The sequence below is a fragment of the Rhizobium sp. SL42 genome (assembly GCF_021729845.1).
Classification (GTDB): Bacteria; Pseudomonadota; Alphaproteobacteria; order Rhizobiales; family Rhizobiaceae; genus Allorhizobium.
This window is the reverse complement of the sequence record NZ_CP063397.1, coordinates 3,558,937-3,785,883: the sequence shown is the minus strand read 5'-3', so window position 1 is coordinate 3,785,883 and position 226,947 is coordinate 3,558,937. Positions and strand designations below refer to the sequence as shown.

Below are 226,947 nucleotides of genomic sequence, written 5' to 3'. Positions count from 1 at the left end.
GGTGTTCAACGGCGAATATCCGGCCGAATTTCTCTCGGCTCTCGGGTCGCGCATGCCGAAGATCAAGGAGAAAGACCTTGAGATCATCAGCCAGAAACTCGACTGGTGGGGGCTGAACTATTACACGCCGATGCGCGTGACCGACGACCCGACGCCCGGCGCAGAATTCCCGGCGACGGCAGGCGCGCCGCCTGTCTCCAAGGTCAAGACCGACATCGGCTGGGAGGTCTATGCGCCGGCCTTGAAGTCGCTCGTCGAACGTCTTTATGCGCGCTACGACCTGCCGGTCTGCTACATCACCGAGAACGGCGCCTGCTACAATATGGGCGTCGAGAATGGCGAGGTCGATGACCAGCCGCGGCTCGACTATTATGTCGAGCATCTGTCCATGGTCGCCGACCTGATCAAGGACGGTTATCCGATGCACGGCTATTTTGCCTGGAGCCTGATGGACAATTTCGAATGGGCGGAAGGCTACAAGATGCGCTTCGGCCTGGTGCATGTGGACTATGACACCCAGGTCCGCACGGTGAAGAAGAGCGGCAAGTGGTACAGTGCGTTGGCGGCGGAATTTCCGAAAGGCAATTTCAAGGCGGATTGAGCGCTAGCCGCAGCGGGCGGGAATCTCTGATGGGCAGCATTGAGGTCGTCGAATACGATCCTGATTGGCTAGCGGTCTTCGACGCGGAAAAGGCCTATCTCTTGAGCCTGTTGGGCGAACTCGTGGAGGATGTTCATCACGTCGGCAGCACGTCTGTTGTCGGTCTGCGTGCAACGCCGAAGATTGATATCGATGCCATCATCCGAGATGAGGGGATGATTGCCGAAGCGGTCGAACGGGTAAAGGCGATACCGAAATACACGTATCATGGCACGCCCTATTCGGATGGCATGTGGACGTTCACGTCCGGGCGTGGCTCCCATGGCAACCGGCTTTACCTCTGCGCTCCGGACAATGCGACGCATGAAAAGCGCATCCTGTTTCGCGACTGGTTGCGCAGTCATCCCGAGGATGCCGCGGACTATGCCGCGCTGAAGTGCCGATTGGCGGCCGAGGCCAATGGTGACTGGGCATATTATACCGGTGGCAAGGCCGCATTCGTCGCAAACATCGTCGGCATGGCGTCGCGGCAACGGACGTAGCAGCTAACCAAGCCTTACCAATTTCGAACCGCCTGTTGCCGCATTGCGCTCGTCGAATTCTGCGCGGGCCGTCTGGATCAGGTCGTGGTTGCGGAAGACCCAGCCGCCCATGGCCCTGATCGGCTCGCCGAAGGAGCAGCCGAGTTCGGTCAGGGCATATTCGACCTTCGGCGGCACGGTCGGATGTACCGTGCGCGAAACGAGGCCGTCACGCTCCAGAGCCCGCAGGGTCAGTGTCAGCATGCGCTGCGAAATGCCGACCACCGCGCGTTTCAGGTCGCTGAAGCGCTGCGGGCCGTCTCCCAGCATCATGATGACAAGAACCGTCCACTTGTCGCCAAGCCGCGCCAGCATTTCGCTGACGGTCTGGCACTTGTCCGGGTCGTAATTCTCGCACATGGCACTTTCCTCGATGATACCTGGTATCAAGAATGTGCCTTCTTGCACATCTCTTCCGGTTCTCTATGTAGGCTAGGTTACTAATCTATACCAGTTTGCCGTTCTGGCCAATCCCTCCCGATGGTCGCAAGGCTGCTGGTCGAACCAGGGAATATGTTGATGTCCGCACTGATCGAAAAGCTGAACTGGCGTTATGCCACCAAGAAGATGGACCCGTCGAAGATCGTTGCCGACGACAAGGTCGAGCGTATCGTCGAAGCCGCCCGCCTGGCACCGACCTCGAGCGGCCTGCAGCCGTTCGAAGTGATCGTTGTCACCAATCCGGATGTGCGCGCCAAGATCCAGGAAATCGCCTGGAACCAGGCACAGGTGACCGAAGGTTCGCATCTGCTCGTCTTTGCCGCCTGGGACAATTACACCACCGACCGGATCAACGGCATGTTCGATCTTGTCAATGACGAGCGCGGGTTCAAGAACGAAGGCTGGGAAAACTATCGCCAGATGATCCTCAATCTGTATCCGGGTCGGGATCCGGCGGTTAACTTCGAGCATGCGGCTCGCCAGGCCTATATCGGCTTCGGCATGTCGGTCGCCGCTGCCGCCTTCGAAGGTGTCGACGCGACCCCGATGGAAGGTTTCGATGCCGCCAAGCTCGATGAGATCCTCGGGCTGCGCGAAAAGGGCCTGCGCTCGGTGACCATCCTGCCGCTGGGTTACCGCGCAGAAGAGGGTGACTGGCTGGTCAACCTGAAAAAGGTCCGCCGTCCCAAGGACCAGTTCGTCTCCGTCGTCGCCTGATCGCATGGCCCGACGCTGGGCTTGACGCTTGATCTGACGCTTCTGGCGTGTCGCAGGTTTCGCCTGCGACACGTTGCCCGCTTCCGAAGCGGATCCGTTGTGGATAGATTTATCCGTCTGTGGGTGAAATTCGGAATGGAATTGCTCGGTTTTGGCGCAAGCGGGTGCCATAAGCGGGTTAGTTTACCGAAAATGCATTGCTGACAAGCATCGGCCAGGTTTGAAAGACAGGGATCGGAATGGTAAGGCGGCGTTTCATGTGCCGAATGTGTTGCTCCCGGTAAAACCGCGAGAACCCCGATCCATGGCCGTTTCGGCCAGCTACCGAAGAGACTTTTCATGACCATATCCGGAATTTCGACGCCTTCCGTGCGGGGAGCGCTGCGATGACGAATGTCCTTGCGCCAGTGCGTGGCGGCGAGCGGGCCATGGTGGCTTTCGAAGGCGTGACCAAACATTTCGGCGGCAGCAACGGCCAGGCCGGTTTCACCGCCCTTGCCGGGATCGACTATAGCGTACCGAAGGGCGCCATTACCGGGATTATCGGCCGCTCGGGTGCGGGCAAATCGACCTTGATCCGCCTGGTCAACGGGCTGGAAACTCCGAGCAGCGGCAAGGTGCTTGTCGATGGCGTCGATGTCGGTGGTCTGGACGATGCCGGTCTCCGCGACCTGCGTCGGTCGGTGGGCATGATCTTCCAGCATTTCAATCTGCTGTCTTCGCGCACCGTCGCCGACAATATTGCCCTGCCGCTGGAAATCGCCGGCCATGATCAACAGTCGATCCGGGGAAAGGTCAGGCCGCTGATGGATCTCGTCGGGCTTTCGGACAAGGCGGGGCGCTATCCTGCGGAATTGTCGGGCGGCCAGAAACAACGTGTCGGCATCGCCCGGGCGCTTGCGACAGAACCCTCGCTGTTGCTTTCGGACGAGGCCACCTCGGCGCTCGATCCGGAAACCACCCAGTCGATCCTCGACCTGCTGAAGACGATCAATCGCGATCTCGGGCTGACGGTGTTGCTGATCACCCACGAAATGGAGGTGGTCAAGACCATCGCATCGCGCGTGGCTGTCATCGACAAGGGGTTGATCGTCGAAGAGGGACGGACCTTCGACGTGTTCACCCGTCCGAGCCACGAAACCACGCGCGCGCTTTTGTCCGGGCTTGCCGGCACCAAACTGCCCGAAGCGATCGCACGCCGGCTGAAGCCGGTTGCCGGGCCGGGCGAAAGGCTGTTTGTGCGGCTGAATTTCTTCGGTGCCACCGCGGAGCAGCCGCTGGTTTCTCGGCTGATGAGCGAGCTTGGCTCCGACGTCAACATCATCACGGGCACGATCGACGAAATCGCCGGCGAGCCCTATGGTTCACTGGTGGTGTCCTATGCGGCCGCGCCCGATGTGATCGCGCGTGCCGACCGTTTCTATGCCGAAACCGGCCTAACCGCGGAGGTGCTCGGCTATGGCGCCTGAGATGCTGTTCAATCTTCTGCTGAAGGCTTTGCTCCAGACACTGCAGATGGTGGCCGTGGCCGGTGTGATCGGCACGCTGATCGGCCTGCCGTTCGGGGTGTTCCTGGCCACAAGCGGCCGTGGCGAACTGTTTGCCGCACCGTCCGTCAATCGTGTCGTCGGCCTGGTCGTCAATGCGGCGCGCTCGACGCCCTTCATCATCCTCGTCGTGGCGATTATCCCCTTCACCCGGTTCGTCACCGGCACATCGATCGGCACATCGGCCGCGATCGTGCCCCTGACGATCGCGACCATTCCGTTTGTCGCCCGGCTGATCGAGGCTGCCATTCGCGAAGTGGACAAGGGGCTAATCGAGGCGGCACGCGCCATGGGGGCGACGCCGCTGCAGATCGTCACCAAGGTACTGCTGGCCGAGGCGAAGCCGGGCATCGTGCTTGCCTTGACCATGACCGCGGTCAGTCTTGTCGGCTATTCCGCCATGGTCGGTGCCGTCGGCGGCGGTGGCCTCGGCGACCTTGGCATCCGCTACGGATACCAGCGCTTCATGCCGGACGTGATGCTGGCCGTCGTCGTGGTTCTGATCGTGCTGGTCCAGGCTCTACAGAGCGCCGGCGATGCACTGGCACGGCGCTTCGACAAGCGGACGCGCAAAAACTGATCCTTCCCAGGCAATATACAGGAAACACAAGGAGACATCTGATGAAGACACTCGTTCTCGCGGCTTCGCTTGCCGCCCTCTTCTCCGCCGGTACGGCTCTGGCCGAGAGCATCAAGATCGGCGTCACGCCGGGTCCACATGCCCAGATCATGGAGAAGGTAAAGGAAGTCGCGGCCACCAAGGGCCTCGATATCGAAATCCTCGAATTCTCCGACTATGTCGTTCCGAACCAGGCGCTGGCGGATGGCGATCTCAATGCCAATTCTTTCCAGCATCAACCCTATCTCGACAATCAGGTCGCCGATCGCGGATTTGACCTGGTCAGCGTTGGCCAGTCGGTGAACTTCCCGATGGGTGTCTATTCCAAGAAGGTGAAGAGCCTTGCCGAGCTGGCAGACGGCGCCACCGTTGCCATCCCCAATGATCCGACCAATGGCGGTCGCGCGCTGCTGGTGCTTGCCGATCAGGGCCTGATCAAGTTCAAGGATGGCGCCGGCCTGAAGATCGGCCCGGCCGATGTCATCGAAAATCCGAAAAACCTCAGCTTTGCCGAACTGGATGCGGCTCAACTTCCGCGTGCTCTTGATGATGTCGACGCCTCGGTAATCAACACGAATTACGCGCTCGAAGCCGGCCTCAATCCCGGTACCGACCCGATCGCGCGCGAAAGTGAAAAAGCCCCCTATATCAACGTCATCGCGGTCAAAACCGTCGACAAGGACGCTGCCTGGGTCAAGACGCTGGTTGAATCCTACCACAGCGATGCGGTGAAGGCGTTTGTCATCGAAGAATTCAAAGGCGCCGTTGTCCCTGCCTGGTAATCACCTGCAGCGCTGATGATATTTCGCGTCGGCTTGAAAACAACCTTTCCGGGTGCGCCCGGGGAGGTTGCCTTTTGTAAATAAGAAGAATTTAAAACAACGATATTTTCATTGCATGTCAGCATGTTAAGCTAAATTGAACACATTGTGCGCAGGGTGGATCTTTATACCAAGGTTCACATATGCGACTTCATGCATTTGATATTCGAGCGCTCCGCGCCCAGATGGATCGCCGCTTTGCGGTGACATTCATGCTGATTGTCTTTGCAGCACTCGCAGTTATTGTCACAAGCATCGTGCTGACGGCACTTGATCGCGTGGCAAGCTATGCAAACCATTTGGATGAAGAACGGTCCCGCGAGACGCTTGTCGGCGCGATCGAGACGTTCAAGCATCAACTCGGCGCGACGCTGAACGACTACGCAGCCTGGGACGATGCCGCCGACTACATCTATGTGCGGCGCGATGCCGACTGGGTCGTCCGCAACTTCGGTGACATGACCTTTGAAAGCGACCTGTTCGATGTCGCGATCCTGCTCGATGCACAGGGTGTCGCCAGCATGGCCTATTCGGACGGCGCGCCGATTGAAGGTCCGCTGACCGGATACCTGACGCCCGACGTTACGGGGTTGCTGGAGACAGTCCAGACCATGCCCGAAGGCGAGATGCCGCAGGCGCTTGGCTTCACCAAGACGGCCAAGGGCATCGGTGCCGCGGGCGTCGCACTCATCCGGCTGAAATCCGGTGACGTGACGGTGGACGCTGACCAGCGCGCCTATCTCATCTTCATGCGCCATCTTTCGACAGATACGGTCAATCGGATCGGCCAGGCCTATGTCCTGCCCGGGCTGGCGCTGAGCGAGGTTGATCCGGCGATCTCGCATCGGGTGGACATCCTGTCGCCGACACAAGCAACCCTCGGTGCCCTTGGCTGGGATCTGCGTGCGCCGGGCGATGTCAGCCGGGCGCAGGTACGCTGGCTTGTAACCAGCGCCGTGGTGCTGATCGGCTTCTATTGCGTGATGCTGTTCGTCGTGGGCACCAAGGAAGTACGGCGGTTGCGCGGTGACGAGGCCGCGGCCATCAAGCTGTCGCGGACAGACAGGTTGAGCGGCCTTGCCAATCGTGAAGGCCTGTTCTCGGCGCTGGCGCAAAGTGTCGAGGATGCGAGGGGTAGCGGCGAGGATGTCGTGCTGCTCTATCTCGATCTTGACGGCTTCAAGGAAGTCAATGACGCCTACGGGCACGGCACCGGCGACCGGCTCATCCGGGGCGTTGCGGCCGGGCTACAGATGCTGGTCGGCGAGGATGCCTTGCTTGCCCGCGTCGGAGGCGACGAGTTTGCCATCGCCCTTTCCGGCAAGGACGCCCAGGCGCGGGCGATCGCGCTCAGTGACGCGATCCTGCAATTCTTCGGCGAGCCGCTCACGGTGGGCGAGCGGGTTGTGGTGATCGGCTGCAGCATCGGGCTCAGCGCTTCGCCTGCCGGCAGCGTCGATGGCGAGGAGATCATCCGGCGCGCCGACATGGCCATGTACTCGTCCAAGGAAGGCGGGCGTGGCCGCTGGACGGTCTACGATCCGGCGATGGACGAGGAGCGGGAGAGCCGCAACCAGCTGGAACTCGATCTCCGGGAAGCCATCCAGCACGGCGAAATTACCGTCGTTTATCAGCCGGTCGTCAGCTCACAGCACTTCGAACTGGTCAGCGTCGAGGCGCTGGCGCGCTGGCATCGACGCGGACACGGGCCGGTGTCGCCCGATGTGTTCATCCCGATTGCCGAAGCCAGCGGTCTGATTGACCAGCTCGGCATGTCCGTGCTGCGCCAGGCGCTGGAGCAATTGCGTAACTGGCCGGACTTGCGCCTGTCGGTGAATGTGTCGCCGGGCCAGTTTCGGGATCCGGCGTTCGTCGCGCGTGTTCAGGCGGTCTTCCGGGAGACCGGCATCGAGCCTTCGCGCACAGTCCTTGAGATGACCGAGAGCTATTTCATCCAAAGCCCCGAAAGGGCGCGGTCTGCATTGGAGCGGCTGCGGCAGATCGGTCTGCGCATTGCGCTCGACGACTTCGGCTCCGGCTTTTCCAGCGTCGGCTATCTCCGGCAGTTCGGTTTCGATCGGATGAAGATCGACAGGTCGATGGTCCTCGCGCTGGAAGAGGGCCACCGCGCCATCGAGACGCTGCAGGCGACCGTGGCACTTGCCCGTTCTCTGGATATTCCCGTCACCGCCGAGGGCGTCGAAACCGAACAGCAGGCCGTCATGTTGCGGCTTGCCGGCTGCGACGAATTGCAGGGTTATCTGTTCGGCAGGCCGTGCAGCGCCGAGGAGATCGAGATCCTGCGGCACAAGTCGATGGAGCCTCGGGCGCGGGCCGCCGAGCAGGCCTTCTATGCCCAGGCCGGAAAACGCGGCAAGGCTTGAGTTTCACCCGATTGCTGTCACTCTGCTCTCTTTGGTTGTCGGAGGGATTGGCATGGGACGTCTGCAGCTTCCGCTTTCGGGTGATGTCACCCAAACGATCAATCCCTGGACCTGGGTATTCAGCCCGAGCCAAGGCGGCCAGGTTGGGCTGTTCAACTTCAGCATCGATCTTGGCCCCTCGACCAATCCAGCGGTCGAGAAGGACATCCTCAGCGGCGTTGCAAGCTATGGCAAGCAACTTGGCCGGGTCGAGGATGCCTTGCGCCTTGTGATCGACACGCTGGAGGCTCTGGTGCCGGACCGCGCGCTATCGAACGACAAGGCGGTCATCGCCTTCAAGGCGCTGATGTACGAGATCGACAACGTGAAGGCACAGCACAAGGGGAACTGAGTGGGTGGTCGGATTTCGGCCTGCGCTCAATGGCGCCGGTCTTCAATCCGTCGGCCGCTCACTCGCCGATATGCTTTTCGCCGCGCTTCTTTGCCAACGTGATCTGTAGCTGGCGCTGGCGGAAACGGTTGCGGTCTACCTCGGTGCGGCTGTCGTAGCACTGGCTGCAGGAGACGCCTTCCTCATAGTGGGCTGAGGTTATCTCTTCCGCCGTGATCGGATTGCGGCAGGCGTGACAGAGCTTGTGGTCGCCTTCCTTCAGGCCATGGGTAACCGAGACCCGCTCGTCGAAGACGAAGCAGGCGCCATCCCAGAGGCTGGTTTCTTCCGGCACTTCCTCGAGATATTTCAGAATGCCGCCCTTCAGGTGATAGACCTCCTCGAAGCCTTCCTGCTTCATGAAGGCTGTCGCCTTCTCGCAGCGGATGCCGCCGGTGCAATACATGGCGATCTTCGGCTTGTTGTGCAGGCCGGGATTGTTGCGCACCCAGTCGGGAAACTCGCGGAAGGTCTTGGTGTTCGGGTCCATCGCGCCCCGGAAGATGCCGATCGCCGTCTCGTAGTCGTTGCGCGTGTCGATGAGAATGGTGTCCGGATCCGAGATCAGGGCATTCCAGTCGCTCGGATCGACATAGGTGCCGACGATCTTGTTGGGGTCGATGTTGTCGACGCCCATGGTGACGATCTCTTTCTTCAGCTTCACCTTCATGCGCACGAAGGGCATTTTCGACGCCCGGCTTTCCTTGTGCTCCAGGCGGGCGAACTCCGGCTGGGCACGCAGGTAGCCAAGCACGTTCGCGATCGCCGCATCCGTGCCGGCGATCGTGCCATTGATGCCTTCATGGGCGAGCAGCAGCGTGCCCTTGATGCCTTGCGTCTTGCACAGGGTCTCCAGCGGTTCGCGAAAGGTCTCGAACCGGTCGAACTTGGCAAAATGATAAAGTGCGGCCACGCAAAACGCGCCGCCCTCTTCATGGCGAGGGGCTTGAAGATTGTCTGTCATGGCTGGCGAAATACCCCCTTGAGCCCTGCTGCGCAACGGTTTTTCGCAACCGGGCCGAAGTTTGAAATTCGTCAATTGCGGAAGGCGGCCACGCCTTTCATGGCGCGGAATGGCTCCGGTATCCTATCCAGACGTGGCTTCGAGCCACAGTGCCGCGACGATCGCGGCTTCCGTGCCCGGCGCTTCGGCAAAGACTTTCCCGGCCCGATCGAGGCCAAGCCGGCGCAATTCCTGCTGCTGACGGATGATCATGGCGAGCAGATGCGAGCAGGCTTCACCGCTGCCCAGCAGGTCGGGATTATGGTCGAGATGGTCGATCAAAAGGGTCAGGTCGTGTTCGTGGCCGAGGATGTCGACCAGTTCCTTTGCAAGATGGCGCTTTGCCGCAAAGGCGGAGGGCCAAAGCTCGCGGAGCAGCAGGAGGTTCATCCAATAGCCCTGCACGGCCTTGCGCAGGTCGTGAAAGGCCTCGCCATGGCCTTCCTCCCGGCATGTCGCCAGCGCCATATGCCCCTTGCGGAGTGTCTTTTTCCAGCCCTTGGCCAGCAGCCGCGCAGTCGGGCGCGGCCTGGACGGCAAATCGAGGCTGGCGAATGCGACTAGCGATGCTCGACATTCCAAGATCGCCCCGGAGACCTTCTCCGCCAGATCGCTTTCCTGCGATGCCAGCGTATCGCGACGCTCCGTCAGCGCCTGGCGGGCGAGCGCGACGGTGGCTTTCTCTTCGGCGTTCAGTGCATGGTCGGCCAGAAAGGCCATGCTTTCGATCAGGGCTGTTGCATCGCGAACGGTCGACAGCGCGCGTGCCGTGTCGCGCAGGCGTGCGTTTTCGGTCCTGCGGGTTTCCCTGTCCTCGATCGCGACCAGCCGCAACAGGTTGCGCAGGCGCTTGAACTTCTTGCGCGCGTCGTGGATCGCTTCGTGCAGGCCATCCGGCTGATGTTCGAGACTGGTGATGGCGCGCTGCAGTTGCGCGCTTGCGACCTGACGGACCTCGGAGGCGAAATCGCCGTCAGGTCTAATGCGATATGGCATGCACGCGCTCCGGCACAAGCCGCTCGGTGGCCAGCGCCTGGTTCGAGTAGCGCCGGTCGCCGGTTACCTCGCGGCCGATCCATTCCGGCTGGCGTGGCTGGTCGGTTTCCGACTGCATTTCCACCTCGGCAATCACCAAGCCGCGATAGGCGCCCTCGAAAACGTCGATCTCCCAGGTGAAGCCGTGATAGTCGACGGTGTAGCGGGTTTTTTCGATGACATTGCCCTGGGCAAATTCGATCATTTCGAGCGCGTCGTCATGCGGGATCGGATACTCGAACTCGTCGCGGGTCATCGTGCCGCTGCCGAACTTGATCGTCAGCTTGGCCGATTGGTTGTCGCTGGTGCGCACGCGCACGGAGCGATCCGTGTCGACGGCCAGGTACGCCTGACGCAGGCTGGTCTGCGAGGTAACGTTTTTCCGCCAATTGTCGTTGCGAACCAGAAACTTGCGTTCAATTTCCTTGGCCATGGTACTCATGCTCCGAAAAGACGCCGACGGCCGTAAACTAGCGCAAGTCTAAAGGTTGGCAACCGTTAAAGCATTCGCGCGCGCATTTGTCTCGACATCCAGACGCCTGCGCGGTACTGAAACAGGAAATCTAATCGTTTTAAGAGGCCTCCGATCATGGGCGATAAAACCGCAAAACTGCTCTCCACCCTGAAGCTTCAGCCGGTCGTGCCGGTGCTGATCATCGATGATGCGGATACCGCCGTGCCGTTGGCCAGGGCGCTGGTTGCCGGTGGCCTGAAGGCGATCGAGATCACGCTGCGCACCGATGCAGCACTGGAAGCCGTGCGCCGCGTGGCAGCCGAAGTCGAAGGCGCTGTCGTCGGTGCCGGTACGATCCTCAACGCCAAGCATTTCGAAGCGGCCGTCGCAGCCGGTTCCAAGTTCATCGTCAGCCCTGGCACGACGCAGGAACTGCTGGACGCCGCGCGTGCGTCCGACATCCCGCTTCTGCCGGGAGCTGCCACGGCATCGGAGGTCATGGCGCTGCGCGAAGAGGGCTATCAGGTTCTGAAATTCTTCCCGGCCGAACAGGCCGGCGGTGCCGCCTATCTCAAGTCGCTGTCGTCGCCGCTTGCCGGCACGCTGTTTTGCCCGACGGGCGGCATCTCGCTGAAGAATGCCAAGGATTATCTGTCGCTGCCCAACGTCGTGTGTGTCGGTGGGTCGTGGGTTGCGCCGAAGGAACTGGTCGCGGCCGGTGACTGGGCCGGCATTACCAAGCTTGCGGCCGAGGCCTTTGCACTGAAAGCCTGAGGGCTGTTGGTGTCGCCGGGCCGGAGAGGTCCGGCGATTTTCCTTGATCCATCTTTGTAATTTCGCCAGCGGCTACTTATCTACCGGTCTCCATAGACGGCCAAGGAGACCGCCATGTTTGATGCAAAGAAGCTGCTGGATCAATTTCTGGGCTCGCAGATGCCCGGAACAAATGGAAGCGTGAGGAAGGGCGCCAGCGATGTCGTCGGGCTCGCCAAGTCCAATCCGCTGGCCACTGGTGCGATCGCCGCCGTGCTGCTTGGCTCAAAGACCGGCCGCAATCTGGCCGGCAACGCGGTCAAGCTCGGTGGTCTCGCGGTGATCGCGGGCCTCGGCTACCAGGCCTACAAGAATTACCAGGCCGGCCAGGCGCCAGAACCGACCCAGTCGCTGCCGGAGCTCCTGCCGCCGCCGTCCGATTCCCCCTTCAGTCCCGAAGCCGCGATCCAGAGCGAGGACTTCGCCCTTGCGCTGGTGCGCGCGATGATCGCTGCCGCCAAGGCTGACGGCCATATCGACGACAGCGAACGCAGCCGGATCATGCACAAGGTGCATCTGTCGGGAATCGGGTCCGAGGCCGAAGCGTTCATCCGGACCGAGCTTGCCAATCCGACGGATCTAGACGCCATGGTTTCAGCCGCGCGCACCGAGGAGCAGAAGGTCGAACTCTATACTGCGTCGCGGCTGGCAATCGATCCCGATACGCGGGCCGAGCGTGGCTATCTCGATATGCTGGCGGGGCGTCTCGGCCTTGCGGATGCGCTGGTCGATCACATCGAGGCGACGGTGTCTGCCGCAAAGGTCCAGGCCTGACCGCTCCCGCGGTGAACGCATCATTGTGGCCGGTTGCCTTTGACGGGCGGCTGGCCTAAGCGTTGGCGACCGACCAATGAGAGGCGAGCATGCGCGATCTTTCCACATTCAAGGGGTGTCCGGCACCGCAGGGTGTCCGGCTTGAGGGCCGTTTCGTAACGCTCGAGCCCTATGACCGCGCGCAGCATCTGCAGGCGCTGTGGGACGGGCTTGGCGGCATGGCAATTAATCCGCTGCTCACCTATTTCGCCCAGCCCGATTTCGCCGGTATCGAAGATTTCGACGCCTGGATGAACAGTGTCCAGACCAAGGGCGGTTGGGTCACGGAAGTGTTTCGCGACAAGAAGTCCGGCCAGATCGTCGGCATGGCGAACTACATGCGCGCCGATCCGGCCAATGGCGTCGTCGAAGTCGGCGGTGTCGCGCATGGCCCGGCGATGAGCCGCACGCCGATTGCCACCGAAGCCCACTATCTCATGGCGCGGCATGTTTTCGAGGATCTCGGGTATCGTCGCTATGAGTGGAAATGCCACAACGAAAACCAGCCTAGCAAGACGACGGCGGTCCGCTACGGCTTCACCTTCGAAGGTATTTTCCGCCAGCACATGCTGTCGAAGGGCCGGAACCGCGATACGGCATGGTTCTCGATCATCGATGGCGAATGGCCCCTGGTGAAGGCGGGTTTCGATGCCTGGCTTGCGCTGGAGAACTTTGATGATGCCGGCCAGCAGATCCGCCGGCTCGAGGATATTCGGAACGAGATCAGCCAGGGAGTGCCGGCATGAGCGAGGCGAAGAACAATGACCGGTCGTCGGCCATTGCCGCAGGCATGGTTCTGCTGGGTTTCGGCGCCGTCCTGCTCGGCTTGCCGACCATCGTGCTGTGGATCGGCAATTATTCGCCGGCGCTGGCTGCTGTCGTCGGGACTATCGGCATCATGTCGTTCTTCCTGGTGCTCTGGCTGCGCGCCCGCTACCAGCGCAGCCATACGACGAAAGACTGAGGCTTATGGCTGCAGCGCGGCCGCCAAGAGTACGGCTCCCAACAGGATGACCACAAGCGCGCCGCCGATCTCGATTGCGGCAGAGACGTGGTGTGCCTTGGCCGATTGCGGCCCGGAGAGCCGGATCGCCATCGCCTTTGCGCCGACGGCAAGGCTTGCTAGGACCGAGACCGTGATGGCGGTGCCGAGCGCCATGGCGAGTACCGACAGGACGCCGCCAAGATAAAGCCCGTTCAACAGCGCGAATGTCATGACCAGCAGGGCGCCGGAACAAGGGCGCAAGCCGACCGCGATGATGGCGGCCCAGGCGGCGCGCAGGTCGAAGCGCTGGCCCGACAGCATCTTCGGATCGGGAACATGGGCAATGCCGCATTCGGTGCAGACCGAACCAGGGGCGAGGGCGTCATGATCATGGGCGATCGCCTGCGCCACGAAGCGTGACGGAGCGGCTTTGGCGCGCGGCGCGCTATTTGGCGCCGGTGCAAAGAGGCTGGGCAAGGCACTGTTTTCGATGCCTGTCGCTGGAACCGGGCTGTCGAAGAGGCTGGCGCTGACGCTTGCGGGCAGGGGGCTCGTTTGGCGCAGCATGGTCCTAACCTTGCGGACGAGCAACCATGTGCCGAACAGGATGATCATCGCATAGCTGCCGATCTCCAGTGCCTGGGTGGCGTCGGTCATGCTGATCGTCGTGCCGCGTAGCGCAAGGTAGGCCAGCGCCACGACGCCGATTGCCACGGCAGCTTGCAGGAAGGCCGAGGCAAACGAGATCACGATGCCACGGCGCAACTCCACTTCGTTGGCGAGCAAATAGGACGAGATCACCGCCTTGCCATGGCCGGGACCGGCTGCATGAAAGATGCCGTAGGCGAAGGACAGGCCGATCAGGCCGGTCAATTGCCATGGATCGTCGCGCATCGCCTTCAGAGATCCGGTGAGGGCGCGGTAGAAGGCCTGCTGATGGGTGTTGATCCAGACGAGCCAGCCGGCGAAGGGACCGCTTGGCTGGAATGAGGGCTCAGCCGTGCCGACACCAAGAGGAGAGGCGGCATGGGCAAAGCCCGCTGCCAGGACGAGCCCGGCCGCAAGCAGCGCAATCGCCGGCAGGCGCTTTGGCTCGAGCCTGCTCAACATGTCACTTCCATCCGCGTGGCGAACAATTTCGCCATGTCGGTGCCCGCCGGATCGTTGAAGAAGGCATCGGTCAGCGTGCTCTGGTTCTGCGCCAGCACCTCGTCCGCATCCGGGCGCACGACCTTGTGCTTGCATTGGGCAAAGCCATTGCCTTCGACGAGGATGTCTTCGTCCTTGGCAAAATCGATCGCGGTATACAGCGTCGGATCGTGGACGCCGAAGCTCATCTTTCCGCCGATCTTGAGGGGCTGGGCGGGTTTGGCAACGAAGAACACCAGAAGCTGGTTTTCCTTGAAGTCGACGTTGAAGACCTCCGGCTTGGACACGGGGCTGTTTGCGCCGTCCTTGCTGATAAAGGTGAAATAGCCGTAGTCGGCCAGGGAATCGCGGATTGTATTGGCAATTTCAGTCAGTTCGCCATGGTCCAGTTTCAGGTCGCTGTTGGTGTCGAAATCCATCAGCACACTGGAGGAAAACACATCATCGAAACGCCAGACATTGCGCAGTTCCCTGACCGTGCCGTCATCATTGGCGATGATCTCCAGTCGGGCCTCGGCAAAGACATGCGGATGCGACAGGGCCGGAGCTGCAGACGCCAGCGCCAGCAAGCCAGTCCATAATCCGAGGCGTTTCCTCATTGCGTACATACTCTTCCCTGAGGTCGATCTTGATGTCGTTTTCTGTCTGACGAATGGGACGGAAGTGGGACTGCAGAATGTCTGTTCCGTTCGCATCCGATCGGGTCAGCCGTTGCGCTTGAACCAGGCATGCAGATAGTCGACGAAGGCGCGCACCTTGGCCGGCAGGTAGCGGCGATGCGGGTAGACGGCATAGATGCCACGGTCCTTGGCAATATAGTCATCGAAGAGCGACACAAGTTCTCCCGAGGCGATGTGCGGGCGAGCGATGAAGTCCGGTATCATCGCCACGCCGAGGCCGGCACGCGCGGCCCGGAGTGTCGCCTGCGGGCTGTTGACCTCCAGCGGGCCGCTGACATTGACCGAAATCGTGCTGCCATCGGATTCGATAAACCGCAGACTGTTGTGCGAGCGGGTGTTGGTGTCGATCAGATAGGGGATGCGCGACAGTTCCGACGGGTGGAGGAGTGGTCCGTGTTTCGCGACAAACTCGGGCGTGGCGCAAGCGTAGACGCGGAAATCCGAGATCTTGCGGGCGATCATGGCCGAATCATCCAGCTTGGTGATGCGGATGCCGAGGTCGAATCCTTCTTCGATCAGGTCGACGAATCGGTCTTCCGCGACGATTTCCAGTGAGAGGTCCGGGTTCTCCCTGGCGAAGTCGATCAGCGACTGGCCGATCTCCGCATCGATGAAGGTGCGGGGCAGCGTGACCTTCAGCTTGCCCTTCAGGTCAGCGTTATTCTCGCGCACCAGATCAGCTAAGTTATCGATTTCCTTAAGGATATCGGCGGCTGTCCGGTAGTAGGTGTGGCCTGCCTCGGTCATGGAGAACTGCCGTGTAGTGCGGTTCAGCAGCAGCGCACCCAGTTCGTCTTCGAGTTCGCGGACATATTTCGACAGCAAAGCCTTCGATCGGCCGGTCTTGCGCGCCGCGGCGGAAAAGCCCTCCGCTTCAACCACATCGATAAAGGCGCGAATGCGCGTCAGCGTGTCCATGCAGCGAGATCCCCTCAATTTTATGCGGATTGTGAACGCATGGGCCTGATTGTTCAATAAATATCGATGCTTTGACTAAAAAATGGGGCGTGGGACGAAAAACCGCTTGATTATGACGTCGGGGTTTCTTATCTCCCGTTCAGCCCAAAGTCGCACGTGCCCGTGTGTGTCCGCCGACCCTCGAAATGGGATTCATCCCTAAGGTGAGGTCATCGGTAAGGTACCTGGAACTAACCCCTCCAGTCGCTATTCCGGCCAACCGGAAAATGCGAGGACATACGAAGCAACGACGGTGCGGGCCTTTTTGTTCTCTCCCGGCTTTCCATCAGCCGGGGATTCTGAAGAGGCACACCATCATTGCCGGAAGTGCGGTAGGGGCCACCCTCCAATCCATGGCAGACAAAGCCGGATCAATGTTCTTGGCGGAGCGTTGATTCACAATTCGCGCGTCGAGCGTATGCACGGTATCGGTGTCTCCACCGACTGATGCCGTCGTGTATTCTCGTATGCCCTTTGTCCTTCGGATTTATCCGAAGCTTGGAACTGTAGGGAATACAACGATGACCACTGCCCGCATCCTCGACTTCATCAACACCCGACGTCCCGAAGGTCCCTGCCTCGTGGTTGATCTCGACGTCGTGCGCGACAATTTCGGTGCTTTCCGTCATGCCCTGCCGGACAGCGCGATCTACTATGCCGTCAAGGCAAACCCGGCTCCGGAAATCCTGTCGCTGCTCGCCTCGCTTGGTTCGAACTTCGACTGCGCTTCGGTTGCCGAAATCCAGATGGCGCTCGATGCCGGTGCGGATGCCTCGCGCATCTCGTTCGGCAACACGATCAAGAAGGAGCGCGACATCGCGCGCGCCTTCGCGCTCGGCGTCAACCTCTATGCTGTCGATAGCCATGAGGAAGTCGAAAAGCTTTCGCGTGCCGCTCCCGGTGCCCGTGTGTTCTGCCGCGTGCTCACCGATGGCGAAGGCGCCGAATGGCCGCTGTCGCGCAAGTTCGGCTGCGTGCCGCAGATGGCTGTCGACGTTCTGGTCTATGCACACCAGCTGGGTCTCGAATCCTTCGGCGTGTCCTTCCACGTCGGCTCGCAGATGACCAAGGTCGATGCCTGGGATTCGGCTCTTGCCGATGCCAAGCGCGTCTTCGGCTCGCTGGCCAAGCAGGGTATCGTGCTGCAGATGGTCAACATGGGTGGCGGTTTCCCGACCAAGTACCTGCGCGACATCCCGTCGGCAGAGGCTTATGGCAAGGCAATCGGCGCGTCGCTGAAGAAGCACTTCGGCAACAACATCCCGCAGACGATCATCGAGCCGGGTCGCGGCATGGTCGGCAATGCCGGTGTGATCAAGGCGGAAGTCGTCCTGATCTCGAAGAAGTCGGACAATGACGAGCATCGCTGGGTCTTCCTCGACATCGGCAAGTTCGGCGGTCTGGCCGAGACCATGGACGAGGCGATCCGTTACCCGATCCGCACCGCCCATGACGGCGACGAGATGGAGCCATGCGTTCTGGCTGGTCCGACCTGCGACAGCGCCGACGTGCTGTATGAGAAGAACATGTACCCGCTGCCGATCTCACTTTCGATCGGCGACGATGTTCTCATCGAAGGCACCGGGGCCTACACCACCACCTATTCGGCGGTGGCGTTCAACGGGTTCGAGCCGCTGAAGTCCTACGTCATCTAAGACGTCTGCGACGTCCGCGCCGGGATGCCGGCGCGGCAAACACACAATTCCTGGTAATCTTCTTGGTTCGGGAGGCCGACATGGCCGCTGTTCTGACGAGTGTGCGCGCTTTTTTTGCGCAGGCACCTGCCTTTGTCATCGATAATGAAACGCCCGCGGATGTCGTGGCGCGCGAAAACCTGCTTGATCTGGCCATGGGTGCCGACCGGCGCACCAAGTCGTCGGAGAAGATCCGGCGCGGTCGCCTGCCGGCCGAAGGTCTGGCGCTGGTCGCGCGTGACCGGGATGGTCATGTGATCGGCACGGTGCGCCTGTGGAACATCGAGGCGGGGGTGGGCCGCGAGGGCCGTGCGATCCAGGCGCTGCTCCTCGGGCCGCTTGCCGTCGATCCTGCGCATGAGGGCAAAGGGATCGGTGCAGCACTGATGCGTGCCGGTTTGCTGGAAGCCAGGAAGCGCGGCCACGGGGCGGTGCTTCTGGTCGGCGACGCATCCTATTACGAGCGCTTCGGCTTCTTTGCCGAGAAGATTCAGCATCTGGTGATGCCGGGGCCGTTCGCGCGGGAGCGTTTCCTGGCGACGGAACTCGTGGCTGGATGGCTGGAAGGCGCTGCCGGCATGGTGGTTGCTTCGGGCCGGGCGCTGTCGCACCCGACGGAGCAGCGAAAGGCTGCCTGAGGTTTGCGGATCCGTCTTTGTCGACAAGGGCCCGGTGCGCGAATCACGCGTGCCGGGCCTTTTCGTTTTTGCGGCCTGCCGCGATGATCTGAGCCGCTGGCGGACCGTGCGAAAAGCTGGGTGCCGGCCCGGCTTGCCATTCGTCAAGGCTGGCTGTGGCGATTGCGCCACAAGCCCGATCAGGTTGGTCCTGGTATTTCCGGTGTAGCTAACCTATTGATCCATCTCAACCCATAGACCCTTGATCAGCCATTACGTGGCGTTGGCTTAGCCATATTGTTGATCAAGGAGAGACCTATGACGATTGATCGGACTGCGCGCAAAACCGCGCTCGCCGCCACTGCCACCCTTCTGCTGCTTGGTTCGGCGGCTATGGCGGCGGATCTCGCGCCGCTGCAGGAGCCGGTGCCTGAAGCGCAGGGCGAAACGCTTGCTGCACTCAGCCCGTGGCAGGTCCGCGTTCGCGGTTTGGGCGTGATCACCAATGACAGCGGCTCGGTTGATCAGATCAGCGGCTCCGGTCTGTCCTTCAGCGATAGCGTCATTCCGGAACTCGATATCAGCTATTACTTCACTGACAATTTCGCCGCCGAACTGATCCTGGGCACGACCTCCGCCAATGTCTATGGCGAGGATGGCATCGCCGGTCTCGGAAAGATCGGCAAGACCTGGCTTCTGCCGCCGACGCTGACCATGCAGTATCACTTCACCGATTTCGGTGCCTTCAAGCCCTATGTCGGCGCCGGCATCAACTATACCGTCTTCTACAATCAGTCGGGTTCTACTGCATCCGACCTCGACGTGAAGGACACGTTCGGCACGGCCCTGCAGGTCGGTTTCGACTATATGCTGAACGATCATTGGGGTCTCAACTTCGATGCCAAGAAGCTGTTTCTGCGGCCCGAGTTCGAGACGACGATCGGCGGCACTACCTATACGGGTAAAGCCAAGCTCGATCCCTGGCTGATCGGCGCGGGCGTCACGTATCGTTTCTAGGCCTGGCGGAAAACATGCAGATCGAGGGGCGGCCATTTGCCAATGGCCGCCCCTTCCATTTGCGGCAACTTTGTGGCGGAAAGACCTAGGAATTTCAGTGGAGACATCCATTCTGCGACGTTTTTTTCGACTGCCGCGCGGCCGCAAATTTTAGATAATACTTGTATATCATTGGATTCACTGGGAAATAAATTTTGCGAAAGCGGGAACAAAAGGCATCTTTTTGAAAGCCTGATTATGTTGTATAATCAACACACCAAAAAGCTGAGATCCGCGTTATATTGGCATCTGCATCACACTAGGAGTGAAACACATGATCAAAAGCATTCTCATCGGTTCCGTCGCGGCAATCGCAATTTCGAGCTCGGTCTTCGCGGCAGACGCCGTTTACGAAGCACCGGCTGAACCGCCCGTAGCCGTGGAGACTGCTCCGCAGTTCTCCTGGACTGGTGGCTATGCCGGTATCCTCACCGGCTACGGTTGGGGCGATGGTGACTTCTTCGACGGCACCACGGCTGCCAACGATGATTTCGACGGCGCACGTCTCGGCGCATTCGCCGGCTACAACTGGGGCTTCGGTTCCAACGCGATCGTCGGTCTCGAAGGCGACGTGAACTACGACTGGAACCAGAACGACTACGGGATCGGCGAAGTCGGCACCGGTCTGAACGGCTCCGTTCGCGCCCGTCTGGGTTACGCCATGGACCGCGTTCTGCTCTACACGGCTGGCGGTTACACCGCGACCAACTTCAAGATTGAAGGTTCTGGCGTCGATGAAAGCACGACCCTGCACGGCTGGACCGTCGGTGCCGGTGTTGACTATGCCCTCACCGATCGCGTCTTCACCCGTCTGGAATACCGCTACAACGACTTCAGCGACAAGGAAGTCCTTGGCGTTGATACCGACTTCGACCAGCACGTGGTCAATGTCGGCCTCGCCGTCAAGTTCTAAGGATTGCTGTATCCTTGACGTTTGCCGCCCGCCTCTGGAGACAGGGGCGGGCGAATTCGTTTGGGGAGGCCCAATCGGGCTCACATGCTCAAGCGGCGATTGTGGGGCGCGCGGTTTGCGGGCCAGTTTGGCGGATGGCTGCGCGGCGATTGAGCTTGAAGCGCCCGACAAGAGCAGCAAGTTGGTCGGATCCTTCTGCCAGGGTATGGCTTATCGCCGTCGTTTCTTCGACCATGGCAGCATTCTGCTGGGTCATCTGATCGATTTCATGGACGGAGGAGCTGATTTCCTGAAGTCCGGTGGACTGTTCTCTTGCCGCATGCGCAATCGCATCGATGTTCTCGTTGATGCGGGCGACGAAATCGCCGATGCGATCGAGCGCGCTGCCGGTGTCTCCGACAAGTCGAACACCAGCTACGACCTCGTTTTCGGAATTTGAAATCAGCCCCTTGATTTCCCTTGCTGCCTGAGCCGAACGCTGGGCAAGTTCCCGCACTTCCTGCGCCACGACTGCAAAACCCTTACCCGCCTCGCCGGCGCGCGCCGCTTCGACGCCCGCATTCAATGCCAAGAGATTGGTCTGGAATGCGATGTCGTCGATGACGCCGATAATCTGGCTGATTTCCGTGGATGCCTTCTCGATTCTTTGCATCGCCGATATCGCTTGACGGACGATGGTGCCGGAGGATTCCGCGCAACTTTTCGCGTCCTTGACAAGAGAATGCGTGTCCTGCGTTCGTTCTGAGGATGTGCGTACGGTCGACGTCACCTGTTCCAAAGCTGCCGCGGTTTGTTCAAGGGCTGCAGCCTGCTGCTCGGTGCGCCGTGCCAGATTGTCCGCCGCATCGCGCATTTCCATGCCGTTGTCGCGCAGCGCATGTGTCTCTGACAGAACCTGTTCGAGCGTCCTCTGGAATTCGGCGATCGAATTGTTGAAGTCCATGCGCAATGGCTCGAAGCGTTCATCGAAATGTTGATCGATGGTCAACTGAATATTGCACTCTGCAAGGCGATGGAGGCCAGCGCCCAGATTATCCACAACCACCTGCAAGGTTTCAGCATCGGAAACGGTCCTTGCTTCCCGCATGGCCCGATCGGCCTCTGCGGCGTTGCGGGCGGCGGCAGCTTCCATTTCAAGCCTTTGCTTGTCGAGGCCCGCCTGACGGAATACCGCCAGCGCCGATGCGATGTCGCCAATTTCATCCTTGCGCCCGGAGTAGGGAACCGGTTGTGCAAGGTCTCCGGAAGCCATGGCTGTCATGTGCCGGCTGATGCGGTCCAGCGGTCGCAACGCGCGCCTGCGCACGAAGATCACAGATCCAACCGACATCAGGATCAGCAGAAGACCTGCTGAGATTTCGATGGCTTCCTTGCGGAAGGATTGCCGGGCTGCCGAGGATTCTATGTCCTTCAGATATGTGTCGGCAGATGTGACGAGCTCGCCTACGGCCGTCTCATGGGCGCGAAAGCTCTCGCGGAGTGCATTGAGTGTGGCGTGAACCGCGAGATCGTCACCTGCCTTCAGCGCCGGCAAATAGTCCGCGGTGACGACTTGCCAAAAGCGGTCGCCTTTCAGCAGAACATCGCTTTCCAGCTTATCTTTTAGAGACGTGGGCAAGGCGGATGATTTCCAGTAGCCCCTGCGGGTGGCATAGGCTTCGCGCAGGCTTTCGATCCGCCCAATATTGTCTGTTGCCGCGTCCGGATGGAGGGCGGCCTCTGTGGTAAGGGAATAGGTCTCCGTTAGGAACAACGGTGGTGGCAGGATGTCTGCGATGAGATCCTTGCCGTCGATGATCTGGTCATAAACCGGTCCGTTGACCTTGAGTGTTTCAAGGGTCAAGGTTGCAAGTCCTACCGTTGCGGTCAAACCTCCGGCCAAAGCTAACCCGGTCGCCGTGACGATATGAGAAATCTTAAGATGCATGCAGAAGCCATCCGAAATTGCAGCATCGCTGTTGCCCGAGCCGAATGGAACGGGCGTGCCATACCGGCGGATGCCTGTTTGTTGAAGACCGGGAGGTCAACGGAAACGGGAAGCGTCTCTGTCACCACCGGCACCCTCAAATTTAGTGATGGACTTTTACCGATGTGTTAACTTTGGTAGGGCTGCGACGAAAGTATTATGGTGCGGCTGCGTAAAATGGCTGAAGGCAAAAATAGCCCGGCGGGCGGGCCATTCCTGTAACTTCAGCCGGCGATATCGACTACGCCGCAATCTCCGGTTTCCGACGCAAAGGCCAGAAGCTTGCCGTTTGTACTCCAGCCCATGGAGGTGATTGCGCCCTTGCCGGGACGGCGCAACAGAGCTTCCTTGCCGTCGGAAATACGCACCGCAAGGATCATGCCGTCGACAAAGCCGATTGCGAGAACTTCTTCTGCCGGATGGAAGGAGACTTCCGTGACCATGATGTTGGAGCGGGTGCCGAGTTCGAGCGGCGCCTTGCCCATTGGTCCGTCCTTGCCGGAAAACGGCCAGACGATCGCAGCGGGTGCGCCCGATGAGGCCAGCCACTTGCCCTTGATCGACCACGACAGCGATTTCACCTTGGCCGGGTAGCCGGTCATGCGCATGTGACGGGTATCGGATGCCTTGCCGTCCAGCTTCCAGCCATGCAGCGCAGATTCCTGCATCGTGGTCACGACGAAGCGGCCATCGGGCGAGAAGGTGACCCCTGTATGGGCACCCTTCCAGTCCAGGTCGATCGGGGCGCCGGCGGTCCCGACCCAATGCAGCGTGACGCCATTGTAGCGGGCGGCGGCGATGCGCAGTCCCTTGGGCGCGAAATCAAGGCCTTCGACGGTGCGCTCTTCGGTGAATTCCTTCGATGTGCCATCAGCGAGACGAACGATGCTCGATTTGCCATGCGCATAGGCGACAGCACCCTGAGGGCCGGCGGCAACGACGGATATCCATTTGCGCGGCACATGGGCAAGTTCGGTGACGCTGCCGTCATGGCCGATGCGCAAGACGCGGCCGTCCTCTCCGCCGGTGACCAATGTCTGATTGGCATGATCCTTGATGCAGGCAAGCAGACCCTGATGGGCTTCCGTCACCTTCTCACCACCATCGAGCCGATGAATGGTGCCGCTGGCGGTTGCAAAGACAGGGATGTCACCGAGGAAATGGACTTTCAGCACATGACCGTCGATGTCGAGAGGCGCAACAGTCGGCATCAGGCAGAAGCCTCGCAAGCCTTGAAGCTGGCTTCGAGTTTCTCGCGGTCGAGATCCCGGCCGATGAAGACAAGGCGGCTTTCGCGCTTCTCGTTTTCCTTCCACGGGCGCTGATGGTCGCCTTCGATGATCATGTGCACGCCCTGAACGACATAACGTTCCTCGTCACCCTTGAAGGCGATGATACCCTTGAGGCGCAGGATGTTCGGGCCTTGCGTCTGGGTGACCTTCTGGATCCACGGGAAGAAGCGGTCCGGGTTCATCTCGCCACCGCGCAGGGAGACCGAAACCACGGTGACATCGTGGATCGCCGAGGGGGCGTGGTCGTGGTGATGATGCCCATGATCGTGGCCATGGTGGTCATGATCGTGATCGTGATGATGGTGATGGTCGTGGCCATGATCATGGCCGCAGTCGGGGCCGCAGACATGGTCGGGCGCATCGTGGTCGAGGAAATGCGGATCGTTTTCCAGGGCGCGGTCGAGATTGAAGGCGCCCTGGTCGAGGACCTTGGAGAGCTCGACGCCCGAGCGGGTTGTCGAATAGATCCGGGCCGAGGGGTTGATGGCGCGGACGATATGCTCAATCTGGTGCAGTTCGTCATGGCTGACGAGGTCAGCCTTGTTGATGACGACAACGTCGGCGAAGGCGATCTGGTCTTCCGCCTCGCGGCTGTCCTTCAGGCGCAACGGCAGGTGCTTGGCATCGACCAGTGCCACGACAGCGTCGAGCTCGGTCTTGGCGCGCACGTCGTCATCCATGAAGAAGGTCTGGGCGACCGGAACCGGATCGGCCAGGCCGGTGGTCTCGACGATGATGCCGTCAAAGCGGCCGGGACGGCGCATAAGACCCTCGACGACACGGATGAGGTCGCCGCGCACAGTGCAGCAAACGCAGCCATTGTTCATTTCGTAGATTTCTTCGTCCGACTCGACGATCAGGTCGTTGTCGATGCCGATCTCGCCGAACTCGTTGACGATGACCGCGTATTTCTTGCCGTGGTTTTCCGACAGGATACGATTGAGGAGCGTGGTCTTGCCGGCACCGAGATAACCGGTAAGCACGGTGACGGGAGTCGGCTTTGCAAGAGCTTCGGTCATGAAAACCTCGAACAGAGTGGATCGCCGCGGACTGCGGCATGTTATGGTGTTACCGTCATATAGGCTCTGGCGCGCGCCAGTTCAAAGGCTTTGTTGCCGGTTTTGCGGGTGGACACAACAATGGGAAAAAGATCCGCGCAGGACCAGTCTATTGGGACACGGATCTGTGGCTGATTTACAGGTTTGGCTTGAAATCGCTTACATCAAATGCGTGCATGTCCTGCAGCAATTCGACCAGTCCATTCACCGCATGAGACAGCAGTCTCTCGCCCTTGGCTGAGGTCGCTGCGCTGGCATTGCCGGCGATGCCCTGCGGGTTGAGGTCGGACATTTTCCAGCCGAAGGCATGGGGGCCGTAAGCTCGCAGGTGCTTGTAGCGCGCGGCAAAATCCGACTGGCGAGAGGGGAAGTCTGCCGCTTTCACCATGTCGACCAGGTCCGGCCGCAGGGCCAGCATGACCGAGGTTTCGATGTCGCCGCCATGGATGTCGATCGCTTTGGCTTCGGGGGCGACGACGTCTTCCGGAATGCCGAAGCGGGTCCAGCTGGTTGCGACGACGAGCATGTCGAAACGGACGCGTGCCTCTGTCGCGACGATGGTCAAAAGCGGTGAATTGCCGCCATGGGCGTTCAGCAGAACGAGTTTTCGGACACCCTGGGCATGCAGATCCGCGGCGATGGCAAGCCATCGGTTCACAGCCTCTTCGAAGGCGAGCGTCATGGTGCCCGAGACATCCATATGCTCGATCGAGTAGCCGACCGGCTCCACCGGCAGGACGGTGACGGGCAGGTTGGCGGGCAGGGCGGCTATCAGCCGGTCGACAATGCCCTGGGCGATGATCGTGTCGGTCTCGAAGGGCAGGTGCGGACCATGTTGTTCGGTCGCGCCGAGGGGCAGGACGGCGATCCAGGCGGCGCGCGCGGCCGGCGCCAGAAGCGGATCGTTATCCGTGAACAACGGCTTTGGCCTCGCCATCTGGCATCCCTTCATGATCTTCGTTATGACTTTCGCGCGCAGGTCGCACCGCTGCACCAAACCAGGGGCAGCAAGTAAGCGTCCGTCGAGAGGCGCGAGGGAGACTAATGGCGAAAAAGGACAAAAGCGACAAGGATCGCGGTGACAAAGGCGAGAAGAAGAAGGGATCGAAGAAGAAAGACTTTTCCCAGCCCGGTCTGCTTGCCGCTTCTGTTACCCAGGTTGCGCGCGCCATGCGCACGCGACTGTCGCACGGTCTTTCCGATAGCGGGCTCTATGCCGGCCAGGATGGCGTCGTGCAGCTGCTCGCCCAGGAAGACGGGCTGACGCCGGGCATGCTTGCTCAGCGGCTCGGGGTGAAGGCGCCGACGATGACCCGGACGATCGGACGCATGGAGGCTCAAGGCTTCGTCACACGCCAAGCGGACGAGCGCGACGCACGACTGACCAAGGTTTATCTCACGCAAGAGGGGCGCAGCAGCGTCGAGCGCATTGCTCTTGCGGCGGCCGATTGCGAGCGACAGGCAACGCTTGGCCTCTCCGGCAAGGAGGTCAAATCGCTGATCAAGCTGCTGATCAATGTCGAGGCCAATCTGTCGGAAAAGGTCGGCAATGTGCGGCTAGGTGCAGAACCGAATGAAGATGAAGATTGAAAAGATGATTTCAATTGTTTAATTAAACGGTTTAAGTCCGCGGGAGCGGCACTTGTTGCTTGCTGCGAGGGAGGATACGTGGCTCAAAAGGTGAAGCTTTCAACGATTGCCGAGAGCCTTGGGCTATCGACGGCGACCATTTCCCTTGCCTTGCGCGACAGTCCGCTGGTGGCAGTCGATACGCGCGAGAAGATCAAGGAGCAGGCCCGAACGCTCGGCTATATCTACAATCGTCGCGCCGCCAGCCTGCGCACGTCGCGATCCGGCATCATCGGCGTCGTGGTGCACGACATCATGAACCCGTTCTATGGCGAAATCCTCAAGGCGATCGAGACAGAACTCGACCGAAGCCGCCATACCTTCATTCTTTCCAACCACTACGATTCCGTCGACAAGCAGCGCATGTTCATCGAAACCCTGCTGCAGCTTGGCGGCGACGGCGTGATCATGTCGCCGGCCATCGGCACGCCACCGGAAGATGTCCAGCTTGCGGAAAACAACGGCATGCCGGCGATCTTCGTGGCGCGCTCGATGGAGGGCGTCGATGTGCCGATCTATCGCGGCGACGATACCTACGGGATCTCGCTTGCGACCAACCACCTGATCGGGCTCGGCCATCGCCACATCGCGATGATCGGCGGCACGGACCAGACCTCTACGGGTCGCGACCGCTACCAGGGCTACGTCAACGCGTTGCGCAAGGCCGGCATCGAGGTTGATACCAGCCTTCGCATCCCCGGCCCGCGTACCAAGCAGGGCGGTTTCGAAGCGGCGGTTCATTTCCTATCGCTGCCGCAGAAACCGACGGCTGCGGTGTGCTGGAACGATCTCGTTGCGATCGGCCTGATGAACGGCATCGCCCGCGCAGGCCTGATCCCGGGCCAGGATATATCCGTGACCGGTTACGACGATCTCGCGGAAGCCTCGATCGCGACACCATCCCTGACGACGGTCTGGAACGGACAGGCCGAAGTCGGACGACTTGCGGCGCGCGCGCTGCTCGACAAACTGGCCGGCAGCCACGAGCCTGACGGCATTCATCTGATCAAGCCGGAAATGCGGATCCGTCAATCGACCGCCCCCATCCGTCGCTGATCGAGCCAAGGAGATTGCCATGAGCGCCGAGCGCATTACCGTCCTCATCCCGGGACGCATCCACCCGCGTGCCCGCGCACGTCTTGCCGAACGCTTCGAACTTCTGGAGATAGCCAGCGCGGACCAGCCTGGCCTGACGCAGGAACAGGCGGCGAAAGTGCTTGGCGCCGCCGTATCAGGCCGGTTCCCGGCCAGTCTCATCAACATGCTTCCCAATCTCAAGGTGATTTCGAGTTTCGGCGTCGGGTATGACGGTGTGGATGTGCAGGCTGCTGCTGCTCGCGGCGTTGTCGTGACCAATACGCCTGACGTGCTGAACGATGAAGTGGCCGACACCGCGATTGCGCTTCTGCTCAATACCGTGCGGCGCCTGCCGGCTGCGGAAAATTATCTGCGCGCCGGTCGGTGGATGCAGGAGGGGCCGTTTGCCCTGTCACCGCTGTCGCTGAAAGGGCGACATGTCGGCATTCACGGGCTTGGGCGCATCGGTCTTGAGATCGCAGCCCGGCTCGAGCCGTTCAAGGTTAAGATCAGCTATCACACTCGCCGGCCGCGCAGTGATGTCGCCTATGGCTATCACGATACGCTGCTCGGTCTGGCATCGGCCGTCGATACCCTGATCTCGATCGTTCCGAAGACGCCTGAAACCGTTGGCGCGATCAATGCCGATGTGCTGAAAGCGCTGGGGTCGAATGGCGTTCTGATCAATGTCGGGCGTGGTACGACCGTCGACGAGCCTGCTCTGATCGCCGCGCTGCAGAACGGAACGATCGCGGCGGCAGGCCTCGATGTCTTTGCCGAGGAGCCGAAGGTTCCGGCGGCGTTGCTCGACCTCGAGAATGTCTCGCTGTTGCCGCATGTCGCATCGGCTTCCATTCCGACACGCAATGCGATGGCCGATCTTGTCGTCGACAACCTGTTTGCCTGGTGGGATGAGGGGCGGCCGTTGACACCCGTGCCCGAGACGCCCGCAAGGCCTGATCCGAGCCACTGACACGGCCTGTTCATCCAGCCTTCCGCAAGCTTCGGGGCGCATGTTTTCGAATGAGACATGCGGCTCCGACCTAGGAAGCTCTGATGAAGGCACATGCTTTTTCACTGACGGCAAGTCTTGGCCTCGCCGGCCTAGCCGTACTGGGTGTGGCGCAGTGGCAAGGCGATGAACCGGCCAGCGGTGCAGAGCTTGCAGATCCGATCATCGCGGGGACGATCCCGGCCCGTGCACCGAGCATGTCACCGGGCAGTATGCACGCGTCACCGCCGGCGGTATTTTCCATTTCGAACTTCGACCGGCAGACGGTCTGTCTGGTCGAGCGCGGCGCGACATTGACCAGTCGCAGCCGGGGATTTTTCGCGCCGCCGGATTGCGACAATGTTTGGCCGGGCCTGGCGCAGGTCGAAAACTGGACGCAGAACGACGACGGTACGGTGACGTTGACGAACGGCAACGGCGCGCTTGTGCTGACGCTGGTGCGCAGCAAGAGTTTTTCCTATGAGGTTGCAGATCCGGCCGGCGCCGATATCGCGCTTCTGATGCTGCCCTGACTTTTCTCAGCCGCGCGTGGCGACATAGGTCCTGACGGCATCGCCGAAACCTTCGAACAGGGCCCGCGAGGGCTTGTCGGTTTCGGCCCAGTATTCCGGATGCCATTGCACGCCGATGGCAAAGCCCTTGGCATCGATCACCGACACGGCCTCGATCGTCCCGTCTTCCGCCAGTGCTTCGACCTGCAGGCGGGGCGCGGTTCTGGATATCGCCTGACGGTGCAGGGAGTTGACCGGAACCGGGCCGGCGCCGAGATAGCGGGCGATGCAGGATCCTTCGGCAATGATCACATCCTGGCGGATGCTGTACATGACGTCCCGGTCTTGATGCTGCGGCTTGCGGTGGTCCCAGATGCCGGGTTGTTCCTGGATCTCCGAGGCAAGCGTGCCGCCGAGGGCGACGTTGAGTTCCTGGATGCCGCGACAGATCGCCAGCAGCGGAATGCCACGATCGATGGCGCGCCGGATCAGGGGCAGGGTGGTTGCGTCGCGCGCGGGGTCGAAGGGGCCATCGGCGTCGGTTGCCACGGCGCCGTAGAGCGAGGGGTGGACATTGGTTGCCGATCCCGAGACGATCACGCCATCGACGCGATCAAGGATGGCATCGGTATCATTACCGTCTTCAAACGCCGGAATGATGAAGGACATTACGTCTGCGACCTTCAATGCGGCGCTGACATACTGGTTCTGTGCGGCATGCCAGTTCGCGCCATCGAACTGGCGGATGTCGGCGGGTATGGCAACAATCGGCTTCGGCATGCGTATCTCCGGCAATCTTGGGCGGCGAATTCATGCGCTTTCTGCCCGGGGGAAGTCAAGTTGGCACGATTGCCCAAAATGACGGCGAAAGCAGGCTGGCGCGGTTTGATTTGCGGCGCGTGCCCATAGAATAGGCGAATAAAACCGGCATCTTACGGGCACATTCGCTCGAGCTTTGCAATAGTTCGAAAGACTAGAGCCGTTCGACTTGAAACGCTTTGGACAACATGGTTAGCTTCGCTACAGCTGCCGGGAGGGGAGCGTAAAAAACGCTGTGCCGGTGGAGCAACCACAATGGAGGAATTACGTGGATCGTCGTTCATTTATCAAGAAGGCAGGCGTTGCCAGTGCAGGCGCTGCTGCTTCAACCGTCCTTGCAGCACCGGCCATTGCGCAGGGGGCTGAAAAAATCACCTGGCGCCTGACGTCGTCCTTCCCGAAATCGCTTGATACGATCTATGGCGGTGCCGAAGATATCGCGGCGCGTGTAGCGGCTGCAACCGATGGCAATTTCACCATCCAGACCTTCGCGGCCGGTGAAATCGTGCCGGGCCTGCAAGCTGCCGATGCGGTGACCAACGGCACGGTCGAAATGTGCCATACCTGCTCGTACTACTATGTCGGCAAGGATCCGACATTCGCGATCGGCACCGCCATTCCGTTCGGCCTCAATGCCCGCCTGACCAATTCTTGGTTCTACGAAGGCAATGGCAACAAGCTGCTCAATGAGTTTTACGCCAAGCACAATCTCTACGGCATGATCGCCGGCAATACCGGCGCCCAGATGGGCGGCTGGTTCCGCAAGGAGATCAATACCGTCGACGACCTCAAGGGCGTCAAGATGCGCATCGCCGGTCTGGCTGGCAAGGTTGTCGAAAAGCTCGGCGCGGTGCCGCAGCAGATTGCCGGCGGCGACATCTATCCAGCGCTGGAAAAGGGCACGATCGATGCGGCTGAATGGGTCGGACCCTATGACGACCACAAGCTCGGCTTCTACAAGGTGGCGAAATACTACTACTACCCGGCCTTCTGGGAAGGCGGCCCGGTCATCCATGCCTTCGTCAATCTCGACAAGTGGAACGCCCTGCCGAAGCACTACCAGACCGTCCTGCAGGACGCCTGCTCGTTTGCCAATACCAACATGATGGCAAAGTATGACGCAAGGAACCCGATCGCGATCAAGCAATTGGTCGGTGAAGGTGCTGTCCTGCGGCCGTTTAGCCAGGAAATCCTCGAAGCCTGCTACAGTGCAGCCTTGGAAGTCTATGCTGAAATCTCGGCTGCGAACCCGGATTTCAAGAAGGTCTACGAAGACCAGGTCGCCTTCAAGCGCGAAGGTTATCTGTGGATGCAGCTGTCTGAATACACGTTCGACACGTTCATGATGATCCAGCAGCGCAACGGCAAGCTCTGAGCTTTCCGGTTCGATCATTGAAAAACCCCGGAAACTAAAAAGTTTCCGGGGTTTTTTGTTGCTTGCAATCCGCGACGATATCAATCCCGGCAGGTTGCCGGATTATTTGAATGCCGGCGGCTGGCTGAGATCCATGCCCGGTGCCGGGGTGATCGACGGCGCGGGAGACGTGCCGGTGCTGTCCAGCGGTGGCAGTCCGAGTGCCGGACCGTTGTTGCCGAAGGTGGGAATCTCGATCTTGATGGTGCTCGGGTCGATGGCCGGCCCTTTGTCGAGCCACATGGTGACCGAGGATGGCCAGAAGATAACGATGGCGACGAGGATCAGCTGCATGCCGAGCCACGGAATGGCGCCAAGGTAGATGTCCTTGGTCTTCACCGTTTTCGGCGCGATGGAGCGCAGGTAGAACAGGGCAAAACCGAAGGGTGGATGCATGAAGCTGGTCTGCATGTTGATGCAGATCAGAACGCCGAACCAGATCAGGTCAATGCCGAGCGATTCCGCCACCGGCGCCAGCATCGGGATGACGATGAAGGCGATCTCGAAGAAATCGAGGAAGAAGGCCAGGAAGAAAATGAAGATGTTGACGAAGATCAGGAATCCGACCGCGCCGCCTGGGACATGAGACAGAAGATGCTCGATCCACAGGCCGCCATCCATGCCCTGGAAGACAAGGCTGAAGCAGGTGGCGCCGACGAGGATGAAGACCACCATGGAGGTGATCTGCATGGTGGAATGCATGCCCTGGCGCACCAGGTCCCAGGTCAGGCGGCGGTGCATGGCGGCGAGCGCCATGGCGCCAACGACGCCCAGTGCCCCGGCTTCGGTCGGGGTGGCTAGGCCCATGAAAATAGTGCCGAGGACCAGGAAGATCAGCACGATCGACGGGATCATGCCCCAGAGCACCTTGATCACGAGAGCGGCATTCAGCTCGCCACGCGCTTCCGGGGGGAGGGCGGGCAAGTCCTTCGGACGGAAGATCGACATGGCCAGGATGAACAACATGAAGATCAGGACCTGGAGGATCGAAGGGCCGATCGCGCCGAGATACATGTCGCCGACCGAACGGCCGAGCTGGTCTGCGAGGACGATCAGGACGAGCGACGGCGGGATGACCTGCGTGATCGTGCCCGAGGCAGCAATGACACCCGTCGCAAGGCGCGGGCTATAGCCGTATTTCAGCATGATCGGCAGCGAGATCACGCCCATGGTGATGACGGATGCAGCGACGGTTCCGGTAATGGCGCCGAGGATCGCGCCGACCAGGATGACGGCATAGGCAAGGCCACCCGGGATCGCTCCGAACAGTTTGCCGGTGCCTTCGAGCAGATCCTCAGCGAGGCCGCATCGCTCCAGGATGGCCCCCATGAAGGTGAAAAACGGGATCGACAGCAGCAGGTCGTTGGAGACGATGCCGAAGATGCGCAACGGCAGCGCCTGCATAAAGGCGAATTCGAAGTGACCGGTCGCGATGCCCAGCAGACCGAATACGAGGCCGACGGCAGACAGCGAGAATGCAACTGGAAAACCGTAGAGCATGAAGATGATCATGCCCAGGAACATCAGTGGCGGCATTATCCCGAATTGAAACATGAGCGGCGTATCCCCCAGGACGTATCGTTATTATTGAAGTGGCTTTTCATAGGTCGTGTCGACCTGGAGGAGGCCGCGAAGGCCGGCTACGCGTTTGATCAGTTCGGAAAGCCCTTGCAAGGTCAGAAGGGCGAAGCCTGCGAAGATGATGAACTTGACCGGCCAGCGGATCAGGCCGCCCGAATTCGACGACACTTCACCCTGTACGAAGGACAGGTGGAAGACCGGCCAGGACAGCCATGCGAGGTAGGCGCAGGCGGGAAGCAGAAGGAAAATGATGCCGAAGACATCGATCCAGAGGCGTGTTCGATCCGATACGCTGCCATAAATCAGGTCCACGCGCACATGCTCGTTAAGCCGCAGCGTGTGTGAGGCGCCGATCAGAACGATGAAGGCGAATAGATACCACTGGATTTCCAGCCAGCCATTGGAGCTGTAATTGAAGGCGTATCGTATCAGCGCATTGCCGGCGCTGATCAGGCAGCACAGCAATACGAGATATCCGGCAAAGCGGCCAACGACTTCGCTGATCCTGTCGACGATCCGGCTGAAAGCCAATAATGGTCCCATCTTCATCTCCCTAGACTTGTCATCGTGCATAGAACATGCGCCAAGGGCACGCAACCGGGACCCCGGCATTGCAGGGGGAACGCGTACTAAAGTCCTATGCCTTTGGGTGGAGACGCGGACCGGCTGTCGGTTCCGGCACGATGCCTGCTGTCCACAGCCAGGGCGTGAATTGGCACTTGAACAATTTTAACATTTCCGGTTCCCTGACCTTAACAGGTTCTGCGTTAGCCATTTGCGCGCCACGTTCCGGCAGGGCAGGGTCTGCCGATCGAAATGCGTCGCTTTATTGTTTTGTTTCCAGCACATAATGCATCATCGCTGTTCGCGCGGCCTGTCAGACATATGAAAGAGATCTTGGTTGCCCAGTGACATTCGACGTCTAGCGTGCCCGGAGGGCAGATGACCAAGGTCGACGCGAAGCAGCGCGTGCCGACAGATGTCTATCTGTCTTTTGTCAGTTCCTTGTTCGACAACCGATCGACATTGTTCACCGGCATGGTCGTGCATATCGTGACCTTCGTTGCGGTCTATGTGCAGACCGGTGCGCCGTTCTACATTTTTCTGGCGTGCTGTTTCGCGTTCGTGTTCGCCAATCGGCTCTACTGGTTCTTCGAGTTCGACAAACTCGACAAAGCCAAGCTCAGCCGGGAAGAGATCGCGCGATGGGAGCGGCGCTATGTGCTGGGGGCTGCCTCGACAGCGGCTATTCTCGGTATTGGCAGCGGTTATGCCCTGCTGGCCTTCGAAGACACTTTTGCCGAGCTTGCCTGCATCGCGGTGACGATGGCGTCGATGGTGTCCGTCGTGGGTCGCAACTACGGATCGCGACTGGCTGTCGATCTGCAGACGCTGGCCTGTTGCGTGCCGATGATCATCGGCAGCCTTCTGGCGCATGACATGTTCAAGGCGTTGCTGGCGCTGATGCTCATTCCCTTCGGCCTGACCACACGGGCCATGGCCAATGGCGTGCGGGAGTTTCTCTACGACAATGTCATTGCGACACGGGAAATGGCGAAGATCGCCAATCGCTTCGACACGGCGCTGAGCAACATGACGCATGGCCTGCTGATGCTCGATCCGGACAACCGGATCGAGGTGATCAATCGCACGGCTTGCGACTTGCTGCACCTCGGTGAGCGCAGTCGGCTGCAGGGCTGCGATCTCGATGTGGCCCTGCGCTACGGCGTACGCCATACCTTTGTCGACGGCGCGATGTCGAACCTGCTGCAGAAGCAGTTGGCGCAGCTGATCCAGGGCACGACCAGCCGGGCGGTAATGCACTTTTCCGATGACCTCGTTCTGGAGTTTTCGGCGAGCAAGCGGGAAGAGGGCGGGGTTGTTCTGATTTTCGAGGATGTCACCGCGCGCGTCCGCGCCGATCGCAAGATCCTGCATATGGCGCGCTTTGATGCCCTGACCGGCCTGCCGCAGCGCGGCTATTTTGCCGAACTGGTGCGTGAAGGGCTTGAGCGCAAGGGCGACCATGGCGCGGATGTCGGCTTCATGATTGTCGATGTCGATGACTTCAAGCACGTGAACGACTTCAAGGGGCATCTCAACGGTGACCGCCTGCTGGTCGCAATCGGAACGCGCCTGACGGAGCTTGCCGACGGTCTGGCAGTGGTTGGTCATCTGGTCGGCGACCAGTTCGTACTTTTTTTCCCGAATGCCGGCGATCGACACGATCTGGAGGCGCTGATGCGGTCGCTGCATGGGAAGGCCGCCGGCCACTACGATGTCGAGGGCATGAAGCTGCCTGTCGCGTTTTCAGCCGGTGGCGCCGTCCTTGCGAGCGACGATCCGCGCCTGGAAGAGTGGCCGGTCAAAGTCGACATCGCGTTGTTCGAATCGAAGTCGCGCGCCAAGGGTCGCTTTACCCTGTTCGTCGAGGAAATGGATGCGCGCTACAATGAAGGCCAGCGACTGAAGGCCGACCTCAGGACCGCGATCGCCGAGCAGGCGATCACGGTCATGTACCAGCCGATGTATACGCCGGACGGCCGGGATGTGAAATGTTGCGAGGCGCTGGCCCGCTGGACGCATCCGGAAAAGGGGCCGATCGCGCCCAATGTCTTCATCCAGGTGGCCGAGGAAATGGGGCTGGTGGCCGAGATTACCCGGCAGGTGCTGCGGACTGCCTGTGTCGACTGCATGACCTGGCCCGAAGCCATTGCCGTCTCGGTCAATCTGTCCGTTCATGACCTGCGTGGAGAGGGTCTTGTCGATGTCGTCCAGGCAGTCCTCGCAGAGACGGGCCTGCCAACCCGCCGGCTGCATCTGGAGGTCACGGAAAGCAGCCTGATCGAGGAACTGTCGGCGGCGCGGGCGGTGCTGGACCAATTGCGATCCCTGGGGATCACGATTTCCATCGATGATTTCGGCACCGGCTTTTCCAGCCTCAGCTATCTCGACACATTGCCGATCGACATCGTCAAGATCGACCGGTCATTCGTTCGCGATATCGGCGACGATTCACGCCGGTTGAAGCTGCTGTGGGGAATTGTCAGTCTGGCGCGCGGGCTCGATATGAAGATCGTCGTCGAGGGGGTCGAAACGGTCGAGCAACTGGCCTTGCTGACGAAATACCACTGCGCAGACCTGATCCAGGGTTACGTCTATTCGATGCCGATATTTTCGCAAGCGGTGCCGCAACGGGTTCGCCAGGCGCAGAGCAAAGCTGGAAAAAGCAAAACCGACGTCGCCTGAATTAGGAGCGTCTACATTTCGAAATTCAGGGGTAACCTTGGTTCGCAGGTGGTTCCGGAATTTGGTCTCATCTGTGACCATTAAGCTTAACTATTTGAATCTTAATAATCTATTAATTCTTGGGGGAGCGGCCCGGTTTTCACCATGCTAGCGATTAACCAACTGTTAACCATAGTTGGATTGTTGCCATGGAATTGGAAGGCTTCCCCGAGAAGCTCATGCGGTATCTCGACCATATCGAGTACAGGCGAATCGAAAGCAGCGAGGACATGGCGGCGATCGAACAGCTGCGCTACAAGGCCTACAAGGCTGCGAATGTCCTGCCCGTGGCCGCACCCAGCATGATCGATGATGCCGATTTCGATGACCACGCCTATGTCTTCGGGGTGTATTATTTCGAGGAACTTGTCAGTACGATCCGACTGCATCATGTCACCCCGTTGCAGCGTTTGTCGCAATCGGCAGGCGTCTTCCCGGAGATCATGGAGGCCTATCTCGACGCGGGGCTGACGCTGATCGACCCGGCCCGGTTTGCCGTCGATCCCGATGTTGCGGCCGAGTTGCCAGTGCTGCCCTATCTGACGCTTCGCCCGAGCATCGTGGCTGCCGCCTATTTCAAGGCAAAGCTTGTCCTGCAGCATGTACGGCCTTCGCATGCCGCTTTCTACAAGCGTGTGTTCTACGCCGAGACCGTCGTCGAGCGGCGGATGACGGAGATCTACGGACTGGAACTGACGCTGATGGCGACGAACACGCATACGACCGGCGACAAGCTGCTCAGGCGGTATCCATTTTTCGATTCCGGCGTGCACGAGCGCCGTTTGATGTTCGGTCGGGGTGTGCGGCGGGAGATGCCGGCACCGCTGACGATCCTGCCGTCGGCGCGTCTTGTGGCGACCGGCAAGATCAGTGGCGCTGTTGCCGGTCTTGATTATTAATCAAGGTGGCTGTGTGCAGATTGCACTCGCTGATGCCTTTGTGTATTCGAAGAAAGACTGACTTGGCCGGAATCGGGCCGGTGCGCATGCGAGCACCTGACCGCGCCAGCCTCCAGAGCCTTTAGATTGGGAGACAGAGCATGAGCGAACATCATTCCGGTCCGGTCGAAACCGGTGCTCCGATGAACTATGCCGAGCACGAGAAGACCTATGAAATGTTTCTTGCCGCGACCAAGTTCGGCACGATCATTCTGACCACCCTGATGATTGCGATGGGCATCGGATTCTTCACGAGCGCCGGCCTGATCGGCGGATTCCTGGCATGGGTCGCGTTGAGCGCGGCTGGCGTTGTCCTGATGCGCTAAGGCAAAATCGGAGATTTTTCGCCCGTTGATGCTTCAAAAATAACCGCTGGTCGCGCCTCGAGATGGGCAGGGACCAGCGGTTTTTTTGTGCGCGCAGCCAGTATGTTCGACTGATGCGTTCGCCGGCTATCCGGCAGCAACAAAAAAGCGGTGAGGGATGCTCACCGCTTTCATCACCAACCGTTGCTGCTGATATCAGCTTGCGACGCGGGTTCGGGCAAGGCCCTGCTTGGCAGGATCGTATTTCGGATCGAGCTGCAACGCGTGCGAATAGGACTTTGCCGCACGAGCCTTGTCGCCACGACGCTCATAGATCAGCGCCTGATTGGCCCAGCTCTCGGCCAGTTTGTTGTTCAACTCGATCGCCAGGTTGAAGTCCGCGAAAGCGTTTTCGTCGTTGTTCAGCGCCACATAGGACACGCCGCGGCCATTGTATGGCTCAGGCGCGCGGGGCGACATCGAAATGGCCTTGGAGAAGTCGTCGATCGCCTTGGCGTGGTCGCCGCGCAGCTGATAGATCAGGCCGCGATTGTGATAGGCGCGGCCATCGGTCGTGTCGAGCTGGATCGCGCGGTTGAAATCGCCGAAGGCTTCATCGACGCGGCCGGCCTGGCGGTAGATATTGCCGCGGCCGATATAGGCGACATCGTAGTTCGGATTGATCTTCAGCGCCGCATTGTAGTCGGCGGCTGCTTCGACCGGCTTGCCCATGTTGCGATAGACGAGGGCACGGTTGGCATAGGCCTGATAGAAACTCGGATTGAGCTGCAGGGCCGTGTTGAAATCGTCGATGGCGCGCTTGAAGTCACCAGAGCGACCATAGGCGGATCCACGGACGTTGTAGCCTTCCGGATCACGCGGGTTGGACTGGATGACGCTGGACAGCGAGGCAATGTTTTCCTCGGAACCCTGGGCGCGGTCGAGCGTGATCACGTCGGTCGATTCGTTGGTCGTCGCGCACCCTGCCAGGGACAGAAGTGCAATCACGGCTGCTGCGGAAACATAACGTCTCCTGCGATCGGCGGTGAGGGCGGTCGAAAAGACGGTGGTCTCGGTCATGATTGCTAGTCGTCCAGCCGCTGGGCGCAGGCGAACCTGACGGGCAGCGTTAAGTTGAGTTACATATCAAAAGAGCGGCGGCGAACTGCTTCGCCCCCGCCCTCATTTCACAGGAAAACGTCTAAATCGGGGCCGATTAACGGGCAGCCGGACGAGCCGGAGCGGCAATCAGGCCTTCGCGCTGCATGCGCTTGCGTGCCAGCTTGCGAACGCGACGAACGGCTTCAGCCTTCTCGCGAGCACGCTTCTGCGACGGCTTCTCGTAGAAGTCGCGCATCTTCATTTCACGGAAGATGCCTTCGCGCTGCATTTTCTTCTTGAGAGCGCGGAGCGCCTGATCAACGTTGTTGTCGCGGACAAGTACCTGCACGTCTATCCCGTTCCTTTGGTTCTTTGAGTTGTCATTCCGCCGACAGAAGATCCGTCACCGGAAAAAGCAATGAGTTCCGCGGGCCTTTGAGCCCGACGATTAGCGAGGGCAATTAACAGATCGCTTCACCGAAGTCCATATGGCGCAAGCGTTCCAGTCAATATATTTTGGCACAAGGCAGGGCATTGGCGGCCGTGTCGAAAGCTGAGCCTCTATGCGTCGCAAAACGGACGTCATGACGCATATTGATTTGCGACAGCTATCGTCCTACCCAGATGCCTGAACCACAGGAGTTTAAGGCGAATGCGCAAATATTCGGTCTTTGCCGTTGTCCGCGAGGCAATGCGTGCCCACAAGGGATGGGAGGCTCAGTGGACCTCTCCCGAACCCCGGCAATCCTACGACGTGATCATCATCGGTGCCGGTGGCCATGGCCTCGGCGCGGCCTACTATCTGGCCAAGGAGCACGGCATCACCAATGTCGCGGTGATCGAGAAGGGTTGGCTGGGCGGTGGCAATACCGGCCGCAACACGACGATCATCCGGTCCAACTATCTCTATGAAGAGAGCATGGACATCTACGAGCATTCGCTGAAGCTCTGGGAGGGACTCAGCCAGGATCTCAACTACAATGTCATGTATTCGCCGCGCGGCGTGATGATGCTGTCGCACAATGTGCATGACCAGCAGTCGTTCAAGCGCCATGTGAATGCCAACAATCTCTATGGCATCGACAATGAGTGGCTGACGCCGGAGCAGGCCAAGGCTTTCTGTCCGCCGCTCGACATCTCGAAGACCGCGCGTTACGCGATCAATGGTGCCGCACTCCAGCGTCGCGGCGGCACGGCCCGCCATGACGCGGTTGCCTGGGGTTTTGCCCGTGCGGCGTCCGATCGTGGCGTGCATATTATCCAGAACTGCGAAGTGACCGGCATTCGCCGTGGTCCGAACGGTGAAGTCACGGGCGTCGACACGACCAAGGGCTTTATCGGCGCGAAAAAGGTCGGCGTATCCGCTGCAGGCCATTCCTCCGTCGTCATGGGCATGGCGGGCGTGCGTCTTCCGGTGCATTCGACGCCGCTGCAGGCGCTGGTTTCCGAGCCGATGAAGCCGATCTTCCCCTGCGTGGTCATGTCGAACACCGTGCATGCCTATATCTCGCAGTCGGACAAGGGCGAACTGGTCATCGGTGCCGGCACCGACCAGTACAATTCCTACAGCCAGACCGGCGGCATGCAGATCATCACCCATACGCTCGACGCCATCTGCGAACTTTTCCCGATGTTCCGTCGTGTGAAGATGATGCGCCAGTGGGGCGGGATCACCGACAACACGGCGGATCGTTCGCCGATCCAGAGCGTCACACCGGTTCAGAACCTGTTCGTCAACGCAGGCTGGGGAACCGGAGGCTTCAAGGCGACACCGGGTTCGGCCAATCTGTTTGCGCATCTTATCGCCAAGGGCGAGCCGCATCGTCTGGCCCAGGGCCTGACGCTCGATCGCTTCCGCACCGGCCGCCTGATCGACGAGGCAGCCGCTGCTGCCGTTGCTCACTGATTTCAAGGATCGATCAACATGCTGATCATCAAGTGCCCCTATTGCGAAGAAGAGCGCGCAGAGCTCGAATTTCGCGCCGCCGGTGAAGCGCATATCGCCCGGCCTACCAATATTTCGGCAATTTCCGACGAGGAATTTGCCGACTACTTCTTTCTGCGTGACAATCCGAAGGGCATCATCTTCGAACGCTGGCGTCATCTGAATGGCTGTGGCCGTTTCTTCAACGCGGCTCGCGACACCGTCAGCGACAAGATCCTCTTGACCTACAAGGCCGGTGAGCCGATGCCGGATCCGGCAACGCTCGTGGCTTCTGCCGAGCCGAAGGGAGACAAGGCATGAGTGCTGCCAATCGTATTCCGGGCAAGGGTCGCCTGACGCCCGCCCGCACATCCCGTTTCACGCTCGATGGTCGCAGCCTGACGGCCTATGAAGGTGACACCGTCGCTTCGGCGATGCTTGCGAACGGCATGCATCTGGCTGGCCGTTCCTTCAAGTATCACCGTCCGCGCGGCATCCTGACCGCCGGTCCGGAAGAGCCCAATGCGCTGCTCGACATCTCGCGCGATGCCGCCCGTCGCCAGCCGAATGTGCGCGCCACGGTGCAGGAAGTCTTCGACGGCATGCGCGCCGAGACGCAGAACCGCTGGCCGTCGTTGTCCTTCGATATCAGCGAAGTGAACAATCTGCTGGCGCCGTTCTTTGCCGCCGGCTTTTACTACAAGACTTTCATGTGGCCGAAGGCCGCCTGGCACCAGATCTATGAGCCCTTCATCCGTCGTGCCGCAGGCCTCGGCGTCGCGCCGAAGGAAGCGGATCCGGATCACTATGCCAACCGCTATGCCCATTGCGACGTGCTGGTTGCCGGCGGCGGTGCTGCAGGCCTTGCGGCCGCACTTGCCGCGGCGCAGACAGGTGCCCGTGTCATCATCGTCGACGAACAGCCGGAAATGGGCGGCGCCTTCCACTACGACCTTGGCGCGACTGTCGATGGTCAGAATGGTTTCGATTGGGCGCAGGCAACAGTTACCAAGCTGAAATCCATGGCGAATGTTACGGTGCTGACCCGCACCACGGCCTTCGGTTATCACAACCAAAACTATGTCGCGCTGGTCGAGCGTGTCACGGACCATATCTCCAACCCGGGCAAGGCCCTGCCGCGCGAGCGGCTGTGGCAGGTGCGCGCCAAGCGCGTCGTCATCGCCAGCGGCGCCATCGAGCGCCACATGGTGTTTGCCAACAATGACCGTCCCGGCATCATGCTGGCTTCGGCTGGCCGCACCTATCTCAACCATTTCGGCGTTGCCGTGGGTGCCAAGGTCGGCGTCTACACGGCGCATGATTCGGCCTATGAAGCGGCGATCGACCTGAAGAAGGCCGGCGTTTCGGTGCCTGTCATCGTCGATGCCCGCGAAAAGCCGGGCGAGAAGGTGCTGGCGGAAGCGCGTGCGCTGGGTATCGAAGTGCTCACCGGTTCCGGTGTTGTCGATACGGCCGGGCGCCTGCGGGTGCGTTCGATCACCGTTCGTCGCAATGGTGGCGGCTCGAGCCGCAAGATCGAAGTCGACGCGCTGTTGATCTCGGCCGGCTGGACCCCTTCGGTACATCTGTTCTCGCAGTCGCGTGGCAAGCTGAAATTCGACGCCGCTAACGACCGCTTCCTGCCGGATGTGTATGCCCAGGATTGCGTCTGTGTCGGTGCCTGCAATGGCACCGATGATCTGCAGGCGCTGCTCGACGAAGCGACGGCCGCAGGTCTCGCGATGGCCAAGGCCGCAGGCGCGGGCGAAGCCCAGCCGGTGTCGCCTACCGGTTCGAATGCACACGACTGGACCGGCGGCATGGTCGGTGCGGCAGAAGGCGCCGGTCGCGACACGACGGTCAAGGCCTTCGTCGACTTCCAGCACGATGTCTGCGCCAAGGATATCCGCCTCGCGGTTCGCGAAGGCATGCATTCGATCGAGCACATCAAGCGCTTTACCACGAACGGTATGGCGTCCGACCAGGGCAAGCTGTCGAACATGCACGGCCTGGCAATTGCCGCCGAGGTTCTCGGCAAGGAAATCCCCAAGGTCGGTCTGACGACCTTCCGCGCACCCTATACGCCGGTCACCTTCGGCACGCTAATCAACCACTCGCGCGGCGAGCTGTTCGATCCGACCCGCAAGACGCCGATGCACGACTATGAGGTGTCGCAGGGCGCCGAATACGAAGACGTCGGCAACTGGAAGCGGGCATGGTACTATCCGCGGCCGGGCGAGGACATGCATCAGGCCGTCAATCGCGAATGCAAGACGGCGCGCGAAGTCGCCGGCGTGTTCAACGCCTCGACGCTCGGCAAGATCGAGGTGGTCGGTCCGGATGCGGCCGAGTTCCTCAACCTGATGTATACGAATGCCTGGGATACGCTGAAGCCGGGCAAGGCCCGCTACGGCATCATGACCCGCGAAGACGGCTTCATCTATGACGATGGCGTCGTCGGGCGTCTCGCCGAGGATCGCTTCCATGTCACGACCACGACCGGCGGTGCGCCGCGCGTGCTCAACCATATGGAAGACTATCTGCAGACGGAATTCCCGCATCTGAAGGTCTGGCTGACCTCGACCACCGAACAATGGGCGGTGATCGCGGTGCAGGGACCGAAGGCGCGCGACATCATCGCGCCTTTCGTCGAGGGCATCGATATCTCCAACGAGGCCTTCCCGCATATGAGCGTGGCCGAAGGCAAATTCTGTGGCGTGCCGACGCGGCTGTTCCGCGTGTCGTTTACCGGTGAACTCGGCTTCGAAGTCAATGTGCCGGCGGACTACGGCGCTTCCGTTTTCCAGGCGATCTGGGAACGGGCGCAGGCGATGGGGGCGTGCCTCTACGGCACCGAAACCATGCACGTGCTGCGCGCCGAGAAGGGCTATATCATCGTCGGCCAGGACACCGACGGCACGCTGACCGCGGACGACGCCGGCCTCTCCTGGGCGGTGTCGAAGAAGAAGACGGACTTCGTCGGTATCCGCGGCATGAAGCGGCCGGATCTCGTCAAGGAAGGGCGCAAGCAGCTTGTCGGCCTTCTGACCAAGAACCCGAACGAGGTTCTGGAAGAGGGTGGCCAGATCGTCGCCGATCCGAACCAGCCGAAGCCGATGACCATGCTCGGGCATGTCACCTCATCCTACTGGTCGGAAAACCTCGGTCGTTCCATTGCAATTGCGATGGTCGCCGGTGGCCGGGCGCGAATGGGCGAAACGCTCTATGTGCCGATGAAGGACAAGACCATCGCGGTCGAGGTGACCGACATGGTATTCGTAGACAAGGAAGGAGGCCGGATCCATGGCTGAACCCGTGATTGCCGAACGTAAAGCCGTTCTCTCCGGTTTCCATGGCGGAACCGCCAAAGTGCGGCTGACGCTGGCGTTGCCGGCAGGGCGTGTCGTGCTGCGCGCTCGTGCCGAAGACCTGGGTGCTCTGTCCACTTCGCTTGGCCTGAAATTGCCGGCCAAGCCGAGGGCTTCCGTCTCATCCAAAGGGCGCACCGCTTTCTGGATCGGCCCCGATGAATGGCTGCTGATCGACGAAAAGGGCGGCGACCTGATGGCCGATTGCGCCGCCTCCGGCGTTGCGCATTCGGCAGCCGATGTGTCGCATCGCAATACGGCGATCATCGTTTCCGGTCCGGCCGCGGCCGATGCGATCAACACAGGCTCGGCGCTGGACCTGTCGCTTGCCGCATTTCCTGTCGGTGCTGTCACCCGCACCGTGTTCGGCAAGATCGAGATCATCCTCCACCGTGTGGAAGAGGAAACCTTCCGGGTCGAATGCTGGCGTTCCTTTGCCACCTATGCTTTCGGCATGCTGGCCGAAGGGGCGGAAGACGCCTCGCTCTGATACTTGCAAAGGCCGGGGAAGCCCGGCCTTCTAGCGGTTGTCTAACCTTCCCATCCTATCCATTTCACCCATCGCCCGTGAAAATCCGCGCGGCCGATCTCGCGGGTTTCGCCCGTCGGCCAGAGTGTCAGCGTGATGGCCGCACCGTCCGGTTTGCCATCGGCTTCGAGCTGCAGGCGGGCAAGTGGGGCGTCATACGTGGCGCGGGCACCGGTCTCGGCAATCAGGCTTTCGCCTTCGGCTTTCAAAACTGCCGGCAGATATTGCCAGGCGATGGTGTGGTAGATGACGTGAGTGATGCCAGTATGCGGTTCCGAGAGGCGGGTGCGTAGCCAGTCGACGGCGTCGGCTTTCTCGACCTTGATCGAGGTTTCGGCGGCGATGGAAAGGGCTGCTGCCGTTCTCTGCAGCCGATCGTCCTGATCGGCCCAGATGTAGGAGAAAAGCCGGAGCCGATCCGCTGCCGATGTCGGGTCGAGCGGGTTCAGGTCGCAGCCGGCGCGGTCGATGATCTCGATTGCGGCGTTCGGCGGGGAAGGTCCCTCCCAGGCCGGCTCAAGCATGACCGGCGACGGGTCGCCCCATTGGGCTTTGCCCAGCTTGAAGGCATAGCGATCCCAATGCAGGTTGAGCCCCGCGCTGGCACCGATTTCAGAAAGGCGTAAGGGTTTTGCGGTCATTCCGGCGATTGTCAGGAAGCCTGGCAGGAGTGCGGAAGACCGGCGGACTTCATTGGTCTGCGGCGCGGATTTCAGGCGCTCAAGGATGAAGTCCTCGTCGCGTGTAAATGCCTGTTCTATGGCTGCCCAGAGAATATCATCCTCACCGACATGCGGCGGATAGACGGAGGCGAGATCCGTGTTTTGCCCCATGCGAACGAGGGCATGCAGTGTGCCGGCGAGCCGCAGGGCCAGTGCGTCGCCGGTGCCGTCCGGATTGCCGGGCCAGCCGAGCACGGTGGCACCGACCGGTGTTTCGTCGCTCAGACGCTCGGCGGCGAGGATGCACAGCCTGGCGGTAAACGGCGAACCGAGATCGGCACAGGCCTTCGCCTGGCGGCGGAAACTCTGGCGAATGGCCTCGGCATGTTCGTTCGGCATGATCCCGCTCACACCCCTTCCGGACGATCCTTCGGGTCGAATTGCGATATGGTGATCCAGCTTGCCGTTAGGGCCGGCTTGCGTTCATCCTCGATCTCGACGGTCAGGTCATAGGTGTTCATCAGCATGCCGGCGCCGCGGAAACGCGCACCGGCGAGCAGGAAGGAGCCGCGAATGCGCTTGTTGCATTTGACCGGCGACATGAAACGGACCTTGTCGAAGCCGTAGTTGATGCCCAGCGTCTGTTCGCGGATCTTGGGCAGGCAGTCATAGTTCATCGCCGAGAGCAGCGACAAAGTCAGGAAGCCATGGGCAATCGTGCCGCCATAAGGCGTCTCTGCTGCTGCACGGACGGGGTCGGTGTGGATGAACTGGTGGTCATTGGTCGCGCCGGCAAAGGCGTCGATCATGGTCTGGTCGACAGTGATCCAGTCGGAGACACCGACGACGGTTCCAACGAGCCCCGGAACTTCGGACAGAGAAATCTCACGCGGCATGGAACCTCACTCTTTTGTCGATATTTTTCGACAGGTTATAGGCGGTTCATGTCATGCGGAATAGTCAGGCTGATCATCGATGCAATAATTCATGCCTCGATCCAGAATTCCACCGAACGCGGTTTCAGGTGAATTGCGGCGGCACCACGCCCTGAGGACAGCTTTTTCCATTTCTGTCCCGTTGCGGGACGAAGTGCCGCGTCGCACGTTGCATGCGCGCGGTTGAACAGCGCGGCGATGCGGGCGGGCTTTCCTGTCTGGCGATCGAGTGTTTTCAACACCATGGCGAACACCTGCAGATCCGGATCTTCCCAATCTGCAACGGTCATTGTGTCGCCAGTTGAAGAAAGCCATTCGACATCGCCATTGCCATCGAGAAATTGAGTTTCGGAGAAGGCGGTGAAGCGTTGGCGCATGGCAGCAAGGCTTGCAGTCGTTTCCAGCAGTTCGTCGTCACGGTTCTGCCAGTCGAGCCAGGTCAGCGCGTTGTCCTGGCAATAGGCATTGTTGTTGCCATGCTGGGTGCGGCCGAATTCATCGCCGGCTGTCAGCATGATCGTGCCACGGCTGGCAAACAGCGTGGCGAGCAGGGCGGCGACGTCCTGTCTCCGGTTGCGCGACACCGTGCGGTCGGCGGTCTCGCCTTCGACGCCGTTGTTCCAGGAATGGTTCTCGTTGTGGCCGTCGTGATTGTGCTCGCCATTGGCCTCGTTGTGCTTGTGTTCGTGGGAGACGAGGTCGAGCAGGGTGAAGCCGTCATGGGCAGCGATGAAGTTGACGCTGCGGGTTGCCTTGCCACCGTGATGGGCAAAGAGATCGGCGGATCCGGCAAGTGCGGTTGCCAGGTCTCCGGTGAGGTGACTGTCGCCGCGCCAGTAGCGGCGGAAGGCATCGCGGGCGCGGTCGTTCCATTCGAGGAAAGGCGAGGGGAACTGGCCGAGTTGGTAGCCGCCGGGGCCGATGTCCCAGGGCTCGGCGATCATGATGCGGTCTTCCAGCACATCGTCCTCGAGCATGGCCTTCAACGTCGGCGCATCCCGGTGGAAGCCGTCCCAGTGGCGGCCGAGTACCGGTGCGAGATCGAAGCGGAAGCCATCAACGCCGCCCTGCAGCACGAAATGGCGAAGGGTGTCGACGATCAGCCGGCGCAGCATCGGATGATCACAGGCGAGCGTATTGCCGCAGCCCGTGTCGTTGACCAGCGTGGCCGGGTCATTCGGCAGGTGTCGATAGAGCGAGCGGTTGTCGATGCCGCGCATCGAGAGTGTCGCGCCTTCTATGTCGCTCTCGCCGGTATGGTTGAAGACGAGATCGAGGATCACGCCGATGCCTTCCTTGTGCAAGGCAGCGACTGTCTCGCGCAACTCCCTGACGCCGCCCGGCACGATGCGCGGATCGAGCGCCATCAGGGCAACGGGATTGTAGCCCCAGTTGTTTGACAGCCCGAGCGGTGGCAGATGGCGTTCGTCGAGCCATGCGGTGATCGGCATCAGTTCGACGGCATCGACGCCGATCTTCTTCAGATGGGCGATGACCGAGGGGTGGGCGAGCGCTGCCAGCGTGCCGCGCTGCGCCGCCGGTACATCCGGATGCAACATGGTGAAGGGCTTCACGGCCACTTCGTAAATGAACCCTCCGCGCGGCAGAAGGGGCATCATGGCTTTCACCGGCACATCGCGCGTCACGATGGCTTTCGGCACGAGATCGGCCGTGTCCGTGCCGAATTCGGCAAGCCGCGGATCATGGACAAAGGGGCGGTCCAACTCCTTGGCATAGGGATCGACGAGCAGCTTGGATGGATCGTACCAATGGCCTTCCGCCGGGTCGTAGGGTCCATGTGCACGGAAGCCGTAATGGGTGCCTTCGCCAGCCTCCCCGACAAAAAGCCGGTGAATATCGTCTTCTCCCCGCGTCATCGGCAGGCGGGCAGTTTCCGTGCGGCCATCGGCATCGAACAGGCAGAGTTCGATCAATGTGGCATGATGCGACCAGAGGGAAAAATCTGTGCCGGCGGGATGCAGCACGGCTCCGAGAGGATTTTGGCTCATGACGTCTTCCGCGGTTTGGGGTGGCGAATCTGTCTGTGTCACGCAGACAGGTTAGCAGTTGCTGAAGCGGGCGAAATGCTTGCCGGTCGTCTCCCGGTTGCTTTGTTCCATTTTCATCCGCCGACACCGAAGAAAATTTGTCATTGACAGCATACCAACTGGTTGGTTTACTACACTGCAAGAGGAGGGACGGCGAGATGAACGAGACTATCCACCCGTCGCGCATGAAACTGCTGGAAGCAACGCTCGGCCTTGTCCGCGAGAAGGGCTATGCGGCGACCACGGTGGACGACATCTGCCTGCGCGCCGGCGTCAGCAAGGGAAGCTTCTTCCACCACTTCAGAAGCAAGGAGGAGCTGGTTCTGGGTGCAGTGGACCATTGGAACCAGTTTACCAGCGAGGTCTTCGCGCAGGCGCCGTATCAGGATCTTGCCGATCCGCGCGACCGCATTCTCGGCTATGTCGATTTCCGCATGGCCATCCTCGATTTCGAGGTGCCGGACTTCACCTGCCTGCTCGGCACCTTGGTCCAGGAGACCTATCAGTCTCATCCATCGATCCGTGAAGCCTGCGATTTCGGCATGTCCTCGCATATCGCAAGGCTGACCACCGACGTCGAGCTGGCACGCAGCCGCCATGCATCGAATGCCGACTGGACGGCGGCAAGCGTCGGCTACTTCATTCAGGCCGTCCTGCAGGGCGCTTTCATCTTTGCCAAGGCCAAGCTTGATGCGGATATCGCCCGCGAAAACCTGCGGCATCTGCGCCGCTATCTGGAAATGATATTGCCGCCGAATTCGTGAGCCTGGAAAATCTCAAAAGAGGAGGACTGAAAATGCCCCATACCATCCGCCTGCATCGGGTGCTGAAAGCAGCGCCGGAGAAAGTCTACCGCGCCTTCATGGATGCCGACGCCCAGTGCAAATGGATCCCGCCCTACGGCTTCGTCGCCAAGATTCATCACTTCGAACCGAAGGTGGGAGGCACATTCCGGATGTCCTTCACCAATTTCACCACACAGCAGTCGCACAGCTTCGGTGGCACCTATCTGGAACTCGTTCCTGGCAAGCTGATCCGCTACAACGACGTATTCGACGATCCGAACCTGCCGGGCGAGATGAATGTCACGGTGGAACTGACGGAGGTGTTCTGCGGTACCGACATCAAGATCACGCAGGCCGGCGTGCCGGAGGTCATTCCGGAGGCAGCCTGCTATCTGGGTTGGCAGGAATCGCTGGCGCAGCTTGCCCTGCTGGTCGAGCCGGATATCCAGCAGGAAGGTTGAAACCGCAAACCTCAACGACAAGAAAAGGCGGAGGTTAGACCTCCGCCTTTTTACATTCACCGGACTGCCGGTGCCAGCCTCAGGTGATGACGGTCGGCTCGTCGAAAGCCGTGCGGCTCTTGATCTCGGCCAGCGTTTCGGCAGCGGCGATCAGGTCGGCAAGGGCTACCTGGGTCTCGATATCGTGGCGCGAGGCGTTGGGCTCGTAGCGCTCGATATACACGCGCAGCGTCGCGCCCGAGGTGCCGGTGCCCGATAGACGGAAGACGACGCGGCTGCCGCCTTCAAACAGGATGCGGATGCCCTGGTTGTTGGAGACCGACTGGTCGACCGGATCATGATAGGAAAAATCGTCGGCGGCAGCGACGGTCAGATCACCGACCTTTGTGCCCGGCAAGGTGGCGAGCTTGTCGCGCAGCATGGCAACGAGGCCGTTGGCGCGCTCGGTCTCGACGCCTTCGTAGTCGTGACGCGAATAGTAGTTACGGCCATAGGTTGCCCAATGCTGGTGGACGATGTCGGAGACGCTTTCGCCGCGCACAGCGAGAATGTTCAGCCAGAGCAGAACGGCCCAGAGACCGTCTTTTTCACGGACATGATTGGAGCCGGTGCCGGCGCTTTCCTCGCCGCAGATCGTCACCTTGCCGGCGTCGAGCAGGTTACCGAAAAACTTCCAGCCGGTCGGCGTCTCATAGATGCCGATGCCAAGCTTTTCGGCGACGCGGTCAGCGGCCGCACTGGTCGGCATGGAGCGGGCAATACCGGCAATGCCGCCGGAATATCCCGGCGCCAGATGGGCGTTGGCGGCGAGCATCGCCAGGCTGTCGGAAGGCGTGACGAAAATGCCCTTGCCGATGATCAGGTTGCGGTCGCCGTCGCCATCGGACGCGGCGCCGAAATCGGGTGCGCCTTCGCCGCTCATCATCTCGTCGTAGAGTTCCTTGGCATGCACCAGGTTCGGGTCGGGGTGATGGCCGCCGAAATCGGGCAGGGGAATGAAATTGCGCACCGTGCCTTCAGGCGCACCCAGCCGGCCTTCGATGATATCCTTGGCATAAGGGCCGGTGACGGCGCTCATGGCGTCGAAGACCATGCGGAAGCCGAGGCCGAACATGTTGCGGATGGCATTGAAGTCGAACAGGCTTTCCATCAGCTCGGCATAATCGGCAACCGGGTCGATGACCGCGACCTTCATGCCGGCGAGCTCGAATGTGCCGACCTTGTCGAGATCGATATCGGCCGCGTTGGCGGTCTTGTAGGTGTCGATAACCTTGGTCCGTGCATAGATCGCGTCGGTGATCTTTTCCGGAGCCGGGCCGCCATTGCCGATATTGTACTTGATGCCGAAGTCTTCGGTCGGACCGCCGGGATTGTGGCTGGCTGAAAGCACGATGCCACCGAAGGCCTTGTATTTGCGGATGACATGGGAGGCTGCAGGCGTCGACAGAATGCCGCCGCGACCGACAAGAACCTTGCCGAAGCCATTGGCCGCAGCCATTTTCAGCGCCTTCTGGATTACTTCGCGGTTGTAGTAACGGCCATCGCCGCCGATCACCAATGTCTTGCCTTCAAAGCCATCCAGGGAATCGAAAATCGACTGGATGAAGTTCTCGGCATAGTTCTGCTGCTGGAACACCGGAACCTTCTTGCGCAAACCCGACGTGCCCGGTTTCTGATCCGCATAGGGCTTCGTGGTGACGGTGGAAATCATGACGTTACTGGCCTTTCGACACGAGGCGTTGATAAAGATCGGCATAGAGGGCGGCGCTCCGGTCCCAGGAGACGTCGGATTTCATGCCCTGCTTTTGCATCTGCGACCAGAGTTTCTGGTCTTCGTAGAGACGGATGGTGCGGCGGATGGCCCGGCGCAGGGCATCTGCCGTGACCGGTGCAAACTGGATGCCGGTGGCGACGCCGGCGGAAATTGCCGCTTCATTGGCGTCGATCACCGTGTCGGCAAGACCGCCTGTCCGGGCGACGAGCGGTATGCAGCCGTAGCGGAGGGCGTAGAGCTGTGTCAGGCCGCAGGGCTCGAAGCGGGACGGAACCAGGATGACGTCGGCGCCCGCCTGCATCAGGTGGGACAGTTTTTCGTCGTAGCCCAGAACCATGCCGACGCGGCCACGGTGTCGGCTCGCTGCAGCCTGCAGCGAGGCTTCGATCGCGCTGTCGCCGGAACCGAGAATGGCAAGCCTTGCGCCCGATTCGACGAACTCGTCGACAATTTCGTTCAGAAGGTCGAGACCCTTTTGCCATGTCAGGCGGGAGATGACGCAAAACAGCGGTCCGTCATCGGTGTCCAGACCGAAACGCTTGACCAGCGCTGCCTTGTTGGCCGGACGCTTCTTCAGCGTGGTCGCCGAGTAGTTGGAGGCGAGCAGATCGTCGCTGGCCGGATTCCAGACTTCGACATCGATGCCGTTGACGATCCCATACAGGTTATCGGATCGGCCCGCGATCAGGCCCTCGAGACCCATGCCGAATTCATGGGTAAGGATTTCCTCGGCATAGGAGGGACTGACGGTGCTGACCGCGTGGGCGGTGACCAGGCCGCTCTTCAGGTAGCTCAGCGTGCCATAATACTCGAGGGCTTCGTTATAGGCGTGGGGCGGCAGTTCCAGGTAGGGGAAGAGTTCGGCGAAGAACTGGCCCTGAAAGGCGATGTTGTGAATGGTCATGAGGCTCGGCTTTTCCGGTGCCTCGGCATAACGCATGTAGACCGGCGTCAAGGCGCCTTGCCAGTCGTGGACATGCACAAGGTCGGGCTCGAAGCCGGGCAGGACGCCCGCCGCGATCTCGGCGCCTGCCTTGGACAGCACAGCGAAACGTTTCCAGTTGTCCGGATAGTCGCGGGCATTGCCATCGACATAGGGCCCGCCCGATCGCTCATAGAGCGCCGGGCAGTCGAGCACGAGAATGTCCAGCCCATCGTGCTTCACCTCGAGCAGCGTCACATGTTCGCCCAGCAGGTTGTCGAACTGGTGCACTTTTTTCGGCTTCTTGATCGCCTTCATCACGGCCGGATAACCGGGAATGAGCGTCTTGGTCTCGATCGCATGGGCGACGAGCGCCAGAGGCAGGGCACCGGCGACGTCCGCGAGGCCGCCGGTCTTGATCAAGGGATAGAGCTCGGAGGCGACCGAAAGAACTTTCATGGACGTGGCTATCCCAATTTGTCGATCATCGCCTGGGTGATCAGGCAAATCCCGTTTTCACTGCGACGGAAGCGCTTGGCATCCATTTCCGGATCCTCGCCGACGATCAGTCCTTCGGGGATCACGACGCCGTGGTCTATCACGACATTTGTGAGCCGGGCATGACGGCCGACCTGAACCTTTGGGAGGACGACTGCGCCTTCGAGGCGGGAATAGGAATTGGCTCGCACGCCGGTGAACAACAGGCTCTTGTACAGTGAAGACCCGGAAATGATGCAGTCGCCGGAAACCAGTGACGAGATCGCCGAGCCGCGACGTCCCTCGTCGTCATGGACGAACTTGGCCGGCGGCGTGTTTTCGGAATAGGTCCAGATCGGCCAGGACTTGTCGTAGAGGTCGAGTTCCGGAACGATGTCGGTCAGGTCGATATTGGCCTGCCAGTAGGCGTCGATCGTGCCGACATCGCGCCAGTAGGGGGTGCGCTCGAAATCGGAGCGGACGCAGGAGCGGGCGAAGCGATGGGCGACGGCCTTGCCGCTCTGTACGACGTAGGGAATGATGTCCTTGCCGAAGTCGCGGCTGGAATTCGGATCGGCGGCGTCGCGGCGCAGCAGTTCCATCAGGAACTTGGTGTGGAAAACATAGATGCCCATCGAGGCGAGCGCCATGTCCTCGTTGCCGGGAATGCCCGGCGGATCGGCCGGCTTCTCGACGAAGTCGATAATGCGGTCGGTCGCGTCGACATGCATGACGCCGAAGCCGACCGCTTCCATGCGCGGCACTTCCAGGCAGCCGATGGTGACATCGGCGCCGGTGTCGACATGCTGCTGGAGCATCTGCTCGTAGTCCATCTTGTAGATATGGTCGCCGGCCAGGATCACCATGTATTCCGGGCCATACGGCTCGATGATGTCGATATTCTGGAAGACGGCGTCCGCCGTGCCTTCATACCACTGGGTTTCTGACACACGCTGGGAGGCCGGCAGGACGTCGAAACTTTCGTTGCGCTCGGGGCGGAAGAAGTTCCAGCCGAGTTGCAGGTGGCGGATGAGCGAATGCGCCTTGTATTGCGTGGCGACGCCGATGCGGCGGATGCCCGAGTTCAGGGCATTGGAGAGTGCAAAATCAATAATGCGCGCCTTGCCGCCAAAATAGACGGCGGGTTTTGCCCGGCGATCGGTCAATTCCTTGAGACGGCTGCCGCGGCCACCGGCCAAAACATAGGCCATAGCGTCGCGCGACAGGCTCTTGGTCCGCTTTTCTGTCATATTATCCTCCCCTTACTGTTCCAATTCCAGCATGATGACAGCCAAAGGCGGTAGCGTCATCACTGCCTTTGCCCATCCCTCACCAGAGGTGTGGGCCTCCACCCGACCACCATTGCCCTTGCCGCTGCCGCCATAAATTTCAGCATCGGTATTGATGATTTCCCGCCAGCGACCACCCGCGGGCAGACTGATGCGATAGTGCGAATGGAAAGTCGGCGTCAGATTGCAGATCACGGCGATCGGTCTTTCTCCCGGAGCCTTGCGCAGCCAGGCAAAGACGGAATTGTCCTGGTCTTGGCTGATCAGCCATTCGAAGCCCTCTCCCTCGCAGTCGCGCGCATGGAGCGCCGGCTTCGAGCGATAGGTCAGGTTCAGGTCGCGGATCAGGCGGCGCATGCCCTCGTGGGGTGCGTATTGCAGCAGGTTCCAGTCGAGGGACTGGCTTTCGCTCCATTCGCTCCACTGGGCAAATTCCTGTCCCATGAACAGCAGCTTCTTGCCGGGATGTCCCCACATGAAGCCGTAATAGGCGCGCAGATTGGCAAATTTCTGCCAGTCGTCGCCGGGCATCTTGGCGATCATCGAGCCTTTGCCGTGCACGACTTCGTCATGAGAGATCGGCAGGACGAAATTTTCCGAGAAGGCGTAGAGCAGGCCGAAGGTCAGTTCCTGGTGGTGATGCTTGCGGTAGATCGGGTCGCGGGCAAAATAGCTCAGCGTGTCGTGCATGAAGCCCATGTTCCACTTGAAGCCGAAGCCGAGCCCGCCCTCGTGAACCGGTTGCGAGACTTTCGGCCAGGAGGTGCTCTCCTCGGCAATGGTCATGATGCCCGGATGGCTGCCATAGACATGGCTATTCATCGACTGCAGGAAACGCACGGATTCGAGATTTTCGCGTCCGCCGTATTCGTTGGGGATCCATTCGCCCTCTTTGCGCGAATAGTCGAGGTAGAGCATCGAGGCGACCGCATCGACGCGCAGGCCGTCGAGGTGGAATTTCTCGGCCCAGTAGAGGGCGTTGTTGATCAGGTAGGACAGCACCTCGATGCGGCCGAAGTTGTAGATCGCGGTGTTCCAGTCGGGGTGGTAGCCCTGGCGCGGGTCCTCGTGCTCGTAGAGCGCCGTGCCGTCGAAATGGCGCAGGCCATGGGCGTCGGTCGGGAAGTGCGCGGGCACCCAGTCGAGCAGGACGCCGAGGCCGACCTTGTGGCAACCGTTGACGAAGCGGGCAAAACCTTCCGGCTCGCCGAAGCGCGCCGTCGGGGCAAAGAGGCCGGTCGTCTGGTAGCCCCACGAGGGGTCGTAGGGGTATTCCGAGATCGGCATGAACTCGATATGGGTGAAGCCCATGTCGACGCAATAGGGGATCAGGCGCTCGGCCATCTCGTCCCAGGTCAGCAGCGAGCCATCCTGGTGACGCTGCCAGGAGGCGGCATGAACCTCGTAGATCGAGATCGGCTGTTGTCGCTGGTTGACGGTCGCCCAGTGCTTGCGATGGTCGGCGTCTTCCCAGACCTGCTCCAGTTCAGCTGCCGTGACTGACGCATTCTTCGGGCGCAGTTCGGCGCGGCGCGCATAGGGATCGGCCTTCAACGGCTGCAATGCGCCATCCTTGCCGATGATCTCGAATTTATAGGCCGAACCGGTACGAACGTCCGGGGCAAAGATTTCCCAGATGCCGGTGTCGCGGCGCAGCCGCATGACATGGCGGCGGCCGTCCCATTCATTGAAATCGCCGACCACCGAAACACGACGGGCATTCGGCGCCCAGACCGCGAAGTGGAAACCGTCCACACCCTGATGCTTGAGCGGATGCGCGCCCATCTTGTCGAACAGGCGCAGATGCGAGCCCTCGCGGATGAAATAGTCATCCATGGGGCCGAGGATCGGGCCGAAGCTGTAGGGGTCGGTCACCGTCCACTCGGCGTCGCCGCGCGTTGCACGGTAGCGCACGGGCTGCAAGCCCTGCACCTTGACCGGACCGGCAAAAAAGCCGGCCGGATCGAGGCACTGCAATTCACCGATCACGGTGCCGTTCAAGGCCGTGGCGGTTACCGTTTCAGCACCCGGCACGAAGCAGCGCGCGACAAATCCGCTGCCGATTTCGTGCATGCCCAAAATCGCGAAAGGATCGTTATGGGTGCCGTGGATAATTGCCTGCACGTCTGCAGCCGGCGGTGTTTCCGGCTTACCTGTCTCACCGATCTTCTTCGGCGATCTTGCCATCAAGCTCTCCAGATGTCCGCGTTGTACTGGCGGATCGTCCGGTCCGAAGAGAACCAGCCCATGCGCGCCGTATTGCGGATCGTTTTCGAGTACCAGCCAGATGTGTCGGTCCAGATCTGGTCGACCTGCCGCTGGGCCTGGGTGTAGGCGTCGAAATCTGCGGCGACCATGAACCAGTCATGCTGGTAGATGCCTTGCATCAGCCCGGTATAACGCTCGCGGTCATCGGGCGAAAACACGCCGGAGGAAATCGCAGCCAGGGCCTGGGAAAGGTCGCGAGAGGCCTCGATCGCCGCACGCGGATTGTATCCCTCGGCCCGGACGCGACCGACTTCGTCGGCGGTCATTCCGAAAATCACAATGTTTTCCTCTCCGACATGATCCCGCATTTCGACATTGGCACCATCGAGCGTGCCGATGGTCAATGCACCGTTCAACGCAAACTTCATGTTCCCGGTTCCCGACGCTTCCATGCCGGCGGTGGAAATTTGTTCGGAGAGGTCGGCGGCCGGCACCATCACTTCGGCAAGCGAGACGTTGTAGTTCGGCACGAACACGACCTTGAGCAGGCCGCGCACGGACGGGTCGTTGTTGACGACGCGGGCGACGTCATTGGCGAGCTTGATGATCAGCTTGGCGTTGTGATAGCTCGGCGCCGCCTTGCCGGCGAAGATTTTTACGCGCGGAACCCAGTCGCGTTCCGGATGCGATCGCATCTGGTCGAACAGGGCAACGGTTTCAATGATGTTGAGCAACTGGCGCTTGTATTCGTGAATGCGCTTGATCTGAATGTCGAACATCGCATTCGGGTCAAGCCGGATGCCCATGCGGCTTGCGACAAGGGCTGCCAGCTTTTCCTTGTTGGCACGTTTCACGGCTGCGAATTTCTGCTGGAAAGACGCATCGTCGGCAAAGGCGTCAAGGGCCGTCAGCTTGCTCGCGTCATCGAGGAATTCGGGGCCGATCGCTTCCTTGATAAGCGACGTCAGGTCCGAGTTGCACTGCATCAGCCAGCGGCGAGGCGTGATCCCGTTGGTCTTGTTGTTGATGCGGGTCGGATACAGTTTGTGCAGGTCGGCAAACACCGTTTCCTTCATCAGTTCCGTATGCAGCGCGGAGACGCCGTTGATCGAATGAGCGCCGATGAAGGCAAGATTGCCCATGCGCACCCGGCGATCGCCGCTTTCGTCGATCAGCGAGATCCGGCTGATTTCGCTGTCGGAGAAGCCGCGGTTCTTGCGGGCCGCCAGCAGGACCTTGGCGTTGATCTCGTAGACCAGCTGCATGTGGCGCGGCAAAAGGCGCTCGAAGAGGGGAACCGGCCAGCTTTCCAGCGCTTCCGGCAGCAGCGTGTGGTTGGTGTAGGAGAAGGTCTTCCAGGTGATGTCCCAGGCGGTGTCGAAATCGAGGCCATGCACGTCGACGAGCAGGCGCATGAGTTCGACGACCGAGACGGCCGGATGGGTATCGTTCAGCTGGACCGCGACCTTGTCGGGCAGAGCGGACAAGGCGTTGCCCTGCTGCAGGTGGCGACGGACGATGTCCTGCAGCGATGCCGAACAGAAGAAATATTCCTGCCGGAGGCGCAGTTCCTGGCCGGCGGGCGTGGCGTCGGCTGGATAGAGCACGCGGGTCAGGCTTTCAGCCTTGTTGCTCTCGCGCAGCGCGCCGATATGGTCGCCGGCGTTGAAGGCATCGAGCAGGATCGGGTCGATCGGCTGGGCAGACCACAGGCGAAGCGTGTTGACGCGTTCGCCGCGCCAGCCGACGGCCGGGGTATCGTAGGCGGTGGCGATCACGCGCTCGCCCTGTTTCCAGACGTAGCGCAACTCGTCTTCCGGGCTGGTGATCGTCTCGACCGTGCCGCCATAGCCGACTTCGTAGGAGCTTTCGCGACGCTCGAATTCCCAAGGGTTGCCGTGCGCCAGCCAGCTTTCCGGCAGCTCCACCTGCCAGCCCTCGGCCATCTGCTGGCGGAAGAGGCCATGCACATAGCGGATGCCGTAGCCATAGGCGGGAATGTTGACGGTTGCCATCGATTCCATGAAGCAGGCGGCGAGGCGGCCGAGACCGCCATTGCCAAGGGCTGCGTCCGGTTCAAGGCCGGCGATGACGTCGAGATCGACGCTGAGCGAGGTCAGCGCCTGGCGAATGTCTTCCATCAAGCCGAGGTTCGACATGGCATCGCGCATCAGGCGGCCGATAAGGAATTCCAGGGACAGGTAGTAAACCCGCTTGCCGTTGTTGTGGTAGGTGGTGCGGGTCGATTCCATCCATTTGTCGATGATGCGGTCGCGCACCACGAGGATGGTTGCCGTCAGCCAGTCATGGGGTGTGGCGACCTTGGCATCCTTGCCGATCGCGTAGGTCAGCTTCTCCATGATTTCAGCGGCAAGGGCATCCGGATCAGATGCGATGCGCTTGGGAAGGGGAAGGTCAGCTGCGTGGGGAGTTTTGATCATCGGTCCGCCTGGAGTTGCTGGGTCATCCGGGCCGTCACCGATTCTTGAGCGCCGGTGATCGTCCCCCTCACATGCAGTTTACGCACTGATATGAAACAGTTGCAACAGGCCAACGGCTGCCATCGATAAAATGTAGGAGCCTTTTGTTCCCTCATTAAGCTTTTGAGTTTTCGACTATATCACCGAATACTCCGGGATCGAAAAAAGCCGCGGCCTTGCGAGCCGCGGCTTTGTCGAGGATTTTGCCATAACGCTTTGGCTAGGCTCAGTTGGTGAGGCGGGTCGAAGCCTGGGTTGCCTTCTCGCCAATCTCCTTGAAAGCAGCGACCAGTTCGGCGGCATTGCTCGCATCGTAGTAGTGCGACGTGTCGGTGGCGCATTTGCTCAAGAGAGCCTGACCACGGCTCGGCGCCATGAAAGCGACCGTGAATATCTCGACACCAGCCGTTTTGGCGGAGGCGCAGGTTGCCAGGGTCTCGGTGTCTGCAATGGTGTAGTTGTTGTCACCATCGGTCATGAAGACGATGAATTTCCCGGGGCTCTTGTTACCATTCTTGTTCTTATGGGCATCGACTTCGGTTGACTTGATGATCTCAGTATAGGCCTTCGCCATCGCGTCGGAGGAATCGGTTCCTCCGGTCGCCGTCAGCGCCTGCACATACTTCAGAGCTGTCGCCGTTCCCCATTCGAAGGTCGTCTCTTTCTGCATGGCCGCATTGTAGGAGACGGCGGCTGTCCGGACATATTTCTTTTCGGTATCGGCGGAATCCAACTGCGTTGTCAGATTGGCCGTGGCCAGCTTCAAAGCCTCGATCTTTGTATAGTAGTTCGGGTCCTCTCTCGTGCAGGTCTTGCTGACCCACTTTCCCTTTTTGTTGTAGGCGCCGCATTCGTAGGAGACGGTCTTGGTCGGCGTTGCGGCGTTGACCGTGCTTGTGTCTTCCGCCATCGAGCCCGAGCGGTCGAGGACCATGAACATGGAAAGGGCGTTCTTGCTCTCGGTCGTGCTCCGTGCCGTGCTCGTCACGTTGAGCTTGACCTTGTCCCAGCCGAGCAGGCTGGTCATGCCGTTGGTCGGCATGTTGTAGTAGCCGGAGAGCGTGACATCGAAGGTCTTGCCGGATTCGGTGGTGGTGTTGCGCTCCACCGAGCCGATGGCGTTCTTGTCGATGGCGTCGACGTCATCCTTGTCTTCGATATCGCTGCCGCTCTCACCGTTGATGTTGCTGAACTGGGCGGCCATGAACTTCTTGGCCAGTTCAATGGCCGCTTCATCCGTGATGCCATCAGCGGCCAGCGCCGAAGCGGCGGCCAGCGTTGCGGCGTCGGCTGAATCCTGGAGTGCGGCCTTGACCTGGACCATTCTGTTCAGGTCAAGTGCAACGCCTGCTGTCGCAAGTGCCACGGGCAGGATGATGGCGGTCATCATGCCGAAATTGCCACCACGGTCGCCGAGCAACCGCGAAAAAAGCGTGTGCTGTCTGTTGGTTTTAGTCATCATGTCCATCCAAAGGCAGTCGGTTGGATGGGTTATAGCGGGTGAAATGTTGTGTTCCGGCTAAAACGACCGGTAAAATTGTTCGCAATTGCGTTTCTTATTGCTTCACCGGGATGACGTCGACTGCCTGATCGGTCTTGTGGTTGCCATAGGTTTTCAGAACGCCGATGACCGGCGCGACGTCCGAGTAATCCCGCCCATAGCCGACGACGATGTGATCGGTGCCGGCCGGAATGTTGTTGGTCGGGTCCAGTTCCACCCAGCCGGTGGTCTTGCCGCACCAGACGCGAACCCAGGCATGCATGGCATCGGCGCCTTCGAGGCGTTCCTTGCCGGGTGGCGGGATCGTGCGCAGGAAGCCGCTGACATAGCCTGCGGGAATGCCGAGGCTGCGCAGCGCTGTGATCATCACATGGGTGAAGTCCTGGCAAACTCCATGCTTCTTGCTGAAGGCTTCCGCGGGTGAGGTGTCTACCGTCGTGGCTTCCGCGTCATACTTGAAGTCGTGATAGATACGCGAACAGAGTTTTTCGCCCACCTGGCGCACTGTCATGCTCGGTTTCAACTCCTCGCGCGCATAGGCGGCGATATCCTTGTCGCGGGGCAGGCGCGGGCTCGTGCCGATGAAATGATGTGGCGATTCAGCGTCCAGCGTCCAGGTCTCGGCGATTTCCTGCGGCAGCCGGTCGAGGATCGGCGAAAAATCGGCAGCGATCGGCTGCGGCTGGACCATGACGCGGGCGTGCATGCGGATATCCAGTTTCTCATGCGGTGCGCGCAGGATGGCATGGCTTGCCGGGTGACGGAAGAAATCGACGAAATTCATCAATTCATCCGGTTCCGGGCTGATGGTCACGGCGCCGGCGATCAGGCGCTGGCGGTCCGGCAGAGACAGCGGCAGCAGGCGCAACATGTGGTGCGCCCCGGATGCCTGGGCTTCGTAGTGATACGCGAGATGGAGCGACACATCGTAGAGCATCGGGTCAGCCCAGATAGGTTTGCGCGAGGATGTCGGAAAGCTTTTCCAGCTCGCGTTCGAGGTTCGTATAGACCTCGGCGGTCATGGTCTCCGGTGTCATCACAGCAAGGCCGGAATGCAGGCGCATGGCTTCCCTGGACATGCTCGACATCTGGCCATTGATCATGGCGTTCGGCAACTGCTCGACCTCTGTGCGGATCTCGTTCAACTGGAACAGGATCGAACGCGGGTTGAGCGGGTCCAGCGCCAGAAGATCGGTGACGGTCAGGCTGGCCGTCGAGACGTTGTAGCGGCGGCGATGGGTCATGACGTTGTCGCCAATCTCCAGCAGCATGTCGAGTGCGCCATCGGGCGCGTCGGGCCCGGTCATGTGGCCCAGAAGCCGGGTCATGTGCAGGCCGCGCTCCAGCAGACGGCCGATTGTGAGGAAGCGCCAGCCGGTGAAACGGTACATGTTTTCATGCACCAGACCGGCAAAGCCCGCGAGCTTGCGCAGCAATATGGTCATCGCATGGGCAGCATCGTCGCCCGGCTTGACGCGTTCGTGGAAGCGTTTGGCCGTCTTCGACAGGTCGGTCAGCGCCAGCCAGCCATCGGGCGAGAAACGGTCGCGAATATTGCTGGCGGAGTAGACGGCACTGTCGATGTTGCGCAGCAGGCTTTCCGGTACGCCGTTCTTTGTGTCGACATCGATATCGGAGAGGTAATCGGTGACGAAGGCGAGAAGCGGTTGGTCCGGGTTGGCGCTCTCGGCAAAGCGGGCATGCCAGGCGCGCAGGATGCGCAGCACACCTTCGGCGCGCTCGATATAGCGGCCCAGCCAGAAGAGATTGTCGGCAGCCCGGCTCGGCAGGCTGCCGGGCATGTTGCGGGTGAAGCTTTCCTCGGCCGGCAGCAGCGAGGTGCGATCGACCGGCTTGTCGGACACGATCCAGACATCGGCAGCGCTGCCGCCGGACTGCATGGCGATCGCAGACACGTCGTTGCCGCTGCCGATGCGGGCGAAGCCGCCGGGCATGATCTGCCAACCATCCTTGGTGCGGGCGGCAAAGACCCGCAGGCTCATCGGGCGCGGGCACAATTGGCCGTTGATGATCGCGGGCGTGGTGGACAGGGTGACCACCTCCTGCCCGACGAGGTTGCCGGCCTCGGCTTCAAGCCATTCGGCGGCCGTGCGGCCCTGGCTGTCCTTGTAGCGCGACCCCATCACCGAGCGGCCGTTGTCGTCGAAGAAGGGCAGGCGGGAATAGGCCGAGCCGATGACCATGCGGTCCAGATGCCGGGCGACATGGTCGCGTTCGGCCTTTTGACCGCACCACCAGGTGGCGATCGACGGCAGCTTCAGTTCCTCGCCCAGCAGATGGCGCGAGATGGTCGGCATGAAGGCGAGCAAAGCGCGGGTTTCGAGAATGCCGGAACCGAGCGCATTGACGAAGGAAACGGCACCATTGCGCAGCGCCTCGACCATGCCGGGCGTGCCGATATAGGAGTTCTGGTCGAGTTCCAGCGGATCGGCGAAAGCCGCATCGAGGCGGCGCCAGAGCACGCTGATCGGCTTGAGGCCGGCGACGGTGCGCACCATGACCTTGCCATTGACGACGGAAAGGTCCTCGCCCTCGAGCAGCATGATGCCGAGATAACGGGCGATGTAGGCGTGTTCGAAATAGGTTTCGTTGGCCGGGCCGGGTGACAGAACGGCAATGCGGTCGTCATTGCCCTGTTTCTGGCCCTGAAGTGCCGAGCGGAAGGCGCCGAAGAAGGAGGCGAGCCGGTGCACATGGGTTTCGGCGTAGATGTCGGAAAATGCGCGCGCCGTGGCCACGCGGTTTTCGAGCGCAAAGCCTGCGCCGGACGGTGCCTGCGTGCGGTCGGCCAGAACCCACCAGTTGCCGTCAGGACCGCGTCCGATTTCGAAGGAACAGAAATGCAGGTAATGGCCGCCGGCCGGCTTGATGCCAACGAGGGGGCGCAGGAATTCGGGATTTGACGCGATCAGTGCCGGTGGCAGGAAACCTTGCTGCACAAGAGTGTTGTCGGAATAGATATCGGCGACGACCTGTTCGAGAAGATCGGCGCGCTGGACAAGACCATCAGCCAGTACCTGCCATTCGGCGTCGGAAATCAGCACGGGAATGTGCGAGAACGGCCAGGCGCGCTCGCTGCTGCCGTCCGAGCCATAGGCACGATAGAACACACCGGCATCGCGAAGGTAACGATCTGCCCGCGCAAAGCGCTCGTGCAATTCGTGTTCGGTCATCTTTTCGAGGGCAGAGACAAATGGCTGCCAGACCGGGCGGATTTTGCCCTGGGGATCGATCATCTCATCGGCTGCACCCGCCACCGCGCGGTAGCGGGCCGTGCGGGCCGCGCTGGCGGGTGCTTTGGGCGGGGTCTTTTCCGCTGCCGGTTTATTTGCCATCAAATCAGATACCCTGGGGTCGTCTCAGGTCCAATGTGTGCGGAAATTCCGGCGACACGGTCTCGGGCCAAAGGGGATAGGAGCCGGCTGTATGGCCCCATGGCTCGAAACGTGCAAGCCGTCGGGCTTCCGCTTCATTCCCATTCACAGGGAAAGTGTCATAGTTCCGTCCGCCGGGATGGGCCACGTGATACACGCAGCCACCGATCGAGCGTCCGGACCATATATCATATATGTCGAATGTTAGCGGTGTGTTGACGGGCAGGACCGGATGCAGGCCTGACGCCGGCTGCCAGGCCTTGTAGCGCACACCAGCCACGGCGACTTCATTGATCCCGCTCTTTCGCAGCGGCACGCGCCGGCCGTTGCAGGCAACGGCGTATCTCTCGGGATTTGCCGTTTCCAGCTTCACCTGCAGGCGCTCGACGGACGAATCGACATAACGGACCGTGCCGCCGATCGCGCCCTGTTCGCCCATGACATGCCAGGGCTCCAGTGCCTGGCGCAATTCCAGCTTTGAGCCCTCGTATTCCACCTCGCCGGCGAAGGGAAAGCGGAATTCGAGCTGGGCGGCAAACCACTCGGGCTTGAAGTCGAAACCGTGGTGGCGAAGATCGGCCAGCACTTCGAGGAAATCCTGCCAGATATAATGCGGCAGCATGAAGCGATCGTGCAGCGAGGTGCCCCAGCGGACGAAATTGCCGCCGATCGGATTTTTCCAGAAACGGGTGATCAGCGCGCGAATCAGCAATTGCTGGGCCAGCGACATGCGGGCATTCGGCGGCATTTCGAAACCGCGGAATTCGACAAGGCCCAGGCGTCCGGTCGGGCCATCCGGAGAAAACAGCTTGTCGATGCAGATTTCGGAGCGATGAGTATTGCCGGTGACGTCGATCAGCAGGTTGCGGAACAGCCGGTCGACGAGCCAGGGCAGAGGCGGGACGTCGCCCGTATCCGGCATCGGGATCTGCGCCATGGCGATTTCGAGTTCGTAGAGGCTGTCATGGCGGGCCTCGTCGATGCGCGGCGCCTGGCTGGTCGGGCCGATGAACAGGCCGGAAAACATGTAGGACAGCGAGGGATGGCGCTGCCAGTGCAGCACCAGGCTCTTCAACAGGTCGGGGCGGCGCAGGAAGGGGCTGTCATTGGTGCTGGCGCCGCCAACCACGACATGGTTGCCACCGCCGGTGCCGGTGTGGCGGCCGTCGATCATGAACTTGTCGGCGCCCAGCCGGCAGAGGCGTGCCTCTTCGTAGATCGCCGTCGTGGTCTCGACGCAGTCTTCCCAATTGTAGGCCGGGTGGATGTTGACTTCGATGACGCCGGGGTCCGGTGCCACGCGGATGACATTCAGCCGCTCGTCATGCGGTGGCGTGTAGCCTTCGATATGGACGGGCAGGTTCAGGGACGCGGCTGCGCGCTCGGCCGAGGCGACGAGGTCGAGATAGTCCTCCAGCGCCGCCGTCGGCGGCATGAAGATGCACAGCCGGCCATCGCGCACCTCGACGGATATCGCCGTGCGCACGCGTCCGCCGATTTCCTCGTAGGACTGTCCCATCTGCTGTTGCTGGCCGGTATCGGTTTTCAGCGAATGCTCGGGCATGACGCGACCCTTCTCGGTGGAGAAGTCGGGCAGCGGCGGCTTTTCCACCGTCGGGTCGTCCGGATTGATATAGGGATACCAGGACGGCGACACATAGGGCAGGGCATTGAGCGGCAGGCGGAAGCCGACGGGGCTGTCGCCGGGGATGAGATAAAGCTGGCCACGACGGGTGCGCCATTTCTCGCTGACCCAGGTCCGGCCCGATGCCCGGCTCTGCCAGGCCTGTACGGGCAGGACATAGCCGGCCGGATTGGTCAGGCCGTTGCCGAATACCCTGGCGATGCGGTTGCGTTCCTCCGGATCCTTGAGCTTCGAATTGGACGGATCGACATTTTCCGGAAGATTGCCTTCCTTGACGATCCATTCGGCCGGATCCTCATAGGCCGGGGCGACATTTTCGGGCGGAATGTCGAGTTCGACCGCGATCGCTTCCAGCAGGCGACCGGCATCGGCCTGGTCGACCTTGTGGTCCTTGTTTTCCAGCGCGATCAGGTCTGGATTGTTCCAGACCGGCAGGCCGTCGCGGCGCCAATAGAGCGAGAAAGTCCAGCGCGGCAGGCTCTCGCCCGGATACCATTTGCCCTGGCCATAATGCAGGAAGCCACCTGGCGCGAAACGTTCGCGCAGGCGGCGGATCAGGATGTCGGCCTTTTCGCGCTTGGTCGGCCCGACGGCTTCGGTGTTCCATTCCTCGGACTGAAAATCGTCGATCGACACGAAGGTCGGCTCGCCACCCATGGTCAGGCGCACGTCACCGGCCTTCAGCTCGGCATCGACCTTGCGACCAAGTTCATTCAGCGAATCCCAGCTTTCGTCGGAGAACGGCTTGGTGATGCGCGGATGCTCGGAAACACGTTTCACCTGCATGTCGAAGGCAAATTCGGTTTTTGCCTCGCCGAAATAGCCACCGGAGATCGGTGCCGCATTGCTGAAATGCGGCGTGGCTGCGAGGGGAATATGGCTCTCACCGGTCAGAAGGCCGGAGGTCGGGTCGAAGCCGATCCAGCCGGCGCCTGGAATATAGGCTTCGCACCAGGCGTGCAGATCGGTGAAATCGACTTCGGTCCCGGACGGACCGTCGAGCGCCTTCAGGTCCGGGGTGAGCTGGATCAGGTAGCCGGAGACGAACCGCGCGGCGAGCCCGAGACGACGGAGAATCTGCACCAGCAGCCAGCTTGTGTCGCGACAGGAGCCTCTGGCCGAATTCAGCGTCTCGTCCGGTGTCTGGACGCCGGCTTCCATGCGGATGACATAGCCGATTTCCTGCTGAAGCCGGGCATTGAGCGCAACGATCATGTCGACCGTGCCCTGGCCGGGCGTCATGTCGATCGTTTTCATGAAGGCTGCGAGCGCCGGGGTTTCCGGTTCCTGCGTCATGTAGATCGCCAAGTCGTCGCGTATTTCCGCCGGATAGTCGAAGGGCCATTTCGATGCCTCTTCCTCGGTGAAGAAGTCGAAAGGATTGTAGACGCTCATGTCTGCGACGAGATCGACCTCGATCTTGAACTCGGTCACCGGGTCGGGAAACACGAATCGGGCAAGATAGTTGCCGTAGGGATCCTGCTGCAGATTGACGAAGTGGTTTTCCGGCGTGACCTTCAGCGAGTGGCTGATCACCTTGGTTCTTGAATGGGCAGCCGGTTTCAGCCTTATGATCTGCGGCCCAAGCTTGATCGGATTGTCGTATTTGTAATGGGTGAGGTGGTAGATGCTTGCCTTGATCGACATACGGTCCGCTTGCCCTGTTCGCCCTTGTCATTGCCGATTACACGGCTGAACGATGATCTTGTGCAATGCAGCGGCATAAAGCAAGCGGGCCCTGACGACTGGTATCGCAGGGCCCGATATTCATGCGTTCCGGATAAGGATCAGCTGCGGCCGAATTCATCCACCAGGCGAATAATATCGTCTTCGCCGAGATAGGAGCCTGTCTGGATCTCGATGATCTCCAGCTGGATCTTGCCCGGATTGCCGAGGCGATGCACCGAGCCCTGCGGAATGTAGATCGACTGGTTCTCGTGCAGGATGGTGACCTTGTCGTCGATCGTCACTTCGGCCGTGCCGCGGACGCAGACCCAGTGTTCGGCACGGTGGTGGTGCTTCTGCAATGATAGCTTCTTGTCCGGATTGACGAAGAGGCGCTTCACCTGGAAGCGCTCGCCATTGAGGATCGAGGTATAGCCGCCCCAGGGGCGCAGCGAGGTCGGGTGATTTTCCGTCAGATAAGCCGTCTTTTCATTCGCGGCCAACAGCTTGACCAGCGAACCGACGCTCTGGCTGTCGTCAAGACGGCCGACATAGACTGCGTCTTCCGACGCGATCACGGCGACGCCTTCCATGCCCTGGACCGCGATATGGTTGTGCCGCGACATGACCAGCGAGTTCGTGGTGCCGACGACGGTCGCGTTGCCGGTCACGACATTGCCGTTCTCATCGCCACCGTCGAGCTTCCAGATGGCGTCCCACGAGCCGAGGTCGGACCAGACGATCGGGGCTGGGACAACGGCCGCGTTCGAGGTCTTTTCCATGACGGCGTAGTCGATAGAAATGCTTGGTGCCTGGGCAAAGCTTTCGGCATCAAGACGGGTGAAATCGAGATCGCCCTTGGCCTTCTCGATGGAGGTTTCGACGGCTGCCAGGACGGCCGGCGCGTGCGTCTGCAATTCCGAGATCATCTGTCCGGCGGAAAAGACGAACATGCCGGAGTTCCAGGCATAATTGCCGCTGGCTAGCATCTGGCCGGCGGTCTCGGCGTCAGGTTTTTCCACGAAGCGTTTCACGGTCGAGGCGCCGTTGCCGAGGGCTTCGCCAATCTCGATATAACCGTAGCCGGTGGCGGGTTCGGTCGGAGTGATGCCGAAGGTGACAATTTTGCCGGCGCGGGCGGCATCGGCAGCCTCCGCAATACAACGTCGATAGGTATCGTCGATGGTGATTTCATGGTCAGACGGCAGGATCTGGATCAAGGTATCCGCGCCATGACGCTCTCGGACCACCAAAGCGGCCGCTGCAACAGCCGCTGCCGTGTTGCGGGCCTCGGGTTCGAGGATGATCGCATCGAGGCGGGTATTCAACTCGCGCGCCTGTTCCGCCACGAGAAAGCGAAAGTCCTCATTGGTGATCACCAGGGGCGCATCGTAGATGTTGCTGTCGGCCACACGCAACATGGTTTTCTGTAGCAGGGTTTCGTCGCCAAGGAAGCGAATGAACTGTTTGGCGGCCGTAGCGCGTGAGAGAGGCCAAAGCCGGGTTCCCTTGCCGCCGGCCATGATGACCGGAACGATCTTGCTGCTCATGTTGTCTTGCCTTTCAGTCTCTGGGCGGGCAGAGCGCTGCCCTGGTGCGTAATCGCGCGTCCGTTTCGACCTCGGATGAGGCATCGCATTGTGCACCGCGCAATCGTGGAACGCGGCAACACCCGGTTTGTTACATTTTTTGTTCCCTTTTTCCAAGTGACCCTGCCTTCCTCCATTCGGGTGAAAGTGAAGCCATGTCGTATGGTTGGCATTGCCGCCCGGGTCTTCCTGTGATCAATTCCACGGGCAGAGTTGCCGGATGCTTCCGCCGCCGGCCGTTGATGAAACAAGCTTCCAAGGCGCCCGTTTGTGACCCATCCAGCACCGCTTTTTGACGTCCCCGTTGCTCCCGTCATTCCCGTTCTGGGCGAAAGCAAGGGGTTCCCCGTTCACAGGATCTTTTGCGTCGGTCGCAATTATGCAGCCCATGCGGCCGAAATGGGCAATGCGGTGGACCGCACGGCACCGTTCTATTTCAACAAGCCGCCAACCGGCCTGCTGCTGAATGGCTCGACCATGCCGTATCCGCCGGGCACCAGTGACTGCCATCACGAAATCGAACTGGTGATCGCGATCGGGGCTCCGGCGTTCCGGATCGCCGAGGACGCCGCCGAGCGCATTGTCTACGGTTACGCGGTCGGACTCGACATGACCCGTCGCGACTTGCAACAGGTTGCCAAGGACAAGGGGCGCCCGTGGGACATGGCCAAGGGTTTCGAGAATTCGGCGATTATCGGGGCGATTACCAAAGCGGTCGATTTCACGCCGGAAAGCCAGCGCATTGCCCTGGCCGTTAATGGCGAAACGAAACAGGTGGGACATCTCAGCGACCTGATCTGGTCGGTTGCGGAGATGATCAGCCACCTGTCGCGCTACTACCATCTGACGCCGGGCGATCTTATCTACACCGGCACGCCATCCGGCGTTGGGCCGATTGCTGCAGGTGACGTTCTGGTGGGCGAGGTCGAGGGGCTGGAGACACTCAAGGTTACGATTGGTGCGGCCGAGTGAGGCGCCCATGAGGCGACCGACCCGTGGGCGGCGGTGAGGACAAGGGCGGCGTGCCTGTTCCCGGGCGCGCCTGCGGTCCCTGTTCGCTCTGCTGCATCCTGCCCGATATCGACGAATTGGACAAACCGGCGAATGTCGTCTGTCGCCATTGCGTGCCCGGCGGCGGCTGCCTGAGCTATGCGGTGCGGCCGCAGACCTGTCGTGATTTTCTCTGCCTCTGGCGGACCGAACCGGGGTTGGCGGCGCATTGGGATCCGGCCGCGAGCCACATGATGATCTACGTCCAGGGGCGGCAAACGACGGTGCTGGTCGATCCTGCGCATCCTGCCATCTGGCAACGCGAGCCCTATTTTGGCGAACTGCGCCAGCGGGCGGCGGAGGCGAAGCGCAACGGGGGTTATCTGATCGTCTATGTGGGTGATGAGGTGACGCTCGTCGACTGAACGGCATGGTGCTCCCGGTCCCCGTCATGTCGAGGATCGGCGCGCCTGCCGCGCCGGGACCGAAACGAAAAGGCCTGCCGTTTCCAGCAAGCCTTTTCATGTTCTTGGCTTAAGCCGTCCCGCCCATTTTCACCGTAGAGCACTTGTGTCCCGTCAATGCCGCGGCGGCAGGCGCGAAGTCCGGCGTCAGAACACGGCCAGATACTTCAGCAACGAGATAATGCCGATGATGATCACGACGATGCGGGCGATCTGTTTCGCACGGCCATCGACGGGCAGCATGCCGATCAAATAAAGGACCAGCACGATAACCAGAAATGTAATTAAGATGCTGATCAGAACAGATGTTCCCAATTCCCCAACTCCTTGAACTGGCGCACAATTGCGCTCTACAGCAGTAACTATGGCGCGATTGGAACAAGGAAAGGGTAGCCGGAAAGAATCTCGCGACGATTGTGCGACCCGACCTTGTTTCCGACACAATGCCTTTCTACATAGAGCATATCAGGATTGCTTATGAGCGCTGGAAGTTTCTGTCGCTCGCAATCTGGATGTCGCCTTAGGCTTTTGACCACGGATGTACTGGCACTGGTGAGTAGGCGATAATGAGGAAGGTCGGTGCGGTTTCGCCCCGGCCTTTTTTGTTGTCTTGCGGGTAGTTCGCCCCGCAAGTGCCATCCCCGGGCGTCTGCAGCAAGGCGTGCTTGAGCGATGTATGCCTGGCAACGGTATAGCATCCTTGCCATGGACGCCGTCAGACGCTTGCGATTGGCAGCGCGAACTTACCTTGCCTAAGGCCTGATCCTCATCCGTCTCGCAAAAACAATATCAAATTCTGATGGTGTCGGAGCGCGCTGCGCCGATGCATGGGAAGGCAGTGCGGGGAGGCCGTGCGCGCCAAAGAAAAAGGGCTCGTCGTTTCCGACAAGCCCTTGATTTCTCTGAATTCGAATGGTGGGCGTGACAGGGATTGAACCTGTGACCCCTACGATGTCAACGTAGTGCTCTCCCGCTGAGCTACACGCCCATCCGATGGCGGCTTAAGACCACAAAACCCCGGCGCCCGTCAATAGGCTTTTTGGAGTTTTATGAAGAGTTTTTTACAAGCTCTTCGAGAGGCCTTACGCAGCAAGGAGTTTGTTGACTTCGTCGACGAGGTCGCGAAGGTGGAAAGGCTTGGAAAGAACCTTGGCGTCCTTCGGAGCCTTCGAATCGGCGTTCAGCGCGACGGCTGCAAACCCGGTGATGAACATCACCTTGAGGTCAGGATCGAGTTCGGTGGCGCGGCGCGCGAGTTCGATTCCGTCCATTTCCGGCATCACGATATCGGTCAGGAGAAGCGAAAAGGGCTCTTCGCGCAGCCGGTCATAGGCGCTGGCACCGTTGTCGAAGGAGGATACTTTGTAACCCGCCTTTTCCAACGCCTTGACCAGGAACCGGCGCATGTCGTTGTCATCTTCGGCGAGAAGGATTTTCTGAGTCATTTATGGACCGCTTACACTGGAATTGCATGGAAGGCTCGCAGCCCCTGACATTAGGTCGTGCCGAGTAAAGATCCCGTGAACAACGAAAAGAGGGCCGGTAGCGCCGTTGTCAGCAGTATGGACTTCGCAGCTGCCAACTGGCAACATGGTGAACGCAACAAGTTTGTGACTTGGTAAAGAAGAGGCGCTGGGGACGGAATGACAAGCGATTTCGAGCTGTTCGAGGTTCGCGAGCCCCAGGTTCAGTCCATTCCCTTTGTGTATAACTCTCCGCATAGTGGGCGCAAATACCCGGTTTCATTTCTGGACGAGACGCGACTCGACGATCTGGCGATTCGCCGGTCCGAGGACCACTATGTCGACGAACTGTTTGCCGCGGCGCCGAGCTTCGGCGCGCCGCTCTTGCTGGCGCATTTCCCGCGTGCCTATGTCGACGTCAATCGTGAGCCCTACGAGCTCGATCCGCGGATGTTTTCCGATCCGTTGCCGCCGTTCGCCAACAGCAATTCGGCGCGCGTGGCAGGCGGGCTCGGCACCATTCCGCGCATCGTGGCGGAGAACATGGAAATCTATGAGCGGCGCATGCCGCTGGCTACGGCCCTTGAACGAATCGAGGCCTGTTACAAGCCGTATCACGCCTGCCTGCGCCGGCTGATTGCGCGCACCCATGCGCGCTTCGGCTTCGGTGTGCTGATCGATTGTCACTCGATGCCGGGCAATATCCGTGTTGCCGGCAGCGGGATGCGGCCTGATTTCATCGTCGGCGATCGCTACGGCACCAGTGCGTCGGCGGAACTCTCCCAGGCGGCGCTCGAGTTTCTGGGAGGTCTTGGCTTTGCGGCTGTGCGCAACAAGCCATATGCCGGTGGGTTCATCACCGAGCATTATGGGCGCCCGGCACGTGGGCTGCATGCGCTGCAGATCGAAATCAATCGCTCCCTCTACATAGACGAGGCAACGCTGCTGAAGCAGCCCGATTTTGATGCGCTTGCCGGTTCTCTCGCCCTGTTCATGGGGCAAATGGCTGACTATGTCGCCGATTATGCCGGGGATACCGCTCTGGCGGCCGAATAATCCCAAAGCGTTAGCCAAAAAAAACCGCGCCAAGGGCGCGGCTAAGTCTAGGGAGGAAACACCCAAGGAGGGTATTTACAGTCAAAGACTGTAGCTGAACGATACGTGTTGCAGTGCACCATTGTCAAGATAATTGTGGCTCATTTTTAAGCAGGATCAAAAAATACGCAAATTGTCGCGAGTGCCTCGCCACAGGGATGCCGCTCCGGGGCCAGAGTTGGCGGTTTTCTTTCTCGGCAACTCGCTTTATGACTGGCGCCGTAATTCCTCATTCGACGGATTTTTCCATGCGCCCTGATCGTCTGTTTTTCGACCGCCTTGCTGATGCTGCCAAGGCTGAAACCCTTCCGCGTTTCCGCTCGGGTCTTTCGGTGGTCAACAAGGAAGCGGGTGGGTTCGATCCGGTAACCGAAGGTGACCAAGCGGCGGAAGCGGCGATCCGGCGGCTGATCGAAGCGGAGTTTCCGACGCATGGCATTCTCGGCGAAGAGCATGAGAATATCCGTATGGACAGCGATCAGCTCTGGGTGATCGATCCGATTGACGGAACGCGGGCGTTTATCTCCGGCGTGCCGGTGTGGGGAACGCTGATCGGCTTCCAGGAAAACGGCCGGTCGGTGATGGGGCTGATGGACCAGCCGTTCACCGGCGAGCGCTACTATGCCGATGGCGATCGATCCTGGTATCGCGGTCCGGATGGCGAACGACAGATCACCGTGCGCGATTGCGGTGCGCTGGAAAACGCCATCCTGTTCACTACCTCGCCGCACCTGTTCAAGGGTTGGGAGGTCGAGCGCTTCCAGGCCGTGCAGGACACGGTCAAGCTGTTCCGCTATGGCGTCGATTGCTACGCCTATGCGCTGCTGGCTGCGGGCCATGTCGATCTGGTCATCGAGACGGTGCTGAAGCCCTATGACGTCGGTGCGCTGATCCCGATAATCGAGCAGGCCGGCGGTGTGATCACCACCTGGGATGGCGGACGGCCGGAAAACGGCGGCTCGATCATTGCGGCGGGTTCCGCCAAGGTGCATGCAGAGGCGATGGCCATGCTCAAGGCGCGCTGAGCGCCTTTCCCTTTCGCGTCAATCCTCGATGTCTGCGTCCGTCAGGCGAGGCGTTTCGCGCACTTCGTCCGGCTCGCCGCCGGGTACAAAGGCGTAGAAGGCGGCCAGTGCCTGGGTGCGGTAGCGGTCGTGTTCCTGCAGGACCTCGTGGCGACTGCCGGGCACCGGCACCAGTTGGCCGGCGCGGAAATATTGCGACAGTTTCTCCTGATACATGAAGGGCACGATCGGATCGTTGCCGGGCGCGATGATGACCGTCGGCACCGTGATCGAGGCGAGATGGCGTGGGTCGCGGACCTGGTCGATCGTCTTGTGTGCCTCATACAGCCAGCGCGCCGTGGGCGGTCCGAGAAACAGTTCCGGATGGTCGATGACGAGCCGCTGGTTGCGGGCAAAACGTGCGGGATCAGTGGTCAGGGGGTTTTCGTCGAAATCCTTGCGCGGTTCATCCCTGTTCAGGCAGATGTTGCCGAAACCGGTCCAGCTTGCCAGGCGCGAGAGGCGATAGATGGTTTCCGGCGAGGCCTTCTGGCCGCCGAGGCCGACGAATGGCGCTGTCAGCACCATGCGCTCGATGCGATTGGACAGGCGCGGCGCCGCCTTCAGCGCGATCAGTCCGCCGGTCGAATGGGCGAGGACAAAAAAGGGCAGGCGGGTATCGGGCAAGACGACCTGTTCGAGGAAAATTTCCAGGTCGCGGACATAGTCATTGAAGCGGTTGACGTGACCTTTGCGCGGATCCTTGATCAGCCGCTCCGAACCGCCCTGGCCGCGAAAGTCGTATGTCGCGACCCAGAAGCCGCGTGATGTCAGGTCATCGATCGTTTCGAAATATTTCTCGATAGTTTCATTGCGACCATGCAGCAGGACCACAGTGCCCTTGATCTCGGCGCTGTCGCTGCGAAAGACGGCATAGCGCAGCTGGATGCCGCGATGACCTTTGAAAAAGCCGACCGTCGGGCGGCCGGGAACGGGATTGCCTGGGGTGGCGTGAAGAATGGCGTCCATGCTTGCAAATGCCTGACCGTTCGGGGCGCACTTCGTCGTTTCCATCGGGATAGGATGACGATCGGAAAAGGTCAAAGAAAAAAGCCGGAACCGCTTCAGGGGAGAGCGCGGTTCCGGCGAGATCCGCCGGGATGGAAGGGGCGATATTCCCGGCATCGGGTTCGAGACAACCGATGATGCTGTTTTAGGGCGGCGGGCCTGAACCGGCCTTGAACCTGGCGTTCACATGCAATTCATCGACACAAACACGGCTGATCTTGAATTTTTGCAGGCCATTTCCCACATCGTCATCACGGACGCCGCAAGGGTCCGAAACACGCTGCCGGCATGGCCCGAAGGGGATGCTGGCAGATTGAGAACACGCCAACGTCGCTTCCAAGGAGGACATTATGCGTCACGTCGATTTTTCCCCGCTCTATCGTTCCACGGTCGGTTTCGATCGTCTGTTCACCATGCTGGACACGCTTGCGCAGCCTGATCAGGCGCAGAGCTACCCGCCCTACAACATCGAGCGCACCGGTGAAAACCTGTATCGGATCACCATGGCGGTGGCAGGCTTCGATGAGGCCGAGCTATCGATCGAGGCCCATGCCCATGTCCTGACGGTCAAGGGTGAGAAGGCCGAGGAGGATAGTGGCGAGCCGACCGAATTCCTGTATCGCGGCATTGCCAAGCGCGCCTTCGAGCGCCGGTTCCAGCTCGCAGATCATGTTGAAGTGACTGCCGCTTCGCTGAAGAACGGACTTTTGCACATCGATCTGTTGCGCAACATTCCCGAGGCAATGAAGCCGCGCCGGATTTCGATCAGCGCCGAATCTGCTGCCGCGCTGCCGAAGGCCATCGAAGCCCGCGTCAACTGACCGTCTGAGCCGGGCGTTTGCCCTGCGATGAATATGAGGCGACGGACATTGGTCCGTCGCCTTTTTTTGTCAGGCGCGATCAGTGGCGACCGACCCAGCGCATGCTGAGAACATGGTCTAGCGACACCAGGCCTGCGCCTTTGACGACCAGGACAATCAGCGGAAAGAGCCAGAGCAGGCGCTGGTCGGCGATGACGCTGTCGGGGAAGCGATCAAACAGGGCGCCGATTGTCGTTGCATCGACGTTGTGCACATAGATGTCGGTCAGTGTCTGCACGGCAATGAAGGCGATCATGCCGAGCGCTGCGATGCGGGTAAACAGGCCGACGACGATCAGGACCGGCAAGAGCAACTCGCCATAGCTGCCGAACAAAACCATCGCCCCCCATGGCAGGAAAGAAATCGCCGAGACATCGCCACCGGCGGCATCCACCGCCGGCAGGGCGATCTGGTAGTAGGCGTTGTCGCTGATCCGGAACAATCCATCGAACTTCGTGCAAGCGGAATTCAGATAGTAGGGCAGCAGTACCGCCAGAAAGACGAGGCGGGCTGCCAGTCCGAGCAGCCAGGGCGAAAGCATGGCTTCGAACCGGCCCGTAAGAATTTGGTACCTGTCGATGAAAGAGGTCGGCAGCGTGCTCATGATGCGGCTCCGTTGTCTGCGCTGACACAGTCCAGGCTGCTGAATGCGCCGCTGGACAGGGCTATGCCAAGAAGGGTGGCGAGATCGGATGCAGCCGTCTCGGCGTAGGCCGCTTCGCAGGCTTCGGCTAAGGTCTGCCGTTCGATCAGCGCCGTGAGAAACGCATATCCGCCCGGTGGCAGGGGCTGAATCTTCACGTCGAAGGCCGGCCGCGTCACAAGGGCATTTTCCGCCTGCATCGGATTAACGTCGCTGAGCGCGGATCCGGCACGATCGCGAATGACGATCGTTGCCGCCGCGTGGCGGCAGCGTAATATCCGTGTTGCCGGATGCGCAGTAAAACGTAGGTGGCCAAGATCATCGGGCGGGATGGAGGCCAGGCTCATCGGATCGAGAGATGGGCTGTCTGCGCTGTGAAAACTGTCGAGCCAGAGCCGTTCCAGCTGAGCGACATCGGCGAGAAAAGGCAGGTCGCGGGCCGGGGGAAAGGATTGGATGAACCGGGCAAAATCATTGCCATAGGTGAATATCAATGGCGAACACGGTGGATGGGCGCGAACATGCAGCTGCGCCACGGCACGGAAGAACTCTTCGCCGACAAGGTTTTGCACAGTCGGGAAAATCGAGGCCAGCGCGTCGACGAGCGAGACCATGACATTGTTGCGATAGACCGCGAAGCGTCGGCCAACCGCGCTGCCACTTCCTGCGATGAGCCCGTCCGGCACCCTCTGCGCGGGATCGAGCAGGGCTGCGGCAAAGGCGCCGCTTGCAACCGGTTCAGCCGCCATGGCGCAGGCCTCCGGTGGTCTGCTTGTGGTGGGCGAGAATGGCATCGGCCCGAATCGCCTCGCGCTTCAGGATCGGCCAATCCGGGACGTCATTGTCCCACTCGATCAGTGTTGGACGGGGTCCTGTTGCGGCCAGAACGTGGTCGTAAAGATCCCAGACAAGTCTATCGACCGGTCTGTCATGGCTGTCGATCAGCAAGGGCTGGCCGGCGTCGTCCCGATCTTCGGCATGACCGGCAAGGTGGATCTCCTCGACCAGTTCGGTGGGGAAGTCGGCCAGGTAGTCCAGGGGTGCGTAGCCGTGGTTGGTCGCCGAGACATGGACATTGTTGATGTCCAGCAGGAGGCCACAGCCGGTACGGCAGGCAATCGCACGGATGAAATCCGTTTCGCGCATGGTGGTCGCCTCGAAGGCGACATAGGTCGAGGGATTTTCGAGAAGAATGCGGCGGGCGAGCCTGTCCTGCACCAGATCGATATGGTCGCAGACCCTTGCAAGGGTTTCCTCGTCATAGGGAACCGGCAGGAGGTCGTTGAAGAAGTGATCGTCGTGGGTCGACCAGGCAAGATGTTCCGACACGAATGCAGGCTCGTAGCGATCGACGATAGCCTTGAGGCGGTCGAGATGTTGCAGGTCGAGTCCTGCCGGGCTGCCGATTGACAGGCCCACGCCATGAACGGATAGCGGAAAGTCCGTACGCATGCGTGTCAGGATCCGGTGCGGATGTCCGCCGTCACCCATATAGTTTTCGGCATGCACCTCCAGAAAGCCGATGCGATAATCATCAGACAAGATGGCATCGGCATGCTGTGCCTTGAAACCGGCACCGGTGCGTGCGGGCATCGCTGGCGTCGTTGGGGAAATAGTATGGCGTGAAACGGCTGCCGTGTTCAGCATGACGGGTCTCCTTCGCGCGATGGGGCTGAGAAGGCGGAAGGGCTTGATGGCATCTCCGGTCAATTGGGGATGCCATCAGGCCATCAGGCGATCAGGCCTTGGGCATGTCGCGTTCCAGGGCTTCTAGCGCCCCCATACGGCCGTCCGGTGCGGTCATGGTCAGGCAGGTGCCGGCGGCCACATATTTCCAGGCATTGCCCTGATAATCGACCTTGGACGTGCCGGCGCAGGTGGTGCCGGGACCGGCGGCGCAATCATTCTTGCCGGCCATGGAAATGCCGAAGCATTTTTCCTTTTCCTGGGCGACGGCTGGGCCTGACAGCAGGCTGACGCCGGTGACTGCCATGGTAATGGCCGCGGCGAGTGCTGCGGAATTGATGGTATAGCTACTCATGATGCTTCTCCTTGGAGCGTGAAGCTGTTCCTCGAAACCAGCCCGATCGGGGCTGATAGAGGCATCATGGCGAGGCGCGCTGAACATTGGAAATCAATGATTATTGTAGTTTTCGCGAGCGTTTTGTTTGTAAGAAATCGGAATCTCAGACGACTTCTATGAATTGATCCACTTCTGCCTGCGTCGTCGAGAAGCTTGTTACAAGACGAACGAGCCGTTCGTTTTCACTGATCATGTGCGGCATGTCGCGGGGTGCCAGCCAGTCATAGAATTTCGCACCTTTCGATTGTGCGCGATCGGCGGCGGACTTGTCGATCACGGCAAAGACTTCGTTCGCCTGGGTCTCCCAGGCAAGCCGCGCATTGTTCTTGGCCGTCAGGCCAGCGCGCAGCCGGTCGGCCATGGCGTTGGAATGGCGGGCGAGGTCGAGCCAAAGATCGTCTTCGAGATAGGCTTCCAGCTGGGCCGAGATGAAGCGCGTCTTGGAGAAGAGCTGGGCGGAGCGCTTGCGGATATAAGGCATTTCCTCGGCCATTTCCGGCTTCATGAAGACGATCGCCTCCGCGCACCAGCAGCCATTCTTGGTGCCGCCGAAGGACAGGATGTCGACACCGCGCTTCCAGGTCATTTCGGCGGGTGTCGCGCCCAGGGCAACGAGCGCATTGGCGAAGCGGGCGCCATCCATGTGCAGGGGCAGCGATTTCGCCTTGGCGATGGCGGCGATCGCATCCAGTTCGTCGAGCGTATAGACTGTACCGGCCTCGGTTGCCTGGGTGACGGTGATCGCCATAGGCCGGCCCTGGTGCACGGAGGGCACGTCAAAGCGGGACACGGCGGTGTGGAGCGCTTCGCGGTCCATCTTGCCGTTGTCGCCTTCAACAGGGAAAAGCCGACAGGCGCTGGTCAGGAATTCGGGAGCGCCGCCTTCGTCTGCATTTACATGCGCGTCCGAGTGGCAGAAGGTCACACCGCCGGCCTTTGCGACGCTGGCAAGCGCCAGCGAATTGGCCGCCGTGCCTGTCGCGACGAAAAAGACGGCGACCTCGCGCTCGAAGATATCGTTGAACTGTGCCTCGATCCGCTTGTCGAGCTCGCTTGAGCCATAGGCACTGGCAAAGCCGGCGGCCTGCTTTGTGAGGCTTTCTGCGATCTTGGGGTGGGCGCCGGACCAGTTGTCTGAAGCGAAGAACATGATGAGTTTCCCGGGGTTGGAAGGAGTAGTCGCGAGCTTAGGCATTTCCGTCTCGCTATCAATCCGGTCCGCGGCGGAAGCTGTCGCTTTCGTGCAGTCCGCAAGAAGTGCATCACTGACCTATTCAGGCGGGAAAGAAAATTGCGCATTCGGCGTATCGGTGGCAACTTAGCGTCGGAAGGCCGGTTAATTTTCCTGGCGTGATCTTGCGTGAGCGTTTACTTTCTGTCATAGAAATCTCGAAATTAGGTCAGACTAGTTGACCTAATTCTGGTTTCTGAGGTGAAGGATTTGGGTGTCATCGCCCGGTGATGCGGTCCCGCTAGGGTCGCGGATCGCCAAAGGGATGCATCCGGCCGATGGTTCCAGGCAGGCGAGCCCGAGTGGATCGGGCCTATTTGGAGGGAAGGCAATGACGAAGATGACGCCATCCGACGAGATCGTTCAGGGTGCTGCCGAGCGCTCGTCCGAGGTCCGAGGCATCCGGCAGAACACGTATGGCCTTCCGGCTAAACAGGGCCTCTACGATCCGAAGAACGAACACGATGCCTGCGGCGTCGGCTTCATAGCCCATATGAAGGGCGTCAAGTCGCACCAGATCGTCAAGGACGGTTTGTTCATCCTGGAAAACCTCACCCATCGCGGCGCCGTTGGCGCAGATCCGCTGATGGGCGATGGTGCCGGCATTCTCGTCCAGATTCCGGACCGCTTCTTCCGCGAGGAAATGGCAAGTCAGGGTATCGTCCTGCCGAAGGCCGGCGAATATGCCGTCGGTCATTTCTTCTTCCCGCAGGACGAAGAGCAAATCACCCATTTCAAGAAGGTCATCGCGGAAGTCTGTTCCGCCGAAGGCCAGCATCTGATTGGCTACCGCGACGTGCCGGTCGACAATTCTTCGCTGTCCAAGGCGCCGGAGATTGCCGCGACTGAGCCGCGCCAGATCCAGGTCTTCATCGGCGCCGGCCGCGATGCCGCGACCCAGCAGCAGTTCGAGCGTCGCTTGTTCCTGCTGCGCAAGGTGATCTCCAACCGGATCTACGATCAGTATGGCGGCGAGGAGACCGGCTTCTACCCGGTGTCGCTGTCGTCCTCGACGATCGTGTACAAGGGCATGTTCCTCGCCTACCAGGTTGGCGCCTATTACAAGGATCTCGCCGATCCGCGCTTCGAGTCGGCCGTTGCCCTCGTGCACCAGCGCTTCTCGACCAACACCTTCCCGTCGTGGAAGCTGGCACATCCGTACCGCATGGTCGCCCATAACGGCGAAATCAACACGCTGCGCGGCAATGTCAACTGGATGGCAGCGCGCCAGGCGTCGGTCTCCTCGCCGCTGTTCGGCGACGACATTTCCAAGCTCTGGCCGATCTCTTACGAAGGCCAGTCGGACACGGCCTGCTTCGACAACGCGCTCGAATTCCTGCAGCGCGGCGGCTATTCGCTGGCGCATGCGGTGATGATGCTGATCCCGGAAGCCTGGGCCGGCAACCAGTCGATGAGCCCCGAGCGCAAGGCCTTCTACGAATATCACGCCGCCCTGATGGAGCCGTGGGACGGCCCTGCTGCCGTCTGTTTCACCGACGGCCGCCAGATCGGCGCGACGCTCGACCGCAACGGCCTGCGTCCGGCCCGCTACCTCGTCACCAATGACGACCGCGTCATTCTCGCTTCGGAAGCCGGCACGCTGCCGGTGCCGGAAGAAAGCATCGTGAAGAAGTGGCGCCTGCAGCCGGGCAAGATGCTGCTGATCGACATGGAAGAGGGCCGCATCATTTCCGATGAGGAAGTGAAGTCCAATCTCGCCGGCAGCCATCCCTATCGCAACTGGCTGGATCGCACCCAGTTGATCCTGGAAGAACTGAAGCCGGTGGAGCCGCGGGCGCTGCGCCGCGACGTGTCACTGCTCGATCGTCAGCAGGCCTTCGGCTACACGACCGAAGACACCAAGCTCCTGATGTCGCCGATGGCGACCACCGGTCAGGAAGCGATCGGCTCGATGGGCACCGATACACCGATCTCGGCGATGTCGTCGAAGTCGAAGATGCTCTACACCTATTTCAAGCAGAACTTCGCCCAGGTGACCAACCCGCCGATCGATCCGATCCGCGAAGAGCTGGTGATGAGCCTTGTGTCGTTCATTGGTCCGCGTCCGAACATCCTCGACCACGAGGGTGCGGCCAACGCCAAGCGGCTGGAAGTGCGCCAGCCGATCCTGACGAATGGCGATCTGGAAAAGATCCGCTCGATCGGTCACACGGAGGATCGCTTCGACACCAAGACGCTCGACTTCACCTATGATGTCGAACGCGGCGCCGAAGGCATGCCGGACATGCTCGACCGTCTTTGCGAGCGGGCTGAGGCTGCCGTGCGCGGCGGTTACAACATCATCGTCCTGTCCGACCGCCAGGTCGGTCCCGACCGGATCGCGATCCCGGCGCTTCTGGCAACCGCTGCGGTTCACCATCACCTGATCCGCAAGGGGCTTCGCACTTCGGTCGGCATCGTTGTGGAATCGGGCGAGCCGCGCGAAGTGCATCACTTCTGCTGTCTCGCCGGCTACGGCGCCGAGGCGATCAACCCCTATCTCGCCTTCGACACGCTGCTCGACATGCACAAGCACAACGAGTTTCCAAAGGAAGTGTCGGAGGACGAGGTCGTCTATCGCTATATCAAGGCGGTCGGCAAGGGTATCCTGAAGGTCATGTCGAAGATGGGCATCTCGACCTATCAGTCCTATTGCGGTGCGCAGATCTTCGATGCCATCGGCCTGTCGTCGGAACTGGTGGAGAAGTATTTCTTCGGCACGGCAACGACCATTGAGGGTATCGGCCTTACCGAGATCGCAGAGGAAACCGCCAGCCGTCACGCTGCTGCCTTCGGCAAGGATCCCATTCTGGCCTCGACGCTCGAGATCGGTGGCGAATATGCCTACCGCATGCGTGGTGAAAACCATGCCTGGAGCCCGGACTCGATCGCCTCGCTACAGCATGCCGTTCGCGGCAACAGTCAGGAGCGCTACCGCGAATTCGCCGAGATGGTGAACGACAGCAATCTGCGGATGAACACCATTCGCGGCCTGTTCAAGATCAAGACGGCGGAAGATCTCGGTCGCAAGCCGGTGTCGATCGACGCGGTCGAGCCGGCTGCCGAGATCGTCAAGCGATTCTCGACCGGTGCCATGTCCTTCGGCTCGATCTCCAGGGAGGCGCATACGACGCTGGCGATCGCGATGAACAAGATCGGTGGCAAGTCCAACACCGGCGAAGGCGGCGAGGAAAGCGATCGCTACCTGCCGCTGCTGAATGGTGCTGCCAACCCAGAGCGTTCGGCGATCAAGCAGATCGCGTCCGGCCGCTTCGGTGTCACGACTGAATATCTGGTCAATGCCGATATGCTGCAGATCAAGGTCGCGCAGGGTGCCAAGCCCGGCGAAGGCGGCCAGTTGCCCGGCCACAAGGTCGACGCGACGGTGGCCAAGACCCGTCACTCGACGCCGGGTGTCGGCCTGATCTCGCCACCGCCGCATCACGACATCTATTCGATCGAAGATCTGGCACAGCTGATCTACGATTTGAAGAACGTCAACCCTGACGCCGATGTCTCGGTCAAGCTGGTGTCGGAAGTCGGCGTCGGCACGGTTGCCGCCGGTGTTGCCAAGGCACGCGCCGACCATATCACCGTTTCCGGTTTCGACGGCGGCACCGGTGCCTCGCCGCTGACTTCGCTGAAGCATGCCGGTTCGCCGTGGGAAATCGGTCTTGCCGAGACACAGCAGACGCTGGTGCTGAACGGTCTTCGTTCGCGTATCGCGCTGCAGGTCGATGGCGGGTTGAAGACCGGCCGCGACGTGATCATCGGTGCGCTTTTGGGTGCCGACGAGTTCGGCTTTGCGACGGCTCCGCTGATCGCGGCCGGCTGCATCATGATGCGCAAGTGCCATCTGAACACCTGCCCGGTCGGCGTTGCCACCCAGGATCCGGTCCTGCGCAAGCGTTTCAAGGGTACACCTGAGCATGTCATCAACTACTTCTTCTTCGTTGCCGAAGAAGTGCGCGAAATCCTCGCCTCGCTTGGCTTGACCAAGCTGGACGAGATCATCGGCGCTTCCGAACTACTGGAAAAGGACGAGATGCTTGCCCACTGGAAGGCCAAGGGTCTCGATTTCTCGAAGATCTTCCATAAGGTGGACGCACCGAAGGAAGCCACTTACTGGACGGAGCGGCAGAAGCACCCGATCGACGACATCCTCGATCGCAAGCTGATCGAGAAGGCGATGCCGGCTCTCGAGGCCAAGCAGCCGGTGGTCTTCGACGTCGATATCAAGAATGTCGACCGCTCGGCCGGCGCCATGCTGTCCGGCGAACTTGCCAAGCGATTTGGCCACAAGGGTCTGAAGGACGACACGATCCACGTCACGCTGACCGGCACGGCGGGTCAGTCCTTTGGTGCATTTCTCGCGCGTGGCATCACGTTTGATCTCGTCGGAGACGGCAATGACTATGTCGGCAAGGGGCTTTCGGGCGGCCGCATCATCGTGCGCCCACCGGAAAACACCCGGATCGTCGCCGAGGAGTCGATCATTGTCGGCAATACGGTTCTCTACGGCGCCATCGCCGGCGAGTGCTATTTCCGCGGCGTGGCCGGTGAACGGTTCGCCGTGCGCAACTCGGGCTCGATCGCGGTTGTCGAGGGCGTGGGCGACCATGGCTGCGAATACATGACCGGCGGTGTCGTCGTCGTGCTTGGCCAGACCGGTCGTAACTTTGCGGCGGGCATGTCGGGTGGCGTGGCCTACGTGCTCGATGAAACGGGTGATTTCGCCAAGCGCTGCAATATGGCGATGGTCGAGCTCGAACCGGTTCCGGAAGAGGACGACATGCTCGAGAAGCTGCACCATCACGGTGGCGACCTGATGCACAAGGGCCTGGTCGACGTGTCCGGCGATATGACCCGCCACGACGAGGAGCGCCTCTACCAGCTGATCTCGAACCATCTGCACTACACGGGCTCGAACCGCGCCAAGCAAATCCTCGACAGCTGGGCCGAGTTCCGTCCGAAGTTCCGCAAGGTCATGCCGGTCGAGTACCGCCGTGCGCTGGAGGAAATGGAACGCATGCGCATGGGCGTTGCCGCCGAATGATTGCCACCTCGACATCCCGGATGTGCCGGGATGTCGCCGCCCACGGCCCGGCCGTGCAGTTGAAGCTCAGATTAGCAGGACTTTAAAATGGGCAAGGTTACAGGTTTCATGGAAATCGACCGGCAGGTGGCGAAGTATCAGCCGGCCTCCGATCGCATTCGCCATTTCCGCGAATTCACCATCCCGATGTCGGATCCTGAAGTCACCAAACAGGCAGCACGCTGCATGGATTGCGGCATTCCCTATTGCCATGGCCCGACCGGCTGCCCGGTGCATAACCAGATCCCGGACTGGAACGATCTCGTCTACAACAACAAGTGGGAAGAGGCGATCCGCAACCTCCATTCCACCAATAACTTCCCGGAATTCACCGGCCGCGTCTGTCCTGCGCCTTGCGAGGAAGCCTGTACGCTGAACCTCGAGGATGCGCCGGTGGCGATCAAGACGGTCGAGCAGGCGATTGCCGACAAGGCCTACGAGCTCGGTTTCATCGTGCCGCAGCCGGCGACGATCCATACCGGAAAGAAGGTAGCGATCATCGGTTCCGGCCCGTCGGGTCTGGCCGCTGCCCAGCAGCTTGGCCGCGCCGGCCATGAAGTGCATGTCTATGAGCGCGAAACCAAGGCCGGTGGCCTGCTGCGCTACGGTATTCCGGATTTCAAGATGGAGAAGAACTTCATCGATCGTCGCGTCGAGCAGATGAAGGGTGAAAATGTCACCTTCCACTACGGCGTCAATGTCGGTGTCGATGTGACGGTCGAACAGCTGCGCGCCGACTACGATGCGGTGCTCTACTGTGGTGGCTCGGAAACGCCGCGCGAAGCCGGCATTCCAGGCGTCGAACTGCATGGCGTGCATGATGCCATGCCGTATCTGGTGCAGCAGAACCGCCGCGTCGGCCGCGAAAACATCGACAGCAACGGCTGGCCGTCCGATCCGATCCTCGCCGGCGGCAAACATGTTGTGGTCGTCGGCGGTGGCGATACCGCGTCCGACTGCGTCGGCACGGCCTTCCGCCAGGGTGCGGTCAAGGTGACCCAGCTCGACATCCGCCCGCGTCCGCCGCAGACCGAGGACAAGCTGGCGATCTGGCCGTTCTGGGCGACCAAGATGCGCACGTCCTCAAGCCAGGCAGAAGGCGCGGTGCGCGAGTTCCAGGTGGCAACGCTCGAGTTCGTCGGTGAAGACGGGGTGCTGACCGGCGTGAAGTGCTGCCAGGTGGACGAGAAGCGCAAGCCGATCCCGGGCACCGAGTTCATCATCAAGGCCGATCTCGGTTTTATCGCCATCGGTTTCTCGGGTCCGTTCACCGACAGCGTGCTGAAGGAAATGAACGGCCAGCTGACGCTCAATACCGATCGTCGCGGCTCGACCAATGTGGTGGCCGATGACAAGGACTACAGGACCTCGGTCGACAAGCTCTGGGCAGCAGGCGACGTTCGCCGTGGCCAGTCGCTGGTCGTCTGGGCAATCCGCGAAGGCCGCCAGGCCGCGCGCGCCATCGACGAGGCGCTGATGGGATCAAGCGTTCTGCCAAGGTAAGGGGTCAGGATACTTGTACGAAAATGGTCGCCTTTGCGGGCGGCCCTTTTCTGTGTCCGGATCTGTCGGATGATCGGGGTTAGCGGGTGATGGTCGCGGGGGTGGCCGATAGCGGCAAGCGCACGTCATCGACGCGTCCGGCAGGCGGGTCCGGCAACAGGCCATTCTGCACCAGCTGCTCGCGGACGGTGACCACGGACGAGGCAGGAACCGGTTGGCCGCCGAGCAATTCGCTCGCGCCGTCCAGCTCCGGATCGAAGAGGTCCATCGGCGGTGTCGAAACGATGCTCTTCGTCTCGGATGGCGGCATGTTGACCAGTTCCGGCAGGTTGCTGGCATCAAGACGCACCAGGTCGGGGCTGGTCATGTCGCCGAGATGGCGGCGGACTGACTTTTCCACATAGAAGGCTAGCTTGCGCTTGCCGGGGGGCGTGAAGCCGATGCCGTCGGTGCCGCGCAAGCGAACGGGTTGTCCGTTGATATCCGAGCCGGTGATGATGAAGCGACCGTCCTGGTCGACGAAGCCATCCCAGACATCGATGAATTCGCCCTTCTGGCGCTCGACGGAGGCGCGATAGAGCGTATTCAGTCTGAGGGCATCCGCTGTCATGTTCTGCGGTCTGAACGCGGGCAGGCCGACCCAAATCAATGGCGTCTTGCTGCGCGTCACCACCTCTGCCAGTCGGTTCACCCGCGCCTCATAGGCGGTGAACCAGCCTTCGGTGCGGAAATCGAGCTTGGCGTCCGGCGCAATGATCTGCTGGCGGTCGTTGGCGCCGATCTGGATCACGACCACGCTTGGTTTCATGGTTTCAATCAGTGCCGGGAGTTCGCCGATCCAGTCATAGTAGTCGACGCGCACGAGACCGGACGAGCCATTGGACCGCGTCTCGACCTTGACGCCGGGAGCCTCCTCGAACGCGGTCTTCAAACCATCGCCCAGGCCTCCGGCAACAAAGTCGCCGATAACCAGAACGGTCTTGGCGTTTTCAAGCTTGTCGGGCGGCGGCGCCACGACTGCTGCACCGGTCGCAGGTTTTTTCGTCTTGATCTTGGTGACACTGCCCGCCGTTTTCTTGCGCGGGCGGACTTCGCGGATCGGCTTCTGCACTTCACGCGGCGGTACATAGACCGGCTCGCGCGCCCCGAAAAGCATGTCGAACAGGTTTCGTCGGCGCTCATATTGTTGGGCTTCGGCGGACGTCGTGAGGAGGGTGGCCGCAATCAGCACTGCCGATAGGACCAGCGCGCCGATACGGCTGAGGATAAGACGGTGTCGTCTCGATGCCATGTCACTCGCCTTGATATGCGGACTATAAGCCGCGCGATGACCGTATGTGGATCGCGCGGCTTTTCAAGTCAATGGCCAAGTCAGTGACCAAGTCAACGGCGGGTCTGGCCGCCCTCGGATCAGTTTCTCAAGGCGTCCAGAAGCGGACGCGATGGCTGGCCATCGACGGACATGCCGAGACGTCCCTGGATGGCGGAGATCGCGGCTTTCGAACCGGAGCCGAAATTGCCGTCGATCTTGCCATCGTAGTAGCCGAGCGCCTGCATCCGGGTCTGAAGCTCGAACTTTTCCTTGATGTCGAGCGTGCCCTGCGGGCGCGGCCAGCTTTGCTTCATGCCGCCATAACCGGCCAGTTCGTCAGCCAGCAGACCGACGCCGAGCGCATAGCTGTCGGCGGCATTGTAGCGCTTGAGGACGAAGTAATTCTTGGTCATCAGGAAGCCGGGCCCGTTGGCGCCGCCGAGCAGCTTCAATTCTGCGCGCTCTGCGCCATTCTTGAAGCCCTTGCCAGTTGGCCGGACAAAACCCAGGGCCTGCCACTGGGCCAGCGTTTTCGTCTGGCCGGCATAGGTGCTGCCGCCCTTCGGCACCACGGTCTCATAGCCCCAGGTCTTGCCGGTCTGCCAGTTGTTCTTCGCAAGCAGGTTCGCGGCGGTGGCCAGCGCATCTGGGATGGAGTGCCAGATGTCCTTTTCGCCATTGCCATCGGCATCGACGCCATACAGCAGATAGCTGGACGGAATGAACTGGGTATGGCCCATGGCGCCGGCCCAGGAACCCATCAGGTTCTTGTTGCTGACGTCGCCGTTCTGCAACATCTTCAGGGCCGCGATGAGCTGAGTGCGGGCATATTTGGCGCGTTTCTTGTCGGCATAGGCAAGGGTTGCCAGCGAGCGCGGGACGTTGTGCAGGCGGTCAGGGCGCTCAAGGGCGGCACCGTAGTTCGATTCCATCGACCAGATGGCGACGATGATATGCTTGTCGACGCCGAAGTGCTTTTCCAGGGCCGCCAGCGTGCGGCCGTGTTTGGCGATCATTTCCTGACCGACCTTAACGGTATAGGGATTGACGCGGCTATCCAGGTAATCCCAGATCTGCGACTTGAATTCGGGCTGGTAGGCGGCTTTTTCCAAGACAAATTCATCCGGAGCGGTCACGCCGGCAAAGGCCTGGCGATACGTGCGCTCGGTGATGCCACTTTTTGCGGCCGTGCTGTAGAAGCCATTGATCCACTTCTGGAATCCGGCGTCTGCCTGAGCCTGCACCGGCATCATGCTGGTGGCTATAGTCAGGACAATTGCGCCGAGAAGGCTGGGATGGTGTCGGTTCATGGGCATCTCCCCGTTCGTTCTACGGTTCGTTCGACAGCTGGAACAAATGCTGTTCACCCTAGGTTAATGCTATTGCGTCAACAAACTCTTTACCATGCGCGGTTTGCTCTCGCATCATCTTTGCGAATTCACTGCAAATGTATACTAGTGAAGGCCCCGTGCCGTGACGACGTTAATCGATTAGATCCTCCAGGAGGAATGTGTGGTTCAACCGAATAAGCTCCGCAAAGCAGTTTTCCCCGTCGCCGGTCTCGGCACTCGCTTTCTTCCCGCCACCAAGGCCGTGCCGAAGGAAATGCTGACGGTCGTCGACAAGCCGGTCATCCAGTACGTGGTCGACGAGGCCATCGAAGCGGGCATCGAGCATTTCGTCTTCGTCACCGGGCGGGGCAAGGCGGTCATCGAAGACTATTTCGACATCCAGTTCGAGCTTGAGCAGACGTTGAAGTCGCGTAACAAAAACGCCGAGCTTTCGCTGCTCGATTCCCTTCAGCTGACCGCCGGCCAGACGAGTTTCACCCGTCAGCAGGAGCCGCTCGGTCTTGGCCACGCCGTCTGGTGCGCCCGCGATATCGTCGGTCACGAGCCGTTTGCATTGTTGCTTCCTGACATGATCATGCGTGGCGAGAAGGCCTGCCTGAAGGGCATGGTTGAACTCTACGAGAAGACCGGCGGCAATATTGTGGCCGTCGAGGAATGCACACCCGATCAGGCGCATAAATACGGTATCGTTGGTGTCGGCGAGGCGCTGGAGGGCGGCTTCAAAATCACCGAAATGGTCGAGAAGCCGGCCAAGGGCACGGCGCCCTCCAATTTCTTCATCAACGGCCGCTATATCCTCCAGCCTGAGATCTTCGATATTCTGTCGACGCAGGAACGTGGCGCCGGCAATGAAATCCAGCTGACCGACGGCATGCTGAAGCTTGCCAAGGACCAGTCTTTTTCCGGCTATCACTTCAAGGGCCAGACCTTCGACTGTGGTGCCAAGGACGGTTTCATACTGGCCAACGTATCGTTTGCCATCGAGCGTCCCGACATCCGTCCGGCGATCGAGGAGCAGCTCAAGGCGCTTCTGGCTGCGTTGAAATAAACGTCCGATTCTCTGGCCGCCAGGCTCAACGCTTGGCGGTCAGTCCGACAAGGGCGGTCAGGTCGCTGCTCTCGCCGCCGTATTTGTAGTCGGTCCGCTCGTAGTTCAGGTCGGCCGTGGCATCCAGGTAGCGATTGATGCTCCAGGTCAGGCCGGCGCCCGCAAGATAGCCGGTGCTGTTGCCCGTTTCTCCCAAACCATCATAATTCGTCAGCGTCAGGCCGGATGACAGGCGTGCCACCAGATTGCTGCGCAGATCATGCTCGAGCTTGGCCGTCAGCCGGTGAACCCTTGCTCCATTAACGCCTGCGGTGGTCGATGGATCGACATAGGTCTCGACCGCGAGGTCGATATCGGTGCCTTCCTGCGGCGACCAGTAGAGGTTGCCGTCCACCGTGAGGGCCGACAATTCCGCCAACCGGCTGTCGTCATAACGTTGCCGCTCATGGCCGACGCCCAATTCGCCACGCAGCTTCTCGCCGAGATCGACGGCCACACCGACCTTGGCGGCATAGACATCCGCCGAGCGCTCGTAGCCATTGGCGTCGGTGGTGTCATCATAGGAAATGCGGCCGAGCGTTCCCTCGACGAAAGGCGTCAGGGCAGGGGAGAGTTCGTAGCCGACGCGGGCACTGATGGTCGAGCGCATGCGATCGCGATCGCTTCGCGACAGGGTCGAACCATCCGACAGCTTGACGTCGGAATATTGCCAGCGTGTGATGTCCCCGGCAATCGAGCCGCGCAACAGGCCGAGATCCCGTTCGATCGAGAGGCCGCCATCGAACTGGTTGACCGCCGATTGCGCGCTGGCGCCGGCAACGGCGTTCGGATCATCGGTGTCTTCGCGGCTGTAGTTATAGGCGCTGGTGATGTTGGCAATGGTGTCATCGGCGAGATCCAGCCGAAGGTCTGCATTGATATTGGCGCGAGGCTTGTCTTCGGTGTTGCCGGAAATGGTGTTTTGCCAGTAGCCTTCGCCGCCAATGGTCAACTGGTGGCGGGACCAGTCGGACGCCAGCGTGCCCTTCAGTCCCGTCTCGGAGAAGATGCGGGTTTCGCGTCCCGCGCCGTCGTCGGAGGTCTCGCTGCCGATGCTCTGGCTGATGGCCGGACGCAACACCATGGTGCCGAGCCGAATGCCGGGCGTCTTGTCGTCTTCGCGCCGGATCCTGGCGGTGGTCGGGTCGTCAAGCCGGGTTTCCCGCAGATTCTGTCGGCCGAAATCCGGATCCTGGGCAATGCCGCCATCGGCATCGAGCATGGGATCGCTCAATGGGGCAGCCAAAGGTGTCGCGGGCACGGTGCCTTCGGCGGGGATGGTCCCGGTGGTGGTCCCGTCCGCGTTCTGCGTATCTTCCCCGGTCGCATAGGGATCATCGGTGCCGGCAGGCTGGGTTGCTGCTGCCTGCTGTGTCGTCGAGGCGGCTGCGCTGGATGGCCTGGTTGCCGTTGCCTGCTGGGCGAAGGCGGGCATGGGCAGGGCAAAGACATGGGTTGCCAGCAGGCCGGCTGCGGCATGCAAGCCGAGGCGGCCGGCGCCGCGCAGTCCCGTGTTCTTGTCGATTCCCATGAATTTATGCCTGGCGATCTGAAATGCTTACCCAAACGTAAAGCGAGGTGGTTAATGTTTGGTTTCGATCCCGAGCATTCCCGGCATGGGGCCCCTCGAAGCGGCCCCGTGTTGTCGCGCAGGCGCTTCGGTGGACAGGATCGGGCAAACGCAGTATGGGGACTGCCATGATCAAACGTGCTGTCAATCTTGTCGAAGCTGGCGCCATCGAGTCGGCCATCCGTGTTGTCTCGACCGAACGGGCCGGGCTGCTGGCGCTTGAGGAGGCTCTGGCCGGACCGCTGGCCCAGCCGTTCTGCAACGCGGTGAAGGTGATCGGCGATATCGCCGGTCGTGTCATCGTTACCGGTGTCGGCAAGAGCGGCCATATCGGCACGAAGATTGCCGCGACCCTTGCTTCCACCGGAACACCGGCCTTCTTTGTCCATCCGGCCGAAGCCAATCATGGTGATCTCGGCATGATTGGCGCCGATGACGCCATTCTTGCCATGTCCTGGGGCGGCGAGACCGCCGAATTGCAGGGCATCGTCAATTTCTCGCGGCGCTTTTCCATTCCGCTGATTGCCATGACGGCGGGCGAGCAATCAACGCTTGCACGCAATGCCGATGTAGTTCTGCTGATGCCGAAGGTTCAGGAAGCCTGTCCACATGGATTGGCGCCGACCTCATCCGCCGTCCTGCAACTTGCCATGGGTGATGCGATCGCGATTGCCCTGCTTGAGGCCCGTGGCTTTTCACCCAGCGATTTCCGCACGTTTCACCCGGGTGGCAAACTCGGGGCGAGCCTGACCCATGTGCGCGACATCATGCATACGGGCGACCGGGTTCCACTGGTCTCGCTCGGCACATCGATGCCGGATGCGGTCAAGATCCTGTCTCACAAGCGTTTTGGTTGTGTCGGGGTGGTCGATGCGTCGGGCAAGCTGTGCGGCATCGTCACCGAAGGCGACATGGCGCGTCATCTGGCGCGGGACCTCTCGGTCCTCAACGTCGATGACGTAATGACCCGCAATCCCAAGGTGATCGATGGAGCAGCGCTTGCGTCAACAGCTGCGGCAATGATCAACAAGCACGGCATCGGGGCTTTGCTTGTCGTGGACGAAAGCCATTGCCCGATCGGGCTCATCCATTTCCACGATCTGCTGCGGATCGGGGTGGCTTGAGCAGATCAGGCCTGCTTTACGGTCAGATCCCGGCCGTTGCTGCTGACAACCACGACCCGTGCGCCGGCGGGTAAATCGGGACCATCGACGACCCAGAATGTATCATCGAGCCGGATACGGCCGCGGCCTTCGGCGATGGGGTCGATGAGCACGGCGGTACGGCCGACTAGGCTCGCACCGCGCTGGTTAAGCAGCGGTTCGTCCGATTGCGCTTCCTTGCGGGCAAAGAGTCGGCGGCCTCCAAGGGTGGCTGCAATCGCGGCCGCGGCAAAGACCAACAACTGTAGCTGCCAGGTCCACAGGCCCATGTCCCAGAACAGCAGAGACAGGATACCGGTGAAGATTGCCGCAAGGCCGATCCAGACCAGAAAGACGCCGGGCAGGAAGAGTTCGGCAGTCAGCAGGATCATGCCGAGCACCCACCAGCTCCACGGACCAAGTTCGATGGCGATGCGGCTCAGCATGGCTCAGGTCCCACTTGGCGGTGCAAAGGGATTGACGGGCGGCGTGGGGCGCGCGGGTTGAGCCGGGCGCGCGGGGACCTGCGGAACGGCAGCACGTTGCTGCTCGCCGAAGACTTCCTTCGCGATTGAGCCAATGCCGCCAAGCGAGCCGATCAGGGCCGAGGCTTCCATCGGCATCAGAACGATCTTGGCATTGGAGGCGGTGCCGATCGCGGTCATGGCCTCGGTGTATTTCTGGGCGACGAAGTAGTTGATCGCATTGATGTCGCCGGCGGCAATCGCCTCTGACACCATGCGGGTTGCCTTGGCTTCGGCTTCCGCCAGGCGCTCGCGGGCCTCGGCCTCGCGATAGGCCGCTTCGCGCTGGCCTTCCGCCTCAAGGATGGCGGACTGCTTTGCGCCTTCCGCACGGAGGATCTGGGCGTTGCGGAAACCTTCGGCTTCCAGAACCTGGGCGCGCTTTTCGCGCTCCGCCTTCATCTGCCGACCCATGGCATCGACAAGATCAGCCGGCGGCTGGATGTCCTTGATCTCGACGCGGGTGACCTTGATGCCCCAGGGGCGGACGGCATCATCAACGACGCGCAGCAGGCGGTCGTTGATCACTTCGCGGTTGGAGAGCAGCTCGTCGAGGTCCATCGAACCCATGACCGAGCGGATATTGGTCATGGTCAGGTTGAGGATGGCATTTTCCAGATTGGCGACCTGATAGGCGGCTTCAGCGGCGTTCAGCACTTGATAGAAGGCCACCGCATCGGCGGAGACGGAGGCATTGTCCTTGGTGATGACTTCCTGGGTCGGCACGTCGAGCACCTGTTCCATGACATTCATCTTCGAGCCGATGCGATCAAAGAAGGGGATGATCAGGTTGAGGCCGGGTTCAAGCGTGCGGGTATAGCGGCCGAACCGTTCGATCGTGTAGCGATAGCCCTGCGGCACGGTCTTGATCGCGGCAAAGAGCACGAGGATGACGAGCACCGCCACGGCAATGACGACGATATCCGAACCGGCAAGATTGAGCATTGTTTCCTCCTCAGACGGCGCGGCGCCGTTTGTGCTGCTGTCCTAACATCGTGAAAGCACTTGCTGATTGCAAGAGCCGGAGCGAATTGGACAGGCGTGGAAGTGGCGGATCGGCGATAAATGCGAAAGGCGGCGTGATCTGCATCACGCCGCCCTTGATCATTGTCTTGTCATTGCCGAATGGCGTTACTCAGAACTCTTCCCAGCTGTCCTGGGCAATGGCTGCATTGCCATGGCTGCGGGGCATCGGTGCGCTGGCCCGGGCCGGCTGCGGAACAGGGCGCGGTGCCGGGGTGCGGGCAGGCTGCGCCATGGCGCGTGCGGTTTCCCGCAGACCGGAGGAATGGGCCGAGGCCGTGGCGTCGATGGCAAACTGGGAGATCAGTTCGCGCAGCTTGGCCGCTTCGCCGGCAAGGGCGCCGGATGCCGCGTTGGATTCCTCGACCATGGCCGCATTCTGCTGGGTGGTCTGGTCCATCGAGTTGACGGCATGGTTGACCTCAGAAAGACCGGTCGACTGTTCCTTCGCGGAAATCGCGATGGCATCCATGTGGGTGTTCATTTCGGCAATGAAGCCGCCGATGGTGCGCAGTGCTTCGCCGGTCTTGCGAACCAGGTCGACGCCGCTCGACACTTCCGTCGTCGAGTTGTGGATGAGCGCCTTGATTTCCTTTGCCGCATTCGCGGAGCGCTGGGCCAGTTCGCGCACTTCCTGTGCGACGACCGCAAAGCCCTTGCCTGCCTCGCCGGCGCGGGCTGCCTCGACACCGGCGTTGAGCGCCAGCAGGTTGGTCTGGAAGGCGATTTCATCGATCACGCCGATGATGTTGGAGATCTGTTGTGAGCTCTGTTCGATCTTGCGCATGGCTTCTTCGGCATGGGCCACGACCTTGGAGGATTCCGTCGCCGAAGAATTGGCCTGGGTGGCGACGCCGCGAGCCTCTTCCGTGCGCTTGGTCGAGTTCACCACATTGGCGGTGATTTCCTCGACGGCTGCCGCGGTCTGCTCCAGCGCTGCTGCCTGCTGTTCTGTGCGCTTCGACAAGTGGTCGGTTCCGGATGCTATTTCGCGGGTACCGGTTTCGATCGTCGCCACGCTGTTGGCAATGCCGCCCAGCGTGGTGTTCAACTGCCGGATGGACTGGTTGAAGTCGTGACGCAGGGTTTCGAAATCCGGGGCGAAGGCTTCGTTCAACTGGAAGGAAAGTTCACCGGCGGCAAGACGTTTCAGGCCCTGGGCCAGACCCGAGGTTGCGATACGAAGACGTTCGGCTGCATCCGCTTCTGCGCGCTCCTGGGCGGCGATACGGTCCAGTTCGGCCTGCTTGCGGTTCTGTTCGGCTTCGCTCTGCAGACGATGGTTGGCGATCGCAGCCTCGCGGAAGACCTGCATGGCTTCCGCCATCTTGCCGATTTCGTCCTTGCCGCCCTTTTCGATCGCGACGTTCAGATCGCCATTGGCGAGGCGCGCTGTCGCATCGGCGAGCTTGCCGAGCGGCCTGGACACCAGCTGGAAGTTCAGCAAGCTCATCAGGCCGGCAAAGAGTGCGACAGTAACGGCGGCGAACAGGCTGATCCATTCAACCGCGCCGAGCGCCGATTTCTGGTCTCCGGAAGCGACGGTGATCTGCTGTTGAACGGAGTCTGTCGCCTTGTGGATCTTGGCGTTGAAGTCGCCGAGCAACTTCGTGCCGGAACCGGTCAGTTCCAGGGCGCGGGCAAGTTCGACGGTCATCGGATCCCGCATCAGGCCGACCTGCTTGTCAACGACACTGGTGCGCCATTCATTCAGCACGGCGAGGGCTTCGGTGAGCGCAGGAAGATCTGCGGCAGAATGTATTCCGAAGAGCTTTTCCAGTTCAGGCTTTTCCGTATCCAGCCGTTTCGTGACATCCGCATATTCTGCGACGAAATCACGGTTGCCCGTCAGCAGAAAGTTCTTCAGGGCAAGGTTTGCCTGCGTGACATCGTCAATGAATGTCGATGCAGCGCCCTGCAGCTGTTCGAGATCCTGATTGTGTTCGACTAGGGCGGTGGCGGTCGTCGCGCGCGTGTAAATCACGCCGGAGGCGCCGATCGCGATCACGGCCAGAATGCCAAAGGCTGCAAAACCTTTTGCGCTCACGGAGATATTCTTCAGCATGGGTTCGTTCCTGTGAAAAATTGTGTGGCCGTTTCAGCGGAGCTGTGATCGGCCTCATGCGTTCATCATATGGCTGGTTACGTGGCCGGTGACTGGCGGCGCTGCAGTTCCGTGAGATTGACCTCAACGGTGACCGCGCCGATCTTCGCCTTGTTCGTATCGGTCAGCGTAAAACTGACCTGGCTGCGCCAGATCTTGGCTTCGTCGTCCCATTCCGCCTCGTCGATGAAGAGCGCGTCATCGGCGACGTCGTAGGTCTTCTGGAACTTGTCCTCGTCACCCTGCCAGAAATCGCTGGTGATCGAACTCTGGCCGACATTCAGGCCATTTTGATCCATGATGAAGATCTCGGCATAGAGACCGAGCGACCGACCCTGCATGCGAGCGAGATAGACAGACAAAGGGTTGGACAAGGTGGCTGCGATCAGCGGCTTGTCGGCAGCCTCCTGTTCGGCGCGCCACATCTTGTCGAGCTCGTCGATCTTTTCCTGCGCCAGGTCGCTCTTGGCGGCATTCTGTGCGCCGACGGAGACCCGCACGATTTCGGTGTCGATCCACTGGCGCATCTCTTCGATCACGGCCGGCGTAATCATCTTTTGAACATCAGGTTTGGCCGGTTCGGCGACTGTTGAGGCGGCCGACAACATCAAAGCTGCAGCGGCCAACGTGGATCTAGAAAATGCCATGATCGTCTCCTTTGTTGGCCTTAAATTTAGGCATCAATATTTAAATGTCAGTTAATATAAGAAATCATCGATACGAAATCTCAATTGAATACAATGCGTTAGATGCAATTCGTCAAATTTTACAAATGTTGTTAGTCAACCTTTAGGTGCTTTTGTTATGTTCGATAACTGACGGGCGTCGAGACCAAATCGCTGATATATTACGCCTTTTTCGATCGCCTTCATTGTTTGGTTGCATAAAAAATCAGCACTCGCTCATTGCGGATGCGCTTGCGGGTTGCATGAGCAATTCCTTTCCTGCGGCGACAAAAAAAGGGACGCCGCGGCGCCCCTTTCATGTCCCGGATCGGATCGGATCGACCATCGCGGATGGCGACTTTGAATGCACGGCATCTCTCGTCGTTTGCCGGGCCGTGCGAGGAGATCCGCTCAGGCCGGTATGCGTTGATCGTATTCTTCGCGCAGGCGCAGCCAGCCATCCCAGAAGGGCTGGGCTTTCGTGCCATTGAGTCGGGCGGCCAGAATATCCAGATGCATGTGCCAGCCGGCGCCGACCATCAGCATGTTCTTGCGATCGGAAATGCGCTGGTGGACCAGTGTCAGCAGCACATTCGTGCCCCTCGGCTCCAGGGTCATCGTTACACTGCCGCAGTCACCCCAGGTGAAGGTCAGCTTTTTGAGCGGTTTCAGTTCGGTGATCCGGCTCTGCATGCTGTGCGTCTCGGAAAACCCTTCGGGACGGGTGCCGGGCGGATCGGTCAGTTCGTCATTGCGCCATGTCAGTTCGAAAGGCGCTTCGACCTTCAGGTCCATGTCTCCGGAGGCCAGCCATTGTCTTCGAAGTTCACTTTTGGTCAGGTACTCCCATACCCGTTCGACGGGACCGGGCAGAAGACGTTCGATCTTCAAGGTGGCAGGCTCGGTGACAATGCCATAAGCGTCGAGAGTTGCTGTTTCGGTCATGTGTCATTCCTCTCTTTTTTATCAGGGCCGGGGGATATCTGTTTGTCGTCCTGCCGGAGGAGCCGCTCGAGCGTATCGAGGCGACCGGTCCAGAAGCGTTGATAGAAGTTCAGCCATTCATGCGCCGTCGCGAGTGGTCCGGGATCCAGGCGGCACAGATGGGTCCGCCCGCGTATTTCACGGCGGATCAGGCCGGCATTTTCGAGAACCTTGATGTGCTTGGAGGCTGCCGCAAGCGACATCTCGCAGGGCTTCGCCAGATCGCTGACCGTGCGTTCGCCATGCGAGAGATGGTGCAGCATCTGCCGCCGTGTCGCATCGCCAAGTGCGTGAAAGACCAAATTCATATAGTGGGTATTTTGCTCAACCATGTGGTTGAATATGGCTGGCGTTGTCCTGATTGTCAACCGATTGGTTTAATGTTTTCTCGTGGCAGAATAAAAGAAGGGCCGCATCGCTGCAGCCCTTCGTCAGTTCGGTCAATGGTGTGGATCTCAGATCCAGCCTTGCAGTTCGCGACGCACCACCGTTTCGATGACCCGCATGCCGTCGAGGCTGTCGTTCAGGCAGGGGATATGGGTGAATTTCTCGCCGCCATTGTGCAGGAAATCCTCTCCTGCCTCGACAGCGATCTCTTCCAGCGTCTCGAGGCAATCGGAAACGAAGCCCGGATTGAGCACGGCGATGCGCTTGACGCCATCCTTTGCCAGCTTCTCCACGGTCTTGTCGGTATAGGGCTGCAGCCACTCCTCCGGTCCGAAGCGGGATTGGAAGGTGACCATCAGCTTCTCCTTCGACCAGCCCAGACGGTCGCGCAACAGGCGCGTCGTCTTGTAGCACTGGCAGTGATAGGGATCGCCCTTCTTGAAATAGGACATCGGGATGCCGTGGTAGGAAGTCAGGACGATCTCCGGCTGCCAGTCGAGCGTTGCCAGATGGGTCTCGATCGAGTTTGCCAGTGCGTCGATATAGACCGGATCGTCCGCATATTGCGGCACCGTGCGCAGTGCCGGCTGCCAACGCATCTTCAGGAGCGCCTTGAAGGCTTCGTCGTTGACGGTGGCGGTGGTGGCGGCTGCATATTGCGGATAGAGCGGATAAACGAGGATCCTCTCGCAACCGGCCTTCTGCATTTCAACCAATTTCTTCTGGATCGCCGGCTGACCGTAACGCATGGCCCAATCGACATGTACATGCGGGAGATCCCTGAGGGCCTCGGCCAGCTTTTCCGCCTGGTTGCGCGTATAGGTGCGCAGATAGCTTTCGTCGAGATCGTTGTTCCAGATCGACTTGTACGCCTCACCGACCTTCTGCGGCCGCTTGTTGAGCACGATGCCGTAGAGGATCGGGTACCAGAACAGTCGCGACCATTCGATGACCCGCTTGTCGGTCAGGAATTCCGCCAGATACCGCCGCATCGATTCGTAGTCGGTACCGTCCGGTGTGCCGAGATTGACGAGAAGAACGCCGACCTTGCCGATATTGAGGGGCGGATGGTCGGATGGCCAATGGGCGGGCAGTGCGGTCATTTTATTATCCTGATGGGCTGGCTGAACGCCACTACGTCGGAAATTGTATCGAGGATCATCTGATAAAAGCAAAAGCCGGCCCGGGAAAGCCCGGGCCGGCTTGTTGTCATGTGTCAAACGGTCTTAGTTTGCCGGCAATTCCAGTTCCTTGCCAATGGCGATCAGGTCGGGGTTTTTCAGCCCGTTGGTCTCGGCGATCTTCGTCCACAGCGCACCGTTGCCGTAGGTTGCCTTGGCGATCTTCCACAGGCTGTCACCGGCGACCACCTTGTAGGCCGTTACGGCAGCGGTGGTTGCGGTTTCGACGGCGGTTGCCGCCGGGGCAGCCGCGGCGGTTTCCGGGGCCGCAGGCGCAGCTTCCGCGGCAGGTGCCGCTTCTGCCGGCACGGCGACCGCCGCGGCGACCTCGGTGATGCGGCCATCGGTGTAGGGCTTGTAGGGGCTGTTCTTGGCGATGAAGTCGGCCACCACACTTTCCAGGCCCGGGCCGAAGTCATAGGCGTTCTGGCCGGCTGTTGCGAAGATCTTGAATCCGTCGCCGCCGGCGCGCATGTAGTTGTTGGTGGCGACGCCATAGACCTTGTTCGGATCAAGCGCTACGAACGCATCGCCTTCCTTCACCTCGACCGAAACGACCCGGCTTCCGGCCGGCTTCGACTTGTCGAAGGAATATTTCAGGCCCGATACCTGCGGGAAACGACCGGCGACTTCCTCGATCTGGCTGAGACCATTTTCGAGCGCTGCCACGATGTCGGATCCCTTGAGCTGGAAAGAGGCCAGCGAGTTCTGGAAGGGCAGGACCGTCAGCACTTCACCCATGGTAACCGTGCCGGCGTCGATCGAAGCACGCAGGCCGCCGCCGTTCTGGATGGCGATCGTGATACCCTGATCCTTCAGGCGGTCGACCATCGCGTCGGCAACAAGGTTGCCCATGGTGCATTCGGCGGTGCGGCAAACATCGCGGGAGCCATCGATGATGTCGGAAGTCGAGCCAATTTCCTTCAGCTTCAACTCTTCGATCGGGCCGCCGAGCTCTGCGACCTTGGCGACGAAGCCTGCATCGGGGGTGACCGAAGCATCGAGCAGCTTCGGCGCGCCCGAGGCGGCCTTGACAACACCGGCGTCGTCGAAGGTGACAGCCAGGTCGCCGAGATATTTGGAATAGGAATAAGCGGTGACGATCGGCACGTCCTTGCCCGACGGGTTCTTGACCAGCGTCGGATAGGGGCCGGCCGCCTTCTCGTCGGTCGACGACAGCAATGTGTGGCTGTGACCTCCGACGATCACGTCGATGCCGTCGACAGCTGCCGCGATCTCTTGATCCTTGACGTAGCCGACATGCGACAGCAGCACGATCTTGTTGACGCCTGCCGCCTCGATCTCCTTCACCGCTTCCTTCAGATAAGTGATTTCGTCGGCAAACAGCACGCTGTCACCCGGCGAGGAGGTTTCGTCGGTGTCGGTCGCCAGAACCGAAACCACGGCGACCTTGTCGGCGCCGAACTCCTTTATGATGTAGGGCTTGAACTTGTCGGCGATCGGCGTGTCGAGGCCGGCCAGCGTATTGCCGGAGATCATCGGGAACTTCAGCGCATCGATGAACTTGGCCAGTTCTTCCGGACCATCGTCGAATTCGTGGTTGCCGATCGCCATGGCGTCGAAGCCGATGCCGTTCATGAAGTCTGCGATCGGTGCGCTCTTGTAGGTGGTGTAGAACAGCGAGCCCTGGAACTGGTCGCCGGCATCGAGCGTCAGTACGTTCTTGCCGTCAAGTTCGGCGCGGCGGGTGTCGATTGCAGTCTTCACGCGGGCAATGCCGCCGAAGCATTCGTTCTTGGCTGCTTCTTCCGCCGAGCAGGTCGAATCGAACTTGTTGATCGCCTCGATGCGGGAATGAAGATCATTGATGTGCAGGATGTTTAGCTCGAAATCGGCAAATGCGCCGCCGGCGGACAGTGCAAGCAGGGATGCACTCATGAGGCCGAACCGCAGGTGTCTGAACATCGTTTTCTCTCCTGTTTTTACATCATCATTCGGTGCAACAACGGCTCTTGATGTCCGCTTCCGCCCCTTGCTTGGCCGGATGTTTTCATCAAGTCATGGCAACCGCAAGAGAAAATCACCCATTTGTGTCATGTTATGGAATGGTGAAATAAAAAAAGCGGCTGCCGAGGGCAGCCGCTGGATATCATGTCGACGACGTCATCAGGATGACGCGAAAATCAAAGGTCTGTCGGTCTCAAGCTCGGCGTGCCAGCGAGAACTGCGCGCCGCTGTCGGATGTGCAGTTCAACTGGTTCGGCGTCACCAGGGCGCAATTGACCTTCTGCTGCGTGTTGCGCACCAGCGAGGTCATATTGATCTCGACCAGGCGGTCGGACTGCAATGTGTAGGTGCCGGAGGCGAGTACCTGGTTGGTGTCGGTGGTGCGGGTGGTGAATGTGCCGCCCTGGAAGGTCGAGACGATGCCGTTCGGATCGGCCCAGGCGCCTTCCACCGTCGGGCCCTGTCTCACGGTCGGCAGCGGGCGCGGGCCGCTGGAATAGCAGGAGGAAAGCGCCATTGCACATGCCGCGATTGCCACCAGTGACTTCAGTTGCATTCTGGTCTCCCACCGTCTCGGCGGCGTGATAGCGCCGTCCGCTTGTCTAATTGCCTAAAATTTTAAAAACCATGCCGCGAAGCCATGTCCAAAGCAAGACCGTGATCCTGTCTGGTCCGGTTTATCCCGTCTGGATGCGGTTTCCCGCAGTTCCTGTCTCTATGAAAGCAAAAAGCCCGCCGCAAGGGGCGACGGGCTTCCAGCAGGGCTGTTAACGGATCAACGAACCAGAATGTTCCGGAACTGCCACGGATCCTTTTCGTCGAGGTCTTCCGGGAAGAGGCCCGGACGGCCTTCGAGCGGGGTCCAGTCGGTGTAGTGACCTTCAACCGGGCCGAGATACGGCATCTGCACTTCGAGGCAGCGCTTGTAGTCGATCTCGTCGGCTTCGACGATGCCGGCCTTCGGGTTTTCCAGTGCCCAGACCATGCCGGCGAGAACGGCAGAGGTTACCTGCAGGCCGGTGGCGTTCTGGTAAGGCGCGATGCGGCGGGTTTCTTCCAGCGACAGGCGCGAACCATACCAGTAGGCATTCTTGTCGTGGCCATAGAGCAGCACGCCGAGTTCGTCGACGCCGTCGACCAGTTCGTTCTCGTCGAGAACGTGCAGGACCGGCTGCTGCTTGCCGCCATTGCCGAACATTTCGTGCAGCGACAGAACCGCGTCATTGGCCGGGTGATAGGCGTAGTGGCAGGTCGGACGGTAGGCGACTTCGCCGTCCTTCTCGACGGTGAAGTAGTCGGCGATCGAGATCGACTCGTTGTGGGTGACGAGGAAGCCGTATTGCGGGCCAGGCGTTGGGCACCAGGTGCGGACGCGGGTGTTTGCACCCGGCTGCTCGAGATAGATCGCTGCCTTGCAGCCCTTCTTGTGCTTCTTGGCGTTCTTCGGCATCCAGTTTTCGTGGGTGCCCCAGCCGAGTTCAGCCGGCTGCAGACCTTCGGAGATGAAACCTTCGACCGACCAGGTGTTCCAGAAGACGTTCATCGGCTTCGGGTTCTTGGCGCGCTGGGTGTCGCGTTCGGCAATGTGGATGCCCTTGACTCCGACCTTCTTCATCAGCTTGGCCCAGCCTTCGCGGTCGTCCTGAGCCGGCTCGTCGAACTTGACGCCGAGTTCGTTGGCGACGTTGACCAGCGCCTGCTTGACGAACCAGGAGACCATGCCCGGGTTGGCACCGCAGGTGGAGACGGCGGTGGTGCCGCCCGGGTTCTTCTTGATTTCGGCACGAACGGTTTCACGCAGCGCGTAGTTGGTGCGCTCCGAGTTCTTCATGTTCTTATCGAAATAGAAGCCGAGCCAAGGCTCGACGACCGTGTCGATGTAAAGCACGTCGAGCTTGCGGCACATCTTCATCAGGTCGAGCGACCCGGTGTCGACCGAGAGGTTGACGCAGAAGCCCTGACCCTTGCCGGCCTTGAGAAGCGGCTTGAGCAGTTCCTTGTAGTTTTCCTTGGTGACATGCGCCTGGATATGCTTGATGCCATGCTTGGCCAGCAGTTCCGCATCGTCGTTGCGGGGGTCGATGACGACCATCCGGCTCTTGTCGAACTTGAAGTGGCGTTCGATCAGCGGCAGGGTGCCACGGCCGATCGAACCAAAGCCGATCATGACGATCGGGCCGGTGATCTCGCCGTAAACCGGATAGGATGTCTCAGTCATTTCTGTCTCCTTGCAGGGCGCAGTCTTTTGCTGCGTGCACAATTGGGTCTTTGCCGAATGCGCATCGGCAGGGCCGATATTGGCGGCTCTAGATCACAAAATACTGACACAATAAAGAGTATGTCGCAGGCCACCGTCGTGATCAGGCGGAATTTTTCGCAAAATGCCGATCGCGCAGGTAATTGCCGAGGCGCCTGCGTTGAACGTCGACCCCTTTGTAGGCCGCCTGCTCCGGCGTCAGGGCGTCGAGCTGCTCGGCAAGAGCGCTGGCCAGACGCGCACCTTCGGGGTGGTTTTCGAAGACGGCCACCGGATCGAGATAGATGCGGATGGTGAAGACGATATCACCGGTCCCAGGCAGCTTCGTCAGCGTCTGGCGCTCGACACGGATCACGGCTTCATCGGGAGTGGCCGCGTCGTTGCGGCCGGTTTCTGGGTGATGAAGTTTTTGCCGCCAGTTGATCGACCAGTTGAAACGCTCCGCCGGCTGGTCGGCAAGCAGGTTGTCGAAGATGCGGTTGATCATGGCCGCATTGCGGGTTCCATCCTGAAAACCCGGGACATGGGCATGGATCTGCTCCATCGGGCGGTCGAATTTCTCGGCGAGCGACCAAGAGGAGGGAAAGGAAAGATGAGCGGCCGCCATGTACCAGCCCGCCTCGCGCCGCTTCATGATGACCAGATCGTCCTGGACGAGAAATCCGGCGCGCATGAGGGGTGGAACGGTTTCGTCTTCGAGGTCGATTTTGTGACCGCCGATGTGGAAGGTGTTGCCTTCGCGCCGACAGAGATGCGGATGGTGGGTTTCGAGATGATCGACGATCAGGCCAAGGCATTCGTGCTGGGTCGGCAGGCTGTCTGCGGTTGCGCGGAAAATGTCGTCTCGACGGGTAGTGGCGAGGCGTCGCTTCTCATCGAGGTAGTGCGTCAGATCATTGTCTGGAGTGATCCAGCGTGTGGGGTCGAGCGACGAAAGGCCGATGGTGAAGGGGCGGGATGCTGTTGCATAGGGGGTATGGACGAAGGCGGTCATGTCGTGCCTTTTCTTCAGGCTGAGCGTTCTATTTCCTTTCGGGCGCAACTCGCGATGAACGCGGAACGCGTCAATCCGCGTTGCTTCGCCGCGATATCGATTGCTGCCAGCGTTCCTGCCTCCAGCGTGATATTGGCGCGTACGGTTCTGGTGTCGTCCTCGATCAGAGGCACCCGGATCAGAAATGCGCCGTCCCTCAGTTCACGGCGCACATCTTCTCTGGCCAGGATATCCGCGTGGGAGGCTGGATCTGGCAGATTTTCGTCTTGAGCCCAGAGGCGCAGGGCTTCGATGGCATTGCCAACGATGTCATCTTCGTCGTCGGCTGCCGAAAACACGGATGGTAGATCCGGAAAGCTGATCCCATAGGCGCTTTCCGCATCCTTGTGGACGATGGCGACATAGTGATTCATCGATCAGTCTCCCGAGCCAACTAGATCCATCCTGCCTGTTTGGCGATTGCGCGCGCGGTGCCGAGTGGCAGCTGTTTCTTCGGGTGCGGCACGATCACGCTCTTGCCGTTCTTGCGGAGTTTGTGATGAGAACCGGATATCGATACGAGTTCGTAGCCCTCGGCCTTGAGACGCTGGATGATCTTGCGTGAATCCGTCTCCATTTCACACCCTTAGTGTGTATATATATGCGTATCACTGGTAAAAATCAAACCGTTGATTTCAATCCTTCCAGCCCCGCAGCGACCCTTGTGACGATCACTTCGCTGATCGCATATTCCGCCACACCTTCGATCGCAAACGGATCGGCGGCGACATAGGCTTCGATTTCGCTTCGCTCGCCGTTGGCCAGGATGACACCACCGGTTCTGGGGACCTTGCGGCCGGAGGCGAGGAACATGCCTCTGTCATAGCCGCCATTGACCCAGGCCATGTGCGGCTCCATCAGGCGGTCGGCTTCTTCCTGTGGTTTGACATAGGTGAGGGAGAGGATGAACATCGGGTTTCCTAGTCTTCAACCAGTTCGGCCGGCAACAGGCCGCGCAGCGAATTGCCGACGAACAGCTTGCGGTATTTCAGGTCTTCGGGTTTGAGCACTTCGCTTTTGGCCCGGCGCTCGCGGATCAGTTCGGCGCGCAGCACGCCAGGGAGAAGGCCGCTGGCCAGTGGCGGTGTGAGCAGGTTGCCATCGGCAGCCTCGGCGAAGAGATTTGTGATCGTGCCTTCGCATACCTCGCCGCGTTCGTTGAGAAGAAGGACTTCGTCTGCTTCTTCACGCGTGAATTCGGCGCGTGCGGCCTCGTAAGGATCGCGACGCGAGGTCTTGTGGCGGAAAAGGGCATCCTCGGAATTCAGCCGGGTCTTGGCGATCCGGAGTTTCCAGACCTTTTCCTCCGGTTCCGCCTCATATGGGGTGGTGGTTACCTCCATCTTGCCGCGGAAGGACATGACGAGGCGAACCCGCAGCGGATGGTCGGCCGCGACCTCGCTTTTGAGCATGGCAAGCGGGTTCTGCGGTGCGCGAAAGCCCAGCGCATCGGCAGAGCGGGTGAGGCGGCGCAGATGCTGGTCGATGCGAAGAAAACCTTCGACCGGCTGCCAGCGCATTGTTTCTATCAGCGAGAAATCCATTCGTTCCCCACGGCAAAGCGCGCCTTCAAAAGACATTCGTCATATTCGGCATCCGCCTTCGAATCGAAGACGATGCCGCCGCCGACATTGAAGACGGCTCTTTTGTCATTGAAAAGGGTCAGCGTGCGGATCGCAACGGAAAAACGCATTGGACCGGCCGGATCGCAGTAGCCGATCGCGCCGCAATAGGCATCGCGCGGTCCCGCCTCCAGTTCATGCAGAATGCGCATCGCCCACATTTTCGGCGCGCCGGTGATCGAGCCACAGGGGAAAAGGGCGGCAAGGATCTCCGGCAGGCCGACCTCGGGGCGCAGTTTGGCCCGGACATGGCTGACCATCTGATGCACGGTCGGATAGGTTTCGACGGCAAACAGCTTGGGAACGCTGAGCGTGCCGACTTCCGAGATCACCGAGATGTCGTTGCGCAAGAGGTCGACGATCATGCGGTTCTCAGCCAGCGTCTTTTCGTCGGCCATCATCGCTTCGATGATCGCCTGGTCTTCTTCCGGCGTCTGTCCACGCGCGGCCGTACCCTTCATCGGGTGGGTTTCGATAAAACGGTCCGCGTCGACGGAAAAGAAGAGTTCCGGCGAGCGCGACAGAATGACAGGTCCGCCAAAATCGATCAGCGCACCGTAATGTACGGGCTGGCGGGCGATCAGCGACCAGAAGGCGGCAAGCGGATCGCCGGACCAGGTCGCGGTGATCGGCATTGTCAGGTTGGCCTGATAACAATCGCCTCGACGCAGATGTCGATGCAGCCGCTCGAAACGGTCGGTATAGGTGGGGAAATCCCAGGCGGCGCGGGGATTGCTCAAAAGCGGCGCATTGGGAATGGCATGCGGCGCGGACGCCAGCGGATGATCGTCGGGCTGTGGTGCATCGAAGACGCCCATAGCGATCAGCGGCGTCTCACGATTGTCCTCGATGTAGGACTTGAGCTTAACTTCGAAGACGAAGCCGGCTTCGTAGGAGAGGAAGCCGGCGAGCCATTTGCCGCTGCGTCGTGCCTCTTCCAGGCGGGCAAGTGCGGGCATCACCTCGCCTGCCGTCCGCGCGACGATCAGGTCGCGCGGTTCGGCAAAGACGAGGCTCTCGCCGCGTGGGTCATCGCGGAAAAGCACATAAGGGGCATGGTCACCCATCGGGCGTCGGCGTCTCCTGCTCAGGCTGCCTTATCAAGCGCTTCCAGCTCGTCGATCAGCCCTTCTATCATCGACAGACCCTTGGCCCAGAACGACGGATCGGTGGCATCAAGGCCGAATGGCGCCAGCAGTTCGGAGTGATGCTTGGTTCCGCCGGCCTTCAGAAGCTCGAAATACTTCTGCTGGAAGCCGTCTTCGGCATTCTGGTAGACGGCATAAAGCGAGTTCACCAGGCAGTCGCCGAAGGCATAGGCATAGACATAGAAGGGCGAATGGATGAAGTGGGGGATATAGGCCCACAAGGTTTCATAGCCTTCCGAAATGCGGATGGCCGGGCCGAGGCTTTCTTCCTGGACCGAGAGCCACAGCTCGCCGATCCTCTCGGCCGTCAGTTCGCCTTCCTTGCGGGCCGCATGGATCTTGCGCTCGAACTGGTAGAAGGCGATCTGGCGCACGACCGTGTTGATCATGTCCTCGACCTTCTGGGCCAGCATGGCCTTGCGCTCTCGGCGGTCGGTGGTCTTGTCGAGCAGGGCGCGGAAGGTCAGCATCTCGCCAAAGACGGAAGCGGTTTCGGCAAGCGTCAGCGGGGTCTGCGACATCATCGCGCCCTGTTCGCCGGCGAGAACCTGATGCACGCCATGGCCGAGTTCATGGGCGAGCGTCATGACGTCGCGCGGCTTGCCGAGGTAGTTCAAGAGTACATACGGATGCGCCGACGGTACCGTCGGATGGGCAAAGGCGCCCGGCGCCTTGCCGGGCCTGGCCGGGGCGTCAATCCAGCCGCCATCGAAAAAGCGGCCTGCGATCTCGGCCATTTCCGGCGCAAAGCCGTCATAGGCGGAAAGCACCATGTCCTTGGCCTCGTCCCAGGGAATGAGGCGGTCGGAGGTTTCCGGCAGGGGGGCGTTGCGGTCCCAGAAATTCATCTGGTCCATGCCCAGCCACTTCGCCTTCATCTTGTAGTAGCGATGGGACAGGCGCGGATAGGCTTCCTGGACCGCTGCCGCCAATGCGTCGACCACCTCGCGCTCGACACGGTTGGCGAGATGGCGCGAGTCGGCGATGTCGTCGAAGCCACGCCAGCGATCGGAGATTTCCTTGTCCTTGGCCAGGGTGTTGGTGACCAGGACGAAAACGCGGATATTGTCCTTGAACGTCTTCGACAGGGCTTCGGCTGCCAGTGCGCGCCTCGCCGGATCGGCATCCTGCAGCATCGTCAGGGTCGGCTCGAGCGGCATTTCCTGACCATCGATCTTGAAGCGCAGCGACGCGAGCGTTTCATCGAAGAGACGATTGAAGGCGGCAGCGCCCGTCTGCGACTTTTCGAGGAACAGTTGTTCAATGCGGTCGTCGAGCTGGAACGGCTTGTCCTTGCGCAGATCGACGATCCACGGCTTGAAATGGGCGAGAGCCGGATCGCGGGCGATGGCAGCGTCGACCGCCTCGTCACTCAGGCGGTTGAGTTCCAGCGGGAAAAACAGCAATCGGGCGGAGAGATCGGTCAAACGGGCCTGAATGTCACCGAAGAACTTGCCGTTGTCCGGGTTGGTCATGTCGGAATAATAGGTGAGGCCGGCATAGGAGCCGATGCGGCCGATCAGGTCTTCCAGCGCATCGAGCTCCTGCAATGCGACGGCAACGCTTTCGGGGCCGACCGTTTCGAGTGCCGTTGCCAGCTTGCCCTTCCATTTGACTTCAAAGGCCAAGGCGTCGCTTGCGGCCTTTTCAACGGCACCGAGGAATTCGGGCGCGGTCTGCGAGGGATAGAGATCCTCCAGTTTCCAGGTGGGCAGATCACCAAGCGTCGAGGTCTGCACGGGGGTCGCCGCTGCGGAGGTGGTGGTCGACGGGCTCATGAGCGGGGCCACGGCGGGGCGTCGGTCGATCATCATGGCGATGTCCTTTCTCTCTCGGTCGCGTGGGAGATGTAGTCAGTCGGCGGCCGGACGGCAAGCTCCCGAACTGATGCGAACGCGTGTCGAAAGGATGTGCCTTGACGCGGTCTGCGCCTGTGGATTGTGCCAATACAGGTTAGAGACGGTTAAAATGCGAGCATTTCTTCAAAGAACATGTTCAGTCCTTTCTGGCAGGCTCCCGCTTGAAAAGACCCAGGAGCGCGAACGCGCCAGCATGGATCCGGGGAGTCACCGTTGACCGCACATATCCTAGTTATCGATGAGGATCCGACGCAACGTCGGACATTGAAGTTCGCGATCGAGGCGCAAGGGCATATTGCTCACCTGGCCGAGACGCCGCATGCCGGGATTGAAATCCTGCGGCGCAACCGCGATGCGATCAATGTCGTCCTGGTGGATGCCTCTTCCGGCAGCGGGTTACCGGAAACGCTTCTGTCCACGCTCTCAGACATCAACCCGACCATACCGGCGATCGTCCTGACTGCCGATGGTGCAACCGAAACAGCGCTTGCTGCGGTCCGCGGCGGAGCTTTTGACTTTCTGGTCAAGCCGTTTGCGCCGGAGCGCCTGATGGGGGCCGTGCAGGCGGCACTGAAGATCCATCACAGCAGCCTGCAGGGCAAGGCACCGCGCCGGGCCCGCAGCGGAGCCGTCAGCTTTTCCGATGTCGTGTCGGTCAGCGCGGCAATGTCGCGTGTTGTCGAGCTTGGGCGCAGAGCGGCGCAATCTGCCATTCCGGTCATGCTCGAAGGCGAGGCGGGTGTCGGCAAGGAATTGATCGCGCGGGCCATTCATGCGGCGAGCGATCGCGCTTCCAGGCCTTTCGTCCTGATCAATTGCAACGCCGCCGCACCGAGCCAGATCGAAGAGGCGCTGTTTGGCAGCGAGCGCGGCGTTGCGGCCGATGGCGAAATCACACCCGGCAAGATTTCCGATGCGGATGGCGGATCTCTTTTCATTGAGGAAATCAGCGAGTTGTCGGCACCGGCGCAAATCCGGCTGCTCGAACTCGTGCAGTCCGGTGAGCTGGATGGCGGCGCCTCGCGCAAATCGCGCAAGGTCAATGTCCGGTTGATCCTGTCGACCAACAAGGATCTGATCGAGGAAGTGAAGGCGGGCCGGTTCCGCGAGGATCTGTATTACCGTCTGAACGTCTTTCCGATCACGATTGCCGCGCTGCGCCGACGCAAGGAGGACATTCCCCACCTGGTGCGGGCTTTTGTCGAACGCTTCTCGCTCGAGCAGCGGCTGGTCAAGACCTTGCAGATCGACTCATCAGCCATTGCGCTGCTCACCGCATTCGATTGGCCGGGTAACACGCGCCAGCTCGAAAACGCGATCTTCCGGGCCGTCGTGCTTGCGGAAAGCAGCGTGCTTGGCGAATCAGATTTTCCGCATATAGCCTCGCAGGTCTCCACGACCCGCAGCGCCGGACCCAGTCACGACGTGCCGTCGGGCCTGAACGAGCCGACCACGATGGCGCGGGTGCAGGCGGCGCTGGCCGAACGCACGGCCAGTTTTGCGGCGCCGCCACAGCCGACGTCTCAGTCGGTCGCTTCCGGCGCTCCGGGCAATGTCATCATCAGCACCGACGAGGCCGGGAACGTTCGAAAACTCGCTGAAATTGAAGAGGAATTGATCCGTTTCGCGCTGAAATTCTACCGTGGGCAGATGAGTCAGGTGGCACGCAAACTGGGTATCGGCCGCTCGACGCTTTACCGCAAACTCAAGGATTACGGCATCGATCCGGACGACCCGCAAAAGCATGCAGCCTGACTCCATCTTTGTCCTGCGTTAACTCCGGGGTAAGCTTAATCGCCTACCACATGCTAAGCACTTGTTAGGCAAGCGTTCACTATATATGGATTGCTTGCGGATCTGTGGCAGATTTGCCATGCTAAGACCGCATTTGACATTCATTTGAGTTTGCCTGGGACGTAGTCTTTGGACGGGGATTGCATTGCATACATCGCAGGACATTAGCGCGCCTCAGAAGCAAAACGGGCGCTTGGCCCGGATTGCTTGCGCGCATTTCGCGAAGAGGCTCATGCTGCCGTTGTTCGCGATGTTTCTTATCAGTGCCTTCGCACTTGCTGGTACAGCGCGTACGGCTTCGGCTGAAACCCGGACGCTGAACATCGAATTCGTCCACACGGGCGAAAGGGCATCGATCACGTTCAAGCGCAACGGCCGCTACGATCCGAAGGGTCTGAAGCAACTCAACTACATTCTCCGCGACTGGCGTCGCAACGAGCCGACCAAGATGGATCCGCGTCTGTTCGATCTGGTCTGGGAAGTCTACAAGCGGTCCGGCGGCAAGGGTTATATCAAGGCAGTATCCGGCTATCGCTCGCCGCAGACCAATGCCATGCTGCGCTCCCGCTCGAAAGGCGTGGCCAAGGAAAGCCAGCACATGCGCGGCACGGCCATGGATTTCTACATTCCGGGCGTGCCGTTGAAGACGATTCGCGAGAATGGCGTGAAGCTGCAGGCCGGTGGCGTTGGCTATTATCCGAATTCCGGCTCGCCCTTCGTGCATCTGGATGTCGGCGGCGTGCGCGCATGGCCGCGGATGAACCGCCAGGATCTCGTTCGCCTGTTCCCCGATGGCAAGACGGTTCACCTTCCGTCTGATGGCAAGCCGCTGCCGGGCTATCAGCAGGCAATGGCCGAATACAAGAAGCGTCTGGCTTCGGGCAATACGATCCTGATGGCCGAAGAAAAGAGCCCGTCCCGTTCGAAGAACCTGCTCGCCATGCTGTTTGGCGGTGGCGACGAGGACGAGGAAGAAGATGTCAGCGTGCCGGCCGAACGTCCCGCGATCGCACGGCAGCCGCAGCGCGAGGAACCGGCGCCAGCCGTCGTGACCGCCTCCGAGCCGGTGATGGTCGCCAATGCCCTGCCGGGTGTCGAGCAGCCATCGCTTGAGGCGCTGCCCGTGCCGCAGGCAAGGCCATCGCTCAAAGAGGCTGATGCAAGTCTTGCCGTCGCCCTCTATCAGCCGCCGCGCAATGCAGCCGAGGACGCGCTCAGCCAGGTCGCCAGTGGCGTACCGGTTCCGGTCGAGGCCCCGACCAGCGAATTCGCGGATTTGCAGGCCGTCAAGATTCCGATTCCGACATTGCTCGGGCCGCGTGGCATGCCTGGCAACGCGGAACAGGGCGTGGCCGCAAATGTGATGACGGCCTCCATCGATCCGGCCATGACGGAGGGTGCAGTCTTGGCTGACGGCATGACGGTTCCGGTGCCGTCGGTCCGGCCATCGGTTGCCGAAGCCCTGCTCGCGAGTGCCGATTCAGAGGTTGAAGCCGAAGTCGACGAAGTCGAGCAGGCTATCTTGTCGCCGGAAGCGGCCGAGGCGCTTGAGAAGGGCAATGCTGAGCCCGAGATGGCGGCAGCCCCGGTGCCGGCGGCGTATCCCAAGGAAATGGCCGTGGCCAAGGTCGAGGATGCGCCCGCCGCGCAACCGCAGCAGCCGGCGCGCTATATCGAGGTTGCCTCGATTGATCGCGAAGAAGAGGCCGAGCCCGAGACGCAGTTTGGCGACATGTTCGACACGCCGGTCGTCCAGGCCGATGGTGTCGAGGCTGGTCTGCCGACCAAGGGTGGCCGTCCGAGCGAGCTGGAGGCCGAGCAGGCGCGCATGGCCATGACCGGCGGCGCCAAGCTGACCAAGAGCATGATCACGCAGTGGGCGCTGAGCAAGGATACGTTCGCGACCGTGAGCAAGCCGGTCAAGGCGCCACGCATCGTTGCCCGCTCGCTCAGCGCACCGAATGCGGCCATTCCGGTCGGCTTCCAGCAGGGCGCGACCTCGGTCGATCCAAGCCGTTTCGGCCAGCCCAAGTCTTAAAGATTACGTCCATCAAGGCACATGAAAAACCCGCCGGTCCGGCGGGTTTTTCGTTTGTGGCGGAAAGCTTGAAACCGGGTTCTACATCGCTTTCGGGGTTCTGCTCAGATCGGCACCCGCCTTGCGTGTCGGCTGATCAGAGCAACAAAAAAACCCACCGCGAGGGTGGGTTTGCTGTTGTGGCTGAAAGCGCTTATTCGGCTTCCGGCGGATTTTCAATCATGCCAAGTGCATGCAGGTAGGTGTCGAGGATCAGGTCCTCTTCCATACGCTCCTGGTCGTCCTTCTTGCGAAGGGCGATGACCTTCTTGAGGATCTTGGTGTCGAAGCCCATGGACTTGGCTTCACCATAGACGTCCTTGATGTCGTCGGCGATGGTCTTCTTTTCTTCTTCGAGACGCTCGATGCGCTCAACAAAGGCGCGGAGCTGGTCGCGGGCGACGCCGTGGGCAGCATCAGACATGGGCAATCTCCTTGGTAGGGGGAATTTTATCGGTGGCGATGAACTGCCGTGAACGGCGTCCCGCGTCAAGTCCCAAAGACGCGGAGGCGATCACTCCTTCGGCCGGTTTTGCTCGAAGGCTGCTTTCTTTTTGTCGTCGGCTTCCTGCTGATGCAGCGCCTTCCAGTCGTCATAGGGCATGCCATAGACGATCTCGCGGGACTCGTCGCGCGTCAGCGGGGCGCCCGCGTCCTTGGCGGCGTCGAGATACCAGTTGGACAGACAGTTACGGCAGAAGCCGGCGAGGTTCATCAGATCGATATTCTGCACATCGGTGCGATCACGCAGATGGGCGACAAGACGGCGAAAGGCGGCCGCTTCGAACTCGATCTGCTGCTGCTGGCTGAGCTTTGTCATGATGTACATTCCTCATCGGGTGTTTCGGATAGGGGGTCTGCCGAAATCGACGGGTAGGGGCCAGTCCGCGAGGCGTGGAGCTCATAGCGATGCAGGGCAGGGTCGGCATTCATCCTTGAAAAGATCGGCGCCAGGCGATCGGCCCATGCCAGCACGCCATCCTTGTCACCGATCAGGTCCTGTCGCACTTCCAGCAGGGCATGCGGGATGCCACGGGTCATGCATTGACGATACATCGTGTCGCCCTTGAGCGCACCGTCATAGGGCTCGTTATCGCCAACCAGGATGTCGCCAGGCTCGTTCAGCAGGTCGATCAAAGGACGAACCGCGCGATGATCGGTGTCCCACAATACGGCCGCGTGCCACGGACGGGCAACGCCCTTCCAGGCCGGAGTGTAGGAATGCAGCGACAGGACGAGGGGTGCCTTGCCGGATGCCATGGCGACCCTTGCGATCGTGTTGCCGACGGCGCGATGATACGGACGGTGATAGGTCTCGATGCGGTGCTGCCATTCGTCTGGCGCAATCGGATGATTGCCGGGGATGATGGCGCCATCCGAGATACGCATGATGATGGTCGGGTCGTCCTCACCGCGATTCGGATCGATCAGCAGACGGGAATAACGCGACATCACCGCCGGCACGCCGAGGCGTGCGGCCAGCGCACGGGTGAGCGCCTCGATGCCGATGTCGAAGGCGATGTGACGTTCGAACGCCGAATCCGGCAGGCCGAGGCGGTCGTAGTCCGCAGGAAGATTGTTGGTCGCGTGATCGGCCAACAGGATCAAGCCGTTGTCATATCGACCGTCTACAATTTCGAAAGGCGGGAATTCATTCATCAGTTCGAAGCCATCTCATGCTAGATGGGTTTGATCGCATGGGGGAATAGGGAGCGCAAGCTTTCACCTCGGTCACGTTTGTGCCAAGATCGGACATGATGGTTCCAACCCTGACCCGAGGTGGGAATTATAATCGATTAGAGTTGCGTTGACATTCTTGGGTCATCATCGCAAGAAGGCATCCAATGCGCATTTATGGAGTTCCGGCGGCAATCGTGCAGAAGCAACATCGACAGACTTGCGACCGCGCTGCCGCGCGTTTTTTAAAGCCCCTTCTTCTCGTAGGAGCCTTGCTCGCGCCAGTCATGGCCGCAAGTGCCGCCCATGCCGAATTCAGGGTCTGCAATGGGACACAGAATTTGGTCGGCGTTTCCGTGGGATATCGAGCCGAGGAAGGCTGGATTACCGAGGGCTGGTGGCAGGTGCCCGCTGGCACATGCGCCACGCTGATCGAAGGTGAACTGCAGTCGCGCTATTACTATCTCTATGCTGAAGACGCTGCCCGCGGCGGACGTTGGGCCGGTGACATCAACATGTGTGTCGCCGAGAACGAGTTCAAGATCGTGGGCGTGAACGACTGCTTCGCGCGCGGCTATCAGCAGATGGGATTCAAAGAATATGACACCGGCCGGCAGGGCAGCTGGATGGTCCAGCTCTCCGATACGTCGGGCACGCAAGAAAGCCAGAACTGATGAAGCGCAACCGCAAAGTAAAGATCCTTGCAACGCTCGGACCAGCCTCTTCCGACGAGGCGATGATTCGGAAACTTCATGAAGCCGGTGCCGATCTTTTCCGTATCAACATGAGCCATTCGAGCCATGAGATGCTGCGGACGCTGATCCAGCGCATTCGCAGCGTCGAAGCCGCCTGCGGCCGTCCGATCGGCATTCTTGCCGACCTTCAGGGGCCGAAGCTGCGCGTCGGCAAATTTGCCGAAACCACGGTCGAGTTGAAGCCGGGTCAGACATTCACGCTCGACAGCAACGAAGCGCCTGGCGACGCGACCCGCGTCTACCTGCCGCATCCGGAAATCATGGAATCGGTCAATGTCGGCGACCGCCTGCTGATCGATGACGGCAAGCTGCATCTGAAGGCCGTCAAGTGCGACGGCAAGACCATCGTCACTGAAGTCGTGTCCGGCACGAAGATTTCCGACCGCAAGGGCGTCAGCCTGCCCGATACCATTCTGGCAACCGGCGTTCTGACCGACAAGGACCGGGCCGACCTGGATGCCGTTCTGGCGACCAATGATGTCGACTGGGTTGCGCTGTCGTTCATCCAGCGTCCGGAAGATCTGGCCGAAGTGCGCAAGATCGCCAAGGGCCGCGTCGGTCTGATGTCGAAGATCGAAAAGCCGCAGGCCATCGAGCGTATCGACGAAATCATCGAGCTGTCCGACGCCCTGATGGTCGCCCGTGGCGACCTTGGCGTAGAAATGCCACTGGAACGTGTTCCGGGCATCCAGAAGCAGCTGATCCGCGCCTGCCGCCGTGAAGGCAAGCCGGTGGTCGTGGCCACCCAGATGCTCGAATCGATGATCACAGCACCCGTCCCGACCCGCGCTGAAGTTTCCGACGTTGCGACCGCCGTGTTCGAAGGTGCAGACGCCATCATGCTGTCGGCCGAATCGGCTTCCGGGCAGTATCCGGTCGAAGCCGTCGCGACCATGGCGTCGATCGCCCACACGGTCGAGCGCGAGCCGCACTATCCGGGCATCATCTACGCCCAGCGTGCCCAGCCGGAAGCAACCGGCGCCGATGCGATTTCGCTGGCTGCCCGCCAGATCGCCGAGACGCTGAAGCTGACGGCCATCGTCTGTTACACATCGTCGGGTAATACCGGCCTGCGCGCCTCGCGCGAGCGTCCGGAAGTGCCGATCATCGCGCTGTCGCCGGTCATCCAGACGGCACGCCGCCTGTCGGTGGTCTGGGGCCTGCACTGCGTCGTGGCCAAGGAGCCTTCGGATCTCGACGACATGGTCAATGGCGCCTGCCGCATCGTGGTCGAGGAAGGTTTCGGCAAGCCGGCAGACCGCATCATCATCTCGGCCGGTGTGCCGCTCGGCACGCCGGGCGCAACCAACATGCTGCGCATCGCCTATATCGGCGCTGACGGCCAGTCGGGCATCTGATCGGTTCCGACATTCAAGAATTGGAAAAGCCGCCCGAGGGCGGCTTTTTTATTGCCCGGATTTAGGGTTTATCCTGGTCGGATTGCGCTTCACTCAACGGGGATGGAGGCTGGCGGTCTTCCAGTTCGGCACGAACTGCGGGGTTCGCCTCGGTTGTCGCTCGGTCCAGGGGTGTGTGGCTTTGTCGATCCAGGCGGGAGGCTGCAAGCGTCGGCTCCAGGGCACGTGCCATGGCCTGCAGGTCGTGCGGCCGGCCGGCGAGCTTTCCGATTGCGGCGATCACCAGATCGGTTGCGACATAGTCCGGCTTATGACCGAGCCCCTTGATCCACACGAGTTCCGATCCGGCGATGTCGCGGGCAAGGCCGCGCGAATGGATCTCCTCCAGCACGATCTCGTCGCTGTCGCCGGTGATCACCACTGTCGGCTTGTCGATCTCGCTGTAGCGCGGCGCAAAGCGGGTCACGTAGCCGAGCAGGTTGGCCACATCGATCGCATTCGACCGAAAGGTCGCGGGCCTGAGCACAAGGGCGGGGCCGGTGTCCTCTGCATAGGTCCGCGAGCGCGCATTCGGCGCAAAGACATGGCGGGTTGCAGCGTCAAGTCTGGCCATGCCGGCATGCAGTGCCAACGTGTGGCAAAAGATCGGACCGATGATCGGCGTCGAGGCGAGATGGTAGTACCAGTCGACGCCGCCCGGCCAGGGATGGGTGGCGGCGGAGAGGAAGAGAAGGCCTGCGGTCTTGTCGGGAAACAGCACGCCGAAGCTTGCCGTGATCGCGCCGCCGAAGGAATGGCCGACGATGATCGCCCGGTCTATGCCCTTCAATTCCATCAGTCTGGCAATGGCGCGCGCCTGCCCGTCGGGAAAGTCGTTCTGCGGGCCGCCACGTTCGGAATAGCCATGGCCGGGCCGATCGACGAAGAGCATCTCGGCGCGCCCCTCCAGAGCATTGAGGAAAGCGCCGGCCTGGTCGCGCAGGTTGCCGCTTGCGCCGTGGATGAAGACGATCGGTGGCAGGTCGGCATTCGCGCCAGCTGGCACATGCAGCGCGTTGAGACGATAGCCGCCGACGTCTGTCAGCGTGCCGATATTCGGGTATGTGGCTTCGATCATCCTGGCGCGCACATAGGTCGCGGCGACAAGAACCAGCAGGAGTGCGGCCAGAAAGACGATGACTATCAGCAAGATCAGGCCTGGTCTGAGGGGGATTGGCAAGGCGGTGACGGCTTTCCAGATGGCGGGTCGGATTGGACAAAGATCGGGCGCTGGCGCCGCTCGTCAAGGGCCGTCGTTGGCAATGCGTCAGGTCCGGGTCCCGGCCAGTTCCTCGGAGATGGTGATGACGAATTCCTGCGCCTCGCGGTCAGCCGGATAGATCTCGACATAACGTTCCCAGGCCTTCAGCGCGGCCTCCTGGCTGCCCCGTTCGGAGAGGATGGCTGCAAGGCCTGCCAGCGCGCCGAAGTGGCGCGGTTCCAGTTCCAGCACCTTGTTGATGTCGGAGACGGATTTCTTGTAGTTGCCCATAGTGTAGTGGAGCGTCGCGCGCTGGTTCCAGGCGCCGACGAAATCCGGGTTCAAGGCGATCGCCTGGTCAAGAAAGTCGAGGGCTGCGGCTGTGCGCTTTTCCTCGGTCGCCTTCTTCGCCCATTCCAGCAGCAGGTCCACGGTCGGGCTTTGCGACGTGTTCCATTTGGCCATGACGGAATTGGCCAACTGCCGGGCGATCTGCGGGCTGCGTTCACGCTTGAGTGCCGCAAGCATGCCGTCGAGATCGCGCGGTCGTTCCGCTGTCTTGACCGGAGCCTGCTCGACCGGATCCTGCTCGATAGAAGGTTGTTCGGTCGGCGCTGGTGGTGTGCCTGGAAACGGTTGGTCCGGCACCTGACCGACCGCGATGCCTGCGATCAGCAGGGCGGGCAGGGCGAGGGTGGTCAAGGTGAGTCGCAACGAAAGAAGGCGCATACCGGGACGATAATCCCTCTGCGCCTTCTTTCAAACTCAAATTTACGAAATCAACACGCCGTCTGTACGGCGGGGTATTCCCGCAGGCATGGCGCGCCAGAAGGCAGCGCCGAAACCTCAGCCCTGACGAGCCTTGAAACGCGGGTTCATCTTGTTGATGATGTAAACACGACCCTTGCGGCGAACCAGACGGTTGTCGCGGTGACGGGCCTTAAGCGCTTTCAGCGAGTTCTTGATCTTCATTTTCCTGGTCCACAACAATTGTCGGGGAATGGTTTATTCGCCCGCTGCCAAAAACAATCAAAAGAGCGCCGCCCGGGCGCATCCCTGAAGAGTTGGCCGCAATTACCGCGACCAGCCCGGTCATGTCAACCTTCAATGCCGGATTTGCGCGGTCGAAGCGGCGAATATTCCCGGAAATTCAGCCTTTAATCGACATTATTTCTGTCACATGTCCCATCTTGCGACCGGGCCGTGCTTCGGTTTTTCCATAGAGGTGCACAAGGACATTGCTCTTGGCGAGCCATGCCGGGACGGAATCGATGTCGTCACCGATCAGATTCGTCATCACGCAGTCGGAATGGCGCGACGGGTCACCGAGCGGCATGCCGGCCACCGCGCGAATATGCTGCTCGAACTGCGAGACGATGCAGGCGGCCTCCGTCCAGTGGCCGGAATTGTGCACACGCGGGGCAATCTCGTTGGCGATCAGGCCGCCATCGGCGAGCACGAAAAACTCCATTCCGACAACGCCGACATAGTCCAGACCGTCGAGCAGCCTGGTTGCCGCCTGGCGCGCGGCAATCGCCGTTTCCGTCTGGATTGCGGCCGGCAGCGTCGATGTGTGCAGGATGCCGTTGCGGTGGACGTTTTCGGTCGGGTCATAGGCCCGCACTTCGCCATCGGCGCTGCGGGCGGCGATGATGGATACTTCCCGAACGAAGGGCACGAAGCTTTCAAGGATCAGCGGGACGGAGCCGAGAGCCGCAAAGCCGCCTTCAGCCGTATCGCCCTTGCGATAGACCTTCTGCCCCTTGCCGTCGTAGCCGAAGCGGCGGGTCTTCAAGACGCCTTCGCCGCCGAAATCGGCCAGTGCCGCTTCCAGGTCGGTCTGGCTGTCGACGGCGTGAAAGCGTGCCGTCTCGATGCCTGAGGCATTGAGGAACCGTTTTTCGGCGACGCGGTCCTGGGCAACTTCCAGTGCCTTTGCCGGCGGGTAGACCGGAACGCTCGCAACCAGCCGTTCGACTGCCGCCACGGGCACGTTTTCGAATTCATAAGTGACGACGTCGCAAAGCCCTGCCAGTTCTGCCAGCGCTTGCGGATCGTCATAGGCGGCGGTGATCTGGGCATTGGCCACCTGCGCTGCCGGGCTGTCCGCCTGCGGCTCGAGGATGACTGTGCGATAGTTCAGCCGCGCGGCGGCCATGGCGAGCATGCGGCCGAGCTGGCCGCCGCCGATGATGCCGATCGTGCGAATGGTCATGGAGTTTCGTCCATCGGATATTCGGCGACGGAGCCGGCCTGACGCTCGATCCAGTCGTCCAGTCTTTCGGTCAGTTCGTCATCGTGCAAGGCGAGAACGCGGGCGGCAAGAAGAGCGGCGTTGACTGCGCCGGCGCGGCCGATGGCCAGCGTGCCGACAGGAATGCCGGCCGGCATCTGGACAATGGAATAGAGACTGTCGAGGCCCGACATGGTCTTGGACTGCACGGGAACGCCGAAAACCGGCAGGGGCGAGAGCGAGGCCACCATTCCGGGCAGGTGGGCTGCCCCGCCGGCACCGGCGATGATGATCTTGAAGCCCTCGTCGCGCGCGCCCTTGGCAAAAGCATACATGCGATCGGGCGTGCGGTGTGCAGACACGATGCGGGCTTCATAATTGACGCCGAGCGCGTCCAGCGTATCCGCAGCGTTTTTCATCGTCTCCCAGTCGGACTGGCTTCCCATGATGATGGCGACGGGGGGGCACTCAGCTGTCATCGGATTTCCTTCTGCGGTCAGGCGATGATGTCCGGAATGATCTGATCCTCGATTGAGGTGATCTTGTCCTTGATGGACAGTTTCTTCTTTTTCATTCGCTGGATTCTCAAGGCATCGCAGCCGGTCGAGATCATCGCATTGATGGCGACGTCGTAGTCCTCGTGCTCCTGGCGAAGCCGTGCCAGTGCGAGCCTGACGTCCGCCTGCTCTTGATCGGCCATTGTTTGTTCCCCGATTGCCGCTTTGTGCACTTTCTTTAAGGATGCACGGTAGATTCGCGCAAGCTCCTATCACCAAATACCGGTAACGGGAAGTTATCCTTGTCTGCGTTTTTGCCGCAATGAAATGGGTTCTTTGCCTTCGACAAACCGCATTCTTCGTGTCACATTACGTTCGTAAAGCCTGAAACTCCAGTGGAGAGAGCTGGAAGTAGGCCAATAAGGAAGGACGCATCAAATGACCATGCAGGCTCATCTTGAATCGCTGGAAAAGAAGCACGGTGCTTTGGAGGAAAGGCTCCATACCGCTCTCGCATCCCCCTCCGTCAACGATGAACATATTGCCGAATTGAAGCGTCTTAAGCTGCGTCTTAAGGATGAAATGGAACGCCTGAAGGCTTCCACACGACATTGACAGGATGTGGCTGCGCCGGCTCCGGATAATCCGGACCCGATGTACTGAGTGAAGCAGCCACCGTTTTTCAGGCCCCGGAGTTCATATCGACTTCGGGGCCTTTATTTTGTCCGCATTCTGCAGGGAGCAAGGCGGCTCAGGACCAGAATTGGTCGAGCCACAGGTTCATCCGGTCGAAACCCGGACGGTTGACGCAGTAGATGCGGCGGGTACCTTCAGCCTTCACATCGACCAGGCCGCAATCCAGCAGTGCCTTCAAATGCTGGGAGACTGCCGGACGGCTGATTGGCAGCGTCTTGGCGAGGTCATTCACGGTCTTCGGCGATCGACGCAGATCCTCCAGGATGTGACGCCTGTTCGGGTCTGCGATAGCCGTGAAAGGATCCGCGTTGGTCATGGCGAAACGTTATGTCAAAGGCGAATGCGCGGCAAGCGCGAATGTGCGCTGCAGCAGGGCTTTCGGGTGCCTGGCACAGACCGGCGCCGGGATGCCGGCGTGGAGGGGCTTTCTTCTATGATGAACAGGATCGCCGCTACATCAATGAGTGGAAATTCCGTGCATTGATCCTGCTTTTCGCCGTAGCGTCTGACAGAGCGCACGATGTGGGCGCTCGCGATGTCTTTCGGCCACCGACAGGGAGGTCGCGGGCGAGGTGCGAAGCATAGAAGTTCGGGTCCATGCGCATTGTCCGGTTGATCCTTGCGGGAGAGCGGTCTATCGGATTTGCTGAGATATAACGAGGGTGTGTTCCGCAGGTTGCGGGCACACCCGGAAACGGAACCTTCGATGACCAAGACACAAGATCGCTGCCGCCTCGTGCTGATCGTCCCGGACCTGGCGGATGCCGCTGAGCAGGCGCGCATTCTAGGTGATGCGTTGCGCGGCGGCGACGTCGCGTCCGTGATCATTCCGCAATACGCGCTGGATGACGCGACATTCCAGAAACATGCCGAACTGTTGGTTCCGGTGATCCAGGAGGCGGGTGCCGCGGCGCTGATCGTCGACAACAGCCGGGTCGCCGGGCGGGTGAAGGCCGACGGCCTGCATGTCAGCGGCAATTCGGCAGCCCTGACCGAGGCGGTCGAGAATCATACGCCGAAGATGATCGTTGGCGGCGGCAACGCGATGGACCGCCATCACGCGCTGGAAATGGGCGAGGCGCAGCCGGACTACATCTTCTTCGGCAGGCTGGATGGCGACATCAAGCCCGAAGCACATTCGAAGAATATCGCTCTTGGCGAGTGGTGGTCGGCGATGATCGCCATCCCGTGCATCGTCATGGGCGGCACCGATCCTTCCTCGGCCGTGGCCGTGGCCGAGAGCGGTTGCGAGTTCGTGGCACTCGGCAAGGCGGTTTTCGACGATCCGGCCATGGCTGCGACGATTGTTTCCCAGGTGAATGCCGAACTTGACGAAAAAGCGCCACGGTTTGAAGATTGAACCGCTCCATGCGCCAATCCTTGTCCTTCCATCGTCTGATTCTCGCCGCTTTCACAGGGCTTGCCCTTGCAACGGCGCCGGCCGTGCATGCGCAGGATGCGGAAGATGGCCTGGAGATTGGCGATGCGCCGGCGATCCGGCCCGCAGACCCCGAGGATGCCGGCACGATCGATCGCGGCCAGCGGCCAAGCAGCAGCGAAGGCGATGCAACAACGCTGGACCGCGCCGATCGCGATGCCCGGCAGCCGGAGATCAAGTCCGGGCGCGGCGAGGGCAAGGTCGACCAGACCGGTAAGACCGACAAGGCTGGCAAAGGCGACAAGGCTGGTCAGGGCGGTGGCGAAGAAGAATTGCAGGGGATCAACATCTACCTGCGCATGGGCACGCCGCTTCCTGATGTGCCGAAGGAAAAGGAATTTACCGGAGAGCCGGACGAGGCTTATGGCGCCTTCCAGCGCGGCCTGTTTCTGACTGCGGTGGACAAGGCGCTGCCGCGGGCGCAACTCGGCGATCCGGCGGCGCAGACTTTGCTAGCTGAGATCATGTCACGCGGGCTTGGCGTCAAGCGCGACCTGAAAGGCGCAAGCTTCTGGTATGGCCAGGCGGCACAGGGCGGCGAACCCTCGGCGATGTTCAAGTATGCCCTGCTTCTGATGGAGGGCAAATACGTCGCGCGCGACAAGGCGAAGGCAGACGAATACATGCGCAATGCCGCCGATGCCGGCAATGGCTCGGCGCAGTTCAACTGGGCGCAGATCCTTGTTTCGGACAATCCCGGCGTCCGTGGCCTGACAATGGCCATGCCCTACTACGAGAAGGCGTCCGAGCAGGGCATTGCGGATGCGCAATATGCACTGGCCCAGGTCTATACGGCCCTGAAGGATGTGCCCGAGGAGAAGAAGGCCAAGGCCCGTGATTGGCTTGAGCGGGCGGCGAAGGCCGGTTTCGATACGGCGCAGCTCGATATCGGCATCTGGCTGGTCAACGGCATCAACGGCCCGCGCGACTATGATGCCGGCTTTCGCTGGCTGAGCATTGCTGCCAAGCGCGGCAATGTGGTGGCGCAGAACCGGCTGTCGCATCTCTATATCAATGCACTCGGCACACGGCCCGACCCGGTCGAGGCTGCAAAATGGTATGTATTGTCGCGTCGTGCAGGTCTGACAGATCCGGCCCTTGAGGACTTCTATCTCGGTCTCAACGAGGAACAGCAGAAGCAGGCGATCGACGGGGCTAACCGCTTCCGCCGGAGCTGACGCGCTTCGTTTTTTTTGAATACGACCGCTTGGGGGAGCGGCGGCATGGAAATCTTCGATCTTTTCCAGCGTCTGGGCCTCGCCATCGCCATCGGTGCTGCCGTCGGCGTCGAGCGTCACTGGCGCGAGCGTGACGAGCCGGAGGGTGGACGAACAGCCGGGATACGGACCTTTACCCTGATCGGCATGACGGGAGGCCTTGCGGGGCTGATCGAGCTTGCCGTGAAGGGAGAAGCTTTTCCGGGGCTGGTGGTGACCGGTTTCCTGCTCTGCGTCACCGCGATCATCCTGCGCTTCGGCGTGATGGAAGCGCTGGCGCAGAAATCCTTCAGCGCCACGACCGTGATTGCCGCCGTGACGACATTCGGCCTTGGCACGCTCTCGGTCATCGGCGACATGGTGCTGGCATCCGCCGGCGGTGCGGCCATGGTTACGGTTCTGGCGAGCCGGGAATTCCTGCATGGGGCGATCCGGCGACTGAAATGGGAAGAATTGCGCTCGGCGGTCATTCTTCTGGCGATGACATTCGTGCTATTGCCGCTGATCCCGGCCGAGCCAGTGGGTCCCTTTGGCGGGGTGTCGCCGCGCAGTCTGGTGGTGCTGGTCATCGCGCTCGCGTCTATCTCTTATGTGGGCTATGTCGCCGTGCGCCTGCTGGGTCAGGGGCAGGGGGATCTGGTGGCCGGCGCCGTGGGCGGTGTCGTCTCATCGACGGGCACGACACTTGCGCTTGCGCGACGAAGCTTGAATGCCGGTTCGTCGGCGGGACTTGCTGCCGGGGCGCTGGTTGCCGGGGCCGTTTCGCTGGTCCGCACCGTGTTTCTGATGCTGGCGCTTTCACCCGCGCTGGGATGGTCCGTCGTGCCGGGTCTTGGAACGGCGGCACTGGTGATGGTTGCTGCGGCTCTCTTTTTCGTGCGCTGGCGCGAACCTGCGGGTGAGGGCGACCTGCCGGCCAATCCGTTCGAAATCGGTTCTGTCATCCGCATGGCGTTGCTCATCGCCGCCGTCGCTTTCCTCGCCCGCGCGGCGAGCGAGGCCTTCGGCGAGGGCGGGCTTTACCTCGTCTCTGTGCTTTCGGCCTTTGCTGATGTCGATGCTGCCACGGTGACGATTGCCGGCATGGCGGATCGGCTAAGCTCGGCCGTTGCGGTCGAGGCTATCGGCCTTGCGGTGATCGCCAACATCGTGGCGAAGGCGCTCTATGCTGCTGGGACAGGCAGCCGCAGCTTTGCTGCCAAAGTGGCTTTCGGTTCGCTACTCGCCGTATGTGCCGGCCTTGCCGCCCATTGGGCTGCGGGGCTGCTATAGGCCTTGTGCATGACCGGATGGCGGGATGCCCCTTGAAATCCGGCAATTTTTGTGGTCTTGAACCGCGCAACCGCTGCCGCGCGCAAGCGCCGCTCTTGTCGCTTCCTTAAGGCGACCACCGAATTTCAAGGATTGTCACCGAATGGCCCGTTCAGCTCTTCTCAACGTCATGGTTCAGTCCGCCATCAAGGCGGGCAAGTCGCTGGCGCGCGACTTCGGCGAAGTGCAGAACCTGCAGGTCTCCGTGAAGGGTCCGGGTGACTTCGTTTCGCAGGCTGATTTCCGCGCCGAGAAGATCGTGCGGGAAGAGCTTTTGAAGGCGCGTCCGACCTATGGTTTCCTTGGCGAGGAAAGCGAAGAGATCAAGGGCACCGATGGCGCACATCGCTGGATCGTCGATCCGCTTGATGGCACGACCAACTTCCTGCACGGCATTCCGCAGTTTGCCGTCTCGATCGCGCTGGAGCGCAATGGCGAAATTGTCGCCGGCGTGATCTTCAACCCGGCGACCGACGAGCTCTACACAACGGAGAAGGGCGGCGGCGCCTTTCTCAACGATCGCCGCATCCGCGTCGGTGCCCGCAAGGTGCTTTCGGATTGCGTGATCGGTTGCGGTGTGCCGCATCTCGGTCGTGGCCAGCACGGCAAGTTCCTCATCGAACTGCGTCATGTCATGGGCGAAGTTTCCGGCGTGCGGCGCATGGGCGCTGCTGCCCTCGATCTCGCCTATGTCGCGGCTGGTCGGCTGGATGGGTTCTGGGAATCCGGTCTCAACATCTGGGATGTAGCAGCCGGTGTGCTGCTGATCCGCGAAGCTGGCGGTTTCGTCTCCGACATGAAGGGCACGCAGGACATGTTCGAGACCGGTGCCTTGATCGCCGGCAACGAGTATATTCGCAAAGCCTTGGAAGAAGTGATTAATCGTCCCGTGCCGAAGGCGTAACGCCATTCAAAACGGGGCTGTATGACGCGGCTTTCCGGCTTCAATTCGTCTCATTTTTCTACTAGCCTTCGGGACTGAGATTCCCCGGAGGTTGAGTACACATGGCGAAAGTGAAGCTGGCGGACCTGGAAGTGGGCGAAACCCGAGCAGGGGATTACGGCCAGAAGCTCTCCAGCCCGATGCCTTTCTTCACCACAATGGTCATCTTCCTGATCATCGTCGGTTTCATCGCGGCCATCCTGTATCGACAGGCCCACGCGGCCTTCGTCACCAATCCGGGGCTGAATGGCCTCATTCTTGGCGTGCTGGCCGTCGGCATCATCCTGGTGTTCAACCATGTGCTGGCGCTTCGCCCGGAAGTCCGCTGGTTCAATTCCTTCCGTGCCGCCGGCAATGATTTCGACCGCGTCGGTCGCGACCCGCGTCTACTCGCCCCGATGAAATCGCTGATCGGCGGCCGCCGCTCGATGGCGATTTCCAGCACCGCGCTGCGGTCCATTCTCGATTCGATCGGTACCCGCCTCGACGAATCACGCGATACGACACGCTATCTCGTCGGCCTGCTGGTGTTTCTCGGCCTGCTTGGCACCTTCTGGGGCCTGCTGGGTACGATCGCCTCGATCAACGATGTCATCCAGTCGCTCGATCCGTCTTCCGGCGACAGCAATGACGTCCTGACCGCGCTGAAGACCGGCCTGACGGCACCACTGGCCGGCATGGGAACGGCGTTTTCGTCTTCGCTGCTCGGCCTGTCCGGCTCGCTGGTCCTCGGTTTTCTCGATCTCCAGGCGGGCCGCGCGCAGAACCGCTTCTATACGGAACTGGAAAACTGGCTGTCTTCCGTGACGGACCTCGATTCCGAACTGGCGATGGTCTCCGACGCCAGCGGCGCGGTTGCCAGCGAGGATGTGAAGCTGCTGCTTGTGGAGGTTGCGAGGCTCGCCAATCGCGAAGGCGGCGACACGAGCAACAGCGAACGGTCCGTTGCTGCGATTGCCGGACTGGCAGAGGGCATCCAGGGGCTGGTGAAGAATATGCGCAACGAACAGCAGATGCTGCGCGACTGGATCGAGGCGCAGCAGGAGGACGCCCGCGCGATGCGCAAGACGCTCGACCGGCTGAACGACAAGATCGGCGGGACGAAGTAAATGGCGCTCGGCCGCAACCGGCGCCGGGAGCGCTCCGTCGATTACTGGCCGGGCTTCGTCGATGCCCTGTCGACGCTGCTTCTGGCGATCATGTTCCTGCTCACGGTCTTCGTCCTGGCACAGTTCATCCTGAGCCGGGAGATTTCCGGCAAGGACGAGGTGTTGAACAGGCTGAACAGCCAGATTGCCGAACTCACACAGTTGCTGGCGCTTGAAAAGAGCGGCAAGCAGGATCTCGAGGACACACTGGCCAGCCTGCAGTCGTCGCTGGCATCCTCGGAAAGCGAGCGAAGCCGCTTGCAGCAGCTTCTGGAAAGCGGAGCCGGGTCTGCGGATGCGGCCAATGTGAAAGTGGGCAGGCTGACTCAGGAACTGGACGCGGAAAAGCAGGTCAGCACGCGGGCAATGAGCCAGATCGAGCTGCTCAACCAGCAGATCGCCGCATTGCGGGCACAGATCGCTGCCATCGAGGAGGCGCTGCAGGCGTCGGAAGCCAAGGATGCAAATTCCCAGGCGAAGATCTCCGATCTTGGCCGCCGGCTCAACGTGGCCCTGGCGCAGCGGGTCCAGGAATTGAATCGCTATCGATCCGACTTCTTCGGCCGGCTGCGGGAAATCCTGTCGGATCGTGAAAACATCCGCATCGTCGGTGACCGTTTCGTCTTCCAGTCGGAAGTGCTTTTCCCTTCGGGCGGCAATGTGCTCAATCCGGCCGGGGAGGTCGAGATGGCAAAGCTGGGTACTGCCCTGCTTGATCTTGCGCGGGAGATTCCACCGGAAATCAACTGGGTGCTGCGTGTCGATGGTCATACTGACAATGTGCCGCTCGCCGGAACGGGTCGTTACGCCGACAACTGGGAGCTGTCTGCCGCACGTGCGATCTCGGTGGTGAAATACCTCATTGCCCAAGGGGTTCCCGCAAACCGTCTGGTGGCTGCGGGTTTCGGGGAAAACCAGCCGATTGCCGAAGGCGACAGCGTCGAGGCACGATCCCAGAACCGCCGCATCGAGCTGAAACTCACTGAACGGTGAATTCGGTACTGTACAGTTCCAGACCCACCCTATTTGAGGATTGTATTACGTGCGCGTAAGCGTAACACTGCGTGCTGCGGGAGGACATCATGCAGCAATTCGATATTCTGGTCATCGGTGCCGGTTTGGCTGGCCTTGTTGCCGCCACCGAAGCGGTGGAGCGGGGCCTCAAGGTCGGTGTTATCGATCAGGAGGGCGAACAAAATCTCGGTGGCCAGGCTTTCTGGTCGCTGGGTGGCCTGTTCTTCATCGACAGTCCCGAGCAACGGCGGATGGGCATTCGCGACAGCTTTGATCTCGCGCGGCAGGACTGGTTCGGTTCGGCAGGGTTTGATCGCACCGAGGATTTCTGGCCACGCCAATGGGCAGAGGCCTATCTGCATTTTGCCGCCGGCGAGAAGCGGAGCTGGCTGAAGGCGCAAGGGGTAAGCTGGTTTCCGGTGGTCGGCTGGGCCGAGCGTGGCGGAGCGCTCGCCACTGGACACGGCAATTCCGTGCCGCGCTTTCATGTGACATGGGGCACCGGCCCGGGTGTGCTTGCGCCCTTCGTACAGCGGGCCAGGAGTGCTGCAGATGCTGGCAAGCTGACGTTCCTGTTCCGTCATCAGGTGGATCGCCTGGTTGTTACCGATGGCGCGGTGACGGGTGCCGCCGGTTCTGTTCTGGCAGGCGACGCGACACCAAGGGGCGCCACCAGCTCGCGCAATGTGATCGGCAGCTTCGAGGTGCGGGCAGACGCTGTGATCGTTGCTTCCGGTGGCATCGGCGGCAACCACGATCTGGTGCGCAAGAGCTGGCCTGTGGACCGGCTCGGGCCGCCGCCGAAATCGATGGTCGCGGGCGTGCCTGCCCATGTCGATGGGCGCATGCTCGGGATAACGCAGGTGGCCGGTGGCGAGGTCATCAATGGCGACCGGATGTGGCACTACACGGAGGGCCTGCGCAACTGGGATCCGATCTGGCCGAACCACGGGATCCGCATCCTGCCCGGACCGTCTTCGTTCTGGTGCGATGCCGATGGCAACCGGTTCGCCTCCCCGGTCATGCCGGGCTTCGATACGCTGGCGACGCTGAAGGCGATCAGAGCGCGCGGGGATGAGTATTCCTGGTTCATCCTCAACAAGGCGATCATCAAGAAGGAGTTTGCGCTGTCCGGTTCGGAGCAGAATCCCGACCTGACCGAAAAGGATCTGCCGCTGCTGTTGAAACGGCTGGGCAAGAACCCGCCGGGTCCGGTCCAGGCTTTCATGGACAAGGGGGAAGACTTCGTCGTCCGTGACACGCTGGAAGACCTGATTTCGGCGATGAACGCAGTGACCGGCGAACATCGCCTTGGCATCCACCATGTCAGGACGCAGATCGAGGCTCGCGACCGGGAGATCGACAACACGTTCAGCAAGGATGCACAGGTCACCGCCATTCGCGGTGCGCGCAACTATCTCGGCGACAAACTGATGCGTACGGCAAAGCCACACAGGCTGCTCGATCCCAAGGCGGGACCGCTGATCGGGGTCCGGCTGCATATCCTGACCCGCAAGACGCTGGGCGGTTTGCACACCGATCTCGACGGACGGGTGCTGTCGCGCGACAACAAGCCGATTGCCGGGCTCTATGCGGCGGGGGAAGTATCAGGCTTCGGCGGTGGCGGCATGCATGGCTACAATGCGCTGGAGGGCACCTTCCTCGGCGGCTGCCTGTTCTCCGGACGCGTTGCCGGCAGAGCCGCCGGAGGTTGATCCGGCGGTCTCCTTGTTACGGGCAAATTGAGATGGCAATCAGTCCATCTGCACGTTGGCGTCGCGCACGACAGGTGTCCACTTGGCCATCTCGGCCTTGACGTGGGCTGCCAGTTCCTCGGGGCTCGATGCGACGACGGTTGCGCTGAATTCCTTCATGCGCTCGACAACGGCCGGATCGGCCATGGCGACTTTTGCCGAGGCGTTCAGGCGGTCGACGACCTCCTTGGGCGTGCCTTTCGGGGCAAACAGCGCGTTCCAGGTATAGGTCTCGTAGCCTGGGATACCAGCCTCGGCCATAGTCGGCACGTCGGGGAAGGATGGCGCCCGTTCGGCTGTCGTCACGGCCAGCGCCCGCAACGTGCCGGCCTTGATGTGGCCAGAGGACGAAGGAAGATTGTCGAACATGATCGAGACCTGGTTGCCGATCACATCGGTGAGGGCAGGGCCGGAGCCCTTGTAGGGCACGTGCTGCATCTTGACGCCGGCCATGGCGTTGAACAATTCGCCTGACAGATGCAGCGGAGTGCCATTGCCCGACGAGGCATAGCTGTACTTTTCCGGCTCGGCCTTCAGCAGGGCAAGCAGTTCCTTGACGTCCTTTGCCGGTAATTGCGGATTGACGACCAGCACATTCGGAACGACCACAAGCAACGAGACCGGGGCGAAGTCGGTTTCGGCATCATAGGGCTTGTTCTTCAGGATCAGCGGATTGAGCGCATGGGTGGCAACGGTGCCCATCAGGATCGTGTAGCCGTCCGGTTCTGCGCGTGCGACATTTCCAGCACCGAGGCTGCCGCCGGCGCCGCCGACATTCTGCACCACGACCTGCTGACCGAGATCGGTCGACATGCGCTCGGCAATGACCCGCGCGACGACATCGGTCGAGCCGCCCGCGGCAAAGGGCACGACCAGCGTGACAGCACGCTCGGGAAATTCGGCCTGCGCCGTGCCGACCGACACCACGCCGGCCAGCAGGCCCGCCGCGATTATGGATTTAACGAATGACATGAACATTCCTCCCGTCATGTGTTGACTATCCGGCGGCCACAGCTCCTCCCGCGCCCGTCCGGATGGGTTGATTGTCGCGTTCCGGTGAGACCGAACAACGGCAATGCGCTGTGGTTGTAGGACGGCTGCACGTCTTTGGTGGGGGATGGGTGGATTTCTGCCCAAACGGCCGCAAACATGGGTGAAGATCCACCCATGTTTGTTCGTCGCCTCAGCGGTCTTGCGCTGGTGCGCTACTGCGCCGCGGCGGTGAAATCGCGGCCGCCGGTCTCGAACTGCAGGCGAGCCAGTTTGGCATAGAGGCCACCCTGCTGAATCAGGCTCTGATGCGTTCCTTGTTCGACGATATGGCCATCATCAAGCACCAGGATGCGGTCTGCCTTGAGTACCGTTGCAAGGCGATGGGCGATGACGATCGTCGTGCGGTTGCTCATCAGGCCGTCGAGGGCTTTCTGCACAAGCGTCTCGCTTTCGGCATCCAGCGCCGAGGTCGCTTCGTCGAGCAACAGCAGGGGAGCGTCGCGGAGCAGTGCACGGGCAATGGCGATACGCTGGCGCTGGCCGCCGGACAGCGTTATGCCGCGTTCGCCGACGACGGTGTCGAAGCCGTTTTCAAGTCTGTTGATGAACTCGCTCGCCTGGGCTGCTTCGGCCGCTGCCTCGACCATCCGGCGGTCGGCGTTTGGCGAGCCGAAGGCGATGTTGTCATGGATCGACGCGGCGAAGATGGTGACGTCCTGCGGCACGATGGCCGTGCGGGCACGCAAGGCCTGCGGATCAACGGTGCGGATATCGGTGCCGTCGAGATAGACCGTGCCCTGTGACGGATCGTAGAATCGCAGGATCAGCGAAAAAATGGTGCTTTTCCCGGCCCCTGACGGACCGACAATGGCGACCGTTTCGCCCGGAGCGACGTTGAAGGACAAGCCTTTGAGAGCGGATTTCGCGGTGCGGGAGGGATAGGCGAAGCGCACGTCGTCGAATGTCACGCGGCCCTCGGCCGGCATCGGCAGGACAGCTGGATGTGCGGGTGCCGCGATGGCCGGATGTTCTGCGAGCAGTTCGGTCAGGCGCTCGGCGGCCCCGGAGGCCTGGGAGAGTTCACCCCAGACTTCCGACAGGGTGCCCAGCGAGCCGCCGGCAATCACGGAACAAAGCAGGAACTGGCCGAGCGTGCCGGCGGACATCGTGCCGGCTAGGACGCTTTGCGCGCCGAACCAGAGCACGGCGACGATGCTGCCGAAAATCAGCGCTATGGCGACGCCGGTCAAGAGCGACCGCGACTTGATGGCAGCACGGGCCGCTTCATAGGCGCTTTCCACGGCGGAGCCATATCGCAGGCGCGCCATTTCCTCGGCGTTGAAGGCCTGCAGGGTGCGGGCGAAGCCGATCATCTCACCGGCAAAGGTGGACGCTTCGGCCAAAGTGTCCTGAGCTGTGCGGGAGCGCTTGCGGACCGAGCGGCCGAAGGCGACCAGCGGAAAGACGATGATCGGGATGGCTGCCAGCACCATGACCGACAGGCGCGGGCTGGTGTAGATCATCATCGCGACCGCGCCGAGACAGAGAATCGAATTGCGCAGGGCGAGCGAGGCGGTCGCGCCGACCGCAGATTTCAGCTGAACCGTGTCCGCGGTCAGGCGGGAGACGATTTCGCCCGACTGGTTGATGTCGAAGAAGGATGGCGACAGCCGGGTCACATGGGCGAACACGTCGCGGCGCAAATCCGCGACCACACGCTCGCCAATGGTGATGACGAAATAGTAGCGCATGGCGCTGGCAACGGCGAGGACCAACGCCATGACGATCATCATGGCGAAGTATTTGTTGATAAAGCCGCTGTCGGAAACATTGAAGCCGTGATCGAGCATGCGGCGGATGGCAATGGGCAAGGCAAGCGTGGTGGCCGCGGCAAGGCCGAGGAAGATGACGGCGCCGGCGACCAGTCCGCGATATCGTTTCACATAGGGCAAGAGACTGCTTAGCGGCTTCAGTGAGCGGCGTTTCTTGTCGTTGTTTTCTGCTTCCAAGGTCACTCGGCATTGCTCCTGACAGTGCTTGCAGGCTTTCGTGCCGTGGCACTTGTTATCCCTGCGCCCTTCATGTATAGGCACGGCATCGAATTGGGAAGCCGTGGCCTGATCGGACTGCGGCTTCATGTATTGAATAGGTCCCGCTGGCGCAATTGCGGCAAATGGACCCTACCGGCACAGCAGGAATAGAGTTATGAAGGCTGACATTCATCCCGACTACCACGTCATCAAAGTCGTCATGACCGATGGCACCGAATATGAAACGCGTTCGACCTGGGGTTCGGCTAACGCTACCATGAACCTCGAAATCGATCCGAAGTCGCATCCGGCCTGGACCGGCGGTAACCAGCAGTTGATGGACCGCGGTGGCCGCCTTTCGAAGTTCAACAAGCGTTTCGGCGGCCTTGGCCTCTAATCGTCTGCGAACTCTGCAAGATTGCAAAAAGCCCGGCTTCAGCCGGGCTTTTTTTTGTTTTGACCGATCCTGCGCAAGAGTACCGTTCAGATTGCTGCCAGCCGGTCGGCGACCTCCTCGAGAGCGAGATCGTGCTTTGCTGCGAGCGTCTTGCCGAATTCGATCAGGGCCATGATATTGCCAGGACTTGCATCGTCGAGTGCGTCGTTGGCACCGACGAGAGGCGCATCCAGCCTGAAATAATTCAACGACCCGCGATTGGCCGTGGTGACGATCGTTGCGCCGTCGGTAAATTTCGGCGGATTGCGGTTCATAAGCTTGTTGAGCTGATAGGACGCCGTACTCGCCTGTCCCTGCATGAAGACTGAAATCAGCGGCGTGTCATTGGCCGGATTGATCCAGCCGCCGGCACCCCAGTTCTTCGCCTGCTGATAGGGGATCTTGCGGTTGGCGGATCCCGTTCCGAGTGAAAGGATGATCATTTCCTCGCCATTGTCGCGCCAACCAAGCTTGCTGCCTTCTACATAGGCGGCCATGGCCGGGTCATTGGCGAAGACGCCACCGTCAACCATCGGGATCACCGGAATTTCCCCCCGGTTCCTTGCGGCAAGATCCTCGACCAGCGCCGGTTCGAAATAGGTGGGAGCTGCCGATGAGCCCCGCACCGCCTGCCAGAAATAGAAGCGCGCGTGCTCGGCATCTGCATTGGTCATGAAGACGGCACGTCGCGTGTGGATGTCGTATGCCGTGATCAGTACCTTGGTCAAAGCCTGGGCAATTTCCGTCGTCTTGCCCAGCATGTCGATCAGGATCTTTTCCAGCGCCGCTGCATCGTAGTGCTCGTCCAGCAGGCCACCAAGATTGGCGAGCTTGCGGAACAGGGACTGGTCGAAGATCGCTGGCCCCTTGACGCGATAGAGTTCAAGCAGCATCGCCGCGTTGGCAACGGGCTGATCCGGATGGCGGGGTTTCGGGCAGGTAAGGCCGGCGGCGATGATGGCGCCGGTCGATGTGCCGGCGATCAAGTGGAAGTAGCGATAGAGGGGCAATGTCTTGCCCCGGGCCTTGAGCTTGTCTTCGAGCACGGTGAGTACGGCTGCGGGAACGGCACCGCGAATGCCACCGCCGTCTATCGAAAGAATGAACTTCGTCATGACGTCCTCCCTTGGATTGCAAGAGAGTGACATCATTATTTAAAGTTGTAAATATCCTAACAAACACGCTGAGGTGCATGGTTAACAAAAAGCCCGGTCATGCGGGCGCATGCCGGGCTATCGTATCATTTCAGATCGTTTTGGGGCGAGCGTGGCTCAGCCGGCGTTGAAAGCCGTGCGCAGCAGGTTCAACTGTGCCTGGACGCTGTTTTCGTTGTCCGGCAGGAATTCTTCTTCCTGCGGGCGATAGATTTCGCGGTCGAGCAGGGCGATGCGGTTCTGCAGGCGCAGCGAGCGCTCGACGAGATCGCGGAAGGATTCCGGGAGGTCGAGCCAGCCGGGGGCCGTGCGATCGACGTTGAAGCCGTCGAGGCGCACCTTGCTCTTTTCGGAGAGAACCTGATCGCGGCTCATCTCGCCATTGTTGACGGCACGCTGCAGCAGCAGCCAGGAAGCCATCTGCATCAGGCGGGTGGTCAGGCGCATGGATTCAGCGGCGTAGAGAACAGATGCCTGACGGGGCAGGACCTTGGCGGCAGCGCGGCCAGGACCGTCGAGGTAGGCGGCGGTTTCTTCAACCAGGCCCATGCCTTCAGCATAGGTCGCCTTGAACTGGCTGGATGCCGCTGCGCGACCGGCGAAGCTAACCGTATTCAACCCGAGTTCCGACATGGATGTTTCCCTGTAAAACGCATCACTATTGTACGTAACGGCAGCGGTGCGATCTTGTTCCTGCCGCATTTGGTGAGGCTACGATGCTACCAATACCCCAAATGCGCAAGGCGTTTCTTAAGGAAGGGTTAATTCCCACAATTTTGCGGTAAGTTTGCGGCGCAAAGCAAAAAAAGAGCCGCAAACGCGGCTCTCAAGGTAAAACAGGGAGAAAATCAGACCATCGCCGTTAGGTGAAACTGCCTGAATCCAGGAGGACTGGATGAGGTTAGTTTCCATGAAAAGAGTTAACGCCAAGTAAATTGAATCGAAAGAAATGGATCTTTACAGACCAGACTGATGGAAAATGTCTGTTTTCGATTTTATACTTTCGGTCCGAACAGGCGGTCGGCTGCCTTTCGACCTGCTTCCTTACGCTCGATCTCTGCTTTGATTCGGTCGATTTCCTGCTCCAGCAGGGCGATGCGGTGGCGCAGTTCGTCGGCCGAGATCGCCGTCAGCTCCGCGCCGATCTCATGTTTCGTCGTTGTCTTGCGCGGCAGATCGTCGAAGGTCATGCCCGTTCCTCCGCGGCAGAGGCGTTCTGCTCGTCCTGATCGGGCAGCCGTGCGGCGCGCGGATCCAGCGACAGGCTTTCGGCCGTGCCCATGGGAGAGGCGCTGATCGGCAGGTTCGGGACGTTGTCGCGTTCACCCGCCGGAATCGCCGCACGCAGGCGGCTGCGATAGATCGCATAGGCCGACAGCGTCAGATGCGCCAGCGCGGTGACGGCAAACAGCGCGTAGGGTCCCATAAGGGTCATCACCGGTCCGCCGAGGGTCGGCCCGATGATCGTGCCGATACCGAAGAGCAGCAGCAGGCCGCCGGAGACCTTGACGAACTCGTCGGCTCCGGCGAAGTCGTTCGCATGGGCGACGGCAATCGGATAGAGGGCATTGGCCGCCGCACCATAGATCGCGACAAACAGGATCATCATGCCGGGATCGCTCGGCCGGAAAATCAGCAGGATGAGTGCGGCAAGTGCCGCCAGCAGCGAAAGGGCCGCCAGCACAAAGCGGCGGTCGATCCGGTCAGAGAGCTTGCCGGCCGGAAACTGCATCAAGGCGCCGAGGAAGATCGTGACGGACAGCATGATGGCGATGGTGCCGGCGTCCAAACCCGCACGGGTGCCGAAAACCGCGCCGAGCGTGCCGTAGGCGCCGTTGGCGATGCCGATCAGCAGGATGCCGATGAAGGAGACCGGTGAGTTGCGATAGAGGTTCGGCAGGTCGATCTTTACCGATTTCAGCGGTTGCGGGGTTTCCGCCGTCGACATGGTTGTCGGCATGATGGCGAAACAATAGACGATACCGCAAATCATGAAGAGGATCGTGGTCTCGGGATCGAATACGCCGACCATCATCTGGCCTCCCACCACGCCGATCAGGGTGATCGAGATGTAGAGCGAGAAGATCATGCCGCGGCTTTCGTTCGTGGCGCGTTCGTTGAGCCAGCTTTCAACGATCATCGAGGTGCCGGCGGTACAAAATCCGGTAATGGCGCGCAGGAGCACCCACCAATGCGCATCGACCACGATGCCGGTCAATAGCGCGATGACCGCAATCAGTGAAACGAAGGTGGAAAAGGCGCGTACATGGCCGACGCGCATGACGAGCTTGGGCGCGACGAAGCAACCGAAGACGAAGCCGGTGGCCCAGGACGTCCCGAGCAGACCGAGCACTTCGTTTGAATAACCTTCGACGGCGCCGCGGACCGGCAGCAGAAGACCATGCAGGCCATTTCCGAGAAACAGGAAGAGCGTGCCCAGCAGGAGGGCCGCAACCGGCAAAAGATTTCGTCTCATGGCAATGTCTTGTCGATTGGGGGTTGGCAGGGCTTCCGATCGGAACGCAAACTACAACGTCACAGTAGATGGATCTTCCTACCGTTGTCTGAATGGAGCTGCGGCTTGCAGAAATTCTTTCTGGAAGGCAAAAGTGACGGCGTTGTGACCGCATGCGCCGGGCGCCAAGGAAGAATGATGACAAAAGCCATCTCCGCCTTTTTGATCCTTGCGATGCTTATTCAGCTGATCAAGCCGCTGGGCCTGCCCGGTTTGCGCAGGCGCGGTGATTTCTGGAAGCTTGCCGTGGTTGCCTTCGTGATCTGGTCGATCACACTTCTGGCTCGCGATTTCCTCTGATCAGAGGCGGATCGTCCCGTGCATCACCTCGACCGAGCTTCCCGACACCGTGACGTCCTCGAAGCGGCCTCCAGCGACATTGACCTGAAGCCGGATCAGGCTGCGTCGTCCCATCTCGACTCCCTGCTCGACGAGGAGCTGCCGGCTTTGCGGCTCCGGGTTCAGACTGGCGAGGTAGGCGCCGAGCGCTGCCGAGGCGCTGCCGGTCGCAGGGTCCTCGGTGACGTTGTCCAGCGGGGCAAAGACGCGGGCGCGGACATGATCCTCACCCACCCAGGTATACAGGAAGGTGGCGCAGTCACATTCTTGGTCGGCATAGGCGTCGCGCAGGGCTGTGACGGCATCGATCCGGGAGGCAGCGCCGCCAAGAGCCTGAAGGCTGCTGACCTCGATCAGGATGAACTTAAGGCCCACCGAGGCAAATGTCGGCAGATGTCTCGTCGTCACGATGTCGGACGGGGTGAGCCCAATGCAGGGCGCCAGTTGCTCGACGGGAATGGAAGCGCCGATCGTCAACGGGCCGGGCGCGCGTATCGTGGTGGCGATGACTTGGTTACTGCTGTCGCGCTGAACGGAGATCTCGACCAGGCCCGCCTTTTCCTCGAAGCGCAATTGGTCGGAAAGCGCATGGCCAAAGATTTCGCCCATGCCGGCGAGCACGAAGGCGGTGCCGACATTCGGATGACCGGCAAAGGGAATTTCCGTGACCGGCGTGAAGATGCGAACTTCGGCGCTGTTGGCCCGATCCCTTGGCGGCAGCACGAATGTCGTTTCCGAATAGCCGAATTCGGTGGCGATCTGCTGCATGTCTTCGCCGCTCAATCCTCGCGCATCGGTGATGACAGCGAGCGGATTGCCGGAAAAGCGCTGGTCGGTGAAGACATCGACTGTAACGAAGGGAATGTCGCGCATGCTGTTCCGGCTTTCCACTGTTCGAATGGCTTCAGTTCGTCCGCAAGGCCGGGACCGGAAACACCCGGTCATAGGCCCAGTTGAAGGCGAAGGCGTAGACCATGTAGAACAGCGCAAAGGCCACGTCCATCACCAGTGCCTGCCAGAGACTTATGCCGAGATACCAGGCGATGAAGGGCATCAGCACCAGCAGCAGGCCGGCCTCGAAGGCAATGGCATGCAGGACCCGGACGCCCAAGGTTTTCTGCGTCGTGCCGCTGATGCGCTGCATCAGGTGATCGAAGCCGATGTTGTAGAGATAGTTCCAGAGCGTTGCGATCGTCGCGCTGCCAATGCCGACAACGCCGATAGCGTCGATCGGCATCGCGAATGCCAGGGCGCCGAGCGGGATGATGATGGCAAGGCCGATCAGTTCGAAGCTGATGGCGTGGCGGATACGGTCGCTGGTCGAGCGCATGGAAAACTCCGGATGTTCTGGCCGGGTCGTCCCGTATTCGTGCCCATGGTGGGGAGGTCGTCCTCGACTGGTCATATAGGACGAAGGGGTGGCAGGGGCAAGGGTGAGTCGTTCACGGCACCCATGCGTCTAGGCTATGGGTGTCGCCTTCACCACACCGGCAAGCCGGGCGCCATGCTCGCGACGCAGGCGAGCATGCTGTTTTCTGTTCTCGCACCATGGAAAAGCCCGGCGCGAAGCCGGGCCTCCGCGCTGGACAGCTGATGCGTCAGACCTTTTTCACGCTCGCGGCACAGATCTGGTCGATCGTATCCGCGATGCTGGCGTTGAATTCGGCATCGCTCATCGAGACGCGCAGCTTTTCCGTCAAGGCGCGCGAGAAGCTTGCGATCATGTCGTGGTTGTGGCTGAGCTTTTCGCAGGCGTCCGCTGTGCTGTAGCCGCCGGACAGGGCGACGACACGGGCGACCTGCTTACGGGCGGCCAGCGGCGCGTAGAAATCGGCAACCGTCGGGATTGTCACCTTCAGCATGACAGTTTCTCCGGCCGGGAGCTTGTCGAGATGGTTGGCGATCTCGTCACGCAGAATGGCTTCGGCTTCCGTCTTGGTCGGGCTCTTGATCGACACTTCCGGCTCGACGATCGGGATCAGGCCCTGGCCGATGATCTGGCGGGCCACTTCGAACTGCTGCTCGACGACGGCTGCAATGCCCGCCTTGTCGGCATTGGCGATCACGGAGCGCATCTTGGTGCCGAAAATACCCTTCTCGCGGCCGCGGATCAGGAGAGTATCGAGATCCGGCATCGCCTTCATCAACTGGACGCCGTTTTCCTCGTCGAGCAGACCCTTGTCGATCTTGAGGAAAGGCACGACGCCCCGCTTTTCCCAGAGGTAGGTCGGAACGGCCTGACCTTCGGCTTCCCCGTCCATGGTCCGCTCGAACAGGATTGCACCGATGACCTTGTCGCCGGTAAAGGCAGGCGCGCGCATGATGCGGACGCGCATCGCATGCATCAGGCGAAACATCTCCTCGTCGCCCTTATAGTCGGCTTCGGAGATCCCGTAGAGGCTCAACGCTTTGGGTGTCGAACCGCCGCTCTGGTCAAGCGCCGCAATGAAACCCGGCGCCGAGCTGATCTTGTTCAACATCTTTGCGTCCACCATACCTTACTCCTATCCCTGGACATGGCGCCTGCTGCGCTCACGTATGTTCACTGTTTTACGATCAATCAGCAATGGCTGCTGATCAGATTCCGGATCGGCTTCTTCAAAGCCTTCAGGTGTTTCCAGTCTTGGAAAACCAAGATGATACCGGCGATAACAGAACTTCCATGGTGGGAAAATGGTGGCTTAAGTCATTGAAACGATTGAAATCATTTCAATCGTTTTAAAATTCAAACTTTTTTAAAAGATCAACCGGCGTGACTTATTGTTTCAGGCCACGCCGGCTTCGTTCACAGTATTCAGCCAGCCTTGGTCAGGACAGCAACGCCTGGCAGTTCCTTGCCTTCCATCCATTCAAGGAAGGCGCCACCAGCGGTGGAGACATAGGAGAAGTCGTCGGCAACGCCGGCATGGTTGAGCGCGGAGACGGTATCGCCACCGCCGGCGACCGAAACAAGCTTGCCGGCCCTGGTCTGCTCGGCGGCATGTTTTGCCGCCGAAACGGTGGCCGTATCGAAGGGCGTGATCTCAAACGCGCCGAGCGGGCCGTTCCAGACGAGGGTCGCACCCTTGGAGATCCAGGCATTGATCGCCTCGACCGATTTCGGCCCGACGTCGAGCATCATCGCGTCTGCCGGGATGGCGGCGATATCGACAGTCTCGTTGGCGGCATTGGCCTTGAATTCGCGGGCAACCACGCCGTCGACCGGCAGAACGATGGCGCAGCCGGCGGTCTTGGCGGTTTCCATGATCGCGCGGGCGGTGTCGGCAAGATCATGCTCGCAGAGCGACTTGCCGACATTGATGCCCTGGGCGGCGATGAAGGTGTTGGCCATGCCGCCGCCGATGACGAGGGCATCGACCTTGGTGACGAGGTTGGACAGGAGGTCGATCTTGGTCGAGACCTTGGCGCCGCCGACAATCGCGACGACCGGGCGCTTCGGCTGGCCGAGGCCCTTTTCGAGCGCTTCCAGCTCGGCCTGCATGGTGCGGCCGGCATAGGCCGGCAGGTGATGGGCGAGGCCTTCGGTCGAGGCATGGGCGCGGTGTGCCGCCGAGAAGGCGTCGTTGACGTAAATGTCGCCATTCTTGGCGAGTTCGGCGGTGAATTCCGGCGTGTTCTTTTCCTCACCCTTGTGGAAGCGAGTGTTTTCCAGCAGCAGGATGTCGCCGTTGTTCAACTTGGCGATCGCAGACGCGGCGGCTTCGCCGACGCAGTCCGAGGCAAAGGCGACGCGCTGGTCGAGCACTTCCTCGACGGAGGGGGCGATCAGCGACAGGGACTGGTCGGCGACGGGTTCACCCTTGGGGCGGCCGAAATGGGCGAGCAGGATGACCTTGGCGCCCTTTTCCGACAGTTCCTTGATGGTCGGGGCGACGCGCTCGATGCGGGTGGTGTCCGAGACCTTGCCGTCCGTGACGGGTACATTGAGGTCGACGCGAACAAGCACGCGCTTGCCTGCGATGTCGGTGAGATCGTCGAGTGTCTTGAAAGCCGGCATGGAAATACCCGTCGTTGTGCGGTTGAACTGGGTCAATACCAATCATCACTGGTATGTCGGGCCGGACCTTACACCGCTTGCATGACGACGCAAGGCGATCAAAAGACTATTTTTCCACCTGGCTTTCGGCGATGCGCGCGGCCCGCTTGCGCCGCAGATAGTCACGCAGCGCGTGGGCCAGTTCGCGGATATTCAGGAAGATCGGCAGGGTGGTTGCCGGCTCCACCGGTTCCATCGAGACGCCGACGGAGGCGATGTGTCCCAGTTCGTCGATATCGCGAACGATGAGCACGATCGGACCGAGGCGCACGCGGTCGGCATATTCACCGCGGCCGCCGAGGCGCTGGAGAATCAGTTCGGCGACCGTCTTGGCGCGCTCGCCGTCGCTGATGAGAAGCGGCCCATAGGCCTCGTCGAGGTTCTGGACCAGCGTCGCGGGCGAGATTGCGAAGGTTCCGAAGAATTCGCCGTCGTCCTCGGCGACCGGGGCTGCGGAAGCAAACAGGCGATCGAGCAATCTGGAATAGGCGGGCACGACGAACAGATAGACATTGTCGTTCTCACGGAGTCGCCCGGCATATTGGTAGCGCATCGATTTCCCGTCGCGGATGACCAGGGACGGCATGGCCCAGCGGGGAATGCGCTCGCCGCGCAAGATCGGGCTTCCGGCCACGACGCGGTAGGCGAGCAGTTCGTGATTGGCCGATCCGGGAAGATCCAGTTCGACCTTGTCGATGGCGCCGATGCGTGGCGGGATGATCAAGCCGAGCTTCTTGGCAACCGGCTTGATCGTCCAGCCCTGCACGACCAGCGAGATCATCACGACGATGAAGGCGGTGTTGAAATAGGTATGGCTGTTTTCCAGATGGCCGATGACCGGCACGATACCGAGCAGGATCGAGACGGCGCCACGCAAGCCGATCCAGGCGATGAATCCCGTTTCGCGCTGGGTAAAGTCGAAGGGCAGGAGGCAGAGCCAGACGGCGAGCGGTCTGGCGATGAAGACGAGGAACAGCCCGAGCACGACCGCCGGCAGCAGGATGTCGAGGAATTGCGTCGGAGTGGCGAGCAGGCCAAGCACGAGGAACATGATGATCTGGGCAAGCCAGGTCATGCCATCCTGAAAGCGGCTGATGGAGCCGGTTGCCGGCAGCTTGCGCGAACCGGCATAGATGCCGGCGACATAGACGGCTAGAAAGCCGCTGCCGCCAATGGTGCCGGTAAATGCGAAGATCATCAGGGCGAGAGCCAGCAGAAAGATTGGCGCCAGACCGCGCTCTACCTGCATGCGCTTGAGCACGAAGACGATGACCGCGCCGCCGATCAGCCCGACGACGAGGCCAAGGCCCATCTGTTCGAGGAACAGCAGCAGCAGTTGAAGATCGAGGCCGCTATAACCGGCGCCGCTCGAAATCAGTTCGACAAGCGCGATGGTCAGGAAAATCGCCATCGGGTCGTTGGTGCCGGATTCGACTTCGAGCGTGGAGCGCACCTTGTCGCGGATATTGATGCCGCCGATGCGCAGCAGGAAGAAGACCGCGGCGGCATCGGTCGAGGCCAGGATGGCGCCAAGCAGCAGGCCTTCGAGATAGGTCAGGTCGAGCAGCAGATGGGCGGCGAGGCCGAACAACAGGGTGGTGACGAGCACCCCGATGGTCGCCAGCGTCAGTGCGGGCGATGCCGACAGCCTGAAGGATTGCAGTGATGTGCCATAGCCCGAGTCGAACAGGATGATGGCAAGCGCGACCGAACCGATGACGTAGGCGAGGGAGAAGTTGGACAACTCGATACCGAGACCGTCGGTGCCGGCGCCCAGGCCGATCAGCAGGAAGAGCAGCAGCAGCGGTGCGCCGAAGCGGAACGCGATCAGGCTCGAGAAGGCAGCCAGAAGAACAAGCGCTGTCGCCACCAAGGTGACCGCATAAAATTCGTCCAATCCCTTACCCTCTTGCCGCACATCCGATCATACGCCGCCAAGTGTCCCGCGCCATGCCGAGGCTGTCAAACCGAGGCAGGTTGGCATCGCCCCGTTTTCAGCCGGGGGACATGTTTTTCAAAAGAACAAACAGGAGTGCCGAACGGCAGGACCAGAGATGTCAGGAAATCGTGATCAGAGTAGGGCGGCCTATAAAAAAGACATAGGAAAGAACGCCTTATTGAAGCAGGCGAAGCGGGCATTGTGGCCGGATCGCGGCTTATTGCGGCCGGAGCTCGAGGTCTGCGAATATGCGCCCGACGGCGGCTTCGGACAAGGGCTTGGTGAGAAATCGGGATCCGGATGGAAGCAGGTGCATGTCGGGGTGGTAACGGCCCGATATCACGATGATCTTGCAGGCAGGTGCCTGGCCATGAATGTGGTTTGCCAGTTCCAATCCGTTCATCGAACCCGGCATGTCTATGTCGGTGAGCAGTGCGGCGATATCCACTGTGTTTTGAAAGACCGCCATGGCCTCGTCGGCATTGGCCGCGTCGACGACGTCGAAGCCGGCATCCACAAGGATGTCGACCAGGTCGAGCCGGATCAAACCATCGTCTTCCACGACCAGTAAACGCGTCTTTTGTGCCTGTGCCACGATCAATGCTCTTGTTGAAATCCGGCCAGTTCCGTTGAAATGATTAAGTTGAAGCCCTCCGGCGCATAGGTGAAATCGACCTTGCAGTCGGCCGTGCCGGCAAGGCCAGCCCTGATCAGGCGTGTGCCGCTGCTTTCTGTGCCGGGATGGATGACCGGCGGCCCACCGCTCTCCCTCCAGACCAGTTCGAAGCGGTCCTGATGGGGCCCCATGACACCCCATGTCAGGTTGACGCGTCCTTCCGGGACCGAAAGCGCGCCATGCTTCAGCGCGTTGGTCGCAAGTTCGTGCAGGATGAGCGACAGCGACAGGGAAGACCGGGAGCCAATCTTCAGGTTGGGACCCGAGGTCGTGATCCGCGGCGCGTTGGGATCGTCGTGCAGCGAAATCATCTGTGCGACGAGGTCACCCACCCTGGAAGAGCCGTTGCCGCCCTTGATGATCGCATCATGGGCGTAACTCAGGACGCTGATGCGGTCTGAGAGTGTCCTGCGCGCGGTTTGCATGTCGGGCGCGCTGCGCAATGTCTGCGAGGCGATCGCCTGGACCATTGCCAGCTGGTTCTTCAACCGGTGGCCAAGTTCATGCGAGAGGAGCTCGCGATGCTTCTCATCGGCGCGCATTTCGGTCACATCGAGCGCCTGGACCAGTATGCCGCCGATCCGACCATCCGGATCGCGCATCGGTTGATAGGCCAGATCGATGATCCGCGTCTGTTTTTCGCCGTTCGCTCCCCGGTTCAATTCGACTTCTAGGCCCTTGGCCACAAAGGGCTCGCCGGTTCGATAGACGCCATCGAGGATGTCGATATAGCCTTGACGCACGACTTCGGGGACGGCATCCGCCACCGGCTTGCCGATAATGTCGCGATTGCCGATCATCGCGTAGTATTGCTCGTTGGCATAGTCGAAGACGTGGTTCTTGCCCGAGAGCATGGCGATGCCGCCCTGGCTCAGTTCGAAAACCTGCATGAAGCGTTCGCGTATCGTCTGCTGCTCGCGGCGCATGAGAACCTCGGCGGTGATCTCCGAACAGGCGCAGAACATGCCAAGCACGGTTCCCCATGGATCGCGTACGGGTGTGTAGGAGAACGAGAAATGGGTCTCTTCGGGATAGCCCTTGCGGTACATCGTGAACTGGATGTCGTCCATCGATGTGCCCTGTCCGGCATAGGCTGCGGTGATGATCGGATCGACCTGATCCCAGATGTCGAACCATAGGTCCCGGAACGGACGGCCGAATGCGGCTGGATGGCGATTGCCGCACATCTGGGCATAGCCGTCATTGTAGAGCGTGATCTGCTCCGGTCCCCAGACGATCAGCATGGGCTGCAGGGACCCCAGCATCACACTCGTCAAGGTGCGCAGTTCCGAGGGCCAGTTTTCATACGGACCTAGTGAGGTGCTGCCCCAGTCGAAGTTCCGAAACAGCTGCCCGCATTCCCCACCGCCCAAAATCATCGGCAACCCTTAGTGAATTCGCGGGCTCCTTTGTTCCCGCATATCGACTGCATAAACGCGGTCGATGCGCAAAGGTTCCGGCTTGTCGACTTCTGTGGGACATCCGCCCCGGCCTTGTCGCCATACGAACAAGGCGGACTGTTTCCAGCCCGCCTCGGTGTAATGCCAACGTTGAACGCTTGCCGATCAGATCGTCTTGGCGAAGGCCACTGCCGTGTCCGACATGCGGTTCGAGAAGCCCCATTCGTTGTCGTACCAGGTCAGGATACGGACGAAGTTGCCTTCGAGAACCTTGGTCTGATCGAGTGCGAAGATCGACGAATGGCTGTCGTGGTTGAAGTCGCGCGAGACCAGCGGCTCGTCGGTGTAGCCGAGGATGCCCTTCAAAGCGCCGTTCGAGGCAGACTTGATGGCTTCGTTGATTTCTTCGGCGGTGGTGTTGCGCTTGGCGACGAACTTGAAGTCCACGACCGAGACATTCGGGGTCGGCACGCGAATCGAGGTGCCGTCGAGGCGGCCCTTGAGGTGCGGCAGAACCAGGCCGACTGCCTTTGCAGCGCCGGTCGAGGTCGGGATCATGGACAGGGCTGCGGCGCGGGCGCGGTACAGGTCCTTGTGCATGGTGTCGAGCGTCGGCTGGTCACCGGTGTAGGAATGGATCGTGGTCATGAAGCCATGATCGATGCCGACGGCGTCGTCCAGCGTCTTGACGACCGGAACCAGGCAGTTGGTGGTGCAGGACGCGTTGGAGATGACCAGGTGGTCCTTCGACAGCTTGTCATGGTTGACGCCGAAGACGACGGTCAGGTCAGCGCCGTCGGCCGGTGCCGAAACGATGACGCGCTTGGCGCCAGCCTGGAGATGCAGGGCGGCCTTGTCGCGGGTGGCGAAGATGCCGGTGCATTCCATGGCGATGTCGACGCCCATTTCGCCATGCGGAAGGGTTGCCGGATCCTTGATCGCAGTGACCTTGATAGGCTTGCCGCCGCCAACGATGATGGTGTCGCCTTCGACCTTTACCTCGGCCGGGAACTTGCCGTGGATCGAGTCGTAACGGAGCAGGTGAGCATTGGTTTCGACCGGGCCGAGGTCGTTGATGGCAACGACTTCGATGTCGGTACGGCCGGATTCGACGATGGCGCGCAGAACGTTACGTCCGATACGGCCAAAGCCGTTGATGGCAACTTTCACAGTCATTTGTGCACTCCCGATTAGAGAACTGAAATCATATTGGGCTGGCAAGGGCGCCTTGCGGCGTCCTTGCCGGAAAATATCATGCGAGCTTGGCTTCGGCGGCGGAAACCACGGCTTCAACCGTGATGCCGAAGTGCTTGAAGAGATCCTTGGCCGGCGCGGAGGCACCGAAGGACTTCATGCCGATGAAGGCGCCGTCATTGCCGATGAACGCGTCCCAGCCCTGGCGGATGCCGGCTTCAACGGCGATCTTGACCGGCGCATTGCCGATGATGGCCTTCTGGTAGTCGGCGGACTGTTCGAAGAACAGTTCGAAGCACGGTACCGAGACGACGCGGGCGGAAATGCCCTTGGCTGCCAGTGTCTGCTGCGCCTTGATCGCCAACTCGACTTCCGAACCGGATGCAAAGATCGAGACCTTGGCATCGCTGGCCGAGATTAGCTCATAGGCGCCGTAGGCCGAGAGGTTCTTTTCCTCGTATTCGGTCCGCGCCGGCGTCAGGTTCTGGCGGGTCAGTGCCAGGCCGGACGGACGATGCTTTTCCTTCAGCGCAATCTGCCAGCACTCGGCCGTCTCGGTCTCGTCGGCCGGGCGGAAGAGCAGGAGGTTCGGGATGGCGCGCAGGGCAGCATAGTGCTCGACGGGCTGATGGGTCGGGCCGTCTTCGCCGACGCCGATCGAATCATGCGTCCAGACGTGCACGACGCGAATGCCCATGAGGGCAGCGAGGCGTACCGACGGGCGGCAATAATCCGAGAAGATCAGGAAGCCGCCGGCATAGGGGATCAGACCGCCATGCAGCGAAATGCCGTTCATGGCAGCGGCCATGCCGTGTTCGCGGATGCCGTAATGCATGTAGCGGCCGGAGAAGTCGGTCGGGGTGATCGCCTTCATCTGGCTGGTCTTGGTGTTGTTCGACGGCGTCAGGTCGGCAGAGCCGCCCAGCGTTTCCGGCAACAGACCGTTGATCACTTCCAGCGCATCCTCCGAAGCCTTGCGGGTGGCGACGGTCGGGTTGTTGGCGGCGATCTTCTTCTTGAAGGCATCGATCGTGGTGTCGAAGCTGCCCGGGAGTTCGCCGGCGAAGCGGCGGTTGAACTCGGCGCGCTTTTCAGCGTCGGAGCTTGCGAGGCGCTCTTCCCATTCCTTGCGGGCCTTGGTCGAACGCAGGCCGGCGAGCCGCCAGGTGTCGAGCACATCGGCCGGGACAACAAAGGCTTCCGATTCCCAGTTCAGCGACTTGCGGGCGGCTGCGATTTCTTCAGCGCCGAGCGGCGAGCCGTGGACCTTGTGGGTGCCCTGCTTGTTGGGTGCGCCAAAACCGATGATCGTCCGGCAGGCGATGAAGGTCGGACGGTCAGACTTGTGCGCCGCTTCGATGGCCGCTGCGATGGCGTCCTGATCGTGACCGTCGATCTCGATCGTGTTCCAGTGCGCCGACTTCAGGCGGGCGATCTGGTCGGTCGAGTCCGATAGCGATACGGCGCCGTCGATGGTGATCTTGTTGTCGTCCCAGAAGACGACGAGCTTGTTCAGCTTCAGATGGCCGGCAAGCGCGATGGCTTCCTGGCTGATGCCCTCCATCAGGCAGCCGTCGCCGACCAGCGCATAGGTGAAGTGGCTCTGCAGCTCGGAGCCGAATTCTTCAGCCAGCTTGCGTTCGGCGATCGCCATGCCGACGGCATTGGCAATGCCCTGGCCGAGCGGACCCGTGGTCGTCTCGATACCGGAGGCATGGCCGTACTCCGGGTGGCCGGCGGTCTTGGAGCCGAGCTGGCGGAACTGCTTGATGTCCTCGATCGTCATGTCCTCATATCCGGTTAGATAGAGGAGCGAATAGAGCAACATCGAGCCATGGCCGGCAGACAGGACGAAGCGATCGCGATCCGGCCAGAGCGGGTTCTTCGGATCGAACTTCAGATAGCGGCTGAAAAGAACGGTGGCGATGTCGGCGGCGCCCATCGGCAGGCCGGGATGGCCGGAGTTGGCCTTTTCCACTGCATCCATGGCAAGGAAACGGATCGCATTCGCCATCCGCTGATGTTTTTCGGGAGAAATCATGGCTGTTCCGCTTGTTCCGGGGCTGCAAGAAACGGGCGCTAATGGCGGTCCGTCTGAACGGGGCTGATCCATATCAGGTGCACCGCGCAAGTCAACAAATGCCCCGGCTTCTGGCCTTTTATCAGGCAAGAAAACATGGTTTTGCCTGTTTCATGTGCGCTGCACTGTCTCGCATGGTGGACGGGCACAAGAATGCGATCTTCCACAGAATTGGCGGGTTACAGGCGGTGCGGCTTTATTGACGCGCGGCAATCGCGAGGCTTAGTGTTCGCCATCAAAGCACCGGGGTTTGTCGGCCGATTCGGGCCGCCGGGGATAAGAAGCGAAGGCAGGGGCGAAGGAATGCCGACGGGAAATTCGGTCGATGCTGCGCTCGGGGCGCTTCGTCAGGCAATTGCCGGGCTGGAAAGTGCTGTCGATGGCCGCATCGAGGCGCAGCGCGAAAACAGTGAGGTCGAAGGCGAGGTGCGTCGTGTTCACGCCGATCGTTCGCGACTGGCGCAGGAACTCGATCAGTCGGAGTTTCGGGCTAACCGCCTGGAGGAAGTCAATCGCGAGGTGTCGCGGCGGCTTGTCACGGCGATGGAAACGATCCGCGCCGTGCTCGACAATTGAGATGTCGCTATTTTTTGAGCCTTTGCTTTTGTGCGCTTTGCGCAATGCGTTGAGAGAGTTGGACGGCCAATGGCCCAAGTGACAGTCACGATCGACGGTAAAGCCTATCGCATGGCTTGCGAGGAAGGCCAGGAAGGCCATCTGACCGAACTTGCAGACCAGTTCGATCGCTATGTCAGCCATCTGAAAAGCCAGTTCGGCGAAATCGGCGACCTGCGCATCACGGTCATGGCCGGAATCATGGTGATGGACGAGCTTGCGGAAATCAAACGCCGGATGACGGTGATGGAAGGTGATCTCGCCAGTCTGCGTGAGGGCCGCGACAGCGCGGTCAGCGGTGCAAGCCATCGCGAAGAACAGGTTGTCGCCGCACTCGGGGAACTGACCGACCGGTTGAACGGCATCACCCGCAAGCTGAATGGCCGGCCTGCCGTCGCGGCGCGCCAGGACAACTGAAACCGGCAATCGGCGAAAAACTCGACCGAGTTCCGTTTCGCCTCTGGCGCAGCGCGGCCATTGCGCCTATATCTTGCCTGCGGTCTGCGCCTCTCGACAGGACACACAATCCCTGGGGCCATACTCGATCCAAAGGGAGCTGTCCCTGGCCGGGCCCGTGGGCTCGGACATATGGCGCCCACCTACGTTTGTAGGCACCCAGGATCGTAAACATCCAACGGTTGCCGCGGATCGCACTTTTCCCCTTCACGGCCCAGCAGATGACGTGCCGGCTTCCGCTTGCGCGGTGACCAGGCTTAACTGCGGTTGCTGTGCGCCGAGCCCCAGCGATCGTTCCTTCTCGATATACAGGCGCTGCTGGTCGGTGATGTAGTCGCGGACGATCGGTGCGGCATCGCGCTTGCGCGACAGCTGCAGATGGAACACCATCTGGCTTCCGGTGCGGAAGGTCATCTCCGCGCTGATCAGGTAAAATTCCCACATTCGGGCAAAACGTTCGTCATACATCGCGATGACCTTGTCGCGGTTGGCCTCGAAACGTTGACCCCAATGGGCAAGCGTCGTCGCATAGTGAACGCGCAGCACCTCGATGTCGGTGACCCACAGGCTGTTTCGTTCGGTGACGGAGACGACTTCCGACAGGGCGGGCGAATAGCCGCCGGGAAAGATGTATTTGCGGATCCACGGACCGGTCATCCCGGGCGGGCTCATATGGCCGATGGAATGGATGACCGCAACACCGTCATCAGGCATCAGCGCGTTCAGCTTCTTGAAGAATTCGTCATAGTGCTGGACGCCGACATGCTCGAACATGCCGACCGAAACAATGCGGTCGAAGCGTTCGCTGACATCGCGGTAGTCCTTCAGCTCGAAACGCACGCGACCGGACAGGCCAGCGTCCTCGGCACGTTTTGTGGCGAGGGCATGCTGTTCCTTCGACAGGGTGACGCCAACGACCTCGACCTCCTCGAGGCGGGCCAGATAGAGCGCCAGGTCGCCCCAGCCGCAGCCGATATCGAGGACCTTCATGCCCGGCTTGAGATCGAGTTTCGCGGCCAGCAGCCGCAGCTTGTTGCGCTGGGCCTGCTCCAGCGTATCGTCCGGCTCGCGGAAATATGCGCAGGAATATAACATGTTGTCGTCGAGGAAGAGTTTGTAGAAGTCGTTGCCGAGATCGTAGTGGTGCGCGACGTTCTGTTGCGCTTCGCCGCGACGATTGGATTGCAGCCGCTTGCGGAACGGCATCTTTACGGCGCGCAGGACCTTCTGGATGGGATATTTGCCAAGCGACAGGCGATTGATCGAGAAGAGGGTGAGAAAGTCGCGCAATGTCGAGCCTTCCTCGAAGCGCATGGTGCCGTCCATATAGGCTTCGCCGGCAACCAGCTCGGCCTTGAAGACGAGACTGCGATAGAGCGCCGGGTCGGTCAGCCGCATGGTTACCTGCGGGCCGGGTTCGCCACCGCCGAAGACGTGACGTTTTCCCTCTGCATCGATGACGGTGAGTTGGCCCTTGCGAATGAAAGACTTCAGCATATGCGACAGCAGAAACATGTGCACCTCTTTGCGGCTTTGCCGGTTGGGTGATCATGGTAGCGCAATTGCGCGCGGCTGCACCTGAAATTACGGGTTTAGGGTTCAGCCAAAATGAGAACGCCAGCGCAACATCAAGTTGCGCTGGCGTCGATTGTCAGAAACCTTGGTGGCCTTGGCTCAGAACTCTTCCCAGTTGTCGCTGCCGCCGCTGGAGGCGGGCGTGCTCGATCCGCCGAAGGCCTTGGCGAGATTGCCGACCATCTTGCGGGCTGGGGAGGCGACCGGGCGGGCCGTTGTTTCCACCGGGCGCGGTGTCGTGACGCGGGTGATCGGTGCGGCGGGACGGTTGGCCGGCGTATAGCTCGGGGCAGCCGGACGCGGCGACGCTGCGAACCTGCTGCCTTCCGCCATGCGGAACTGACCGATGAGACCTGCCAGGTTCTGGGCGCTGTCGGCGAGACGATGGGTCACCGCCGTCGTCTCCTCGACCATGGCTGCGTTCTTCTGGGTGAACTGGTCCATCTGGTTGACCGAGCTGTTGATCTCGCCGAGCGCCGTGGACTGTTCGCGGGCTGCCAGTGCGATGGCCCCGATATGGCTGTTGATATGGGTGACCTGCTGGGAGATTTCGCCCAGTGCCTTGCCGGTCTCGCGAACCAGCGCAACACCGCCGGCAACCGCCACACCCGACTTGGTGATCAGCGCCTTGATATCCTTGGCCGCATTGGCAGACCGCTGGGCCAGTTCACGCACTTCCTGCGCGACGACCGCAAAACCCTTGCCGGCTTCGCCCGCACGGGCAGCCTCGACACCGGCGTTCAGGGCCAGAAGGTTGGTCTGGAATGCGATTTCGTCGATGACGTTGATGATCTTGGAGATCTCGCTCGAGGCCTGTTCGATATGCCCCATGGCGTCGACGGCATCGGAAACGACCTTGCTGGAGGTTTCCGTGCTTGCCTGCGCGCGGCGGGCGATTTCGGCGGCTTCATCCGCCTTGGCAGAGGAGCCGCGAACCGTCGTGGTGATTTCCTCAAGCGCTGCCGAGGTCTCTTCCAGCGAGGCTGCCTGCTGTTCGGTGCGCTTCGACAGGTCGTCGGTGGCCGAGCGCATCTCCGCGGAGCTTGCCTCGATGCCGGATGTCTCATCACGCAACTGGCCGAGGGTCGAAGACAGTTTCTCGATCGAGTTGTTGAAGTCGAGGCGAACCTTGTCGAGATCACCCGGGAAGGACTGGTTGATACGGACGGTAAGGTCGCCGTCGCTGAGCTTGTTCAGACAGCCGGCCAGGACATCGACGGCTTGCTGGACAGCACGGGTATCTTCGGCCTTGGCCACTTCGCGTTCGACGCGCTGGCGCTCGCCGTCAGCCGCGGCTTCGGCAGCCTGGCGTTCGATCTCGATCTTCTGGATGGCGCTTTCACGGAAGACGTCCAGGGAGTGGGCCAGTGCGCCAATCTCGTTGCGGAGATCCTTGTGGGGAACATCGGTGTCGAGCTGGCCGCCGGCCAGTTTGTTGGCAACCGCGGTCAGACGTGGGAGTGCGCCGACGATCTGGCGGACGAAGAGGGCGATAAGGGCTGCGGCTACGATCAGGACGATCAGGGCGGTGGTGCCGATCGCATAGGCCATTTCGCTGGCCATGCTGTTGATGTCGGCTGCACGAACACCAGCGTAGAGAATGCCGATGACATCGCCGGTCGGGGAGAAGATCGGCTGATAAATCGTGTAATACGGGACTTCAAGGATAACGGCTTCGCCGCGATAGACTTCGCCCTTGGTCAGGAACGGGTAGACGGCGCCGGTCTGGCCGAGCGCCGTGCCGACTGCGCGCGTGCCGTCCGGCTTGATGATATTGGTCGTGCGGCGCCAGAAGTCCTTGCTTTCGCCATCCCAGGCAAAGATCGTCGCCGTCTGGCCGGTCATGCGGCCGATCGAGTCGATCATGCCGTGGTCGGTGAATTCCTTGGGAATGCTCTCGGTGACGATTCTCTCGACATTGCCATCCTTGCCCCAGGTGATCTTGGTACCGGGCAGGTCGCGTTCGACGATGGTCGCCGCCGTGCGCAAGCTGGTGTTCTGGCTGGCAATCGCCTGCTGCTGGATGCGGCCCGCAATGCCATTGGAAATGACCCAGGAGACGACGCCGAGTGCCGCGACCAGGATCATGACTGTCGTCACGGTGATTGTTTTTGTAATGCCGAAGCGCGAGAAGATCGTCATATGAACCTAGTCCCTTAAGTAACTCCCGGGTGGCATTCTAATCGGATCTCGTTAAGCGTTGGTTTGCTTGGGAAATTTTATGCGGTTTTGACCAATCATAATTTAGCATTTTCGGGACCCCAAATATGGTGAGGCAAAATGGACGGTGGTGAAGACGGAGATGGACATGGATCTGGGCACGCAAGAATGAGCAATCGCCACCTGAAAGCAGTCCTGCGGAACGAGCGACTGGCCGAACGTGACCGGATCCCCGCCGAGCGCAGACTTGAATACAGCCTGGCGATGGCCGATCATGCGGGTGACGATATCGCCTTTGAACCGGGCACGATCGTTTCCGGTTTTTTCCCGATCCGCTCGGAGGTGGATATCCGGCCGCTGATGGCGCGACTGAAGGACAGGGGAGCGCGGCTCTGCGTGCCGGTGGTGCTCGATCGGCAAACGATTGCCTTTCGCGAGCTGGTTGCCGGTGCCGAACTGGTTGATACCGGTTTCGGCACGCGGGGTCCCGGTCCGGATGCCGCGGTGCTTGACCCCGAAATCCTGCTGGTGCCGCTGTCAGCCTTCGACAGCCAGGGGCACCGGATCGGCTATGGTGCCGGCCATTACGACCGCGCAATTGCAAGATTACGGCAAAAAGGCCTTGATCCGCGGCTGATCGGCATTGCATTCGACTGTCAGGAGGTGGCAGAAGTGCCGGCTGAAGCGCATGACGTCCGGCTTGAAGCCATTCTGACCGAAAGCGGCCTCAAGACCTTTTCGGCGCCATAGGACGATACAATGCGACTGCTTTTTCTGGGTGACATGGTTGGCAAGACGGGACGCACGGCCGTCTGGGAGCGTCTGCCCGGTTTGATTTCCGACCTGAAACTCGATTTCGTCATCGTCAATGGCGAGAATGCCGCAGGCGGGTTCGGCATTACCGAAGACATCTATCTCGAGACGATCAATGCCGGCGCCGATGTGGTGACCACCGGCAACCATGTCTGGGACCAGAAGGAAGCGGTCAGCTTCTGCACGCGGCACGACCAGTTCCTGCGCCCTGCCAACTATCCGGCGGGAACGCCCGGCAAGGGCTCCGGGCTGTTTTACGCCCGCAACGGCGCGCGCGTGTTGGTGGCCAACATCATGGGCCGGGTGTTCATGCATCCGGAACTCGACGATCCCTTCAAATCGGCGGAAACGATCCTGGCAGCATGCCCGCTGAAGGAGCAGGCCGACGTAGTGGTTTTCGACTTCCATGCGGAGGCGACCAGCGAAAAGCAGTGCTTTGGCCATTTCGTCGATGGGCGGGCAAGTTTCGTCGTCGGCACCCACACGCATGTGCCGACCGCCGACCACCAGATCCTCAACGGCGGCACGGCCTATATGTCGGACGCCGGCATGTGCGGCGATTATGACTCGTCGCTGGGCATGGAAAAGGAAGAGCCGCTCAACCGCTTCATCTCGAAAATGCCGAAGGGGCGTTTCGAGGCAGCAAGCGGTCCGGCGACGATCTGCGGCGTCGGTGTCGAGATTTCCGACAGCACGGGTCTCGCCGAAAAGATTGCGCCCTTGCGCCTGGGCCCGCGTCTCGCCGAGACCATTCCCGATTTCTGGGCCTGATCTTCGGATTGGCTGACAACGGCACGGATTTGCCGATAACGCCATTGTGACGCGTCGGCGCGTGCCGCCCGCTTTACCTGCCTGCCCGGCTGGACCATGCTCGCCTGCAGTAAAGGCGACGCGGGAGCGGCATGATGCTGAGACTGGTCTTATCGGCTTTGGCTTTCACGATGGCGGTGGCCGCGGCCATGGCACAGGATGCGCGACCGCAAGTCAGCCAATGCCAGTTGGTCGCCGAAAAACTCCCGGATGCCACATTTGCGACCTTCAAGCCAACGGCTGGCACGCCCGGAACAATCTCTTCGCGCCGGCAACCGGTGCAATTTCAGGAAGATGTGACGATCACCTATCTCGGGCACTCGACGTTCCAGGTCGACACTCCGGGAGGCATTTCCATCGCCACGGATTTCAACGGCTGGCTGCGCAGTCCGCGGCTGCCGGATGTGGTGACGATGAACAAGGCACACTCCAGCCACTACACGCGCTCGCCTGATCCCGGCATTGCCAATGTGTTGCATGGCTGGAACGATACGGCGCCCGGCGAGAAGGCCGAGCACAGGCTTGTGGTCGGTGACGCCTATATCCGCAATGTGCCGACCGATATTCGCAGCTATGACGGCGGTTTCGAGCCGAACGGCAATTCGATCTTCATCTTCGAGGTTGCCGGGCTCTGTATCGGTCATCTCGGTCATCTGCATCACGAGTTGACCGATGCGCATTATGCGGAAATCGGCAGGCTGGATATCGTCATGGTGCCGGTCGATGGAGGACTGACGATGGGTGCGGACAGCATGAGCCGGACGATCAAGCGGCTTCGGTCCGCGCTTGTCCTGCCGATGCATCGGCGAGGGCCGCCGATCGAAACCTTCCTGTCCATGTTCGGAGCCGATTTCGACGCGGAGATTTCCCAGAACCGCGGCGTGACAGTGTCCATGCGGACACTGCCGAAGAAGCCGCTGATCCTGGTGCTGCAGGGTGTCTGAGATCAGGCGAAGCGGATCTGTCTGTGCACGCCGACATCCGGGGTCTTTTCCGGGTTGAGATTGGCCTTGGCAATCTCCCAGCCGAATTTCAGCGTGCTGCCGGTCGATGCCCAGATTTCGCCGTCGTCCAGCGAGAGCGCGATCATGGTCAATGTCGGATCCGTTTTGCCGCCTTCATACCAGGCTGCAACCACCGAGTTCCAGTATTCATCAATCTTGGCCGGATCCTTCGCCTCGCTGAGGCGGCCGGACAGGCATGCGTGATAGTCGTGTTTCTTGCCGACCACACAGAAATGGGCGCGACTGCCCGGACGCAGGGCCGTGACAAGTTCGGAATCGGTCTTGGTGAAGAACCAGATGGTGTGGGTCTTTCGATCGACAAACGGGGCCATCGGCTGCATGTGCATTTCGGAACCGACAAGGCCGAGCATGCCGGCATGGACGTCCTCGATCTCTTCCCAAAGCTGTTCAGCCGGAGTTTCGCGTGCTTCGCTAAAGCTTGCCATATCGTTTTTCCTCTTGATGGGTTCGATACAGGCAACGGATTGGCGGCGGACTTGTTCCGGTCGCGGCTGAACGGATTGCAGACTTCATTTTCCTTGAACCGGGCCGGTTTCGCCCTTATAAGGCGGCCATTCCCAACATTAGACCTGATCAGGGGTGCCATGGCTGGCCATTCACAGTTTAAAAACATCATGCACCGCAAGGGCAAGCAGGACGGCATTCGTTCGAAGATGTTCTCCAAGCTCGCGCGTGAAATCACGGTTGCGGCCAAGGTCGGCCTTCCCGACCCGACGATGAACGCTGCTCTTCGCCTGGCCGTACAGAACGCCAAGGCGCAGTCGATGCCGAAAGACAACATCGACCGCGCCATCAAGAAGGCATCGGGCGCTGATGCGGAGAGCTATGATGCGATCCGCTACGAAGGTTACGGACCCGGTGGTACGGCGATCATCGTCGAAGCACTGACCGACAACCGCAACCGTACCGCTTCCAGCGTGCGCTCGACCTTTACCAAGGCCGGCGGAGCACTTGGCGAAACCGGCTCGGTTTCCTTCTCTTTCGACCACGTGGGTGAAATCACCTACAAGGCGTCTGTCGGCGATGCCGACAAGGTCATGGAAGCGGCGATCGAGGCCGGGGCCGAAGACGTCGCTTCCGATGAGGAAGGCCACACCATCTACTGCGCGTTCGAAGACATGAACGAAGTATCCAAGGCGCTTGAGGCGGTTCTCGGCGAAGCCGACACCGTCAAGGCGATCTGGCGGCCGCAGAACACGGTCCCGGTCGACGAAGACAAGGCCCGGTCGCTGATGAAGCTGATCGACACGCTGGAAGACGATGATGACGTGCAGAACGTCTATTCGAATTTCGAAGTGTCGGACGAAATCATGGCCAAGCTCTCGGCCTGAGCTTCATACGTCATCAAATGAAAAAGCCCGGTTGCGGAATGCAGCCGGGCTATTTTTTTTGGTCGAGCCCTCAGGCCTTTTCTTCCAGCGCGTTCAGACGGTGGGAGAGTTCGTCGAGTTTGTCTTCAATCCTGCGCAGGCCGCTTTCCAGCCCCGTCCGCAGATGGGCGATGCCGCCGCCCAGTTCCATTTTGAGGGTGATTTCAAGATCGTCGCGCAGTTCGCCGCTGCGACGTTCCACCCGCTTCATGTAGTCATAGCTTTGCAGGCACAACGTGCGGATTTCTCCGACGTCCTTTCTGAGTATCTTCAGCTCATCATTGGTTTTCTGGCCAAGCCTGGCCAGAAAACTCAGATCCACAGTATCCTGGGTCATCCGTTGCAACCTTTTGGAACAGAATAACGCCAAGTTGTGTCGAACGCAAACGGGTGGTCAACGGTCGCTTTTGGTCGGCTATCAGGCCGCAGCGCTCTTCACGCCCGCGATCACGTCTACAAGACCATTGACGATACGCTCTACCTGTTCGCGGTCATCGCCTTCGGCCATGACGCGGATCAGCGGTTCGGTGCCTGAGGGGCGGATGACGAGGCGGCCGGACCGGGCCAATTCGCTTTCCGCATCGGCAATCGCCTGCTTGACGGTCTTGTCCTCGAGCGGCTTGCCGCCCGAGAAGCGGACATTGCGCAGCAGCTGCGGCACCGGCTCGAAGCGATGGCAGATCTCGCTCACGGTCTTGCCCGTGCGCTTGACGCAGGACAGGATCTGCAGGGCGGCAACCAGGCCGTCGCCGGTGGTGCCGAAGTCCGACATGACGAGATGGCCGGATTGTTCGCCGCCGACATTGAAGCCGTGCTGGCGCATATGCTCGACGACATAGCGGTCGCCGACCTTGGTACGTGCAAGCGTCAGGCCCTTGTCGCCAAGGAAGCGCTCCAGCCCGAGATTGGACATGACGGTGGCAACGATGCCGCCACCAGTCAGGGTCTGGTCCTCGGCCCAGGATTCGGCGATTACCGCCATCAGCTGGTCGCCGTCGATGACCGTGCCGTTTTCATCGACGATGATGACCCGGTCGGCATCGCCGTCGAGCGCAATGCCGATATCGGCGCGCACTTCATGGACCTTCTTCTGCAGCGCTTCCGGATGGGTCGAGCCGCAGTCGAGATTGATATTGGTGCCGGTCGGCTCGTTGCCGATGGTGATGACCTCCGCGCCGAGTTCCCAGAGCGCGGACGGAGCGACCTTGTAGGCGGCGCCATTGGCGCAATCGATCGCGACGCGCAGGCCCTGAAGGGTAACATCGCGCGGCATGGTGCGCTTGGCGAATTCGATATAGCGGTCATGCACGCCGTCGATGCGCTTGGCGCGACCGATTTCGCCGGCCGACGCGAGCTGGCTGTAAAGATCCTTCTCCAGCAGCTCCTCGATCTGCGCCTCGATCTCGTCCGACAGCTTGTAGCCATCCGGGCCAAAGAGCTTGATGCCGTTGTCCGCAAACGGATTGTGCGAGGCCGAGATCATCACGCCGAGGTCGCAGCGCAGCGAGCGGGTCAGCATGGCGACGGCAGGTGTGGGGATCGGGCCAAGGACGAAGGCGTCGAGGCCGGCGGCGGTGAAGCCGGCGACCATGGCGTTTTCCAACATGTAGCCGGAGAGGCGAGTATCCTTGCCGATCACCACCCGGTGACGATGGCCGCCACGGCGGAAAATGGTGCCGGCAGCGATGCCGACGCGCATGGCGAGGTCGGGCGTCATCGGGAAGCGGTTGGACTGTCCGCGAATGCCATCCGTGCCGAAATAACGACGTGTCATATGTCTATCCCTAGATTCAGGTTGGCTGCTCGCCGTTCGGCAGTCGCGACCCGATGGGAAGATCGTCATGACTGCGAGTGGCCTGCTCATGCCATAGTTCGTGTCGAAGAACACATAAATTAGCGCGAAAATTGATTACATCCCGTTACCAGACGGCAGAAAGGCCACCTTGGGAGGTGGCCTTTGCAGCGATCTCAACGGGTTGAGCTCAGTGTGGCTGTGGTTCCAGCCCACTTTCAGGCTCACCGCCCTTGGGCAGGTCCTTCTTGCCGGTCGAGGGAACGGCGGAGCCGCGAGCCGGGCCATCCTCGCCGCTGTCGCGAGTCGGCTTGTGCCCCTTGATCAGCGACTTGATCTCGTCGCCGGACAGGGTCTCGTATTCGAGCAGGCCTTCGGCGATCGCGACGAACTCGTCGTGCTTTTCCGTCAGGATGCTGCGGGCCTGGGCATAGGCCTCGTCAATCAGGCGGCGCACTTCGGTATCGATCTTCTGGGCGGTCGATTCCGAGACGTTCTTCGATTGCGAAACCGAGTGGCCGAGGAAGACCTCCTGCTGGTTCTCACCATAGGCGACCTGGCCGAGCACGTCGGAGAAGCCCCACTGGGTGACCATGGCACGGGCAAGCTTGGTGGCCTGCTCGATGTCGGAGGACGCGCCGGAGGTAATGTTCTCCTTGCCGAAGGTCAGCTCTTCGGCAACGCGGCCGCCCATCATGATGCAGAGGCGGGACACCATCCACTTGTAGCTCATCGAATAGCGGTCGCCTTCGGGGAGCTGCATGACCATGCCGAGCGCGCGGCCACGCGGAATGATCGTCGCCTTGTGCAGGGGATCGGCAACCGCGACATGAAGAGCCGTGATCGCGTGGCCGGCTTCGTGATAGGCCGTCAACTTCTTCTCGGCTTCGGTCATGGCGGACGAGCGACGTTCGGCGCCCATCATGATCTTGTCCTTGGCGTCTTCGAACTCGGCCATCGTGACGACACGCTTGTTGCGGCGTGCAGCCATCAGCGCGGCTTCGTTGACGAGGTTCATCAGATCCGCACCGGAGAAGCCGGGCGTGCCGCGGGCCAAAACCTTGAGGTCGACATTCGGCGCCAGCGGAACGTTGCGGGCGTGAACCTTGAGGATGCGCTCACGACCGACGATATCCGGATTGGGCACGACCACCTGACGGTCGAAACGGCCCGGACGCAGAAGGGCAGGGTCCAGGACGTCAGGACGGTTGGTGGCTGCAATCAGGATAACACCCTCGTTTGCTTCGAAGCCGTCCATCTCGACCAGCAACTGGTTCAGCGTCTGCTCGCGCTCGTCGTTGCCGCCGCCAAGACCGGCGCCACGATGGCGACCGACGGCGTCGATTTCATCGATGAAGATGATGCAAGGCGCATTCTTCTTGGCCTGCTCGAACATGTCGCGGACACGGGATGCACCGACGCCGACGAACATTTCGACAAAGTCCGAACCCGAGATCGTGAAGAAGGGCACGTTGGCTTCACCGGCGACCGAGCGGGCGAGCAGGGTCTTACCCGTGCCCGGAGGGCCGACGAGCAAAACGCCGCGCGGGATCTTGCCGCCGAGACGCTGGAACTTCTGCGGGTCGCGCAGGAATTCGACGATTTCCTCGAGGTCCTGCTTGGCTTCGTCCACGCCTGCAACATCGTCAAACGTCACGCGGCCATGCGCTTCGGTCAGGAGCTTGGCCTTGGACTTGCCGAAGCCCATGGCGCCGCCGCGACCGCCACCCTGCATCTGGCGCATGAAAAACAGCCAGACGCCGAGGATCAGCAGCATGGGGAGAAGCGTGCCGATATAGCTGAGGAAGCCCGACGAACCATCCGTTTCCGGGCGGGCTACGATCATGACATTCTTCGATTGCAGCTTCTCGAGCAGGTTGTCGTCGATGACAGGCGCATAGGTCTGGAAGGCTGTGCCGTTTTCGGCATAGGTGCCGAGAACGCGATTGCCGGTGACAGTCACGTCACGCACGCGGCCAGAGTCCACTTCGCTGAGGAACTGCGAATAGGGTATCTCGCGCGAGCTGGATTGAGACGGCGACGTCTGGAACATGCTGAACAGTGCGATCAGCAAGAGGGCGATGATCGCCCACAGCGCGAAATTCCGAAAATTTGGGTTCATTGAACTCCCCGAACATGTCTTGCGGGAAGGAACCCCGCGATCTTACCCGCTAACATAGGATTGCGCCGGGCCGTTGCCAAGGCAAAGTGGCGCCTGTGCATCGTTTTCCGTCAATAACTCTTAAATAGGGCAGGACAAGGTTGGGCCACGGCCGAGGATCGCGGCGATGCTGTCGGCAAGCGCTACATCGAAACCCGGCAGGAAGAGATCGAAGAGCGGCAGGTAGGGACGCCATTCGACATCGCCGCCCTGTGGGACCAGTTGCCCGTCAATCTCGCGGATTTCCAGCGCGATTCCGCTCATGGCGGCTTTTACCAGGCCGGGCAGATCAGGTGGAACGAGTGATACGGCAGCCGGCTCGACACGAAAAATGCGCGCGGTGCAATTGCTGATCTCGAAACGCCCATCCCAGATGATCGTCGCATCGGAGGGGAGAGGCAGCGGCAAAAGACCGCGCTTCTCGCGCAACATGTAAACGGCATCCTTGCGCCGGACGACAAGGCAGCCGGACAGTGTCAGCGATCCACTGTCTTTTCCTGTGACAAGCCCCATCAATTTGTCTGTCGCCTGTGCACCCGGACGGTGCGGCTTTCCACCGAGCACGGCGGCAAGGGTTGCCAGGCCATGGCGCAGGATCTCCGGCTTGGAAAGCAAAGCGTGTGGATCAAGTCTGATGACGCAGCCACTGATCAATGTTGCATGATGGTCCAGCCAGTCCGCAGTCGCTCGCGACAAGGCCTGGCGGCGCTGGCCGGTCTCTTGGTTGACGTCGTCGTCGACATTGTCCTGGCGCATGCGCACCCGCTCATAAGTCCGGTCGGCATTGCTCGGATCATCGATCCAGGATTGTCCGATCTGGCGAAGACTGTCGCGGATCGTCTCGCGTTTGGTGTCGAGGAAAGGACGTAGGATCCATATACGGCGATCAAAAAGCGCCGCAGGAGCCATGCCGGCAAGGCCGAGATTTTCATCATTCGCCCGGGCTGCCCGCATGGCCACCGTTTCGAGCTGGTCGTCGCGCGTGTGGCCGGTGACGATTGCATCGGCGTCGCATTGCCGGGCGATGTCGGAGAGCAGTCTGTAGCGCGCCTCGCGAGCGGCTGCGGGAATGCCCGTCCTGGGCTTGTCGGCGTTCCAGCGGCGGGTGTGGTGGGCGATTCCGAGGTTCGCGCAGAGTTCGGACACCCAGATTGCTTCGGCGGCCGATGTTGGGCGCAACGCATGATCGACGGTCGCCGCCGTCAGCCTGTGGGGGAAGCCATGGATTGCGATCGCGCGCTTCAGGGCGATCAGCAGGCCAGTCGAATCGCTGCCGCCGGAAACGGCAATCAGCAGGTGAGATGGCTTTGAAAGAGATTCGAGGAAGCGCCGGGCGGCATCGTCAGGAGAACTGGCGGTCAGCACGGTCGTCGTCCGGGCCGGACAGACATCAGCAGCTCAGGCGCTTCTGCTCGCTGGCGACCTTGGAGACGACGGCGCGGGATGCCTTGGGATAGCGCTTCGGCACTTCACGCAAGGTTGCGCAGGCCGTCTCGGTGTTGTCGAGGGCGGCGAGGGACATGCCGAGCTTGAGCAGCATTTCAGGCGCCTTCGGCGAGCTGCTGTAGGACTGGTGGGCATTCAGGAATGTCTTGGCGGCTTCGTTGAAATTGCCCTGCGAGTAGAGCGCTTCACCCAGCCAGAAATTGGCGTCGGCAATCTTCTTGCTGCTCGGGTAGCTGGAGATGAAGTCGCGGAACTCGTTTTCGGCCATGCCATAGTCGCCGGACAGAACATGGGCATAGGCAACCTGATAGATGTCGTTCTCCGAACCTGACGACGCCGTCTGGTTTGTGGCAGCAGGCTGCTGGCTGGCTGGCGCCGTTGCGGTATCGACGCCCGGAAGGGATGCCGAGTTGTCGACCGCATTCTGGTTTACGGTTGCATCGACCGGTACGCCATTGGCGTCGAGGTCCATCGAGCCGAGCTGCTGTTCCGGCTGGCCGAGGCCGGAGGTGTCGGCGGTGGCGCCGACATCCGGGGACTGGGTGATGATTTCGGCAACGGAATCGCTTCCATTGCCGCCATCGACAGGGCGCTCAAGCGAGCCGCTCTTCTTGGTTCCGCCGTTTTCGAGATCCTGGAAGCGGAATTCGTTGTCTTCCTGGGCCTTGCGGATGGTTTCCTGCATCTGCAGAAGCTGGAAGCTCATCTCCTCGATACGGCCATTGAGCGAGCGGATCTCTTCCTCAAGCTGCTGGACGCGCACGGACGGATCGCTGGACTGCGCAAGATGAACGCGGGCCTTGGGTTCTTCTGTCCTCGCCACCTTGGGCTGGCCGAGAGGAAAGCCCGGCAGCTGGAAGGCGCTTGCGCTTCCATGGATCCCGGTCAGCGTGGCCGTCGCAAGCAATGCGGCCATCACAAGTTTGTTCATGTTCCTTATCCTGTTTTCGCGATGGGTTGCGCCGAACAGGCGCGCACAGGAGATTTTTCCAATTGCCTGCAAAAAGCAACCAAGTTCGGCCAAAGTAAGGAGAAAAGTAAAGGCGGCCGAGGCCGCCTTCACAATGTCGTTGGAGCACTCGGGGCAGCACTCAGGCTCGATTACATGCCGGCGCCGCCGAGCACGGTGACGGCGCGACGATTCTGCGACCAGCAGGAAATGTCATCGCACACGGCGACCGGGCGTTCCTTGCCGTAGGAGATGGTCTTCATGCGCTGAGCCGGGATGCCGCGCGATGCGAGGTAGTCGCGGGTCGAGGCGGCACGGCGGGCGCCGAGTGCCAGGTTGTATTCGCGGGTGCCGCGTTCGTCGGCATGGCCTTCGATCGTGATGGCGTATTGCGGATACTTGGCCAACCACTGAGCCTGGCGGTCGAGCGTCTGCTGGGCATCGGCACGGATCGAGGTCGAGTCGGTGTCGAAGAAGATGCGGTCGCCGACGTTGACGGTGAAGTCCTGGGTCGAGCCCGGCGTCGAAGCACCCGCGCCGTTTGCGCCGAGGCCAAGATCACCGGCGCTGTTGGGCAGGTTCTTCTTGTTGGCGCAGCCGGCCAGGGCGAGCGTCATCGCCAGAGCGACGATGGCGGGGTTGGTTGCGAGTTGCTGCAGGCGGCTCTTCGCCGGGGAATGAATGCGGCTCATCGCCGGTCTCCTTGAATTCTCTGTTAGGGTTGCTGGACGATAACCAATCTAGGTTAACCGGCTTCCAATAATCGTGGTTAACAAACCGTTTAATGTGGCCCGTAAAGCACCGGATCGCGGCGCTTTACGGCAGGAAGGAGGCGCAAATGCGCCCTATTCGAGGAGCGGTGACCAGGCCGGGTCGGAGCCGAAGGCCGGGGTCTTGACCTGTTGTTCGTTATAACCCGACAGGTCGATCGAATAGAGGGCCGGGCCGCCGGCGCCGGAGTTCTGCCGGAAGAACATCAGGACGCGACCGTTCGGAGCCCAGGTCGGGCCTTCGTTGTGAAAGCCGGTGGTCAGGATGCGTTCGCCCGAACCGTCGGTCTTCATCACGCCGATCGAGAACTTGCCACCCGACTGCTTGGTGAAGGCGATCAGATCGCCGCGCGGCGACCAGACCGGCGTGGAGTAGGAGCCATCGCCGAACGAGATGCGCTGCTGGCCCGAGCCATCGGCATTCATCACGTAAAGTTGCTGGCGGCCGCCACGGTCGCTTTCAAAGGCAATGCGGGCGCCGTCGGGCGAATAGGAAGGCGAAGTGTCGATGGCCGCCGTAGAAGTCAGGCGCGTGGTCGTGCGCGAGCGCAGGTCCATGGTGTAAATATTGGCGTTGCCATCCTGCTGCAGGCTCATGATGACGCGCTGGCCATCCGGCGAGAAGCGAGGCGAAAACGTCATGCCGGGGAAGTTGCCGACCACTTCGCGCTGGCCTGTCTCCAACTGGAGCAGATAGACGCGCGGCTGGTCGCCTTCGAACGACATGTAGGTGACTTCCTGACGGCTCGGCGAGAAGCGCGGGGTGAGGACGATGTCCTTGGAGCCGGTCAGCATGCGGACGTTCTCGCCATCCTGGTCCATGATCGCCAGCTGGCGCTTGCGGTCGGTCTTGGGGCCGCTTTCGGAGACAAAGACGACACGGGTGTCGAAATAGCCCTTTTCACCGGTGATGCGCTCGTAGATCGCGTCGGCGATGATATGGGCAACGCGGCGCCAGTTTTCCGGCTGGGTGAAGAACTGCTGGCCGGTCATCTGCTGGCCGGCAAAGGTATCCCACAGGCGGAATTCGGCGCGCAGGCGGCCATCGGCCTCCTTGCTGATGCGACCGACGACGAGAGCCTCGGCATTGATGACCTTCCAGTCCTCGAAGCGCGGCGGCTGGTCGGGGTTGGAGATCTTCTCGATGAAGGCGGCGCGGCCGACCGGGGCAAAGAGACCGGAACGCTTAAGGTCGGCTTCGACCACTGCTGCGATCTTGGCTCCAATGCCGTCGGTGGAAACGAAATCGGTAATCGCGATCGGCAGCGGCGAGACATTGCCTCGGTTGATGTTGATTTCGACGGCGGCGTTCGCGGGGGCGGCGATGGCGCCTGCCATGCTGGCGACAACCATCAGAAGACGGAGGAGGTGGAGTTTTTTCATTCTATCCAAGCCTTTCAGCTCTTACATCAGTTCGCTGGGGTCGAAATTGACGATGACTTCGGACCAGGCGTCAAATTTGTCCCTGGGCAGATTGGTGAAGGGGGCGGACTTGCGCACGGCGCGCACGGCGCCGCTCATCAGAACGCGTTGGGCTGTTTCGGAACCGCCGGTCGCCGTTGCTTCCGGATTGCCGACCAGGTTGCCGTCCTGGTCCAGCTGGAATTTCACCTGGATACGGACATCCTGGGCATCGGCCATGCCGGGCGTGATCAGCCAGTTGTTCTGGATCGCGCCGCGCAGGGCGTCCATCTCGCTCTGGCTGAGCTTAGAGCCGCCGGTATTGGTCTTGCCGCCGAGCGCCGCCTTTTCGGTCGAGCTCAATCGGCCACCGCCAGCCGCATCCGTCTTGTTGAGAAGGGCTGCCACTTCGTCGGCGTTGAAGTCGCTTTCCATCTGCGGCTTCGACTTCGCCGTCTCCTGAGCCTTGGTGTCTTTCTTTGCCTCAGCCTTCGGCGGCGGCTTCTTCTCCACCGGCTTGGCCGTCTCTACCTTTGGGCGAGCAGCCGGGACCGGTGCCTGCTCGGGCAGGGGGATCTCTTCGGCCTTCGCCTCTTCCGGTGGGGCTTCCTCGGCCGGCTTTTCTTCCGGCTGTGGCGGCGGGGTGGTTTCTTCCGGCACGACTTCCTTGACCTCGTTGGGCTTGGTGTCCTCAACGGGAGCGGGGGTCTCGACCTTTTCCGGGGCGGCGGCGACTTCCTGCTCGACAGGGCGCTGCGACGGGGTCGGCGGCGATTTCAGGTCAACCTGGTTGTCGCCGAGATTTTCCGCGGGTTCCGCGATCGGCGGCTTCTTGGTCGGCACGGGTGCCGACTTCTCGGCGAGAGGCGCCTTCTTGTCGCCCTGCTGGATCTGGGTGAATTCCTCGATGGGCACGATGTCGACCGGCAGCGACTCCATGTTCATCACCTCGAGTTTTTCGGGCGAGCCAAGGGTCACCAGCGCCGCGGCGAGCGCCAGTCCGTGCAGAAACGTGGATGTGAAGAGGCTGCCCTTCATGACGTCCGATCAGTTCTGCTGTTCCTGCAAGGTCACAAGACCGATATTGGTGAAGCCGGCCGTCGAGATCCGCGCCATGACCTGCATGACGGTGCCGTAGGCTGCCGTCGTGTCTGCACGCACAAAGATACGCTCCTTGTATCCGGTCTTGGCAATGGCCTCGAGCTTCGGCACGACTTCCTCGATCGGGATCACCGATTCCTGCAGATAGATTTCGCCCTTGCCATTCACCGAAACGGTAATCGGCTGGGTGTCGGTGTTCATCGCCTGTGCCTGGGTCTGGGGCAGGTCGATCGGCACGCCGACGGTCATCATCGGGGCGGCGACCATGAAGATGATCAACAGAACGAGCATGACGTCGACCATCGGGGTGACGTTGATCTCGCTGACCAGTGCCCGCTTGCTGCCGCGGCGTCCGCGTCGGCCACCACCGCCGCCTCCTGATCCGACTGACATACCCATGATGCGTCTCCGTTCGTCGATATCTTACTGTGCGGCCTGGCGAGGCTGCAGCTTTTCGTCGATCTGGCGCGACAGGATGGCGGAAAACTCGTCGGCAAAACCTTCCATGCGGGCGGTCAGCTTGCCGGCTTCCCCGGAAAACTTGTTGTAGGCGATGACCGCGGGAATAGCGGCGACAAGGCCGATGGCCGTTGCGAGAAGCGCTTCGGCGATACCGGGAGCAACGACGGCAAGGCTGGTGTTCTTCGAGCCGGCGATCGCCTGGAACGAGGTCATGATGCCGATGACGGTTCCGAAGAGGCCGATAAACGGCGCGGCGGAACCGATGGTGGCGAGTGATGAAAGGCGGCCTTCGAGCGTTTCGCTCTCGCGGGCCATGGTTACATCCATGGCGCGGTCGATACGCATCTGCAGGCCGATCGGCGAACGGGCGCCGCGTTCGAAGCTCTTCTTCCATTCGCGCATGGCGGCAACGAACATGGCGGCAAGGCCGGTGTTGTTACGCTCGGCAAGCGTCCGGTAAAGTTCTTCAAGGGACTGACCCGACCAGAAGACCTGTTCGAACTGGTCGAACTGACGCCGGGCGCGGGCATAGCTGAGATATTTGTCGATGACGATCGCCCAGGTCCAGACCGATGCCGCAATCAGGCCGAGCATGACCAGCTTGACGATCAGGCCCGCCTGCATGAACAGAGCCCAGATGCTCACGTCATGGGTCGCTGCTGCCATTCCAACTTGTTCCATCGCCTTCAAATCCCCGAAATCCAAACGCCCGGTGGTGGACCGGGCGGTGAAAAAGCCGTGCTAGTGGAAGTTTGCGGTCGCCATCGCTGAACGCCTTACCCCGCTTCAAGCTCCCAGATTGCCTTCTGAGCGCGAAATTTGGTCAAAGGAAGGCGTGCGATGCACAAATATTCCGTGCCAGAGTAAGACATCATTATGGTTAAGAAGGCGTTACTTCGGGGTCTCCCGGACGTCTTCGCCAAGGAACTGGCGGGCCAGGTCTTCCGGCAAACGACGCGGGCGGCCGTTGCGGTTGACGACGGCGATAACAACCTTGGCGGCAATCAGCAATTGCTCGCCGCGGCGGATTTCCTGTTCCAGGACCATCTTAGCGCCGCCTGCCTTGATCGTTTTCGTTGCGATCAACAGCACATCATCCATGCGGGCCGGCGCCTTGAAGTCGATCTCCATACGGTGGACGACAAAGACCAGACCTTCCTCGTCCATGCCGATCAGCGCGCTCTGCTCGACACCGAGGCATCGCAGGTAGTCGGTCCGCCCGCGCTCGAGGAAATGCAGATAACGGGCGTGGTAGACCAAGCCGGAGAAATCGGTGTCTTCATAGTAGACGCGCTGGGTCAACCGATGGCCGTTGTCCACCAATTCGCCACTGATCGAAATTGCCTGCGTCGTCATGGGGTTGCTCCTGGAATCGAAAACTTGGGCGGTTGATGGAACGTGGTTGTCTGCCGGTCATTGTAGTGCTGTCACAATGGAGCCCTATCAAGGGGCCGGGCTGAACCTTGAAGGAGATCCATCATGAAAATCGCGATCATGGGCGGTGACGGGTTTGTCGGTTGGCCTACTGCGCTTCATTTGTCCGATGCGGGCCACGATGTCCATATCCTCGACAACCTGTCGCGCCGCTGGATCGATACCGAGCTTGGCGTTCAGTCGCTGACGCCGATGGACAGCATCCAGGAGCGGACACGTATCTGGCATGCCGAGACCGGCCGTCGCATTCATTTCCATCTGATCGATCTCGCGCGCGACTATGATCTGCTGAAGACTTGGCTTGCTGAACAGCGCCCGGATGCAATCATCCATTTTGCCGAACAGCGCGCTGCGCCCTATTCGATGAAGAGCGACCGGCACAAGAACTACACGGTGAACAACAATGTGTCGGCGACCCACAACCTATTGAATGCGTTGGTGGAAATCGGGCTTGATGCACATCTGGTGCATCTCGGCACAATGGGTGTCTACGGCTATTCGACGGTAGGTGCGGCCATCCCTGAGGGCTATCTGCCAGTGGGCATCGAGACGGCCGGTGGCGATATCGCCAGCCAGGAAATTCTCTATCCGGCCAATCCCGGTTCAATCTACCACATGACCAAGTGTCTCGATCAATTGCTCTTCCAGTTCTATGCGAAGAATGACGGCTTGCGGGTGACCGACCTGCATCAGGGGATCGTCTGGGGGACGCATACGGCGCAAACGCGTCTGCATCCGCAGCTGGTCAACCGTTTCGACTATGACGGCGACTACGGCACCGTGCTCAACCGCTTCCTGATCCAGGCGGCAATCGGCTATCCGCTGACGGTGCATGGCACCGGCGGGCAGACGCGCGCCTTCATCCATATCCAGGATTCGGTCCGTTGCATCGAGATCGCGCTCAACAATCCGCCGTCACGCGGGGCAAGGGTCGAGATCTTCAACCAGATGACGGAGACACACCGGGTCCGCGACCTCGCAGAGATGATCTCGACCATGACCGGCACGCAGATCGCCTGGTTGCCGAACCCGCGCAAGGAGGCGCCGGAGAACGACCTGATCGTTCGCAACGAGAAGTTCCGCAGTCTTGGGCTTTCGCCGACAACCCTGGAAAACGGGCTGCTTTCGGAGATTGTCGACGTGGCGAAAAAGTTCGCTTATCGTGTCGATCGGTCAAGGGTTCCGGCTGTTTCCGCCTGGACCCGCGACATTGCCCGGACGCTCAACCGCGACCCCGAAGGCAAGATGCTCAGGTCGGTTTCTTAGACAACAGGACATACGGTGGTCGAAGCTCTGGTGCCCGCTCTGACGCGGCAGGCTTTTGTGACGCTGGTGACCAATGGCGACTATGCCATGGGCGCACTGGCGCTGGCGCGTTCTATCCGACGGACGAAAACATCAGCCGAAATAATCGTGCTGCATACAGAACAGGTAGAGCAAGAGGTTTTGGCGCCATTGGCCGACATGGGCTGCTGGCTGGTCGAGGTCGATCCGCTGCCGCTGTCGGATGCCTTCAATGCGAGGCACGGGCGTGGTGCCGTGCATCAGGCCGCCCCGTTCACCAAGGGGCGCAAGCCGACATTTCATTCGCCGCTCGACAATTTCTGCAAGCTGCGGCTCTGGGAACTGACCGAATACGAGACCTGTGTCTTCATCGACGCGGATGCGCTCGTGCTGCGGAATATCGACAAGCTGTTTGACTATCCGGAGTTTTCCGCAGCGCCGAATGTCTACGAGAGCCTGTCCGATTTCCATCGGCTCAATTCCGGCGTATTCGTCGCAAAACCGTCGCGGGAGACCTTTGCCAGGATGCTGGCGCGGCTCGACAGGCTCGACGCCTTCTGGCCGCGCACGGACCAGTCTTTCCTGCAGAGCTTTTTTCCGGACTGGCACGGCCTGCCGGTGACAATGAACATGCTGCAATATGTCTGGTTCAACATGCCGGCACTATGGGATTGGCGGCAGATCGGCGTGCTGCACTACCAATATGAAAAGCCATGGGAAACCGATCATCCCAAGGCGGCACAACTGAAGCCGCTGATCGATCTCTGGCATGCGTTTTACCAAGGCGATCCGATCCCGGATATCGATAGCCTTGCCAACCCCAGCGATGGCCGATGAAAGTTCTGGTCTCTGGCGGCACCGGGCTTGTCGGCCGCTATCTGGTCGAAGGTCTTTTGTCTGCTGGCTATGCGGTGACGATCGGTGGGAGAACGGCACCGGCATGTGACCTGTTTGCGGCTGATGTCGATTTCATGCCGCTGTCGCTTGAGCCCGGCGCCGGCCAGCCCGGTCTGTTCGAAGGCTTCGATCACTTCGTTCACGCAGCCTTCGATCACCTTCCCGGCCTGTATCGCGGAGGCGAAGGTGCCGATGCGGATGGCTTTGTCCGACGCAATCTGGATGGCACAGTCAGCCTGTTCGAAAGCGCCAGGCAGGAAGGCGTGCGACGCTGCATCTTTCTGTCAAGCCGCGCCGTCTACGATGGTTTGCCGGATGGCAGCGTACTCTCGGAGGATGCCGACGTCCGTCCGACCACACTTTACGGGCAGGTCAAGTTGAAGGCAGAGCAGGCGCTACACGCACTGTCCACGGCGGAATTCTGCGGCGTCAGCCTGCGCGTCACCGGCGTCTATGGCCATCTGAGACCAAACAAGTGGGACGGCCTGTTTGCCGACTATCTGGCCGGCCGTACGATCGAGAGCCGCGCCGGGTCTGAGGTTCACGGCAGTGACGTTGCGGATGCGGTGCGGCTGCTGCTGGAGGTGGATGCCGTAGCGATGCGGGGTCGGATATTCAACGTGTCCGATGTGGTTACAGATCGCCACGAAATCCTGCGCTGGGTGCAAGCGGTGACAGGAGTCGACCACGCCCTGCCATTGGCGGTCGACCAAACCATGGTCGCTTGCATGGAGACCGAGCGAATGCGGTCGCTGGGATGGAGGCCGGGCGGCAAGGTGCGGATGGAAGAGACGGTCCGGCGGCTTGCGGCCCGCTGGATTTGACGGCGCATCCCTGCGCCAATGTACGGGAGGGATGCGCTAGGATGGATACTTACTGCGCGGCGATGATGCCGGCAATCAGGCCGGAGGCAACGCTGATCAAGACGTAGTCGTTGTCAACCCTGACCCAGCGCTGGTCGCGACCTGGCTGGCGCAGGCCGTAACGCTTGTAGTCGCGGATGGCCGCGCGTCTCTGCCAGTCATTCATGCGCTCGCCCTTTTTCCAGCGCTTCTTGATCACGACCTTCTTGTGGATCTCTTTCTTATGGATCTCCTTGGTGACCCTGTGCTGCCCTGGGGCGCGATCGTCGTGGCGGTAGGACTGGGCCTGGGCCATCGGTGCTGCCAACATAACCGTGGCGATCGTGATGAGAATTGCTTTCTTCATAACTTGCTTCCTCGTTGTTGATGCCAACGAGGTCTATTCCCTGTGGGGTGAATGAAAAATGAATAAATTCATATGCTTGGTTACGGTTTGGTAATGTTGGGCGCGGCCTCGTGGCGAAATCGCGCGGCGCCTAGAGCATCACGTCGTCTTCACTGAGGCCGAGCGCCTTGAGTGCATCCAGTCGATTGTCTGCATCGTCACCGACGATGAATTCATCGAGTTGCGGCGGCTTGACGCTGGTGCCAGCGAGCATTGCATGCACCTGCCCACGGTGATGGGTCTGGTGCTGGAAAAGGTGACTCAGCACGTCGTCCATGCGGTCGTGCTGGATGCGGTTTCCACGGTGAACAGCGACGATGCGGGCGAGTTCGACTGGACCCAGCGTTGCGCAGAGATCGATCAGTCGCCGGTCAACATCGCGTTGTGCGCCGTAGAGAGCCGAGGCATTGTCGAACGGCTCCTCGTCTTCCCAGGCTTTCGGACCAAGCGTGCCGCCTTCGAGTGCATCGACATAGAACCAGTCGACAATCAGGATGTGGTTCAGGGTTGCCTTCAGCGACGGAAAGAAACTGATGCGCGGGCTCTCGAATTCACCCGCCTGCAGTCCGGCGACGGCGGCGTGGAGCCGCCAGTTGGCCATGGCATTGTTGAGGGCAAGCTTGCGAAAGACGCGGGCCGGATCGGTCATTTTGTGTCAAGATCTCCATCATGCCAGACGATATGCTGCGGGGTCTCCGGTAGTGTTTCAATATGTTCGGCAATGAAATACGGCGGGATATCCAGCAGGGTCAGCCCGGCTTTCGTCGCCTCGGCCCATTTAAATTCCAGATCGCTTGCGCCGTCACGAACCCGATGGATGATATCTGTTGCGTGGAAAGGGAAGCTGCCGGGCAGTTGCATGCGGTAATACATGCCAAATTCGTGGCATTGGCGTCCTTCATAGTGGAAGAAGTTCTCGACGGTCCAGAGCAGGGGGCCAACCGCCGCCACCACGCCGAGTTCCTCCTTCATCTCGCGGATGAGCGTCTGTTGCGAGGTCTCGCCGATCTCGGCGCGGCCACCGGGAAAGGTCCAGAAGGCTTCGTGCGTAGCGCGGTGCACCAGGACGAAACCATCGCGAAATGCGAGGCCGGCAATGCGCATCTGGAACAGGCGACCGTCCTTCTTCTTGATGCGGATGCGGTTGTCCATCAGGCCCTCCGTGCGGTGCCGCGTGCGTCTATTCGTCTTCGAGGGTCAGGCGGAATTGCGCGGCTTCAAGATCCTTCGGAGGCTGCATGCCGAGATGTTTCCAGGCATTGGCGGTCAGGACGCGACCGCGCGGCGTGCGCTGGATGAAGCCCTGCTGGATCATATAGGGCTCGATGATGTCCTCGATGGCGTCGCGGGGTTCGGAAAGGCCGGCCGCGATCGTCTCGATGCCGACGGGACCACCGCCAAAATTCACCGCGATCATGTTGAGGTAGCGCTTGTCGAGCTGGTCTAAGCCCATGTTATCGACCAGAAGGCGGGTCAGCGCCTCATCGGCGATTTCCCGGGTTACGGCTTCGGCGCGGGCAACTTCGGCAAAGTCGCGCACCCGGCGCAGCAGGCGGCCGGCGATGCGTGGGGTGCCGCGGGCACGGCGGGCGATTTCGCGCGCACCGTCGTCGGTCATGCCTAGCCCCATCAGGCGGGCACCGCGGCGCACGATCAGTTCCAGTTCCTCGACGGTGTAGAAGGCGAGGCGTACCGGAATGCCGAAACGGTCGCGCAGTGGCGTGGTCAGCAGGCCAAGGCGGGTGGTCGCTGCGACGAGCGTGAACTTCGACAGGTCGATTTTGACCGATCGCGCCGCCGGACCTTCGCCGATGATCAGGTCGAGCTGGAAGTCCTCCATGGCAGGATAAAGGATTTCCTCGACGGCGGGGCTCAGGCGATGGATTTCGTCGATGAACAGGACGTCGCGTTCCTCAAGATTGGTCAAGAGGGCCGCCAGGTCACCGGCCTTGGCGATCACCGGGCCGGAGGTCGAGCGGAAGTTGACGCCGAGCTCCTTGGCCATGATCTGCGCCAGCGTGGTCTTGCCGAGGCCGGGCGGTCCGACGAAGAGCACATGGTCGAGCGCTTCGCCGCGGTTTTTCGCCGCTTCGATAAAGATCTTCAGGTTGGCCCGCGCTTCTGCCTGGCCGGTGAATTCGTCGAGCGACTGCGGCCGCAGTGCCGTGTCGATGTCTTCGCCGCGTTTTTCCGGGGCCAGGATGGGGTTCGATATGCTCATGCGAGAAGTTCCATTCCGGGCACGCGGCTGGCGGCCTTTTTGTCGAAGGTCATTGTTCTGCTGCAACCGTCGAGCCGGTTCAATTCGCTCAGCAGGGCATCGGCGAAATCCACGTTGAACATCCGGCAGAAATGTACGGCATTGCCAACAGCCTCATAGGATGCAACCTCAAATTCACGTCGTTCCAGTATGGCTTGAACGAAATCGAGGACCCGTTCCTTCGGATAGCGATATTTGCGTCTCAAAACCCAGTTTGCTTCCAGGATCACCGAGAGATTGACGAACAATGTATCGTCAGCCGCGAGGCGATCCAGCAGGCCTGCGACGGCGCCCATCTGTTCGGTGTCGTCCTGGATGGCGAGCCGCAGCAGAACATTGGTGTCGATGCCAAGGCGCTCGCTCATCCGTGTCTGCTTCGCGTATTGGCTCTTTCAAACCGCTCCACAGCGGCATCCATGATCACGTCATCAATGTCTTCTTCTGGCGACAACGGCCCAGCCGGGGGCTCGCCAAGTATACCTGCGAGGTCGCGAACCGACTTGTTGCGCGGGATGATGACCAGTTCTCCGTTGCGCACCCATGCGTAGCACTTGTCACCCGGTCTAACGTTCAGTTGCTCGCGGAGGTCCTTGGGGATCGTCAATTGTCCCTTGGAGGTGATCGTAATGTTGGAACCCATTTCCCGCTCCCTTTCGCCTTACAAAGATAGAATAGTAAGGCGTGACAATGTGTGCAATCGGCTAACGCGACAATTCCTTCAGCCCGAGCCGGATCAGCTTGGCGCTGTCGGCGCCCTCGCCACCGTTCTTCAAGGCGGCGGCCACGGCATTGGCCGCCTGGTCGCGCGAATAGCCGAGATTGGTCAGTGCCGAGACGGCGTCGGCAACCGGGGCCGATGCCACGCCCTCGCCAATCTCCTGCTTCAGGCCGATATTGGCAGAGGCCTCGCCTGCAAAGGCCGGAGCCTTGTTCTTCAGCTCGGTGACGATGCGGACGGCGACCTTCGGGCCGACGCCCGGCGCGCGCGATACCGAGGTCTTGTCCTGCAGCGCAATCGCATTGGCGAGTTCCCCGGGCGTCAGCGTCGACAGCACTGCCAGCGCGACCTTGGCGCCGACACCCTGGACGCTCTGCAGCAGGTTGAACCATTCGCGTTCCAGCGCGCTCATGAAGCCGAAGAGCTTCAACTGGTCTTCGCGGACATAGGTTTCGATGAACAGGACCACGGCCTCGCCGGGCGATCCGAGCCGGCCAAGGGTGCGCGACGAGCAATGGGCGACGTAGCAGACGCCATGCACGTCGACGAGAACATGGTCGTCGCCGATTTCATCGATGGTGCCTTTGAGTTTACCGATCATGAGAGGTCCATTGCGCCAGCGTTAGAGGGGGTGGGTTTCGGGTGTAATGAGCGGGACGCTCGGGAAATAGGTGCGATAGCCTTTCGGGTCGCGCGTCAGGATGGAATAGCCACGGATCGCGGCATGGGCGCCGATAAGGAAATCCGGCAACACCTGCTGGCGAACACCTCCGGCCACGTGGTAGCGGCGGAATGCGACACCTGCGGCAAAGGCCGCGAGCCAAGGGATGCCCTCCCGTCGGAACGTCGATTCAGGCAGAAGGGATTCAACCTCGTCGACATCGGAATATCGAACGGAAAACTCGGCATAGATGACCGGATTGATCAGGAGCGTTTCATTCGTCGCGAAGCGGGCGAGTGCCGCCCGCGACCAGCGCAGCCAGACCGGATCGCGAACCGCCAGATCGACGAGAACATTCGTGTCCACCAAGACCGCCATGGATCAGCGATCCCGTGTCATCGTCATCAACGTTTCCGCGTCGATTGCCGGATCGCCGGTTCCCTCGAGGCGGTCGAGCGCTTGCATGAAGCGATCCAGACGATCGCGATCCTCACGTTTCTGGGTGCCGTCCTTGGGCGCAAGGGTAAGCTTTCCGTTTTCGATCGCGAAAACGACTTCGCTATTCGGCGCGATGCCGAGGAGTTCGCGAAGGTCGCGAGGAATGGTCACCTGACCCTTGGATGTAACGCGCATCTGAATGCCCTCGTGCAGTAAGTAAGAAATATTCTTACTTTCGGAACAAGTCAAGAACAAATCAGGCGCTGGCCAGGACCTTGCGCATGCGGTCGCCGCCGCGATTGTGGGCATGGCAGATGGCAATGGCCAACGCATCGGCTGCGTCATTGCCCTTGAATTCGGCCTTGGGCATCAGGATTTTCAGCATCATGTGGATCTGTTTCTTGTCGCCGTGACCGACCCCGATGACCGCTTTCTTGACGGCGTTGGGGGCGTATTCGGCAACCGGCAGGCCGGCGCGGGCGGGGACGAGCATGGCGATGCCGCGCGCCTGCCCGAGCTTCAGGGTCGCCACCGCATCCTTGTTGACAAAGGTCTGCTCGACGGCCGCCTCGTGCGGCTGATAGGCATGCACGACTTCGGCCAGGCCGTCATGCAACTGGCACAGACGGGAGGCAAGATCCATGTCGCCATCGGAGGTAACCGTGCCGGAGGCGACGAAGCGCAATGAATTTCCAAGCGTCTCGATGACACCCCAGCCACAGCGGCGGAGGCCCGGGTCAATGCCGATGATGCGAATCGTGCTGGTCATGAGAAACCCTAGTTCGAATGGCCGCATCTGTGCCAGTGAAATGTGAACAAAACAAAAACATCGTTGTTTGTTGTGTTTTATTACGATCCAGCCTTGGGGCGTGAAGCGATCGTGCCTACATTGGTTGGACAGCTTCAATGCAGGATATGCGGCATGATCCCTTTTTCCATTCTCGACCTCTCGCCGATCGCGGAAGGCCACTCGGTTTCCGAGGCGCTTGACGCATCGCGCCTGATGGCCCAGGCGGCCGAGGCCAATGGATATCTGCGGTTCTGGCTTGCCGAGCATCATGGCATGCCGGGCATTGCCAGCGCGGCGACCTCGATCGTGATCGCCCATGTCGGCGCCGCGACAAGGACGATCCGCATCGGTTCCGGCGGTATCATGCTGCCGAACCACTCGCCGTTGGTGATTGCCGAACAGTTCGGCACGCTGGAGGCATTGTTTCCTGGCCGCGTCGATCTCGGGCTTGGTCGCGCGCCGGGAACGGACATGCGCACTGCAAGGGCCTTGCGTCGCAACCTCGAGGCCGGCACCGAGAGCTTCCCGCATGATATCATCGAGTTGCAGCGCTTGCTGGGAGAGCCGGCAGAAGAGCATGACTTGCTGGCGGTGCCCGGCACGCGCAGCCATGTGCCCTTGTGGATCCTCGGCTCCAGCCTTTACAGCGCGCATCTCGCGGCGGCCCTCGGATTGCCGTATGCCTTCGCCTCGCATTTTGCGCCCGACCAGCTTATCGACGCTGTTCACATCTATCGCGAGCGCTTCCAGCCTTCGGCGTCGCTGCAAAAGCCCTATGTGATTGCCGGCGTGATGGGCGCGATCGCTGAAGACGATGAAACGGCGCAGCATCTGTTCACCTCGGCACAGCAGCAGTTCGTCAACCTGCGGCGCAACATCCGGCGACCCTTCCCGCGACCGATGGCGATGGAGGGCTACTGGACCGATATGGAGCAGATCACGGTGGAGCATACCTTGCGCTATGCCATCGTTGGATCGCCCAAGACCGCGCGCGCCAAGCTTGATGATTTCCTGTCCGAGGTCAGACCCGACGAACTGATCATATCGATGCCGATCCACGACATTTCGGCCCGGCTTCGTTCGGTCGAGTTGTTCGCCGAGGTGCGCAACAGCATATTTCAAGCGGCCTAGCGGCTTTATCGTCAAAAAACCCGTTTCTGCATTGACGTTTTAACGCCTGATTAAAAACTCGAAGTGAATGCTGCCTGCCAACAGAGGAGAGGTCCGTCGCCGCCGGCGATGCGATCGTTTTTTTCTCTAGAGAGATGCAGCAGTCGCCTCGCGTTCTGCGGCATGTCCAGTGGGATCAACCATGGCTGCTCGTTTCAATTCGCTGTCGTTTAAAGTCATCGCCATCTTTCTCGTCCTGACATTTGTCACCGTCGCCTTATTGAATGTCTTCGCCTATCGCACATCGAACAGTGTCTTCCAGGCGCAGACGGAGAGGGCGATGGCGAGTACTTTGATCTTCCGCGGCGACATGCTGGTGCAGCAGTTGAGCGAGTTGCAGAACCAGGCGGCCTCGATTGCCAAGATCGAAACGCTGCAGCAGTCGCTGACCGGCCTGAAGAGCGGCTGGAACACGATCACCAAGAATTCAGGGGATGCCAAGGCAGAGTTGCAGCGCGTCTTCGTGACGGAAAATCCCAATCCGCCCACCGAGCGCGAAAAGCTGCTGAAACCGGAAGGGCCGAGCGGTTTTTATTATTCTACCCATGAAACGACGCAGGCACAGGTCGGCGGCTATCTGGCGCAGACCAGCTTTGACGACATGCTGATCGCCGATCAGAACGGCAATATCGTCTACAGCTACCAGAAGGGTCCGGCCTTTGCCGAAAATGCCACCAAGGGCGCTTTGGCCGAAGCGGGGCTCGGAAAGGCCTATGCGCGCAGCGTCGAAGCGGCTGCCAAGGCCGTGGACGATGTGGCAGCCGTGAGCTTCTCCGGTCTGAGCATTGGCGCCGATGCGGCTTCGCCAGATATCTATTTCGCCGTTCCGATCGTCAAACTCGGCGCCTACAAGGGTTCGATCCTGTTTGCCGTCAAGGCCGACGCGCTGGTCAACCTGCTGACCAAGGGTATTGCCGCGGGCAGTAGCCAGCAGGCTTCCATCCTGTCTTCGGATGGCACAGGTATCGGCCTGTCGTCGTCCGGCCAGTTGACCGACATCAAGGCTGACTTCAAGGCCGCGGCCGACGGTGTCACCATCCAGACGGTCGAACGCACGGATGGCGCAGCCCAGGCCTATGGCCGCAAGGTGTCGTTCGCGGGCCAGGATTTCATTGTGACGGAAAGCATGACCCTGGCTGAAATCGACGCCGGTTCGCTGGAAATCGCAACCATCCTGACCATTACGGGGCTGGTCGCGCTGGTGCTTCTGGCCGCAGCCACCGGTGTCCTGACCAATCGGCTGTTTGCGCCGCTCAAGCGGCTTGCCGCATTCACCGGTGCTGTTGCCGACGGCAAGATCGACGAGCCGGTTGCAAACCAGGATCGTGGCGATGAAATCGGCAGCATGGCGCGTGCGCTGGAGCGGTTCCGCCAGGGCCTGATAGAACAGCAGCGGCAGTCCGCAGAGCGTCGTGAGGAGCGTGAACGTGTTGATCAGGAGCGTCGCCAGCGCATGGCGGAGCGCGACAGCGAGGCGCAATCGCTGCAGGCCGTCGTGCAGACGCTGGACGAAAGCCTCGACCGGCTCGCCGGCGGCGATCTCGCCTTCCAGATCGAACAGCGTTTCCCGGCCGAGCTTGAAAGCCTCAGAAGCAATTTCAACAAGGCAATCCTGACGCTGAGCAATACGCTCAGCGGCATTGGCGGCAATTCGGTTGCCGTGCGCGAAGGGTCGCAGGAAATGCGCTCCGGCGCCGATCAACTGGCCGAGCGTACCGAACGCCAGGCCGTGGCGATTTCCCAGGCCGCCAACGCGATCAAGGAGATCACCGGTGCGGTGAAGGTGCAGATTTCACGAGCCGAAGACGCCAACAAGATTGCCCGTGCGGCAAAGGACGATACAGAGACGTCGGGTACGATCATGCGCGACACGATTGCGGCGATGGAGGCGATCCAGGGCTCGTCGCAGGAGATCAACAAGATCATCTCGGTGATCGACGAGATTGCCTTCCAGACCAACCTTCTGGCGCTCAACGCAGGCGTTGAGGCGGCGCGAGCAGGCGAAAGCGGCAAGGGCTTTGCTGTCGTCGCGCAGGAAGTGCGCGAACTGGCGCAGCGCTCGTCGAATGCCGCCAAGCAGATCGCCAGCCTGCTGGCCAAGTCGACGACGGAAGTCGACCAGGGCGTCAAGCTGGTCGAGCGGGCAGGGGCGGCACTCGACGGCATCGGGTCGCATGTTCTGGCAATCAACGGCCGGATCAGCGAAATCATGGAATCGACCCGCGAGGAAGCGCAGACGCTCGGCGATATCAACGGTTCGGTGAACCAGCTCGATGTCATGACCCAGCAGAACGCGGCCATGGTCGAGGAAACGACGGCCGCCATTCACAAGCTCGCCAGCGAGGCCACGGAAATGGATCAGCGCCTGGGCCAGTTCACACTCGGCCATGCGTCGCATCACGATGCTGCGGTATTGCACGAGTATCGTCGCGCCGGGTGAAGCCGTCGCAAACACGACAAGCTGTCAGGTGCGAGGCGGGCGAGGTTTTTCTCGCCCGCTTTCTTTTTGTTCTCTGTGCGGCAAGCAAATCCGAGATTGCAAAGAAGATATCGAAACTTCGTGGTAAACAGATTGCAAAGGGTCAAGGTTAACAACCGTAGTTAAGCCGAACTTAACTTTTCCAATCCATTATCCATCCGAGATCAGGTTATCGGCGTGTGCTGGCCTGATGCACAAAGCTGGATTTTTGGAGTATCCCGCCATGAAGATGACCTTTTTCGCTGTTGCTGCGGCTACATTGCTGGCAAGCTCGGCAGCCTATTCCGCAGATGTTTTTCAGCCTGAACCGCAGCCCATTATGGATGCACCGGAAGTCGCCGTTGCCGAAGCCTCCGGCTGGTACCTGCGCGGTGATCTCGGCTACAGCTTCAACCGCCTGCGCGGCGCGGAATTCTATCAGGGTTCCAATGCCCTGGTTTCGGATTTCGACGATGTCGATCTCAAGGACAGCTTCACGATCGGCGCCGGTATCGGCTACCAGGTCAACAGCTACCTGCGCACCGATCTGACATTCGACTACATGAACAAGTCGGATTTCCGCGGATCGACAACCGGCAGCGGCGCCGGCTTTGGCGCTTGCGTCACCGCCTGTACCTCTGAAGACCTGTCTGCCCTGCGCGCCTACACGCTGATGGCCAATGCCTATATCGACCTCGGCAACTATGCCTATTTCACGCCGTATGTCGGTGCCGGTATCGGTGGCTCCTACGTCCGCTGGGACAATCTCAACAACACGTCCTGCGCCGACGATGGCAGCGGCTGCGACACGACCGTGGAACATGGTGGTCGCGGCAGCTGGCGCTTCGCCTATCAGCTGATGGCCGGTGCATCGATCGATGTGACCTGCAACGTCAAGGCCGATGTCGGCTACCGCTTCCGTCACACCCTCGGTGGTGCGATGTTCGGCTACGAACAGAACGGCGGTCCTGGCTCCGACAAGGGCTTCTACAGCCACGAACTGCATGCCGGTGCCCGCTACATGTTCGGCGGCTGCGCCCAGCCGGTGGCCTTCGAGCCTCCGCCGCAGGAAATCGTCTACAAGTAAAACACGATACCGATACGTTTCCCGAGGCCCGGATTGTTCGTCAATCCGGGCCTTATTCGACTCTGCCGCGGAGCCTGTCGATGTCTTTAAATGGTCCCCCATTGCCGCGGAGCTGGATCGTCAGCTTCTGGTCGCGAATCTTCCTCGTTCTGGCTCGGATATCGCTTTTTGAGATTGTGCGCCTTGTGCCGCGGCTGAGACGCAGTTTCATCTTCGTCGAGATATACGTATTTTTAAATGCGCTGGCATCGCTGGTGGCGCTTTATGTATCCTCGGCGCGCATGGCACTGGACTCGAATTTCGTTCTCGAATTCGTCTCCATCTATGGGTCGTTTCGAATTTTTGAGATTTTCATCTATCAGGTGAATGTACTCCTGTTTGACGAATATCGCGCGAAACTCTCCGGTCGAGACTATTTGATCCGCGGATACCGAAGAATTGTTTTGCTGCTCCTTCATAATTATTTTGAGGTAATCTGCTGGTTCGGCGTCATATATGTCTACCTGTATCGCGACGGGCGACTGCAATTGCTCAATCCCAGTCCGACATTCGTCGAGATGTTTCGTGAAAGCATGTTGCTCATGCTCTCCTTCGGCGCGGATCGCTACCAGCCTCAGCATGATCTTGCGGTCATTGCGTTCTCGGCTCAGGCATTTGTCGGTCTTCTGATGACACTGCTCGTCCTTGCGCGTTTTCTCAGTCTTCTGCCCACGCCGAAATCCATGGATGAATTCGAGTAGCGGGGCCAAAGGGCGCAACTCACCGAAGGAGCACGATCCGGTCGCGGCAAAAAATTAGCCGATTGCGACATTCACCGTCTTGACGACGTCTCCGCTTGAGGATAGTTCCGACGGCGGGACACCTCTCCCCAACGAGAGGCCATATACCTGGAAGGGTAGTTTGACATGGTTGATATCGCCGCGCCGGCATTGCGTCCGGCAAATTCGCATTTTTCTTCTGGCCCCTGCTCGAAGCGTCCCGGTTGGTCGCTCGATGCGCTGTCCGATGCCCCGCTCGGTCGTTCTCACCGCGCCAAGGTTGGCAAGGACAAGCTGAAGCTGGCCATCGACCTCACCCGTGAAATTCTCAACGTGCCGGCGGACTATCGCATCGGCATCGTACCGGCCTCCGATACGGGCGCCGTTGAAATGGCCATGTGGTCGCTGCTTGGCGAGCGTGGCGTCGACATGGTCGCCTGGGAAAGCTTCGGCGCCGGCTGGGTTACCGACGTCGTCAAGCAGCTGAAGCTCAAGGACGTCCGCAAGATTGAAGCCGGCTATGGCGAACTGCCTGATCTGTCGAGCATCGATTTCGACCGTGACGTGGTTTTCACCTGGAACGGCACGACCTCGGGCGTTCGCGTCCCCAATGCCGACTTCATCCCGGCCGACCGCAAGGGCCTGACGATCTGCGACGCCACTTCGGCGGCTTTCGCGCAGGATATGGATTTCACCAAGCTCGATGTCACCACCTTTTCCTGGCAGAAGGTTCTGGGCGGCGAGGGCGGTCACGGTGTGATCATCCTGAGCCCGCGTGCCGTCGAGCGTCTGACGACCTATGTGCCCGCCTGGCCGCTGCCGAAGATCTTCCGCATGACCTCGGGTGGCAAGCTCATCGAGGGCATCTTCACCGGCGAAACCATCAACACGCCGTCTATGCTCTGCGTCGAGGACTATATCGATGCGCTGAAGTGGGCGAAGTCGCTCGGCGGCCTCAATGCTCTGATCGCGCGTGCCGATGCCAATGCCAAGGTGATCTTCGACCTCGTCGCAAAGAACGACTGGATCGCCAATCTCGCCAAGGTCGACGAAACCCGTTCGAACACCTCGGTCTGCCTGACGATTGCCGACCCCGACGTGCTGGCGCTTGACGCCGACGCCCAGGCGGCTTTCGCCAAGGGCATGGTGACGCTGCTCGACAAGCAGGGCATCGCCTTCGACATCGGCGCCTATCGCGATGCGCCGGCGGGCCTGCGCATCTGGGCCGGAGCGACGATCGAGACCGCCGACATGGAAGCCCTGATGCCGTGGCTGACCTGGGCCTACCAGACCCAGAAGGCGACGCTTTCCAAGGCCGCGGCCTGACAGCGAATTCCGGCTCCGCCGCGTCGGCGGAGCCCTTGCATCCCACCATTTTCATTGAAACGAACTCTCTGAAGGAGGCCTCGTAATGGCACCTCGCGTTCTCGTATCCGACGAACTGTCGGAAACCGCCGTCCAGATCTTCCGCGATCGCGGCGTCGAAGTTGATTTCCAGCCGCAGCTCGGCAAGGACAAGGACAAGCTCGCAGAAATCATCGGCAACTATGACGGCCTTGCCATCCGATCCGCCACCAAGGCGACGGAAAAGCTGATCGCGGCTGCGACCAATCTGAAGGTCATCGGTCGCGCCGGCATCGGCGTCGACAATGTCGATATCCCGGCTGCCTCGCGTCGCGGCATCATCGTGATGAACACACCCTTCGGCAACTCGATCACCACCGCCGAGCACGCCATCGCCCTGATGTTTGCCGTCGCGCGCCAGTTGCCACAGGCCGACGCCTCGACCCAGGCCGGCAAGTGGGAAAAGTCGAAGTTCATGGGTGTCGAGATCACCGGCAAGATCCTCGGCGTGATCGGTGCCGGCAATATCGGCGGCATCGTCTGCAAGAAGGCGATCGGCCTTGGCATGCATGTCCTGGCCTATGATCCCTTCCTGTCGAACGAGCGCGCCCGCGAAATGGGTGTCACGAAGGTCGAGCTCGACGAATTGCTGGCCCAGTCCGACTTCATCACGCTGCATGTTCCGATGACCGACAAGACCCGCGGGATTCTGGGCAAGGAAAATCTCGCCAAGACCAAGCCGGGCGTGCGCATCATCAACTGCGCCCGTGGCGGCCTCGTCGATGAAGCAGCACTTGCCGAAGCCATCAAGTCCGGCCACGTTGCCGGCGCCGGTTTCGACGTGTTCGAGGTCGAGCCTGCCAAGGAAAGCCCGCTGTTCGGCCTGCCGAACGTCGTCTGCACGCCGCATCTTGGTGCATCGACCACGGAAGCGCAGGAAAACGTTGCCTTGCAGGTCGCCGAGCAGATGTCGGACTATCTGGTCAAGGGTGCAGTCTCGAACGCCATCAACATGCCGTCGATCACGGCCGAAGAAGCGCCGCTGCTCAAGCCGTTCATCCGTCTGGCGGACGTGCTCGGTTCGTTTGCCGGCCAGGTAACGGAAAGCCCGATCAAGGAAATCGAGATCCTTTATGACGGCGTCACCGCCACCATGAACACCAAGGCGCTTACGTCTGCGCTGCTGGCCGGTCTGATCCGCAGCCAGGTTGCCGATGTGAACATGGTTTCGGCTCCGATCATGATCAAGGAAAAGGGCATCGTGCTCTCCGAGGTCAAGCGCGACAAGACCGGCGTCTATGATGGCTACATCAAGCTGACGGTGACGACCGAAAAGCAGACGCGCTCGGTTGCCGGCACAGTGTTCTCGGATGGCAAGCCGCGCTTCATCCAGATCAAGGGCATCAATATGGATGCCGATGTCGGGACCAACATGATCTACATCTCCAATACCGACGTTCCCGGCATGATCGGCTTCATCGGCACGACGCTCGGCAATGCCAAGGTCAATATCGCGAACTTCCAGCTTGGTCGCGACAGGGAAGGCGCTGACGCCATTGCGCTTCTCTATGTCGATGGTGCGATCGATCAGGCCGTGCTCGCCCAGCTGACCGCCAATCCGGCGATCAAGCAGGCCAAACCGCTGACCTTCAACATCGATTGATCGGCTCGTTTCACCGGGTAGATCAACGGCGCGGGATCAAACCCGCGCCGTTTGCGTTCCTGCTTCGGTCGCCAGGCAATTTTCGATAACATAAGGAAAATCATATGCGTTGAACTGACGCATGGCGGGTTGTCGCATTGAACATGCGATGCAAGGCTATATTTGACGTCTATCATCTCGCGAGGACCATTTCCCTCGCGCAGCAACGAAGGACGCAGCAGGCCATGTTCGAAAACTTCGATGCCCAGATCCTGGCGCGTGCGCAATTCGCGTTCACGGTCTCTTTTCATATCATCTTCCCGGCCTTCTCCATCGGCCTCGCCAGCTATCTCGCTGTCCTCGAAGGCCTCTACCTGTGGAAGAAGGACAAGGTCTATCTGGAACTCTTCGACTTCTGGAAGACGATCTTTGCGGTCGCCTTCGGCATGGGCGTCGTCTCGGGCATCGTGATGTCCTATCAGTTCGGGACAAACTGGAGCGTGTTTTCCGACAAGGCAGGGCCGGTCATCGGGCCGTTGATGGGTTACGAGGTGCTGACCGCCTTCTTCCTCGAGGCAGGCTTCCTTGGTGTCATGCTGTTCGGACGTAACCGGGTCGGGCCGGGTCTACATTTCTTCGCTACACTGATGGTTGCCTTCGGCACGCTGATCTCGGCCACCTGGATCCTCTCGGTGAATTCCTGGATGCAGACGCCCGCCGGCTTTGCGATTAACGATGTCGGCCAGTTCGTGCCGGTCGACTGGTGGAAGATCGTCTTCAATCCTTCCTTCCCCTATCGCCTGGTGCATATGGTGATCGCCGCCTATCTGACCACGGCCTTCGTCGTCGGTGCGGTCGGCGCCTGGCATCTGCTGAGGCATACGGCGCCACGCCGTGCCGGGACGATGTTCTCGATGGCGATGTGGATGGCCGCGATCGTGGCGCCGATCCAGATCTTCGCCGGAGACGCCCATGGCCTGAACACGCTGGAATACCAGCCGGTCAAGGTGATGGCGATGGAAGGCCATTTCGACAGCCATCCGGAGGGTGCGCCGCTGATCCTGTTCGGCATCCCGAACACGGCCGAAAAGCGGATCGACTACGCCGTTGAAATCCCCAAGCTGTCGAGCCTGATCCTGAAGCATGAGCTGAATGCGCCGCTGGCCGGCCTCGATACCGTCCCCGACGACAAGGAGCCGCCGGTCTCGATCGTTTTCTGGTCGTTTCGCGTGATGGTCGCCATCGGTTTTGCCATGCTCGGTGTCGGCCTGTTCAGCCTCTACTGTCGCTGGCGGGGGACGCTTCACGAGAACCGCTGGCTGCATCGGGTGGCTCTGATCATGGGGCCATCCGGCTTCGTGGCGGTACTGGCCGGCTGGATCACCACCGAAGTCGGTCGTCAGCCCTATACGGTCTACGGTCATCTGCTGACCGCAGATTCTATTTCGCCGATAGCCGCCCCTGCGGTCGCGGCTTCGCTGATCGCGTTCATCATCGTCTACTTCATCGTCTTCGGGGCAGGCACTTTCTACATCCTGCGACTGATGGCGAGCCTGCCGCGCGACCCGATGCCCGATCTCGATGACGGACCGATCCGCACATCCGGCATCACGCCAGCCGCCCAGACCGGGCACCATGGAGGCCAGCATGGCCATTGATCTTCCCTTCATCTGGGCCGGCATCATCGCCTTTGCCGTGCTCGCCTATGTCATTCTCGACGGCTTCGATCTCGGCGTCGGCATCCTGTTTCCGTTCTTTCCGGAAAAGCACGACAAGGACCTGATGATGAATTCGGTGGCGCCCGTCTGGGATGGCAACGAGACCTGGCTGGTGCTGGGCGGCGGCGGGTTGCTTGCGGTCTTTCCCCTCGCTTATGCGACGATCCTACCGGCGCTCTACGCGCCGCTGATCATCATGCTGCTCGGCCTGATCTTCCGTGGCGTTGCCTTCGAATATCGCTGGCGCACCAACCGGGCCGAATATCTGTGGAACTGGGCCTTTGCCGGCGGCTCGCTGGTCGCGGCCTTTTCCCAAGGGGTGGCGCTCGGTGCCCTGGTGCAGGGCATTCCGGTAACCGACCGTGCCTATTCGGGTGGCTGGTGGGATTGGCTGACGCCGTTTTCGCTGGCGACGGGTGCAGCACTGGTCATCGGCTATGGCCTGCTCGGGGCGACGTGGCTGGTGATGAAGACCGAGGGCCATCTTGCAGAGCGGAGCAGGGTGTTCGCCTTCAAGCTCGCCTTCGCGACGGTTGGCGCCATGGGCATCTTCAGTCTGTGGACGCCGTTTCTCGAGCCGCTCTATCTCGATCGCTGGTTCGGATTCCCGACGATGATCTTTTCCGTGGTCGTGCCGCTGCTGGTGCTGGGCTGCCTCTACCTGATCATTTCCGGGCTGAAGCAGGGGCGGGACATACTGCCATTTCTCGCATCGCTCGGACTTTTCGTACTTGGCTATGTCGGCATCGGGATCAGCTTCTATCCCTATATCGTGCCGACATCCCTGACGATCTGGGAGGCGGCGGCGCCGGATGAAAGCCTGGCCTTCCTGCTGGTCGGGGCCTTGGTTCTGGTGCCGATGATCCTCTGCTACACCGCTTACGCCTATTGGGTTTTCCGAGGAAAACTCAATCCGGACGAGGGTTACCATTGATGCCGAAGGCTGGTCTTGTCTCACGCCTGCTGTGGTTCGTCGGGCTCTGGGCGGCCGGCGTCGTGACGATCACGATTGTCGGCGGTATCATCAAGATCTGGCTGGGTGCCTGAACTGCTGACTTTGTTTTGATTGGAAATATGACCGCCCGGCCTTCAAAAGGGGCTGGGCCGTCTCCATATGTAAGCCCAAGGGCGTAAATGCCTTCACAAACATAACAAAGGGGTAGGAAACGCGATGCGGCGTTACGGTAAGATTTTTGCATCTCTCGCACTTGGCATGATGGTCACGCTGATGGCCGTGGATTTTGCCGAGGCGAGACGGGCAAGCGGTGGCTTCGGTAGCCGTGGAACGCGCACATTCAGCGCGCCCTCAGCCACGCGTACGGCGCCGACGACGGCTGCTCCGATCGAGCGCACGATGACACCTCGCACCAATGCGACGCAGCCGGGTGCGACCCAGACGGCAGCGCAGAGCCGCAATGGCCAGCGTCCCGGTCTGTTCGGCGGTCTTGCCGGCGGCCTTATGGGCGGCCTGCTCATGGGCGGCCTGTTCGGCATGCTGATGGGCTCTGGCTTCGGCGGCGGCTTCGGCTTCCTCGGCCTGCTTTTACAGGGCGTGCTGATCTTCTTCCTGATCCGCTTTGCCATGCGCATGTTCGCCAATCGCCAGCCGTCCTATTCGGGTGGCCCGAATGGCGGCAACACATCCGGCTTCGGCGGCATGGCACGCAATGACGGGCGTGAAAATCAGGGTTCTTCGTTCCAGATCCCGCGCATCGGTGGCGGTTCTGCCGCGCAGGCTTCGGCCGCCAAGCCGGGTCAGACCGACGAGATCGGCATTGCGCAGAAGGATCTCGAATATTTCGAGACGCTGCTGCAGCAGATGCAGGCGGGTTATGCGCGAGAAGACTACAGCGCGCTCCGCCGGATCACCACGCCGGAAGCCATGTCCTATCTCGCCGAGGAACTCAGCGAGAATGCCACCAAGGGCGTCAAGAATGAGGTTCGCGACGTGCATCTCGTGCAGGGTGACGTGTCCGAAGCCTGGCGCGAAGGCGATATCGATTATGCGACCGTCGCCATGCGCTATGAGAGCATCGACTATGTCGTCGATCGCCAGTCCGGCAAGCTGATCAATGGTGACGACCAGAACCCTTCGGAATCGACGGAGATCTGGACCTTTGTTCGACGTCCCGGCACCGACTGGCAGATCTCGGCCATCCAGGCTGTGGCGCAATACGAATAGGCGTTCAGCGCTTGACGGAAACGAAAAGAGGCAGGGCGCCGGCGCCCTGCCTCTTTTGTTTTGCGCTGTTGTCGGATTGCCGGGCTTTATCCGGGTTTGCCCCTCATCCTCCTCACGCCTACTTGTGCAGGAGGATGGTTGCTCAGCCCGGGCACTGCTTCAGCTGGGAGGCGTAAGTATATGTGATGCTGGTGAAGCGCTTGGCGCCATTCAGCGCTTCCGGGCGGTTCTTGTAGGCGCCGCGCAGATAGCCCGCCTGGCCGGAATGATAGGCCAGATAAAGCTTGTACGGGTCGTTCAGCGGGATGCCGGTCTTCGAGGCGCTCTCGCGGTGATACCAGCCGATGAATTGCATGGCATCGCCGAAGTCCGTGCGGCGGGCGCCCCAGCGGCCGGTTTCGCGCTGGTAGCGTTCCCACGTGCCGTCAAGCGCCTGTGAATAGCCATAGGCACTCGACTGGCGCTTCCAGGGAATGAAGCCGAGCAGCTTCTTGCGCGGCGGCCGCGCGTTCGCCCGGAAACTCGATTCCGTGTAGATCGTCGCCATCAGGATCGGCACCGGAACGCCGTATTCGCGTTCGGCCTTCTGGGCTGCGCTGCGCCAATTGTTGAACAGCCCGTCGCGCTGCTCGAAGATCGCGCAGGCATTGCGGGTCTGGCTTGGGGGCTTGGCACAGGCCGACAGCATCAGCATGACGCCAATGGCGGAAACAACAGCGGTACGCATAACAAAACCTCGCTTCGTCCCGCCCAGTTTATTACTTAAAATTTAACGAAAGGTTTTCTTAACACACCGGATCTCGCATCGTCGGAAATGGGGTGCGGGGCACCGAACATTGTGAGTTCGCATGCGGCGGCTACAGGCGTCTGCCCTGTGGGCGCGTAGACCCATCGTGAGCAAACCTAGGCTTCACCGCGCAGTTGGACAATTCGTGCCCGACCATGTCGATGACAGCTTAATGCCGTGTGGTGCCGATGACAGGACTAAAAACTGTAGAGATTGTGTGGATTTGGTAGCGGGAGGCGGACTTGAACCGCCGACCTTGGGGTTATGAATCCCACGCTCTAACCACCTGAGCTATCCCGCCACACATTCGGATCATTGGCTTTTGCGGCCCGCCGTCCGAAGCGTTGGGCGGCTTATAAGGCGTTGCTCCGACCAAAGTCAAGCGCAGTGAAAGCAAAAAGAACTCTGCTTTCACTGCCTTTTTCTTTCCCGCCCTTAAGCGGCGACCGGGCTTGCCAAAAGTGCCTTCAGCGCAGCTTCCGCGTTCTCGGAGCGGGCCGAGCGCTCGATGAAGCCGCCACCGTAGACGCGGGCATCGGGGCCGGGGGCGGAATAGAGCACGCAGGCCTGGCCGGGAGCGACGCCGGCTTCACCGATCTCGAGATCGACGTAAACGCCGGTTGCGTCTGCATGCAGGACTGCCGGTGTCGGCGGACGCGTGGAACGGACCTTGGCGAAGCAGGCAAAACCATCGGCTGCTTCTTCCTCAAGGGTGAAATCGCCGAGCCAGTTGATGTCGCGCAGATAGACGCGGTGTGTTTCGAGAGCTTCCTTCGGGCCGACGATCACGCGACGTGAACGGGCGTCGAGATAGACGACATAGAGCGGATCGCCGGTGGCCACGCCTAGGCCCTTTCGCTGGCCGATGGTGTAGTGCAGGATGCCGTCGTGCTGTCCGAGAATTCGGCCATCCAGATGCACGATGTCGCCGGCCAGAGCCGCATTCGGCTTCAGCTTGTTGATGATATCGGCATATTTGCCCTGCGGCACAAAACAGATGTCCTGGCTGTCTGCCTTCTTGGCGACGACGAGGCCCATTTCTTCGGCGAGCGCCCGTGTTTCCGCCTTGGACAGATGGCCGAGCGGAAAGCGCAGGTAGTCGATCTGTTCCTGCGTGGTGGCAAACAGGAAGTAGCTCTGGTCGCGTTCGTTGTCGATCGGGCGGTACAGCGCGCGGTGGTTCGGATCGTTGGCTAGAGGCACCGACTTGGATCGGATATAGTGGCCGGTGGCCAGCGCGTCGGCGCCGAGCTCCTTGGCGGTCGCCAGCAGATCGGCGAACTTGACGGTCTGGTTGCAGGCAACGCAGGGGATCGGCGTTTCGCCGGCGACATAGCTTTCCATGAACGGGTTGATCACCGTGTCGCGGAAGCGCTGTTCGTAGTCGAGCACGTAATGCGGAATGCCGAGCGTTTCGCAAACGCGACGGGCATCATCGATGTCCTGACCGGCGCAACAGGAGCCTGCACGGTGGACGGCTGCGCCATGATCGTAGAGCTGCAGCGTGATGCCGAGCACATCATAGCCTTCGCGTTTGAGGATGCCGGCCACGACGGAGGAGTCGACGCCGCCCGACATGGCGACGACAACGCGCGTATCTTCCGGTCTCTTGTCAAAATCCAGCGTGTTCACGGGCTTCGTCTCTGTGTGTTCGAAAGACCGTTTCTCACCGCCACTCTGCGGGATCAGGGCATATTCCAAAGGGGGTAAGCCCATTTGCCGATACCGGTCCGATTGTTGAGGGATATAGAAAGGAATGCCCCTTCATGCAAGAGCGCTGATTCGCACAAAGCCTTGCAGCAAGGGCGAAGGCGCCGAGGAGACCATCGCACCATGTCCGTCACGCTCACCGTCAGCCCCGAGATCTTTCCGATTGCCGGTGCCTTCACCATCTCGCGGGGGTCGCGAACCGAAGCCCGTGTAGTGACGGTAACGCTCACCGATGGCTTGCATGTCGGGCGCGGAGAATGCGTACCCTATGCGCGTTACGGCGAGACGGTCGAGGGCGTGGTCGAGGCGATTGCGGCCCTTTCGGAAGAGATTGCCGGAGGGCTCGATCGTATCGGATTGCAATCCAGGCTGGAACCCGGTGCGGCCCGCAATGCGCTCGACTGCGCTTTCTGGGATCTCGAGGCCAAACGGGCGGGCAGTCCCGTCTGGCAGATTGCGGGTCTTGGCGAACCCAAGCCGTTGCAGACGACATTCACCCTGTCGCTCGGAACACCGGAAAGCATGCGGGAAGCGGCCGAGCGGGAAGCGGGCAGACCGCTTTTGAAGGTCAAGCTGGGTGGCGAGGGCGATATCGAACGGATTGAAGCCGTCCGGTCCGGTGCGCCTCAGTCCGCGATCATCGTCGATGCCAACGAGGGTTGGACGCTCGATCAGTACAAGGCGCTGGCGCCGGTCTTCCTGAAGCTTGGCGTGACGCTGGTCGAGCAGCCGTTTCCGGCCGGTTCCGACGATGCCCTGCTCGGGCTTGAGCGCGTGCTGCCGGTCTGCGCCGACGAAAGCTGCCATGACCGGCATTCGCTGGATGCGCTCAAGGGTAAATATGATGCGGTCAATATCAAGCTCGACAAGACCGGTGGCCTGACGGAGGCGCTTTTGATGCGCGATGCAGCCTTGGGCGCCGGATTCGAGATCATGATCGGCTGCATGGTCGGCACGTCTCTGGCCATGGCGCCTGCGTTCCTGGTGGGCCAGGGGGCGGCGTTCGTCGATCTCGACGGGCCGTTGCTGCTGGCGAAGGATCGCGATGCGGCGATCGTTTACGATGGCTCGACGATGCATGTGCCGCCGGCGGCGCTCTGGGGGTAATGCTCCGCCTCAGCGCCTGACGGGTGCGCCGATACTGTTGACGGCAAGCCAGATCATATGTTTTGCCCCGCCGCCCTTGCGGCTGGCACGGGTCGGGACTTCTTCTGCGGAGAGGCCAATATCACGCAGGCGTTTGGTAAAGCGCGGATCGGGACCGGAGGACCAGACGGCGAGAACCCCATTCTTGCGCAAGGCCGCTTTCGTCGCGCGCAGGCCGGTGAAATCGTAGAGGCTGTCGTTTTCTGCGCGGGTCAGGCCGTCCGGGCCGTTGTCGACGTCGAGCAGGATGGCGTCGTATGTGTCGCGCGACCTGGCGATAAGGGCGCCGACATCGCCGACATGGATGCTGACGCGCGGATCGTCGAGACTGCCCTTGTGGATTTCGGCCATCGGACCGCGCGCCCATTCGACGACGCCCGGAACCAGTTCTGCAACCGTGACCTTCGCATCGTCCGGCAGGACGTCCAGTGCCGCGCGCAGGGTGAAGCCCATGCCGAGGCCGCCGATCAGGACATGAGCATTCCTGGTGTTGCGTATGCGATCCCAGGACAGGGTCGCCAAGGCTTCCTCCGAGCCGCTGAGGCGGCTGTTCATCAGTTCGTTAGCGCCGAGCATGATGGAAAACTCGCTGCCGCGCTGTTTCAGGCGCAGTTCGCCGCCGCCGGGTATGCTGGCGCTGTCGAGTTGTATCCAGGGAAGCATGGCGGTCTTTCGTCGCTGGCAAGAGGAGCCGTCCTACCACGAGGCTTGCGGCGAATTCAATTGCGGTGCGCGGGCGGCCGGGTTTTGTCTTGGACAGGGCCGATGGTTTCGCTATCGTCGCGGCCATCTGTTCACGAGATTCTGAAAATCATGCCCGCACCTGTCAATACTTTCAAACGCGCTCTTGCCGCGAACGATACCCTGTTGGTTGGCCTCTGGGTGGCCCTTGCCAGTCCGCATGTCGCCGAAGTCTGTGCCGGGGCCGGGTTCGACTGGCTGTTGATCGATGGCGAGCACGGGCCGAACGATATTCCACTGATCGCAAGCCAGCTTGCGGCGATGGCGCGGCACCCGGCCCATGCGGTGGTCAGGCTTGTCGTCGGTGAGCCCTGGTTGATCAAGCAGGCGCTCGATGTCGGCGCCCAGACCCTGATGATCCCGATGGTCGAGACGGGTGAGCAGGCGGAACTGCTGGCCAAGGCATGCCGCTATCCGCCTCAGGGTATGCGGGGCATGGGGGCAAGTCTCGGCAGGGCATCGGATTTCGGCCGGATTTCCGACTATGCCGAGACCGCCAATGGCGAGATTTGCCTGATTGCTCAGATCGAAAGCCGAATGGGGATCGACAATGCTGACGCAATCATCGCCACGGAAGGGGTGGATGCAATCCTGATCGGTCCTGCGGATCTGGCTGCCGACATGGGTTTCCCCGGTCAGTCGACCGCCCCGGAAGTCATGGCGGCCGTTGATGCCCTGATCCGCAAGATCGTCGCAGCCGGCATACCGGTCGGCATCATGACCGGCGACCCGGCGATGATCGCGCTGGCGAAGGCTGCAGGCATCCGGTTCCTTGCCACCAGTTCCGATGTCGGGCTGCTGATGAAGGGCGCTGCGGCGCTTGCAACCGCGATGCGCGGCTAACACGGTAACGGATTTCGGATGAAGCTTTCCTTTGTTGCAGCGCAGTCCCTCGTGGTCGGCGCCCTCGTGCGCTCCGGCGTCGATCTCGCCAACGCGGCATCGGTTGCCCGGGCGCTTGTCAGTGCGGAAGCCGCCGGCCAGGGTGGTCATGGTTTGCGCCGCGTGCCGGCCTATTCTGCACAGGCCAAGGCCGGCAAGGTCGATGGGCGCGTCGCCCCGCGCGCCGTTCGCCCGCGCCCTTCCGTGCTTGCGATCGATGCCATGAACGGCTTTGCCTATCCGGCGTTGGATCTGGCGGTGGCCGATCTGCCGGAAATCGCCAAGGCGCAAGGCATCTCCATCGCCTCGATCTATCGGTCCCATCATGCCGGCGTGATGGGGCTGACCGTGGAGCGGTTTGCCGAACAGGGGTTGGCCGCGATGATGTTTGCCAATGCGCCGGCATCGATCGCGCCGTGGGGCGGCAGGAAAGCGCTTTATGGCACCAATCCGATCGCCTTTTCGGTGCCGATCGCTGGCGGCGATCCGATCACCGTTGATCTTGCCATCTCCAAGGTGGCCCGCGGCAAGATCATGGCGGCGCGGCAAAAGGGCGAGGCTATCCCCGACGACTGGGCGTTTGACCTCGACGGCAATCCGACAACCGATGCCGAAGTGGCGATGACCGGCATGATGGCGCCGCTCGGCGGCGCCAAGGGGGCGGCGCTGGCCATGATGGTCGAGATCCTGTCGGCCGGGATCACGGGGGCGAACTACGCCTTCGAGGCCTCGTCGCTGTTTGACGACAAGGGGCCGCCGGTGGCGCTCGGTCAGACGATCATCGCGATCGATCCCACAGCGACTGGCGGGGCCGGCGTCTTCGACCGACTGGCGCTGTTGGCCGACGAGATCGGCGGGCAGGAGGGCGTGCGGATTCCGGGCCGCCGTGGCCAGGGGCTTGCCCGCACGGCCGGCGCCGAGGGCATCGAGATCGAAGACGATGTCATCGCCGCGATCGACGCCATTGCATGAAGACCGCGACGCTGTGGGATCGCGCCTGTCTCAATCCTGGTCGGTATAGTCGTTGCGGTTGATGCCGTGGCGCTGCAGCTTGTCGTAGAAGGTCTTGCGCGGAATACCGAGGGCGTCCAGCGTCCTTCGCACATCGCCGTCATTGTCGCGCAACGCCTGGCGGATCAGGTTGCCTTCATGGCGCTCCATGCGTTCCGGCAGGCTGAGATCATCTGTTGCGCCCGAAGGTTCCAGAGCTGTCTGCGGCGGCGGCGTGATGCCGAGCACCACGCGTTCGGCATAGTGGGCGAGTTCGCGGACATTTCCGGGCCAAGCATGGCTGTCGAGGTGGCGGGCAATATCGCTGGTCAGCACCGGCACCTCACGCTTGAAACGTTCGGAGGCGCGGGCGGTGAAATGCGAAAACAACAAGGGGATGTCGGCGCGGCGTTCACGCAGCGGCGGGATCGAGACAGTCACTACATTGAGCCGATAATAGAGGTCCTCGCGGAAATCACCGCGCTCGGCCGGATTGCCGAGGTTGACCTTGGCGGCGGCGACGACACGCAGGTCGACCGGCCGCACGTCGTTTATGCCAAGGGGCGTGACTTCGCGCATTTCCAGGACGCGCAGCATCTTGACCTGGGTCGCCGGCGGCATGCTTTCGATTTCATCAAGAAACAACGTGCCGCCACTGGCATGTTCGATGCGGCCGATGCGTTTCTTCTGGGCGCCGGTAAAGGCACCCGCTTCATGGCCAAATAGCTCGCTCTCGATCACTGTTTCCGGTAGCGCGCCGCAGTTCAGTGCGACGAAATTGCCGCGGTTGCGCCGGCTCCAGCGATGCAGCAACGTGGCGACGACTTCCTTGCCGCTGCCGGTCTCCCCGGCGACCAGCACATCGATATCGGTGTCGGCGATCTGGCGTAGCGTCTGGCGCAGATGTTCCATTGCCGGCGTCTGGCCGATCAACGGCAGGTCGTCCTGGCTTGCCTCGGCCGCCTGACGCAGGCGGCGGTTCTCGATCACCAGCCGGCGCATGTCAGCGGCTCGGCTGACGCTCTGCACCAGGCGGTCGGCGGCAAACGGCTTGGCGATGAAATCATAGGCGCCGTCCTGCATCGCCCGGACCGCCATGTCGATGTCGCCATGGCCGGTGATCAAAAGGACCGGAAGTTCGGGATCAAGGGCCTTGATACGGGAGAACAGTTCCAGCCCGTCCATGCCGGCCATGCGGATGTCCGTGACGACGACGGCGTCGAGGTCGGGCGAAAGCAGGGCGAGCGCCTGGGTAGCGGATGGAACGTCGCGCACGGCGAAACCGGCAAGCTCCAACGTCTGGCGGGTGGCATGCCGCAGGGCGGCATCGTCGTCGACAAGGATAATGTTGGTGTCTTTTTTCATCGGCCGGCACGCTTCAGGGTGACGGTGAAGGCGGTTCCGGCAGTCGTGCTTTCGACATCGATGCGACCTGCATAGTCGCTGACGATGTCCTTGCAGATGACAAGACCCAGGCCGAGGCCACTATCCTTTGAGGTGTTGAACGGGGTGAACAGGTTTTCGAGGACTGCCGGCGGGATGCCCGGCCCGTTGTCGGCGATGGCAATTGCCACCTCGTCAGAGTTTGCGGGGGCGAGACTGACGGAGATGCGGCCGTTGGCGCGGCCGTCCACGGCTTCGAGGGCATTCTGCAGCAGGTTGATCAGTACCTGTTCCAGGCGGATGCGGTTGGCCGACACAGTGATGCCCTCGGGGATTGACTGCACCTTCAGCATATCGAGGTTGCCGGCAAAGCGGCTGCGCAAGAGCAGCAGCGCACCGTCCACGGCGGTTTTCAGGCTCACGGGCTCGGCGGCGGCGCGTCCTTTCCGCGCGAAGCCGCGCAATTCGTTGGTGATGGCACCGATCCGGTCGGTCAAGGCGCCGATGGCGTTCAGGTTTTCCGATGCCGGCGCGGTTTCGCCCCGGGTGAGATAGGTGCGCGCGTTGTCGGCATAGGCGCGGATCGTGGCAACAGGCTGATTGATCTCGTGGGCGACGCCGGCCGCCACTTGGCCGAGAATGGCAAGCCTGTTGGCCTGCACGAGTTCATGCTGGACGGTCTGCAGGCGCGTCTCCGTCGAGCGGTGTTCGCTGATTTCGGTCTGCAGCCTATCCCTTGCCGTGGTCAGTTCGCTGGTGCGGGCGGTGACCTTGCGTTCCAGATCGTCTCGGGCGGCTCGCTCGGCTGCCTGGCGGCGCAGTGCCCTGCCGCGACGATAGAAGAGAATTGCTGCCAGCGCGATCAGCGGGAGAACGACCACGAGTGCGGCAAGCCGGGCCTGCCAGATACCCGCAGTCATGACATCTGCCGCCGGCGCGAAGACATGCATCTTCCACGGCGTGCCGGGCACATCCAGCGTCACGGACATATGCGGCTGTTGCGGCATGCCGTCGCCCGGTTCGGTTGACACCATGTGGTGACCATCGAGATCCATCAATTGCCAGACCGGCAGCGGCTCTAGGGAGGCCTCGCCGAATTGCAGGCTTGCGCGCACGGCAACCCGTTCCTGCGGTGGAATGTCATCGGTGCTGAGGAAGCGCCATTCCGGCCGGCTGGTGATCAGCACGATGCCGTGGTTGTCGGTGACGAAGGTGGATCTGCCGGTCTTGCCCCAGTCACGCTCAAGTGCATCGAATTCGACCTTGACGACCACGATGCCTACGGCGACGTCGTTTTCATCGCTGACCCGTTGCGACAGATAGAGGCCGGGCCGCTTGCTGACATTGCCCAGTGCATATTGTTCGGCGCGCCCCAGGGACATGCCACGCGTGAAATATTCGCGGAAATTGTAGTCATTGCCAACGAAGCTGTCGGGCTCCTGCCAATTGCTGGCCGCAATCGCGATGCCATCACGACCGACGACATAGATGACCGCAGTCTTCGTGCCGAGGACCAGCGCCTCGAGTTTCCTGTTCAGGCCTGCGACCGCTTCGGCCGTCGGGTTGGCCAGCGCGCCGCTGACCTGCCTATCGGCGGCAAGCACCAGCGGCAGCGCACGGGGACGTTCGAGCGTTGCCTGCAAGAGTGCGCGCTTCAGTTCAGCATCTTCGGTCACATCGTCGGACAGCGTCGAAACAGCGCTGCGCATGCCCGCTTCGCCGGCGAAAAAGAGGGCGCCGGCAAGTGTGAGCACCGACAGCAACAGGAAGACCAGCCAGAATGCCCGGCGTCTGACAGACGATGGTGGCAGATCCAGTGAAGATTGCATGTTTGAGGTCATGACGAATTGTGCGCCAAGCCGCACTGTTTGCCAAGTATGGTGTGCGAAAATCCGCACACCTTCAGTTAATTCAATCTGAAGAGATAATTTTATCAAATTATATCAGTGGCTTGAGTTTCGCCGTCGCAATTGGCACGCGCCTTGCTGATGAAACGGCAACGGGGTCCGCTCCGTGTTTCACTCACTAGCGCAGTGCCCGGGAGGCCGGAACGAGTTCCGACAGGGGCGACAACGGAGGAAATCATGCATATCGAAACTGTGGGCCATGCGCCCCAGGGCAAGCAGCCCTTCTACAAGCATCTTTATGTCCAGGTTCTGGCCGCCATCGTTGCCGGCATCCTGCTCGGCCATTTCTATCCCGAAATCGGCACGCAGTTGAAGCCGCTCGGCGATGCCTTCATCAAGCTGGTCAAGATGATCATCGCGCCGGTCATTTTCCTGACGGTCGCGACCGGCATTGCCGGCATGTCCGACATGAAGAAGGTCGGCCGCGTGGCCGGCAAGGCAATGCTCTACTTCCTGACCTTCTCGACGCTGGCGCTGGTCGTCGGCCTGGTGGTGGCCAATGTCGTGCAGCCGGGCGCCGGCATGCATATCGATCCGGCGACGCTCGATGCCGCTGCCGTCGCGACCTACACAGAGAAGGCGCATGACTCCACGATCATCGGCTTCCTGATGAACATCATCCCGACGACGATCGTCGGTGCTTTCGCTGATGGCGATATCCTGCAGGTGCTGTTCTTCTCGATCCTGTTCGGCATCTCGCTGGCGCTGGTCGGCGAACGCGGCAAGCCGGTCACCGATTTCCTGCATGCGGTCATTGCCCCGATCTTCAAGCTTGTTGCGATCCTGATGAAGGCTGCCCCGATCGGCGCCTTCGGCGCCATGTCGTTCACCATCGGCAAATACGGCATCGCCTCGGTCACCAATCTCGCCATGCTGATCGGCACCTTCTACCTGACCTCGTTCCTGTTCGTGGTCGTGGTTCTGGGTGCGGTTGCCAAGTATAACGGCTTCTCGATCCTGGCGCTGATCCGCTACATCAAGGAAGAGCTGCTGCTGGTGCTCGGCACCTCGTCTTCGGAAGCCGCCCTTCCAGGCCTGATGAACAAGATGGAAAAGGCCGGCTGCAAGCGCTCGGTCGTCGGCCTGGTCATCCCGACCGGCTATTCCTTCAACCTTGACGGCACCAATATCTACATGACGCTGGCAGCATTGTTCATCGCCCAGGCGACGGACATTCACCTGCCGCTCGGCGACCAGATCCTGCTGCTGGCCGTCGCCATGCTGAGCTCGAAGGGTGCGGCCGGTATCACGGGCGCCGGCTTCATCACGCTGGCCGCCACGCTCTCGGTCGTGCCTTCGGTTCCAGTCGCCGGTATGGCGCTGATCCTCGGCATTGACCGCTTCATGTCGGAATGCCGGGCGCTGACCAACTTCATCGGCAATGCGGTGGCGACTGTTGTCGTCGCCCGCTGGGAAGGCGAGCTGGATGAGAGCCTCTTCCATGCAGCCCTTGGCGGCAAGGTGCTTAAGGAGCCGGCCGTGCGGCCGGTGCTGCAGCCGGAACTGCAGGCTGCCGAATAATATTCGGCGCCGACCCAAGACGGTTTGCCGAAATCAAGGCGCGGTCCGGTTCTCCGGGCCGCGCTTTTTCTTATTCGGCCGCGATGATGTGAAATTGCGGCGGGCTTTCCGGATGCTGCGCCTTGCCCATCAGGTAGATCAGACAGCTCGTGCGCAGCAGCGACGCGAAATTGCTGACCTGGCCGTTGATTTCCAGCGCCTCGTCGTAAAGCGTCGACAGGAAGCGCGATGTCGACAGCGACTGGCCGGCGGCGATTTCATCAATGAGATCCCAGAAGGCCGCTTCGATCTGGATGCTGGTCGAATGACCGCCGATGCGCACCGATCGGTTGACGGCGCGGTAGCGGGCAGGATCCTGTCCGGCAAAAACCTCACACATGCCTATTTCCTCCATCGTTTCTTGTTTTGACGCCCAGTATGCGACCGGCATGCACAGCGGTCAATTTCGATCTTTCTCATAAGTGCTTGTCCGATCGGCGCTGAATTCGGCTCCCGGACCAGCAAAATCGGCCATGCGGTAATGGGCTGCTACCCGTAGCGGGCTTCCCGGTAGCACACTCTGATCATTGCATGATTTGGTGCAGACGCAGGAGTTTGACTTGGCCAAGATGATCCATTCGATGGTGCGCGTGCTCGATGAAGCGCGGTCCGTCGATTTCTACGGAAAGGCTTTCGGGCTTTCGATTGCCGAAAGGCTGGATTTCGACACCTTCACGCTGATCTATCTCAGCAGTGACGAGAGCGAATTCGAGCTGGAGCTGACGGTCAACAAGGGGCGGACGGAACCCTACAATCTGGGCGATGGTTACGGCCACCTTGCCGTTTCGGTCAGCGATCTCGATAGCGAGCATCAGCGGTTTACCGCCCTCGGACTGAACCCCGGAAAAATCGTCGATTTCAATCGGGACGGAGCCCTTCTCGCGCGCTTCTTCTTCGCGACCGATCCCGACGGCTACAAGATCGAGGTCTTGCAGCGGCACGGCCGGTACAAATGACGGCCTTGTCCGGCTGGGTTGGAGGACCGAGCCGGGCACCATTTCGACAAGGGGTCGCGCGGCTATCCGCGCCGCCCAATGCAGGCCGGAGCAACCGGCCTGCCGACAACCACAGGACTTTGGGAGGAGACTGACGTGGTAACAGTGTACGAAAAGACGAAAGGCCTGTCCCGCCGCGAGCTTTTGAAGCGCGGCAGCATCGGCGCGGCGCTGGTGATCAGCGGGACGGCGGTCATCAGCCCGCAGAATGCCTGGGGGCTGGAGACCACGGCGCTGAAGCCGGACAGCATGGCGACGCTGATCCAGCTCGCCCGCGACATCTATCCGCATGACCAGCTTGCCGACCGATTCTACGCGATTGCGGTGAAGGGGCAGGACCAGCGCGCGGCCAAGGAAGACGCCCACAAGACGCTGATCGAAGACGGCATTGCCGATCTCGACAAGCGGGCGGGCGCCGGCGGCTATCGCGGGCTGGGTTGGGAAGACGACCGCGTTGCCATCCTGCGCGATATCGAAACGACACCCTTCTTCCAGGCGATCCGCGGCGATCTTGTGGTCAGCCTCTATAACCAGAAGGAGCTGTGGCCGATCTTCGGCTACGAGGGCGAGTCCTATTCGAAGGGCGGCTATATCGAGCGTGGTTTCAACGACATCGAGTGGCTCTAAGGGCCGCGGATGCGGCGGCAGATAGCATTGCAAGCAGCATCGCCACCCGAGGAGGCCCATCACGCATGGGAAGGGAGTGGCGGCGCAGTCTCGACATGCAGAATTGACATTCCTGGGAGGAAATCATGGCAGCGCCTTACGATCTCAACGACGACACTGTGGTCGTCATCATCGGTTCGGGTGCGGGCGGCGGAACGCTCGGCAACGAACTTGCCCAGAAGGGCATCGACGTCGTCATTCTCGAAGCGGGCGGACGCATCGAACACGAAGACTTCATCAACGACGAATGGGACAGCTTTTCCCAGCTTGCCTGGCTCGACAACCGCACAACCGGCGGCGGCTGGCAGGTGTCGAAGGATTTTCCCAACCTGCCGGCCTGGATCGTCAAGGCCGTCGGCGGAACGACAACGCATTGGGCCGGGGCATCGTTGCGGTTCCAGGAGCACGAGTTCAAGACCCTGACCAACTACGGCAAGGTCGAAGGCGCCAATCTGCTCGACTGGCCCATCACGCTTGCCGAACTGGAGCCGTATTACGCCAAGGCCGAGGACAAGATGGGCGTGACCCGCACCAACGGCATCGAGGGGCTTCCGGGCAACAACAATTTCAAGATCCTGAAAGCCGGCGCCGACAAGCTGGGCTACAAGGAATGTCACACCGGCAACATGGCGATCAATTCGGCCGATCGCGACGACCGGATGAGCTGTCAGCAGACCGGCTTCTGTTTCCAGGGGTGCAAGTGGGGCGCCAAGTGGTCGACGCTCTACACGGAAATCCCCAAGGGCGAGACGACCGGCAAGCTCGAAGTGAGGCCGAACGCGCATGTCGTCAAGATCGAACATGACGCCACCGGCAAGGTGACTGCCGTGGTCTACGCCGACAAGGATGGCAAGCTGCACAGCCAGAAGGCGCGGATCGTCTGTCTCGCCGGCAATTCCATCGAGAGTCCGCGGCTGCTGCTCAATTCGGCGTCGTCGATGTTTCCCGATGGTCTTGCCAATTCGTCCGGCCAGGTCGGCAAGAACTACATGCGCCACACGACCGGCTCGGTCTACGGCGTGTTCGAGAAGCCGGTGCATTTCTACCGCGGCACGACCATGGCCGGCATCGTCCGCGACGAGGCCAAGCATGATCCGTCGCGCGGCTTTGTCGGCGGCTATGAACTGGAGACGCTGGCGCTCGGCATACCGTTCATGGCCGCCTTCCTCGATCCGGGCGGCTGGGGACGTTCCTTTGCCTCGGCGATGGACCAGTATGCCAATATGGCCGGTCTGTGGATCGTCGGCGAGGACATGCCGCAGGAGCAGAACGCGGTGAAACTGCATGGCGAGTTGAAGGACAAATACGGGATGCCGATCCCGGATGTCTGGTTCACCGACCATCCGAACGACGAAGCGATGCGCAACCACGCCTTCAAACAGGGCATGGCGATCTATGAGGCGGTCGGCGCGACGCGTACCTTCCCGACGCCGCCTTACCCCTCCACCCACAATCTGGGTACGAACCGGATGAGCGAGAAAGCGCAGGATGGCGTCGTCAACAAGTTCGGCCGCAGCCACGATATCAAGAACCTGTTCATCTCGGACGGCAGCCAGTTCACCACCGGTGCGGCTGAAAACCCGACATTGACCATCGTATCCCTGGCCATCCGGCAGGCGGAACACATCGCCTCGGAAATGGCAGCTGGCTCGATCTAACCTCCCCCCGTCAAGCCCGGAGGGGCGGCCCGCGCGCTGCCCCTCGATCTCGTCGTTGACGAATCCGGCCCATGCTTGACAGACAGAGCCGGCGTCCTCCAATCAAGGGGGATCGAAATGGCACGGGCAGGATTTTGCATGGCTGAATCGGACGTCACATTGGACGAGAGCTGGAAACGGGTGCTGTCGCCGCAGTTCTCAAGTCCCCACATGCAGGCGTTGAAAGCCTTCCTGCTCAAGGAGCGGGCGCAGGGGAAGAAGATCTTCCCGAAGGGTCCGGAATATTTTCGCGCGCTTGACCTGACGCCTCTTGATCAGGTTCGCGTGGTAATCCTCGGACAAGACCCCTATCACGGTCAAGGCCAGGCGCATGGCTTGTGCTTCAGCGTGCGGCCGGGTGTGCGCATTCCGCCGTCTCTGGTCAACATCTACAAGGAACTGAAGACCGATCTCGACATTCCGCCGGCGCGGCACGGCTTTCTCGAAAGCTGGGCAAGACAAGGCGTTCTGCTGCTCAACAGCGTGCTGACGGTCGAGGAGGCGCGCGCCGCATCGCATCAGGGCAAGGGCTGGGAGCAGTTTACCGATGCGGTCATTCGCGCCGTCAACGACGACTGTGAACATGTCGTCTTCATGCTCTGGGGCGCCTATGCGCAGAAGAAGGCAGCCTTCGTCGACCGCAATCGTCATCTGGTGCTGAAGGCGCCGCATCCGTCGCCCCTCTCGGCCCATAACGGCTTTTTCGGATCGCGACATTTCTCACAGGCGAATGCCTATCTGGCTACGCACGACCGGCAGCCTATCGACTGGCGTTTGCCGGATGAGGCCTAGTCTTTCCCTTACTCGCAGTCTGCGCCGTGCGCTTCTTGCTGTTCCGGCGATGGAACAACAGCGCAGGTGCTATTCGATCATCGTTGATTTTCGTCATTTTCAAGTCCAATTTACGCCTGTTTTCAGCTGTCGATTTTCAGGAAACATTTCATGATAGAGCCGCCGGCCAACCTGTCCGTCTGGCAGAAGCCCGAAGCAATTGCCGGAGATTTCGGGTCGGTCACGACGCAAGCCGTCGATCTTGTCGTTGTCGGCGCCGGTGTCCAGGGGCTTTCTGCGGCGCTTCAGGCGGCGCGGCGCGGACTGTCGGTTCAGGTGATCGAAGCGGCCAGCCTGGGCGAGGGGGCCTCGGGGCTCAACGGCGGGCAGGTGATCCCGGGTATGAAGTTTGATCCAGAAGCACTGGTCGCGATGCTTGGGCCCGAACGGGGCGCCCGGTTGACCGAATTTTCTGCGGGAACGGCCGATGCGGTCTTCAGCCTGATCTCGAACGAGAAACTCGATGTGCCTCATACGCGCACGGGCTGGATACAGGCGGCCCATAGCGAGACGGCGATGGCGGCGGCGGCCCAGCGCCACAGGCAATGGCGGGCCCATGGCGCCGACGTAACTCTGCTCAATCACGCGGAAATCGCCTTGCTGACCGGTGCCAAAGGTTACAGGGGTGGCTGGCTCGACCGAAGGGCCGGCACGATCGATCCGCTTGCCTACGTCTTTGCGCTGGCGCGACTTGCCGTCGCTCAAGGCGTTCGCATTGCCCTCAATACGCGGGTGACCGGCCTGCTTCGAGATGGCGGCGGCTGGCGTGTCGCGACGGAGGGCGGAGGCGAGGTGCGGGCAGCAAAGGTGCTGGTTGCGACCAATGCCTATTCCGACACGCTGGTCGGCGGCCTGGCCCAAAGCCTTGTCTGGCTGCATTCGTTCCAGATTGCGACGGCACCCTTGCCTGCCAGCCTTGCCGATATCATCCTGCCGCATGGGCAGGCAGTGTCCGACAGCCGCCGCATCCTCGTCTATTTCCGCAAGAGCCCGGACAACCGGCTTGTGCTAGGCGGGCGTGGTCCCATGCGGGCGCCGGCAGGTGCGGAGGACTGGCAGCATCAGGAGCGTGCTTTGATACGCCTCTATCCAGTCCTTGCGGGCCATCCGATCGAGCGTCGTTGGTTCGGCCGTGTCGCGATGACCAGCGATTTTCTGCCGCACCTGCATGAACCGGAGCCGGGGCTGCTGATGGTTGCCGGCTGTCAGGGGCGCGGCGTCGGGTTGATGACCGCGCTTGGCGCACCGCTTGCCGACTATATCGCCGATGGTGATCCGAGCCTTTTGCCGCTGCCGATTTCGCCGATCCGTCCGATCCCGCTGCACCGGTTTCGTCGCGTCGGAGTGGCCGCCAGGATCGCGTGGTCGCGTATGCTCGACAGGCTGGAGCGATAGCATTCGTATTCGCATTGGGGATTGCCGTTGCGGCGGACGCGGACCGCTTGCGGAGCGTTGTGGCTTGGACAATAGTGCAGGCCAGCCTGCCATGTCCCCTCCGGAGCACCTATGTCCAATCACTTGAAGTTCTATATCGACGGCGCATGGGTTGGCCCGGTGGTTCCGGCCTTGCTGGACGTGATCGATCCCTCGACCGAGGAGCCATTCACGCAGATTTCCGTCGGCAGCAAGGCCGATGTCGATCGGGCTGTGGCGGCGGCGAAATCGGCCTTTCAGAGCTTTGCGATGACGGAGCGTTCCGAGCGGCTGGCGCTGCTCAAGCGCATTCTGGAGATTTACAACGAACGATACGAGGATATTGCGGCAGCTGTCAGTCGCGAGATGGGCGCGCCGATTGCCTTTGCGCGCGAGAGCCAGGCCTGGGCGGGGCGGGCGCATCTGGAGGCGACGATCGCTGCCTTCGAACGTTTCGAATTTTCCGAAAAGCGCGGCTCGACGATGGTGGTCAAGGAGCCGATCGGCGTCTGCGCGCTGATCACGCCGTGGAACTGGCCGCTCAACCAGATCGTCTGCAAGGTGGCACCGGCAATTGCTGCCGGCTGCACCGTGGTCTTGAAGCCATCGGAAATCGCGCCGATTTCGGGCATCATCTTTGCCGAAGTCATGGAGGCTGCCGGAACGCCGAAGGGCGTGTTCAATATGGTCAACGGCAACGGCCCGGATGTCGGCCAGGTCATGGCTGGGCACCCGGATGTCGACATGGTTTCGTTTACCGGCTCGACGCGGGCCGGAATCATCGTGGCGAAAACCGCAGCCGAAACGGTCAAGCGCGTGGCGCAGGAACTGGGCGGCAAGTCGGCCAATATCATCCTTCCCGATGCCGACCTCGAGACGGCGGTGCGCAAGGGTGTCGAAGGCTGCTTCGGCAATTCCGGCCAGTCCTGCGATGCGCCGACCCGGATGCTGGTGCCGGCAGACCGGCATGACGAGGCGCTGTTGTTTGCCCGCGATGCGGCCGAGGCATTCATTGTCGGCGATCCGCATGCCGAGGATACGGTGCTGGGGCCGGTGGTCAGCGAAATCCAGTTCAACAAGATCCAGCGACTGATCGAAGTGGGCATCGAGGAGGGCGCGCTGCTGGTCACCGGGGGTCCCGGCCGTCCGGAAAACCTCAATCGTGGCTACTATGTTCGCCCGACGATCTTTGGCCATGTCTCGCCCGACATGACGATTGCGCGCGAGGAGATTTTTGGCCCTGTCCTGTCGATCCTGCCCTATGAAACGGAAGAGCAGGCGATCACGATTGCCAATGACACGGTCTATGGCCTTGCTGCCTATATCCAGTCGGGCAATATCGAGCATGCCCGACAGGTTGCTGCCCGGATGCGCGCCGGTTCGGTGTACCTGAACTATCCCGAGTGGGATACGTCAGCGCCATTCGGCGGCTACAAGCAGTCAGGCAACGGGCGGGAATACGCGGACTGGGCTATCCATGATTTCCTGGAGATCAAGGGTATCGTCGGCTGGGATGGCTGAGGTGCCAATGTTGTCCATGCGCTTGTCTGCGCTTTTGCCATGACACTCGATGACCAGCGTCACTACCGCCTCGGCGTTGTGTTCGGGGCGATCTCTGCGCTAGCCTGGTCTTCATCCGGCCTGTTCATTCGCCATATCGGCACCGACCTGATGACCATGCTGTTCTGGCGTGGCCTGTTTTCAGGCACGTGCGTGTTCCTGTTTTTTGTCTATCTGGAACGGGGCCGGGTGCCGGGCATCCTGCGCCGCATGGGCTGGCCCAGCCTGCTGGCCACGATCTTTTCGGCAACCAGCATGATTTCCGGCATAGGCTCGATGTATTACACGTCGATTGCGGATGCGATGGTGATCTATGCGACGGTGCCCTTCGTCACCGCCGCGTTTGCCTTCGTGTTCATCGGGGAACGGCCCAGTCGTTCGACGCTGATTGCCAGCGGCGTGGCCATGGCCGGCGTTCTGGTGATGCTGACCGATGGGCATGGCGGCAACGGCAGCGGCACTGGCAGTGGGAGCGAACTTTTCGGCAAGCTGCTGGCGGCCGTGATGACGCTTTCGGTCGCCGCGATGGCCACCGTCATGCGCAAGCATCGCGAGGTGCCGATGCTGCCCGCGATGGCTGGATCGGCCTGGCTTTGCTCCTTCGTCACGTTCTGGTTTGCCGCGCCGCTGGCTGTCTCGGCGCCAGACCTCCAGTTGATCGTGATCTTTGCCATCGTGCAAAACGCGATGGGCCTGATTTTGTATACCGCCTCTACCCGGCGGCTGCCGGCGGCGGATGCCAGCCTCCTGACGGCGCTCGAAGTGCCGCTGACCCCCTTGTGGGTCTGGCTCGTGCTCAACGAGGTCCCGTCTCCGGCAACGCTGATCGGCGGACCGATCGTGCTGGTGGCGCTGTTTGGCCACATCCTGCACGAAGTTCGACGCAACCGGGTCGTGCCGGTGGTGCCGGCGCCCTGAAATAAGGCGCGGCCCATCGATGCATAAACATCAATTCTGAAGTCAATTTCCATATTCGTCCGGAACAAAATGCGGCAACGCGAAAGTGTTGCTGATTTGCATTCCTATTAAAATCCACGTGTCCGCTTCCGGAACAAATTTGATCACAAGATGTTCTAGCGTCCATGGTAATCAAACGGAAAGGATGAAGCCATGAAGACGAAGATGCTTACTCTTGGTGCTATCGTACTTGGCTCTATTGTGTCGCCTGCTCTCGCGCAGGAAGGTACTATGACCGGCGCTGCCGGTGGCGCCGTAACCGGTGCGATCGTTGGTGGCCCGGTCGGTGCCGCCGTCGGTGGCGTGGTCGGCGCGATCGCCGGCACGGCAATCGATCCGCCGCCGCCGACCGTCGTGACCTATGTCCGCCAGCAGCCGGTTCCCGTTGAGCCCGTCGTCATCGAGCAGAGGGTCGCCGTGGGCCAGCCGCTGCCGCAGCAGGTTGTGCTGACGCCGGTTCCGGAAGATCCGACCTACGCCTATGCCGTTGTCAACAACCAGCGCGTGATCGTTGACCCCGAGACCTATGTGGTCGTCGGCGTGGTGCAATAAGACAGAACGGAACACAAAGTTCCCGACCACGTTTATATCTCTAGCCGAGGCTTGTCGCGCCACTGGCGGGACGGGCCTCGCTTTCCAAGGAGGAATATCCATGCAGGACCAACGTCCAAACGTCACCCCGCCACATGTCACGCAGACAGCGCCGCATGTCACACAGAATGCCGGCATGAGCGGAACGGCAGTTGCCATTGCTGCACTGCTTGTGGCCGTCATTGCGGCCGGGGCTTTCATGCTGTTCGGCGGATCGACCACCGAACGGGAAAGCACGACAATGCCGGCAACGGAAAGTTCGGCACCGGCAGCAACGCCGCCCGCTACACCGGCGCCGCCGGCCGCCAGCACCGAGGCCCCGACGCCTCCGGCCGCCACTGATGCAGCTCCGGCTGCACCTGCTGAACCGGCTCCGGCCCCTGCCGCGCCAGCCCCGGCGCCTAGCGGTGGTGCAGCGGCTCCGACCACGCCGTAACCCAAAAAGAGACGAGCCGGCCGTAATGGCCGGCTCGTCTGATCACTTTTCTTGTTTCGCCTCGCCATCCACTCGCTTTGATGCCACCCGCGTTCAGGGTCGATCAATCAATGTGGCCGAGAGATATCCTGTCCGGAGCAGACCGTTCCTCAGTTCACCTTGGCCGGCTTGCCCCACTCGGCAATTGCAATGCCGCCGAGCACAAGTGCCAGGGCGATGATGTGGAAGGCTTCGAGCGTTTCCCCGAGCAGGCTGATCGACAGGAGCGTGCCGAACACCGGGACGAGATTGATGAACAGTCCTGCGCGGTTCGCGCCGATGCCTTCGACGCCTTTGATGTAGAGGATCTGGGAGATCAAGGATGGGAAGACGGCGCAGTAAAGCACGATCAGCCAGCCGCGCGTGTCGGGCAGGATCATTTCGCCGTTTCCGGCTTCCCAATAGAGGAGCGGCAGGCAGGTGAGGGCGGCAGCAAGGGCTGGTCCTGCCATCAGGCTCTTCCAATGCACGGCCGGCTTCCAGCGCAGGGCGATCGTGTAGACGGCGTAGCTCAGGCCGGCAAACAGCATGATCAGGTCGCCGTAGTTCAGTGACAATGTCAGCAGGGTCATCAGGTTGCCGTGCGAAGCCGTCAAGGCTGCGCCGACAAAGCTGATGAGAAAGCCGAGGATCTGAACCTTGGATACCGGGATTCGGAAGATCAGGAAATTGATGACAAAGATCAATACCGGGATCGCACCCTGCTCGATCGCGCCGTTGACGGCGCTGGTGTATTTCAGCGCCGTATAGAGAAAGCCGTTGAATGCAGCGTAGCCCACTGCACCATAGGCTGCGAGCAGTATCCAGTTGGCCTTGAGTACCGGCCAGTCCTTGCGGATCTGTGGAACAGAGATTGCGATGATCAGGCCTGCGGCGATAGCCCATCGGCCGAAGCTCAGGACCATCGGGCTGACATGGCCGAGTGCCAGCTTGCCGGCGACCGTATTGCCACCCCATAGCAGGGTGGTGATGACCAGATAGGCATAACAGCGAATGGACAGAGGCATCACAATTCCCGGCATGAACCGCGCCCTTGCGAAGCAGCCTGCTCAGCTGTTCAAGCGCGAATGGTGTCGGAAATAGGGGAGGGCTGCCTCTTTGTCACGCAAAAAGCCAAATCAACCGTCAATACGGGTCGATTTCCGAAAAACAACACAGTATAGATGCGCGGGTTTGGGTAAAGCGCAGCGTTGCGCGATAGACAGGATTACGAAATGACGAATGTCGTGGTGATTGGTTCGCAATGGGGTGACGAGGGCAAGGGCAAGATCGTTGACTGGCTCTCGGAGCGCGCCGATATCGTCGTGCGCTTCCAGGGCGGACACAATGCCGGCCATACGCTCGTCATCGACGGCGTCTCCTACAAGCTGTCGCTCCTGCCGTCGGGCGTCGTGCGTCCGGGCAAGAAGGCGGTGATCGGCAATGGCGTGGTCGTTGACCCGCATGCGCTGATCGCCGAAATCGGCCGCCTGAAGGACCAGGGCGTCGAAGTGACCCCGGACAACCTGCGAATCGCCGAAAATGCCACGCTGATTCTGTCGCTGCACCGCGAACTGGATGGCATGCGCGAGGACGCCGCCTCCAACAGCGGCACCAAGATCGGCACCACCCGCCGCGGCATCGGCCCGGCCTATGAAGACAAGGTCGGTCGTCGCGCCATCCGCGTGATGGATCTCGCCGATCTCGATGCGCTGGAAGGCAAGGTCGAGCGCATCCTGACCCATCACAACGCCCTTCGTCGCGGTTTCGGCGCGGTCGAAGTCGAGCACAAGACGATCATGGAAGAGCTGACCTCGATCGCCGATCGCGTTCTGCCGTTCATGGATAGTGTCTGGGTTCTGCTCGACAAGGAGCGCCGCAAGGGCTCGCGCATCCTGTTCGAGGGCGCGCAGGGCTCGCTGCTCGACATCGACCACGGCACTTATCCGTTTGTTACCTCATCGAACACGGTTGCCGGCCAGGCTGCTGCTGGTTCCGGTATGGGCCCGGGTTCGCTCGGTTACATCCTCGGCATCACCAAGGCCTACACGACCCGCGTCGGCGAAGGCCCGTTCCCGACCGAACTGACCGACGAGATCGGGCAGTTCCTCGGCGAAAAGGGGCATGAGTTCGGCACCGTCACCGGTCGCAAGCGTCGCTGCGGCTGGTTTGACGCAGCACTGGTGCGCCAGTCGGTTGCCACCAATGGAATCACCGGCATCGCGTTGACGAAACTGGACGTTCTCGACGGTCTCGAAGAGCTGAAGATCTGCGTCGGCTACAAGCTCGACGGCCAGGAAATCGACTATCTTCCGGCAGCCCAGGCGGCCCAGGCGCGGGTCGAACCGATCTACATCACCCTTGAAGGCTGGAAGGAATCGACCGTCGGCGCCCGCAAATGGGCGGATTTGCCGGCTCAGGCGATCAAGTATGTCCGTCAGGTGGAGGAGCTGATCGGTGCGCCGGTTGCTTTGCTGTCGACCAGCCCAGAACGCGACGACACCATACTTGTGACAGACCCTTTCGAGGATTAATAAGATTCTGTTAGTGTTTTGCTGGTCCACCCCGGATCGGCGATCAAGAGAAAGTGCTGATGGCTGACTTTATCGCAGTGATTCGACGGGCCGTGGACGGCCTGTCGAACAATACTCCGGAGATGCGCGCGAAGGTCTATGAGAAGGCCCGTGCAGCCGTGGTCCGGCAGCTCGAGAACATGTCGCCGCGTCCCCCGGAACAGATGCTGCAACGCCAGCTCTCCAAGCTGGACGCAGCGATTCTCGAGGTGGAAGCAGAGCATGCCGAGGCCTTGCCTGCGGCGGATGAGGCCGTGGCCGATGAGCCTGCGGCTGATCCGGTTGCGGAAACTGCCGCCGTCGCCGAACAGCCTGCTTGGCGCGAGGAAGAAGCTGAGGCGGAAGCCCCTGCCGAGACCGAGGCTGCCACAGCGTATCACGAGCCACGGGCTGTGGCGGATGAGGCATCGTGGGCAGAGCCGACAGCTCCTGCTGCCAGCGGCGACGATTGGGCCGATGCGCATATGGCGGATGAGCGGCCTGTGGAGCCCGCTGAAGCTCAAGTGTTCGAACCGGTTGCCGAGCCGGTCGAGGCTGATGAGCGGGAGCCGTATGTCGCGCCCCAGGTCTGGGAAGAGCCGGCCTATGCCGCCGCTGACGAACCGCATGCCGAAATCGTCGAGACGCCGGAATACTATGCTCCGACTGTTGACGACGAGCCATTTGCCTCCGAGCCGGAACAGGAGCAGGCTCCTGAGCCCGAGCATCGTTACGAGACGGCTGACGTCGCAGCGCCTGAAGCGCCCGCAGTTGTGGCCGATGAGCCACGCGAATGGCGCCCGGCCGACGAGTCGGCCTCGCTGATCTGGGACGAGGAAAGCCACCAGGCGCCTGCAACGGCAACTTACGCCAATGATGCCGAGGTTGCGCGTGCGCCGGTGGCCGATGCTGTCGATGACTGGCTTGCCGATCGCAATCCGGCATCGGCCCAACCGGCCATCCCCACAGCCAGCTGGGATCTTCCTGAGATCGGTGCGGAACGCCCGGCATTCGATCCGCATGAACTTCCCGAAGTCACGGCAGAGCCGTCGGCGATTTCGTTCACACCGGCCAGCGGCTTTCCTGCCTATGATCCGGAAAGAACCGAAACCACTGCGGTGGCCGGCGATCCGCATGACATCCTGCTTGGCGAGGCTGCCTATGCATCCGAGACCTCCACTGGCCATCCGGCTAAGGTGGAGAGCGAAGATTTCAGCCAGTGGTTCAATGACACGGCAGGTGACCTGAGCAAGGTCCCGCCGACGTCGGTCGAGGCTGCTGCCGTCTTGCCTGCAGGCGGCGAATGGGACGACCAGCTGTCGACATTCTCGACGCATGCCGAAGGGGAAGCGGTCGAGCCTTCGGGCGAACCGGATGCCTATGGCGCCTACCGGCTCGAGCCGAAGAAGCCACGCAATTTCGCGCCCCTGATCTTTGGCGTACTCGGCGCCGTTCTCGTGGTTGGCGGAGGCTTTGCTGCCTGGACCTATCGCGGCGAGATGGGCGAGATGGTCTCCAGTCTGACCGGCTCTTCCGCATCGACCACGGACACCGCGACGACAACACCCGTCGCCAGCGATCCGGCGACGACGACGCCTGCTGCAACGACCGAGCAGCCGGCGGCAACGCCAGCGCCTGCCGCTACGACCGAAGACGGAGCCGTAAGCGGCCAGAAGTTCACCCAGAGGCTGCTGGCCGACGGGACGGAGACGGATGCCGGCGCAGGTGCAACCGTTGCCGCCGATGCTCCCGCTGAAGGACGCTCGGTGTCCGCGCAGACGCTTGCCTCGACCGTGGAGCCGGGTGATGCTCCGCCATCGACTGCGCCCGCGCCGACGCAGAACCCGCCGGCAGCCGGCAGCACGGCTGCGGCCTTGTCCGGCGACAAGGCTTTCCTCTACGAGGAGAAGCTCGGCCAGACGACACCGGTTGCCGTGCCCGGAACCATCACATGGTCTGCGGTGCGTGAAACCGGCGAAGACGGCAAACCCAATCCTCAGATCCAGGGCCGGATCAATGTGCCGGAACGCGGCATGTCGGCACTGGTGACGATCAAGCGCAATGCCGACAGTTCGCTGCCGGCAAGCCATATCATCGAGGTTGTCTTCTCGGTGCCGCCGGATTTCGAAGGCGGCGCGATCGAGAACCTCCAGCGCATCGCGATGAAGCGGACCGAGCAGGATCGCGGCGATCCGCTGGTTGCGGTTTCGGCCAAGGTCACCGACGACACCTATCTGGTGGCGCTGAACGATTTCGAGGATGTGGTGAAGCGCAATCTCGATCTGCTCGCGACCCGCGGCTGGATCGACATTCCTGTCATCTATCGCAATGGACGACGGGCGCTGCTAACCCTCGACAAGGGCACGGATGGCGCTGCGGTGTTTACCCAGGTGATGAAGGAATGGGCGGCGCTTGCGGCCCCTGCCGGCAACTAAGAAACCTGATGTTCAGGCATGAAAAAACCGGGTGTTGCGACACACCCGGTTTTTTGTTGCCGATTGTTCGGCCTCAGGCTTCGACGACGCGCAGGGCCTTGGCACGTTCCAGCGCATCCTTCTGAACGGCTTCCTGCACCTTTTCAAAGGCCCGGACCTCGATCTGGCGGACGCGTTCGCGGCTGATGTCGAATTCCGACGACAGCTCTTCGAGCGTGACCGGATCTTCAGCCAGGCGACGGGCTTCGAAGATGCGGCGTTCACGTTCGTTGAGAACGCTCATCGCCCGCGCCAGCATGCGGCGGCGGGTTTCGAGCTCGTCCTGTTCTATCAGGACGGCTTCCTGGCTTTCGTGGTCGTCGACGAGCCAATCCTGCCACTGGCCGCTCTCGCCTTCGCTTGCCCGCAAGGGTGCGTTCAGCGATGCGTCGCCCGACAGGCGGCGGTTCATCGAAATGACCTCTTCCTCGGAGACCTTCAGCTTGGTGGCGATTTCCGTCACCTGGTCCGGCTTCAGGTCGCCTTCCTCGATCGCCTGGATCTTGCCCTTGAGGCGACGCAGGTTGAAGAACAGGCGCTTCTGGTTGGCAGTCGTGCCCATCTTGACCAGCGACCACGAGCGCAGGATGTATTCCTGGATCGAGGCCTTGATCCACCACATGGCATAGGTGGCCAGACGGAAGCCCCGTTCCGGATCGAATTTCTTCACGGCCTGCATCAGGCCGACATTGCCTTCAGACACGACTTCGCCAATTGGCAGTCCATAGCCGCGATAACCCATTGCAATTTTCGCCACGAGGCGAAGATGGCTGGTCACCATGCGGTGTGCGGCGTCGCGGTCGCCATGCTCAGCGTAACGCTTCGCGAGCATGTACTCTTCCTGCGGCTCCAGCATCGGGAATTTGCGGATTTCATCCAAATAACGATTGAGACCGGCTTCGCCGGCAGTAATGCTAGGCAGACTATTGCGGGCCATAAAGCACCCCCTTCTTGCGCTGGGCTCCCAATAACGGCGAACCCCATCTCCGTGGATCTGTCTCTTCCCCACAGAAATCCAGCTAACAAATAAGTATGGCAAAACCGCGTTTCAAGCGGTTTGTTCCATCACGAGGCCGTGACGAATTTTCACGGTTCTGCAAAGAACCCGGACGTCAGTCCGGATAGCGGAACAGGTCCTCGTCCGGATCTTTTTTGCCGCCAATCCGGTTGGCCAGCATCTCCGCCGCAATCGTGGAGAAGGTGATGCCGTTGCCGCCGAAGCCCATGACGGCGTGAACATGCTCGGTGCCGGGCAGGCGATCGATGATCGGCAGGCCCGTCGTCGTGGTGCCGAAGGGGGCGGACCAGCCGTAAGCAGGCTTGCCGATGTCGATGCCGACCATGTCGCGCAGTTTTTCCGCGATACGGGCGAATTTCTGCTTCGCCTTGGCCGGATCCTGGTGGGCGAGGGGGTCGATCTCATCCTCACCGCCGGCAATGATGCGACCATCCGGGGTCGAGCGGAAGTATAGGTAGGGATCCGACCCTTCCCAGACGAGAAAGTCCTTCAGCCATCCGGGGCGCGGCGTATTGGGTTGCGAGGCGATGGCCCAGGTCGAGATGACCTGGTGCGACTTGCTTTCCAGTCGGGTCAGGTATTCGTATCCCGTGCAGGCAATCAGGTCAGCCGTGGTCAGCAGCTGGCCCTCGCTGGTGGCGACGACCACACCATCGCGCGTTTCCCTGTAGTCGGCGATTGTCAGCGGCGACACGATCTCGACACCTCGGCTGACCGCGACCTGCAGCAGGCCGGCGGTCAACTGCGCCGGATTGGCGGATGCCGAACAACTGGAAACGATGGCGGCCGTTCGCTCGATGCCGAAGCGTTCCGCAAGAGCGCCGCCGTTCAGGTAGTCTGCATCGAGACCGATGGCGCTGCGCATTTCTGCTTCCTTCCGGAGTGCACGCGAGCCATAGGTGTCGCCTGATACATAGAGGGTCTTGCGTGCCTCGAAGCTGCAGTCCAGCCCCAATTCATCGACCAGATCGGACAGGCGGGCCACCGACGCGGCAGAGCGCTGCCAGGCACGGGCGGCTTTCTTGTCGCCAATCATCTGCGACAGTTCGGCCAATGGCGTGTCGATCTCGTGCTGGATCATGGCGGTGCTTGCCATTGTGCTGCCGCGGACGGGCTCGCGTCGGTCGACAATCAGGATTCGCAGCTTGCGTCGCGACAGCGCCTCGGCCATCAAGGCGCCGCTGATGCCGGCTCCGATGATGATCGCATCATAGTCCTTGTCGCTCACCTTGCCGGCTGCATCGACGGATATGTTGGGTGTGGCGCTCCAGAACGGTCTGGCACTGCGCAAATCGCGTGATCTGTTGATCTTCCTACCACGGTCACTCATGCGGACTCCCTAGCCGAGGTGCCAAGAGGGCTGCCTCGTTCCACACCGACAACGCCGCTGAGGCGTTCGTGTTTCGTCGCATTGCGATATTTACTCCGAACCAGCCTGATTTCCCTCGTTGCCGAAATATTGCACCGGAAATTTGGGCAGAAGCATACCAGGCACCCTGATCAGCGTTACGGGCGATCGATCTTTTCGAGCATCGGCAAGGACGTGGTGTGCTATTGCCAGGCTGATGTCAGTAGGGATCTGCTATAGGATACACACTCATCGAATCCCGGAGGTCGTGTGTGAGATTGTCTTCCTATGTGCAGGGGCTGGCTGCTGTGACGATCGCGACGGTTGCGTTGAGCACGGCGGGTCTGATGACGCGTCTTGTCGCGATCGACGGGCCCACGCTTCTGTTCCTGCGCGGCGCGATCGCCAGCGTTTTTCTGCTGGCCTGCCTGTTGGTCACGGCCAGGGGGCGGGTTGTCGCCGATTTCACCCGGCTTGGCTGGCCGGGCCTGGTGATCTGCGCGACGTCGGCTGCCTGCGCCGTCCTGTTCATCGGCGCGCTCTACACGACATCGGTGGCACATGTCGCGATCATCTTTGCGACCTGCCCTTTCGTGGCGGCTGGTCTCGCCTTCATGGTTCTGGGGGAGCGTCCGAGCCGTTCCGCACTTGTCGCCAGCGTGGTTGCGCTGATCGGCGTGCTTGTGATGATAGGCAGTGGCGAAGAGGGGACATTGGCCGGCGATGCGCTCGCATTCGCCATGACGTTCATGGTGGCCTTGTGGACGGTGCTCGTCCGGCGCTATCCCGACAAGCCGGCATTGCCGTGCACGGTCGTTTCCTGCCTGATGAGCGCGGCGATCGCGTTGCCACTGGCAAGCCCGCTTGCCGTGTCGTCGCATGACCTGCTGGTCGTACTTGTCTTCGGGGTGCTTGCCTTCTCGCTCGGTTTCCTGCTCCTCACCATCGGGTCGCGTTACCTGCCGCCGGTGGAATCGGCGCTGATCGGAGCGCTGGATGCGCCGCTTGCGCCGTTGTGGGTCTGGCTGTTCATCGGCGACACGCCAGCCAATACGACGCTTCTCGGCGGCACGATCGTGCTGGCGGCGGTCTGCGTTCACATCCTGGCGGCCCGATGGGTTGCGGCAGGCTCCGTGGTTCCCGCCGACAGCTGATCGGCTCTGCGGCTGGACTGGGTCGCGGTTACATGGCTTGCAGCGCGTCGATCACGGTTTGCAGGTCTTCCGGAATGGGCGCCTCGAAATGCATGGTCTCGCCGGTACTCGGGTGTTCGAACGCCAGAAGATAGGCATGCAGGGCCTGGCGATGGAAGCCATTGACGATCGCCTTGGCGGCGTCTGGAAGCAGGTTGACCTTGGTCTTGAAGGCCATGCCGTAATCCTGGTCACCGATCAGGGGATGGCCGATATGGGCCATATGCACGCGGATCTGGTGGGTGCGGCCGGTTTCGAGCCGGCATTCGACCAATGAGGCGAGGCAGGTCGCGTCCGGTTTTTCGCCATAGCGCTCGATCACGGTATAGTGGGTGATGGCCTCGCGGGCGTCGTCGGTGTCTTCCTTCTTCACCGTGCGCTTGGTGCGGTCGCCGGCGCGGCCGAGCGGCGCGTCGATCGTACCTGTCAGCGTGCGTGGACGACCCCAGACGATCGCCCGGTAGGCGCGCTCCAGAGGCCCGGTGCGGCCATGGTCGGCGAACTGGTCGGCGAGGTGACGGTGGGCGAGGTCGTTCTTGGCGACGACCATGACGCCGGACGTATCCTTGTCGAGACGATGGACGATGCCGGGACGCTTGACGCCGCCGATGCCGGACAGGCTGTCGCCGCAGTGATAGATCAGCGCGTTGACCAGCGTGCCGGTCCAGTTGCCGGCACCGGGATGCACGACGAGGCCGGGCGGCTTGGCAATGACAATCAGGTCGGCGTCTTCATACAGCACGTCGAGCGGGATGTTCTCGCCCTTGGGTTCCGGATCCTCCGGCTCGGGCAGCTCGATCGTCAGCCTGTCGCCGACCTTGATCTTGCGCTTGGGCTCGGCAACAGCCTGACCGTTGATCTTGACCGCACCCTGCTCGATCAGCGCCTTTATCCGGTTGCGGGAAAACTCACCCTCCAGCTGTGCAGTCAGCCACGCGTCCAGCCTGCCTTCGGCGTCTTCACCGGCAATCAGCTCTTTCATTGGCGCGGCTGCTTCGTTAAAGGGGTCGTTCATATTGTCATCCCGTGTGAAAACACCCGGCGATGCGGCAGGTGTCTGGTGCCATTTGGCACAGGTTTTCGCCTTCCACAATCGACAGCCACAGCGCTTGGCTGATTTTCCCTGAATGGTTCGCATCAGGGAAGGTGCCTGTCTGACTGCGAGCCGCAAGGAAAAAGACTGCTGCCATGTCTCATCTCGATCAAGAAAACCAGGACGAAAAGCCGTTGGACCCGGTCATGGAAGGCGTGCGCCGCAAGATGATCAAGCTACAGCTGATCTCCGGCGGGATCATGGCGGTGATGTTCATGGCGGTGCTGGTGGCAATCGCCTACAAGCTCACCCGCAGCGACGGCACGCAGCCGGTTGCCGCGCAAACGACGCCGTTCCTGGTGCCGTCCGATCAGCCATTGGCGCTGACGGCGAACCTGCCTGCCGGTTTCAAGGTCGTGTCGATCTCGCTGTCCGGCAGCCAGATCCTGATTTATGGTGAAACCGCATCGGCTGAACGCAAGGCCCTGGTTCTCGACCTGTCTGTCGGGCGTATCATCGCCGACATCACGCTTGGCGGAAACTGAGCCCTGATGCCTGGACCGCAGCTGATCGAGATCACCGATCCGGCCGATCCGAGGATTGCCGAATTTTCGTCGATCAGGGAGCGTGATCTGACCGGCCGTCAGGGCCGGTTCATCGCCGAAGGTACGGTCGTGCTGTCGATGCTGGCAAAGGCGCATCTCGCGGATCGCGGGGTGCGGGCGGAAAAGATCCTGCTGCTGAAAAACCGGGTGGAGGGCGTTTCCGGCTTGCTGGCCCAGTTCTCCGCCGACGTTCCCGTGTATGTCGCCGAAGGAAGCGTCCTCGACGCCATTGCCGGCTTCCACCTGCATCGCGGCGTTCTGGCGGTCGGGTGCCGACATGAGCCGCCGGCGCTTGCGGCACACGTGGCGATGCTGCCGGACCGTGCGCTGGTGCTGGTCGGTTGTGGCATCTCCAATCACGACAATATCGGCTCGCTGTTTCGCAACGCTGCCGGTTTCACCGCCGATGCCGTTCTATTGGACGAGACATGCTGCGATCCGCTCTACCGCAAGGCACTGCGGGTATCGGTCGGCTCCGTGCTGACCACACCGTATAGCCGGCAGGGTGCGGCGGAGGCGATGCTTGGCACGCTTGCTGACGCCGGATTCGAGATCTGGGCCTTGTCGCCGTCGGGCGCAGTCGAGATTGGCGAGATCAGGTCGGGGCAACGCGTGGCGCTGGTGATGGGAACAGAAGGCGACGGCTTGCCGGCGTCGATCCTTGCGCGATTTCAGTCAGCCCGCATTGCCCAGGCAGCTGGCCTCGACAGCCTGAATGTCGGTACTGCCAGCGGAATCGCACTCTACCATCTGGCCCGGGCGATGGGCAGGCTTGGCTGAATTTCTGAAGTTCATTCTGCCGGAGAAGGCTGACTTGCCTGGGTTGTCTGCGTACGGGCAAGCTTGGGATCCATGGCGATCACCCGGTCGACCAGGCTTTTCTGCATGCCGGGCTTTTGCGCCTGAGCCAGCAGATCGGGAATCGGCGACGCGGCTCCTTCGCTTGCCGCGGTGAGAACGATCATCTTTGCGGCAATGTCGCCCAATTCATCGCGCAAGGCATTGTCTTCGGTTGTCGCCTTGGCGCGCAGCAGCCGGTCAGTCAGGGCGGCCTGGCGGGCGCGGATGTCTTCTGCGAGACGCTCGGGGTCAAGAGGGGCAAGCGCGGGCACGGTGTCGTCTTCGACCATGTCGAGATCCTTGAGGTCGGGCACTGGAAGGTCGGCCTGCTTCAAGGCACGAAATGCGGTTCGAAGCTGCGCGTTTGCGGTCTTCAGCTTGGCCCTGAATTCGGCAGCCTCGCGGGTGCGGCGTTCCAGCGACGTTTCCAGGTCGGCGCGGTCGGCCATTTTGCGAGACAGGTGATCGTCGAGCCGGAGCGCCTTGTGCTCCTCCTGGGTGAGACGGATTTCCGCATCCCGTGCCCGCTTCACCAGCAACTTGTTTTCGCGACGCAGTTCTTCGCGCTCGTCGCGCATCGATTGTACGCGGGTCTTCAGCACATCGATCTCGGTATCGCGGCTGATGGCCTCGATGCGCATGCTATCGACTTCGGACAGAATGCGGCCGATACGGCGTGTCAGATCCTCAAGCTCGAGGTCCTTGGCGGCGCTAGCGATTTCGGCACGTTTCAGGGTCTCCCTGACTGTCGAGGCGTCCACTTCCGAGCGGCGCAGCTTTGAGCGCAGGTCGGCTGCCTCCGTGCTCATCTCGTTGATCTGGCCCTTGTGTTCCTGATTGTCGGCCACCAGACGGCTGGCCTCGCTTGCCAGCGACTCGTTGGACAAGGTCAGCGCCAGCGACTTTTCCCGCTCGCGGGTGAGTTCATGCATGGTGCGGGCATTTTCGGCGGCGTAAAGCGCGCGAACCATGTCTTTCTGCGCGCGGATCTCCTGCGGGCTGAGCGGCATGGTCGCTTTCAGCCTGTTCTCCGTGTAGAGAACGACGCGTTGATGGATTGCGGGCGCAAGCAGCATCACCAGGAGCGCTGCGGCCATAAATCCCAATCCGAAAAGCAGGGCATATTCAATCACGGTCGCGCCATTTCAGCGTTCAGGCATATGTTAGAAGATATTTAACCACGGCCCATAGCCCTCGACAAGCCTCGGTGGCTCGCATCAGGATCTGTTTGCGTCGTTATGGCTAACGACATCAAAGAGAGCTTGTGCGAAGCTGAGTGTGGAAATGCCCGAGGTCAGAAAGGGTTCCAGGTCGGGGCACGGGTCAGCTTAAGATACCCGACATTGATGCCCAGACGGGCGCCGATGCCTGTGCGGATCGGGACAAGAACGACGTCGCGGCTTTTCAGAACGGTCATGCCGACGCCGGCGACAACGTAGGCCGACCCGCTGACGCCGCCGTAGCGGGCGTAGAGCGTATCGACTGCCGGCAGGTCGTAGACGAGCATCATTGTGCGTGTGCCGTTGCCGCCATAGTCGATGCCGAGCGAGGGGCCTTGCCAGAAGACTTCATGCTGGCCGACATTCTTGGTGTAGAGCATGCCTTCGCCGTAGGTCAGACCGGCGATCAGTGCACCCGAGCCCTCCTGGCCGAGGATGTAGCCATTGGGCAGGCCATGGGTTTCAAATGCCTGCTCGATGACCTTGGCAAGAGCGCCGCTGGTTTCACCGAAGAAGCCGTGGCCGGCATCGACCACTTCCTGGATTGAGTATTCGCCTGCGGCTTCGGCTGGACGCATGGTCGTGACAAAGCCCGCGATGGCCATGGCGGCGGCGATCAAGAGACGCGCGGCCGAAAGATGACGGGTTGGCAAAAGACGCATGGGGCCTCCTAGATGCGAAGCCGATGGATTCGGCCTCTCCGATGGGGGTAATCGAACTTACCGAGGATCGTCTTAATAATCGGTTTACCAAATATGGTGTCATTATGACCATATGGTATCCGACCGGTTCGTAGCCCGTGCCAGACTCGAGCGCGCTCTGTATCGTCGGTTTAAATCTTCTGGAGAGACCGATGGCGAAAAATATCAACCTTACCCTCGCAGGCCCCGATCTCGCGGCGCTGCTGTGCAGCCGTGTCTGCCATGATGTCATTTCGCCGGTCGGTGCGATCAACAACGGTCTGGAACTGCTCGACGAGGGCGGTGCGGATGCCGATGCGATGGACCTGATCCGCACCAGCGCGCTGAATGCCTCGGTCCGGTTGAAGTTTGCCCGGCTTGCCTTTGGCGCCTCCGGTTCCGTCGGCGCCTCGATCGATACCGGCGAAGCCGAAAAAGCCGCCAAGGATTTTGCGCTGGCCGAAAAGAAGACCGAAGTGACCTGGAGCGGTCCGCGCGCGATCATCGCGAAGAACCGCGTCAAGCTTCTGATGAACCTGTTCCTGGTCGCCTATGGCGCCATTCCGCGCGGCGGCTCGCTCGACGTCTCGCTGGAGAACCCGGAAACGGACGCAAAGTTCAAGATCGTCGCCAAGGGCCGCATGTTGCGCGTTCCGCCGAAATTCGCCGAACTTCTGAACGGCGCGCTGGAAGAGGCAGTCGATGCCCATACGATCCAGCCTTACTACACCATTCTGCTGGCGGACGAATGCGGCATGGAGCTGAAATTCATCCCCAGCGAAGGCGAGATTGCCTTTACCGCCGAAGTGATCTGACACCGTCTCGTTTCGAGACGAAGTTGTATTCCAAGCGGTAACATTTCCTTAGTTGAACTCGGATAGGCTTATCGGGATTAATCGTTGTCTCCTGGCGGAGACAGAGGAGTTTACCATGCAGCGTTTGTTGATCGCAGATGGCTCCGACATTGTACGCAAGGTCGGCAAGAAGATCCTGTCTGAACTCGGTTTCGAGATATCCGAGGCCGGCTCTGGTCGCGAGGCGCTGGTTCGTTGCGAGCGCGAACTGCCGCATATCATCATCGTTGACGCAGGCATGGACGATGCCCTCGACCTGATCACCAATCTGCGCGCCTTGCCGGATGGCAAGGGCGTCAAGATCTACTACTGCGTCGTCGAGGCAGACCTGAAGACGATGATGGCCGGCAAGCGCGCAGGCGCCAATGAGTTCCTGCTGAAGCCGTTCGACCGCAAGATCCTGACGGAAACCTTCGGCGGCAAGGCGATCGCGGCCTGAAGGCGCGGATCCCTGTGATTTGAAGGAGAAGGGCGGGCCGCTGGCACCGCCCTTTTTGCATGGATGAATTCGCCAGCGCCTGTTCTCGTACGCCCCAACATCGACCTGTTTCAGGACACAAAAAAAGGCCCGCGTCGTTGAACGCGGGCCTTGTGTCTGGACCTTGATCGAAATCAGGCCGTTTCTGAGTATTCGGCACCGTCCGGCTCGCGCAGCACGTAGCCGCGGCCCCAGACCGTTTCGATATAGTTGGCACCGCCGGCCGCATTGGCGAGCTTCTTGCGCAGCTTGCAGATGAAGACGTCGATGATCTTCAGTTCCGGCTCGTCCATGCCGCCATAAAGGTGGTTCAGGAACATTTCCTTGGTCAGAGTCGTGCCCTTGCGCAGCGAGAGCAGTTCGAGCATCTGGTATTCTTTGCCGGTCAGGTGAACGCGCTGGCCACCAACTTCAACGGTCTTGGCGTCGAGGTTGACGATCAGTTCACCGGTGATGATGATCGACTGGGCATGGCCCTTCGAGCGGCGGACAATGGCATGAATACGGGCAACGAGTTCGTCCTTGTGGAACGGCTTCGTCATGTAATCGTCAGCGCCAAAGCCGAGACCGCGCACCTTGTCTTCGATGCCTGCCATACCGGACAGGATCAGGATAGGTGTCTTAACCTTCGACAGGCGCAGAGTGCGAAGCACTTCGTAGCCGGACATGTCGGGGAGATTGAGGTCGAGCAGAATGATGTCGTAGTCGTAGAGTTTGCCCAGGTCGACGCCTTCTTCGCCCAGGTCAGTGGTATAGACGTTGAAGCTCTCGGACTTCAGCATCAATTCGATGCTCTGAGCCGTAGCGCTGTCGTCTTCAATGAGTAGAACCCGCATATTTATCCCCTTTACCGCCGCCGAAAGGTCGAGTTGGCCCCCTACGCGATACGGATCCAGTCGTTGCCTGATTTGAAGGCTGCCACCAAATGGTTAACAAATTCTGATTCCCTCTGGCAAGGTGTAACGAATTTATTAAGCAAAGAAAGCAGTCTCCTGATTTTTCATGTGTTTCGGTCATCGCCACACTTGAATCAGAGCAACAGGAAATTCCCGTAACCGATTCATTTGACTCATCATTGTCATCAGCCGTTTTGAGGCCCTGGCATTTACTGACCCTTAAGTGATCGGGCTTATCATTAACGATGCCCGTAAACGAAAGGTTACCAGCGGTAGCTTTTTGTTAACGTCGCGGACTTTTTTTGGACGAATCGTTTGCATGCGGGTGTGTTGAGTAAGCAAGTGTGGCGGGGGGTCTCGCATCACGGGAGTATTGCGTATGAAGTCGCGTGAGAGCCTGGTACGCCTGAAAGGTTTTCAGGTTACCGAAAAGCGTCGGCAATTGCAGCAGTTGCAGTCTATGATGGCGGAGTTCGAAAGGATGGCGAAAGAGCTTGAGGCTCAGATCGGCATCGAGGAGAAAAAGTCCGGCATTACCGACCCTAACCATTTTGCCTATCCCACCTTTGCCAAAGCGGCTCGCCAGCGCGCGGACAATCTTCAGGTCTCTATCCGGGAACTGAAGGTCCAGCAGGAAGCGGCGGATTTGGCGTTGGAAGAAGCCGAGGCGGAATATGCTAAGGCTTCGGCTCTTGAAGAGCGGGACAGCCAGATGCGGGTTAGAGCCTGAACATCGTGTCTGCTTTGTTCAAATAGGCGGTCGCAGTTTCCACTGCGTCCGCCACCTTTGCTCATTGACTTGAGCCTGAAGCCCCCAAGCGCATGAGGCGATCGGGGCAGGGCCGGCGGCTTATCCGTTGAGCACATCACGCCATTCGGGATGGCGATCCATCTGGGCATGGAAAAAGGGGCAGAGCGGAATGATTTTCCAGCCGCCCTTGCGCGCCTCCTCCACAGCATAAAGTGCAAGAGCCTGACCGGCACCGGTGCCGCGCATCGCATCGGGGACCTCCGTGTGATCGACGATGATCAAGGTCGGTGAGGCGCGCGAAAATGTCATGATCGCGGGGTCGGCGACGCCGTCCGCCTTGCCGAGATAGCGTCCGCCCGAACCGGTCTGCTCAAACGTTATGTTCATCAATGCCTCCATTGCCCCGTTCAAGGTTCCTCAATACCATCGGCTTGTGCCAAGGGACAATTCCCGGTCTGGCACACGCAGCGTTCACACCTGGCGGAGGTTTTGTTTTTGATCTGGCTGAAGGCCTTGCTGCTGATCCTTGCGCCGGCATTTCTGGCGCTTGGGGTCTGCCTGCCGCTGATGCGGTTTGAAAGTTTCTATGTTCTTTCCGAAGAGCCGTCGCTGCTGTCGATCATCGGTTCGCTGTGGCACGGCGGAGATGGCCTGCTGTCGGTCATCGTCGGTCTTGTCTCCGTGGTATTTCCGACGGTCAAGCTGCTGGGGCTCGCAGCCGAACACCTGAATGCGGCCGAGCGTCGGCAGGGCGGATGGATCGCAACGCTCGTTCCTGTCCTGTCGCGCTGGTCGATGATGGATGTACTTCTGGTGGCGCTAGTGATCTTTGCCGCCAAGACGGCGGGGCTTGTGCAGGCTTTTTCCCAGCCAGGACTGTGGTTCTATGCCGGGTCGGTCGTGCTTGCTGCCATCCTCCATCGTTTGCCGGCCGGCGAGACAATGTCAGAAGCCATGCCGCAAAAAGGGTAAAACCGGCAGGGTGAGCCGTGCCGGTTTTCCAATGGGGTCTGTCTTGAAACGATTTTGCGCCGCTGAGGTGCGGCACCCAATAGCTTAATGGCGATATTGCTGAATTCTGGTTGTCCGCAGGCCCGGGAGGCCATGGTCGGAAATGGAGGACTGCCAGGAGAGGAATTCC

At 60.8% G+C, this 226,947-nt stretch carries 215 protein-coding genes, 2 tRNA genes, 1 other RNA gene and 1 pseudogene (2 of these 219 cut by a window edge); 94 read left to right on the top strand and 125 right to left on the bottom strand.

Annotated features, from left to right (window positions below):
* Both IM739_RS17885 and IM739_RS17880 read left to right on the top strand, forming a co-directional pair.
* On the top strand, positions 1-601 hold the end of the coding sequence (locus IM739_RS17885; protein WP_237369016.1) for a GH1 family beta-glucosidase. The gene continues 773 nt to the left of window position 1, outside the view; the window shows 601 of its 1,374 coding nt (coding positions 774-1,374); its start codon lies beyond the left edge, outside the window; its stop codon occupies positions 599-601.
* 29 nt (positions 602-630) lie between these two features.
* The gene (locus tag IM739_RS17880; protein ID WP_237369015.1) at positions 631-1,143 is read left to right on the top strand and encodes a GrpB family protein; all 513 of its coding nucleotides are present in this window, start codon (positions 631-633) and stop codon (positions 1,141-1,143) included.
* A gap of 3 nt (positions 1,144-1,146) precedes the next feature.
* Here IM739_RS17880 and IM739_RS17875 read toward each other — a convergent pair whose 3' ends face one another.
* Positions 1,147-1,542: a winged helix-turn-helix transcriptional regulator gene (locus tag IM739_RS17875; protein ID WP_237369014.1), complete on the bottom strand. Its 396-nt coding sequence runs from the start codon at positions 1,540-1,542 to the stop codon at positions 1,147-1,149.
* Between the two features lie 159 nt (positions 1,543-1,701).
* On the opposite strand from IM739_RS17875, the gene IM739_RS17870 reads away from it, so the two are divergent.
* From IM739_RS17870 to IM739_RS17845, 6 genes are all read left to right on the top strand, one after another.
* Positions 1,702-2,340: an NAD(P)H-dependent oxidoreductase gene (locus IM739_RS17870; protein ID WP_237369013.1), complete on the top strand. Its 639-nt coding sequence runs from the start codon at positions 1,702-1,704 to the stop codon at positions 2,338-2,340.
* Positions 2,341-2,768: 428 nt separating this feature from the next.
* Positions 2,769-3,809 (top strand): methionine ABC transporter ATP-binding protein, encoded by a 1,041-nt coding sequence (locus tag IM739_RS17865; RefSeq protein ID WP_442981150.1) that lies wholly within the window; start codon positions 2,769-2,771, stop codon positions 3,807-3,809.
* Positions 3,799-4,467, top strand: a complete 669-nt coding sequence (locus IM739_RS17860) for a methionine ABC transporter permease (protein ID WP_237369011.1) — start codon at positions 3,799-3,801, stop codon at positions 4,465-4,467. The genes IM739_RS17865 and IM739_RS17860 overlap by 11 nt, the downstream gene beginning before the upstream one ends.
* Before the next feature lie 41 nt (positions 4,468-4,508).
* On the top strand, positions 4,509-5,288 hold the full coding sequence (locus IM739_RS17855; RefSeq protein WP_237369010.1) for a MetQ/NlpA family ABC transporter substrate-binding protein: 780 nt from the start codon (positions 4,509-4,511) through the stop codon (positions 5,286-5,288).
* Positions 5,289-5,470: 182 nt separating this feature from the next.
* A complete protein-coding gene (locus IM739_RS17850) occupies positions 5,471-7,711 on the top strand; it encodes a bifunctional diguanylate cyclase/phosphodiesterase (protein WP_442981062.1) in 2,241 nt (746 codons plus the stop codon).
* A gap of 52 nt (positions 7,712-7,763) precedes the next feature.
* Positions 7,764-8,102 (top strand): hypothetical protein, encoded by a 339-nt coding sequence (locus IM739_RS17845; protein WP_237369008.1) that lies wholly within the window; start codon positions 7,764-7,766, stop codon positions 8,100-8,102.
* 58 nt (positions 8,103-8,160) lie between these two features.
* Here IM739_RS17845 and trhO read toward each other — a convergent pair whose 3' ends face one another.
* The 3 genes from trhO to IM739_RS17830 all read right to left on the bottom strand — a co-directional run bounded on the left by trhO (position 8,161) and on the right by IM739_RS17830 (position 10,612).
* On the bottom strand, positions 8,161-9,105 hold the full coding sequence (gene trhO, locus IM739_RS17840) for an oxygen-dependent tRNA uridine(34) hydroxylase TrhO (protein ID WP_237369007.1): 945 nt from the start codon (positions 9,103-9,105) through the stop codon (positions 8,161-8,163).
* 123 nt (positions 9,106-9,228) lie between these two features.
* Positions 9,229-10,140 (bottom strand): CHAD domain-containing protein, encoded by a 912-nt coding sequence (locus IM739_RS17835; RefSeq protein WP_237369006.1) that lies wholly within the window; start codon positions 10,138-10,140, stop codon positions 9,229-9,231.
* On the bottom strand, positions 10,124-10,612 hold the full coding sequence (locus tag IM739_RS17830) for a CYTH domain-containing protein (protein ID WP_237369005.1): 489 nt from the start codon (positions 10,610-10,612) through the stop codon (positions 10,124-10,126). Before IM739_RS17830 ends, IM739_RS17835 begins: the two co-directional genes overlap by 17 nt.
* A gap of 156 nt (positions 10,613-10,768) precedes the next feature.
* On the opposite strand from IM739_RS17830, the gene IM739_RS17825 reads away from it, so the two are divergent.
* The 4 genes from IM739_RS17825 to IM739_RS17810 all read left to right on the top strand — a co-directional run bounded on the left by IM739_RS17825 (position 10,769) and on the right by IM739_RS17810 (position 13,223).
* Entirely contained in the window at positions 10,769-11,407 is a 639-nt protein-coding gene (locus IM739_RS17825) for a 2-dehydro-3-deoxy-phosphogluconate aldolase (RefSeq protein WP_237369004.1), read from the top strand.
* Positions 11,408-11,521: 114 nt separating this feature from the next.
* On the top strand, positions 11,522-12,220 hold the full coding sequence (locus IM739_RS17820) for a tellurite resistance TerB family protein (RefSeq protein ID WP_237369003.1): 699 nt from the start codon (positions 11,522-11,524) through the stop codon (positions 12,218-12,220).
* Positions 12,221-12,309: 89 nt separating this feature from the next.
* On the top strand, positions 12,310-13,005 hold the full coding sequence (locus IM739_RS17815; protein ID WP_237369002.1) for a GNAT family N-acetyltransferase: 696 nt from the start codon (positions 12,310-12,312) through the stop codon (positions 13,003-13,005).
* Positions 13,002-13,223 carry a hypothetical protein gene (locus IM739_RS17810; RefSeq protein WP_237369001.1) on the top strand — a complete coding sequence of 74 codons (222 nt, stop codon included), beginning with the start codon at positions 13,002-13,004 and terminating at the stop codon, positions 13,221-13,223. Before IM739_RS17815 ends, IM739_RS17810 begins: the two co-directional genes overlap by 4 nt.
* Before the next feature lie 3 nt (positions 13,224-13,226).
* Here IM739_RS17810 and IM739_RS17805 read toward each other — a convergent pair whose 3' ends face one another.
* The 3 genes from IM739_RS17805 to IM739_RS17795 form a co-directional block, all read right to left on the bottom strand.
* The gene (locus tag IM739_RS17805; RefSeq protein ID WP_237369000.1) at positions 13,227-14,354 is read right to left on the bottom strand and encodes a nickel/cobalt transporter; all 1,128 of its coding nucleotides are present in this window, start codon (positions 14,352-14,354) and stop codon (positions 13,227-13,229) included.
* Positions 14,348-14,992: a DUF1007 family protein gene (locus IM739_RS17800; protein WP_237368999.1), complete on the bottom strand. Its 645-nt coding sequence runs from the start codon at positions 14,990-14,992 to the stop codon at positions 14,348-14,350. The genes IM739_RS17805 and IM739_RS17800 overlap by 7 nt, the downstream gene beginning before the upstream one ends.
* Positions 14,993-15,097: 105 nt before the next feature.
* Positions 15,098-15,991, bottom strand: coding sequence for a LysR family transcriptional regulator (locus tag IM739_RS17795; protein WP_237368998.1), 894 nt, complete (start codon positions 15,989-15,991; stop codon positions 15,098-15,100).
* A 560-nt stretch (positions 15,992-16,551) separates the two neighbouring features.
* On the opposite strand from IM739_RS17795, the gene odc2 reads away from it, so the two are divergent.
* The 4 genes from odc2 (at position 16,552) to IM739_RS17775 (ending at position 20,310) form a co-directional block, all read left to right on the top strand.
* The gene (odc2, locus tag IM739_RS17790; RefSeq protein ID WP_237368997.1) at positions 16,552-17,685 is read left to right on the top strand and encodes an ornithine/lysine decarboxylase; all 1,134 of its coding nucleotides are present in this window, start codon (positions 16,552-16,554) and stop codon (positions 17,683-17,685) included.
* Positions 17,686-17,765: 80 nt separating this feature from the next.
* Positions 17,766-18,362 carry a GNAT family N-acetyltransferase gene (locus tag IM739_RS17785; protein ID WP_237368996.1) on the top strand — a complete coding sequence of 199 codons (597 nt, stop codon included), beginning with the start codon at positions 17,766-17,768 and terminating at the stop codon, positions 18,360-18,362.
* A 297-nt stretch (positions 18,363-18,659) separates the two neighbouring features.
* A complete protein-coding gene (locus IM739_RS17780; RefSeq protein WP_237368995.1) occupies positions 18,660-19,358 on the top strand; it encodes an OmpW/AlkL family protein in 699 nt (232 codons plus the stop codon).
* Positions 19,359-19,674: 316 nt separating this feature from the next.
* Positions 19,675-20,310, top strand: a complete 636-nt coding sequence (locus tag IM739_RS17775) for an outer membrane protein (RefSeq protein WP_442981149.1) — start codon at positions 19,675-19,677, stop codon at positions 20,308-20,310.
* A gap of 88 nt (positions 20,311-20,398) precedes the next feature.
* On the opposite strand, the gene IM739_RS17770 is transcribed toward IM739_RS17775, so the two are convergent.
* The 4 genes from IM739_RS17770 to IM739_RS17755 all read right to left on the bottom strand — a co-directional run bounded on the left by IM739_RS17770 (position 20,399) and on the right by IM739_RS17755 (position 25,563).
* Complete coding sequence (locus IM739_RS17770) at positions 20,399-22,153, bottom strand: methyl-accepting chemotaxis protein (protein WP_237368993.1); 1,755 nt, start codon at positions 22,151-22,153, stop codon at positions 20,399-20,401.
* 347 nt (positions 22,154-22,500) lie between these two features.
* Positions 22,501-23,487 (bottom strand): WD40 repeat domain-containing protein, encoded by a 987-nt coding sequence (locus IM739_RS17765; RefSeq protein WP_237368992.1) that lies wholly within the window; start codon positions 23,485-23,487, stop codon positions 22,501-22,503.
* Positions 23,487-24,587 carry a CobW family GTP-binding protein gene (locus IM739_RS17760; RefSeq protein ID WP_237368991.1) on the bottom strand — a complete coding sequence of 367 codons (1,101 nt, stop codon included), beginning with the start codon at positions 24,585-24,587 and terminating at the stop codon, positions 23,487-23,489. Before IM739_RS17760 ends, IM739_RS17765 begins: the two co-directional genes overlap by 1 nt.
* Positions 24,588-24,762: 175 nt before the next feature.
* Positions 24,763-25,563 (bottom strand): creatininase family protein, encoded by an 801-nt coding sequence (locus tag IM739_RS17755; RefSeq protein ID WP_237368990.1) that lies wholly within the window; start codon positions 25,561-25,563, stop codon positions 24,763-24,765.
* A 107-nt stretch (positions 25,564-25,670) separates the two neighbouring features.
* On the opposite strand from IM739_RS17755, the gene IM739_RS17750 reads away from it, so the two are divergent.
* From IM739_RS17750 to IM739_RS17735, 4 genes are all read left to right on the top strand, one after another.
* Entirely contained in the window at positions 25,671-26,216 is a 546-nt protein-coding gene (locus IM739_RS17750) for a MarR family winged helix-turn-helix transcriptional regulator (protein WP_237368989.1), read from the top strand.
* Between the two features lie 78 nt (positions 26,217-26,294).
* Positions 26,295-27,311, top strand: a complete 1,017-nt coding sequence (locus tag IM739_RS17745) for a LacI family DNA-binding transcriptional regulator (protein ID WP_237368988.1) — start codon at positions 26,295-26,297, stop codon at positions 27,309-27,311.
* Between the two features lie 19 nt (positions 27,312-27,330).
* Complete coding sequence (locus IM739_RS17740) at positions 27,331-28,305, top strand: 2-hydroxyacid dehydrogenase (protein ID WP_237368987.1); 975 nt, start codon at positions 27,331-27,333, stop codon at positions 28,303-28,305.
* Between the two features lie 83 nt (positions 28,306-28,388).
* Entirely contained in the window at positions 28,389-28,856 is a 468-nt protein-coding gene (locus tag IM739_RS17735) for a hypothetical protein (RefSeq protein ID WP_237368986.1), read from the top strand.
* A gap of 6 nt (positions 28,857-28,862) precedes the next feature.
* On the opposite strand, the gene IM739_RS17730 is transcribed toward IM739_RS17735, so the two are convergent.
* Positions 28,863-29,615 carry a gamma-glutamyl-gamma-aminobutyrate hydrolase family protein gene (locus IM739_RS17730; RefSeq protein ID WP_237368985.1) on the bottom strand — a complete coding sequence of 251 codons (753 nt, stop codon included), beginning with the start codon at positions 29,613-29,615 and terminating at the stop codon, positions 28,863-28,865.
* Positions 29,616-29,922: 307 nt separating this feature from the next.
* Between IM739_RS17730 and IM739_RS17725 the strand changes: the two genes are divergently transcribed.
* The gene (locus IM739_RS17725) at positions 29,923-31,029 is read left to right on the top strand and encodes a TRAP transporter substrate-binding protein (protein WP_237368984.1); all 1,107 of its coding nucleotides are present in this window, start codon (positions 29,923-29,925) and stop codon (positions 31,027-31,029) included.
* 102 nt (positions 31,030-31,131) lie between these two features.
* On the opposite strand, the gene IM739_RS17720 is transcribed toward IM739_RS17725, so the two are convergent.
* Together IM739_RS17720 and IM739_RS17715 are read right to left on the bottom strand one after the other, a co-directional pair.
* Positions 31,132-32,622: a TRAP transporter large permease gene (locus IM739_RS17720; RefSeq protein ID WP_237368983.1), complete on the bottom strand. Its 1,491-nt coding sequence runs from the start codon at positions 32,620-32,622 to the stop codon at positions 31,132-31,134.
* 30 nt (positions 32,623-32,652) lie between these two features.
* Positions 32,653-33,192, bottom strand: a complete 540-nt coding sequence (locus IM739_RS17715) for a TRAP transporter small permease subunit (RefSeq protein WP_237368982.1) — start codon at positions 33,190-33,192, stop codon at positions 32,653-32,655.
* 399 nt (positions 33,193-33,591) lie between these two features.
* Here IM739_RS17715 and IM739_RS17710 point away from each other — a divergent pair, with 399 nt between their 5' ends.
* From IM739_RS17710 to IM739_RS17700, 3 genes are all read left to right on the top strand, one after another.
* Entirely contained in the window at positions 33,592-35,898 is a 2,307-nt protein-coding gene (locus IM739_RS17710) for a putative bifunctional diguanylate cyclase/phosphodiesterase (RefSeq protein ID WP_237368981.1), read from the top strand.
* Positions 35,899-36,086: 188 nt separating this feature from the next.
* Complete coding sequence (locus tag IM739_RS17705) at positions 36,087-36,836, top strand: N-acyl amino acid synthase FeeM domain-containing protein (RefSeq protein WP_237368980.1); 750 nt, start codon at positions 36,087-36,089, stop codon at positions 36,834-36,836.
* A gap of 140 nt (positions 36,837-36,976) precedes the next feature.
* A complete protein-coding gene (locus IM739_RS17700; RefSeq protein ID WP_237368979.1) occupies positions 36,977-37,201 on the top strand; it encodes an aa3-type cytochrome c oxidase subunit IV in 225 nt (74 codons plus the stop codon).
* 195 nt (positions 37,202-37,396) lie between these two features.
* Here IM739_RS17700 and IM739_RS17695 read toward each other — a convergent pair whose 3' ends face one another.
* Both IM739_RS17695 and rpsU read right to left on the bottom strand, forming a co-directional pair.
* Entirely contained in the window at positions 37,397-38,260 is an 864-nt protein-coding gene (locus IM739_RS17695; protein WP_442981056.1) for a tetratricopeptide repeat protein, read from the bottom strand.
* Positions 38,261-38,396: 136 nt separating this feature from the next.
* Entirely contained in the window at positions 38,397-38,630 is a 234-nt protein-coding gene (gene rpsU, locus IM739_RS17690; RefSeq protein ID WP_237368978.1) for a 30S ribosomal protein S21, read from the bottom strand.
* A 303-nt stretch (positions 38,631-38,933) separates the two neighbouring features.
* Between rpsU and IM739_RS17685 the strand changes: the two genes are divergently transcribed.
* From IM739_RS17685 to IM739_RS17670, 4 genes are read left to right on the top strand one after another with little or no spacing between them, the layout of a single operon-like run.
* Positions 38,934-40,187, top strand: a complete 1,254-nt coding sequence (locus IM739_RS17685; protein WP_113142182.1) for a sarcosine oxidase subunit beta family protein — start codon at positions 38,934-38,936, stop codon at positions 40,185-40,187.
* An 18-nt stretch (positions 40,188-40,205) separates the two neighbouring features.
* Positions 40,206-40,526: a sarcosine oxidase subunit delta gene (locus IM739_RS17680; RefSeq protein WP_237368977.1), complete on the top strand. Its 321-nt coding sequence runs from the start codon at positions 40,206-40,208 to the stop codon at positions 40,524-40,526.
* Positions 40,523-43,516, top strand: coding sequence for a sarcosine oxidase subunit alpha (locus tag IM739_RS17675; protein ID WP_237368976.1), 2,994 nt, complete (start codon positions 40,523-40,525; stop codon positions 43,514-43,516). The genes IM739_RS17680 and IM739_RS17675 overlap by 4 nt, the downstream gene beginning before the upstream one ends.
* Positions 43,509-44,063: a sarcosine oxidase subunit gamma gene (locus IM739_RS17670; RefSeq protein ID WP_237368975.1), complete on the top strand. Its 555-nt coding sequence runs from the start codon at positions 43,509-43,511 to the stop codon at positions 44,061-44,063. Before IM739_RS17675 ends, IM739_RS17670 begins: the two co-directional genes overlap by 8 nt.
* 41 nt (positions 44,064-44,104) lie before the next feature.
* On the opposite strand, the gene IM739_RS17665 is transcribed toward IM739_RS17670, so the two are convergent.
* The 3 genes from IM739_RS17665 to glgX all read right to left on the bottom strand — a co-directional run bounded on the left by IM739_RS17665 (position 44,105) and on the right by glgX (position 47,708).
* Positions 44,105-45,163: a DUF2332 domain-containing protein gene (locus IM739_RS17665; RefSeq protein ID WP_237368974.1), complete on the bottom strand. Its 1,059-nt coding sequence runs from the start codon at positions 45,161-45,163 to the stop codon at positions 44,105-44,107.
* A gap of 8 nt (positions 45,164-45,171) precedes the next feature.
* Positions 45,172-45,660: a MaoC family dehydratase gene (locus IM739_RS17660; protein WP_237368973.1), complete on the bottom strand. Its 489-nt coding sequence runs from the start codon at positions 45,658-45,660 to the stop codon at positions 45,172-45,174.
* 89 nt (positions 45,661-45,749) lie between these two features.
* Positions 45,750-47,708, bottom strand: coding sequence for a glycogen debranching protein GlgX (glgX, locus tag IM739_RS17655; protein WP_237368972.1), 1,959 nt, complete (start codon positions 47,706-47,708; stop codon positions 45,750-45,752).
* 197 nt (positions 47,709-47,905) lie between these two features.
* Between glgX and IM739_RS17650 the strand changes: the two genes are divergently transcribed.
* Entirely contained in the window at positions 47,906-48,511 is a 606-nt protein-coding gene (locus IM739_RS17650; protein ID WP_237368971.1) for a TetR/AcrR family transcriptional regulator, read from the top strand.
* A gap of 32 nt (positions 48,512-48,543) precedes the next feature.
* Complete coding sequence (locus IM739_RS17645) at positions 48,544-48,993, top strand: SRPBCC family protein (RefSeq protein ID WP_237368970.1); 450 nt, start codon at positions 48,544-48,546, stop codon at positions 48,991-48,993.
* A 79-nt stretch (positions 48,994-49,072) separates the two neighbouring features.
* Here IM739_RS17645 and IM739_RS17640 read toward each other — a convergent pair whose 3' ends face one another.
* The 10 genes from IM739_RS17640 to IM739_RS17595 all read right to left on the bottom strand — a co-directional run bounded on the left by IM739_RS17640 (position 49,073) and on the right by IM739_RS17595 (position 67,899).
* Positions 49,073-50,704, bottom strand: a complete 1,632-nt coding sequence (locus IM739_RS17640) for an alpha-D-glucose phosphate-specific phosphoglucomutase (protein WP_237368969.1) — start codon at positions 50,702-50,704, stop codon at positions 49,073-49,075.
* Positions 50,705-50,708: 4 nt separating this feature from the next.
* Positions 50,709-52,148: a glycogen synthase GlgA gene (gene glgA, locus IM739_RS17635; protein WP_237368968.1), complete on the bottom strand. Its 1,440-nt coding sequence runs from the start codon at positions 52,146-52,148 to the stop codon at positions 50,709-50,711.
* An 8-nt stretch (positions 52,149-52,156) separates the two neighbouring features.
* Positions 52,157-53,416, bottom strand: a complete 1,260-nt coding sequence (gene glgC / locus IM739_RS17630) for a glucose-1-phosphate adenylyltransferase (protein ID WP_159950187.1) — start codon at positions 53,414-53,416, stop codon at positions 52,157-52,159.
* A 12-nt stretch (positions 53,417-53,428) separates the two neighbouring features.
* Positions 53,429-55,642 carry a 1,4-alpha-glucan branching protein GlgB gene (gene glgB, locus IM739_RS17625; protein ID WP_237368967.1) on the bottom strand — a complete coding sequence of 738 codons (2,214 nt, stop codon included), beginning with the start codon at positions 55,640-55,642 and terminating at the stop codon, positions 53,429-53,431.
* Positions 55,642-58,104 carry a glycogen/starch/alpha-glucan phosphorylase gene (locus IM739_RS17620; RefSeq protein WP_237368966.1) on the bottom strand — a complete coding sequence of 821 codons (2,463 nt, stop codon included), beginning with the start codon at positions 58,102-58,104 and terminating at the stop codon, positions 55,642-55,644. The genes glgB and IM739_RS17620 overlap by 1 nt, the downstream gene beginning before the upstream one ends.
* A gap of 265 nt (positions 58,105-58,369) precedes the next feature.
* The gene (locus tag IM739_RS17615; RefSeq protein ID WP_237368965.1) at positions 58,370-59,605 is read right to left on the bottom strand and encodes a TadE/TadG family type IV pilus assembly protein; all 1,236 of its coding nucleotides are present in this window, start codon (positions 59,603-59,605) and stop codon (positions 58,370-58,372) included.
* A 94-nt stretch (positions 59,606-59,699) separates the two neighbouring features.
* Complete coding sequence (locus IM739_RS17610; RefSeq protein ID WP_237368964.1) at positions 59,700-60,581, bottom strand: transglutaminase family protein; 882 nt, start codon at positions 60,579-60,581, stop codon at positions 59,700-59,702.
* A 4-nt stretch (positions 60,582-60,585) separates the two neighbouring features.
* Positions 60,586-63,000, bottom strand: a complete 2,415-nt coding sequence (locus IM739_RS17605) for a circularly permuted type 2 ATP-grasp protein (protein WP_237368963.1) — start codon at positions 62,998-63,000, stop codon at positions 60,586-60,588.
* Between the two features lie 4 nt (positions 63,001-63,004).
* Complete coding sequence (locus IM739_RS17600) at positions 63,005-66,331, bottom strand: transglutaminase family protein (protein WP_237368962.1); 3,327 nt, start codon at positions 66,329-66,331, stop codon at positions 63,005-63,007.
* 140 nt (positions 66,332-66,471) lie between these two features.
* Positions 66,472-67,899: a mannose-1-phosphate guanylyltransferase/mannose-6-phosphate isomerase gene (locus IM739_RS17595; RefSeq protein WP_237368961.1), complete on the bottom strand. Its 1,428-nt coding sequence runs from the start codon at positions 67,897-67,899 to the stop codon at positions 66,472-66,474.
* A 309-nt stretch (positions 67,900-68,208) separates the two neighbouring features.
* On the opposite strand from IM739_RS17595, the gene IM739_RS17590 reads away from it, so the two are divergent.
* Positions 68,209-68,910 (top strand): fumarylacetoacetate hydrolase family protein, encoded by a 702-nt coding sequence (locus IM739_RS17590; RefSeq protein ID WP_237368960.1) that lies wholly within the window; start codon positions 68,209-68,211, stop codon positions 68,908-68,910.
* Positions 68,911-68,933: 23 nt separating this feature from the next.
* Complete coding sequence (locus tag IM739_RS17585) at positions 68,934-69,353, top strand: hypothetical protein (RefSeq protein WP_237368959.1); 420 nt, start codon at positions 68,934-68,936, stop codon at positions 69,351-69,353.
* A gap of 186 nt (positions 69,354-69,539) precedes the next feature.
* Here IM739_RS17585 and IM739_RS17580 read toward each other — a convergent pair whose 3' ends face one another.
* From IM739_RS17580 to cpdR1, 3 genes are all read right to left on the bottom strand, one after another.
* Positions 69,540-69,707 carry a Thivi_2564 family membrane protein gene (locus tag IM739_RS17580; protein WP_237368958.1) on the bottom strand — a complete coding sequence of 56 codons (168 nt, stop codon included), beginning with the start codon at positions 69,705-69,707 and terminating at the stop codon, positions 69,540-69,542.
* 598 nt (positions 69,708-70,305) lie between these two features.
* Positions 70,306-70,380 (bottom strand) — tRNA-Val (locus IM739_RS17575).
* Positions 70,381-70,474: 94 nt separating this feature from the next.
* Complete coding sequence (gene cpdR1, locus IM739_RS17570) at positions 70,475-70,837, bottom strand: response regulator CpdR1 (protein ID WP_006726917.1); 363 nt, start codon at positions 70,835-70,837, stop codon at positions 70,475-70,477.
* Between the two features lie 198 nt (positions 70,838-71,035).
* On the opposite strand from cpdR1, the gene IM739_RS17565 reads away from it, so the two are divergent.
* Positions 71,036-71,911: an N-formylglutamate amidohydrolase gene (locus tag IM739_RS17565; protein WP_237368957.1), complete on the top strand. Its 876-nt coding sequence runs from the start codon at positions 71,036-71,038 to the stop codon at positions 71,909-71,911.
* Positions 71,912-72,198: 287 nt separating this feature from the next.
* Positions 72,199-72,975, top strand: a complete 777-nt coding sequence (hisN, locus tag IM739_RS17560; RefSeq protein WP_237368956.1) for a histidinol-phosphatase — start codon at positions 72,199-72,201, stop codon at positions 72,973-72,975.
* 18 nt (positions 72,976-72,993) lie between these two features.
* On the opposite strand, the gene IM739_RS17555 is transcribed toward hisN, so the two are convergent.
* On the bottom strand, positions 72,994-73,983 hold the full coding sequence (locus tag IM739_RS17555) for an alpha/beta fold hydrolase (protein WP_237368955.1): 990 nt from the start codon (positions 73,981-73,983) through the stop codon (positions 72,994-72,996).
* Between the two features lie 389 nt (positions 73,984-74,372).
* Between IM739_RS17555 and IM739_RS17550 the strand changes: the two genes are divergently transcribed.
* A complete protein-coding gene (locus IM739_RS17550; protein WP_237368954.1) occupies positions 74,373-74,843 on the top strand; it encodes an Hsp20 family protein in 471 nt (156 codons plus the stop codon).
* Between the two features lie 79 nt (positions 74,844-74,922).
* Here IM739_RS17550 and IM739_RS17545 read toward each other — a convergent pair whose 3' ends face one another.
* The 5 genes from IM739_RS17545 to IM739_RS17525 all read right to left on the bottom strand — a co-directional run bounded on the left by IM739_RS17545 (position 74,923) and on the right by IM739_RS17525 (position 78,758).
* Entirely contained in the window at positions 74,923-75,486 is a 564-nt protein-coding gene (locus IM739_RS17545; protein ID WP_237368953.1) for a DoxX family protein, read from the bottom strand.
* Positions 75,483-76,274 (bottom strand): HvfC/BufC N-terminal domain-containing protein, encoded by a 792-nt coding sequence (locus tag IM739_RS17540; protein ID WP_237368952.1) that lies wholly within the window; start codon positions 76,272-76,274, stop codon positions 75,483-75,485. The genes IM739_RS17545 and IM739_RS17540 overlap by 4 nt, the downstream gene beginning before the upstream one ends.
* Positions 76,264-77,172: a DUF692 domain-containing protein gene (bufB, locus tag IM739_RS17535; RefSeq protein ID WP_442981055.1), complete on the bottom strand. Its 909-nt coding sequence runs from the start codon at positions 77,170-77,172 to the stop codon at positions 76,264-76,266. Before bufB ends, IM739_RS17540 begins: the two co-directional genes overlap by 11 nt.
* Positions 77,173-77,263: 91 nt before the next feature.
* Positions 77,264-77,566: a BufA1 family periplasmic bufferin-type metallophore gene (locus tag IM739_RS17530; RefSeq protein ID WP_237368951.1), complete on the bottom strand. Its 303-nt coding sequence runs from the start codon at positions 77,564-77,566 to the stop codon at positions 77,264-77,266.
* Positions 77,567-77,711: 145 nt separating this feature from the next.
* Positions 77,712-78,758, bottom strand: a complete 1,047-nt coding sequence (locus IM739_RS17525; RefSeq protein ID WP_237368950.1) for a threonine aldolase family protein — start codon at positions 78,756-78,758, stop codon at positions 77,712-77,714.
* A 412-nt stretch (positions 78,759-79,170) separates the two neighbouring features.
* Between IM739_RS17525 and gltB the strand changes: the two genes are divergently transcribed.
* Positions 79,171-83,895: a glutamate synthase large subunit gene (gene gltB, locus IM739_RS17520; protein WP_237368949.1), complete on the top strand. Its 4,725-nt coding sequence runs from the start codon at positions 79,171-79,173 to the stop codon at positions 83,893-83,895.
* Between the two features lie 87 nt (positions 83,896-83,982).
* A complete protein-coding gene (locus IM739_RS17515; protein WP_237368948.1) occupies positions 83,983-85,437 on the top strand; it encodes a glutamate synthase subunit beta in 1,455 nt (484 codons plus the stop codon).
* A 79-nt stretch (positions 85,438-85,516) separates the two neighbouring features.
* Here IM739_RS17515 and IM739_RS17510 read toward each other — a convergent pair whose 3' ends face one another.
* Both IM739_RS17510 and IM739_RS17505 read right to left on the bottom strand, forming a co-directional pair.
* Positions 85,517-86,728, bottom strand: a complete 1,212-nt coding sequence (locus IM739_RS17510; RefSeq protein ID WP_237368947.1) for an SGNH/GDSL hydrolase family protein — start codon at positions 86,726-86,728, stop codon at positions 85,517-85,519.
* 119 nt (positions 86,729-86,847) lie between these two features.
* Entirely contained in the window at positions 86,848-88,065 is a 1,218-nt protein-coding gene (locus tag IM739_RS17505) for a lytic murein transglycosylase (protein ID WP_237368946.1), read from the bottom strand.
* A gap of 196 nt (positions 88,066-88,261) precedes the next feature.
* Between IM739_RS17505 and galU the strand changes: the two genes are divergently transcribed.
* Positions 88,262-89,149: a UTP--glucose-1-phosphate uridylyltransferase GalU gene (gene galU / locus IM739_RS17500; RefSeq protein WP_007607162.1), complete on the top strand. Its 888-nt coding sequence runs from the start codon at positions 88,262-88,264 to the stop codon at positions 89,147-89,149.
* Between the two features lie 25 nt (positions 89,150-89,174).
* On the opposite strand, the gene IM739_RS17495 is transcribed toward galU, so the two are convergent.
* Positions 89,175-90,719 (bottom strand): outer membrane beta-barrel protein, encoded by a 1,545-nt coding sequence (locus IM739_RS17495; RefSeq protein ID WP_237368945.1) that lies wholly within the window; start codon positions 90,717-90,719, stop codon positions 89,175-89,177.
* Positions 90,720-90,886: 167 nt separating this feature from the next.
* On the opposite strand from IM739_RS17495, the gene IM739_RS17490 reads away from it, so the two are divergent.
* Positions 90,887-91,882: a KpsF/GutQ family sugar-phosphate isomerase gene (locus IM739_RS17490; protein ID WP_237368944.1), complete on the top strand. Its 996-nt coding sequence runs from the start codon at positions 90,887-90,889 to the stop codon at positions 91,880-91,882.
* A 5-nt stretch (positions 91,883-91,887) separates the two neighbouring features.
* On the opposite strand, the gene IM739_RS17485 is transcribed toward IM739_RS17490, so the two are convergent.
* The 18 genes from IM739_RS17485 to IM739_RS17400 form a co-directional block, all read right to left on the bottom strand.
* Complete coding sequence (locus IM739_RS17485) at positions 91,888-92,346, bottom strand: NfeD family protein (RefSeq protein ID WP_237368943.1); 459 nt, start codon at positions 92,344-92,346, stop codon at positions 91,888-91,890.
* Positions 92,347-92,349: 3 nt separating this feature from the next.
* The gene (locus tag IM739_RS17480) at positions 92,350-93,369 is read right to left on the bottom strand and encodes an SPFH domain-containing protein (protein WP_237368942.1); all 1,020 of its coding nucleotides are present in this window, start codon (positions 93,367-93,369) and stop codon (positions 92,350-92,352) included.
* 10 nt (positions 93,370-93,379) lie between these two features.
* Positions 93,380-93,532, bottom strand: a complete 153-nt coding sequence (locus tag IM739_RS17475) for a hypothetical protein (RefSeq protein ID WP_237368941.1) — start codon at positions 93,530-93,532, stop codon at positions 93,380-93,382.
* Between the two features lie 27 nt (positions 93,533-93,559).
* A complete protein-coding gene (locus IM739_RS17470) occupies positions 93,560-95,512 on the bottom strand; it encodes a methyl-accepting chemotaxis protein (RefSeq protein WP_237368940.1) in 1,953 nt (650 codons plus the stop codon).
* 77 nt (positions 95,513-95,589) lie between these two features.
* Entirely contained in the window at positions 95,590-96,198 is a 609-nt protein-coding gene (locus IM739_RS17465; RefSeq protein ID WP_237368939.1) for a hypothetical protein, read from the bottom strand.
* 429 nt (positions 96,199-96,627) lie between these two features.
* Positions 96,628-97,161, bottom strand: coding sequence for an SRPBCC family protein (locus IM739_RS17460; RefSeq protein WP_237368938.1), 534 nt, complete (start codon positions 97,159-97,161; stop codon positions 96,628-96,630).
* A complete protein-coding gene (locus IM739_RS17455) occupies positions 97,158-97,532 on the bottom strand; it encodes an ArsR/SmtB family transcription factor (protein WP_237368937.1) in 375 nt (124 codons plus the stop codon). Before IM739_RS17455 ends, IM739_RS17460 begins: the two co-directional genes overlap by 4 nt.
* A 123-nt stretch (positions 97,533-97,655) precedes the next feature.
* A complete protein-coding gene (gene hemH, locus IM739_RS17450; protein WP_237368936.1) occupies positions 97,656-98,690 on the bottom strand; it encodes a ferrochelatase in 1,035 nt (344 codons plus the stop codon).
* A 123-nt stretch (positions 98,691-98,813) separates the two neighbouring features.
* Positions 98,814-100,694, bottom strand: a complete 1,881-nt coding sequence (locus tag IM739_RS17445) for a 5'-nucleotidase C-terminal domain-containing protein (protein ID WP_237368935.1) — start codon at positions 100,692-100,694, stop codon at positions 98,814-98,816.
* Between the two features lie 235 nt (positions 100,695-100,929).
* A complete protein-coding gene (omp10, locus tag IM739_RS17440) occupies positions 100,930-101,292 on the bottom strand; it encodes an outer membrane lipoprotein Omp10 (RefSeq protein ID WP_237368934.1) in 363 nt (120 codons plus the stop codon).
* A 219-nt stretch (positions 101,293-101,511) separates the two neighbouring features.
* Positions 101,512-102,954: a homospermidine synthase gene (locus IM739_RS17435; RefSeq protein WP_237368933.1), complete on the bottom strand. Its 1,443-nt coding sequence runs from the start codon at positions 102,952-102,954 to the stop codon at positions 101,512-101,514.
* 142 nt (positions 102,955-103,096) lie between these two features.
* Positions 103,097-103,987: a heme-dependent oxidative N-demethylase family protein gene (locus IM739_RS17430; RefSeq protein ID WP_237368932.1), complete on the bottom strand. Its 891-nt coding sequence runs from the start codon at positions 103,985-103,987 to the stop codon at positions 103,097-103,099.
* 14 nt (positions 103,988-104,001) lie between these two features.
* A complete protein-coding gene (locus IM739_RS17425; RefSeq protein WP_237368931.1) occupies positions 104,002-104,400 on the bottom strand; it encodes a type II toxin-antitoxin system HicB family antitoxin in 399 nt (132 codons plus the stop codon).
* 20 nt (positions 104,401-104,420) lie between these two features.
* Positions 104,421-104,603, bottom strand: a complete 183-nt coding sequence (locus IM739_RS17420) for a type II toxin-antitoxin system HicA family toxin (protein WP_237368930.1) — start codon at positions 104,601-104,603, stop codon at positions 104,421-104,423.
* A 44-nt stretch (positions 104,604-104,647) separates the two neighbouring features.
* Positions 104,648-104,938, bottom strand: a complete 291-nt coding sequence (locus tag IM739_RS17415; RefSeq protein WP_237368929.1) for a YciI family protein — start codon at positions 104,936-104,938, stop codon at positions 104,648-104,650.
* 8 nt (positions 104,939-104,946) lie between these two features.
* Positions 104,947-105,570 carry an aminotransferase class IV family protein gene (locus IM739_RS17410; protein ID WP_237368928.1) on the bottom strand — a complete coding sequence of 208 codons (624 nt, stop codon included), beginning with the start codon at positions 105,568-105,570 and terminating at the stop codon, positions 104,947-104,949.
* The gene (locus IM739_RS17405) at positions 105,555-106,715 is read right to left on the bottom strand and encodes an aminodeoxychorismate synthase component I (protein ID WP_237368927.1); all 1,161 of its coding nucleotides are present in this window, start codon (positions 106,713-106,715) and stop codon (positions 105,555-105,557) included. Before IM739_RS17405 ends, IM739_RS17410 begins: the two co-directional genes overlap by 16 nt.
* A gap of 20 nt (positions 106,716-106,735) precedes the next feature.
* Complete coding sequence (locus tag IM739_RS17400; RefSeq protein WP_237371104.1) at positions 106,736-108,574, bottom strand: M3 family oligoendopeptidase; 1,839 nt, start codon at positions 108,572-108,574, stop codon at positions 106,736-106,738.
* Between the two features lie 294 nt (positions 108,575-108,868).
* Between IM739_RS17400 and IM739_RS17395 the strand changes: the two genes are divergently transcribed.
* Together IM739_RS17395 and IM739_RS17390 are read left to right on the top strand one after the other, a co-directional pair.
* Positions 108,869-110,410, top strand: a complete 1,542-nt coding sequence (locus tag IM739_RS17395) for a sigma-54-dependent transcriptional regulator (protein WP_237368926.1) — start codon at positions 108,869-108,871, stop codon at positions 110,408-110,410.
* A 271-nt stretch (positions 110,411-110,681) separates the two neighbouring features.
* On the top strand, positions 110,682-112,487 hold the full coding sequence (locus IM739_RS17390) for a DUF882 domain-containing protein (RefSeq protein ID WP_237368925.1): 1,806 nt from the start codon (positions 110,682-110,684) through the stop codon (positions 112,485-112,487).
* A gap of 193 nt (positions 112,488-112,680) precedes the next feature.
* Here IM739_RS17390 and IM739_RS17385 read toward each other — a convergent pair whose 3' ends face one another.
* The 3 genes from IM739_RS17385 to IM739_RS17375 form a co-directional block, all read right to left on the bottom strand.
* Complete coding sequence (locus tag IM739_RS17385) at positions 112,681-112,950, bottom strand: DUF2312 domain-containing protein (RefSeq protein WP_007607128.1); 270 nt, start codon at positions 112,948-112,950, stop codon at positions 112,681-112,683.
* A 90-nt stretch (positions 112,951-113,040) separates the two neighbouring features.
* Entirely contained in the window at positions 113,041-113,346 is a 306-nt protein-coding gene (locus IM739_RS17380; protein WP_237368924.1) for a DUF1244 domain-containing protein, read from the bottom strand.
* Complete coding sequence (locus IM739_RS17375; RefSeq protein WP_237368923.1) at positions 113,343-114,185, bottom strand: N-formylglutamate amidohydrolase; 843 nt, start codon at positions 114,183-114,185, stop codon at positions 113,343-113,345. The genes IM739_RS17380 and IM739_RS17375 overlap by 4 nt, the downstream gene beginning before the upstream one ends.
* A 308-nt stretch (positions 114,186-114,493) precedes the next feature.
* Here IM739_RS17375 and IM739_RS17370 point away from each other — a divergent pair.
* Positions 114,494-114,877 (top strand): annotated as a pseudogene (locus IM739_RS17370) (DUF1036 domain-containing protein); the annotation flags it as partial.
* Positions 114,877-116,316 (top strand): pyruvate kinase, encoded by a 1,440-nt coding sequence (pyk, locus tag IM739_RS17365; protein WP_159950942.1) that lies wholly within the window; start codon positions 114,877-114,879, stop codon positions 116,314-116,316. The pseudogene IM739_RS17370 and the gene pyk, both read left to right, overlap by 1 nt.
* Before the next feature lie 61 nt (positions 116,317-116,377).
* Here pyk and IM739_RS17360 read toward each other — a convergent pair whose 3' ends face one another.
* The 6 genes from IM739_RS17360 to IM739_RS17335 form a co-directional block, all read right to left on the bottom strand.
* Positions 116,378-117,508: an alpha/beta fold hydrolase gene (locus IM739_RS17360; protein ID WP_442981148.1), complete on the bottom strand. Its 1,131-nt coding sequence runs from the start codon at positions 117,506-117,508 to the stop codon at positions 116,378-116,380.
* Between the two features lie 114 nt (positions 117,509-117,622).
* A complete protein-coding gene (locus IM739_RS17355; protein ID WP_237368922.1) occupies positions 117,623-118,285 on the bottom strand; it encodes a tetratricopeptide repeat protein in 663 nt (220 codons plus the stop codon).
* Positions 118,286-118,402: 117 nt separating this feature from the next.
* On the bottom strand, positions 118,403-118,528 hold the full coding sequence (ykgO, locus tag IM739_RS17350) for a type B 50S ribosomal protein L36 (protein ID WP_007607121.1): 126 nt from the start codon (positions 118,526-118,528) through the stop codon (positions 118,403-118,405).
* A 178-nt stretch (positions 118,529-118,706) separates the two neighbouring features.
* The gene (locus IM739_RS17345; RefSeq protein ID WP_237368921.1) at positions 118,707-119,771 is read right to left on the bottom strand and encodes a 5-(carboxyamino)imidazole ribonucleotide synthase; all 1,065 of its coding nucleotides are present in this window, start codon (positions 119,769-119,771) and stop codon (positions 118,707-118,709) included.
* Positions 119,768-120,268 (bottom strand): 5-(carboxyamino)imidazole ribonucleotide mutase, encoded by a 501-nt coding sequence (gene purE / locus IM739_RS17340; protein WP_237368920.1) that lies wholly within the window; start codon positions 120,266-120,268, stop codon positions 119,768-119,770. Before purE ends, IM739_RS17345 begins: the two co-directional genes overlap by 4 nt.
* Positions 120,269-120,285: 17 nt before the next feature.
* A complete protein-coding gene (locus IM739_RS17335; protein ID WP_007607114.1) occupies positions 120,286-120,489 on the bottom strand; it encodes a YdcH family protein in 204 nt (67 codons plus the stop codon).
* A 235-nt stretch (positions 120,490-120,724) separates the two neighbouring features.
* On the opposite strand from IM739_RS17335, the gene IM739_RS17330 reads away from it, so the two are divergent.
* Positions 120,725-120,901 carry a YdcH family protein gene (locus tag IM739_RS17330; RefSeq protein ID WP_007607112.1) on the top strand — a complete coding sequence of 59 codons (177 nt, stop codon included), beginning with the start codon at positions 120,725-120,727 and terminating at the stop codon, positions 120,899-120,901.
* A 136-nt stretch (positions 120,902-121,037) separates the two neighbouring features.
* On the opposite strand, the gene IM739_RS17325 is transcribed toward IM739_RS17330, so the two are convergent.
* On the bottom strand, positions 121,038-121,298 hold the full coding sequence (locus tag IM739_RS17325; protein WP_007607109.1) for an ArsR/SmtB family transcription factor: 261 nt from the start codon (positions 121,296-121,298) through the stop codon (positions 121,038-121,040).
* A gap of 390 nt (positions 121,299-121,688) precedes the next feature.
* Between IM739_RS17325 and IM739_RS17320 the strand changes: the two genes are divergently transcribed.
* The 7 genes from IM739_RS17320 (at position 121,689) to IM739_RS17290 (ending at position 129,768) form a co-directional block, all read left to right on the top strand.
* Entirely contained in the window at positions 121,689-122,342 is a 654-nt protein-coding gene (locus tag IM739_RS17320) for a thiamine phosphate synthase (protein ID WP_237368919.1), read from the top strand.
* An 8-nt stretch (positions 122,343-122,350) separates the two neighbouring features.
* Positions 122,351-123,598: a tetratricopeptide repeat protein gene (locus IM739_RS17315; protein ID WP_237368918.1), complete on the top strand. Its 1,248-nt coding sequence runs from the start codon at positions 122,351-122,353 to the stop codon at positions 123,596-123,598.
* A 45-nt stretch (positions 123,599-123,643) separates the two neighbouring features.
* A complete protein-coding gene (locus tag IM739_RS17310) occupies positions 123,644-124,909 on the top strand; it encodes an MgtC/SapB family protein (RefSeq protein WP_237368917.1) in 1,266 nt (421 codons plus the stop codon).
* Between the two features lie 142 nt (positions 124,910-125,051).
* Positions 125,052-125,852, top strand: a complete 801-nt coding sequence (locus tag IM739_RS17305) for an inositol monophosphatase family protein (RefSeq protein WP_237368916.1) — start codon at positions 125,052-125,054, stop codon at positions 125,850-125,852.
* 101 nt (positions 125,853-125,953) lie between these two features.
* A complete protein-coding gene (locus IM739_RS17300) occupies positions 125,954-127,000 on the top strand; it encodes a flagellar motor protein MotA (protein ID WP_237368915.1) in 1,047 nt (348 codons plus the stop codon).
* Positions 127,001-128,032: a peptidoglycan -binding protein gene (locus IM739_RS17295; RefSeq protein WP_237368914.1), complete on the top strand. Its 1,032-nt coding sequence runs from the start codon at positions 127,001-127,003 to the stop codon at positions 128,030-128,032.
* Between the two features lie 89 nt (positions 128,033-128,121).
* Entirely contained in the window at positions 128,122-129,768 is a 1,647-nt protein-coding gene (locus IM739_RS17290) for an FAD-binding dehydrogenase (protein WP_237368913.1), read from the top strand.
* Between the two features lie 39 nt (positions 129,769-129,807).
* Here IM739_RS17290 and IM739_RS17285 read toward each other — a convergent pair whose 3' ends face one another.
* Both IM739_RS17285 and IM739_RS17280 read right to left on the bottom strand, forming a co-directional pair.
* Positions 129,808-130,779 (bottom strand): Bug family tripartite tricarboxylate transporter substrate binding protein, encoded by a 972-nt coding sequence (locus tag IM739_RS17285; RefSeq protein ID WP_237368912.1) that lies wholly within the window; start codon positions 130,777-130,779, stop codon positions 129,808-129,810.
* Positions 130,780-131,012: 233 nt separating this feature from the next.
* The gene (locus IM739_RS17280) at positions 131,013-132,815 is read right to left on the bottom strand and encodes an ABC transporter transmembrane domain-containing protein (RefSeq protein WP_237368911.1); all 1,803 of its coding nucleotides are present in this window, start codon (positions 132,813-132,815) and stop codon (positions 131,013-131,015) included.
* Positions 132,816-133,005: 190 nt separating this feature from the next.
* Between IM739_RS17280 and rpmE the strand changes: the two genes are divergently transcribed.
* Positions 133,006-133,227 carry a 50S ribosomal protein L31 gene (rpmE, locus tag IM739_RS17275; protein ID WP_007607076.1) on the top strand — a complete coding sequence of 74 codons (222 nt, stop codon included), beginning with the start codon at positions 133,006-133,008 and terminating at the stop codon, positions 133,225-133,227.
* A gap of 86 nt (positions 133,228-133,313) precedes the next feature.
* Here rpmE and IM739_RS17270 read toward each other — a convergent pair whose 3' ends face one another.
* The 4 genes from IM739_RS17270 to IM739_RS17255 form a co-directional block, all read right to left on the bottom strand.
* Positions 133,314-134,381: a patatin-like phospholipase family protein gene (locus IM739_RS17270; protein ID WP_237368910.1), complete on the bottom strand. Its 1,068-nt coding sequence runs from the start codon at positions 134,379-134,381 to the stop codon at positions 133,314-133,316.
* A gap of 156 nt (positions 134,382-134,537) precedes the next feature.
* Positions 134,538-135,053, bottom strand: coding sequence for a protease adaptor protein RcdA (gene rcdA, locus IM739_RS17265; protein WP_007607063.1), 516 nt, complete (start codon positions 135,051-135,053; stop codon positions 134,538-134,540).
* 362 nt (positions 135,054-135,415) lie between these two features.
* A complete protein-coding gene (locus IM739_RS17260) occupies positions 135,416-135,610 on the bottom strand; it encodes a DUF1192 domain-containing protein (RefSeq protein WP_237368909.1) in 195 nt (64 codons plus the stop codon).
* A complete protein-coding gene (locus IM739_RS17255; RefSeq protein WP_237368908.1) occupies positions 135,607-136,896 on the bottom strand; it encodes an MFS transporter in 1,290 nt (429 codons plus the stop codon). The genes IM739_RS17260 and IM739_RS17255 overlap by 4 nt, the downstream gene beginning before the upstream one ends.
* 105 nt (positions 136,897-137,001) lie before the next feature.
* Between IM739_RS17255 and IM739_RS17250 the strand changes: the two genes are divergently transcribed.
* Positions 137,002-137,235, top strand: a complete 234-nt coding sequence (locus IM739_RS17250) for a hypothetical protein (protein WP_237371123.1) — start codon at positions 137,002-137,004, stop codon at positions 137,233-137,235.
* Here the strand turns inward: IM739_RS17250 and IM739_RS17245 are convergent, their stop codons facing one another.
* The 9 genes from IM739_RS17245 to tkt all read right to left on the bottom strand — a co-directional run bounded on the left by IM739_RS17245 (position 137,236) and on the right by tkt (position 148,560).
* Complete coding sequence (locus tag IM739_RS17245; RefSeq protein WP_237368907.1) at positions 137,236-138,147, bottom strand: PhzF family phenazine biosynthesis protein; 912 nt, start codon at positions 138,145-138,147, stop codon at positions 137,236-137,238. It lies immediately after the preceding gene.
* A 31-nt stretch (positions 138,148-138,178) separates the two neighbouring features.
* Complete coding sequence (locus tag IM739_RS17240) at positions 138,179-138,604, bottom strand: PACE efflux transporter (protein WP_237368906.1); 426 nt, start codon at positions 138,602-138,604, stop codon at positions 138,179-138,181.
* Between the two features lie 268 nt (positions 138,605-138,872).
* On the bottom strand, positions 138,873-139,769 hold the full coding sequence (locus tag IM739_RS17235) for a fructose bisphosphate aldolase (protein ID WP_237368905.1): 897 nt from the start codon (positions 139,767-139,769) through the stop codon (positions 138,873-138,875).
* Positions 139,770-140,068: 299 nt separating this feature from the next.
* Complete coding sequence (locus IM739_RS17230) at positions 140,069-141,271, bottom strand: phosphoglycerate kinase (RefSeq protein ID WP_237368904.1); 1,203 nt, start codon at positions 141,269-141,271, stop codon at positions 140,069-140,071.
* A gap of 106 nt (positions 141,272-141,377) precedes the next feature.
* Positions 141,378-143,207, bottom strand: coding sequence for a potassium/proton antiporter (locus IM739_RS17225; RefSeq protein WP_237368903.1), 1,830 nt, complete (start codon positions 143,205-143,207; stop codon positions 141,378-141,380).
* A gap of 259 nt (positions 143,208-143,466) precedes the next feature.
* The gene (locus tag IM739_RS17220) at positions 143,467-143,844 is read right to left on the bottom strand and encodes a response regulator (RefSeq protein WP_237368902.1); all 378 of its coding nucleotides are present in this window, start codon (positions 143,842-143,844) and stop codon (positions 143,467-143,469) included.
* A gap of 2 nt (positions 143,845-143,846) precedes the next feature.
* A complete protein-coding gene (locus tag IM739_RS17215) occupies positions 143,847-145,190 on the bottom strand; it encodes a sensor histidine kinase (RefSeq protein ID WP_237368901.1) in 1,344 nt (447 codons plus the stop codon).
* A 300-nt stretch (positions 145,191-145,490) separates the two neighbouring features.
* Complete coding sequence (gap, locus tag IM739_RS17210) at positions 145,491-146,501, bottom strand: type I glyceraldehyde-3-phosphate dehydrogenase (protein WP_237368900.1); 1,011 nt, start codon at positions 146,499-146,501, stop codon at positions 145,491-145,493.
* A 76-nt stretch (positions 146,502-146,577) separates the two neighbouring features.
* The gene (gene tkt / locus IM739_RS17205; RefSeq protein WP_237368899.1) at positions 146,578-148,560 is read right to left on the bottom strand and encodes a transketolase; all 1,983 of its coding nucleotides are present in this window, start codon (positions 148,558-148,560) and stop codon (positions 146,578-146,580) included.
* Between the two features lie 342 nt (positions 148,561-148,902).
* Here tkt and IM739_RS17200 point away from each other — a divergent pair, with 342 nt between their 5' ends.
* From IM739_RS17200 to ssrS, 3 genes are all read left to right on the top strand, one after another.
* Positions 148,903-149,175, top strand: a complete 273-nt coding sequence (locus IM739_RS17200; protein WP_007608697.1) for a DUF4164 domain-containing protein — start codon at positions 148,903-148,905, stop codon at positions 149,173-149,175.
* 69 nt (positions 149,176-149,244) lie between these two features.
* Positions 149,245-149,631 carry a cell division protein ZapA gene (locus IM739_RS17195; RefSeq protein ID WP_237368898.1) on the top strand — a complete coding sequence of 129 codons (387 nt, stop codon included), beginning with the start codon at positions 149,245-149,247 and terminating at the stop codon, positions 149,629-149,631.
* Positions 149,632-149,709: 78 nt separating this feature from the next.
* Positions 149,710-149,868: non-coding RNA, 6S RNA (ssrS, locus tag IM739_RS17190), on the top strand.
* A 9-nt stretch (positions 149,869-149,877) separates the two neighbouring features.
* On the opposite strand, the gene IM739_RS17185 is transcribed toward ssrS, so the two are convergent.
* Both IM739_RS17185 and IM739_RS17180 read right to left on the bottom strand, forming a co-directional pair.
* Complete coding sequence (locus IM739_RS17185; RefSeq protein WP_237368897.1) at positions 149,878-151,185, bottom strand: SAM-dependent methyltransferase; 1,308 nt, start codon at positions 151,183-151,185, stop codon at positions 149,878-149,880.
* 159 nt (positions 151,186-151,344) lie between these two features.
* A complete protein-coding gene (locus IM739_RS17180) occupies positions 151,345-153,387 on the bottom strand; it encodes a methyl-accepting chemotaxis protein (RefSeq protein ID WP_237368896.1) in 2,043 nt (680 codons plus the stop codon).
* Between the two features lie 186 nt (positions 153,388-153,573).
* On the opposite strand from IM739_RS17180, the gene IM739_RS17175 reads away from it, so the two are divergent.
* The 3 genes from IM739_RS17175 (at position 153,574) to IM739_RS17165 (ending at position 155,972) form a co-directional block, all read left to right on the top strand.
* Positions 153,574-154,155, top strand: a complete 582-nt coding sequence (locus IM739_RS17175) for a 5-formyltetrahydrofolate cyclo-ligase (protein ID WP_237368895.1) — start codon at positions 153,574-153,576, stop codon at positions 154,153-154,155.
* 9 nt (positions 154,156-154,164) lie between these two features.
* A complete protein-coding gene (locus tag IM739_RS17170; RefSeq protein WP_237368894.1) occupies positions 154,165-154,989 on the top strand; it encodes a TIGR00282 family metallophosphoesterase in 825 nt (274 codons plus the stop codon).
* Positions 154,990-155,120: 131 nt separating this feature from the next.
* Entirely contained in the window at positions 155,121-155,972 is an 852-nt protein-coding gene (locus tag IM739_RS17165) for an MBL fold metallo-hydrolase (protein ID WP_237368893.1), read from the top strand.
* Between the two features lie 2 nt (positions 155,973-155,974).
* On the opposite strand, the gene IM739_RS17160 is transcribed toward IM739_RS17165, so the two are convergent.
* Complete coding sequence (locus tag IM739_RS17160) at positions 155,975-156,478, bottom strand: pyridoxamine 5'-phosphate oxidase family protein (RefSeq protein WP_237368892.1); 504 nt, start codon at positions 156,476-156,478, stop codon at positions 155,975-155,977.
* Between the two features lie 159 nt (positions 156,479-156,637).
* Between IM739_RS17160 and IM739_RS17155 the strand changes: the two genes are divergently transcribed.
* On the top strand, positions 156,638-157,384 hold the full coding sequence (locus IM739_RS17155; RefSeq protein WP_237368891.1) for a YebC/PmpR family DNA-binding transcriptional regulator: 747 nt from the start codon (positions 156,638-156,640) through the stop codon (positions 157,382-157,384).
* 70 nt (positions 157,385-157,454) lie between these two features.
* Here the strand turns inward: IM739_RS17155 and IM739_RS17150 are convergent, their stop codons facing one another.
* From IM739_RS17150 to ybgC, 11 genes are all read right to left on the bottom strand, one after another.
* Positions 157,455-157,760 (bottom strand): hypothetical protein, encoded by a 306-nt coding sequence (locus IM739_RS17150; protein WP_237368890.1) that lies wholly within the window; start codon positions 157,758-157,760, stop codon positions 157,455-157,457.
* A gap of 81 nt (positions 157,761-157,841) precedes the next feature.
* On the bottom strand, positions 157,842-159,197 hold the full coding sequence (glmM, locus tag IM739_RS17145) for a phosphoglucosamine mutase (protein WP_237368889.1): 1,356 nt from the start codon (positions 159,195-159,197) through the stop codon (positions 157,842-157,844).
* A 208-nt stretch (positions 159,198-159,405) separates the two neighbouring features.
* A complete protein-coding gene (ftsH, locus tag IM739_RS17140; RefSeq protein WP_237368888.1) occupies positions 159,406-161,337 on the bottom strand; it encodes an ATP-dependent zinc metalloprotease FtsH in 1,932 nt (643 codons plus the stop codon).
* Between the two features lie 120 nt (positions 161,338-161,457).
* Entirely contained in the window at positions 161,458-162,741 is a 1,284-nt protein-coding gene (gene tilS, locus IM739_RS17135) for a tRNA lysidine(34) synthetase TilS (protein ID WP_237368887.1), read from the bottom strand.
* A gap of 25 nt (positions 162,742-162,766) precedes the next feature.
* Entirely contained in the window at positions 162,767-163,753 is a 987-nt protein-coding gene (ybgF, locus tag IM739_RS17130; protein ID WP_237368886.1) for a tol-pal system protein YbgF, read from the bottom strand.
* 170 nt (positions 163,754-163,923) lie between these two features.
* On the bottom strand, positions 163,924-164,463 hold the full coding sequence (pal, locus tag IM739_RS17125) for a peptidoglycan-associated lipoprotein Pal (protein WP_007608857.1): 540 nt from the start codon (positions 164,461-164,463) through the stop codon (positions 163,924-163,926).
* Between the two features lie 153 nt (positions 164,464-164,616).
* Positions 164,617-165,894 (bottom strand): Tol-Pal system beta propeller repeat protein TolB, encoded by a 1,278-nt coding sequence (gene tolB, locus IM739_RS17120; protein WP_442981147.1) that lies wholly within the window; start codon positions 165,892-165,894, stop codon positions 164,617-164,619.
* Between the two features lie 51 nt (positions 165,895-165,945).
* Positions 165,946-166,980, bottom strand: a complete 1,035-nt coding sequence (locus tag IM739_RS17115) for a hypothetical protein (protein WP_237368884.1) — start codon at positions 166,978-166,980, stop codon at positions 165,946-165,948.
* 9 nt (positions 166,981-166,989) lie between these two features.
* Positions 166,990-167,442 (bottom strand): protein TolR, encoded by a 453-nt coding sequence (gene tolR, locus IM739_RS17110; protein WP_237368883.1) that lies wholly within the window; start codon positions 167,440-167,442, stop codon positions 166,990-166,992.
* Positions 167,443-167,466: 24 nt separating this feature from the next.
* Positions 167,467-168,186, bottom strand: coding sequence for a protein TolQ (tolQ, locus tag IM739_RS17105; RefSeq protein ID WP_237368882.1), 720 nt, complete (start codon positions 168,184-168,186; stop codon positions 167,467-167,469).
* Positions 168,187-168,396: 210 nt separating this feature from the next.
* Complete coding sequence (ybgC, locus tag IM739_RS17100; protein WP_237368881.1) at positions 168,397-168,861, bottom strand: tol-pal system-associated acyl-CoA thioesterase; 465 nt, start codon at positions 168,859-168,861, stop codon at positions 168,397-168,399.
* 123 nt (positions 168,862-168,984) lie between these two features.
* On the opposite strand from ybgC, the gene IM739_RS17095 reads away from it, so the two are divergent.
* Genes IM739_RS17095 through IM739_RS17085 form a run of 3 tightly spaced genes read left to right on the top strand, consistent with a single transcriptional unit; the run spans position 168,985 to position 171,944 of the window.
* A complete protein-coding gene (locus IM739_RS17095; protein ID WP_237368880.1) occupies positions 168,985-170,205 on the top strand; it encodes an NAD-dependent epimerase/dehydratase family protein in 1,221 nt (406 codons plus the stop codon).
* A gap of 15 nt (positions 170,206-170,220) precedes the next feature.
* On the top strand, positions 170,221-171,060 hold the full coding sequence (locus tag IM739_RS17090) for a glycosyltransferase (RefSeq protein ID WP_272911323.1): 840 nt from the start codon (positions 170,221-170,223) through the stop codon (positions 171,058-171,060).
* Positions 171,057-171,944 carry an NAD-dependent epimerase/dehydratase family protein gene (locus tag IM739_RS17085; RefSeq protein WP_237368879.1) on the top strand — a complete coding sequence of 296 codons (888 nt, stop codon included), beginning with the start codon at positions 171,057-171,059 and terminating at the stop codon, positions 171,942-171,944. The genes IM739_RS17090 and IM739_RS17085 overlap by 4 nt, the downstream gene beginning before the upstream one ends.
* 49 nt (positions 171,945-171,993) lie before the next feature.
* Here the strand turns inward: IM739_RS17085 and IM739_RS17080 are convergent, their stop codons facing one another.
* The 10 genes from IM739_RS17080 to ruvC form a co-directional block, all read right to left on the bottom strand.
* Positions 171,994-172,329 carry an RcnB family protein gene (locus tag IM739_RS17080; protein ID WP_237368878.1) on the bottom strand — a complete coding sequence of 112 codons (336 nt, stop codon included), beginning with the start codon at positions 172,327-172,329 and terminating at the stop codon, positions 171,994-171,996.
* Positions 172,330-172,459: 130 nt separating this feature from the next.
* The gene (locus IM739_RS17075) at positions 172,460-173,017 is read right to left on the bottom strand and encodes a DinB family protein (RefSeq protein WP_237368877.1); all 558 of its coding nucleotides are present in this window, start codon (positions 173,015-173,017) and stop codon (positions 172,460-172,462) included.
* Positions 173,014-173,520 (bottom strand): NUDIX hydrolase, encoded by a 507-nt coding sequence (locus tag IM739_RS17070; protein WP_237368876.1) that lies wholly within the window; start codon positions 173,518-173,520, stop codon positions 173,014-173,016. The genes IM739_RS17075 and IM739_RS17070 overlap by 4 nt, the downstream gene beginning before the upstream one ends.
* 28 nt (positions 173,521-173,548) lie before the next feature.
* On the bottom strand, positions 173,549-174,589 hold the full coding sequence (gene ruvB / locus IM739_RS17065; protein WP_113142081.1) for a Holliday junction branch migration DNA helicase RuvB: 1,041 nt from the start codon (positions 174,587-174,589) through the stop codon (positions 173,549-173,551).
* Positions 174,586-174,993, bottom strand: a complete 408-nt coding sequence (locus tag IM739_RS17060) for a PIN domain-containing protein (RefSeq protein ID WP_237368875.1) — start codon at positions 174,991-174,993, stop codon at positions 174,586-174,588. Before IM739_RS17060 ends, ruvB begins: the two co-directional genes overlap by 4 nt.
* Entirely contained in the window at positions 174,990-175,268 is a 279-nt protein-coding gene (locus IM739_RS17055) for an AbrB/MazE/SpoVT family DNA-binding domain-containing protein (protein ID WP_237368874.1), read from the bottom strand. Before IM739_RS17055 ends, IM739_RS17060 begins: the two co-directional genes overlap by 4 nt.
* A 61-nt stretch (positions 175,269-175,329) precedes the next feature.
* Positions 175,330-175,947, bottom strand: coding sequence for a Holliday junction branch migration protein RuvA (ruvA, locus tag IM739_RS17050; RefSeq protein ID WP_237368873.1), 618 nt, complete (start codon positions 175,945-175,947; stop codon positions 175,330-175,332).
* A gap of 21 nt (positions 175,948-175,968) precedes the next feature.
* On the bottom strand, positions 175,969-176,385 hold the full coding sequence (locus IM739_RS17045) for a type II toxin-antitoxin system VapC family toxin (protein ID WP_237368872.1): 417 nt from the start codon (positions 176,383-176,385) through the stop codon (positions 175,969-175,971).
* A gap of 3 nt (positions 176,386-176,388) precedes the next feature.
* Complete coding sequence (locus IM739_RS17040) at positions 176,389-176,640, bottom strand: AbrB/MazE/SpoVT family DNA-binding domain-containing protein (protein WP_237368871.1); 252 nt, start codon at positions 176,638-176,640, stop codon at positions 176,389-176,391.
* A gap of 61 nt (positions 176,641-176,701) precedes the next feature.
* Positions 176,702-177,214 carry a crossover junction endodeoxyribonuclease RuvC gene (gene ruvC, locus IM739_RS17035; protein ID WP_237368870.1) on the bottom strand — a complete coding sequence of 171 codons (513 nt, stop codon included), beginning with the start codon at positions 177,212-177,214 and terminating at the stop codon, positions 176,702-176,704.
* A 153-nt stretch (positions 177,215-177,367) separates the two neighbouring features.
* Between ruvC and IM739_RS17030 the strand changes: the two genes are divergently transcribed.
* The 9 genes from IM739_RS17030 (at position 177,368) to IM739_RS16990 (ending at position 189,594) form a co-directional block, all read left to right on the top strand.
* A complete protein-coding gene (locus tag IM739_RS17030) occupies positions 177,368-178,366 on the top strand; it encodes an LLM class flavin-dependent oxidoreductase (RefSeq protein WP_237368869.1) in 999 nt (332 codons plus the stop codon).
* A 181-nt stretch (positions 178,367-178,547) separates the two neighbouring features.
* On the top strand, positions 178,548-180,845 hold the full coding sequence (locus tag IM739_RS17025; protein WP_237368868.1) for a methyl-accepting chemotaxis protein: 2,298 nt from the start codon (positions 178,548-178,550) through the stop codon (positions 180,843-180,845).
* A 262-nt stretch (positions 180,846-181,107) separates the two neighbouring features.
* A complete protein-coding gene (locus IM739_RS17020; RefSeq protein WP_237368867.1) occupies positions 181,108-181,950 on the top strand; it encodes an outer membrane protein in 843 nt (280 codons plus the stop codon).
* Positions 181,951-182,030: 80 nt separating this feature from the next.
* Positions 182,031-182,690, top strand: a complete 660-nt coding sequence (locus IM739_RS17015) for a hypothetical protein (RefSeq protein ID WP_237368866.1) — start codon at positions 182,031-182,033, stop codon at positions 182,688-182,690.
* A gap of 165 nt (positions 182,691-182,855) precedes the next feature.
* The gene (locus IM739_RS17010) at positions 182,856-184,034 is read left to right on the top strand and encodes a phosphoserine transaminase (RefSeq protein ID WP_237368865.1); all 1,179 of its coding nucleotides are present in this window, start codon (positions 182,856-182,858) and stop codon (positions 184,032-184,034) included.
* An 85-nt stretch (positions 184,035-184,119) separates the two neighbouring features.
* Entirely contained in the window at positions 184,120-185,715 is a 1,596-nt protein-coding gene (serA, locus tag IM739_RS17005; protein WP_237368864.1) for a phosphoglycerate dehydrogenase, read from the top strand.
* 224 nt (positions 185,716-185,939) lie between these two features.
* Positions 185,940-187,352, top strand: coding sequence for a cytochrome ubiquinol oxidase subunit I (locus IM739_RS17000; RefSeq protein WP_237368863.1), 1,413 nt, complete (start codon positions 185,940-185,942; stop codon positions 187,350-187,352).
* The gene (cydB, locus tag IM739_RS16995) at positions 187,342-188,346 is read left to right on the top strand and encodes a cytochrome d ubiquinol oxidase subunit II (RefSeq protein ID WP_237368862.1); all 1,005 of its coding nucleotides are present in this window, start codon (positions 187,342-187,344) and stop codon (positions 188,344-188,346) included. The genes IM739_RS17000 and cydB overlap by 11 nt, the downstream gene beginning before the upstream one ends.
* Before the next feature lie 237 nt (positions 188,347-188,583).
* Positions 188,584-189,594, top strand: a complete 1,011-nt coding sequence (locus IM739_RS16990; RefSeq protein ID WP_237368861.1) for a Tim44 domain-containing protein — start codon at positions 188,584-188,586, stop codon at positions 189,592-189,594.
* Positions 189,595-189,736: 142 nt separating this feature from the next.
* Here IM739_RS16990 and IM739_RS16985 read toward each other — a convergent pair whose 3' ends face one another.
* From IM739_RS16985 to mnmA, 3 genes are all read right to left on the bottom strand, one after another.
* Positions 189,737-190,321, bottom strand: a complete 585-nt coding sequence (locus tag IM739_RS16985; protein WP_237368860.1) for a transglycosylase SLT domain-containing protein — start codon at positions 190,319-190,321, stop codon at positions 189,737-189,739.
* A gap of 284 nt (positions 190,322-190,605) precedes the next feature.
* Positions 190,606-190,682 (bottom strand) — tRNA-Met (locus tag IM739_RS16980).
* Between the two features lie 134 nt (positions 190,683-190,816).
* Entirely contained in the window at positions 190,817-192,013 is a 1,197-nt protein-coding gene (mnmA, locus tag IM739_RS16975) for a tRNA 2-thiouridine(34) synthase MnmA (RefSeq protein ID WP_237368859.1), read from the bottom strand.
* A 201-nt stretch (positions 192,014-192,214) separates the two neighbouring features.
* On the opposite strand from mnmA, the gene dgcA reads away from it, so the two are divergent.
* Positions 192,215-193,198: an N-acetyl-D-Glu racemase DgcA gene (dgcA, locus tag IM739_RS16970; protein ID WP_237368858.1), complete on the top strand. Its 984-nt coding sequence runs from the start codon at positions 192,215-192,217 to the stop codon at positions 193,196-193,198.
* Between the two features lie 9 nt (positions 193,199-193,207).
* Here dgcA and IM739_RS16965 read toward each other — a convergent pair whose 3' ends face one another.
* On the bottom strand, positions 193,208-193,900 hold the full coding sequence (locus IM739_RS16965; protein ID WP_237368857.1) for a spermidine synthase: 693 nt from the start codon (positions 193,898-193,900) through the stop codon (positions 193,208-193,210).
* Between the two features lie 150 nt (positions 193,901-194,050).
* Between IM739_RS16965 and IM739_RS16960 the strand changes: the two genes are divergently transcribed.
* Together IM739_RS16960 and IM739_RS16955 are read left to right on the top strand one after the other, a co-directional pair.
* Positions 194,051-194,821 (top strand): HpcH/HpaI aldolase family protein, encoded by a 771-nt coding sequence (locus IM739_RS16960; protein WP_237368856.1) that lies wholly within the window; start codon positions 194,051-194,053, stop codon positions 194,819-194,821.
* 18 nt (positions 194,822-194,839) lie between these two features.
* Positions 194,840-195,832: an Ldh family oxidoreductase gene (locus IM739_RS16955; protein WP_237368855.1), complete on the top strand. Its 993-nt coding sequence runs from the start codon at positions 194,840-194,842 to the stop codon at positions 195,830-195,832.
* 30 nt (positions 195,833-195,862) lie between these two features.
* Here IM739_RS16955 and IM739_RS16950 read toward each other — a convergent pair whose 3' ends face one another.
* Both IM739_RS16950 and IM739_RS16945 read right to left on the bottom strand, forming a co-directional pair.
* Positions 195,863-197,215, bottom strand: coding sequence for a sigma-54-dependent transcriptional regulator (locus tag IM739_RS16950; RefSeq protein ID WP_237368854.1), 1,353 nt, complete (start codon positions 197,213-197,215; stop codon positions 195,863-195,865).
* The gene (locus tag IM739_RS16945; protein ID WP_237368853.1) at positions 197,212-199,062 is read right to left on the bottom strand and encodes a sensor histidine kinase; all 1,851 of its coding nucleotides are present in this window, start codon (positions 199,060-199,062) and stop codon (positions 197,212-197,214) included. Before IM739_RS16945 ends, IM739_RS16950 begins: the two co-directional genes overlap by 4 nt.
* Positions 199,063-199,317: 255 nt before the next feature.
* On the opposite strand from IM739_RS16945, the gene IM739_RS16940 reads away from it, so the two are divergent.
* Positions 199,318-200,661: a dicarboxylate/amino acid:cation symporter gene (locus IM739_RS16940; RefSeq protein ID WP_237368852.1), complete on the top strand. Its 1,344-nt coding sequence runs from the start codon at positions 199,318-199,320 to the stop codon at positions 200,659-200,661.
* 70 nt (positions 200,662-200,731) lie between these two features.
* Here the strand turns inward: IM739_RS16940 and IM739_RS16935 are convergent, their stop codons facing one another.
* Complete coding sequence (locus tag IM739_RS16935) at positions 200,732-201,040, bottom strand: ribbon-helix-helix domain-containing protein (protein ID WP_237368851.1); 309 nt, start codon at positions 201,038-201,040, stop codon at positions 200,732-200,734.
* 220 nt (positions 201,041-201,260) lie between these two features.
* On the opposite strand from IM739_RS16935, the gene IM739_RS16930 reads away from it, so the two are divergent.
* The 9 genes from IM739_RS16930 to IM739_RS16890 all read left to right on the top strand — a co-directional run bounded on the left by IM739_RS16930 (position 201,261) and on the right by IM739_RS16890 (position 209,846).
* On the top strand, positions 201,261-201,656 hold the full coding sequence (locus IM739_RS16930; RefSeq protein ID WP_237368850.1) for a VOC family protein: 396 nt from the start codon (positions 201,261-201,263) through the stop codon (positions 201,654-201,656).
* Between the two features lie 135 nt (positions 201,657-201,791).
* Positions 201,792-202,322: a gluconate 2-dehydrogenase subunit 3 family protein gene (locus IM739_RS16925; RefSeq protein ID WP_237368849.1), complete on the top strand. Its 531-nt coding sequence runs from the start codon at positions 201,792-201,794 to the stop codon at positions 202,320-202,322.
* A 125-nt stretch (positions 202,323-202,447) separates the two neighbouring features.
* On the top strand, positions 202,448-204,019 hold the full coding sequence (locus tag IM739_RS16920; RefSeq protein ID WP_237368848.1) for a GMC family oxidoreductase: 1,572 nt from the start codon (positions 202,448-202,450) through the stop codon (positions 204,017-204,019).
* Between the two features lie 138 nt (positions 204,020-204,157).
* On the top strand, positions 204,158-204,850 hold the full coding sequence (gene ung, locus IM739_RS16915; protein WP_237368847.1) for a uracil-DNA glycosylase: 693 nt from the start codon (positions 204,158-204,160) through the stop codon (positions 204,848-204,850).
* Positions 204,851-205,000: 150 nt separating this feature from the next.
* Complete coding sequence (locus tag IM739_RS16910) at positions 205,001-206,284, top strand: NAD(P)/FAD-dependent oxidoreductase (RefSeq protein WP_237368846.1); 1,284 nt, start codon at positions 205,001-205,003, stop codon at positions 206,282-206,284.
* A 111-nt stretch (positions 206,285-206,395) separates the two neighbouring features.
* Complete coding sequence (locus IM739_RS16905; protein ID WP_237368845.1) at positions 206,396-207,823, top strand: aldehyde dehydrogenase family protein; 1,428 nt, start codon at positions 206,396-206,398, stop codon at positions 207,821-207,823.
* A 39-nt stretch (positions 207,824-207,862) separates the two neighbouring features.
* Entirely contained in the window at positions 207,863-208,780 is a 918-nt protein-coding gene (locus tag IM739_RS16900; RefSeq protein WP_237368844.1) for a DMT family transporter, read from the top strand.
* 192 nt (positions 208,781-208,972) lie between these two features.
* A complete protein-coding gene (locus IM739_RS16895; protein ID WP_237368843.1) occupies positions 208,973-209,371 on the top strand; it encodes a DUF1236 domain-containing protein in 399 nt (132 codons plus the stop codon).
* 100 nt (positions 209,372-209,471) lie between these two features.
* Positions 209,472-209,846 (top strand): hypothetical protein, encoded by a 375-nt coding sequence (locus tag IM739_RS16890; RefSeq protein WP_237368842.1) that lies wholly within the window; start codon positions 209,472-209,474, stop codon positions 209,844-209,846.
* A 149-nt stretch (positions 209,847-209,995) separates the two neighbouring features.
* Here the strand turns inward: IM739_RS16890 and IM739_RS16885 are convergent, their stop codons facing one another.
* Positions 209,996-210,886, bottom strand: coding sequence for a DMT family transporter (locus tag IM739_RS16885; protein WP_442981146.1), 891 nt, complete (start codon positions 210,884-210,886; stop codon positions 209,996-209,998).
* A gap of 213 nt (positions 210,887-211,099) precedes the next feature.
* On the opposite strand from IM739_RS16885, the gene IM739_RS16880 reads away from it, so the two are divergent.
* Positions 211,100-212,398, top strand: a complete 1,299-nt coding sequence (locus tag IM739_RS16880; protein WP_237368840.1) for an adenylosuccinate synthase — start codon at positions 211,100-211,102, stop codon at positions 212,396-212,398.
* A 59-nt stretch (positions 212,399-212,457) separates the two neighbouring features.
* Entirely contained in the window at positions 212,458-214,851 is a 2,394-nt protein-coding gene (locus IM739_RS16875) for a hypothetical protein (protein ID WP_237368839.1), read from the top strand.
* Positions 214,852-214,924: 73 nt separating this feature from the next.
* Here the strand turns inward: IM739_RS16875 and rpoH are convergent, their stop codons facing one another.
* Both rpoH and IM739_RS16865 read right to left on the bottom strand, forming a co-directional pair.
* Entirely contained in the window at positions 214,925-215,827 is a 903-nt protein-coding gene (gene rpoH, locus IM739_RS16870; RefSeq protein WP_007606354.1) for an RNA polymerase sigma factor RpoH, read from the bottom strand.
* A 175-nt stretch (positions 215,828-216,002) separates the two neighbouring features.
* A complete protein-coding gene (locus IM739_RS16865) occupies positions 216,003-217,238 on the bottom strand; it encodes an NAD(P)/FAD-dependent oxidoreductase (protein WP_237368838.1) in 1,236 nt (411 codons plus the stop codon).
* A gap of 290 nt (positions 217,239-217,528) precedes the next feature.
* Between IM739_RS16865 and IM739_RS16860 the strand changes: the two genes are divergently transcribed.
* Positions 217,529-218,410 carry a DMT family transporter gene (locus IM739_RS16860; RefSeq protein WP_237368837.1) on the top strand — a complete coding sequence of 294 codons (882 nt, stop codon included), beginning with the start codon at positions 217,529-217,531 and terminating at the stop codon, positions 218,408-218,410.
* Between the two features lie 28 nt (positions 218,411-218,438).
* Here IM739_RS16860 and IM739_RS16855 read toward each other — a convergent pair whose 3' ends face one another.
* Together IM739_RS16855 and IM739_RS16850 are read right to left on the bottom strand one after the other, a co-directional pair.
* Entirely contained in the window at positions 218,439-219,464 is a 1,026-nt protein-coding gene (locus tag IM739_RS16855; protein WP_237368836.1) for an RluA family pseudouridine synthase, read from the bottom strand.
* A 4-nt stretch (positions 219,465-219,468) separates the two neighbouring features.
* Positions 219,469-219,639: a hypothetical protein gene (locus IM739_RS16850; protein ID WP_237368835.1), complete on the bottom strand. Its 171-nt coding sequence runs from the start codon at positions 219,637-219,639 to the stop codon at positions 219,469-219,471.
* Here IM739_RS16850 and IM739_RS16845 point away from each other — a divergent pair.
* Both IM739_RS16845 and IM739_RS16840 read left to right on the top strand, forming a co-directional pair.
* Positions 219,638-220,027 carry a hypothetical protein gene (locus tag IM739_RS16845; RefSeq protein WP_237368834.1) on the top strand — a complete coding sequence of 130 codons (390 nt, stop codon included), beginning with the start codon at positions 219,638-219,640 and terminating at the stop codon, positions 220,025-220,027. The genes IM739_RS16850 and IM739_RS16845 overlap by 2 nt on opposite strands.
* Positions 220,028-220,033: 6 nt before the next feature.
* Positions 220,034-220,867, top strand: coding sequence for a TrmH family RNA methyltransferase (locus IM739_RS16840; protein ID WP_237368833.1), 834 nt, complete (start codon positions 220,034-220,036; stop codon positions 220,865-220,867).
* Between the two features lie 11 nt (positions 220,868-220,878).
* Here IM739_RS16840 and IM739_RS16835 read toward each other — a convergent pair whose 3' ends face one another.
* On the bottom strand, positions 220,879-222,024 hold the full coding sequence (locus IM739_RS16835) for a hypothetical protein (RefSeq protein WP_237368832.1): 1,146 nt from the start codon (positions 222,022-222,024) through the stop codon (positions 220,879-220,881).
* A gap of 197 nt (positions 222,025-222,221) precedes the next feature.
* Positions 222,222-222,752, bottom strand: a complete 531-nt coding sequence (locus tag IM739_RS16830) for a DUF1134 domain-containing protein (protein ID WP_442981145.1) — start codon at positions 222,750-222,752, stop codon at positions 222,222-222,224.
* Between the two features lie 248 nt (positions 222,753-223,000).
* On the opposite strand from IM739_RS16830, the gene chpT reads away from it, so the two are divergent.
* On the top strand, positions 223,001-223,642 hold the full coding sequence (gene chpT / locus IM739_RS16825; protein WP_237368830.1) for a histidine phosphotransferase ChpT: 642 nt from the start codon (positions 223,001-223,003) through the stop codon (positions 223,640-223,642).
* 115 nt (positions 223,643-223,757) lie between these two features.
* Entirely contained in the window at positions 223,758-224,120 is a 363-nt protein-coding gene (locus tag IM739_RS16820) for a response regulator (protein WP_237368829.1), read from the top strand.
* Between the two features lie 173 nt (positions 224,121-224,293).
* Here the strand turns inward: IM739_RS16820 and ctrA are convergent, their stop codons facing one another.
* Positions 224,294-224,995 carry a response regulator transcription factor CtrA gene (gene ctrA / locus IM739_RS16815; RefSeq protein ID WP_007606371.1) on the bottom strand — a complete coding sequence of 234 codons (702 nt, stop codon included), beginning with the start codon at positions 224,993-224,995 and terminating at the stop codon, positions 224,294-224,296.
* Between the two features lie 439 nt (positions 224,996-225,434).
* On the opposite strand from ctrA, the gene IM739_RS16810 reads away from it, so the two are divergent.
* On the top strand, positions 225,435-225,785 hold the full coding sequence (locus IM739_RS16810; protein ID WP_007606373.1) for a hypothetical protein: 351 nt from the start codon (positions 225,435-225,437) through the stop codon (positions 225,783-225,785).
* A 120-nt stretch (positions 225,786-225,905) separates the two neighbouring features.
* Here the strand turns inward: IM739_RS16810 and IM739_RS16805 are convergent, their stop codons facing one another.
* Complete coding sequence (locus IM739_RS16805; RefSeq protein ID WP_237368828.1) at positions 225,906-226,193, bottom strand: GNAT family N-acetyltransferase; 288 nt, start codon at positions 226,191-226,193, stop codon at positions 225,906-225,908.
* Positions 226,194-226,301: 108 nt separating this feature from the next.
* Between IM739_RS16805 and IM739_RS16800 the strand changes: the two genes are divergently transcribed.
* Positions 226,302-226,778 carry a paraquat-inducible protein A gene (locus IM739_RS16800; RefSeq protein WP_237368827.1) on the top strand — a complete coding sequence of 159 codons (477 nt, stop codon included), beginning with the start codon at positions 226,302-226,304 and terminating at the stop codon, positions 226,776-226,778.
* A gap of 84 nt (positions 226,779-226,862) precedes the next feature.
* Here IM739_RS16800 and sciP read toward each other — a convergent pair whose 3' ends face one another.
* A protein-coding gene (gene sciP / locus IM739_RS16795) for a CtrA inhibitor SciP (protein WP_007606379.1) crosses the window boundary here: on the bottom strand, positions 226,863-226,947 show its final stretch. It continues 191 nt past the right edge of the window; 85 of the gene's 276 nt are visible here — the last part of the coding sequence; its start codon lies off the right edge, out of view — the gene reads right to left on this strand; it ends in the stop codon at positions 226,863-226,865.

Bases quoted from the DNA above. Each gene is read 5' to 3' on its own strand.
- IM739_RS17880 (WP_237369015.1), top strand. From the start codon at position 631: ATGGGCAGCATTGAGGTCGTCGAATACGATCCTGATTGGCTAGCGGTC.
- IM739_RS17875 (WP_237369014.1), bottom strand. From the start codon at position 1,542: ATGTGCGAGAATTACGACCCGGACAAGTGCCAGACCGTCAGCGAAATG.
- IM739_RS17870 (WP_237369013.1), top strand. From the start codon at position 1,702: ATGTCCGCACTGATCGAAAAGCTGAACTGGCGTTATGCCACCAAGAAG.
- IM739_RS17865 (WP_442981150.1), top strand. From the start codon at position 2,769: ATGGTGGCTTTCGAAGGCGTGACCAAACATTTCGGCGGCAGCAACGGC.
- IM739_RS17860 (WP_237369011.1), top strand. From the start codon at position 3,799: ATGGCGCCTGAGATGCTGTTCAATCTTCTGCTGAAGGCTTTGCTCCAG.
- IM739_RS17855 (WP_237369010.1), top strand. From the start codon at position 4,509: ATGAAGACACTCGTTCTCGCGGCTTCGCTTGCCGCCCTCTTCTCCGCC.
- IM739_RS17850 (WP_442981062.1), top strand. From the start codon at position 5,471: ATGCGACTTCATGCATTTGATATTCGAGCGCTCCGCGCCCAGATGGAT.
- IM739_RS17845 (WP_237369008.1), top strand. From the start codon at position 7,764: ATGGGACGTCTGCAGCTTCCGCTTTCGGGTGATGTCACCCAAACGATC.
- trhO (WP_237369007.1), bottom strand. From the start codon at position 9,105: ATGACAGACAATCTTCAAGCCCCTCGCCATGAAGAGGGCGGCGCGTTT.
- IM739_RS17835 (WP_237369006.1), bottom strand. From the start codon at position 10,140: ATGCCATATCGCATTAGACCTGACGGCGATTTCGCCTCCGAGGTCCGT.
- IM739_RS17830 (WP_237369005.1), bottom strand. From the start codon at position 10,612: ATGGCCAAGGAAATTGAACGCAAGTTTCTGGTTCGCAACGACAATTGG.
- IM739_RS17825 (WP_237369004.1), top strand. From the start codon at position 10,769: ATGGGCGATAAAACCGCAAAACTGCTCTCCACCCTGAAGCTTCAGCCG.
- IM739_RS17820 (WP_237369003.1), top strand. From the start codon at position 11,522: ATGTTTGATGCAAAGAAGCTGCTGGATCAATTTCTGGGCTCGCAGATG.
- IM739_RS17815 (WP_237369002.1), top strand. From the start codon at position 12,310: ATGCGCGATCTTTCCACATTCAAGGGGTGTCCGGCACCGCAGGGTGTC.
- IM739_RS17810 (WP_237369001.1), top strand. From the start codon at position 13,002: ATGAGCGAGGCGAAGAACAATGACCGGTCGTCGGCCATTGCCGCAGGC.
- IM739_RS17805 (WP_237369000.1), bottom strand. From the start codon at position 14,354: ATGTTGAGCAGGCTCGAGCCAAAGCGCCTGCCGGCGATTGCGCTGCTT.
- IM739_RS17800 (WP_237368999.1), bottom strand. From the start codon at position 14,992: ATGAGGAAACGCCTCGGATTATGGACTGGCTTGCTGGCGCTGGCGTCT.
- IM739_RS17795 (WP_237368998.1), bottom strand. From the start codon at position 15,991: ATGGACACGCTGACGCGCATTCGCGCCTTTATCGATGTGGTTGAAGCG.
- odc2 (WP_237368997.1), top strand. From the start codon at position 16,552: ATGACCACTGCCCGCATCCTCGACTTCATCAACACCCGACGTCCCGAA.
- IM739_RS17785 (WP_237368996.1), top strand. From the start codon at position 17,766: ATGGCCGCTGTTCTGACGAGTGTGCGCGCTTTTTTTGCGCAGGCACCT.
- IM739_RS17780 (WP_237368995.1), top strand. From the start codon at position 18,660: ATGACGATTGATCGGACTGCGCGCAAAACCGCGCTCGCCGCCACTGCC.
- IM739_RS17765 (WP_237368992.1), bottom strand. From the start codon at position 23,487: ATGCCGACTGTTGCGCCTCTCGACATCGACGGTCATGTGCTGAAAGTC.
- IM739_RS17760 (WP_237368991.1), bottom strand. From the start codon at position 24,587: ATGACCGAAGCTCTTGCAAAGCCGACTCCCGTCACCGTGCTTACCGGT.
- IM739_RS17755 (WP_237368990.1), bottom strand. From the start codon at position 25,563: ATGGCGAGGCCAAAGCCGTTGTTCACGGATAACGATCCGCTTCTGGCG.
- IM739_RS17750 (WP_237368989.1), top strand. From the start codon at position 25,671: ATGGCGAAAAAGGACAAAAGCGACAAGGATCGCGGTGACAAAGGCGAG.
- IM739_RS17740 (WP_237368987.1), top strand. From the start codon at position 27,331: ATGAGCGCCGAGCGCATTACCGTCCTCATCCCGGGACGCATCCACCCG.
- IM739_RS17735 (WP_237368986.1), top strand. From the start codon at position 28,389: ATGAAGGCACATGCTTTTTCACTGACGGCAAGTCTTGGCCTCGCCGGC.
- IM739_RS17730 (WP_237368985.1), bottom strand. From the start codon at position 29,615: ATGCCGAAGCCGATTGTTGCCATACCCGCCGACATCCGCCAGTTCGAT.
- IM739_RS17720 (WP_237368983.1), bottom strand. From the start codon at position 32,622: ATGTTTCAATTCGGGATAATGCCGCCACTGATGTTCCTGGGCATGATC.
- IM739_RS17715 (WP_237368982.1), bottom strand. From the start codon at position 33,192: ATGGGACCATTATTGGCTTTCAGCCGGATCGTCGACAGGATCAGCGAA.
- IM739_RS17710 (WP_237368981.1), top strand. From the start codon at position 33,592: ATGACCAAGGTCGACGCGAAGCAGCGCGTGCCGACAGATGTCTATCTG.
- IM739_RS17705 (WP_237368980.1), top strand. From the start codon at position 36,087: ATGGAATTGGAAGGCTTCCCCGAGAAGCTCATGCGGTATCTCGACCAT.
- IM739_RS17700 (WP_237368979.1), top strand. From the start codon at position 36,977: ATGAGCGAACATCATTCCGGTCCGGTCGAAACCGGTGCTCCGATGAAC.
- IM739_RS17695 (WP_442981056.1), bottom strand. From the start codon at position 38,260: ATGACCGAGACCACCGTCTTTTCGACCGCCCTCACCGCCGATCGCAGG.
- IM739_RS17685 (WP_113142182.1), top strand. From the start codon at position 38,934: ATGCGCAAATATTCGGTCTTTGCCGTTGTCCGCGAGGCAATGCGTGCC.
- IM739_RS17680 (WP_237368977.1), top strand. From the start codon at position 40,206: ATGCTGATCATCAAGTGCCCCTATTGCGAAGAAGAGCGCGCAGAGCTC.
- IM739_RS17675 (WP_237368976.1), top strand. From the start codon at position 40,523: ATGAGTGCTGCCAATCGTATTCCGGGCAAGGGTCGCCTGACGCCCGCC.
- IM739_RS17670 (WP_237368975.1), top strand. From the start codon at position 43,509: ATGGCTGAACCCGTGATTGCCGAACGTAAAGCCGTTCTCTCCGGTTTC.
- IM739_RS17665 (WP_237368974.1), bottom strand. From the start codon at position 45,163: ATGCCGAACGAACATGCCGAGGCCATTCGCCAGAGTTTCCGCCGCCAG.
- IM739_RS17660 (WP_237368973.1), bottom strand. From the start codon at position 45,660: ATGCCGCGTGAGATTTCTCTGTCCGAAGTTCCGGGGCTCGTTGGAACC.
- glgX (WP_237368972.1), bottom strand. From the start codon at position 47,708: ATGAGCCAAAATCCTCTCGGAGCCGTGCTGCATCCCGCCGGCACAGAT.
- IM739_RS17650 (WP_237368971.1), top strand. From the start codon at position 47,906: ATGAACGAGACTATCCACCCGTCGCGCATGAAACTGCTGGAAGCAACG.
- IM739_RS17645 (WP_237368970.1), top strand. From the start codon at position 48,544: ATGCCCCATACCATCCGCCTGCATCGGGTGCTGAAAGCAGCGCCGGAG.
- IM739_RS17640 (WP_237368969.1), bottom strand. From the start codon at position 50,704: ATGATTTCCACCGTCACCACGAAGCCCTATGCGGATCAGAAACCGGGC.
- glgA (WP_237368968.1), bottom strand. From the start codon at position 52,148: ATGAAAGTTCTTTCGGTCGCCTCCGAGCTCTATCCCTTGATCAAGACC.
- glgC (WP_159950187.1), bottom strand. From the start codon at position 53,416: ATGACAGAAAAGCGGACCAAGAGCCTGTCGCGCGACGCTATGGCCTAT.
- glgB (WP_237368967.1), bottom strand. From the start codon at position 55,642: ATGGCAAGATCGCCGAAGAAGATCGGTGAGACAGGTAAGCCGGAAACA.
- IM739_RS17620 (WP_237368966.1), bottom strand. From the start codon at position 58,104: ATGATCAAAACTCCCCACGCAGCTGACCTTCCCCTTCCCAAGCGCATC.
- IM739_RS17615 (WP_237368965.1), bottom strand. From the start codon at position 59,605: ATGATGACTAAAACCAACAGACAGCACACGCTTTTTTCGCGGTTGCTC.
- IM739_RS17610 (WP_237368964.1), bottom strand. From the start codon at position 60,581: ATGCTCTACGATGTGTCGCTCCATCTCGCGTATCACTACGAAGCCCAG.
- IM739_RS17605 (WP_237368963.1), bottom strand. From the start codon at position 63,000: ATGGCAAATAAACCGGCAGCGGAAAAGACCCCGCCCAAAGCACCCGCC.
- IM739_RS17600 (WP_237368962.1), bottom strand. From the start codon at position 66,331: ATGTCGATCAAGGCAAGCATCTACCACCTCACCCATTACAAATACGAC.
- IM739_RS17595 (WP_237368961.1), bottom strand. From the start codon at position 67,899: ATGAGCAGCAAGATCGTTCCGGTCATCATGGCCGGCGGCAAGGGAACC.
- cpdR1 (WP_006726917.1), bottom strand. From the start codon at position 70,837: ATGACTCAGAAAATCCTTCTCGCCGAAGATGACAACGACATGCGCCGG.
- IM739_RS17565 (WP_237368957.1), top strand. From the start codon at position 71,036: ATGACAAGCGATTTCGAGCTGTTCGAGGTTCGCGAGCCCCAGGTTCAG.
- hisN (WP_237368956.1), top strand. From the start codon at position 72,199: ATGCGCCCTGATCGTCTGTTTTTCGACCGCCTTGCTGATGCTGCCAAG.
- IM739_RS17555 (WP_237368955.1), bottom strand. From the start codon at position 73,983: ATGGACGCCATTCTTCACGCCACCCCAGGCAATCCCGTTCCCGGCCGC.
- IM739_RS17550 (WP_237368954.1), top strand. From the start codon at position 74,373: ATGCGTCACGTCGATTTTTCCCCGCTCTATCGTTCCACGGTCGGTTTC.
- IM739_RS17545 (WP_237368953.1), bottom strand. From the start codon at position 75,486: ATGAGCACGCTGCCGACCTCTTTCATCGACAGGTACCAAATTCTTACG.
- IM739_RS17540 (WP_237368952.1), bottom strand. From the start codon at position 76,274: ATGGCGGCTGAACCGGTTGCAAGCGGCGCCTTTGCCGCAGCCCTGCTC.
- bufB (WP_442981055.1), bottom strand. From the start codon at position 77,172: ATGCTGAACACGGCAGCCGTTTCACGCCATACTATTTCCCCAACGACG.
- IM739_RS17530 (WP_237368951.1), bottom strand. From the start codon at position 77,566: ATGAGTAGCTATACCATCAATTCCGCAGCACTCGCCGCGGCCATTACC.
- IM739_RS17525 (WP_237368950.1), bottom strand. From the start codon at position 78,758: ATGTTCTTCGCTTCAGACAACTGGTCCGGCGCCCACCCCAAGATCGCA.
- gltB (WP_237368949.1), top strand. From the start codon at position 79,171: ATGACGAAGATGACGCCATCCGACGAGATCGTTCAGGGTGCTGCCGAG.
- IM739_RS17515 (WP_237368948.1), top strand. From the start codon at position 83,983: ATGGGCAAGGTTACAGGTTTCATGGAAATCGACCGGCAGGTGGCGAAG.
- IM739_RS17510 (WP_237368947.1), bottom strand. From the start codon at position 86,728: ATGGCATCGAGACGACACCGTCTTATCCTCAGCCGTATCGGCGCGCTG.
- IM739_RS17505 (WP_237368946.1), bottom strand. From the start codon at position 88,065: ATGCCCATGAACCGACACCATCCCAGCCTTCTCGGCGCAATTGTCCTG.
- IM739_RS17495 (WP_237368945.1), bottom strand. From the start codon at position 90,719: ATGGGAATCGACAAGAACACGGGACTGCGCGGCGCCGGCCGCCTCGGC.
- IM739_RS17490 (WP_237368944.1), top strand. From the start codon at position 90,887: ATGATCAAACGTGCTGTCAATCTTGTCGAAGCTGGCGCCATCGAGTCG.
- IM739_RS17485 (WP_237368943.1), bottom strand. From the start codon at position 92,346: ATGCTGAGCCGCATCGCCATCGAACTTGGTCCGTGGAGCTGGTGGGTG.
- IM739_RS17480 (WP_237368942.1), bottom strand. From the start codon at position 93,369: ATGCTCAATCTTGCCGGTTCGGATATCGTCGTCATTGCCGTGGCGGTG.
- IM739_RS17475 (WP_237368941.1), bottom strand. From the start codon at position 93,532: ATGATCAAGGGCGGCGTGATGCAGATCACGCCGCCTTTCGCATTTATC.
- IM739_RS17470 (WP_237368940.1), bottom strand. From the start codon at position 95,512: ATGCTGAAGAATATCTCCGTGAGCGCAAAAGGTTTTGCAGCCTTTGGC.
- IM739_RS17465 (WP_237368939.1), bottom strand. From the start codon at position 96,198: ATGGCATTTTCTAGATCCACGTTGGCCGCTGCAGCTTTGATGTTGTCG.
- IM739_RS17460 (WP_237368938.1), bottom strand. From the start codon at position 97,161: ATGACCGAAACAGCAACTCTCGACGCTTATGGCATTGTCACCGAGCCT.
- IM739_RS17455 (WP_237368937.1), bottom strand. From the start codon at position 97,532: ATGGTTGAGCAAAATACCCACTATATGAATTTGGTCTTTCACGCACTT.
- hemH (WP_237368936.1), bottom strand. From the start codon at position 98,690: ATGACCGCACTGCCCGCCCATTGGCCATCCGACCATCCGCCCCTCAAT.
- IM739_RS17445 (WP_237368935.1), bottom strand. From the start codon at position 100,694: ATGTTCAGACACCTGCGGTTCGGCCTCATGAGTGCATCCCTGCTTGCA.
- omp10 (WP_237368934.1), bottom strand. From the start codon at position 101,292: ATGCAACTGAAGTCACTGGTGGCAATCGCGGCATGTGCAATGGCGCTT.
- IM739_RS17435 (WP_237368933.1), bottom strand. From the start codon at position 102,954: ATGACTGAGACATCCTATCCGGTTTACGGCGAGATCACCGGCCCGATC.
- IM739_RS17430 (WP_237368932.1), bottom strand. From the start codon at position 103,987: ATGACCGCCTTCGTCCATACCCCCTATGCAACAGCATCCCGCCCCTTC.
- IM739_RS17425 (WP_237368931.1), bottom strand. From the start codon at position 104,400: ATGAATCACTATGTCGCCATCGTCCACAAGGATGCGGAAAGCGCCTAT.
- IM739_RS17420 (WP_237368930.1), bottom strand. From the start codon at position 104,603: ATGGAGACGGATTCACGCAAGATCATCCAGCGTCTCAAGGCCGAGGGC.
- IM739_RS17415 (WP_237368929.1), bottom strand. From the start codon at position 104,938: ATGTTCATCCTCTCCCTCACCTATGTCAAACCACAGGAAGAAGCCGAC.
- IM739_RS17410 (WP_237368928.1), bottom strand. From the start codon at position 105,570: ATGGATTTCTCGCTGATAGAAACAATGCGCTGGCAGCCGGTCGAAGGT.
- IM739_RS17405 (WP_237368927.1), bottom strand. From the start codon at position 106,715: ATGGGTGACCATGCCCCTTATGTGCTTTTCCGCGATGACCCACGCGGC.
- IM739_RS17400 (WP_237371104.1), bottom strand. From the start codon at position 108,574: ATGAGCCCGTCGACCACCACCTCCGCAGCGGCGACCCCCGTGCAGACC.
- IM739_RS17390 (WP_237368925.1), top strand. From the start codon at position 110,682: ATGCTGCCGTTGTTCGCGATGTTTCTTATCAGTGCCTTCGCACTTGCT.
- IM739_RS17385 (WP_007607128.1), bottom strand. From the start codon at position 112,950: ATGTCTGATGCTGCCCACGGCGTCGCCCGCGACCAGCTCCGCGCCTTT.
- IM739_RS17380 (WP_237368924.1), bottom strand. From the start codon at position 113,346: ATGACAAAGCTCAGCCAGCAGCAGCAGATCGAGTTCGAAGCGGCCGCC.
- IM739_RS17375 (WP_237368923.1), bottom strand. From the start codon at position 114,185: ATGAATGAATTCCCGCCTTTCGAAATTGTAGACGGTCGATATGACAAC.
- pyk (WP_159950942.1), top strand. From the start codon at position 114,877: ATGAAGCGCAACCGCAAAGTAAAGATCCTTGCAACGCTCGGACCAGCC.
- IM739_RS17355 (WP_237368922.1), bottom strand. From the start codon at position 118,285: ATGCGCCTTCTTTCGTTGCGACTCACCTTGACCACCCTCGCCCTGCCC.
- ykgO (WP_007607121.1), bottom strand. From the start codon at position 118,528: ATGAAGATCAAGAACTCGCTGAAAGCGCTTAAGGCCCGTCACCGCGAC.
- IM739_RS17345 (WP_237368921.1), bottom strand. From the start codon at position 119,771: ATGACCATTCGCACGATCGGCATCATCGGCGGCGGCCAGCTCGGCCGC.
- purE (WP_237368920.1), bottom strand. From the start codon at position 120,268: ATGACAGCTGAGTGCCCCCCCGTCGCCATCATCATGGGAAGCCAGTCC.
- IM739_RS17335 (WP_007607114.1), bottom strand. From the start codon at position 120,489: ATGGCCGATCAAGAGCAGGCGGACGTCAGGCTCGCACTGGCACGGCTT.
- IM739_RS17330 (WP_007607112.1), top strand. From the start codon at position 120,725: ATGACCATGCAGGCTCATCTTGAATCGCTGGAAAAGAAGCACGGTGCT.
- IM739_RS17325 (WP_007607109.1), bottom strand. From the start codon at position 121,298: ATGACCAACGCGGATCCTTTCACGGCTATCGCAGACCCGAACAGGCGT.
- IM739_RS17320 (WP_237368919.1), top strand. From the start codon at position 121,689: ATGACCAAGACACAAGATCGCTGCCGCCTCGTGCTGATCGTCCCGGAC.
- IM739_RS17315 (WP_237368918.1), top strand. From the start codon at position 122,351: ATGCGCCAATCCTTGTCCTTCCATCGTCTGATTCTCGCCGCTTTCACA.
- IM739_RS17310 (WP_237368917.1), top strand. From the start codon at position 123,644: ATGGAAATCTTCGATCTTTTCCAGCGTCTGGGCCTCGCCATCGCCATC.
- IM739_RS17305 (WP_237368916.1), top strand. From the start codon at position 125,052: ATGGCCCGTTCAGCTCTTCTCAACGTCATGGTTCAGTCCGCCATCAAG.
- IM739_RS17300 (WP_237368915.1), top strand. From the start codon at position 125,954: ATGGCGAAAGTGAAGCTGGCGGACCTGGAAGTGGGCGAAACCCGAGCA.
- IM739_RS17295 (WP_237368914.1), top strand. From the start codon at position 127,001: ATGGCGCTCGGCCGCAACCGGCGCCGGGAGCGCTCCGTCGATTACTGG.
- IM739_RS17290 (WP_237368913.1), top strand. From the start codon at position 128,122: ATGCAGCAATTCGATATTCTGGTCATCGGTGCCGGTTTGGCTGGCCTT.
- IM739_RS17285 (WP_237368912.1), bottom strand. From the start codon at position 130,779: ATGTCATTCGTTAAATCCATAATCGCGGCGGGCCTGCTGGCCGGCGTG.
- rpmE (WP_007607076.1), top strand. From the start codon at position 133,006: ATGAAGGCTGACATTCATCCCGACTACCACGTCATCAAAGTCGTCATG.
- IM739_RS17270 (WP_237368910.1), bottom strand. From the start codon at position 134,381: ATGACGAAGTTCATTCTTTCGATAGACGGCGGTGGCATTCGCGGTGCC.
- rcdA (WP_007607063.1), bottom strand. From the start codon at position 135,053: ATGTCGGAACTCGGGTTGAATACGGTTAGCTTCGCCGGTCGCGCAGCG.
- IM739_RS17260 (WP_237368909.1), bottom strand. From the start codon at position 135,610: ATGACCTTCGACGATCTGCCGCGCAAGACAACGACGAAACATGAGATC.
- IM739_RS17255 (WP_237368908.1), bottom strand. From the start codon at position 136,896: ATGAGACGAAATCTTTTGCCGGTTGCGGCCCTCCTGCTGGGCACGCTC.
- IM739_RS17245 (WP_237368907.1), bottom strand. From the start codon at position 138,147: ATGCGCGACATTCCCTTCGTTACAGTCGATGTCTTCACCGACCAGCGC.
- IM739_RS17240 (WP_237368906.1), bottom strand. From the start codon at position 138,604: ATGCGCTCGACCAGCGACCGTATCCGCCACGCCATCAGCTTCGAACTG.
- IM739_RS17235 (WP_237368905.1), bottom strand. From the start codon at position 139,769: ATGGTGGACGCAAAGATGTTGAACAAGATCAGCTCGGCGCCGGGTTTC.
- IM739_RS17230 (WP_237368904.1), bottom strand. From the start codon at position 141,271: ATGCCGGCTTTCAAGACACTCGACGATCTCACCGACATCGCAGGCAAG.
- IM739_RS17215 (WP_237368901.1), bottom strand. From the start codon at position 145,190: ATGCTGGGGTCCCTGCAGCCCATGCTGATCGTCTGGGGACCGGAGCAG.
- gap (WP_237368900.1), bottom strand. From the start codon at position 146,501: ATGACTGTGAAAGTTGCCATCAACGGCTTTGGCCGTATCGGACGTAAC.
- tkt (WP_237368899.1), bottom strand. From the start codon at position 148,560: ATGATTTCTCCCGAAAAACATCAGCGGATGGCGAATGCGATCCGTTTC.
- IM739_RS17200 (WP_007608697.1), top strand. From the start codon at position 148,903: ATGCCGACGGGAAATTCGGTCGATGCTGCGCTCGGGGCGCTTCGTCAG.
- IM739_RS17195 (WP_237368898.1), top strand. From the start codon at position 149,245: ATGGCCCAAGTGACAGTCACGATCGACGGTAAAGCCTATCGCATGGCT.
- IM739_RS17185 (WP_237368897.1), bottom strand. From the start codon at position 151,185: ATGTTTCTGCTGTCGCATATGCTGAAGTCTTTCATTCGCAAGGGCCAA.
- IM739_RS17180 (WP_237368896.1), bottom strand. From the start codon at position 153,387: ATGACGATCTTCTCGCGCTTCGGCATTACAAAAACAATCACCGTGACG.
- IM739_RS17175 (WP_237368895.1), top strand. From the start codon at position 153,574: ATGAGCAATCGCCACCTGAAAGCAGTCCTGCGGAACGAGCGACTGGCC.
- IM739_RS17170 (WP_237368894.1), top strand. From the start codon at position 154,165: ATGCGACTGCTTTTTCTGGGTGACATGGTTGGCAAGACGGGACGCACG.
- IM739_RS17165 (WP_237368893.1), top strand. From the start codon at position 155,121: ATGATGCTGAGACTGGTCTTATCGGCTTTGGCTTTCACGATGGCGGTG.
- IM739_RS17160 (WP_237368892.1), bottom strand. From the start codon at position 156,478: ATGGCAAGCTTTAGCGAAGCACGCGAAACTCCGGCTGAACAGCTTTGG.
- IM739_RS17155 (WP_237368891.1), top strand. From the start codon at position 156,638: ATGGCTGGCCATTCACAGTTTAAAAACATCATGCACCGCAAGGGCAAG.
- IM739_RS17150 (WP_237368890.1), bottom strand. From the start codon at position 157,760: ATGACCCAGGATACTGTGGATCTGAGTTTTCTGGCCAGGCTTGGCCAG.
- glmM (WP_237368889.1), bottom strand. From the start codon at position 159,197: ATGACACGTCGTTATTTCGGCACGGATGGCATTCGCGGACAGTCCAAC.
- ftsH (WP_237368888.1), bottom strand. From the start codon at position 161,337: ATGAACCCAAATTTTCGGAATTTCGCGCTGTGGGCGATCATCGCCCTC.
- ybgF (WP_237368886.1), bottom strand. From the start codon at position 163,753: ATGAACAAACTTGTGATGGCCGCATTGCTTGCGACGGCCACGCTGACC.
- pal (WP_007608857.1), bottom strand. From the start codon at position 164,463: ATGAGCCGCATTCATTCCCCGGCGAAGAGCCGCCTGCAGCAACTCGCA.
- tolB (WP_442981147.1), bottom strand. From the start codon at position 165,894: ATGGTTGTCGCCAGCATGGCAGGCGCCATCGCCGCCCCCGCGAACGCC.
- IM739_RS17115 (WP_237368884.1), bottom strand. From the start codon at position 166,980: ATGAAGGGCAGCCTCTTCACATCCACGTTTCTGCACGGACTGGCGCTC.
- tolR (WP_237368883.1), bottom strand. From the start codon at position 167,442: ATGGGTATGTCAGTCGGATCAGGAGGCGGCGGTGGTGGCCGACGCGGA.
- tolQ (WP_237368882.1), bottom strand. From the start codon at position 168,186: ATGGAACAAGTTGGAATGGCAGCAGCGACCCATGACGTGAGCATCTGG.
- ybgC (WP_237368881.1), bottom strand. From the start codon at position 168,861: ATGACGACGCAGGCAATTTCGATCAGTGGCGAATTGGTGGACAACGGC.
- IM739_RS17095 (WP_237368880.1), top strand. From the start codon at position 168,985: ATGAAAATCGCGATCATGGGCGGTGACGGGTTTGTCGGTTGGCCTACT.
- IM739_RS17085 (WP_237368879.1), top strand. From the start codon at position 171,057: ATGAAAGTTCTGGTCTCTGGCGGCACCGGGCTTGTCGGCCGCTATCTG.
- IM739_RS17080 (WP_237368878.1), bottom strand. From the start codon at position 172,329: ATGAAGAAAGCAATTCTCATCACGATCGCCACGGTTATGTTGGCAGCA.
- IM739_RS17075 (WP_237368877.1), bottom strand. From the start codon at position 173,017: ATGACCGATCCGGCCCGCGTCTTTCGCAAGCTTGCCCTCAACAATGCC.
- IM739_RS17070 (WP_237368876.1), bottom strand. From the start codon at position 173,520: ATGGACAACCGCATCCGCATCAAGAAGAAGGACGGTCGCCTGTTCCAG.
- ruvB (WP_113142081.1), bottom strand. From the start codon at position 174,589: ATGAGCATATCGAACCCCATCCTGGCCCCGGAAAAACGCGGCGAAGAC.
- IM739_RS17060 (WP_237368875.1), bottom strand. From the start codon at position 174,993: ATGAGCGAGCGCCTTGGCATCGACACCAATGTTCTGCTGCGGCTCGCC.
- IM739_RS17055 (WP_237368874.1), bottom strand. From the start codon at position 175,268: ATGGGTTCCAACATTACGATCACCTCCAAGGGACAATTGACGATCCCC.
- ruvA (WP_237368873.1), bottom strand. From the start codon at position 175,947: ATGATCGGTAAACTCAAAGGCACCATCGATGAAATCGGCGACGACCAT.
- IM739_RS17045 (WP_237368872.1), bottom strand. From the start codon at position 176,385: ATGGCGGTCTTGGTGGACACGAATGTTCTCGTCGATCTGGCGGTTCGC.
- IM739_RS17040 (WP_237368871.1), bottom strand. From the start codon at position 176,640: ATGCGCGTTACATCCAAGGGTCAGGTGACCATTCCTCGCGACCTTCGC.
- ruvC (WP_237368870.1), bottom strand. From the start codon at position 177,214: ATGACCAGCACGATTCGCATCATCGGCATTGACCCGGGCCTCCGCCGC.
- IM739_RS17030 (WP_237368869.1), top strand. From the start codon at position 177,368: ATGATCCCTTTTTCCATTCTCGACCTCTCGCCGATCGCGGAAGGCCAC.
- IM739_RS17025 (WP_237368868.1), top strand. From the start codon at position 178,548: ATGGCTGCTCGTTTCAATTCGCTGTCGTTTAAAGTCATCGCCATCTTT.
- IM739_RS17020 (WP_237368867.1), top strand. From the start codon at position 181,108: ATGAAGATGACCTTTTTCGCTGTTGCTGCGGCTACATTGCTGGCAAGC.
- IM739_RS17015 (WP_237368866.1), top strand. From the start codon at position 182,031: ATGTCTTTAAATGGTCCCCCATTGCCGCGGAGCTGGATCGTCAGCTTC.
- IM739_RS17010 (WP_237368865.1), top strand. From the start codon at position 182,856: ATGGTTGATATCGCCGCGCCGGCATTGCGTCCGGCAAATTCGCATTTT.
- serA (WP_237368864.1), top strand. From the start codon at position 184,120: ATGGCACCTCGCGTTCTCGTATCCGACGAACTGTCGGAAACCGCCGTC.
- IM739_RS17000 (WP_237368863.1), top strand. From the start codon at position 185,940: ATGTTCGAAAACTTCGATGCCCAGATCCTGGCGCGTGCGCAATTCGCG.
- cydB (WP_237368862.1), top strand. From the start codon at position 187,342: ATGGCCATTGATCTTCCCTTCATCTGGGCCGGCATCATCGCCTTTGCC.
- IM739_RS16990 (WP_237368861.1), top strand. From the start codon at position 188,584: ATGCGGCGTTACGGTAAGATTTTTGCATCTCTCGCACTTGGCATGATG.
- IM739_RS16985 (WP_237368860.1), bottom strand. From the start codon at position 190,321: ATGCGTACCGCTGTTGTTTCCGCCATTGGCGTCATGCTGATGCTGTCG.
- dgcA (WP_237368858.1), top strand. From the start codon at position 192,215: ATGTCCGTCACGCTCACCGTCAGCCCCGAGATCTTTCCGATTGCCGGT.
- IM739_RS16965 (WP_237368857.1), bottom strand. From the start codon at position 193,900: ATGCTTCCCTGGATACAACTCGACAGCGCCAGCATACCCGGCGGCGGC.
- IM739_RS16960 (WP_237368856.1), top strand. From the start codon at position 194,051: ATGCCCGCACCTGTCAATACTTTCAAACGCGCTCTTGCCGCGAACGAT.
- IM739_RS16955 (WP_237368855.1), top strand. From the start codon at position 194,840: ATGAAGCTTTCCTTTGTTGCAGCGCAGTCCCTCGTGGTCGGCGCCCTC.
- IM739_RS16950 (WP_237368854.1), bottom strand. From the start codon at position 197,215: ATGAAAAAAGACACCAACATTATCCTTGTCGACGACGATGCCGCCCTG.
- IM739_RS16945 (WP_237368853.1), bottom strand. From the start codon at position 199,062: ATGCAATCTTCACTGGATCTGCCACCATCGTCTGTCAGACGCCGGGCA.
- IM739_RS16940 (WP_237368852.1), top strand. From the start codon at position 199,318: ATGCATATCGAAACTGTGGGCCATGCGCCCCAGGGCAAGCAGCCCTTC.
- IM739_RS16935 (WP_237368851.1), bottom strand. From the start codon at position 201,040: ATGTGTGAGGTTTTTGCCGGACAGGATCCTGCCCGCTACCGCGCCGTC.
- IM739_RS16920 (WP_237368848.1), top strand. From the start codon at position 202,448: ATGGCAGCGCCTTACGATCTCAACGACGACACTGTGGTCGTCATCATC.
- ung (WP_237368847.1), top strand. From the start codon at position 204,158: ATGGCTGAATCGGACGTCACATTGGACGAGAGCTGGAAACGGGTGCTG.
- IM739_RS16910 (WP_237368846.1), top strand. From the start codon at position 205,001: ATGATAGAGCCGCCGGCCAACCTGTCCGTCTGGCAGAAGCCCGAAGCA.
- IM739_RS16905 (WP_237368845.1), top strand. From the start codon at position 206,396: ATGTCCAATCACTTGAAGTTCTATATCGACGGCGCATGGGTTGGCCCG.
- IM739_RS16900 (WP_237368844.1), top strand. From the start codon at position 207,863: ATGACACTCGATGACCAGCGTCACTACCGCCTCGGCGTTGTGTTCGGG.
- IM739_RS16895 (WP_237368843.1), top strand. From the start codon at position 208,973: ATGAAGACGAAGATGCTTACTCTTGGTGCTATCGTACTTGGCTCTATT.
- IM739_RS16890 (WP_237368842.1), top strand. From the start codon at position 209,472: ATGCAGGACCAACGTCCAAACGTCACCCCGCCACATGTCACGCAGACA.
- IM739_RS16880 (WP_237368840.1), top strand. From the start codon at position 211,100: ATGACGAATGTCGTGGTGATTGGTTCGCAATGGGGTGACGAGGGCAAG.
- IM739_RS16875 (WP_237368839.1), top strand. From the start codon at position 212,458: ATGGCTGACTTTATCGCAGTGATTCGACGGGCCGTGGACGGCCTGTCG.
- rpoH (WP_007606354.1), bottom strand. From the start codon at position 215,827: ATGGCCCGCAATAGTCTGCCTAGCATTACTGCCGGCGAAGCCGGTCTC.
- IM739_RS16865 (WP_237368838.1), bottom strand. From the start codon at position 217,238: ATGAGTGACCGTGGTAGGAAGATCAACAGATCACGCGATTTGCGCAGT.
- IM739_RS16855 (WP_237368836.1), bottom strand. From the start codon at position 219,464: ATGAACGACCCCTTTAACGAAGCAGCCGCGCCAATGAAAGAGCTGATT.
- IM739_RS16845 (WP_237368834.1), top strand. From the start codon at position 219,638: ATGTCTCATCTCGATCAAGAAAACCAGGACGAAAAGCCGTTGGACCCG.
- IM739_RS16850 (WP_237368835.1), bottom strand. From the start codon at position 219,639: ATGGCAGCAGTCTTTTTCCTTGCGGCTCGCAGTCAGACAGGCACCTTC.
- IM739_RS16840 (WP_237368833.1), top strand. From the start codon at position 220,034: ATGCCTGGACCGCAGCTGATCGAGATCACCGATCCGGCCGATCCGAGG.
- IM739_RS16835 (WP_237368832.1), bottom strand. From the start codon at position 222,024: ATGGCCGCAGCGCTCCTGGTGATGCTGCTTGCGCCCGCAATCCATCAA.
- IM739_RS16830 (WP_442981145.1), bottom strand. From the start codon at position 222,752: ATGGCCATCGCGGGCTTTGTCACGACCATGCGTCCAGCCGAAGCCGCA.
- chpT (WP_237368830.1), top strand. From the start codon at position 223,001: ATGGCGAAAAATATCAACCTTACCCTCGCAGGCCCCGATCTCGCGGCG.
- IM739_RS16820 (WP_237368829.1), top strand. From the start codon at position 223,758: ATGCAGCGTTTGTTGATCGCAGATGGCTCCGACATTGTACGCAAGGTC.
- ctrA (WP_007606371.1), bottom strand. From the start codon at position 224,995: ATGCGGGTTCTACTCATTGAAGACGACAGCGCTACGGCTCAGAGCATC.
- IM739_RS16810 (WP_007606373.1), top strand. From the start codon at position 225,435: ATGAAGTCGCGTGAGAGCCTGGTACGCCTGAAAGGTTTTCAGGTTACC.
- IM739_RS16805 (WP_237368828.1), bottom strand. From the start codon at position 226,193: ATGAACATAACGTTTGAGCAGACCGGTTCGGGCGGACGCTATCTCGGC.